At 63.6% G+C, this 220334-nt stretch carries 229 protein-coding genes, 2 tRNA genes and 1 rRNA gene (1 of these 232 running past the window's edge); 112 read left to right on the top strand and 120 right to left on the bottom strand.

Annotation, left to right across the window (positions count from 1 at the left end; all coding sequences use genetic code 11):
* Positions 1–149 carry the 3' portion of a sensor histidine kinase gene (locus NO877_RS16670; RefSeq protein WP_256397485.1) on the top strand. Its footprint begins 1597 nt before the window's first position, so the window shows 149 of its 1746 coding nt (coding positions 1598–1746); its start codon lies beyond the left edge, outside the window; it ends in the stop codon at positions 147–149.
* Positions 150–364: 215 nt separating this feature from the next.
* Here NO877_RS16670 and NO877_RS16665 read toward each other — a convergent pair whose 3' ends face one another.
* From NO877_RS16665 to NO877_RS16650, 4 genes are all read right to left on the bottom strand, one after another.
* On the bottom strand, positions 365–757 hold the full coding sequence (locus tag NO877_RS16665) for a cupin domain-containing protein (protein ID WP_256397484.1): 393 nt from the start codon (positions 755–757) through the stop codon (positions 365–367).
* Between the two features lie 195 nt (positions 758–952).
* Positions 953–1540 carry a hypothetical protein gene (locus NO877_RS16660; RefSeq protein WP_256397483.1) on the bottom strand — a complete coding sequence of 196 codons (588 nt, stop codon included), beginning with the start codon at positions 1538–1540 and terminating at the stop codon, positions 953–955.
* Between the two features lie 200 nt (positions 1541–1740).
* A complete protein-coding gene (locus NO877_RS16655; protein ID WP_256397482.1) occupies positions 1741–2001 on the bottom strand; it encodes a hypothetical protein in 261 nt (86 codons plus the stop codon).
* A gap of 310 nt (positions 2002–2311) precedes the next feature.
* The gene (locus tag NO877_RS16650) at positions 2312–2923 is read right to left on the bottom strand and encodes a hypothetical protein (RefSeq protein WP_256397481.1); all 612 of its coding nucleotides are present in this window, start codon (positions 2921–2923) and stop codon (positions 2312–2314) included.
* 614 nt (positions 2924–3537) lie between these two features.
* On the opposite strand from NO877_RS16650, the gene NO877_RS16645 reads away from it, so the two are divergent.
* Positions 3538–4041 (top strand): hypothetical protein, encoded by a 504-nt coding sequence (locus NO877_RS16645; RefSeq protein ID WP_256397480.1) that lies wholly within the window; start codon positions 3538–3540, stop codon positions 4039–4041.
* A gap of 254 nt (positions 4042–4295) precedes the next feature.
* Here the strand turns inward: NO877_RS16645 and NO877_RS16640 are convergent, their stop codons facing one another.
* Positions 4296–5408: a pyridoxal-phosphate-dependent aminotransferase family protein gene (locus NO877_RS16640; RefSeq protein ID WP_256397479.1), complete on the bottom strand. Its 1113-nt coding sequence runs from the start codon at positions 5406–5408 to the stop codon at positions 4296–4298.
* Between the two features lie 163 nt (positions 5409–5571).
* Here NO877_RS16640 and NO877_RS16635 point away from each other — a divergent pair, with 163 nt between their 5' ends.
* On the top strand, positions 5572–6624 hold the full coding sequence (locus tag NO877_RS16635; RefSeq protein WP_256397478.1) for an outer membrane protein assembly factor BamB family protein: 1053 nt from the start codon (positions 5572–5574) through the stop codon (positions 6622–6624).
* Positions 6625–6675: 51 nt separating this feature from the next.
* Here NO877_RS16635 and trpB read toward each other — a convergent pair whose 3' ends face one another.
* Positions 6676–7830, bottom strand: a complete 1155-nt coding sequence (trpB, locus tag NO877_RS16630) for a tryptophan synthase subunit beta (RefSeq protein ID WP_256397477.1) — start codon at positions 7828–7830, stop codon at positions 6676–6678.
* A 124-nt stretch (positions 7831–7954) separates the two neighbouring features.
* Positions 7955–8227: a hypothetical protein gene (locus NO877_RS16625; RefSeq protein WP_256397476.1), complete on the bottom strand. Its 273-nt coding sequence runs from the start codon at positions 8225–8227 to the stop codon at positions 7955–7957.
* Positions 8228–8326: 99 nt separating this feature from the next.
* Between NO877_RS16625 and NO877_RS16620 the strand changes: the two genes are divergently transcribed.
* Both NO877_RS16620 and cgi121 read left to right on the top strand, forming a co-directional pair.
* Positions 8327–10756, top strand: coding sequence for an ATP-dependent DNA helicase (locus NO877_RS16620; RefSeq protein WP_256397475.1), 2430 nt, complete (start codon positions 8327–8329; stop codon positions 10754–10756).
* A gap of 14 nt (positions 10757–10770) precedes the next feature.
* A complete protein-coding gene (gene cgi121 / locus NO877_RS16615; protein WP_256397474.1) occupies positions 10771–11259 on the top strand; it encodes a KEOPS complex subunit Cgi121 in 489 nt (162 codons plus the stop codon).
* A gap of 78 nt (positions 11260–11337) precedes the next feature.
* Here cgi121 and NO877_RS16610 read toward each other — a convergent pair.
* Positions 11338–11410: transfer RNA gene (locus NO877_RS16610), tRNA-Gln, on the bottom strand.
* Between the two features lie 138 nt (positions 11411–11548).
* Between NO877_RS16610 and NO877_RS16605 the strand changes: the two genes are divergently transcribed.
* On the top strand, positions 11549–12142 hold the full coding sequence (locus tag NO877_RS16605) for an IMP cyclohydrolase (RefSeq protein WP_256397473.1): 594 nt from the start codon (positions 11549–11551) through the stop codon (positions 12140–12142).
* 5 nt (positions 12143–12147) lie between these two features.
* Here the strand turns inward: NO877_RS16605 and NO877_RS16600 are convergent, their stop codons facing one another.
* The gene (locus tag NO877_RS16600) at positions 12148–12987 is read right to left on the bottom strand and encodes a phosphorylase family protein (RefSeq protein WP_256397472.1); all 840 of its coding nucleotides are present in this window, start codon (positions 12985–12987) and stop codon (positions 12148–12150) included.
* Between the two features lie 191 nt (positions 12988–13178).
* Here NO877_RS16600 and NO877_RS16595 point away from each other — a divergent pair, with 191 nt between their 5' ends.
* The 9 genes from NO877_RS16595 to NO877_RS16555 all read left to right on the top strand — a co-directional run bounded on the left by NO877_RS16595 (position 13179) and on the right by NO877_RS16555 (position 22590).
* A complete protein-coding gene (locus tag NO877_RS16595) occupies positions 13179–13637 on the top strand; it encodes a universal stress protein (protein WP_256397471.1) in 459 nt (152 codons plus the stop codon).
* A gap of 68 nt (positions 13638–13705) precedes the next feature.
* Complete coding sequence (locus tag NO877_RS16590) at positions 13706–14788, top strand: TrmB family transcriptional regulator (protein ID WP_256397470.1); 1083 nt, start codon at positions 13706–13708, stop codon at positions 14786–14788.
* A gap of 133 nt (positions 14789–14921) precedes the next feature.
* The gene (locus NO877_RS16585; RefSeq protein ID WP_256397469.1) at positions 14922–16358 is read left to right on the top strand and encodes an extracellular solute-binding protein; all 1437 of its coding nucleotides are present in this window, start codon (positions 14922–14924) and stop codon (positions 16356–16358) included.
* 53 nt (positions 16359–16411) lie between these two features.
* Positions 16412–17404: a carbohydrate ABC transporter permease gene (locus tag NO877_RS16580; protein ID WP_256397468.1), complete on the top strand. Its 993-nt coding sequence runs from the start codon at positions 16412–16414 to the stop codon at positions 17402–17404.
* Entirely contained in the window at positions 17401–18339 is a 939-nt protein-coding gene (locus tag NO877_RS16575) for a carbohydrate ABC transporter permease (protein ID WP_256397467.1), read from the top strand. Before NO877_RS16580 ends, NO877_RS16575 begins: the two co-directional genes overlap by 4 nt.
* Positions 18339–19520: an ABC transporter ATP-binding protein gene (locus NO877_RS16570; RefSeq protein WP_256397466.1), complete on the top strand. Its 1182-nt coding sequence runs from the start codon at positions 18339–18341 to the stop codon at positions 19518–19520. The genes NO877_RS16575 and NO877_RS16570 overlap by 1 nt, the downstream gene beginning before the upstream one ends.
* A complete protein-coding gene (locus tag NO877_RS16565; RefSeq protein WP_256397464.1) occupies positions 19513–20472 on the top strand; it encodes a carbohydrate kinase family protein in 960 nt (319 codons plus the stop codon). The genes NO877_RS16570 and NO877_RS16565 overlap by 8 nt, the downstream gene beginning before the upstream one ends.
* On the top strand, positions 20469–21791 hold the full coding sequence (locus tag NO877_RS16560) for a glycoside hydrolase family 68 protein (protein ID WP_256397463.1): 1323 nt from the start codon (positions 20469–20471) through the stop codon (positions 21789–21791). The genes NO877_RS16565 and NO877_RS16560 overlap by 4 nt, the downstream gene beginning before the upstream one ends.
* A gap of 118 nt (positions 21792–21909) precedes the next feature.
* A complete protein-coding gene (locus tag NO877_RS16555; protein WP_256397462.1) occupies positions 21910–22590 on the top strand; it encodes a metallophosphoesterase family protein in 681 nt (226 codons plus the stop codon).
* Positions 22591–22614: 24 nt separating this feature from the next.
* On the opposite strand, the gene NO877_RS16550 is transcribed toward NO877_RS16555, so the two are convergent.
* The 4 genes from NO877_RS16550 to NO877_RS16535 all read right to left on the bottom strand — a co-directional run bounded on the left by NO877_RS16550 (position 22615) and on the right by NO877_RS16535 (position 25715).
* Positions 22615–23793, bottom strand: coding sequence for an aspartate kinase (locus NO877_RS16550; protein WP_256397461.1), 1179 nt, complete (start codon positions 23791–23793; stop codon positions 22615–22617).
* Positions 23794–23994: 201 nt separating this feature from the next.
* Positions 23995–24666 (bottom strand): Zn-ribbon domain-containing protein, encoded by a 672-nt coding sequence (locus NO877_RS16545; protein WP_256397460.1) that lies wholly within the window; start codon positions 24664–24666, stop codon positions 23995–23997.
* A 24-nt stretch (positions 24667–24690) separates the two neighbouring features.
* Positions 24691–25074 (bottom strand): DUF2073 domain-containing protein, encoded by a 384-nt coding sequence (locus NO877_RS16540; RefSeq protein WP_256397459.1) that lies wholly within the window; start codon positions 25072–25074, stop codon positions 24691–24693.
* Positions 25074–25715, bottom strand: coding sequence for an Era-like GTP-binding protein (locus tag NO877_RS16535; RefSeq protein ID WP_256397458.1), 642 nt, complete (start codon positions 25713–25715; stop codon positions 25074–25076). The genes NO877_RS16540 and NO877_RS16535 overlap by 1 nt, the downstream gene beginning before the upstream one ends.
* A gap of 1163 nt (positions 25716–26878) precedes the next feature.
* On the opposite strand from NO877_RS16535, the gene NO877_RS16530 reads away from it, so the two are divergent.
* On the top strand, positions 26879–28438 hold the full coding sequence (locus NO877_RS16530; RefSeq protein WP_256397457.1) for a Cdc6/Cdc18 family protein: 1560 nt from the start codon (positions 26879–26881) through the stop codon (positions 28436–28438).
* Here NO877_RS16530 and NO877_RS16525 read toward each other — a convergent pair whose 3' ends face one another.
* A complete protein-coding gene (locus tag NO877_RS16525; RefSeq protein WP_256397456.1) occupies positions 28439–29335 on the bottom strand; it encodes a S26 family signal peptidase in 897 nt (298 codons plus the stop codon).
* 253 nt (positions 29336–29588) lie between these two features.
* Between NO877_RS16525 and NO877_RS16520 the strand changes: the two genes are divergently transcribed.
* The 3 genes from NO877_RS16520 to NO877_RS16510 all read left to right on the top strand — a co-directional run bounded on the left by NO877_RS16520 (position 29589) and on the right by NO877_RS16510 (position 34409).
* On the top strand, positions 29589–31187 hold the full coding sequence (locus NO877_RS16520) for a DNA-directed DNA polymerase II small subunit (RefSeq protein WP_256397455.1): 1599 nt from the start codon (positions 29589–29591) through the stop codon (positions 31185–31187).
* A gap of 60 nt (positions 31188–31247) precedes the next feature.
* Positions 31248–34121 carry a leucine--tRNA ligase gene (gene leuS / locus NO877_RS16515; protein ID WP_256397454.1) on the top strand — a complete coding sequence of 958 codons (2874 nt, stop codon included), beginning with the start codon at positions 31248–31250 and terminating at the stop codon, positions 34119–34121.
* A gap of 66 nt (positions 34122–34187) precedes the next feature.
* A complete protein-coding gene (locus tag NO877_RS16510; RefSeq protein ID WP_256397453.1) occupies positions 34188–34409 on the top strand; it encodes a DUF7535 family protein in 222 nt (73 codons plus the stop codon).
* Here the strand turns inward: NO877_RS16510 and NO877_RS16505 are convergent.
* From NO877_RS16505 to NO877_RS16480, 6 genes are all read right to left on the bottom strand, one after another.
* Positions 34406–35419 (bottom strand): ornithine cyclodeaminase family protein, encoded by a 1014-nt coding sequence (locus tag NO877_RS16505; RefSeq protein ID WP_256397452.1) that lies wholly within the window; start codon positions 35417–35419, stop codon positions 34406–34408. The two genes, NO877_RS16510 and NO877_RS16505, sit on opposite strands and share 4 nt — an antisense overlap.
* A gap of 173 nt (positions 35420–35592) precedes the next feature.
* Positions 35593–37233, bottom strand: coding sequence for a thermosome subunit beta (gene thsB / locus NO877_RS16500; RefSeq protein ID WP_256397543.1), 1641 nt, complete (start codon positions 37231–37233; stop codon positions 35593–35595).
* A 363-nt stretch (positions 37234–37596) separates the two neighbouring features.
* A complete protein-coding gene (locus tag NO877_RS16495; protein ID WP_256397451.1) occupies positions 37597–37767 on the bottom strand; it encodes a hypothetical protein in 171 nt (56 codons plus the stop codon).
* Between the two features lie 311 nt (positions 37768–38078).
* Positions 38079–38159, bottom strand: a tRNA-Ser gene (locus NO877_RS16490).
* Between the two features lie 27 nt (positions 38160–38186).
* Positions 38187–38393 (bottom strand): DUF7981 family protein, encoded by a 207-nt coding sequence (locus NO877_RS16485; RefSeq protein ID WP_256397450.1) that lies wholly within the window; start codon positions 38391–38393, stop codon positions 38187–38189.
* Positions 38390–38773 carry a Rid family detoxifying hydrolase gene (locus tag NO877_RS16480; RefSeq protein WP_256397449.1) on the bottom strand — a complete coding sequence of 128 codons (384 nt, stop codon included), beginning with the start codon at positions 38771–38773 and terminating at the stop codon, positions 38390–38392. Before NO877_RS16480 ends, NO877_RS16485 begins: the two co-directional genes overlap by 4 nt.
* Positions 38774–38881: 108 nt before the next feature.
* Between NO877_RS16480 and NO877_RS16475 the strand changes: the two genes are divergently transcribed.
* Positions 38882–39043 (top strand): hypothetical protein, encoded by a 162-nt coding sequence (locus NO877_RS16475; RefSeq protein ID WP_256397448.1) that lies wholly within the window; start codon positions 38882–38884, stop codon positions 39041–39043.
* 7 nt (positions 39044–39050) lie between these two features.
* On the opposite strand, the gene ilvA is transcribed toward NO877_RS16475, so the two are convergent.
* Positions 39051–40262, bottom strand: a complete 1212-nt coding sequence (gene ilvA / locus NO877_RS16470; protein WP_256397447.1) for a threonine ammonia-lyase — start codon at positions 40260–40262, stop codon at positions 39051–39053.
* A gap of 184 nt (positions 40263–40446) precedes the next feature.
* On the bottom strand, positions 40447–40914 hold the full coding sequence (locus NO877_RS16465) for a gamma-glutamylcyclotransferase family protein (protein ID WP_256397446.1): 468 nt from the start codon (positions 40912–40914) through the stop codon (positions 40447–40449).
* Positions 40915–41046: 132 nt separating this feature from the next.
* Between NO877_RS16465 and NO877_RS16460 the strand changes: the two genes are divergently transcribed.
* Positions 41047–42342 carry a DUF7096 domain-containing protein gene (locus NO877_RS16460; protein ID WP_256397445.1) on the top strand — a complete coding sequence of 432 codons (1296 nt, stop codon included), beginning with the start codon at positions 41047–41049 and terminating at the stop codon, positions 42340–42342.
* Between the two features lie 41 nt (positions 42343–42383).
* Positions 42384–42881 carry a type IV pilin domain-containing protein gene (locus NO877_RS16455; RefSeq protein WP_256397444.1) on the top strand — a complete coding sequence of 166 codons (498 nt, stop codon included), beginning with the start codon at positions 42384–42386 and terminating at the stop codon, positions 42879–42881.
* A gap of 39 nt (positions 42882–42920) precedes the next feature.
* On the opposite strand, the gene NO877_RS16450 is transcribed toward NO877_RS16455, so the two are convergent.
* On the bottom strand, positions 42921–43544 hold the full coding sequence (locus NO877_RS16450) for a methyltransferase domain-containing protein (RefSeq protein ID WP_256397443.1): 624 nt from the start codon (positions 43542–43544) through the stop codon (positions 42921–42923).
* A gap of 139 nt (positions 43545–43683) precedes the next feature.
* Here NO877_RS16450 and ahaH point away from each other — a divergent pair, with 139 nt between their 5' ends.
* From ahaH to NO877_RS16410, 8 genes are all read left to right on the top strand, one after another.
* Positions 43684–44016 (top strand): ATP synthase archaeal subunit H, encoded by a 333-nt coding sequence (ahaH, locus tag NO877_RS16445; protein WP_256397442.1) that lies wholly within the window; start codon positions 43684–43686, stop codon positions 44014–44016.
* Positions 44003–46192: a V-type ATP synthase subunit I gene (locus NO877_RS16440; RefSeq protein ID WP_256397441.1), complete on the top strand. Its 2190-nt coding sequence runs from the start codon at positions 44003–44005 to the stop codon at positions 46190–46192. Before ahaH ends, NO877_RS16440 begins: the two co-directional genes overlap by 14 nt.
* Before the next feature lie 201 nt (positions 46193–46393).
* Positions 46394–46660: a F0F1 ATP synthase subunit C gene (locus NO877_RS16435; protein WP_256397440.1), complete on the top strand. Its 267-nt coding sequence runs from the start codon at positions 46394–46396 to the stop codon at positions 46658–46660.
* 21 nt (positions 46661–46681) lie between these two features.
* Positions 46682–47263 (top strand): V-type ATP synthase subunit E, encoded by a 582-nt coding sequence (locus tag NO877_RS16430; RefSeq protein WP_256397439.1) that lies wholly within the window; start codon positions 46682–46684, stop codon positions 47261–47263.
* The gene (locus tag NO877_RS16425; RefSeq protein WP_256397438.1) at positions 47260–48306 is read left to right on the top strand and encodes a V-type ATP synthase subunit C; all 1047 of its coding nucleotides are present in this window, start codon (positions 47260–47262) and stop codon (positions 48304–48306) included. Before NO877_RS16430 ends, NO877_RS16425 begins: the two co-directional genes overlap by 4 nt.
* Positions 48303–48629 (top strand): V-type ATP synthase subunit F, encoded by a 327-nt coding sequence (locus tag NO877_RS16420; RefSeq protein ID WP_256397437.1) that lies wholly within the window; start codon positions 48303–48305, stop codon positions 48627–48629. The genes NO877_RS16425 and NO877_RS16420 overlap by 4 nt, the downstream gene beginning before the upstream one ends.
* A 2-nt stretch (positions 48630–48631) precedes the next feature.
* On the top strand, positions 48632–50389 hold the full coding sequence (locus NO877_RS16415) for an ATP synthase subunit A (protein WP_256397436.1): 1758 nt from the start codon (positions 48632–48634) through the stop codon (positions 50387–50389).
* Positions 50389–51807 carry an ATP synthase subunit B gene (locus tag NO877_RS16410; RefSeq protein WP_256397435.1) on the top strand — a complete coding sequence of 473 codons (1419 nt, stop codon included), beginning with the start codon at positions 50389–50391 and terminating at the stop codon, positions 51805–51807. The genes NO877_RS16415 and NO877_RS16410 overlap by 1 nt, the downstream gene beginning before the upstream one ends.
* Positions 51808–51836: 29 nt before the next feature.
* Here NO877_RS16410 and NO877_RS16405 read toward each other — a convergent pair whose 3' ends face one another.
* Both NO877_RS16405 and NO877_RS16400 read right to left on the bottom strand, forming a co-directional pair.
* Positions 51837–52454 (bottom strand): peptidylprolyl isomerase, encoded by a 618-nt coding sequence (locus tag NO877_RS16405; protein WP_256397434.1) that lies wholly within the window; start codon positions 52452–52454, stop codon positions 51837–51839.
* Positions 52455–52501: 47 nt separating this feature from the next.
* Positions 52502–53410, bottom strand: a complete 909-nt coding sequence (locus tag NO877_RS16400; protein WP_256397433.1) for a glycosyltransferase family 2 protein — start codon at positions 53408–53410, stop codon at positions 52502–52504.
* A gap of 90 nt (positions 53411–53500) precedes the next feature.
* Between NO877_RS16400 and NO877_RS16395 the strand changes: the two genes are divergently transcribed.
* The 7 genes from NO877_RS16395 (at position 53501) to NO877_RS16365 (ending at position 60508) form a co-directional block, all read left to right on the top strand.
* Complete coding sequence (locus NO877_RS16395) at positions 53501–54301, top strand: sugar phosphate isomerase/epimerase family protein (RefSeq protein ID WP_256397432.1); 801 nt, start codon at positions 53501–53503, stop codon at positions 54299–54301.
* On the top strand, positions 54277–55611 hold the full coding sequence (locus NO877_RS16390; protein ID WP_256397431.1) for a CDP-glycerol glycerophosphotransferase family protein: 1335 nt from the start codon (positions 54277–54279) through the stop codon (positions 55609–55611). The genes NO877_RS16395 and NO877_RS16390 overlap by 25 nt, the downstream gene beginning before the upstream one ends.
* Before the next feature lie 35 nt (positions 55612–55646).
* Positions 55647–56543 carry a glycerophosphodiester phosphodiesterase gene (locus tag NO877_RS16385; RefSeq protein ID WP_256397430.1) on the top strand — a complete coding sequence of 299 codons (897 nt, stop codon included), beginning with the start codon at positions 55647–55649 and terminating at the stop codon, positions 56541–56543.
* Between the two features lie 277 nt (positions 56544–56820).
* Positions 56821–58368: an HAD-IIA family hydrolase gene (locus tag NO877_RS16380; RefSeq protein WP_256397429.1), complete on the top strand. Its 1548-nt coding sequence runs from the start codon at positions 56821–56823 to the stop codon at positions 58366–58368.
* 91 nt (positions 58369–58459) lie between these two features.
* On the top strand, positions 58460–59194 hold the full coding sequence (locus tag NO877_RS16375) for a bacteriorhodopsin (protein WP_256397428.1): 735 nt from the start codon (positions 58460–58462) through the stop codon (positions 59192–59194).
* Positions 59195–59306: 112 nt separating this feature from the next.
* Entirely contained in the window at positions 59307–60008 is a 702-nt protein-coding gene (locus NO877_RS16370; protein WP_256397427.1) for a V-type ATP synthase subunit D, read from the top strand.
* A gap of 104 nt (positions 60009–60112) precedes the next feature.
* Positions 60113–60508 carry a DUF6276 family protein gene (locus NO877_RS16365; RefSeq protein ID WP_256397426.1) on the top strand — a complete coding sequence of 132 codons (396 nt, stop codon included), beginning with the start codon at positions 60113–60115 and terminating at the stop codon, positions 60506–60508.
* 211 nt (positions 60509–60719) lie between these two features.
* Here the strand turns inward: NO877_RS16365 and prf1 are convergent, their stop codons facing one another.
* Positions 60720–61967 (bottom strand): peptide chain release factor aRF-1, encoded by a 1248-nt coding sequence (prf1, locus tag NO877_RS16360; RefSeq protein ID WP_256397425.1) that lies wholly within the window; start codon positions 61965–61967, stop codon positions 60720–60722.
* Between the two features lie 159 nt (positions 61968–62126).
* On the opposite strand from prf1, the gene minD reads away from it, so the two are divergent.
* Both minD and NO877_RS16350 read left to right on the top strand, forming a co-directional pair.
* Positions 62127–63761, top strand: a complete 1635-nt coding sequence (gene minD, locus NO877_RS16355; RefSeq protein ID WP_256397424.1) for a cell division ATPase MinD — start codon at positions 62127–62129, stop codon at positions 63759–63761.
* A gap of 53 nt (positions 63762–63814) precedes the next feature.
* Positions 63815–63946 (top strand): hypothetical protein, encoded by a 132-nt coding sequence (locus NO877_RS16350; protein WP_256397423.1) that lies wholly within the window; start codon positions 63815–63817, stop codon positions 63944–63946.
* A gap of 4 nt (positions 63947–63950) precedes the next feature.
* On the opposite strand, the gene argS is transcribed toward NO877_RS16350, so the two are convergent.
* On the bottom strand, positions 63951–65708 hold the full coding sequence (argS, locus tag NO877_RS16345) for an arginine--tRNA ligase (protein ID WP_256397422.1): 1758 nt from the start codon (positions 65706–65708) through the stop codon (positions 63951–63953).
* Positions 65709–65940: 232 nt separating this feature from the next.
* Here argS and NO877_RS16340 point away from each other — a divergent pair, with 232 nt between their 5' ends.
* Genes NO877_RS16340 through NO877_RS16330 form a run of 3 tightly spaced genes read left to right on the top strand, consistent with a single transcriptional unit; the run spans position 65941 to position 68331 of the window.
* A complete protein-coding gene (locus NO877_RS16340) occupies positions 65941–66648 on the top strand; it encodes a DUF120 domain-containing protein (protein WP_256397421.1) in 708 nt (235 codons plus the stop codon).
* A complete protein-coding gene (gene ribB / locus NO877_RS16335) occupies positions 66645–67331 on the top strand; it encodes a 3,4-dihydroxy-2-butanone-4-phosphate synthase (RefSeq protein WP_256397420.1) in 687 nt (228 codons plus the stop codon). The genes NO877_RS16340 and ribB overlap by 4 nt, the downstream gene beginning before the upstream one ends.
* 55 nt (positions 67332–67386) lie before the next feature.
* Positions 67387–68331, top strand: coding sequence for a branched-chain amino acid transaminase (locus NO877_RS16330; RefSeq protein WP_256397419.1), 945 nt, complete (start codon positions 67387–67389; stop codon positions 68329–68331).
* A 15-nt stretch (positions 68332–68346) separates the two neighbouring features.
* Here NO877_RS16330 and NO877_RS16325 read toward each other — a convergent pair whose 3' ends face one another.
* Positions 68347–68844 carry a hypothetical protein gene (locus tag NO877_RS16325; RefSeq protein ID WP_256397418.1) on the bottom strand — a complete coding sequence of 166 codons (498 nt, stop codon included), beginning with the start codon at positions 68842–68844 and terminating at the stop codon, positions 68347–68349.
* A 279-nt stretch (positions 68845–69123) separates the two neighbouring features.
* Here NO877_RS16325 and NO877_RS16320 point away from each other — a divergent pair, with 279 nt between their 5' ends.
* Positions 69124–69318 carry a DUF7563 family protein gene (locus NO877_RS16320; RefSeq protein WP_256397417.1) on the top strand — a complete coding sequence of 65 codons (195 nt, stop codon included), beginning with the start codon at positions 69124–69126 and terminating at the stop codon, positions 69316–69318.
* Between the two features lie 27 nt (positions 69319–69345).
* Here the strand turns inward: NO877_RS16320 and NO877_RS16315 are convergent, their stop codons facing one another.
* Together NO877_RS16315 and serA are read right to left on the bottom strand one after the other, a co-directional pair.
* Positions 69346–70047: a DUF502 domain-containing protein gene (locus NO877_RS16315; RefSeq protein WP_256397416.1), complete on the bottom strand. Its 702-nt coding sequence runs from the start codon at positions 70045–70047 to the stop codon at positions 69346–69348.
* A 122-nt stretch (positions 70048–70169) separates the two neighbouring features.
* Positions 70170–71756, bottom strand: a complete 1587-nt coding sequence (serA, locus tag NO877_RS16310; protein WP_256397415.1) for a phosphoglycerate dehydrogenase — start codon at positions 71754–71756, stop codon at positions 70170–70172.
* 222 nt (positions 71757–71978) lie between these two features.
* Between serA and serB the strand changes: the two genes are divergently transcribed.
* The 6 genes from serB to NO877_RS16280 all read left to right on the top strand — a co-directional run bounded on the left by serB (position 71979) and on the right by NO877_RS16280 (position 77148).
* Entirely contained in the window at positions 71979–72632 is a 654-nt protein-coding gene (serB, locus tag NO877_RS16305) for a phosphoserine phosphatase SerB (RefSeq protein ID WP_256397414.1), read from the top strand.
* A gap of 308 nt (positions 72633–72940) precedes the next feature.
* Positions 72941–73750 carry a hypothetical protein gene (locus NO877_RS16300; RefSeq protein WP_256397413.1) on the top strand — a complete coding sequence of 270 codons (810 nt, stop codon included), beginning with the start codon at positions 72941–72943 and terminating at the stop codon, positions 73748–73750.
* A 60-nt stretch (positions 73751–73810) separates the two neighbouring features.
* Positions 73811–74050, top strand: coding sequence for a type II toxin-antitoxin system HicB family antitoxin (locus tag NO877_RS16295; protein ID WP_256397412.1), 240 nt, complete (start codon positions 73811–73813; stop codon positions 74048–74050).
* 26 nt (positions 74051–74076) lie between these two features.
* Positions 74077–74256: a hypothetical protein gene (locus NO877_RS16290; protein ID WP_256397411.1), complete on the top strand. Its 180-nt coding sequence runs from the start codon at positions 74077–74079 to the stop codon at positions 74254–74256.
* Positions 74257–74289: 33 nt separating this feature from the next.
* The gene (locus NO877_RS16285; protein ID WP_256397410.1) at positions 74290–76743 is read left to right on the top strand and encodes a DEAD/DEAH box helicase; all 2454 of its coding nucleotides are present in this window, start codon (positions 74290–74292) and stop codon (positions 76741–76743) included.
* Positions 76744–76878: 135 nt separating this feature from the next.
* Positions 76879–77148 (top strand): hypothetical protein, encoded by a 270-nt coding sequence (locus NO877_RS16280; protein ID WP_256397409.1) that lies wholly within the window; start codon positions 76879–76881, stop codon positions 77146–77148.
* Position 77149: 1 nt separating this feature from the next.
* Here the strand turns inward: NO877_RS16280 and NO877_RS16275 are convergent, their stop codons facing one another.
* Complete coding sequence (locus tag NO877_RS16275; RefSeq protein ID WP_256397408.1) at positions 77150–77773, bottom strand: Sjogren's syndrome/scleroderma autoantigen 1 family protein; 624 nt, start codon at positions 77771–77773, stop codon at positions 77150–77152.
* A 102-nt stretch (positions 77774–77875) separates the two neighbouring features.
* Between NO877_RS16275 and mdh the strand changes: the two genes are divergently transcribed.
* Positions 77876–78790, top strand: a complete 915-nt coding sequence (gene mdh / locus NO877_RS16270; protein WP_256397407.1) for a malate dehydrogenase — start codon at positions 77876–77878, stop codon at positions 78788–78790.
* Between the two features lie 140 nt (positions 78791–78930).
* Here the strand turns inward: mdh and NO877_RS16265 are convergent, their stop codons facing one another.
* The 3 genes from NO877_RS16265 to NO877_RS16255 form a co-directional block, all read right to left on the bottom strand.
* Positions 78931–79509: an archaellin/type IV pilin N-terminal domain-containing protein gene (locus tag NO877_RS16265; protein ID WP_256397406.1), complete on the bottom strand. Its 579-nt coding sequence runs from the start codon at positions 79507–79509 to the stop codon at positions 78931–78933.
* A gap of 137 nt (positions 79510–79646) precedes the next feature.
* Positions 79647–81380 carry an excinuclease ABC subunit C gene (locus NO877_RS16260; RefSeq protein WP_256397405.1) on the bottom strand — a complete coding sequence of 578 codons (1734 nt, stop codon included), beginning with the start codon at positions 81378–81380 and terminating at the stop codon, positions 79647–79649.
* Between the two features lie 27 nt (positions 81381–81407).
* A complete protein-coding gene (locus NO877_RS16255; RefSeq protein ID WP_256397404.1) occupies positions 81408–82433 on the bottom strand; it encodes a DUF7343 domain-containing protein in 1026 nt (341 codons plus the stop codon).
* A 170-nt stretch (positions 82434–82603) separates the two neighbouring features.
* Here NO877_RS16255 and NO877_RS16250 point away from each other — a divergent pair, with 170 nt between their 5' ends.
* The gene (locus NO877_RS16250; protein WP_256397403.1) at positions 82604–82768 is read left to right on the top strand and encodes a hypothetical protein; all 165 of its coding nucleotides are present in this window, start codon (positions 82604–82606) and stop codon (positions 82766–82768) included.
* A 121-nt stretch (positions 82769–82889) separates the two neighbouring features.
* The gene (locus NO877_RS16245; protein WP_256397402.1) at positions 82890–83147 is read left to right on the top strand and encodes a DUF7967 family protein; all 258 of its coding nucleotides are present in this window, start codon (positions 82890–82892) and stop codon (positions 83145–83147) included.
* A gap of 92 nt (positions 83148–83239) precedes the next feature.
* On the opposite strand, the gene NO877_RS16240 is transcribed toward NO877_RS16245, so the two are convergent.
* Positions 83240–83764 (bottom strand): 2'-5' RNA ligase family protein, encoded by a 525-nt coding sequence (locus tag NO877_RS16240; RefSeq protein WP_256397401.1) that lies wholly within the window; start codon positions 83762–83764, stop codon positions 83240–83242.
* Positions 83765–83859: 95 nt separating this feature from the next.
* Here NO877_RS16240 and NO877_RS16235 point away from each other — a divergent pair, with 95 nt between their 5' ends.
* Entirely contained in the window at positions 83860–85008 is a 1149-nt protein-coding gene (locus tag NO877_RS16235; RefSeq protein WP_256397400.1) for an SPFH domain-containing protein, read from the top strand.
* Between the two features lie 7 nt (positions 85009–85015).
* Here NO877_RS16235 and NO877_RS16230 read toward each other — a convergent pair whose 3' ends face one another.
* Positions 85016–85297: a hypothetical protein gene (locus NO877_RS16230; protein ID WP_256397399.1), complete on the bottom strand. Its 282-nt coding sequence runs from the start codon at positions 85295–85297 to the stop codon at positions 85016–85018.
* A 143-nt stretch (positions 85298–85440) separates the two neighbouring features.
* The gene (uvrB, locus tag NO877_RS16225; protein WP_256397398.1) at positions 85441–87501 is read right to left on the bottom strand and encodes an excinuclease ABC subunit UvrB; all 2061 of its coding nucleotides are present in this window, start codon (positions 87499–87501) and stop codon (positions 85441–85443) included.
* Positions 87502–87601: 100 nt separating this feature from the next.
* Here uvrB and NO877_RS19830 point away from each other — a divergent pair, with 100 nt between their 5' ends.
* Positions 87602–89359, top strand: a complete 1758-nt coding sequence (locus NO877_RS19830; protein ID WP_256397397.1) for a stage II sporulation protein M — start codon at positions 87602–87604, stop codon at positions 89357–89359.
* A gap of 69 nt (positions 89360–89428) precedes the next feature.
* A complete protein-coding gene (locus NO877_RS16215; protein WP_256397396.1) occupies positions 89429–89608 on the top strand; it encodes a hypothetical protein in 180 nt (59 codons plus the stop codon).
* A 24-nt stretch (positions 89609–89632) separates the two neighbouring features.
* Here the strand turns inward: NO877_RS16215 and NO877_RS16210 are convergent, their stop codons facing one another.
* Entirely contained in the window at positions 89633–90709 is a 1077-nt protein-coding gene (locus NO877_RS16210) for an AI-2E family transporter (protein ID WP_256397395.1), read from the bottom strand.
* 200 nt (positions 90710–90909) lie between these two features.
* On the opposite strand from NO877_RS16210, the gene NO877_RS16205 reads away from it, so the two are divergent.
* Both NO877_RS16205 and NO877_RS16200 read left to right on the top strand, forming a co-directional pair.
* Positions 90910–92565: an FAD-dependent oxidoreductase gene (locus tag NO877_RS16205; RefSeq protein ID WP_256397394.1), complete on the top strand. Its 1656-nt coding sequence runs from the start codon at positions 90910–90912 to the stop codon at positions 92563–92565.
* Between the two features lie 427 nt (positions 92566–92992).
* Positions 92993–95353 (top strand): bacterio-opsin activator domain-containing protein, encoded by a 2361-nt coding sequence (locus NO877_RS16200; protein ID WP_256397393.1) that lies wholly within the window; start codon positions 92993–92995, stop codon positions 95351–95353.
* Between the two features lie 7 nt (positions 95354–95360).
* Here the strand turns inward: NO877_RS16200 and NO877_RS16195 are convergent, their stop codons facing one another.
* Complete coding sequence (locus tag NO877_RS16195) at positions 95361–96041, bottom strand: class I SAM-dependent methyltransferase (protein ID WP_256397392.1); 681 nt, start codon at positions 96039–96041, stop codon at positions 95361–95363.
* Between the two features lie 119 nt (positions 96042–96160).
* Between NO877_RS16195 and NO877_RS16190 the strand changes: the two genes are divergently transcribed.
* Complete coding sequence (locus NO877_RS16190; protein WP_256397391.1) at positions 96161–96607, top strand: DUF2391 domain-containing protein; 447 nt, start codon at positions 96161–96163, stop codon at positions 96605–96607.
* Positions 96608–96624: 17 nt separating this feature from the next.
* On the opposite strand, the gene NO877_RS16185 is transcribed toward NO877_RS16190, so the two are convergent.
* From NO877_RS16185 to NO877_RS16175, 3 genes are all read right to left on the bottom strand, one after another.
* Complete coding sequence (locus tag NO877_RS16185) at positions 96625–96939, bottom strand: glutathione S-transferase N-terminal domain-containing protein (protein WP_256397390.1); 315 nt, start codon at positions 96937–96939, stop codon at positions 96625–96627.
* 97 nt (positions 96940–97036) lie between these two features.
* Complete coding sequence (locus NO877_RS16180) at positions 97037–97609, bottom strand: magnesium transporter (RefSeq protein ID WP_256397389.1); 573 nt, start codon at positions 97607–97609, stop codon at positions 97037–97039.
* Positions 97606–98178 carry a magnesium transporter gene (locus NO877_RS16175; protein ID WP_256397388.1) on the bottom strand — a complete coding sequence of 191 codons (573 nt, stop codon included), beginning with the start codon at positions 98176–98178 and terminating at the stop codon, positions 97606–97608. Before NO877_RS16175 ends, NO877_RS16180 begins: the two co-directional genes overlap by 4 nt.
* A 144-nt stretch (positions 98179–98322) precedes the next feature.
* Here NO877_RS16175 and NO877_RS16170 point away from each other — a divergent pair, with 144 nt between their 5' ends.
* Positions 98323–98901, top strand: a complete 579-nt coding sequence (locus tag NO877_RS16170) for a DUF7090 family protein (RefSeq protein WP_256397387.1) — start codon at positions 98323–98325, stop codon at positions 98899–98901.
* 30 nt (positions 98902–98931) lie between these two features.
* Here the strand turns inward: NO877_RS16170 and NO877_RS16165 are convergent, their stop codons facing one another.
* Together NO877_RS16165 and NO877_RS19930 are read right to left on the bottom strand one after the other, a co-directional pair.
* Entirely contained in the window at positions 98932–99720 is a 789-nt protein-coding gene (locus NO877_RS16165) for a DUF7089 family protein (protein WP_256397386.1), read from the bottom strand.
* Positions 99720–99809 carry a hypothetical protein gene (locus tag NO877_RS19930; protein WP_425492958.1) on the bottom strand — a complete coding sequence of 30 codons (90 nt, stop codon included), beginning with the start codon at positions 99807–99809 and terminating at the stop codon, positions 99720–99722. The genes NO877_RS16165 and NO877_RS19930 overlap by 1 nt, the downstream gene beginning before the upstream one ends.
* A 94-nt stretch (positions 99810–99903) precedes the next feature.
* On the opposite strand from NO877_RS19930, the gene NO877_RS16160 reads away from it, so the two are divergent.
* The gene (locus tag NO877_RS16160) at positions 99904–100329 is read left to right on the top strand and encodes a hypothetical protein (RefSeq protein WP_256397385.1); all 426 of its coding nucleotides are present in this window, start codon (positions 99904–99906) and stop codon (positions 100327–100329) included.
* A gap of 16 nt (positions 100330–100345) precedes the next feature.
* On the opposite strand, the gene NO877_RS16155 is transcribed toward NO877_RS16160, so the two are convergent.
* The 6 genes from NO877_RS16155 to NO877_RS16130 all read right to left on the bottom strand — a co-directional run bounded on the left by NO877_RS16155 (position 100346) and on the right by NO877_RS16130 (position 103615).
* Positions 100346–100768, bottom strand: coding sequence for an Hsp20/alpha crystallin family protein (locus NO877_RS16155; protein ID WP_256397384.1), 423 nt, complete (start codon positions 100766–100768; stop codon positions 100346–100348).
* Between the two features lie 102 nt (positions 100769–100870).
* Positions 100871–101302: an Hsp20/alpha crystallin family protein gene (locus NO877_RS16150; RefSeq protein WP_256397383.1), complete on the bottom strand. Its 432-nt coding sequence runs from the start codon at positions 101300–101302 to the stop codon at positions 100871–100873.
* Positions 101303–101383: 81 nt separating this feature from the next.
* Positions 101384–102196 (bottom strand): prephenate dehydratase, encoded by an 813-nt coding sequence (gene pheA, locus NO877_RS16145; RefSeq protein ID WP_256397382.1) that lies wholly within the window; start codon positions 102194–102196, stop codon positions 101384–101386.
* 293 nt (positions 102197–102489) lie between these two features.
* Positions 102490–102801, bottom strand: coding sequence for a phosphoribosyl-ATP diphosphatase (hisE, locus tag NO877_RS16140; RefSeq protein ID WP_256397381.1), 312 nt, complete (start codon positions 102799–102801; stop codon positions 102490–102492).
* Complete coding sequence (gene pdxT, locus NO877_RS16135; protein ID WP_256397380.1) at positions 102798–103409, bottom strand: pyridoxal 5'-phosphate synthase glutaminase subunit PdxT; 612 nt, start codon at positions 103407–103409, stop codon at positions 102798–102800. Before pdxT ends, hisE begins: the two co-directional genes overlap by 4 nt.
* A gap of 44 nt (positions 103410–103453) precedes the next feature.
* Positions 103454–103615 carry a preprotein translocase subunit Sec61beta gene (locus tag NO877_RS16130; protein ID WP_256397379.1) on the bottom strand — a complete coding sequence of 54 codons (162 nt, stop codon included), beginning with the start codon at positions 103613–103615 and terminating at the stop codon, positions 103454–103456.
* 102 nt (positions 103616–103717) lie between these two features.
* On the opposite strand from NO877_RS16130, the gene trxA reads away from it, so the two are divergent.
* Both trxA and NO877_RS16120 read left to right on the top strand, forming a co-directional pair.
* Positions 103718–103984, top strand: coding sequence for a thioredoxin (trxA, locus tag NO877_RS16125; RefSeq protein ID WP_256397378.1), 267 nt, complete (start codon positions 103718–103720; stop codon positions 103982–103984).
* 53 nt (positions 103985–104037) lie between these two features.
* Positions 104038–104187 carry a 50S ribosomal protein L40e gene (locus NO877_RS16120; protein WP_256397377.1) on the top strand — a complete coding sequence of 50 codons (150 nt, stop codon included), beginning with the start codon at positions 104038–104040 and terminating at the stop codon, positions 104185–104187.
* 99 nt (positions 104188–104286) lie between these two features.
* Here NO877_RS16120 and NO877_RS16115 read toward each other — a convergent pair whose 3' ends face one another.
* On the bottom strand, positions 104287–104907 hold the full coding sequence (locus NO877_RS16115; RefSeq protein ID WP_256397376.1) for an MBL fold metallo-hydrolase: 621 nt from the start codon (positions 104905–104907) through the stop codon (positions 104287–104289).
* 79 nt (positions 104908–104986) lie between these two features.
* Between NO877_RS16115 and NO877_RS16110 the strand changes: the two genes are divergently transcribed.
* Genes NO877_RS16110 through NO877_RS16100 form a run of 3 tightly spaced genes read left to right on the top strand, consistent with a single transcriptional unit; the run spans position 104987 to position 106400 of the window.
* Positions 104987–105178 (top strand): DUF5786 family protein, encoded by a 192-nt coding sequence (locus NO877_RS16110; protein ID WP_256397375.1) that lies wholly within the window; start codon positions 104987–104989, stop codon positions 105176–105178.
* 16 nt (positions 105179–105194) lie between these two features.
* Positions 105195–105779 (top strand): endonuclease dU, encoded by a 585-nt coding sequence (locus NO877_RS16105; protein WP_256397374.1) that lies wholly within the window; start codon positions 105195–105197, stop codon positions 105777–105779.
* A gap of 24 nt (positions 105780–105803) precedes the next feature.
* Complete coding sequence (locus NO877_RS16100; protein ID WP_256397373.1) at positions 105804–106400, top strand: uracil-DNA glycosylase; 597 nt, start codon at positions 105804–105806, stop codon at positions 106398–106400.
* Here the strand turns inward: NO877_RS16100 and NO877_RS16095 are convergent.
* Positions 106397–106879 (bottom strand): Lrp/AsnC family transcriptional regulator, encoded by a 483-nt coding sequence (locus tag NO877_RS16095; RefSeq protein ID WP_256397372.1) that lies wholly within the window; start codon positions 106877–106879, stop codon positions 106397–106399. The genes NO877_RS16100 and NO877_RS16095 overlap by 4 nt on opposite strands.
* A gap of 467 nt (positions 106880–107346) precedes the next feature.
* Between NO877_RS16095 and NO877_RS16090 the strand changes: the two genes are divergently transcribed.
* Positions 107347–107727 carry a CBS domain-containing protein gene (locus tag NO877_RS16090; RefSeq protein WP_256397371.1) on the top strand — a complete coding sequence of 127 codons (381 nt, stop codon included), beginning with the start codon at positions 107347–107349 and terminating at the stop codon, positions 107725–107727.
* Between the two features lie 24 nt (positions 107728–107751).
* Here the strand turns inward: NO877_RS16090 and NO877_RS16085 are convergent, their stop codons facing one another.
* From NO877_RS16085 to kdgK1, 3 genes are all read right to left on the bottom strand, one after another.
* Complete coding sequence (locus tag NO877_RS16085; RefSeq protein WP_256397370.1) at positions 107752–108393, bottom strand: DUF6663 family protein; 642 nt, start codon at positions 108391–108393, stop codon at positions 107752–107754.
* 47 nt (positions 108394–108440) lie between these two features.
* On the bottom strand, positions 108441–109841 hold the full coding sequence (locus NO877_RS16080; protein ID WP_256397369.1) for a dihydrolipoyl dehydrogenase family protein: 1401 nt from the start codon (positions 109839–109841) through the stop codon (positions 108441–108443).
* Positions 109842–109909: 68 nt separating this feature from the next.
* On the bottom strand, positions 109910–110869 hold the full coding sequence (gene kdgK1 / locus NO877_RS16075) for a bifunctional 2-dehydro-3-deoxygluconokinase/2-dehydro-3-deoxygalactonokinase (protein ID WP_256397368.1): 960 nt from the start codon (positions 110867–110869) through the stop codon (positions 109910–109912).
* Positions 110870–111052: 183 nt separating this feature from the next.
* On the opposite strand from kdgK1, the gene NO877_RS16070 reads away from it, so the two are divergent.
* Entirely contained in the window at positions 111053–112063 is a 1011-nt protein-coding gene (locus tag NO877_RS16070) for a CapA family protein (RefSeq protein ID WP_256397367.1), read from the top strand.
* Positions 112064–112084: 21 nt separating this feature from the next.
* On the opposite strand, the gene mutL is transcribed toward NO877_RS16070, so the two are convergent.
* From mutL to NO877_RS16040, 6 genes are all read right to left on the bottom strand, one after another.
* A complete protein-coding gene (mutL, locus tag NO877_RS16065) occupies positions 112085–114286 on the bottom strand; it encodes a DNA mismatch repair endonuclease MutL (protein WP_256397366.1) in 2202 nt (733 codons plus the stop codon).
* Positions 114279–114791: an NUDIX hydrolase gene (locus NO877_RS16060; RefSeq protein ID WP_256397365.1), complete on the bottom strand. Its 513-nt coding sequence runs from the start codon at positions 114789–114791 to the stop codon at positions 114279–114281. The genes mutL and NO877_RS16060 overlap by 8 nt, the downstream gene beginning before the upstream one ends.
* A 116-nt stretch (positions 114792–114907) precedes the next feature.
* Positions 114908–115954, bottom strand: coding sequence for a DUF4397 domain-containing protein (locus NO877_RS16055; RefSeq protein WP_256397364.1), 1047 nt, complete (start codon positions 115952–115954; stop codon positions 114908–114910).
* Between the two features lie 300 nt (positions 115955–116254).
* Positions 116255–118960 (bottom strand): DNA mismatch repair protein MutS, encoded by a 2706-nt coding sequence (mutS, locus tag NO877_RS16050; protein ID WP_256397363.1) that lies wholly within the window; start codon positions 118958–118960, stop codon positions 116255–116257.
* A gap of 708 nt (positions 118961–119668) precedes the next feature.
* The gene (locus NO877_RS16045) at positions 119669–121489 is read right to left on the bottom strand and encodes a ribosome biogenesis/translation initiation ATPase RLI (protein ID WP_256397362.1); all 1821 of its coding nucleotides are present in this window, start codon (positions 121487–121489) and stop codon (positions 119669–119671) included.
* A complete protein-coding gene (locus tag NO877_RS16040; protein WP_256397361.1) occupies positions 121489–121803 on the bottom strand; it encodes an EMC6-like membrane protein in 315 nt (104 codons plus the stop codon). Before NO877_RS16040 ends, NO877_RS16045 begins: the two co-directional genes overlap by 1 nt.
* Positions 121804–121916: 113 nt before the next feature.
* Between NO877_RS16040 and NO877_RS16035 the strand changes: the two genes are divergently transcribed.
* A complete protein-coding gene (locus tag NO877_RS16035; protein WP_256397360.1) occupies positions 121917–122174 on the top strand; it encodes a MarR family transcriptional regulator in 258 nt (85 codons plus the stop codon).
* Between the two features lies 1 nt (position 122175).
* Here NO877_RS16035 and NO877_RS16030 read toward each other — a convergent pair whose 3' ends face one another.
* Together NO877_RS16030 and NO877_RS16025 are read right to left on the bottom strand one after the other, a co-directional pair.
* Entirely contained in the window at positions 122176–122424 is a 249-nt protein-coding gene (locus NO877_RS16030; RefSeq protein ID WP_256397542.1) for a DUF7536 family protein, read from the bottom strand.
* A gap of 128 nt (positions 122425–122552) precedes the next feature.
* On the bottom strand, positions 122553–123902 hold the full coding sequence (locus NO877_RS16025) for an MFS transporter (protein WP_256397359.1): 1350 nt from the start codon (positions 123900–123902) through the stop codon (positions 122553–122555).
* Between the two features lie 179 nt (positions 123903–124081).
* Between NO877_RS16025 and NO877_RS16020 the strand changes: the two genes are divergently transcribed.
* Positions 124082–125041 (top strand): succinylglutamate desuccinylase/aspartoacylase family protein, encoded by a 960-nt coding sequence (locus NO877_RS16020; protein ID WP_256397358.1) that lies wholly within the window; start codon positions 124082–124084, stop codon positions 125039–125041.
* A gap of 1 nt (position 125042) precedes the next feature.
* Here NO877_RS16020 and NO877_RS16015 read toward each other — a convergent pair whose 3' ends face one another.
* Complete coding sequence (locus NO877_RS16015; protein WP_256397357.1) at positions 125043–126353, bottom strand: tRNA(Ile)(2)-agmatinylcytidine synthase; 1311 nt, start codon at positions 126351–126353, stop codon at positions 125043–125045.
* A 155-nt stretch (positions 126354–126508) separates the two neighbouring features.
* On the opposite strand from NO877_RS16015, the gene NO877_RS16010 reads away from it, so the two are divergent.
* Positions 126509–127477 carry a transcriptional regulator gene (locus NO877_RS16010; RefSeq protein WP_256397356.1) on the top strand — a complete coding sequence of 323 codons (969 nt, stop codon included), beginning with the start codon at positions 126509–126511 and terminating at the stop codon, positions 127475–127477.
* 6 nt (positions 127478–127483) lie between these two features.
* On the opposite strand, the gene NO877_RS16005 is transcribed toward NO877_RS16010, so the two are convergent.
* The 5 genes from NO877_RS16005 to NO877_RS15985 form a co-directional block, all read right to left on the bottom strand.
* Positions 127484–127729 carry a glutathione S-transferase N-terminal domain-containing protein gene (locus tag NO877_RS16005; protein ID WP_256397355.1) on the bottom strand — a complete coding sequence of 82 codons (246 nt, stop codon included), beginning with the start codon at positions 127727–127729 and terminating at the stop codon, positions 127484–127486.
* Positions 127730–127846: 117 nt separating this feature from the next.
* Positions 127847–128560, bottom strand: a complete 714-nt coding sequence (locus tag NO877_RS16000) for a phosphoribosyltransferase family protein (RefSeq protein ID WP_256397354.1) — start codon at positions 128558–128560, stop codon at positions 127847–127849.
* Between the two features lie 120 nt (positions 128561–128680).
* Positions 128681–129523, bottom strand: coding sequence for a polyprenyl synthetase family protein (locus NO877_RS15995; protein ID WP_256397353.1), 843 nt, complete (start codon positions 129521–129523; stop codon positions 128681–128683).
* 72 nt (positions 129524–129595) lie between these two features.
* Positions 129596–130765, bottom strand: a complete 1170-nt coding sequence (locus NO877_RS15990; RefSeq protein ID WP_256397352.1) for a helix-turn-helix transcriptional regulator — start codon at positions 130763–130765, stop codon at positions 129596–129598.
* Positions 130766–130866: 101 nt separating this feature from the next.
* Positions 130867–131184 (bottom strand): hypothetical protein, encoded by a 318-nt coding sequence (locus tag NO877_RS15985; RefSeq protein ID WP_256397351.1) that lies wholly within the window; start codon positions 131182–131184, stop codon positions 130867–130869.
* A 234-nt stretch (positions 131185–131418) separates the two neighbouring features.
* On the opposite strand from NO877_RS15985, the gene NO877_RS15980 reads away from it, so the two are divergent.
* The 4 genes from NO877_RS15980 (at position 131419) to NO877_RS15965 (ending at position 134730) form a co-directional block, all read left to right on the top strand.
* Positions 131419–132273, top strand: coding sequence for a hypothetical protein (locus tag NO877_RS15980; RefSeq protein WP_256397350.1), 855 nt, complete (start codon positions 131419–131421; stop codon positions 132271–132273).
* Positions 132274–132296: 23 nt separating this feature from the next.
* Positions 132297–133646 carry a YcaO-like family protein gene (locus NO877_RS15975; protein ID WP_256397349.1) on the top strand — a complete coding sequence of 450 codons (1350 nt, stop codon included), beginning with the start codon at positions 132297–132299 and terminating at the stop codon, positions 133644–133646.
* Between the two features lies 1 nt (position 133647).
* The gene (locus NO877_RS15970) at positions 133648–134421 is read left to right on the top strand and encodes a SagB/ThcOx family dehydrogenase (RefSeq protein WP_256397348.1); all 774 of its coding nucleotides are present in this window, start codon (positions 133648–133650) and stop codon (positions 134419–134421) included.
* Positions 134422–134514: 93 nt separating this feature from the next.
* On the top strand, positions 134515–134730 hold the full coding sequence (locus NO877_RS15965; protein WP_256397347.1) for a hypothetical protein: 216 nt from the start codon (positions 134515–134517) through the stop codon (positions 134728–134730).
* A 6-nt stretch (positions 134731–134736) separates the two neighbouring features.
* On the opposite strand, the gene NO877_RS15960 is transcribed toward NO877_RS15965, so the two are convergent.
* Entirely contained in the window at positions 134737–135435 is a 699-nt protein-coding gene (locus NO877_RS15960; RefSeq protein WP_256397346.1) for a DUF5806 family protein, read from the bottom strand.
* 112 nt (positions 135436–135547) lie between these two features.
* Between NO877_RS15960 and NO877_RS15955 the strand changes: the two genes are divergently transcribed.
* Both NO877_RS15955 and NO877_RS15950 read left to right on the top strand, forming a co-directional pair.
* Entirely contained in the window at positions 135548–135916 is a 369-nt protein-coding gene (locus NO877_RS15955; RefSeq protein WP_256397345.1) for a universal stress protein, read from the top strand.
* A complete protein-coding gene (locus NO877_RS15950) occupies positions 135913–136458 on the top strand; it encodes a GNAT family N-acetyltransferase (protein ID WP_256397344.1) in 546 nt (181 codons plus the stop codon). The genes NO877_RS15955 and NO877_RS15950 overlap by 4 nt, the downstream gene beginning before the upstream one ends.
* A 9-nt stretch (positions 136459–136467) precedes the next feature.
* On the opposite strand, the gene NO877_RS15945 is transcribed toward NO877_RS15950, so the two are convergent.
* Positions 136468–136917, bottom strand: a complete 450-nt coding sequence (locus tag NO877_RS15945) for a universal stress protein (protein ID WP_256397343.1) — start codon at positions 136915–136917, stop codon at positions 136468–136470.
* Positions 136918–137005: 88 nt separating this feature from the next.
* Here NO877_RS15945 and NO877_RS15940 point away from each other — a divergent pair, with 88 nt between their 5' ends.
* Both NO877_RS15940 and NO877_RS15935 read left to right on the top strand, forming a co-directional pair.
* The gene (locus tag NO877_RS15940) at positions 137006–137461 is read left to right on the top strand and encodes a universal stress protein (protein ID WP_256397342.1); all 456 of its coding nucleotides are present in this window, start codon (positions 137006–137008) and stop codon (positions 137459–137461) included.
* A 64-nt stretch (positions 137462–137525) separates the two neighbouring features.
* Complete coding sequence (locus NO877_RS15935; protein WP_256397341.1) at positions 137526–138770, top strand: DHH family phosphoesterase; 1245 nt, start codon at positions 137526–137528, stop codon at positions 138768–138770.
* Between the two features lie 30 nt (positions 138771–138800).
* Here the strand turns inward: NO877_RS15935 and NO877_RS15930 are convergent, their stop codons facing one another.
* Positions 138801–139835: a PAS domain-containing sensor histidine kinase gene (locus tag NO877_RS15930; protein WP_256397340.1), complete on the bottom strand. Its 1035-nt coding sequence runs from the start codon at positions 139833–139835 to the stop codon at positions 138801–138803.
* A gap of 308 nt (positions 139836–140143) precedes the next feature.
* Here NO877_RS15930 and bioB point away from each other — a divergent pair, with 308 nt between their 5' ends.
* Positions 140144–141214, top strand: coding sequence for a biotin synthase BioB (gene bioB, locus NO877_RS15925; RefSeq protein WP_256397339.1), 1071 nt, complete (start codon positions 140144–140146; stop codon positions 141212–141214).
* 35 nt (positions 141215–141249) lie between these two features.
* Here the strand turns inward: bioB and NO877_RS15920 are convergent, their stop codons facing one another.
* The 4 genes from NO877_RS15920 to NO877_RS15905 form a co-directional block, all read right to left on the bottom strand.
* Positions 141250–141684, bottom strand: coding sequence for a DUF5807 family protein (locus NO877_RS15920; RefSeq protein WP_256397338.1), 435 nt, complete (start codon positions 141682–141684; stop codon positions 141250–141252).
* A gap of 78 nt (positions 141685–141762) precedes the next feature.
* Complete coding sequence (locus tag NO877_RS15915; protein WP_256397337.1) at positions 141763–142197, bottom strand: DUF7112 family protein; 435 nt, start codon at positions 142195–142197, stop codon at positions 141763–141765.
* Between the two features lie 19 nt (positions 142198–142216).
* Positions 142217–142609 (bottom strand): 30S ribosomal protein S6e, encoded by a 393-nt coding sequence (locus tag NO877_RS15910; RefSeq protein ID WP_256397336.1) that lies wholly within the window; start codon positions 142607–142609, stop codon positions 142217–142219.
* An 83-nt stretch (positions 142610–142692) separates the two neighbouring features.
* Positions 142693–143382 (bottom strand): hypothetical protein, encoded by a 690-nt coding sequence (locus tag NO877_RS15905; RefSeq protein ID WP_256397335.1) that lies wholly within the window; start codon positions 143380–143382, stop codon positions 142693–142695.
* Positions 143383–143550: 168 nt separating this feature from the next.
* Between NO877_RS15905 and NO877_RS15900 the strand changes: the two genes are divergently transcribed.
* Positions 143551–144462: a decarboxylating 6-phosphogluconate dehydrogenase gene (locus NO877_RS15900; RefSeq protein WP_256397334.1), complete on the top strand. Its 912-nt coding sequence runs from the start codon at positions 143551–143553 to the stop codon at positions 144460–144462.
* 55 nt (positions 144463–144517) lie between these two features.
* The gene (locus NO877_RS15895) at positions 144518–145099 is read left to right on the top strand and encodes a 2Fe-2S iron-sulfur cluster-binding protein (RefSeq protein ID WP_256397333.1); all 582 of its coding nucleotides are present in this window, start codon (positions 144518–144520) and stop codon (positions 145097–145099) included.
* Between the two features lie 86 nt (positions 145100–145185).
* Here the strand turns inward: NO877_RS15895 and NO877_RS15890 are convergent, their stop codons facing one another.
* Complete coding sequence (locus NO877_RS15890) at positions 145186–146211, bottom strand: zinc metalloprotease (RefSeq protein ID WP_256397332.1); 1026 nt, start codon at positions 146209–146211, stop codon at positions 145186–145188.
* Positions 146212–146348: 137 nt separating this feature from the next.
* Here NO877_RS15890 and NO877_RS15885 point away from each other — a divergent pair, with 137 nt between their 5' ends.
* Entirely contained in the window at positions 146349–146639 is a 291-nt protein-coding gene (locus NO877_RS15885) for a helix-turn-helix domain-containing protein (protein WP_256397331.1), read from the top strand.
* 64 nt (positions 146640–146703) lie between these two features.
* On the top strand, positions 146704–147204 hold the full coding sequence (locus NO877_RS15880; RefSeq protein ID WP_256397330.1) for a dihydrofolate reductase: 501 nt from the start codon (positions 146704–146706) through the stop codon (positions 147202–147204).
* A gap of 256 nt (positions 147205–147460) precedes the next feature.
* Here NO877_RS15880 and NO877_RS15875 read toward each other — a convergent pair whose 3' ends face one another.
* The gene (locus tag NO877_RS15875; protein ID WP_256397329.1) at positions 147461–148123 is read right to left on the bottom strand and encodes a DUF2391 family protein; all 663 of its coding nucleotides are present in this window, start codon (positions 148121–148123) and stop codon (positions 147461–147463) included.
* 172 nt (positions 148124–148295) lie between these two features.
* On the opposite strand from NO877_RS15875, the gene NO877_RS15870 reads away from it, so the two are divergent.
* Positions 148296–149909: a sensor histidine kinase gene (locus NO877_RS15870; protein WP_256397328.1), complete on the top strand. Its 1614-nt coding sequence runs from the start codon at positions 148296–148298 to the stop codon at positions 149907–149909.
* A 149-nt stretch (positions 149910–150058) separates the two neighbouring features.
* On the opposite strand, the gene NO877_RS15865 is transcribed toward NO877_RS15870, so the two are convergent.
* From NO877_RS15865 to uvsE, 5 genes are all read right to left on the bottom strand, one after another.
* Positions 150059–151336 carry an aminotransferase class V-fold PLP-dependent enzyme gene (locus NO877_RS15865; RefSeq protein WP_256397327.1) on the bottom strand — a complete coding sequence of 426 codons (1278 nt, stop codon included), beginning with the start codon at positions 151334–151336 and terminating at the stop codon, positions 150059–150061.
* Positions 151337–151532: 196 nt separating this feature from the next.
* A complete protein-coding gene (locus NO877_RS15860) occupies positions 151533–151832 on the bottom strand; it encodes a DUF424 domain-containing protein (RefSeq protein ID WP_256397326.1) in 300 nt (99 codons plus the stop codon).
* Positions 151833–152576, bottom strand: coding sequence for a tetratricopeptide repeat protein (locus tag NO877_RS15855; RefSeq protein ID WP_256397325.1), 744 nt, complete (start codon positions 152574–152576; stop codon positions 151833–151835).
* Between the two features lie 52 nt (positions 152577–152628).
* Positions 152629–153057: a universal stress protein gene (locus tag NO877_RS15850; RefSeq protein ID WP_256397324.1), complete on the bottom strand. Its 429-nt coding sequence runs from the start codon at positions 153055–153057 to the stop codon at positions 152629–152631.
* A gap of 101 nt (positions 153058–153158) precedes the next feature.
* Complete coding sequence (gene uvsE, locus NO877_RS15845; protein ID WP_256397323.1) at positions 153159–154115, bottom strand: UV DNA damage repair endonuclease UvsE; 957 nt, start codon at positions 154113–154115, stop codon at positions 153159–153161.
* A gap of 123 nt (positions 154116–154238) precedes the next feature.
* Here uvsE and radA point away from each other — a divergent pair, with 123 nt between their 5' ends.
* A complete protein-coding gene (radA, locus tag NO877_RS15840) occupies positions 154239–155273 on the top strand; it encodes a DNA repair and recombination protein RadA (protein ID WP_256397322.1) in 1035 nt (344 codons plus the stop codon).
* A gap of 1 nt (position 155274) precedes the next feature.
* Here radA and NO877_RS15835 read toward each other — a convergent pair whose 3' ends face one another.
* The gene (locus tag NO877_RS15835) at positions 155275–156144 is read right to left on the bottom strand and encodes a CheF family chemotaxis protein (RefSeq protein WP_256397321.1); all 870 of its coding nucleotides are present in this window, start codon (positions 156142–156144) and stop codon (positions 155275–155277) included.
* Between the two features lie 183 nt (positions 156145–156327).
* Here NO877_RS15835 and fer point away from each other — a divergent pair, with 183 nt between their 5' ends.
* Positions 156328–156717 (top strand): ferredoxin Fer, encoded by a 390-nt coding sequence (gene fer, locus NO877_RS15830; protein ID WP_256397320.1) that lies wholly within the window; start codon positions 156328–156330, stop codon positions 156715–156717.
* A gap of 64 nt (positions 156718–156781) precedes the next feature.
* Here fer and NO877_RS15825 read toward each other — a convergent pair whose 3' ends face one another.
* Positions 156782–157810: an ion transporter gene (locus tag NO877_RS15825; protein ID WP_256397319.1), complete on the bottom strand. Its 1029-nt coding sequence runs from the start codon at positions 157808–157810 to the stop codon at positions 156782–156784.
* Between the two features lie 351 nt (positions 157811–158161).
* On the opposite strand from NO877_RS15825, the gene NO877_RS15820 reads away from it, so the two are divergent.
* The 5 genes from NO877_RS15820 (at position 158162) to NO877_RS15800 (ending at position 164807) form a co-directional block, all read left to right on the top strand.
* Positions 158162–161875 (top strand): beta strand repeat-containing protein, encoded by a 3714-nt coding sequence (locus NO877_RS15820; RefSeq protein ID WP_256397318.1) that lies wholly within the window; start codon positions 158162–158164, stop codon positions 161873–161875.
* Between the two features lie 69 nt (positions 161876–161944).
* Positions 161945–162955, top strand: coding sequence for an A24 family peptidase (locus NO877_RS15815; protein ID WP_256397317.1), 1011 nt, complete (start codon positions 161945–161947; stop codon positions 162953–162955).
* A 56-nt stretch (positions 162956–163011) separates the two neighbouring features.
* Positions 163012–163380: a phosphoribosyl-AMP cyclohydrolase gene (gene hisI / locus NO877_RS15810; protein ID WP_256397316.1), complete on the top strand. Its 369-nt coding sequence runs from the start codon at positions 163012–163014 to the stop codon at positions 163378–163380.
* Between the two features lies 1 nt (position 163381).
* Complete coding sequence (locus NO877_RS15805) at positions 163382–164581, top strand: DUF7118 family protein (protein WP_256397315.1); 1200 nt, start codon at positions 163382–163384, stop codon at positions 164579–164581.
* A gap of 73 nt (positions 164582–164654) precedes the next feature.
* The gene (locus NO877_RS15800; protein WP_256397314.1) at positions 164655–164807 is read left to right on the top strand and encodes a hypothetical protein; all 153 of its coding nucleotides are present in this window, start codon (positions 164655–164657) and stop codon (positions 164805–164807) included.
* A gap of 21 nt (positions 164808–164828) precedes the next feature.
* Here NO877_RS15800 and NO877_RS15795 read toward each other — a convergent pair whose 3' ends face one another.
* From NO877_RS15795 to NO877_RS15745, 11 genes are all read right to left on the bottom strand, one after another.
* Positions 164829–166334: a molybdopterin-dependent oxidoreductase gene (locus NO877_RS15795; RefSeq protein ID WP_256397313.1), complete on the bottom strand. Its 1506-nt coding sequence runs from the start codon at positions 166332–166334 to the stop codon at positions 164829–164831.
* A gap of 197 nt (positions 166335–166531) precedes the next feature.
* Positions 166532–167887, bottom strand: coding sequence for a phosphoglucosamine mutase (glmM, locus tag NO877_RS15790; protein WP_256397312.1), 1356 nt, complete (start codon positions 167885–167887; stop codon positions 166532–166534).
* Between the two features lie 91 nt (positions 167888–167978).
* Positions 167979–168431 (bottom strand): hypothetical protein, encoded by a 453-nt coding sequence (locus NO877_RS15785; RefSeq protein ID WP_256397311.1) that lies wholly within the window; start codon positions 168429–168431, stop codon positions 167979–167981.
* Positions 168432–168521: 90 nt separating this feature from the next.
* Entirely contained in the window at positions 168522–169940 is a 1419-nt protein-coding gene (gene lpdA / locus NO877_RS15780) for a dihydrolipoyl dehydrogenase (RefSeq protein ID WP_256397310.1), read from the bottom strand.
* A gap of 37 nt (positions 169941–169977) precedes the next feature.
* A complete protein-coding gene (locus tag NO877_RS15775) occupies positions 169978–171312 on the bottom strand; it encodes a dihydrolipoamide acetyltransferase family protein (protein WP_256397309.1) in 1335 nt (444 codons plus the stop codon).
* Between the two features lie 57 nt (positions 171313–171369).
* Complete coding sequence (locus NO877_RS15770) at positions 171370–171609, bottom strand: hypothetical protein (protein WP_256397308.1); 240 nt, start codon at positions 171607–171609, stop codon at positions 171370–171372.
* An 84-nt stretch (positions 171610–171693) separates the two neighbouring features.
* Positions 171694–172719, bottom strand: a complete 1026-nt coding sequence (locus NO877_RS15765) for a phosphate signaling complex PhoU family protein (protein ID WP_256397307.1) — start codon at positions 172717–172719, stop codon at positions 171694–171696.
* Positions 172720–172795: 76 nt separating this feature from the next.
* Entirely contained in the window at positions 172796–173719 is a 924-nt protein-coding gene (pstB, locus tag NO877_RS15760; RefSeq protein ID WP_256397306.1) for a phosphate ABC transporter ATP-binding protein PstB, read from the bottom strand.
* Complete coding sequence (gene pstA, locus NO877_RS15755; protein WP_256397305.1) at positions 173716–175266, bottom strand: phosphate ABC transporter permease PstA; 1551 nt, start codon at positions 175264–175266, stop codon at positions 173716–173718. The genes pstB and pstA overlap by 4 nt, the downstream gene beginning before the upstream one ends.
* The gene (pstC, locus tag NO877_RS15750; RefSeq protein WP_256397304.1) at positions 175263–176375 is read right to left on the bottom strand and encodes a phosphate ABC transporter permease subunit PstC; all 1113 of its coding nucleotides are present in this window, start codon (positions 176373–176375) and stop codon (positions 175263–175265) included. Before pstC ends, pstA begins: the two co-directional genes overlap by 4 nt.
* 52 nt (positions 176376–176427) lie before the next feature.
* On the bottom strand, positions 176428–177510 hold the full coding sequence (locus NO877_RS15745) for a PstS family phosphate ABC transporter substrate-binding protein (protein WP_256397303.1): 1083 nt from the start codon (positions 177508–177510) through the stop codon (positions 176428–176430).
* A gap of 341 nt (positions 177511–177851) precedes the next feature.
* Between NO877_RS15745 and NO877_RS15740 the strand changes: the two genes are divergently transcribed.
* Positions 177852–179063 (top strand): MFS transporter, encoded by a 1212-nt coding sequence (locus tag NO877_RS15740; protein ID WP_256397541.1) that lies wholly within the window; start codon positions 177852–177854, stop codon positions 179061–179063.
* A 13-nt stretch (positions 179064–179076) separates the two neighbouring features.
* Here the strand turns inward: NO877_RS15740 and lipA are convergent, their stop codons facing one another.
* On the bottom strand, positions 179077–180012 hold the full coding sequence (lipA, locus tag NO877_RS15735) for a lipoyl synthase (RefSeq protein ID WP_256397302.1): 936 nt from the start codon (positions 180010–180012) through the stop codon (positions 179077–179079).
* Positions 180013–180132: 120 nt separating this feature from the next.
* On the opposite strand from lipA, the gene NO877_RS15730 reads away from it, so the two are divergent.
* A complete protein-coding gene (locus NO877_RS15730) occupies positions 180133–182469 on the top strand; it encodes a DEAD/DEAH box helicase (RefSeq protein WP_256397301.1) in 2337 nt (778 codons plus the stop codon).
* Positions 182470–182524: 55 nt separating this feature from the next.
* Positions 182525–183028 (top strand): hypothetical protein, encoded by a 504-nt coding sequence (locus NO877_RS15725; RefSeq protein WP_256397300.1) that lies wholly within the window; start codon positions 182525–182527, stop codon positions 183026–183028.
* Between the two features lie 137 nt (positions 183029–183165).
* Here the strand turns inward: NO877_RS15725 and NO877_RS15720 are convergent, their stop codons facing one another.
* The 3 genes from NO877_RS15720 to NO877_RS15710 all read right to left on the bottom strand — a co-directional run bounded on the left by NO877_RS15720 (position 183166) and on the right by NO877_RS15710 (position 185018).
* Positions 183166–183426, bottom strand: coding sequence for a hypothetical protein (locus NO877_RS15720; protein ID WP_256397299.1), 261 nt, complete (start codon positions 183424–183426; stop codon positions 183166–183168).
* Positions 183427–183497: 71 nt separating this feature from the next.
* Complete coding sequence (locus NO877_RS15715; RefSeq protein ID WP_256397298.1) at positions 183498–184322, bottom strand: sulfite exporter TauE/SafE family protein; 825 nt, start codon at positions 184320–184322, stop codon at positions 183498–183500.
* Positions 184323–184331: 9 nt separating this feature from the next.
* Complete coding sequence (locus NO877_RS15710) at positions 184332–185018, bottom strand: SCO family protein (protein WP_256397297.1); 687 nt, start codon at positions 185016–185018, stop codon at positions 184332–184334.
* A 116-nt stretch (positions 185019–185134) separates the two neighbouring features.
* Here NO877_RS15710 and NO877_RS15705 point away from each other — a divergent pair, with 116 nt between their 5' ends.
* Positions 185135–185710, top strand: coding sequence for a nitrous oxide reductase accessory protein NosL (locus tag NO877_RS15705; RefSeq protein ID WP_256397296.1), 576 nt, complete (start codon positions 185135–185137; stop codon positions 185708–185710).
* Between the two features lie 7 nt (positions 185711–185717).
* On the opposite strand, the gene NO877_RS15700 is transcribed toward NO877_RS15705, so the two are convergent.
* Entirely contained in the window at positions 185718–186368 is a 651-nt protein-coding gene (locus NO877_RS15700) for a cytochrome c biogenesis protein CcdA (RefSeq protein ID WP_256397295.1), read from the bottom strand.
* Positions 186369–186534: 166 nt separating this feature from the next.
* Here NO877_RS15700 and NO877_RS15695 point away from each other — a divergent pair, with 166 nt between their 5' ends.
* Genes NO877_RS15695 through NO877_RS15685 form a run of 3 tightly spaced genes read left to right on the top strand, consistent with a single transcriptional unit; the run spans position 186535 to position 190063 of the window.
* Complete coding sequence (locus NO877_RS15695; RefSeq protein ID WP_256397294.1) at positions 186535–188523, top strand: right-handed parallel beta-helix repeat-containing protein; 1989 nt, start codon at positions 186535–186537, stop codon at positions 188521–188523.
* The gene (locus tag NO877_RS15690) at positions 188520–189242 is read left to right on the top strand and encodes an ABC transporter ATP-binding protein (RefSeq protein WP_256397293.1); all 723 of its coding nucleotides are present in this window, start codon (positions 188520–188522) and stop codon (positions 189240–189242) included. Before NO877_RS15695 ends, NO877_RS15690 begins: the two co-directional genes overlap by 4 nt.
* Positions 189239–190063 (top strand): ABC transporter permease subunit, encoded by an 825-nt coding sequence (locus tag NO877_RS15685; RefSeq protein WP_256397292.1) that lies wholly within the window; start codon positions 189239–189241, stop codon positions 190061–190063. Before NO877_RS15690 ends, NO877_RS15685 begins: the two co-directional genes overlap by 4 nt.
* Before the next feature lie 14 nt (positions 190064–190077).
* Here NO877_RS15685 and NO877_RS15680 read toward each other — a convergent pair whose 3' ends face one another.
* The 7 genes from NO877_RS15680 to NO877_RS15650 all read right to left on the bottom strand — a co-directional run bounded on the left by NO877_RS15680 (position 190078) and on the right by NO877_RS15650 (position 194716).
* Positions 190078–190605, bottom strand: coding sequence for a winged helix-turn-helix transcriptional regulator (locus tag NO877_RS15680; protein ID WP_256397291.1), 528 nt, complete (start codon positions 190603–190605; stop codon positions 190078–190080).
* A gap of 182 nt (positions 190606–190787) precedes the next feature.
* Entirely contained in the window at positions 190788–191318 is a 531-nt protein-coding gene (locus tag NO877_RS15675; protein ID WP_256397290.1) for a TlpA family protein disulfide reductase, read from the bottom strand.
* Positions 191315–192016: a DUF7546 family protein gene (locus NO877_RS15670; protein ID WP_425492959.1), complete on the bottom strand. Its 702-nt coding sequence runs from the start codon at positions 192014–192016 to the stop codon at positions 191315–191317. The genes NO877_RS15675 and NO877_RS15670 overlap by 4 nt, the downstream gene beginning before the upstream one ends.
* Before the next feature lie 5 nt (positions 192017–192021).
* Entirely contained in the window at positions 192022–192243 is a 222-nt protein-coding gene (locus NO877_RS15665; RefSeq protein ID WP_256397288.1) for a hypothetical protein, read from the bottom strand.
* Positions 192240–194033, bottom strand: a complete 1794-nt coding sequence (locus tag NO877_RS15660) for a b(o/a)3-type cytochrome-c oxidase subunit 1 (RefSeq protein ID WP_256397287.1) — start codon at positions 194031–194033, stop codon at positions 192240–192242. The genes NO877_RS15665 and NO877_RS15660 overlap by 4 nt, the downstream gene beginning before the upstream one ends.
* The gene (locus NO877_RS15655; RefSeq protein WP_256397286.1) at positions 194026–194532 is read right to left on the bottom strand and encodes a cytochrome c oxidase subunit II; all 507 of its coding nucleotides are present in this window, start codon (positions 194530–194532) and stop codon (positions 194026–194028) included. Before NO877_RS15655 ends, NO877_RS15660 begins: the two co-directional genes overlap by 8 nt.
* A 1-nt stretch (position 194533) precedes the next feature.
* Positions 194534–194716 (bottom strand): hypothetical protein, encoded by a 183-nt coding sequence (locus NO877_RS15650; RefSeq protein WP_379826596.1) that lies wholly within the window; start codon positions 194714–194716, stop codon positions 194534–194536.
* An 81-nt stretch (positions 194717–194797) separates the two neighbouring features.
* On the opposite strand from NO877_RS15650, the gene NO877_RS15645 reads away from it, so the two are divergent.
* Together NO877_RS15645 and NO877_RS15640 are read left to right on the top strand one after the other, a co-directional pair.
* On the top strand, positions 194798–194983 hold the full coding sequence (locus NO877_RS15645; RefSeq protein WP_256397284.1) for a DUF8131 family protein: 186 nt from the start codon (positions 194798–194800) through the stop codon (positions 194981–194983).
* Between the two features lie 54 nt (positions 194984–195037).
* Positions 195038–197443 carry a heavy metal translocating P-type ATPase gene (locus tag NO877_RS15640; protein ID WP_256397283.1) on the top strand — a complete coding sequence of 802 codons (2406 nt, stop codon included), beginning with the start codon at positions 195038–195040 and terminating at the stop codon, positions 197441–197443.
* Here NO877_RS15640 and NO877_RS15635 read toward each other — a convergent pair.
* Both NO877_RS15635 and NO877_RS15630 read right to left on the bottom strand, forming a co-directional pair.
* On the bottom strand, positions 197440–198108 hold the full coding sequence (locus NO877_RS15635; protein WP_256397282.1) for an HAD family hydrolase: 669 nt from the start codon (positions 198106–198108) through the stop codon (positions 197440–197442). The genes NO877_RS15640 and NO877_RS15635 overlap by 4 nt on opposite strands.
* Before the next feature lie 121 nt (positions 198109–198229).
* Complete coding sequence (locus NO877_RS15630) at positions 198230–198895, bottom strand: HAD family hydrolase (RefSeq protein ID WP_256397281.1); 666 nt, start codon at positions 198893–198895, stop codon at positions 198230–198232.
* A 73-nt stretch (positions 198896–198968) separates the two neighbouring features.
* Here NO877_RS15630 and NO877_RS15625 point away from each other — a divergent pair, with 73 nt between their 5' ends.
* Positions 198969–199727, top strand: coding sequence for a topoisomerase DNA-binding C4 zinc finger domain-containing protein (locus NO877_RS15625; protein ID WP_256397280.1), 759 nt, complete (start codon positions 198969–198971; stop codon positions 199725–199727).
* A 9-nt stretch (positions 199728–199736) separates the two neighbouring features.
* Here NO877_RS15625 and NO877_RS15620 read toward each other — a convergent pair whose 3' ends face one another.
* The 4 genes from NO877_RS15620 to NO877_RS15605 all read right to left on the bottom strand — a co-directional run bounded on the left by NO877_RS15620 (position 199737) and on the right by NO877_RS15605 (position 202291).
* Positions 199737–200333, bottom strand: coding sequence for a beta-class carbonic anhydrase (locus NO877_RS15620; protein ID WP_256397279.1), 597 nt, complete (start codon positions 200331–200333; stop codon positions 199737–199739).
* A 123-nt stretch (positions 200334–200456) separates the two neighbouring features.
* Complete coding sequence (locus NO877_RS15615) at positions 200457–201494, bottom strand: zinc-dependent alcohol dehydrogenase family protein (protein ID WP_256397278.1); 1038 nt, start codon at positions 201492–201494, stop codon at positions 200457–200459.
* A gap of 46 nt (positions 201495–201540) precedes the next feature.
* Complete coding sequence (locus NO877_RS15610; protein WP_256397277.1) at positions 201541–201846, bottom strand: DUF7521 family protein; 306 nt, start codon at positions 201844–201846, stop codon at positions 201541–201543.
* A 115-nt stretch (positions 201847–201961) separates the two neighbouring features.
* Positions 201962–202291, bottom strand: coding sequence for a winged helix-turn-helix transcriptional regulator (locus NO877_RS15605; protein ID WP_256397276.1), 330 nt, complete (start codon positions 202289–202291; stop codon positions 201962–201964).
* 121 nt (positions 202292–202412) lie between these two features.
* Between NO877_RS15605 and endA the strand changes: the two genes are divergently transcribed.
* Together endA and NO877_RS15595 are read left to right on the top strand one after the other, a co-directional pair.
* The gene (endA, locus tag NO877_RS15600; RefSeq protein ID WP_256397275.1) at positions 202413–203480 is read left to right on the top strand and encodes a tRNA-intron lyase; all 1068 of its coding nucleotides are present in this window, start codon (positions 202413–202415) and stop codon (positions 203478–203480) included.
* A complete protein-coding gene (locus tag NO877_RS15595) occupies positions 203477–205075 on the top strand; it encodes a tryptophan--tRNA ligase (RefSeq protein WP_256397274.1) in 1599 nt (532 codons plus the stop codon). Before endA ends, NO877_RS15595 begins: the two co-directional genes overlap by 4 nt.
* A gap of 21 nt (positions 205076–205096) precedes the next feature.
* On the opposite strand, the gene NO877_RS15590 is transcribed toward NO877_RS15595, so the two are convergent.
* Positions 205097–205318: a MarR family transcriptional regulator gene (locus tag NO877_RS15590; RefSeq protein ID WP_256397273.1), complete on the bottom strand. Its 222-nt coding sequence runs from the start codon at positions 205316–205318 to the stop codon at positions 205097–205099.
* Between the two features lie 134 nt (positions 205319–205452).
* Between NO877_RS15590 and NO877_RS15585 the strand changes: the two genes are divergently transcribed.
* Complete coding sequence (locus tag NO877_RS15585) at positions 205453–206016, top strand: sugar O-acetyltransferase (protein WP_256397272.1); 564 nt, start codon at positions 205453–205455, stop codon at positions 206014–206016.
* A gap of 12 nt (positions 206017–206028) precedes the next feature.
* Here NO877_RS15585 and NO877_RS15580 read toward each other — a convergent pair whose 3' ends face one another.
* Positions 206029–207024, bottom strand: coding sequence for a CPBP family intramembrane glutamic endopeptidase (locus NO877_RS15580; RefSeq protein WP_256397271.1), 996 nt, complete (start codon positions 207022–207024; stop codon positions 206029–206031).
* Positions 207025–207148: 124 nt separating this feature from the next.
* Between NO877_RS15580 and pheS the strand changes: the two genes are divergently transcribed.
* From pheS to NO877_RS15560, 4 genes are all read left to right on the top strand, one after another.
* Positions 207149–208654: a phenylalanine--tRNA ligase subunit alpha gene (gene pheS / locus NO877_RS15575; protein ID WP_256397270.1), complete on the top strand. Its 1506-nt coding sequence runs from the start codon at positions 207149–207151 to the stop codon at positions 208652–208654.
* Entirely contained in the window at positions 208654–210402 is a 1749-nt protein-coding gene (pheT, locus tag NO877_RS15570) for a phenylalanine--tRNA ligase subunit beta (RefSeq protein WP_256397269.1), read from the top strand. Before pheS ends, pheT begins: the two co-directional genes overlap by 1 nt.
* A gap of 102 nt (positions 210403–210504) precedes the next feature.
* Positions 210505–210924: a DUF1648 domain-containing protein gene (locus NO877_RS15565; RefSeq protein ID WP_256397268.1), complete on the top strand. Its 420-nt coding sequence runs from the start codon at positions 210505–210507 to the stop codon at positions 210922–210924.
* A 49-nt stretch (positions 210925–210973) separates the two neighbouring features.
* Positions 210974–211987 carry an AIR synthase family protein gene (locus NO877_RS15560; protein ID WP_256397267.1) on the top strand — a complete coding sequence of 338 codons (1014 nt, stop codon included), beginning with the start codon at positions 210974–210976 and terminating at the stop codon, positions 211985–211987.
* Here the strand turns inward: NO877_RS15560 and NO877_RS19825 are convergent, their stop codons facing one another.
* Positions 211988–213718, bottom strand: coding sequence for a sensor histidine kinase (locus NO877_RS19825; protein ID WP_256397266.1), 1731 nt, complete (start codon positions 213716–213718; stop codon positions 211988–211990).
* A gap of 130 nt (positions 213719–213848) precedes the next feature.
* Here NO877_RS19825 and NO877_RS15550 point away from each other — a divergent pair, with 130 nt between their 5' ends.
* Positions 213849–216521, top strand: a complete 2673-nt coding sequence (locus NO877_RS15550) for a valine--tRNA ligase (RefSeq protein WP_256397265.1) — start codon at positions 213849–213851, stop codon at positions 216519–216521.
* A 52-nt stretch (positions 216522–216573) separates the two neighbouring features.
* The gene (locus NO877_RS15545) at positions 216574–216906 is read left to right on the top strand and encodes a cupin domain-containing protein (protein WP_256397264.1); all 333 of its coding nucleotides are present in this window, start codon (positions 216574–216576) and stop codon (positions 216904–216906) included.
* A 52-nt stretch (positions 216907–216958) separates the two neighbouring features.
* Here NO877_RS15545 and NO877_RS15540 read toward each other — a convergent pair whose 3' ends face one another.
* The 3 genes from NO877_RS15540 to NO877_RS15530 all read right to left on the bottom strand — a co-directional run bounded on the left by NO877_RS15540 (position 216959) and on the right by NO877_RS15530 (position 218955).
* Complete coding sequence (locus NO877_RS15540) at positions 216959–217537, bottom strand: DUF8121 family protein (RefSeq protein ID WP_256397263.1); 579 nt, start codon at positions 217535–217537, stop codon at positions 216959–216961.
* A 105-nt stretch (positions 217538–217642) separates the two neighbouring features.
* On the bottom strand, positions 217643–218701 hold the full coding sequence (locus NO877_RS15535) for a quinone-dependent dihydroorotate dehydrogenase (protein ID WP_256397262.1): 1059 nt from the start codon (positions 218699–218701) through the stop codon (positions 217643–217645).
* A 56-nt stretch (positions 218702–218757) separates the two neighbouring features.
* The gene (locus NO877_RS15530; RefSeq protein WP_256397540.1) at positions 218758–218955 is read right to left on the bottom strand and encodes a hypothetical protein; all 198 of its coding nucleotides are present in this window, start codon (positions 218953–218955) and stop codon (positions 218758–218760) included.
* A 237-nt stretch (positions 218956–219192) separates the two neighbouring features.
* Between NO877_RS15530 and NO877_RS15525 the strand changes: the two genes are divergently transcribed.
* Both NO877_RS15525 and NO877_RS15520 read left to right on the top strand, forming a co-directional pair.
* On the top strand, positions 219193–219501 hold the full coding sequence (locus NO877_RS15525) for a non-histone chromosomal MC1 family protein (protein WP_256397261.1): 309 nt from the start codon (positions 219193–219195) through the stop codon (positions 219499–219501).
* Between the two features lie 744 nt (positions 219502–220245).
* Positions 220246–220334 (top strand): 16S ribosomal RNA (locus tag NO877_RS15520); the annotation flags it as partial.

Raw genomic sequence — 220334 nt, 5'->3', positions numbered from 1 at the left:
GGATCGTCTACTGGGGGGTCCGCGTCCTCGGCGGCGAGCTCGCCTTCGAGAGCCAGTCGACCGGCACGACCGCGACAGTCTCGCTGCCACAGCAGCGGGTGTCGGAGCAGCCACCGGACGAATCCGAGAGCCGAGAGCCAGCGCTGTGAGAGCGAAGTGGCGGATCGTCGTGGCTGGTCGCAACAGCCACTCAATGGTGTAAATTGCCTCGGGATATCTGCCTTGATTTTCTTTGAAAAGAGACCGGTACGAAATGGTAATAAACACCAACAGATGCCGTCGACTGTCCGGCCGTTTCAGCATCGAGTAGCTACGGGTCAGCAACCGCTACGGTTCCGTCGGTAGCGCTGCTAACGAGCTACTCTCAGGTCGACTGTTCCATGTTGGTTCGAATCTGCTCGATAACCTCGCCGTGTTCCTGCTGGGGACTGAATAGGACGAAATCAGTGTCCTCGTCAGCCCGGAGGGTGTGGCCGGGCGGCCAGTAGAACATATCTCCGGCCGTGTCGACCTCCTCGCTGCCGTCGCTGTAGGTGACCGTCAGCGTGCCACTGACGATATACCCCCAGTGGGGCGACTGGCAGCGGTCGTCTTCGAGGCCGCTGAGGAGCGCGGTGATGTCGGTTCCTTCCGTGAGGGTGAAATACTCCGCGGCGAGGGGGCCGTACTCCGTCACGTCACCGAACTCGGGCTGGTGGCGAGCCACAGCATTCGGGGTGTCGATTCGGGCAGGAATGTCGTCTTTGGCGATGTTCATGAGAGTCCTCCGGACGCACTCACGACATGGGGGTCTCGCAGTCCGACCGACGGCACGCTGAGTACATCGACCTACGTTTCGCGCACATCACAATAGCTGTTAACATATAACACAGTTTGAGGGTATCAGTCGACGATCTGCTGTCGGCGCCAGTCACGTATTTCGTGCGTGTCCGGCGTTCATCGATCGGCGGTGTTAGGCCGTTCGAGTGCGTTCGTAGATCGAACCGCCGAGCGCGCCCAGCGGCAGCGTCAGCCAGAACGTAAACACGAAGACCGGGATTCCGAAGAAAAGACCAAGGTAGGCCGTCCCAGCCAGGAGTTCGGACACCAGCGACAGCAGGCGGAGTTGGCCAAGGTCCTGGAGGACGCTCGGAATCGTCAAGACACCACCGACAACGAGGCTTCCGATGGGATAGGTCAGCCCTGTCGCCGCCACTCCGGCAACGGAACCGAACCGCGAGTGTTCGGACGAGGCCACCCGCCATACAACGACGCCGGAGACGAACGCCGACGGCATAACCACTGGGATCGCTGCCGCAGCAGTCTGTACAGCTGCAATACCTGAGGGGATTCCGAGATAGCCGAACCAGAACGGCCCGATAGTCGTCGCTTCCGAAACACCGGGAATCTGTCCGATGAGGACGAACGTCACCGCCGCAACCATCGCGGTGGTCGCCATCGCATACCCCGCACCGATCTCTCGGCGGTCGGCATACGGCAGTCGACCGGGCCCGTACCCCTTGCAGACGGCGGCCATACGAGTGATGGGGAGGGAGTGCATCGTGATTTGTCACCTGTTGGGGCGCAATTGGGGTGGGGAGGTCTGCGCCGATAGTCGACTATTGTGAGATAGACTACATAATCGTGCTGGTGTAGTCAACAATATACGGACCGAGGAGACTGAGCAGTTGTCTCCTGTAGTAACGTCCGTAAATCACCCCAGGGGCATGATACCAACAGTTGTCGTCCTGTAGAACTGTATCACTCTTCCTGGAATGAATTGTATGGAAACGAAACTACTGCAACAAGTATAGCAAGCACAAATACACTACCTGCGATGATGGATGAATAGAGATCTGATACGTGTATCAAGACAGATATGACTAATAAAACCAATGCGGTGTTCAATCCGATGTAGTGCTTGTCGTTTCTGAAAGACGGGTCGATTTGACCGACCCTATGTGGATTGTGAATGTTTTGTTGTGAACGGTCCGTTTGTTCTTCTTGCGTATCGTCACTCATACTGTTTTTCTGTTTTTCTGTTTTCTAAGCCCTACGTTAAGACAGCCTGAAGCTGGGATGAATACCAGCGTCGAAACGTGGAGGAGTTGACGACGTGACAACAGGGAATGCATACACGAACACTACAATCCACCGATAAATTCATTCTCGTACCGACCACACAACGCGACCACCAATGACGGCTGATCGGTAGCCGATTTGCGTTCATAGTCTTGCAGAGACTCAATTGATACTACCCTGTCGACGAACCAATGTAGCACTGCTTGACTCAGATTCGCAGGCAAGCGAAGAGAGAACGATATAGCCTCCGTTATCCAAGGCGCAGGCCGGTCATCAAGAAAATAATCCCCAGCATTGCAATAGCCTCAACGATCCCAATCAGCGCGTTTCGCTTCTCAATAGCCGCCAAGCGGTCAAAATCGGGTTTCTCAGAACGACTCTCGTAGTAGGCCTGTAAATGAATTCGATTCGGAACAACGAGTCCGAAGAAAAACAACCCCCAACCGAGGCCGAGTGATGCTGAGGACCATAGTCCAGAGAATCCGTATCCGAGTCCCCATTCGGTAGTAAGTAGTACCGTGCCGGACAGTACCGTCGTGAACGAGAAGCCCAAAATGAAAAATACTAGCTTCGGTGTGAGTTGAGTCGTGACTGCGATAGTGTTCTCATCGTCGAGCCCGCCCAGTGCTGGCCCAATAACTGCAGGGAAAATCAGAGCGAACCCAAACCATACTGCCCCGGCAGCGACGTGCGTATAAAACAAGAGTTGTGGACTTTGTAACACGACGCTGATAGCAAGAACTGTGAGTGGCACAATAATACTTCCCGTAGCGAATGCCGGATTGGCTTCCGAGGCAAGGTGTTGAACACGATCTATCACTCCGCGTTCTCTCACAGTGTTCTGATTTTGTGTAATTTCCATAGGACATGATTAGCTAATTTCTACTTATTTGCACCGATAAGTATTATTTCAGTGTGAAAATACACCGCAATGGTGTATTCCTATGAAACATATACAGAGTATTGGTCGGAGGTTGCGGGAAAGTGTAGGAAAAATAGCCGACCTGCGTTCGCAGTCTTGCAACCTTCTCGTCACAGACCACGCGAACGATGGGGTAGTTCTGCTTGTCGGAGAATACACCATTCTACGACAAGAGGGAAGTTACATACCAACGACTGATCTGCTGAACGAGTTGCTCTACTTAGAGGACGGGTCTGGCAAGTACGTCTGCAACATTTATGAGATGTGGTACGAATCGACTGCTGAATACAACACGCGAGTCTTGCACGAAAGCTTTTGCCAGATCTGGTATCTCGAATTGGCACCTACAGAATGTTGATGTATTGGAGACCAGCAATCAGAAGGATGGGAAATAATAGTATGAGTATCATTACCCAAGAGAGAACATCTTTCCGAATCCTAAAGGCCCAATCCAGACAGACAAGTTATCGTTCAACTGGTTGTAACTCCCGGTTGGTTTCTGGTTGTGAAACGCTAGTAAAATGACTATGATCGCTCGATGAATAGTGGTCGTTATGCGCCGTCGTGCCCTCCTCTCCGCCGCTCTTGGAGTGACCGTCTGTAGCGCGGGTTGTCTCGGATCGATACGCGGTTCCAACCGACAGAAGGCCCAACTCGGCTGGTTCGGCGTCCACAATGTCGATCCAGAATCCAGCCATACGTTCACGCTCATTGTTGAGAGAGGTGGCAACGTCGTTCACGAATCATCGCACGAAGTCGATGCAGCAGAATACCATGACCCCGGCGTGGCAAGTGATGGTGCCATCGCTGAGTGCTCGTGGGGGGAAGCTGCCGGTGACTACTCTGTTCGTGTCCGTCGGGACGGAGAGGAAGAGACCGAGGAATCAATCAGTGCGTTCGCGGCAGAAAGGGGGGTTAAGTGCGTGGTTGCGGCCGCCGAATATCAAAACTACGATGCCACCACCGATTTCGTCGATGGGAAGCGCCTTACCATTTCCCTCCTAGAAGCCTGTGACGACGACGGCTACGTCAGACGGTGTTCCTTCACCCAAGAGTGACGCACGCTGAATCTCGTACTGGCCGATCAAGGAGTTCTGCTCCGAATCTAGTCTCGTTTGAGAGATACGTCTTCTATTTCCCGGGCTATATCAACAGTGGTTGGGTACTGATTACCCCCTCTGTATTCATCAGAAGTGACTCAACACTAGCTATATCTGATAAGAAATACCGCGCAAGACGCGCGGTCACAGTCTTGCAGATAAAGATAGAGACAGAAAATCGATCGTCGACACACCACCCCACCGAGCGCCGTTTATAAGTCAGCGACCTCTTCGATGGCGTCGGTCAGCGCTTTGATCGACTCCACGTCGTGTTCGCCCATGTGGCCGATGCGGAACGTTTTCTCACCGAGTTGGGAGCCGTAGCCGTTCGAGAAGGCCATATCGTACTCCTCGTTGATCGTCTCGATCGTCTCGGCGACATCGATCCCCTGTGTATTTTCGATACAGGCGACCGTTTTCGACTCGTAGCCCTCCTCGGGGAACATGGCGAAGTGTTCCTCGGCCCAGTCTTGGACGTACTCGGCCATCTCGGTGTGGCGCTCAGCACGGCCCTCGTGGGTCTCCTCAAGCATATATTTCATCTGCTTGCGGTAGGCCAGCATGATCGGGATCGCGGGCGTCGAGTGGGTCTGGCCCTTCCGGTCGTAGTAGTCGAGACAGCGCTGGAAGCCGCCATACCATGAGGCTTCGTCCTTTTCGACCTCTCGGTCGTAGGCCTCGTCGCTGACGACACAGACCGCGAGTCCAGGAGGCATGGCGAAGGCCTTCTGGGTCGAGGCGAAGATTACGTCGATCCCGTGGTCGTCGATGTCGACGTAGTCACCGCCGAGACACGACACCGCGTCGACGACGAAGTAGGTGTCGGGGTACTCGTCGACCACGTCGCCGATCTCCTCGACGGGGTTGCGAACGCCGGTCGAACTCTCGTTCATGACCGTGGCGACGACGTCGTAGTGTTTGTCGCTGGTTTCGAGCTCTTCGCGGATGTCCTCGGGTTTGACGGCTTGGCCCCATTCGTATTCGAGCCGGTCGACGTTCTTGCCGAGTCGCTCGGCGACGTTGGCGTGGCGCTCGCTGAAACTCCCGCAGGTCGGAACGAGGATGTTCTCGTCGACGAGGTTGAGCGTTGAGGCCTCCCAGAACTCGGTGCCGGAGCCGGTGAGGATGATGACGTTGTTCTCGGTGCCGAGGAACTCCTTGGTGTCCTCGACGATCGTGGTGTAGAGGTCGGTCATCCGGTCCATCCGGTGGCCGAACATCGGTTGGGCCATCTCCTGGATGACGTCCTCGCGGACTTCGGTCGGGCCGGGGATGTACAGCGTCTTGTCTCGATAGTCGTCCGTATACTCCTGTTTTTTCGTCACGAAATCCACCTTGTGGCTGTTGGTGGGTAGCGAGAGGCCATGGTAGTTTTGATACTGTCGTGCGTCGACCGTGCGCAGTGGTCCGAGGGTCGACCACACGAGCGGTGCAAAACCAGAATAATCCCCACAAAGTACTTTCCGGTTATCCATACAACATGAAGAAATGAATCGAAGCAGGATTGGGTGTCGACTGTCGAGGCGGTCGACACTGGCGCTCATGATGGCCGGTGGCATCGGGTGTCTCTCGGCCTCACGAGTACGGGCATCAGACGAACCGCTCTGGCCAGTCCATGGGGTTGTGTATGCGGTCGACCTGAGAGACGGGTCCGAGCGGTGGCGCACAGAGACAGACAGCGTCTACGGGCAGCCAATCGTTACCGATGAGGCGGTGTATACGGCCAGTCACACGAGCGTTCGCGCGCTGGATCGGGAGCGTGGCCGGACACAGTGGGAACTCGGTGGCGGAATGCCACGAAGACGGTCGTCGGCGTCGACACAGCCGGGAATCACCGAGACCGACGAGAGGGTCTACGTTAATACGGGCACACTGTTCGCGGTGACATTCGATGGCAGCGTTGAATGGGAGTTCGATCTCGACGACTACAACTTCGTGACACCGACCGTCGCCGAGGGGGTGGTCGTCGCCTGTCGGAACGACCGTCCCGAGCGGTACGAACTCATCGGCCTCGATGCCGAGACGGGGCGGGTCGAGTGGTCCGTCGAGAGGGACAGCGACATCGACACCCAGCCAGCGGTTACCGACGGCATCGTCTCTATCGACGACCCGTCGGCCGACACCGTCGACGCATACGATCTGGAGACGGGCGAGAAACGCGAGCCACCCACAGCCGCCGAGACCAGCGAGACGAACACGTCGCAGTCCAGTTCGGACGGACTGGAGGTCGCTCGACGTGACGACGTGATAGAGGCAGTCGAAAACGAAGACGTGGTGTGGTCGTTCGAGGCCAGAGATATCAAACAGATCGACTACGATGAGCGCGAACTCCGGGAGCGGACGTGGAGGGTTCACGAACCGGTTGTCGACGGTGACACAGTCTTCATCGGCGCTGTCCAGCTGGATCGGGCGAGTGTCCCCCGGTCAGAGGTACGTGAGACAGGTTCTGACGGTAGTCTGTTGCGGGTAGGAATGGTGGTGACGACAATCGCGGGTATCGGTGTGCTCGGTCGGCGGGTGCGATCATCCACTGACGAGTGAACAGTCGACAGCGCCCCTCCCGATGGGCCAGTCGGCGATCCGTCGACAGCCTCAGGAGAGGTCGAAGTGCTCGGCGGCGGTCTGCATATCCTTGTCACCGCGCCCACAGAGGTTCACGAGAATCGTGTCGTGGCGGTCTTCGTGTGCGAGTTTCTTCGCCAGCGCGATCGCGTGGCTCGGTTCGAGGGCCGGAATGATCCCCTCGGCCTGACTGAGTTCCTGGAACGCGTCGAGGGCCTCCTCGTCGGTGATCGCGTGGTACTCCGCCCGGCCGAGCGACTGAAGGGCGGCGTGTTCCGGGCCCACGGCGGGGTAGTCCAGACCCGCGGAGACCGAATGATTCTCGGTGTCGTCGTCGATGACCTGGGTCTTCATCCCCTGGAAGATCTGGGGCTCCTCCTGTTTCGACTTAGAGAGCGGCGCGGAGTGGTGGGTGTCGTCGGTCCCGCCGGGTTCCGCGCCGTAGAGCGCCACATCGTCGTCGAGGAAGGCGCTGAACAGCCCGATGGCGTTCGAGCCGCCGCCGACACAGGCGACACAGGCGTCGGGGAGCTCGCCGTGGAGCTCCTGGATCTGCTCGCGGGCCTCCGTGCCGATCACCGACTGGAACTCCCGGACCATCCGCGGGAAGGGGTCGGGGCCGACCGCGCTCCCCACGAGGTAGTGGGTCTCCTCCATGTTCTGGGCGAAGTCTTCGAGGGCGGCGTCGACGGCCTCCGCGAGGCCCTTGTTGCCGCGAGTGACCGGTTCGACTTCGGCTCCCATCAGCCGCATCCGGAAGACGTTCATCTCCTGTCGACCGATGTCTTTGGTGCCCATATAGACCGTCACGGGCAAGTCCAGCAGCGCGCCAACCATCGCGGTCGCGGTGCCGTGTTGGCCCGCGCCAGTCTCGGCGATGAGGCGCTCCTTGCCTGCGTGTTTGGCCAGCAGCGCCTGCCCGAGGGCGTTGTTGAGCTTGTGGGCCCCGCCGTGGAGCAGATCCTCGTGTTTGAAGTAGATCTCCGCGCCGTAGATCTCCGAGAGCGTGTCGGCGTAGAAGACGGGCGTCGGCCGACCGCCGTAGTGCTTGAGGTAGTATTGGAACTCCTCCTGGAACTCCTCGCTGGGGACGACAGTATCAAACGCCTCCGCGAGTTGGGCGAGCGGCTCCTCTAGTGCTTCGGGAACGTGTCGACCACCGAATTCTTCAAATTCACCGGACATGGAACAAAGACAGTTGGGTGTAAATATAGCTTTTATTATTATCAGCCATGAAGGATCGAAACCGGGCCGGGCGTGAGAACCGGAACCGGGAGACGACAGAGTGGTCGGCCGGAAGAATTACCGCTTAGACGAACTGCAGTGGGACAACGGCGATGTAGCCGAGGACGCCGACAGTGACCGCCCAGAACGCCAGCTCCCGGCGGCGGAACAGGTCGAACTCCTCGTAACACCCCTTGTTGAGGGTCCAGACAGCAACGCCACTCATTGCGAGTCCGCTGCCGAAAAACACCGAGAGCTGTGGCTTGAAGCCAGCCATCGACGCGAGCCCGGCGGCCTGGCCGATCGTGACCAGACCGAACAGCCCGACGAGGTAGACGGCGAGCTTCGCGCGGTCCATGTCAGAATGTCAAAGAACAATACTATAATTTTTTCTATTATGTTCTGGCGGGCGTCGGTCTCCGGAAATTTAAACCCCAACAGCGGTCAAGGGAGTCCAATGAAGCCAGCCGAGATCCCCGGACTGCCGCCGGGGGTCGACGACCAGCTCGCGGGCGAGGGCATCGAGGAGCTGTATCCGCCGCAGGCCGAGGCCGTCGAGGCGGGACTCACCGACGGCGAGAGTCTCGTGGCCTCGGTGCCGACCGCCAGCGGCAAGACGCTGATCGCCGAGCTTGCGATGCTGTCGGCGGTTCAACGCGGCGGGAAGGCCCTCTATATCGTCCCGCTGCGAGCACTGGCCAGCGAAAAGAAAACCGAGTTCGAGCGGTGGGAGGACCACGGGATCTCGGTGGGCGTCTCGACCGGCAACTACGAGTCCAGCGGCGAGTGGCTGGCAAGTCGGGATATCATCGTCGCCACGAGTGAAAAGGTCGACTCGCTGGTCCGGAACAACGCGGGCTGGATCGATCAGCTCTCCTGCGTTGTGGCCGACGAAGTGCATCTCGTCGACGACCGCAATCGGGGGCCGACGCTCGAAGTTACTCTCGCCAAACTCCGGCAGATCAATCCGGGCTTGCAGGTCGTCGCCCTGTCGGCGACCGTCGGCAACGCCGACGAAGTCGCCGACTGGCTCGATGCCGAACTCGTCCACTCGGAGTGGCGACCCATCGACCTCCGGATGGGCGTCCACTTCGGCAACGCGATCAACTTCGACGACGGCAGCCAACGCGAGGTGCCCGTCGAGGGAAGCCAGCGGCAGACCGAGGCGCTGGTCGGCGACACCCTCGATGAGGGCGGCTCGACGCTCGTATTCGTCAACTCCCGGCGAAACGCCGAGTCCGCGGCCAAACGGCAGGGCGGCGTAGTCGAACGTCGGCTCGACAGCGACGAGAAAGCCGACCTCCAGGACCTCGCCGAGGAGATCCGTGGCGTCTCCGACACCGAGACGAGCGACGACCTGGCCGACTGCATCGAAAACGGCGCGGCGTTCCACCACGCCGGGCTGGCCAGCGAGCACCGCAGCCTCGTCGAGGACGCCTTTCGGGACCGCCTGCTGAAGGTGATCTGTGCGACGCCGACGCTGGCGGCGGGCGTCAACACGCCCAGCAGGCGCGTGATCGTCCGCGACTGGCGACGGTATGATGGGGAGTTCGGCGGGATGAAACCGCTGGATGTCCTGGAGATCCACCAGATGTGCGGTCGCGCCGGTCGACCCGGACTCGATCCCTACGGCGAAGCGGTGCTGCTCTCGAAGGACGCCGACACGATGGACGAACTGTTCGAACGCTACATCTGGGCCGACCCCGAGGCTGTGCGGTCGAAGCTGGCCGCCGAGCCCGCCCTGCGGACCCACCTGCTGGCAACGATTTCGTCGGGCTTTGCCAACAGCCGCGAGGGATTGTTGGAGTTCCTGGAGGCCACACTGTACGCCACCCAGACCGGCGACGACGGGCGGTTGGAGAGCGTGACCGACTCCGTGCTGGCGTATCTGGAGGCCAACGACTTCATCGAACGCGAGGACGGCACGATTCGAGCGACCAATATCGGGCATACGGTCTCACGGCTGTATCTCGATCCGATGAGCGCCGCCGAGATCGTCGACGGCTTACAGTACGCCGAACAGAATCGTGGCGAGGAGGCGGCGACCAGCGAGGGCCAACGCGAGCGACCGGCGGCCGATGAAGAGGCCGAGCCCGAGGGGTTCGTCTCGGCGAGTGAGCTGCAGACGGACGCCGAAGACGGTTCTGAGTCGGAGACGGAGCCGGTCGACGACTCTCAGCCACCGGCGCGGCCGACACCGCTGGGGCTCTATCATCTCGTGAGCCGGACGCCCGATATGTACGATCTCTACCTGAAATCGGGGGACCGCGAAACGTACACCGAGCTCTGTTACGAACACGAAGCGGAGTTTCTGGGTCGTGTTCCGTCGGAGTACGAGGACGTGGCCTTCGAGGAGTGGCTCTCGGCACTCAAGACGGCCAAACTGCTTGACGACTGGGCCAGCGAGGTCGACGAAGACCGGATCACCGAGCGGTATGGTGTCGGGCCGGGCGACATCCGCGGGAAAGTCGAGACCGCCGAGTGGCTGTTGGGGGCGGCCGAGCAGCTGGCCGGGACCCTGGAGCTGTCGTCGAGGGTCGCTGTCCGCGAGGCGAAAAAGCGGATCGAGTACGGCGTCCGCGAGGAGCTGATCGATCTGGCGGGCGTGCGGAACGTCGGCCGGAAGCGCGCCCGGCGGCTGTTCGAGGCCGGGATCGAGAGCCGGGCGGACCTTCGGGAGGCCGACAAAGGGGTCGTGCTTGGCGCACTGCGGGGTCGACAGAAGACTGCCGAGACGATCCTGGAGAACGTCGGCCGGGAGGACCCCTCTCTGGAGGACGTCGAAGCAGTCGAAACGGAGACGGCCGCGGTTGCGCGTGGCGGGAGTGGGGAGCCGGAATCAGACAACGGAACCGACGACGGGCAGTCGAGCTTGGGTGATTTCTGATGGAGGATATATAAATGAAGCTCGTCGACGGGCGGGCCGAGATCGACGATCTGGATAGGTTTTTAAATGAAATCGGCCAAATTAGCGAGGAGACCGGCTCGACAGTTCAGCTGTTCGACGCCGACTACGTCGCCGGGGAGCGGCACCTCCGGCGGGCCGCCGAGTTGGCGGGCCGAGCCGGAGAGCGCGGGACGACGATCGCCCGCGAGCCTGCGGTCGAACTCCTACTGTACGCGGCGGGGCGACGGCAGATCAATCGGGCACTCGAAACCGGGGTCGGCGAGGGATCGATGGCGGTCGTCGGCGTCGTGGATGGCGGCGACGAGGCCGCAGCGGTCACGGCCGTCGAAGGGCTGCTGGCGTCGACGGAGTCGGTCCAGTGGGGCGACAGGGAGACGCTAACCGACTTTTTCGACATCGAGGACGCGGAGTTGGCTGTCGTCGACGGCGATCTCGAAGCGATCGTCCTGGAACGCGTCGCGCTGCTGGCGGTCGAAGGGTAGCGGTTGTGCCACCAACCGGAACCCCCTCGTTTCGGCTGGAGAGCTGTTAGAATCGATGAATAAAAGCGAAGCGGAGAATAGTTCCACCAGGATTCGAACCTGGGTCGTTGCCCCCAGAAGGCAACAGGATTGGCCACTACCCCATGGAACTGTGCGCACTCGATTGAAGCGGGTGAGTTTACAAAACCGTGTCGGTTCGGGAGTCGACTGTGTCGCCGACCCACGGGTCGACAGCACACAGGGTAACCGAATCAGCACCTATTAGGTCGCCAGCGAGCCACTCGCCTGTATGTACATCGGCCGCTTCATCGTCGTCGGACCGGGGCTCGGAGCCTATCGCGTCTCTTCCCGGTCGTTCCCGAACCGACAGATCACCGATCGAGAGGGCACCCTGACCGTCGGCCCGACTCCTGAGGCCCCCGAGACGGACAACCCCTACGTCGGCTACAACTGCGTGCGAACGGTCGACGGCCCGGCCACGGAGGGCGAGGTCGCCGTCGTCGGTAACGGCTCGCACGTCGACCCGATCGCGGAGAAACTCGACCTGGGCTACCCGCCGCGGGACGCACTCGCCGCGAGCCTGCTCGCACTCGACTACGAGAAGGACGACTACAACACGCCCCGGATCGCTGGCGTCGTCGACGCCGACGAGGCGTATATCGGTACCGTCCGCCACGATGCACTGCTCGTCAAACGGGTCACCGAGCCGACCCTCGTTGCGACCTACGAGGAGAACAGCCCGGCGGCCTACGAACTTGCAGCGTCGGATGCCGCCGGTGCTGCGGCAGAACTCTACGAGGCTGACTACGAACACGCGGTCTGTGCGGCCGGGGTGACCGTCGACGCCGACGGCACGACGTACGCGATCGAAAACGGCGAGTAGCGATTTCAGGCCGTAAGATCGTCGACGACCGATTTTCCCACCCGAATCGCGTTCTCGATGCCGAGATCGAAGACGTCGTCGTCGATGCTCTCGGTCGGATCGCCACCCGGGGGTTCGCGGTCGAAGTTCGCGGCTGCGCGAATACTGATATACTGATCGAGCAGCCCGAACCGCTCTAAGGCGGTCGCCGTTCCGGCGTCTTCCATCTGCGTTGTCGCGAACGCCTCGATACCGTAGGACGCACAAAGCGCATCGACCTGTGCGGCGGTGGCCTCGCCGTGGTAGACCTCGTCGCCGCAGACGGTCGTACCGACCCCAACTGTGGGACTGCGAGCGTCGTCGTACCGCTGGCGGATTTCTCGGGCACGGTCGCTGTCGGCCAGCCGCACGTCACGAGCGGCCGCCAGTGCGCGGTCGGCGAGCGAATCGTCGAGGTCCCAGACGTACTCCTCGGTGAGCCACTGCATCCGGTCGGTGGTGTCGCCGATCCGGAGTTTGATGTCCCAGTCGACCACGCGGTCGGCGACGAAGACGGAGCCGAGCGTTCCGGCGGCGGGTCGACAGCCAGCGATACCGACCGTGATGAGGGTAGCGTCGTCGAGGGCGATATCATTGCCCGCCGCGAGCGCACTGACGGTCGTGGCCGCGGCGCTTTTACCGATGCCGGTCGGCGCGAGGGTCAGGCGGGCGTCGGTCGCGTGGTAGATCGGGTGATCGACGCCAGCGACATCGAGCTCGTGGTCGAAGACGTAGCGGTCGAGCCACGGCGCGACCTCGCTTGCCTCGCCGGTGTACTCCGCCTCGGAGAACGCTGGAAACACCACGACAGCCGGATGGAGCGTCATATCGTAGATCCGCCGGGGAGCGAAAAGCCGCTTTCGCACCTGCTGTGTAGAACATGACAGATGTCGAAATATTTACTCAGATTCCAGTAAATATTTCAGTCAGGAGTGTGTAGGGCGAGTATGGATACGACGAGTAGCGACACACGACCGGTCGAAAGGGCACCGAACAACCGGGCAGCAGGGAGGAATCGATGAGTCTCGATACCGTCCTCGTAGCGGTCGATACCGATGAAGACGAGGCGATCGACGAGCTCGCCGAGACCGCCATCGATATCGCCGGTCCGGCAGAGGCCACGGTGGTACTGAGTCACGTTTTCTCGGAGAAAGCCTACGAGGATGCTCGCGAGCGGCTCCAGTTCGATCCCGACGGCGAAGTGACACCCAGTGTGGTCGCCAAGCGAAACGCCAATATCAGGGAGTTCGAAAAGAGGCTGTCGGAGGCGGGCGTCACCTCGACGGTCCACGCTCGGCTCGGCGACGGCAGCGACGACGGCGACCGACTCGCCGAGCTCGCAGCGGAAGTCGAGGCCGATCTCGCGATCATCGGCGGACGGGGCCGAACACCGGCAGGCAAGGCCGTCTTCGGGTCCACCGCACAGACGCTCATGCTCACCGCCGACTGTCCGGTCACGTTCGTCCGCACCGAATAAGATAGCGCGGCCGCGTCGGCCAGCCACGCGGCGAATTCTTTACGGTTGTTGGTGGTATTCGACCAGTAATGGAGACTGAAACGTTCGTCGACGTCTTGGAGGAGGCAGGCCTCTCGCCGTACGAGGCGCAGGTCTATGTCACCCTGCTGGATCTCGGGACGGCCTCGGCGACCGAGATCGCCGACGAAAGCGGGATTCCCGGCCCCCGTATCTACGACGTGCTCCGGTCGCTGGCGGATCGCGGCTACGCCGAAACGTACGAACAGGGTACTCTGCAGGCTCGGGCCCACGACCCGACCGACGTCCTGGAGGACCTCCGGGAGCGCGCCAGCCAGTTCGAGGCCGCCGCCGCCGAGGTCGAAACACGGTGGGAACAACCGGAATTAAAAAGCAACAAGGCCAGCATCGTCAAGCGGTTCCAGACGGTGGTCGACCGCGCCGAGCAGTTCATCCGGGGGTCAGAGAATCAGGTCCATCTCTCGGCGACACCCGCGGACATCGACCAGCTCGAAGACGCCCTCCAGGAGGCCCACGACCGAGGGGTCGCCATTCACATCTCGGTCCACACTGAGGCCGACGAGGCCCCGCCATCGGCCGAGCGCTTCGAGGGGATCTGCAAGGAGGTCCGCCACCGCCGTCTCCCTGCCCCGTTTGTCGCCCTGATCGATCGACAGAAAACCTGCTTCTCCCATCACCCCGAGACCATCGACCAGTACGGCGTGTTGGTCAACGATCAGACCCACAGCTACGTCTTCCACTGGTATTTCATGACCTGCCTGTGGGAACACTGCGAGACGATCTACTCGGAGCGGAACACCAGCCCGCCGATCGAGTACGTCGACATCCGACGGCTGGTCGGTGACATCGGCCCGCTCGTCGAGGCGGGCGACAGCCTCGCGGTCAGCGTCGAGGGCCACAACGTCCAGACCGGCCAGCCCGTGTCGGTTACGGGCACCGTCACCGGCACCGAACACGCCACCGGGATTTCGGGGGCCGAGATGCCCTACCGCGTGGCCGGACAGGCGACGCTCTACGTCGACACCGGGGAGGAGGAACTGAGCGTCGGCGGCTGGGGAGCGGTTATCGAAGACATCGAGGCCACACGAATCGTCCTCGAAGCCGCCGACCGACCGGTCGAATTCGATCGGTGAGGCCGGTCGGACTCAGGCGATACATCCCTCTCGCGGTCGGTCGCCCCACGCCCACAGATGTCACTGAACTATTTACAACAGCCATTGTACTATCTTTACGCTTATCATCTACCATGATATATCACAGTTTGTAATGGCAGATCAGTCGACGGGGAACCGACACTCACGCACAGGCTCACTAACACGACGGCGGTTCGTCCAGGCGACGGGGGTCGCCGGGATGGCCTCGATTGCGGGCTGCTACGGCGACAGTGGCAGCGACGCGGTCGTCATCTCCGGCAACCAGAACCTCGCACAGAACCTCGACGTCCAGGCGTTCTACGACGCCGGGGTCTCCGAGGAGATCGACATCGAAATCACGGCCGGACCGGAAGACACCGACTCCCGGTCGGAGGCCTTCGTCAGCACGCTCGACGCCGAGCAGTCGAGCCCCGACATCATGATGATGGACAACGGCTGGACGATCCCGTTCATCTCGCGGGGCGATATCGTCAATCTCGAAGCAGAAATGGACAGCTCGTTCATCGAGGAGGTCAAATCCGACAGTTTCGATATGCTCGTCCAGACGGCGAGCAACCCCGAAACCGGCGATATGTGGGCACTCCCCTTCTTCCCGGACTACCCGACGATGCAGTACCGCAAGGACCTGTTCCGGGATGCGGGCTACACCGACAGCGACTTCGATACCTGGGCGACCGATCCGCCATCCTGGGAGGAGTGGAGCGCGGCCGTCGCCGAGGTCCACGCCAACTCCGACGTCGACTACGGCTACGTCTGGCAGGCCGACAGCTACGCCGGGCTCGCCTGCTGTTCGTTCAGCGAACTGATGTCGACCTACGGCGGGGCCTACTTCGGCGGCACCGACACCCTGTTCGGCCCGGTCGGGGACCGACCCGTGACGGTCGAAGACGAGGCGGTCATCGAGTCGATCAACGTCGCCCGCGACATGGTCTACGGCGACGGCGAGTCGAGCCAGGACATCACCCAGTGTGCCCCCGAGGAGGTCTTCGGCTGGTCCGAACCCGACACCGACGGCGCGTTCGTCGGCGACTCCAACGCGGTGGCGATGCGTAACTGGACCTACACCATCGGCATGGCCGAGGGTGACGAGCAGTTCACCGACGGCGAGGAACTCGGCGTGATGCCGATGCCCTACGGCCGGGCCGAAAGCGAGGTCGACGCCGAGGGCCTCGGCGGCACGGTCGCCGCACAGGGTGGCTGGCTGCTGGGTGTCAACCCCCACACCAACGACATGGCCGAAACCCTCGAAGTCCTCCGGGCGGTCCACTCCGAGGAAGTCCAGGCGGCCGTCCTCGACGGTCCTGGATTCTTGCCCCACCAGCCGGACCTCGTCGAGAGTCTGGCGGGCGACCATCCGGCCTTCGGCGACTACTCCGAGACGCTCGCCATCGCTGGCGACAGCGCCGTCTCCCGGCCCGTCACCCCGGTGTGGCCACAGCAGTCCCAACAGGTCCACCAAGAGGTCAACGACGCCTTCCAGGGTAACAAGACACCCTCGGAGGCAATGGGCGACCTCTCGACATCACTGTCCGAACTGGAAGACCTGTAGAAACGGAACTCAGGCTACACCCATGTACACCAATCATATACCCGGAGGTAGCGATGGCGACTGACCAACAGCCATCCAGGAGCCGGAACCCGATCAAACGCGGGCTTGCGTGGATGGAAAACCTCAGCGAGGAGGCCTACGCGTATCTGCTGTTGATCCCGGCGTTCCTGGTGCTCGCGGTCATCGCCTTCTGGCCGCTGTGGCGGACGTTCAAGCTCTCGCTGTTCGAGGACGATCTGTTCGGCGCGGCCAAAGTCGGCGACTTCGTCGGCCTCCAGAACTACATCGACGTCCTCACCAATCAGAACTCGCTGCTGGCTCGGCCCCTCATTGACCTCACCGGCGGGACACCGTTTTTCCGCCAGGCGCTGCTTGTCACCATTGCGTTTGCGGTGATCAGCGTCGTCTTCGAGACCCTGATCGGCTTCGGCCAGGCCTACATCATGGCCAAGGAGTACCGCGGTCGGCGCTGGGTGCGGGTCGCGATCATCCTCCCGTGGGCGATCCCGATCGTCATCCAGGGGATGCTGTTTTATCTCCTCTTCAATCCCTCAGTCGGCTTCCTTTCGGGGCCGCTGCAGTCGATGGGGATCTTCGGGGCGAACCCGCTGACCGACAGCACTGACGCCTTTATAATCACGACTGTCGCCGACATCTGGAAGACCTCGGCGTTCATGGCGCTGCTCATCCTCGCGGGGATGCAAAGTATTGATAAAAGCCTCTACGACGTGGCGGAGGTCGCCGGGGCCTCGCCGTGGCAGCGGTTCCGCCACATTACGCTGCCGCTCATTCTCCCGGCGCTGCTCGTGGCGATGTTGTTCCGAACCATCGACGCCATGCGCGTCTACGGGATCATCGAGGCCTCCGGCGCTGGCTGTGGCACCGTGCCGTCGCTGTCCTGTCTCGTCGTCGACACCATGTTCGGCTCGACGCAGGCCTACGCCTCGGCGGCGACGGTGGCGTTCATCACAGCCATCGTCATCGGCATCGCGATCAGCGTCTATCTCCTCGCCCTGAAGTTCAGTTCGAGGGGGAGTTACCAATGAGTCACGACACGCAACCGGCAGGAAGCAGCGACGAGGAACAGGGACCGTTCACCAACTGGGTCGACAGCGCGATCAAAAACCCGAAGAAGGTCTACCGGGCGATGTTCGCCACCGTGGCGATTTTCTTCCTGTTTACCACGCTGTTCCCGCTCTACTGGCTCACGATGATCGCCTTTTCGGATGGCAGTCGCGTCAGCGAGGGGGTCGGTCTCCTGCCGACCGGCTTCGATCCCAGCTCGTTTATCGAGATCTTCCAGCAGGTGCCGTTCCACCTCTATATGTTCAACAGCCTCGTGTTCGCGACGCTGACGACGGTTTTCGTGCTGCTCGTCGCCAGCCTCGCGGGGTATGCCTTCGGTCGGCTCCAGTTCCGCGGCAAGCGGCCAATGATGTTGGGCGTCCTGGTGATCAGTTTCTTCCCACCGGCGGCCTTTTTCATCCCGCTGTTCCAGCTGTTCAATCAGCAGATCAGCTTCCTGGGAATCACACCACCGGAACTGTACAGCACGCCCGGCGGCGTCGTCATCCCGCTGAGCGCGGTGTTTCTCCCGCTTGCGATATTCATCCTGACGACCTTCTACGGCCAGATTCCCGACGGGCTCGAAGACGCAGCCCGCATCGAGGGCACTACCCGGCTCGGCGCACTCTTTCGGGTCATCATCCCGCTGTCGGCGCCCGGCGTGGCGACCGCAGGGATACTGACCTTTATCGCCGTCTACAACGAGTTCTTCTTCTCGTTCCTCATGACCGGCGCGGCCGCCCAAGACTGGGCTCCCATCGTCGATGGGATCATCTCCTACCGGTCGCAGTTCCAGGTCCGGTACGACCTGATGGCAGCAGCCAGCATCGTCGCGGTCCTGCCGGTGGCGACACTCGTCGTCATCGCCCAGGAGAAAATCGTCAGCGGACTCACCTCCGGAGCACTGAAAGAATAATGGCAACCATCGAACTCGAACACATCAGAAAGGAGTACGGCAACGACATCGCAATCGAAGACCTCAACCTCGACATCCAGGACGGCGAGTTCGTCACGCTCGTCGGCCCCTCGGGCTGTGGGAAGTCGACAACGATCGAAACGATCGCGGGACTCACCAAACCCACCTCGGGGACGGTCTCGATCGGCGACCGGGACGTGACGAAACTTCCGCCAAAGGATCGGGGGATCGCGATGGTGTTCCAGAACATCGCGCTGTTCCCACACAAGGACGTCTACGACAACATCTCCTTCGGGCTGCAGCTCCGCAAGTTCGAGAAGGAGGAGATCGACAAGCGCGTCGAGAAGGCCGCCGAGACGGTCCAGCTCAACGGAATGTTGGACCGGATGCCCAGCGAGATGTCCGGCGGGCAGCGACAGCGCGTCGCCATCGCCCGCGCCATCGTCCGGCAACCCGATGCGTTCCTGATGGACGAGCCGCTGGCGAACCTCGACGCCGAGTTGCGGGTTCACATGCGGACCCAGCTCCAGCGGATTCACGACGAACTCGACACCACCATCGTCTACGTCACCCACGATCAGGCACAGGCGATGACGATGTCCGACCGGATCGCCGTCATCAACGACGGTGATCTCCAGCAGTTCGCGCCGCCCCTGGAGTGCTACAACGAGCCAGCCAATCTCTTCGTGGCGGGCTTCATCGGCTCGCCCGCGATGAACTTCATCGAGGGCGAGATCACGGACGACGGCTTCGAGGCGGATGCGGGCTACATCGACGTCGAGTTCGACCCCAGTGCGGTCGACGCCACGGTCGGCCAGCAGGTCGTCCTCGGCGTACGGCCCGAACACGTCCTGCCGACCGAGACCGCGACCGGCGACGTGACCGACTCCATCGACACCTACACCGACGTCACCGAGCCAATGGGCAAGGAGATCTTCGTCTACCTCGTCACCGATCAGTCGGCGACCGTCGACATGGAGGACCCCGATGCGGCCGGACAGCTCCTGATGAGCGTCGGCCCCGCCGCCGACATCGGCGAGGACCAACCGCTGTCGGTGGCCCTCGACAAATCGAACCTCCACCTGTTCGATGCCGACAGCGAGGTGGCGATCGCCCACGGGCTCGCCGAACCGGCAGGCGTCGACGCAACTGAGGACACCCCAGCCAGTGCCGATGACTGAATCCCAGCCATCGGTACTGGTCGCCGGTGAGATGTTGGTCGATTTCATTCCCGATTCGACAGGGCCCCTTGCAGGGGTCGAGACGTTCGACCGGCGGGCGGGCGGTGCGCCCGCGAACGTCGCGGTGGGGCTGGCCCGCTTGGAGGAGACGCCGTGGCTGTGTACGACCCTGTCGACCGACCCGTTCGGCGAGTTCCTCGCAAACCGCCTTACAAGCGAGGGACTCCCCGAGGAGTTCGTCACCCGCGTCGACAACTCGACGGCGCTGGCGTTTGTCAGCCACGGCGACGACGCCGACCGGGAGTTCAGTTTCTACCGCGAGCGGACCGCCGATACCGTCCTGCAGACCGACGTGGTCGACACCGCGACGCTGTCGGCGGTCGACTGGCTGGTCGTCGGCGGCGTCACGCTGTCGGCCGAACCCTCACGGTCGGCGACCTTCGAGCTGGTCGAGCGAGCCCAGACGGCGGGCTGTCGGATCGTCTTCGATCCCAACACCCGGCCGGAGCTGTGGGCCGAATCCGACGATATGACCCTAACGCTCGAACGGATGTTGCGGCGGACCGACGTGCTCAAAGCGACCCACGAGGACTTCGAGCCGACCGCAATCGACGCGGGCGGCGGCGGGTTCGCCGAGCGACTCCTTCAAAAAGGCCCGGAGATCGTCCTGCTCACGGAGGGGACGGCGGGCGCACGAGCGGTCGCCGGAAGCGAGTCGGCGTGGGGAGACGGCGAGTGGCACCACGCGGGCTACGAGATCGACGCCGTCGACACCACCGGCGCTGGCGACGCGTTCCTCGCGGGCGCGATTGCGGCTCTCGTCGAAGGCCGCGAGCCGAGCGAGACGCTCGCCTTGGCCAACGCCGTCGCCGCGCTCGCCACAACCGAGGGCGGGGCGATGACCGCGCTGCCCGATCGAGCGGCCGTCGACCGGCTGATGGAGGAGCAATGAGAGAGACGAACGCCGGCCAGTGGAGCCGGTGGAGCCGCGCGCGGGCCGACCGGATCGAGCGAACCGAGGGGACGGTCGCACCCCCGGCCGGACTGCCGGAGAGCGATCCGGCACCGGATCACCACGTCTGGGATACATGGCCACTCCGCACCCGGAGCGGCGAGATCGCCACCGTCGACGGCTGGCAGGTGCTGATCTCGCTGACGGCTCCGGCCGACGTGACGCCGGGCGAGCGCCACGACATCGCCGAACACCGGTATTTCGTCTCGCGCGACGGCCGAGAGTGGACCGACCGCGGGCCCGTCTTCGGCGACGACGCCCTCGGTACCCGGCAGTGGGCGGGCTCGGCGCTGTACGACGACGGCGATCTGTATTTCTTTTATACGGCCGCGGGTGACGCCGACACCGAGGAGCTGACCTACACCCAGCGGCTCGCCGTCGGCCACGGCGGGACCCTTGAGACGGACGACGGCGAGTTGACGATCGAGGGGCCGTGGAGCCACGAGGTCCTCCTGGAGCCCGACGGCGAGTGGTACGAAACGCAGGCCCAGTCGGGCGAGATGACCTACACGTTCCGTGATCCGTGGTTCTTCGAGGACCCCGAGACCGGCCGGACACACCTCGTCTTCGAGTCGAATACGCCCCCGGCGGCCGACGACTGCGGCGGTGACACCGATCAGCAGGCGTTTAACGGCTGTGTCGGCCTGGCGGTCTCGCCGTCGGGCGATCCCTTGGAGTGGGAGTTCCGGCCGCCGATCTTCGATAGCGTCTGTGTGAACCAGGAGATCGAACGGCCTCATATCGTCCACCGCGAGGGTCGCTACTACCTCTTTGTCTCCAGCCACGTCGACACCTTCGCGCCCGGACTCTCGGGATACGACGCCCTCTACGGGTTCGTTGCCGACTCGCTGGACGGCGAGTATCGGCCGCTGAACGAGTCGGGGTTAGTTGTGACGAACCCGGCGAGCGCGCCGTTCCAAGCCTACTCGTGGCTGGCGATCGGCCACGGCGAGGAGCTGCTCGTGAGTGGCTTTTGCAACTATCCCGACTTCGAGGGGGTCACGATCGGCGAGCTCGCGGCGCTGTCGGGGCCAGAGCAGCGAAAACGGTTTGCCGGGACGCTGACGCCGACGCTTCGGCTGGCCGTCGACGGCGAGGAGACGTGGATTCACGGGACGCTCGACCACTGGGCGATCCCGAGCGAGGCCGAGACGCTGCCGCCGCTTGATGAGGACTGGAGCCTTCCGGCCGGGGAACTCGATCCCGAGCCGGGGTTGACCCGGACGGCCTCGCGGCGGGAGGACGGTCCGTTCTGGTAGGCGAGCGACCACCACTACGCGACCGCCGATCACCACACTCCTTTTGAAAACGCCTACCGCTCCCTGAAAACGCCTACTGCTCCCAAACGGATTTTTGTCCCTCGACCGAAGCGATGGTATGCGCTTCGGTATCATTTCGGATATTCACGGTAATCTACCCGCCTTCGAGACAGTGTGCGAGGCAATGCCAGCCGTCGACCGGCTGCTCTGTGCGGGCGACGTGGTGGGCTACAACCCATGGCCCGCCGCGTGTATCGACCGGGTGCGTGAGTTGGGCGCGGTGACCGTGCGGGGGAACCACGACCGGGCGGTCGCCTTCGACGGCGGTGAGCGGTTCAATTCGATGGCGAAAGCCGGAGTCCGGTACGCCCGCGAGCAGTTGGGCGACGCTGACATGGAGTGGCTCCGGTCGCTGCCGACCGAGCAGTTCGTCGCCGACGGGCGGATTCACGTGGTCCACGGCCACCCCGACGATCCCGACCGCTACACCTACCCGCGGGAGTTCTCGGCGTCGATGCTCGGCGAGGGGGTCGAGGTGGTCATCATGGGCCATACGCACGTCCAGGACTCGCGACAGTTCGGCGACGGGGTCGTCCTGAATCCAGGCAGCGTCGGCCAGCCACGCGACGGCGACCGGCGGGCGGCGTTCGCGGTGGTCGAACTCGACGTGGACGACGAAGACAGCGCGCCGACGGTCGACCTGCAGCGGGTCGAGTACGACATCGACCGCGTGATCGAGGCCGTCGAGGCCGCCGGTTTGCCGAAGTCGATCGGGACGCGGCTGCAATCCGGAAACTAGTGGGTTAAATACGGAAAATCCAGCTCAGACGTGGTCCTGGACGATTTCGAGGGTGTCCTCGCGGTCGTCCCAGTCGACGAACAGCGCGACGGATGTGGCGCTGGTGATGACGTCCTGGAGGTTGATCCCGGCGTCGGCGATCGGCGTGAGGATCTCCTGGACGACCCCCGGCCGGTTCGGGAGCTCGCCGCCGGTGACACGGATGACGGCGACGCCGTCCTCAACGGTTACACTCGACAGCGTCGTGCCGCTGACGACCTCCTCGTGGAGGACGGCTTCGGCCTTCTCCGCGCGAGCCTCGTTGATGTAGAACGTGATCGAGTCCATCCCGCTGGCGACCGCATCGATGTTGATATCGGCGGACCGCAGCGATTGTGAGAGATCCGCGAGGATGCCGGGGCTGTTGCGGATCGCCCGTCCGGCGACCGTCAGACAGGCCAGCGGCTCTTCCTGCATATCGATGAGGTTCTGGAACTCCCCTTCGATCTGGGTGCCGCCCGTAAGCAGGTCGCCGTGCTGGTAGTGGACGACCCGCACGCCGAGGTGTTCGTCCTTGTAGGAGAGCGCGCTCGGCGCGACGACCTCAGCGCCGCGGAACGAGAGGTTCCGGAGTTCGTCGACCGAAATCCGGCCGACGTTGCGCGCGCCCTCGACGACGCGTGGGTCGCCGGTCATGACGCCCTCGACGTCGGTGACAATGACGACCTCGTCGGCGTTCATGTAGTTGCCCAGCATAACGGCAGTCGTATCGCTCCCACCGCGGCCCAGCGTGGTGATCTCGCCGTCTTCGTTCTGTGCGAGAAAGCCCGTGATGACCGGGACGACGCCGTCGAGGTCCCCCGCGAGTTCCGCGGCACGGCGTTTGGTCGACTCGGCGTCGACCTCGCCGAGATCGTTGGTGATGATCGGCCACTCGTCGCTACCGGGTTCGAGAAACAGGGCGTCGACGCCGCGCGCGGAGAGTGCGGCCTTCAGCATCCGGACGCTGGTACGTTCGCCCATCGAGACGATCTCGGCGCGGTCGGCATCCGAGGCCTCGAAGTTGATCTCGTCGAGCAGTTCATCGGTCGTCGAGCCCATCGCGCTGGCGACGACCGCGATCTGGTGGCCCGCGTCGACGGCGGCGGCGATCGAGTCCGCCGCGCGGTTGATCCGGTCGCCGCTGCCGAGGCTCGTCCCGCCGAACTTGGCGACGAGGCGCATCAGGCGACCCCCCGAAGGATCGATACGTCACTGCAACAGCCGCAGGCTTCCGTGTCCGTGGTAAACATGGACGGTCATAGCATGGGGTGCTGCATAACGTTGTTCACTTCCGGAAGCATCGCAGAACCGAAACGTCGTCGAGTGCTTAAATAGGGGTAGCAAACAGTCGACGGATTTTGGGCCTGAAAAATCAGTTCGAAGTCAGGAATCGCCCCACCCGTCGGGGACTTCGATGACGTACCGGCCGTCCTCACGGAGCGAGATGATGTACTCGTCGCGGTCGTAGAGCTCCATCAGGTTCAGTTCGTACTGGCCGGGGCTCACGATGCGGATGGATTCGAACTGGTTGTTGAGTTCCTTTCTGAGTTCGTCGAGGTTGGACTCCTCGGTGGGGTCATCCGGCGTGTCGGCCGTCGCTTCGGCGTCGGGTTCGGGTGTGTCGGTCGGGGCGGGCTGGTCGGTCGGGGCGGGCTGGTCGGTGGGCGACTGCTCGTCGGCGGTCGACTGTGGGCCCATCGAGCCAGCGGCAGTGATCTCCGACGAAGAGACGACGTCGGAGCGGGCGGTCGACTGGGCGGGCGATTCGGCCCCGTCGTTCTGGGCGACCTCGCCGTCGCCAACCCCCTCCGTTTCCGGTGGAGATGTCTGACGCCCGGCAGACGGCGTCTCAGGGTCGATCGTGACCGATTCTCCAGTCGACGCGTCGGCTTTCGAGGACGCAGTGGTGTCGGCAGCGTCGTCGGCGACGGAGTCGGCGTTGGAGCCTGCGGGTCTGAACTGGAACTTGTTGCCGCCGCAGTCCGGACAGCCCGACAGCATCTCCTTGGAGCCGTCGGGGAAGGTGTGGCCGCAGTTGGTACACTGGTGGGGCATCAGTGGATAGTTGGTGTCATGGCGTTATTTCCGGGAGACCAGCGCGCTGATGAGCTGTTCGTCCTTGTGGAGCGTCTCGATCTGGTTGGCCGGACCGATGACAGTGAGTTTCTTCGTGGATTCCCGGCCCATGAGTTTGTCCAGGAAGCTCTGGTCGGCGGTCTCGGCGCGTGGGTAGCTCTCGATTTCGATCCCCGAGAAGTCGTCGGGGCTGATCTCGGTCATGGTGACCTCGATGAGTTTCGACTCCTCGTCCGGTGAGAGTCCCTCTTCGAGGATGACGATGTTGCCCTCCCGGACCCCATCGAGGATGAGCCGGATCTTCTCCATGCTCCGGAGCCCGGCCATCCGCGAGCCGCTGATGAGGTCGATCTGGACGCCGTTGTCGGAGTTGGTTGTTTCGGGCATTATCCGAAGTACTCCGCGATCTTGTCGTATACTTCGTCCATGTTGTTGCCCTCCAGAGCCGACAGCGGGACCGTCTCGTGGTCGGGGAAGGCATCGGCAACGCGCTGGACGTCCGAGTCTTCGAGGTCGGTCTTGTTGGCGAAGATCAGGACGGGGAGCTCGCGGCTCTCGATGATCCCGATCAGCATCGTGTTGACCTGTGTGAAGGGATCGGTCGAGGAGTCGAGTACGTAGATCACGCCGTCGACGTCCTCCCGAAGCCAGTGCATGGCCTCGGCGACGCCCTCGGTCGCCTCTCGGGAGCGACGGATGGCGTCGTCCTTCTCCATGTCGTGGTCCAGGAACTCCTTGTAGTCGACCTTCGTGGTGACACCGGGGGTGTCGACGATGTCGATGGAGACCGATTTCCCGTTGCGCTCGATGGAGACGTCCTCCTTGCGTCGGGCCCGGCGTGTTTCGTGTGGAACGTGGCTTTCGGGACCGATAGCGTCGCCGGTCCAGTCGCGTGCGATACGGTTCGCGAGGGTCGTCTTCCCGGCGTTCGGTGGTCCGTAGATGCCGATCCGCTTCGGCTCCTCGGAGGCGAACAGCCGGTCTGTGACCCGCGAAATACTGTCTCGTAAGTTTGTGAGCAGACCCATCATGAGCTCCCCACCCCTCCGCTACGCGTGCGCACAGAGGAGCGTCTGCCATATCGTGACTCGCGGGCACACTTAAGTACTACGTCAGACAGGGGTGAGGGCCCCACCGTATTAGAGTGGCTACCGGCTGTTTTTAGGCAGTTCAAGGAGTTTTACCGACTGTAATTGACTGTTGGAAATAGTCGACTGTCTCGATTCGTTAGTGACAGAATTCAATGGATACGGTGACAAGGGTCAGTGGGTTACGATGACCAGACTCGGTAGGTTACGGTGACAGAACGGGGTGTGATAATGGAACTCACGGGGTTGTGCTGAGCGGCTGTCGAGAGTCGGTGGGAAGTCGTCGACGGTGACTGATCGAGCCTTCTTCTCGGTAAATTCATTGGTAGGTGGTCGTCAAGCAGTTATCCCATGGTAGTAACTGCCGCGCAAGTGGTTATCACGTAAGCGGTCGACAGCCTCACGTATCCTAGCCCCCCACCCCTTCGTTTCGGGTGGAACAGCTACAGAGGCCGCTCCAGGACGAGACGAAATCGTCGACTAGAAAATTCCTAGACTAGTCTCTCTTTCATACAACAGATAAAAACAACTAGAGAACTGTGTTTACTGCAGTACGGGTTAGGTTTCTACGAGAGTAGTATAAAGATTTCTCTTGCGAACTAGTAGTTGTCGACCCACCCCACCCTCTCGTGCGTCTCCAATTGAAACGAAGGGGTGGGGGGGGGGCTAGTCCGTGTTATACATACTCAGACGTGTGCCGAGATACCATACCAACTGTTCCAGCTGTCTTCACCGACCACCTCTGGTCGTGTCCATAATAGTACCACCCTCGTTTCTGTCTCGATTTATTTCATGATTTATTGATACTATGCGCGCACAGTTCCCATGTGTGTTTCTCCATCCCCATGTGTGTTTCTCCATCCCCATGTGTGTTTCTCCATCCGAAACACAGGGTGGACGGTCGACATCCCGACTCAACAGTCGACAGCCCGACGCATCCGAGCCAAAGGGAGAACGTTTTTGTACTCGCTGTGCCTCTGCTTCGTCTGCATCATCTGGACACGGCCCGGCCGCCCTCACGAACGGAACACCCCGCTTACGGTCCCTCCGGTCGGTTTGGTGCGGTACGTGCCACAGGTTCCACCTGAAACAGAGGGGGTAGTATGACGAAGGAAAACACAGATTCGGAGCCGGACTCCGCCGCCGACGCCGACGATTCGACAGCCGCCAGAGACCGCTCAGCCACCTCGACCAACCTCGATTTCGATACGATGTTCGACGAAAACGAGGAGAGCCAGGGGCTGTTCGACGATCTGCTGGCCAGCGAGCCGATCTTCGAGAACAAAGAGGTCCTCCGTCCCTCCTACACCCCCCACGAGCTCCCCCACCGCAACGACCAGATCAACCGCATGGCGACGATTCTAGTCTCCGCGCTCCGCGGCGACACCCCCTCGAACATCCTCATCTACGGGAAAACCGGGACCGGGAAAACCGCCAGCGCGAAGTTCGTCAGCCAGGAGCTCGAATCGACCTCCCAGAAGTACGACGTTCCCTGCGAGGTCGAATATATCAACTGCGAGGTCACAGACACCCAGTATCGGGTGCTTGCCCAACTCGCAAACAAGTTCATCGACAAAAACGAAGCCCGGATCGAGTCGAAAATCGAGAACCTCGAAGCGGTCCGCGATCGCCTCCAGTCGGCCGACACTCCCTCCGATCTCGCCAACGACTCCGACGACACCGACGAGGAAGTCCGGTCGCTGGCCGCGGAGTACGACGACGTTGCGGCGGTCGACGCCGCGATCGACGATCTCGAAGCCGACCTCGCGGAGCTCGACCCCGTCCCGATGACGGGATGGCCGACCGACCGGGTATACTCGACGTTTTTCGAAGCGGTCGACTACCACGAGCGCGTGGTCGTCATCATGCTCGACGAGATCGACAAACTCGTCGAGAAAAGCGGCGACGACACCCTCTATAACCTCTCGCGGATGAACTCCGAGCTCACCAACTCCAGGATCTCTATCATGGGGATCTCGAACGACCTCAAATTTACTGACTTCCTGGATCCCCGCGTCAAATCCTCGCTGGGCGAGGAGGAGATCGTCTTCCCGCCCTATGACGCCACCCAACTCCGGGATATTCTCCAACACCGCGCGGACGTGGCGTTCAAATCCGAGGCCCTTACCTCGGATGTGATTCCGCTATGCGCCGCATTTGCCGCCCAGGAACACGGCGACGCCCGCCGGGCGCTCGACCTCCTGCGGACCGCGGGCGAACTCGCCGAGCGAAGCCAAGCTGATCTCATCGAGGAGACCCACGTCCGGCAGGCCCAGGACAAGATCGAACTCGACCGGGTCGTCGAGGTCGTCCGCACGCTGCCGACCCAGAGCAAGATCGTCCTCTTTTCGATTATTCTCCTCGAAAAGAACGGGGTTCATAACATCAACACCGGCGAGGTGTTCAACATCTACAAACGCCTCTGTGAGGAGATCGACGCCGACGTGCTCACCCAGCGTCGCGTGACCGACCTCATCAGTGAACTCGATATGCTCGGCATCGTCAACGCGGTCGTCGTCTCGAAAGGCCGCTACGGCCGCACGAAAGAAATGAACCTCTCGGTCCCGATCGACGAGACCGAAGCCGTCCTCTTGTCCGACTCGCGGCTCGGCGATATCGACAACGTCCAGCCGTTCGTCCAGGCACGGTTCGACAACGACTGATTAGCCGAGTAGTTCGCGCCGACCGATCGCATACGCCGTCCCGGCTCCGATAGCGCCGACACCAGCAGGTAGCAGCGGCCCGAAACTCGCCGCGCCGGTCAGTGCCAGTCGGATGTAGCCGACCCGTGGAATCCGGAGGTGTGCGATTCCAGTGACCCACCCCGGTTTGACGACCGGTGCGATACCGTTGGCCTGATCGTACTGGGCGTTGCTGTCGTTGTTATCTCCCTTGGTGATATAGCCCGCGTGGGGTGCCGGACACTGGTCGAGTTCCGAACAGCTGTCGGCGGCGATGTACTCCGGATTCGCCCGATCGTACCAGTTTTCGCCACCCTCGACGTAGAAGTGTGCCCGATGGATAATCGGGGGTCCGAGTGATTCCGGATTCTGGTAGACGACCACACTCCCAGCGCGGTTGAACGATTCGTGTTTTGTTTCACCGACCGAATTCGCCGTCACAACACCTGTCCGGTCGGCCATCTCGGGTGCGAACCGTCCCGGCTCGGAGACGATTATCAGATCGTACTGGTTGATGTTCGGCTCCATACTCTCGCTTTCGACCGCGACCATCGGCGGCCAGACGCCACTGGCACCGAACAACAACAGCCCGAACAGCAGCACGATCCCGCCACTGAGAAGTACCTCACGAAGCAACAACAGCGGTCCATCGTCTGCTGTGCGGAACCGTGTCCACAGCGAGCCGGACTCCCCAGACTCCCTCGACCCCGCACGCGGCGGGATATCACGCTTGCCTGTGTCGTCGGCATGAGGCCGCTCGGTCGACCGGCGATCATCGCCGTTCGCAGCCGTCTCGTCGGTCTCGGAAGACGGCGTTCGATCCGCCGTCGGCCCTCCGGCCTCCTCGTCGTCCGGTGGCCGACGATCCCCTGGACTCATTGCCCTCTCATTCGATTGGCCCGTGTTTGAAGCTTCTGGGTGATTTCCCTACTACGTCTCGTGATTTCATTCGATGAGACACCCGTTCTGTCGCGTATAGTGACGGCCTACACACTGTTACCCATCATTTACTCGTTCTACCAAAGCGGTATGTATTGTATCTACCAAAGCGGTATGTATTGTATACTGTCCGGCAGCCCGAGAACCACGGTCGTTCGGCATGCTTTTGACTGGAGCCATCCCACGAGTTGATGTGCCACTGGAGACCCCGTCACGGATCGTTCAGGCCCTCGCCGAGCACGGCTACAACGCCGAACGGGAGGTCGTAACACTCCTTGCGGGGGCCGACGATCCGGCGGCCGCACTCGAAACGGTCGTCGAGGCGACGCCGGACAACGCGCTCCGTGTGACGACTGCCACCGTTCGACAAACGCTCGACTCGTCGCCTCCGGCTCCCGATCCGGCGGCGGTTACCGCCAATTCGACCCCATCGGCAAATACCTCTGTTTCAACTCCAACTAAAAACCCTGAAAAACCCACGCAAACAACGGATACTCCAGTCGAAACGGAGGGGTCTTCCGACTCGGTAACGAGGGCTGCCACGACCGAGGAACGACCGAACGGTGAGGGAGCTTCGTCGCGGTCCCCACAGCCAGCCGAAATCACCGGCGACATCACGGGCCGGAGCACCGGCACCGGCGAATACAAACAGTTCGTGACCACGTTTCGCGACCGCTACAAGCGGCTCTCGAAACTACTGGGCGGCCGCGTCAACCACCGCCCGGCGTCGGCGATCCAATCGATGGGCGGCGGCAGCGAGGCTGAGATGATCGGCCTCGTCAACGACATTCGCTCGACGGCCAGCGGCCACTGGCTGATCGAACTCGAAGACACGACCGGCACGTTTCCTGCGCTCGTCATGAAGGACCGCGAGATCGCCAACATGGTCGACGACCTCTTGCTGGACGAATGTATCGCGGTCCAGGGGACGCTCGCCGACGACAGCGGTATCATGTTCGTCGACTCGCTTTTCGTCCCCGACGTGCCCCGAACGTTCCGCCCCTCGACGGCCGACCGCCACGTCCAGGCCGCCCTGATTTCGGATGTCCACGTCGGCAGCCAGGAGTTCATGGCCGACGCCTGGAACCGGTTTGCCGACTGGCTCCACACCGAGGAGGCCGAGACCGTCGAGTACCTCCTCATCGCGGGCGATATGGTCGAAGGCGTCGGCGTCTATCCGGATCAGGACGAGGAGCTGGATATCGTCGATATTTTCGACCAGTACGAAGCGTTCTCGGAGCATCTCAAAGCCGTCCCCGGCGACATGGAGATCGTCATGATCCCCGGCAACCACGACGCGGTCCGGCTCGCCGAACCACAGCCGGGTTTCGACGAGGAACTGCGGTCGATTATGTCGGCCCATGACGCCCGGATTTCCGGGAACCCCTCGACGGTCACCATCGAGGGCGTCTCGGTGCTGATGTATCACGGCGTTTCGCTCGACGAGGTGATCGCCGAACTCCCCGAGGAGAAGGCCAGCTACGACGAGCCACACAAGGCGATGTACCAGCTCCTCAAAAAGCGACACGTCGCCCCGAAGTACGGCGGCAAGATGCGGCTCGCACCCGAGGAGAAGGACTACTTAGTTATCGACGAGGTACCGGACGTCTTCCACACCGGCCACGTCCACAAACTCGGCTGGGGGAAGTACCACAACGTACTCGCGGTCAACAGCGGCTGTTGGCAGGCCCAAACCGAGTTCCAAAAGAAGGTCAACATCGACCCCGACGTGGCCCACGCGCCCATCGTCGACCTCGATACGCTGAATATGACGGTTCGGAAGTTCGCCTAAGGGCCCCATCACCCGTCAGCGATAGATGCTATTTTAGGCCCGACACACAGAGAGACCCGTATGGATTACGACCCGCAGGAACTCGAAGCCGACTGGCGGGCGCGGTGGGACGCAGAGGGGCGCTACGAGCCCGATCCCACCACGACTGCCGACCCCGACGACGAGGAGACGACCTTTATCACCGTGCCGTATCCCTACCCCAGCGGCGGGATGCACATCGGCCACGCCCGGACCTACACTGTCCCCGATGTGTACGCCCGCTACCGCCGCCAACAAGGCGACGACGTGCTGTTCCCGATGGCCTGGCACGTCACCGGCACGCCGATTATTGGGGCCGTTGAACGCCTCGAAAAACGCGAGGAAAAACAAATGTCGGTGCTCCAGGACACCTACAACGTCTCCGATGACGTCCTCTCCGACCTCGAAACGCCGATGGGCTATGCCCGCCACTTCATCGAGGAACACTACAAGACGGGAATGCAGTCCCTCGGTTTGTCTATCGACTGGCGGCGGGAGTTCACGACCAACGACGACCGCTATTCCAAATTCATCACCTGGCAGTACGAGACTCTCAAAGAGCGGGGGCGGCTCGAAAAGGGGCTCCACCCGGTCAAATACTGCACCGAGCAGGAAAACCCCGTCACCACCCACGACCTCCTGGAGGGCGAGGACGTCGAGTACCAGGAGTATACGCTCGTCAAATTCAGTCAGGGAGAGACCACGATCCCGATGGCGACGCTGCGACCCGAAACGGTCCGCGGGGTCACCAACGCCTACATCAATCCCGACTCTCCGTACGTCGAGGCGACCGTCGACGGCGAGCAGTGGCTCGTCTCGGTCGAGGCCGCCGAAAAACTCGACCTCCAGGACCACGACGTTGAGATCCACCGCGAGTTCCAGGGCTCCGAATTCGTCGGCGAACACGTCACCAATCCCGTCACCGGCGACGAAGTTCTCGTGCTCCCCGCCGAGTTCGTCGATAGCGACAACGCCACCGGCGTCGTCATGTCGGTCCCAGCCCACAGCCCCGACGACTACCTCGCCCTCCAGGAGGCGAAGGCCGACCCCGACCGCCTCGAAGCCTACGGGATCGACCCCGCCGAAGTCGAGGCCATCGAGCCGGTCCCGATTCTCGACGTCGAGGGCTACGGCGAGATCCCCGCGAAGGACGCCGTCGAATCGGCTGGCATAACCAGCAGCAACGACCCCGATCTCAAGGAGGTCACCCAGGACGTCTACAACGCCGAGTTCCACACGGGTCGACTCCACGACGCCTACGGCGAGTACGCCGACGAGCTCATCGAGGACGTGCGCGATGAGTTAGCCAACGCCTACCGCGAGCAGGGCGACTTCGGCGCGATGTACGACTTCCCGGAGCCCGTCGTCTCGCGGGCTGGCGGCAAAGTAGTCGTTGCCTACCAGGATACGTGGTTCCTCACGTACAACGACGAGGACTGGAAGGCCGAGGCCAAGCGAGTCGTCGACCAACTCGATACCAACCCCGCCAACACCCGCGGGGAGTACGACCACACCATCGACTGGCTCAACGAGTGGCCCTGTATCCGCAACTACGGGCTGGGCACGAAGCTCCCGTGGGACGACAGTTTCGTCATCGAGCCGCTGTCGGACTCGACGATCTATATGGCCTACTACACCATCGCCCACCGGCTCGACGAGATCCCGGTCGAGGACCTTGACCGGGAGTTCTTCGATGCGCTGTTCTACGGCGAAGACGCCGTCGAGGGCGAGGCCGACAAGCGGGCCCTCGACCTCCGCGACGAGTGGCAGTACTGGTACCCCGTCACCCAGCGATTCTCGGCCAACGACCTCATCTCGAACCACCTCACGTTCTACCTGTTCCACCACGCCGAACTGTTCGACGAGGCCCAGTGGCCCGACGGCATCACCATCATGGGGATGGGTCTCCTGGAGGGCGAAAAGATGTCCTCCTCGAAGGGCCACGTTGTCCTCCCCGGCAAGGCCATCGAGAACTACGGGGCGGACACCGTCCGCTTCTTCCTGCTGAACTCCGCGGAGCCGTGGCAGGATTACGACTGGCGAGCCGAACAGGTCGAAGGTGTGGAAAAACAGCTCCGCCGGTTTTGGAACCGTGCCCAGGAGCTGATCGACGCCGATGAACCCGACGTCGATCCCCAGACTGACCTCAAACACATCGACCGCTGGCTCCTGTCCAAACTCCAGACCACCATCGAGTCGACGACGCAAGCTCTCGAAAACGCCGAGACGCGGAGCGCCTCGCAGGCGGCCTTCTACGGCTTCGAGGAGCACCTCAAATGGTATCGCCGCCGGGCCGATCTCGATCGACCAGGCGCCCAGTGGACGCTCCGACACGTCCTCGAAACCCGCCTCCGGCTGCTGGCTCCGTTTATTCCCTTTATGACCAACGAGCTGCACGAACAGCTCACTGGGACCCCGGCCGAGGACGCCCCGTGGCCGGAGGTCGAAAGCGAGTGGCAGTCAGCACGCACTGAAACCGAGGAGCGACAGATCGAGCGGCTGACCGACGACATCCAGGACATCCTCAACGTCACTGATCAGGACCCTGAGACGATCCGCGTCTACGTTGCGGCCGACTGGAAACAGTCGGTCTTCGAGACCGTCCGGGAGACCGGTACCAACGTCGGCGACGTGATGAGCGAGGTCATGCAGGTCCCCGACCTCCGCGAGCGCGGCAACGCAGTCAATCAGTTGGTCCAGGATCTGGTCGAGCTCGTTCGAAGTCTCGACGATGAGACGCTCGCCGTACTTGACGAGATCGACGAGACCTCGACCTACGAAACCGCGGTTGGCTTCCTCGAACGGGAGTACGACGCTACGGTCGAGATCTACGCCGAGGACGGCGAGGGGATCGACGACCCCGAGGATCGGGCCTCGAAAGCCGTGCCGTTCCGCCCGGCAATCCACATCGAATAGGACGTCGACGTCGGTTTTCACCGCTACTGACAGCCGATTTATGGTTTTTCGGCACCGATGAGTGGTATGAGCCCGCAGTCCGATCCTGGAGTCCTCGAATCAGCCTACCGAACGGTGACGCCGGGCTACCAAAGCCGCGGCAACACGGAGATGGATCTGCTGGGATGGGTGGTGTTTCTCGGCATCTTTACGCTGCTGTTTCCGTTGATCCCCGTTTTCGTCGTCTTGGTCCTCGCAACCAAAGCCGTCAGAGCGATCCGGTCGGCGGTGCGGGGACAGCCCAACTAACTGTCGGCCACTCCGAGCAGGTCGAACGGCGTGCCGTTGTCCCGTTCTCGGGCCGCGGTGTATACGACGTGGGCTGCGGCCACGTCCTGAATCGCCAACCCGGTCGAATCGAAGACAGTGATCCCGTCTTCGGTGGTTCGCCCCGTTTTCTCACCGGTCACGATCTCGCCCAGTGAGCTGTAGATATCCGCGTCGGTGAGCGTTCCCTCGCTGTAGGGGACGTTGATCTCGCCCGAATGGGTGGTTTGTTCGTAGTCGTCGATTACGAGTTTGGCGTCCAGGAGGATCTCGTTGGCCAGTTCGTGTTTGCCCGCCGCGTCCGCGCCGATCGCGTTGATATGGGTCTCCTCGCCGACCATCTCGCGGTCGACGATCGGCGATTCGACCGGGGTGACCGTCGACAGGACGTCACAGGAAGCGGCTTCGGCGACCGACCCGCCCCGGATCTCGAAGCGGTCTTCGAACTGGTCGATGAATTCGGCCGCCCGCTCGGCGTCGACGTCCGAGACGACGACCTCTTCGATGGGCCGGACTGCCTCGATGGCTTCGAGCTGGGTGTAGGACTGGACGCCAGCGCCGACGATGCCGAGCGACGCTGCATCCGTGACGGCGAGGTGGTCGGTGGCGACAGCGGCGGCCGCCCCCGTTCGCAGCATCGTTAGCTCGCGGCCATCCATGATCGCCAGCGGAAAGGCGTTTTTGGGGTCCGAGTAGATCATCGTTCCCAGGACAGTGGGCAGCCCGTACTCGGCTCGGTTGTCGGGGTGGACGTTGACCCATTTGACGCCCGCGGCGTCCCATTCCTCGCCGCCAGTTTCATCACGCACGCGGAGATAGGCTGGCATCGACCGGAAATCCCCGTTGTACTGCGGGAGGTCGATATACGATTTCGCTGGCATCTGGGCGTCGCCGCGCTGATACGCTCCGAAGGCGTCTTCGACCGCCGAAATAAGCTCCTCCATCGGCGCGTTCGCCCGGACATCGTCGCTGTCGAGCAGCAGCGTGTGCATACCGACTGGTTCGACTCCGTGATCTTAACGGGTCTGGTAGGCTGGCTCGTCGTCGACGATCTGGACGACAGTAGCCACGGTCTACTAGTCGTTAGAAAACAGCTAACAGCAGCGTTCGGTCGGTGAGCGTTCGATTCCGGATGAGTCAGCAGCTGAGTGGGTTGCGGCCGAGCTTACATCGCGCCGCCCATGCCACCCATGCCGCCCATGCCACCCATGCCGCCGGGTGCGCCACCTTCGTCACCGTCGCCCTCAGTCGAGAGATCGCCCGCGGCGATGATGTCGTCGATCTTCAACACGAGGTTCGCGGCCTCGGTGGCAGACGACAGCGCCTGCTCTTTGGCGTGGGCCGGCTCGACGATGCCCGCCTCGTAGGTGTCCTCGACGGAGCCGGTGAAGGCGTTCAGACCTGCGTGGGCGTTCCCGCTTTCGTGTTCCGCACGGAGATCGACGAGCAGGTCGATCGAATCGAGCCCGGCGTTCTCGGCGAGGACGCGGGGGACGAGTTCGAGCGAGTCGGCGAATGCCTCGACGGCCAGCTGCTCGCGGCCGGAGACCGAGTCGGCGTAATCGCGGAGTCGGGAGGCGATCTCGACTTCGGGTGCGCCGCCGCCAGCCAGCACACGACCGTCGGAAACGGTCGTCGAGACGACGTCGATGGCGTCGTTGATCCCGCGTTCGAGCTCGTCTACGACGTGGTCGGTCGAGCCGCGAAGCAGGAGCGTCACGCCGTGGACCTCGTCGCCGGTGCCCTCAACGTAGAACAGCTCGTCTTCCTCGTCGCGGCGGACCGATCCGTTGCCGAGATCGTCGGCCGTCACGGAGTTGACGTCGGAGACGACCGAGCCACCGAGGACGTTTTTGAGGAACTTGATGTCGGACTTCTTGGTTCGGCGGATCGCCAGCACGCCCTCTTTGGCGAGGTAGTGCTGGGCGAGGTCGTCGATACCTTTCTGACAGAAGACCACGTCAGCACCGCTGTCGACGATCTTCTCGACTTTCTGTTTGAGCTGTTTTTCCTCCTGGTCGAGGAAGTTCTGGAGCTGGTCGGGGGTCTCGATCGAGACCTGGGTGTCGACGTCGGCCTCTTCGATCTCGATGGCCTCGTTGAGCAGCAGCGTGTCGGCGTTCTCGAAGTTCGTCGGCATGTCGCCGTGGACCGCGTCCTTGTCGATGACTGCGCCGACCAGGAGGTCGGATTCCCCGGCCGAGCGGCCGGTCTGGGTCTCGATGTTGACGTTTTCGAGGTCGACGACGTGGCTGCCGTCGTCGGCTTCGACGGTGACCTGCTGGACCGCACGGACGACGAGATCCGCGAGGACGTCCTTTTCGAGCTCCGCGCCCTTGCCGGTCATCGAGGTCTCAGCGACCTTCCGGAGGAGTTCCTCGTCGTCGGGATCGACGGGTTCGGCGATGTTGTCGACCTCCTCGCGGGCCTTCTCGCTGGCGAGGTGGAAGCCCTTGATGATCGCCGTCGGGTGGATCTCCTGCTCCAGGAGGTCCTCGGCGTTCTTCAGGAGTTCGCCGGCGATAGCGACGGCGGTCGTCGTCCCGTCGCCTGCCTCGTCTTCCTGTGTCTCGGCGACCTCGACGATCATCTCGGCGGTCGGGTTGTCGATATCCATCTCGGTGAGGATGGTGACACCGTCGTTGGTGATGGTGACATCGCCCATCGAGTTGACGAGCATCTTATCCATCCCCTTTGGTCCGAGCGTGGACCGTACGGCCTCGGCGACCGACCGGGCCGCGGAGATGTTGTACTGCTGGGCGTCCTTATCCTGGACGCGCTGAGAATCCTCTCCGAGAATGATCATCGGCTGACCTTGCTGCATACGCTGACTCATAGTACACCCGACTGATTGTTTGTGATTCTATATAAATCTTTTGGACACAGGAGGAAAACACATCGGCAACACGGCAGGCGAGACTGCTCGAAAACACACAGAGGGCTGTATGATTTGGGAATTTCATGTGGTCCGATAACACACAGCTATATTCGATCTCTGTGGACCGCTTTGCCGCTTTTATATGTGCGGCTACTGGCAGGAAGTCGACGGCTACGCGGCGGTGTGGCTACTATAGTCGACGGCTACTGTGGGGGTTCCTGGAGCCTGACCGAAAGCTCAGCCGCTGTTGGCACTGTCGCTCGGCTACGGATCGAAATAAAAAGGACGAGGCTATGCTTCGAGCTCACTCGGATCGGTCAGGAATTCGCTGTCGACACGATCAGGTTCCGGCGGCTCGCTCCGCTCTCCCAATAATTCTCGCTCGCGAGCGTTCAGTTTCGACTCTAGCTGTGCGAGCTTGTTACGGCCTTTCCGTTCGCGGCCTGCTTTCGTGTCTGGCATTGTCAACCGTGTCAAAGACACCCATAGATATGAAGCTTTCCCTGTCGACAATTGTTCACATACACCTCTCGTGAGTTGATAGTTGTTAGAAACCGTCTTCGGCCCTGGCAGCAATTACAGCGCGACGAAACGCGCTGCTTGTGGTTGTTGGTCCGAAAGCAACGCCAGAACAGGGATTTGAACCACGGTCACTCCGCTCGTTTCACTCGCTTCGTTCCCTGATTCAAATCCCTGTTAGTCACCGTGTCACGGATCAGCAGTGATCGCGGCGCGATGAAACGCGCCGCTGGTGTTTGCTGATCCGTCAGAAACGCCAGAACAGGGATTTGAACCCTGGATCCCAAAGGGAACACGCTTTCCAGGCGTGCGCCTTACCACTCGGCCATTCTGGCTCATGCGTTGATAGCCCGCTGGCGATTTTAAGTCCTTCCCTTCGCGGCCAGCCGCGGCTCGACCACATACGAGACCGTACCGACAGTGGTTTCGACCACTAACCCAATGGCGATCATGCCGATATATCCCGTCGGGAGCGCACCGATCAGCAGGCGATATCCCTGGGCTCCGACGAGGAACGTCAGCGTGCCGACGACTCCCCACAGCAGGCTCGATTTGGCGACCGGTCTCACGGCTCCAGGATGGCGACGGCCTCGATCTCGACGTCGACGCCCTTCGGGAGCGCTCCCGCTTCGACGGCGCTTCGGGCCGGTGGCTCGGCGTCGAAATACGTGCTGTAGGTCTCGTTCATCTCCTGGAAGTCGTCGATATCGGCCAAATAAACGGTCGTCTTGAGGATTGCGCTCGCATCGAGATCCTCGGACTCCAGGATCGCAACCACGTTGTCCAGTGCCTGTGCGGTCTGCTTGGCGATCGACGCTCCATCGAGCAGCTCGCCGTCGGGCGTCAGTGGAATCTGGCCTGCCGTATACAGCGTCGACCCGTCGGTCGTCGCCTGACTGTAGGCCCCGACGGCTTCCGGTGCGTCGTCCGTACTGATCGTCCGTTTCATACCCGTGATTGTCACACTGGCAGCATAAGTCCCCGTGGATCGGTTCGTTCACCGACCTCTCGGCGCAGCTGAAAAACCGTTATTCGAGTCGCCACCGCATGATAAACCATGGCAATCACAACCGACGAGCAGTCGATGTCAGTCTGTCGGCGGTGTGGCTACACGGCGATCTCGGGGAGCGACGAGTGGAACCGGATCAGCGCGCCACCGTTCGGGCGGATGACCCAGTGTCCCGAGTGTGGGAGTACGGACGTGACTAACCGACAGTAGGAAGCGCCTACTGTTGGACCTCGACCTCGTAGCCGTTCGATCGAAGCTCGGCCAGTAGCTCCGCAGCGTGCTGTTGGCCGTGGGTCTCCAGTTCAATCTCGACTTCGGTGTCGCTCATCCCGATCTCTCGGGAGGTCCGCTCGTGGTGGATCGCGTAGATATTGGCCTGCTGATCGGCGATGATATCGATCAACCCCTGCAGTGCGCCGGGCTGGTCTTTGAGAACGGTCGTGATCTTCAGATACCGGCCCATCTGGACCAGTCCACGGAGGATCACCGTCGTCAGGACGTTCATGTCGATGTTGCCGCCGCAGAGCGCGGGGACGATCACCTCCCCCTCGCGGTAGTCGAACCGCTCTTCCAGCAGTGCCGCCAGCGCGACCGCTCCCGCGCCTTCGACGAGTGCTTTGCTCCGCTCTAACAGCAAGGTAAGTGCCAGGGCGATCTCCTCGTCGGAGACCGTGACGACCTCGTCAACGCGCTCCTGGATTACCTCGAACGTCCGCTCGCCGACAGATCGGGTGGCGATCCCGTCGGCCACGGTATCGACGCTCTCCCGGGTGTAAATTTCGCCTTTCTCCAGCGATTCGACGACGCTCGAAGCACCCTCGGCCTGCACACCAATGATTCGCACGTCCGGGCGCTGGGTCTTGATCGCGGTCGCGATGCCCGAAATAAGCCCCCCGCCGCCGATGGGGACGACGACGGTCTCAACCTCGGGCCGTTGGTCGAGGATTTCCAGTCCGATGGTTCCCTGTCCGGCCATGACGGCCTCGTCGTCGAAGGCGTGGACGTAGGTTCGGTCCTCGGCGGCCTCGATCTTGTGGGCCCGCGCCTGTGCCTCCTCGTAGTCGATCCCATGGAGGACAACCCGGCCCCCGTACCGTCGGGTCGCTTTCACCTTCGAGATCGGCGCGTGTTTCGGCATCACGATCGTCGAGTCCACGCCCGCCCGCGTGGCGGCCAGTGCGACCCCCTGGGCGTGGTTGCCTGCGCTGGCGGTGACGACGCCAGCCTCCCGTTCGGCCGCCGACAGCGTGGCGATCCGGTTTATCGCTCCCCGAATCTTGAACGAGCCGGTCCGCTGGAAGTTCTCAAGCTTGAGAGAGACCGCTGCCCCGGTCCGCTCGGAGAACGGATGGGAGTACTCCAGTGGCGTCTCCCGAGCGACAGCCGACACCCGGTCTACGGCCGCTTCGACCGCTGACAGCGAGAGCATACACGCACTCGTCGGAGCGACGGCTAATGGATTTCGGTGGGTATGGAAAGGGAATTGGGGAATGCACGCGTGTGACGTGCAACTGGAATAATGGACCGGGAGTATAAAAACGTACGGCACGCGGAGTGAAAGTAAAAAACGCACGACAGCGAGGGGGTGATCGGCACCGTCTGACGGTCGTCAGTCAGTAGTCATCTACTGCTGGCTCAGCCGTTATCCGAACGGGGTGTGTCTCCAGATACGCCCTCACTGATCGGGTGAAACTGTCGGCGTCGGGCCAGCCGACATCCGGTTCGACGCCGATCTTCGATGGTTCCCCGACATAGACGGCCACAGCCTCGACATCGAACGCCGAGTGGTCGGCGTCATTCTGGTCGAGGACATTCGTTTCGGAACTGCGAGCGGACCGCAACGGGACCGTGACTCGACAGTAGAGCCCGCGGTCGACGCCCTCGTAGCGGTCGAGCCGATCGAGTTCCGGCGTCGAAAGCAGCCGACCGGTCACCTCCCCACCGGGAACCAGCGTCGGATACCGGCCGTCGACGCGCTGGAGGCCGTGACAGACGGCCGACGGGCCGAAGGTGAACTCCGTCAGCAGCGCCGAGACTTGCTCGCGGTCGGTCAGCGTGCCATACACGAATACGACGGTCACGATAGCGCCTCGGTCGAGACACCCAAAGGGACTGTGATTCCCTCGCAGAAACGATCGGTAGGGACCACCTACGTTTCATCCAATTGGTCTCTGTAGATGGCTTTTTGTTCATCCGGGAGAGAGTCCCCACAGATGAAACGCCTCCCGCTCGTGATCGCTGTCCTCCTGGTCACGACCGTTATCGGTGTTGGTGTCGGTCTTCCGTCGGGTGGTGTCGACGGCGAGCGACAGGCCGCCTCCGTCGACGCCCAACCGTCGTCTCAGCCCCAACTGAGCGACGCGAACCCTTCCCAACTGAGCGATACGATGGGAGCCGACACCAATGTAACGAATACCGTGGCGATTCCGGCCGGAGAGATCGAGCGAAGCGACCTCCGGCGACAGTACGCCGATCTGGGTCCCGCCGCCGAGTTCGATACCGATCTCACAACCGATCGTCTGGCGACCCGGACCATCGAACACGAACTCGACGCATTGGCCGCCGACGAACGCGGCGAGCGGATCGCTGCGGAACTCAACGCGGTTGAGACGGAGATCGACGCCCTCGAAACCCGCGAGCGGACAGCGATACGCGAATTCAGTCGGGAGGAGCTCGCTCCCCGGGAGCTGCTGATCGAACTGGCAACGATCCATCTCGAGGCGGCAACCCTCAGAGACCGGACGGATATGTTGGAGTCCCAGGCGTCGACGCTCGATGGAGAGCCGATCTCCACGAGTCGTCTCCAACGGATGGAATACGATCTCCAGATGCTCGAAGGCCCGCTCCGGGCCCACGTGGTGTCGGTGCTTCGCGCGGAGCGACCTGCCGACCGGATTCTGATCGAAACCAGCGATACATCGATCACGATGGCAGCGATCGACAACGAGCAGTACATCCGTGAAGTCAACCGAAAACCGCTCCGTGGCACGGGCGACAGTCAGCTCACTCCTGAACGGATCGAAGAGCTCACCACAGAGCGGTATCCGACCCTCTGGGAGCAATCAACGAGTTGGAGTACCGACGGACTGGAATCGGTGTTTGTGATGTCGGTGAGCTTCGATCAGGGTGAGCTTCGAACGTTCACCGATGGGCCGACCGAGCGGACGTTTATCGAACACCAGCGACTCCCGCTCGACGATGTCATCACCGGCTCCGAGACGACGAAAGTTCAGGACGGACTCAACGTAACCGTCGAACAGACCTACGCGGGCGGTCCGCTTCGGCTCACTGTCACCGACGCGGAGACCGGCGAACCGCTCGAAGCCACCGTCACCGTCGGCCAAGACGGCCAGGAGAGTCAGACGGTCGGCACGACCAACGCCGACGGTGCCCTCTGGACGCTCAGCCCACGAGCGTCCTTTACGGTCACTGTCTTGGGTGAAGACACCTCCGCGGCGTTCGTCGACATTACGCCACCGGCGCCGGAAACGGTGACGTCCGGCCAGTAGTCGGCGACTATTTTTATACGAAACCGCAGCCAGCCCGCCGTATGTCGTGGTTCCCACAGCCTCCAGCGTATCGTTCCTCCCAGTCGACCCGAGGGAGCGCCCCCGTCATCGGCGGGCTGTTAGTGGTCGCCCTGACGGTCATCCTCGCGACGGTCGTCGGCACGGCCATGCTCGGCGGTGCTTCGACGCCCGAGCCAGCACCCACCGCGGTCGTCGACCTCACCGTCGAGGGCGACACGCTGCGGTTCACGCACGAAAGCGGCGAGCCGCTGGATGTCCGGACGCTCTCGGTGCGGATCGTCGTCGACGGCGAACCGCTCGACGAGCAGCCGCCGGTGCCGTTCTTTTCGGCCTCGGGGTTCGAACCCGGTCCAACTGGTCCCTTTAATACGGCGAGCGATCCGCAGTGGTCGGTCGGCGAGACGGCGAGTCTGACCGTTGCGAGCACGAACAGCCCACAGCTCGAACCGGGATCGACCGTCTCGGTTCGGCTCACAACTGACGCGAAAACGGTCATCAAAACCGAAACACAGGTTTGAGCCGCATTCGATGCGACACCGGCGGCTCGACTGTCCTGTCTACTCTTCGGGCACGGTCGCAACGGTCGTGATCGCTTTCGGGCTCCCCTGGCTGGCCTGTTGAATGTGGTGTTCGAACTCGGTATAGCCCGCCTCGGTGAACATCCGGTCGGCCTCGCTTTCGTCGTAAAACAGCATGATGGCGTCGGCGAGCTTCTGCATTAGCACCGAGTTCGGGTAGTCGGGACCGACCACCAAGACCCGGCCGCCGGGTTTCGTGACGCGACGAAACTCTTCGAGGGCGTCGACGGGGTTCGGCCAGTACTCGATGGAGCCCGAGGACCACAAGTGATCGAACGTGTTGTCGGCAAACGGGAGGCGTTCGGCATCGCCGCGGTGGAATTTGACATCGCCGTGTTTGCCGAACTTGGCGAAGGCCTTCTCCATCTGGTGGATCGACTGGTCGAGACAGTAGACCTCGTCGGTCTGCTGGAGCAGCCCCTCGGTGGCAAAGCCGGTGCCGCTGCCCACATCCAGGACACGATCGCCCTGTTGGATGGCGAGCCACGAGAGTGCCTCATCGCGCATCGCCTCGTTCCAGATGAAGGGGTTGATCGTGTCGTACACCTGCGAGAGATACTTGTAGAACAGGCGGGCCCGAGCCTTGTTCTCGAGGAGTCCCATGTCGGTATCGACTACGGGCGGCCGGACAATAACGGTGCGGTTTTCTGATCGTTCACGCCCGCCGAGGGACGGTCCAGCGGTCGGACGGTTCCGCAAACACCTTATACGCCGATACTGCACATTCGAACGATTAGTGAGTATGCCGAGACCAGACGTTCTCAAAGAGATCAAGGAGGCCGAAACGCGGGCCGACGAGATCATCGCGGAAGCCGAGTCTGACCGTGAGGAGCGGATCGCCGAGGCCAGACAGGAAGCCGACGAGATCCGAGAGTCCGCCCGGGAGGAAGCCGAGGAGCGAGCAACCGAACGCCTTGCGGAGGCCGAGAAGGACATCGAGGCCAGCCGCGAGGACCTCCTCGAAGAGGGCGAAGAGACCCGCCAGGCGCTCGTCGACGACGCCAGCGACCGGATCGACGACGCCGTGGACCTCGCCTTAGAACGATTCGAGGAGGCCGTCGATGCTCAGACCTGAACGGATGAGCAAGGTCTCGGTGGCCGGCTCCAAACGCGTCCTGGAGCCGACCATCGAGGCGGTCCACGAGCTGCGGCTGCTCCACCTCTCGGAGTACGACGAATCCTGGGAGGATTTCGAGCTCGGACGCTCCCTGGAGGGCTCCGAGGACGTAAACGAGAAGCTCGTCACCGTTCGGGCCCTCGAAAGCATCCTCAACGTCTCCGAGGAGGACGCCGACGAGGAGATCCTCATCGACGACGAAATGCTGGCCGCCGAGCTTGCGAGTCTCCAGGAGACGGTCAACGAGCTCGACGACCGACGCAGCGAGCTCCGCTCGAAGCTACGGGAACTCGACGAGGAGATCGAGGCCGTCGAACCCTTCGCCGACCTCGGGATCGATCTCGATCTGTTGGGCGGCTACGATTCGCTCGTCGTCAGCGTCGGAGAGGGTAACCGCGAAGCCATCGAGTCGACGCTCGCCGAAAGCGAGGGGATCGACACCTTCGAAATTATGTCGGGCGGTCGCACACACGCGATCTTCGCCAAACCGACCGCCGACGCTGGTGACGAGGTGCTGGCCGATTCGCTCGTCGGCGTCGAGTTCGCCACCGTCCCGGTGCCTGAGGCCGAGGCAAGCCCCGCCGACTACGTGGCTGAACTCGAAGAACGGAAAGCGTCGGTTCAGTCGGACCTCGAAGCCGTTGAGGCCGAACTCGACGAGATCAAAGCCGATCAGGCGAGCTTTCTGCTGTCCGCCGAGGAGTATCTCTCCATCGAGGCCCAGAAGAAACAGGCCCCGCTGTCGTTTGCGACGACCGACAACGCCTTCGTCGCCGAGGGCTGGATTCCCACGGGTCGCTACGAGGAATTCGAGTCGACGCTCACCGCGGCCGTCGACGGGCCCCTCGATATCGACGAGATCAAGCGGGCCCAGTTCAAGTCCAACGGCGACCACCACGTCGAGGACGCCGAGCCGGAGTCGCCAGCCGGCAGCGATTCCCCGGCGGTCGAGGAGCCGGCTGCCGCCGACGGCAGTGGCGAGCCCGAAGAGGCACGGGCAGATGGCGGTGTCGTAACCGTCGACGACGAGCCGCCGGTGGTCCAGGACAACCCCCGCGGCTCGGGGGTCTTCGAGGTGCTGGTCGGCGCGGTCGCCAAACCGAAATACTCCGAGTTCGACCCGACGTTCCTCGTGTTCCTGACGTTCCCGCTCATGTTCGGCTTCATGATCGGCGACGTCGGCTTCGGGCTGCTCTACATGGCGATCGGCTACTACCTCTATGCCAACTACGATGGCGGCCTCAGCGACATCGGTGGCGTGGCTATCTGGGCTGGCGGCTTTACGGCCTTCTTCGGCATCCTCTACGACGAGGTCTTCGGGCTCCACCCGCTGTCGGAGCCGATGTCGACGTATCTCGGCCTACCAGTCCTTCATAAGGGACTGAAACCCGAGTACGCCGAGTGGGCACTCGCATGGTTCGTCGTGAGCGTGCTGATCGGGGTCGTCCACCTCAATCTCGGCTACATCCTCTCGTTCATCGAGGACTTCGAGATTCACGGGTTCAAAGAGGCGCTCTTAGAGAGTGGCTCCTGGATCCTGATGCTCAACGGCTTCTGGCTGTTCGTATTCAGTGATCTGTTCGGCGGAGCCAAACCCGAGTTCCTCTTTACGGCCTTCAGCGGCGCGCCGTTCCCCTTCGGGTTCGAGGGCTTTTCGCTCCTCGTCGGGCAGGTCGGACTGGTGGTCACCGGAGTCGGGTTCGTGTTGCTCGCACTCGGCTCCTGGATCGAGGCCGTCGAGTTCCTCAACATCCTGGTGAACGTGCTGTCCTACACGCGTATCGCCGCGGTGCTGCTCGCCAAGGCCGGGACCGCCTTCGCGGTCAACCTGATCGTCTTCGGGGCCTACAACGACGGTGGCAACTACCACTTCATCTTCCTCAGTGATGGGATTCCGGAAGGCGCAGAGGTCATGTTCGGCGGGCTCATGCCCGGCGGCACGCTCGGCATCATCGGCGGACTGCTCGTGTTGTTGGTTGGCCACTCGGCGGTGCTGGCCCTCGGCGTGACGAGCGCAGGCCTTCAGGCGGTGCGCCTGGAGTACGTCGAGTTCTTCGGGAAGTTCTACGAGGGCGGCGGCCGGTCGTACCTCCCGTTCGGCTACGATCGCACCTACACGACGACCGACGAGTAGTCGGTTCGACCACCCTGTTTCGGTCGGCGCGTCGTTTCTGTTTTCTCCGCACATTTGGAGTGAGAGCGACTCGCATGAATCGGCCGTTATCGGCCGTATAGCAGGTTTCGATCAACCGTTTTGGGAAGCTTTATGATGGGCCTGAAGGCAAATAGAAACTGTTCGGCTACAAGCCAACGCAATCACCGCGAGACATAAAATATGAGTTTGGAACTTGCATCAGAGTTTGGCAACGTTGTACTACAAGCTGGAGAAGCAGGCGGCCCGGCACTCAGCGAACTGGGTGCGGCGGCGATCGCCGTCGGCCTTGCGGCGTTCGGTGCAGGCTACTCCCAGCGAGCGATCGGTGCAGCCGCCGTCGGCGCAATGGCTGAAAACGAGGACCTCTTCGCGCGGGGACTGATCCTGACTGTGCTGCCCGAGACGCTCGTTATTCTCGCGCTGCTGGTCGTCATCCTCCTGCTGTAAGCGACGCGACCCTTTCAACCAATGAGTTTGGAACAAGTCAGAGACGACATTGAAAAAGAGGCCCGCGCGCGTGCGGATGAGATCCGCGCCGAGGCCGAGGAACGCGCCGACGAGATCATCTCGGCAGCCGAGGCCGACGCCGAGGAGATCAAAGCCGCCCGCAGCGAGGAGGTCGACGCCGAGATCGCCCAACGGCGCGAACAGGCGCTTTCGAGTGCGAAACTCGAAGCCAAACAGCAGCGGCTCGAAGCCCGCCGGGACGTCCTCGAAGAGGTCTACGAGGAGATCGAGGACGCACTGGTCGATCTCGACGACGAGACCCGCGAGCGGCTGACCCGCAGTCTGATCGCCAGCGCGGCCGAGGAGTTCGACGACCACGACGCGGTCGTCGTCCACGGTCGGGCCGACGACGAGGCGCTCATCGAGGGGATCATCGAGGAGTACGACGGCTTTTCGGTCGGCGATCCCACCGACTGCCTCGGCGGCGTGATCGTCGAAAGCGAGACCTCACGTGTTCGGGTGAACAACACCTTCGACTCGATGCTCGATTCGGTGTGGGACGAGCATCTGAAGGAAGTGTCGGCCCACCTGTTCGAACAATGAGTACGACCGGTAGCTCGAACCCGGAGTACGTCAACGCCCGTGTCCGTGCGCGACGGGCCGCACTGTTCAACGACGACGAGTACCGCAAGCTCGTGCGGATGGGTCCGGCGGAGATCGCCCGCTACATGGAGGAATCGGAGTACAAACGCGAGATCAACGAGCTCGGCTCTCGACACAGCGGCGTCGATCTCATCGAGTACTCGCTGAACCGGAACCTTGCCAAACACTTCAACGACCTGTTGGGGTTTTCGGAGGGCCGGATCTACGATCTGATCGCCCGCTATCTCCGGAAGTTCGACGCCTGGAACATCAAGACGGTGCTCCGTGGCGTCTACTCGGAGGCGAGCCGCGAGGAGATCGACACCGACCTGATTCGGGCCGGTGAGTTCGACGAGTCGTTCATCAACCGGCTGTTGGAGGCCTCGACCATCGAGGACGTGATCACGACTCTCGATGGAACGATCTTCGGTGACCCGCTCGAAGCGGCCTTCGAGGACTTCGAGGAAACCGGCGTGTTGGTGCCGCTCGAAAACGCGGTCGACCGCACCTTCTACGAGGAGCTGCTGGCCGACCTGCCGTCGAGCGAACCGATCGACCTCTACCGGGAGTTCCTGGAGGCCGAGATCGACTTCCGCAATGCACGAAACGCCCTGCGGTTGGCCCGCAGTGGGACGGATATCGATCCCGCCGACTACTTCATCGAGGGGGGTCAGCTGTTCAAGGCTCGGGAGCTGGACGCGCTGGTCCAGGACCCCGAGCAGCTGCTCACCCGGATTCGGGACAGCAGCTACGGCCGTGAGCTCTCGGGGCCGCTGGACGAACTGGAGGCCGCAGACAGCCTCATCGAGTTCGAACACGCCCTCGAATCGGTGCTGTTGAAATACTCCCGGCGACTCGGCAACGTGTATCCGCTGTCGATCTGTCCGATCATCGCCTACATCCTGATGAAGGAACGCGAGGTCGAAAACATCCGTGCGATCGCTCGCGGCCGTGAGGCCGGACTGAGCGAGACGGAGATCGAACAGGAGCTGGTCATCCTATGAGTCAGGAAATAGCCGTGATCGGCAGTCCGGAGTTCACCACCGGCTTCCGGCTGGCTGGCGTCCGCGAGTTCGAGAACGTCCCGGCCGACCAGAAGGACGAACAGCTCGACGCCGCCGTCGAGCGCGTCCTGGAGGACGACGACGTGGGTATTATTGTCATGCACGACGATGATATGGAGTACCTCTCGCGGCCCCAGCGGAAGGCCGTCGAGACCAGCGTCGAGCCGACGCTGGTTACCCTTGGCGGGGGCGCTGGCAGCGGTGGACTGCGCGGACAGATCAAACGAGCCATCGGAATCGATCTGATGGAGGACGAAGACTAACTATGAGTCAAGCAACGCAACAGGACGCCGCAACTGGCGTCATCGAAAGCGTCAGTGGGCCGGTCGTCACCGCCCGCGATCTCGACGCCCGGATGAACGACGTCGTCTACGTCGGCGACGAAGGGCTGATGGGCGAGGTTATCGAGATCGAGGGCAACATCACGACGATTCAGGTCTACGAGGAGACCTCGGGCGTTGGCCCGGGCGAACCCGTCGAAAACACGGGCGAGCCGCTGTCGGTCGACCTCGGCCCCGGTATGCTGGATGCCATTTATGATGGTACTCAGCGCCCACTCGACGTGCTGGAAGACAAGATGGATAGTGCCTTTCTCGACCGCGGTGTCGATGCCCCCGGTATCGACCTCGAGAAAGAATGGGAGTTCGAACCGACCGTCGAGGTCGGCGACGAAGTCTCCGCAGGCGACGTGATCGGCACCGTCGAGGAGACGGTCACGATCACCCACAAGGTCATGGTGCCGCCCGACTACGAGGGCGGCGAAGTCACCGCCATCGAGGCAGGCGAGTTCAACGTCGAAGAGACGGTCGCCGAACTCGACAGCGGCGAGGAAGTCTCCATGCACCAGGAGTGGCCCGTTCGAGAGGCGCGTCCGTCGGTCGAAAAACGGACGCCAACCAAACCGCTGGTCTCCGGTCAGCGTGTGCTCGACGGCCTGTTCCCGATCGCCAAAGGTGGGACGGCCGCCATTCCCGGCCCATTCGGATCCGGGAAAACGGTCACCCAGCACCAGCTCGCCAAGTGGGCCGACGCCGACATCGTCGTCTACGTCGGCTGTGGCGAGCGCGGCAACGAGATGACCGAGGTAATCGAGGACTTCCCCGAACTGGAAGACCCCAAAACGGGCAACCCGCTTATGGCCCGGACCTCGCTCATCGCCAACACATCGAATATGCCCGTCGCAGCCCGTGAATCCTGTATCTACACGGGGATCACCATCGCGGAGTACTACCGCGATATGGGGTACGACGTGGCGCTGATGGCCGACTCCACCTCGCGGTGGGCCGAGGCCATGCGGGAGATCTCCTCCCGCCTCGAAGAGATGCCCGGCGAGGAGGGCTACCCGGCCTATCTCGCGGCGCGTCTCAGCCAGTTCTACGAGCGAGCTGGCTACTTCGAGAACGTCAACGGCACGATGGGTTCGGTCTCTGTCATCGGGGCTGTCTCGCCACCCGGCGGGGACTTCTCCGAGCCGGTCACCCAGAACACCCTGCGTATCGTCAAGACGTTCTGGGCGCTCGATGCGGATCTCGCCGAACGGCGGCACTTCCCGTCGATCAACTGGAACGAGTCGTACTCGCTGTACCGCGATCAGCTGGATCCGTGGTTCGAAGAGAACGTCACCGAAGACTGGTCCGAGATTCGGCAGTGGGCCATCGACGTGCTCGACGAGGAAAGCGAGCTCCAGGAGATCGTGCAGCTCGTCGGCAAGGACGCCCTGCCCGAAGACCAGCAGCTGACCCTCGAAATCGCCCGCTACCTGCGTGAGGCCTACCTCCAGCAGAACGCCTTCCACCCGACGGATACGTTCTGCCCGCCGGAGAAGACCTACCTCATCCTGACGGCGATCAAGACGCTCAACGACGAGGCCTTCGACGCACTCGACGCCGGTGTGCCAGTTGAAGATCTCGTCTCCCTTGAGTCCGCCCCACAGATCAACCGGATCGGTGTCCAGGAGGACTACGAGGAGTACGTCGCCGATATCAAAGAAGACATTACTGAGGAACTGCGGGGGATGTACTAATGAAAGAGTACCAAACCATCAACGAGATCAGCGGTCCGCTCGTCTACGCCGAAGTCGACGAGCCGATCGGCTACGACGAGATCGTCGAGATCGAGACCGACGACGGCCGCACCCTGCGCGGTCAGGTCCTGGAGTCCAACGACGGCCTCGTCGCGATTCAGGTCTTCGAGGGAACCAGTGGGATCGACCGCAAAGCGTCGGTTCGCTTCCTCGGCGAGACCCTCAAAATGCCCGTTACCGAGGACCTGCTCGGTCGGGTGATGGACGGGACGGGCCAGCCCATCGACGGCGGCCCCGAGATCGTTCCCGAGTCCCGTGAGGACATCATCGGTGCGGCGATCAACCCCTACTCCCGGGAGTACCCCGAGGAGTTCATCCAGACGGGTGTCTCTGCCATCGACGGTATGAACACCCTCGTTCGGGGCCAGAAGCTCCCGATCTTCTCGGCATCCGGCCTACCCCACAACGATCTGGCGCTCCAGATCGCCCGGCAGGCGAGCGTGCCTGAAGACGAGGAAGGCGACGACGAAGACAGCAGCGAGTTCGCAGTGGTCTTCGGTGCGATGGGGATTACCCAGGAAGAGGCCAACGAGTTCATGGACGACTTCGAGCGCACCGGCGCGCTGGAGCGCTCGGTGGTCTTCGCCAACCTCGCGGACGACCCCGCCGTCGAGCGGACGGTCACGCCGCGACTCGCACTGACGACCGCCGAGTATCTCGCCTTCGAGAAGGATTACCACGTGCTGGTGATCCTCACGGACATGACCAACTACTGTGAGGCGCTCCGCGAGATCGGTGCCGCCCGTGAAGAGGTGCCGGGTCGACGTGGTTACCCGGGTTACATGTACACAGACCTGGCGACGCTCTACGAGCGTGCCGGTCGGATTCAGGGCCGTGAGGGCTCGGTGACGCAACTGCCGATCCTCACGATGCCCGGCGACGACGACACCCACCCGATCCCCGATCTGACGGGGTACATCACGGAGGGCCAGATCTACGTCGACCGTGACCTCAACAGTCAGGGCGTCCAGCCGCCGGTCAACGTCCTGCCCAGCCTCTCGCGGCTGATGGACGACGGCATTGGCGAGGGCCTCACCCGCGAGGACCACGGCGACGTGGCCAACCAGATGTACGCCGCCTACGCCGAGGGTGAGAACCTTCGGGACCTCGTGAACATTGTCGGTCGGGAAGCACTCAGCGAACGGGACAACAAGTATCTCGACTTCGCTGAAGACTTCGAGACCGAGTTCATCGATCAGGGCTTCGAGACGAACCGCTCGCTCGAAGACACTCTCGACATCGGCTGGGACCTCTTGAGCCAGCTGCCGAAGTCGGAACTCAACCGGATCGACGAGGAGTTCATCGACTCGTACTACGTCGAAGACGAGGGCGAAGCCGTCGAAGCGACCGCCGACTAAGCAGCCGACTGTCTTTCGGTTTTTCGCTTTTATTCGTCGACCGCTACCGATTCGAGAACCACCGGTTCGACTGGCCGATTACTCCCATCAGTCTCGACGCTGCCGATCTCACGAACGATGTCCATCCCCTCAGTGACCTCTCCGAACACCGAATGCACATCGTCGAGATGCGGGGTTTCAGTAAGTGTAATAAAGAACTGCGAGCCGTTTGTGTCCGGCCCCGAGTTGGCCATCGAGACCACGCCCGCGCTGTCATGGCGTAACTCCTCGTGGAACTCGTCGTCGAACTGGTAGCCCGGTCCACCGCGGCCGGTCCCTGTTGGATCTCCGGTCTGAATCATGAACCCCTCGATGACGCGGTGGAACGGCACGTCCTGATAGAAGGCCTCGCCGTCGACCCCCTCGCCTGTTTCGGGATCGGTCCACGCTTTCGCGCCCGTCGCCAGTCCGATGAAGTTCTCGACCGTCCGTGGGGCGCGGTCCCCGTAGAGGTCGATCACGACCTCGCCCATACTCGTCCGCAGCGTCGCCCTCGGCAGGCCGGAGTCGGTACTCTCGTCGGTCGAACCCTTGCCCAGACAGCCAGCGAGCGATCCACCCACGCCCGCGGCTGTCAGCGTCAGCACCCGTCGTCGGCTGTGAGTCATCGGTTTGCTGCTTCGGTAGCAACAGTATAACGATACTGATCCCGCCGTTAGCCCTCGACTATCACCTCGAACCGCTCGGGCCAGTGGTAGCGCCGCCCGCCCCAGACGAAGCTCCTGGACAACCCATACAACAACAGCGGGAACTGGGCGATGAGTCCTGGATACGTCAACAGGACGGTCCACCGAAAGACGCCGAAGTACGCATAGACCGCCGCCATCGCCGCGGTCGACAGCAGCGCCACCGGAACCGGAAACAGGAGACAACACGCGAAATAAAAGGTCGAAAGCGGCACCGTCACGACGGGATACGGCGAGAAGTACTGGACGATCTGCATGAACCGGGTGTTGCGTTCGAGGCTCTCGCTTACTGTGCCGCCGACCGCGACCCGCCGGACGCGCTTGACCGGCGTCACGTCGAGATACGCCCCCAACAGCCCGTCGTCGCTGACTGTCTGCCGGAGATCGCTTATAAAAGCCGCTTCGTCGAGATCGTCCCGCTCGAAGATCACCGCGCCGCCCCACGGTTTGTCGATCAGTGTCAACCCTGCCGTCGCGCCCATCATGTACATCGGTTCCAGGAGCTTTGATAACGGATCGCGGCCGACGAAATACGGCACCTCGGTTGTCGGCCCCTGTCGGTCGTAGTCCTCCTGGAGGTCCTCAAGCCACTCCGGCGGATGGTGGAAGTCGTCGTCGGTCCAGACCAGCCGCTCGTTGTCGGCGGCCGCCATCCCCGCGGCGATGGCGTTGGCCTTTCCGGAACAACCCTCCGGCTCACCGGCGACAACGAGCCGCACCTCCTCAGGTAACGAGTCGACCGTGCCTGCGATCGGATCGCTTTCGGTATCACAGACGACGAGCAGTTCGTCTTCGGCGGCGAGTTGGGTGGCGATCTCGTCGACGACGTCGGTCGGGCGCACCGTCGGCAGGATCACACTTGTCGGCGGCCACGTCATACGATTCCTTCGGTCGGATCGCTCCTAAGGATGCCGACACGCCGGTAGCAAGCCAGAGTGGCTTTGTAAGTGGGATTATAATAACCACCTATGACTACGCCACGAGTCGGGTTCGTGACCCAGACACACACTGGAGCGGTCACGCCGCTGGAGTCGATCCAGTGGGCCGCCGAGTTGGGCTACGATTTCATCGAACTCTATATGGACGGTGCCTCCGAGAGAACCGGCCTCGACCGGGAGGCGATCACCGCCGCCCTCGCCGAAAACGATATCGACTGCCTGGTGCATCTCCCCTTCGTCGACCTCGATTTGGGGACCCCCCGAAACAAGGTCCGCGAGGGCTCGATCAGGGAGCTGCGGGCCTGTCTGGATACGGCCGCTGCACTCGGGACCGAAAAGGCCGTCCTCCACGCCAGCACCCACGCCACCGAACCCGAGTGGAGCCAGCGGCGGACCAAACCCCGCATCCTCGCCTCAGTCCGGGAGCTCGAAGCCTACGCCACCGCCCACGGGATCGAACTCTGTGTGGAGAACCTCCCGGACGACGTGTTTTCGATCCGCACCATCGATGAGGTGCTGGCCGAAACCGACGCCTCGCTGACCGTCGACACCGGCCACGCGCGCGTCTCGGGGTATTCGGCGGCCGACACCGCCGCCTTCCTCGACGAGCACCGCGAGCGGGTCTCCCACGTCCACGTCAACGACGCCCGACAAGCCCGCGACGAACACGTCCCGGTCGGCTCAGGGACGACCGACTTCGAGACGATCTTTGGGGCACTCGATACTGACTGGGAAGGAACCTTCTCCGTTGAGGCATACACCTTTGATAAGGACTACATGCGTTTGAGTAAGCAGAAACTCGACGCATGTCTACCATTCTCCGTCGACTGAGCGCGCAGTTTCGCGGGTGGGTCGATTCCGTGTGGCAGCGATCCGAACAGTGGCGGTCGAACCTCGATCTGTTGTGGCAGTGGTTCGTCTATCTCGTCGTCGGCCAACTGGCTCGCTTTTGGAGCCGCGACCAGCGACTGTGGGTCTTTGGTGCACGTGGCGGCACGGCGTTCGCCGACAACGCCAAATATCTCTACCTCTGGGTCGCCGTCAACGACCCGTCGATCCGTCCCGTGTGGCTCTCTAAAAACGAAATTGTCGTTGAAACGCTCCAACAGCAGGGCTACGAGGCCTACCGTGCCCACTCGTTGCGCGGCCGCCTGCTCACGCTCCGGGCTGGCGTCGTGTTCGTCACACAGGGGCTTCGGGACGTTCATATGGGTAGCACCGCAGGCGCGCGGCTCGTCCAACTCTGGCACGGCCTGCCGCTGAAGACGATCGCCTGGGACGCCGAGTGGTCCGACCAGCCGTGGCCCGTTCGGCGCTGTCACGCGTCTATGGCCGATGAAATTGATCTCGTTACCGCCCCGTCGACCGAGGCCATCGAGCCACTGTCGTCGGGGCTCGGTATCGATCCCGACCGGTTTGTCGTGACGGGGTATCCACGCACCGACGTGTTTGCCAACGATATCGAGGGCGCAACGCTGACCGCCGACGCGTCGCTCCTCGACCGTATCGAATCACAGGCCACCGACAGCAAGCTCGTCTTTTATTTGCCGACCTACCGCGCGGCGGGTACGTCCTTCATCGAAGCCTTCGACACCGCCGCCGTCGGCGATCTGCTCGCAGCACGCGGGGCACACCTCTACATCAAGGCCCATCCCGACGAGCCGGTGACCGCCGCCGAGAGCCACTCCCACGTCCACTGGCTGCCCGCCTCGGTCGATCCCTACCTCGTGGTCCCCCATGCTGACGTGTTAGTCACCGACTACTCGTCGGTATTCTTCGACTACCTCGCGGTCGACAGGCCGATCGTCTTCTTTCCGTACGATCAGTCGACGTACACCGAGCGCCGCGGCTTCTACTTCGCCTACGAGTCGGTTACACCCGGCCCGATTGCGACCGACGCCGACGAACTCCAAGAGGCCCTAACAGAAGCCCTCGACGCCGCGACCGGTGGTGAGGACCCGTACGCGGCCGACCGCCGAGAGCTCCGAAGGCGGTTCTGTCCCGTCCCGCCCGGAACCGCATCACAGGCGGTCTACGATGCGGTTTCGAGGCTCGTGTTCGCCGACTCGGAGCCACCGACTCGCCTCGCTGATCCCCGACCAGCCGCGATGCAACCCACGGTCTCTGATACGTTCCGATAGAGAAATTTAAGTATACGTCACCGAAGGCTCCCCTAGTGACATCGGGGAACCCGCAGGGGACGCTTACGACCGCGCCCGAACAGCAGGCGGCAGCCCAACCGAACGGCATCGCACACCGCGGTTTCGCCGGGGTCTACCCGGAGAACACGGTGGCTGCAGTCGAAGCCGCGGTGGCCGACGGCCAGGTGTCGACTGTCGAGATCGACGTGATGCCGACCGCTGAGGGGGAGATCGTCGTCTTTCACGACGACGACCTCTCGCGACTGACCAACGCCCCGAAATCGGTTGCCGAAACGGACCTCTGGGAGCTGTCCTACGACACGATCGCGGGCTACAGCGTGCTCGGCACGGACCAGTCGGTGCCGCTGTTGAGCGACGTGCTGGCGGCAATCCCTCCCGAGTGTACGGTTAATATCGAATTAAAAAACCCGGGGAGCGCGGAGCTCCGGTTCGCCGAAACGCTCGACGAATCTACGCTTGCGGCGGCGACCGATCGCTGGCGGGAGTTCGTCGGCCGGGTGCTCGATATCGCAACCGACGGCGCTCACGACCTGTTGGTTTCGTCGTTTTATGAGGGCGCACTGGCGTCGACCCGGGAGCTTGCACCATCGGTGCCGATCGCCTCGGTGTTCTACGATTCGGTCGACACCGGACTGGAACTCAGCCGCCGGTACGACGTCGAGGCGATACACCCACCGTGGAACATGGTGACCGGCTCGGCGCTGTCGATCGACGGCCCGGTTTCGGGCTCGTTCGACGACGTCGATCTCGTTGCGCTGGCCCACGCGGAGGGCCGAGCGGTCAACGCCTGGACGGTGACGACGTGGCAGCAGGCTGCCGCCCTCGGACGGGCGGGCGTCGACGGGATTATCGCCGACTATCCAGGAGTCTGTCCTCCTCACGAGCGATCCGACCCGAACGCTTCGCCGTAGGGCCCGCCGCTACGAATTCCGCCGCTTCCCGTACGCGCGCGATGACTGCCTTCGGTTGGATCACCCTCCGAGAGTGCTCATTCGGCAGCTGGTCGGGATTCCGGCTACCGTGTGGTCACCAAACAGGCGTAGCCTGCCGTATTCGGTATATATAGGATCGGCGTCTCTACGGAGACGCTCCCGTCTTTGCCGAGTAGCTGCGGCTTACTTGTCCGGTCGTCCGTGAATTCGGCCCCGCACTTTTGGGTCCATCCCCTATCCACCCGGTGGTGAACTCATGAACGCAGTTATCTTGGCGGCCGGAACCGGCTCACGGCTCCGGCCACTGACGATCGACCAGCCGAAAGCCTGTGTGACAGTCGACTCGATCCCCATCGGCGAGCACCAGCTTCGCGCCTACGACGCGGCGGGCTTCGAGACCGTCTACGTGGTGACTGGCTATATGGCCGATCGGATCGAAGCGCTCTGTGATCGTCTGTCGTCGGAGCTGTCGGTCGACATCGAGGTGCTCCACAACGAGGCCTTCGCCAACACGGACAATATGTACTCGCTGTACTGCGCCCGAAAGCAGGTCGCTGGCGAGCCGTTCGTCCTCAGCAACGGCGACGTCGTCTTCGAGCCCGAGGTCATAGAGCGGCTGGCCGCAATCGACGACCACAGTGGGATCGCCGTCGACGCCGAGCAGTACGATCCCGAGGCGATGAAGATCACCGTCGACGAGGGGGGCGCAGTCGACGGGATCTCCAAGGACTTCTCGCCTGAGGAGGCCGCCGCGACCTCGATCGACTGCTACCGGTTTTCGGCCGTAACCTCGGCCAAACTGTTCGACCGGATCGTCCGTCGGATCGAGATCGACGAGGAGTACACCGCTTGGACCGAACTCGCTCTCGACGAACTGTTGCAGACGGGCTCCCACGACGTGCAACCGGTCGACATCGAGGGGGCCGAGTGGGTCGAGATCGACGAGCAGGCCGATCTGTTGGCCGCCGACCGCACCTTCTCGTCGCTGGGCGACCTCCGCTCGAAGGATGCGGTCTTCTTCGATCTCGACGGCACGATCTATCTCGACGAGACGCCCATCGACGGCGCTGTCGACGTCGTCGACCAACTCAGGGCCGCAGGCGTCGACGTGTATTTCCTCTCGAACAACTCCTCTCGGTGGAAACCGACCTACGCCGACCGGCTCGCCTCGCTCGGGATCGACGCCGACCCCGACGAGATCATCCTCTCAACTGACGGCGTGATCGACTACCTCCGGACCAACGGGATCGAGGCGAGCTACGTCGTCGGTACTGAGGCGATGCGCGGGGCGATCTCGGAGGCCGGAATCGAGCCAGCGGCGACCGATCCCGAAACCGTGGTTGTCGGCTTCGACCGCGAACTCACCTATGAGAAAGTCGCCGCGGCCACACTTGCGATCCGCGAGGGCGCGGAGTTCCTCGTCGCCCACGGCGACAGGGTCTGTCCGACCGAGGCGGGGTTGGTCCCCGACTGTGGGTCGATCGCCGCGCTGGTCGAGACGGCCACCGGCCGCGAGCCGAGTCACGTCTTCGGCAAACCATCGGTTGGGATGGTCGACCACGTTTTGGAGCGTGAGGGGTATGATCCCTCGGAGGTCGTCATCGTCGGCGATCGGCTGTCGACGGATATCGAACTCGCCGAGCGGCTGGGCTGTGGATCGGTGTCGGTGTTGTCGGGCGAGACCACCCGCCGGGATATCGAGACCGCCGACCAACAGCCCTCGCTGGTCGTCGATTCTGTCGGTGAACTGTTTGCTGGAGATCCCGTCGAGACCGCCTCGGTCGCCGAGTCGACCGAGCTGTAGCCCGTTTTTGGGCTGCTCCGTCCCGCCCCAGTGAGTGGCTGACTAGTCAGGTAAGTCCTATTTGCCGATTCTCACCGTACTGTCATGTGGTATGGCAACACCAGGTAGTGAGTCGATATGGCTGTGGATCGGCACCATCGGGATGACACTCGGGATGTTGGGCTTTATCGCCCGTGGCTGGGGTGTCTCCGATGAGGAACAACAGCGGTTCTACGTCCTCACTATCTTCATCCCCGCGACAGCAGCGGTCGCCTACTTCTCGATGGCGACCGGGTTCGGGCTCGCCGAGATCGAAGTCGCCGGACAGGTGTTGGACATCTACTGGGCACGCTACGCCGACTGGCTGATCACGACGCCGCTGCTGTTGATCGATCTCGCCTTGCTCGCACAGGCGAGTCGGAACACGATCTACACGCTCGTCGGCCTCGACGTGCTGATGATCGTGACGGGGCTGATCGGTGCGCTGGCGGCCACCCCCGCGATCCGGATCGTCTGGTGGGGAATCAGTACGGCACTCCTGTTGTTCCTGCTGTACTTCCTCGTCCAGTCGCTCAACGAGGCCGCCAGCAGACAGACCGAGTCGGTACGGAGCCTGACGACCACGCTCCGCAATATGCTGATCGTGCTGTGGCTGGCCTACCCCGTCGTCTGGATCCTCGGCACCGAGGGGACGATCGGGCTCATCCCGCTGTACGTCGAGACGGCGGCGTTCATGGTGCTCGACCTCACCGCCAAGGTCGGCTTCGGCTTCGTGTTGCTCCGAAGCCACAGTGTCCTCGACGAGGTCGCCCACACCGAATCCGCGCCGAGCGCTGCCGTCGACTGATCGACGCGGCCGACCCGCCGACTTTTTTAAGCGGTCCCGGTTCGTGACTGTCGTCGGCGCGACGGAAACTGAAAACCATTAACCCCCTTGCCCGACAAGGGGCCGATAAGCGATGGCCGAGGACGTCAAACCAACCCGGAAGAACCTGATGGCGATCGAGGACCGCATCGAGCTCTCCGAGCGGGGCCACGACACGCTCGAACAGAAGCGCGACGGGCTGATCATGGAGTTCATGGACATCCTGGATCAGGCCCAGGACGTACGCGAAGACCTCAATGCCAACTACGAGACCGCCCAGCGGAAACTCGACATGGCGCGAGCGATGGAGGGCGACGTGGCCGTTCGTGGCGCAGCCGCGGCACTTCAGACACACCCCGAGATCACAACCCAGTCGAAAAACATCATGGGGGTTGTCGTCCCGCAGATCGAATCCTCGAAAGTCCGCAAATCCCTCGACGAGCGGGGGTACGGACTGCTCGGCTCGTCGGCCCGGATCGACGAGGCCGCCGACGCCTACGAGGAGCTGCTCGAGACGATCATCCTCGCCGCCGAGGTCGAGACGGCGATGAAGAAGATGCTCACGGAGATCGAGACCACCAAACGGCGTGTCAACGCCCTGGAGTTCAAACTCCTGCCCGATCTCTACGACAACCAGGAGTACATCGAGCAGAAGCTCGAAGAACAGGAACGCGAGGAGATCTTCCGCATGAAGAAGATCAAAGCGAAAAAAGAAGAGGAGGAGGCCGCCGAACGCGAGGCCGCGGCCGAAGCCGAGGCCGAAACCGAGACGGAAGTCGCCGTTACCAGCGACTAACGCCGTCCCGACCGCAACGGTCGGTGGTTCGTCGACCCCGCCAGACACTCCTCAGCGTCGTCGGCTATCCATGCTGTTTTGCGGCTCTCTCACCTTCTCACTGTATGCCCAGTCAGTGTCCACGCTGTGAGGGACCGCGGTTTACCGTAGAGGTGCCTGCCGAACTGACCACATATACCGATGGGTCCGCTCTCGACTGTTGCCCGCGGTGTCTCTCAGTCGCTCCCGTCGACTCCGCCATCATCGACCCGGAGCCATCGTTCGAGACCGTCATCCGGCGGTTTCCGACCGGTACCGAGGGAGTCGCGCTGTTCCTGTTGCTCGACAAGCTCGACTCGCTGGCGCTCAATCGGAGCGAAATCGAGTCGCTCGTCGACCGACTCGAATCGAACGGTGTCGACCTGTTTTTGACCCTCGATCGACTCTTGGACGCTCCCGATATCCAGCCCTCTTACGACTTGGCCCGGCGTCGTGATCAGCTCGAAGCACTGTTGGACTGACCAGTTCGTCTCGCTGCTTATCGAATATATAAAATGGGGGGCCGGAAGTGGGGGAACGAGGCCGGGACGGGCACGGAACGCGACGGGAGTGTGGTGCTGGTAGCGACGGATGCTGCCTCGACAGCGTCCCGCCGCTACAGAGCTTCATTTGATTATTTACTAGTTAGTTATACTTCAACTACTGCCGAGTAAAAGCCGACTAACAGCCCGCTTAGACGCCGGTCGAGTAGCGCAGGATTCCGGCAACGCCGCCGAAGGCATCGAGCAACTGTTCGCCCTTCTCGAAGTCCGTCGAGATGAATTTCACCTCGGTGCCGCGCTGTTCGGCGATATTTATGAGGTGGTCGATCACGTCCTCGCGCTCGACCACTTCGGCCTCCGAGCCATCCGCACACTCATGGTCCGGGGTGTCGTGGCGGCGGTCGACGACCTCGTACTCCTCGGTGCCCTCGCAGTCGTAGACGACCACGTCGCTGCGGAGGTCCTCCGAAATCAGGAGTCGGTCAACCGACCCCATCACGAGGTTCTTCCGGGTGGGCTCGAAGCCGTAGGTCGACTCGTTGCCGACGTGGAGCTTCTCGAAGAACTCCTCCATCTGCTTTTTGTCCTTGACGACTTCCTGGTCCGACAGCACCTCGCTGGCAGAATCCACGAGGTCGTTGAGACCCGACTCGTCGGTGTAGGCCACGTCGAACTTGCCGAGCACCATGTCCTGGAGCTCGTGGTGGAGGTAGTCGCCGTCGATGAACTCGTCTTTGGTTGGCGAGGGACCGCCGACGAGAATGCCGTCGAGATCGTGGCGTTTCGCCACCATCAGATCGTTGGCCATCTCGGCGACCTCCTGGTAGAAGTTGTCGATGGCCTCCAGTCGGAGCCGGGCGAATCGCTGGGCGGACTGCCCACCCTTACGCTGTTTGCCGGGAACGAGCGACGAGGCGGATTTGACGGCTTCGACGCGTTTGCCTTTGAGCCAGCCGACGTTGGCCTCCCGTCGGTCGAGGACGATCAGGCCGAACAGGCCCTTGTCGAGCAGCATGTTTTCCAGCGGCTCGGTGAGGAAGTCCGAATCGCAGTGGTAGCGGAACGACTGGATCGGCTCGGAAGGCGATTCCAGGACACGCGTAACCATCTCAGTCTGGCCGCCACCGCTGTCAACCGCCCCCGAGAAGATGACAATGCCGTTTTCCGGCGGGTAGGTGTCGTAGTAGCGGAGGCGGTCCTTGATCGAGGTGAGGGCGTCCTGGACGTTGGTCCGGGTCTGTTTGGATTTGATGTTGGCGGCCTCGGAGTGCTCCTGGATAACGTGTGAGACGACAGAGGAGATCTGCTTGTCGTCTGGAATGTAGATCGTGACGAGCTGCGTGCCCGAGCCCTCGTACTCCTGGAGCTCTTCGATGACCTTTCGGAACTCGTATTTCCGGCGGTCCTCGCTGGGTTGCTCGTCGGCGTCCGTACTCATTATCCCTATTTCGCCCCGGAGCCGGTAAGTATGCTTTGACTGGTCGACCGCCGAAACGCGTCAGCCGACCGCTATTTCCGCAAGGAATCCGTGTTTGTCTCTCCCTAAAACCAGTCACTAGAGCGTACCTTTATATCCGCGTCGTGGTAGGACGACAGTATGGTACGGGTCTACGCGATAGCCAGCGCGAAAGGCGGCGTTGGCAAGACCACGACGACAGCGAATCTGGGGGCGACACTCGCCGGAACGGGCGCCGACGTGGTGGTCATCGACGGCGATATCGGCATGGCGAACCTCGGGGCGGCACTCGGGGTGCGCCCGCACGGCGCGACACTGCACGACGCCCTCAGCGGGGATGTCGAGCCGGTAGCCGCCGCCTACGAGGGGCCTGCGGGCGTCACTGTCGTCCCGGGAGATACCTCCCTGGAGGCGTTTTCGGCGGCCGACCCCCAACAGCTCCACGGCGTCGTCGAGGCTTTCGACGACGCCGATTTCGTTTTGATCGACGTCGGCGCGGGCGTCAGCCACGAAACCAGCGTGCCGCTGTCGGTCGCCGACGCCGTCCTGCTGGTCTCGACGGCCGAACGCGACGCGCTGGTCGACACCGAAAAGACGCGCCAGCTCACCGAGCGGCTCGGTGGCGTCGTCGCCGGGGCGGTGCTCACCCGAACTGACGAGGCCACACCCGTCGAGGAGATCATCAGCGGGACGCTCACCGCCGACGTGCTGACGACGATCCCCGAAGACGAGGCGGTTCGCGAGTCGATCGCCGTCGGCGAACCGCTCGTGAGTTACGCCCCACACAGCGATGCCGCGGCCGCCTACCGTCGGCTCGTCACCGAACTCACCGGGATCGAACCCGCCGCACCCCCCGAGCCAGCGCCTGTCGACGCCGACTCCGAACCGGCCGATGATGGTTCTGCCCCTGCCGACGGCCCGCCAGCAGTCGACAGCGACTCCACACCGGCCGACAGTGAGTCCCCACCAGCCGACAGGACGCCCACCTCCGAACAGTCGCCGGAGACCGATCGCCCAGCCGACGATGGCGACGACTCCGCCACGGAACCGGACGCCGAGGCTGGCGTGACGATCGATACGGAACCCGACGGCTCTGCGGACACTCCCTCTACCGACCAAACAGCAACAGCCAGCGACGACAACGACGACCACAACGTCGTCAACCCGTTTGCGGCGAAACCGGATGACGACTCCTCGCCGGAACCGGAGGCGGGCGAATCGAAGTGGGCCGAGGCCGCGACCGGAACGAACGTCGACGATTCGGCTGGCAGGATCGAGATCGATTCCGGCGTCGACCGCCAGCCCGAAGCCGACTCCCCGACCGATGACACAGTAAACGACGACGACTCGGTCAGCGACGATGACTCGGTCAGTGACAACGACCCGGCGAGCGACGGGATCGAGATCCGCCCCGAGGGTGCCGACGACGAACCCGACCTCCCGGCCGAGGCGGACGGCATCGAGATCCACCCGGCAGCCAACGACAGCGACGACTCGGTGCCCCGGGATGCGATCCCGTTCGGCAACGCCGACGCCGACGCTGAGACCTCCCAGACGACTGTCCTCGGAGAAGCTGTCGATGACGAGCAGGACGACTCCGTCGAGGGCAGCGACGCCGAGGCCGCCGATGCCGACGAGCCACTTATTCCGGATGCCGAGGAAACGGCGGCGGCCAACACCGACGCCGCGGCGGATGACACCGAAGACGCGAGCGACGACACCGCCGACGACGAAGGCGAGGAGAAACGCGGCTTCTTCAGTCGGCTGTTCCGGTAGTCGAACGGTCAGCAAAACGTGGTCTTCTTGTAGGCCGCGGTCACAGTGGCGGTATGGCAGAAAACGGCTCAGTTCCGTTCTGGTGGATCGTCGCCTTCGTACTGTTGGCACTCGGGGCTGGAATCGGCGCGGTGTATCTCGTCGGCGGGAGTATCTTCACCGCCCTTCCGGGTCTGTTACTGTAGCCGCCTACATCGAGTCCGGAGCCGCCACACCGAGCACCGACAGCGCGTTGGCCACGGCATGTTTCGCGCCCGCAACCATGGCGAGCCGAGCCTGCCGCGTCTCGGCGTCCTCGGCCGAAAGTACCGGACACGAGCGGTAGAACCCGTTGAAGGACTCGGCCAGCTCTCGGGTGTAGGTGGCGATCCGGTGGGGTTCGAGGTCTTCGCCCGCCTCCTCGATCACCGCGGGGAACCGCGCGAGTACGTCGAGCAGTTCGCGCTCCTCGGGCGTCGACACCACGCTGGCATCGAGATCGGCCGCCGTCGGTTCGGTGTCGGCCTCCTCCAGGATGCCACAACATCGGGCGTGGACGTACTGGACGTAGGGCGCCGATTGGGCCTCGAAGTTGAGCGCCTCGTCCCATTTGAACGTGATCCCCTTGGTGGGCTGTTTCGAGACGATGTCGTAGCGCACCGCGCCGATCCCGACCTGGTGGGCGATGCGTTCGATGTCGTCGTCGTCGAGTTCGTCGTCGCGGATGCGGTCCTCAAGGCGGCTTTCGACCTCCTCGCGGGCCCGGTCGATGGCCTCGTCGAGCAGGTCATCGAGCATGACCCCGGTGCCGCGGCGGGTGCTCATCTTCCCCTCGGGGAGATTGACGTAGGAGTAGATCACGTCATCCAGTCGTTCGGGATCGTTACCGAGAATGTCGAGGGTGGCCTGGAGCTGTTTGGCCTGCAGTTTGTGGTCCTCGCCCAGCACGGTCACCGCGCGGTCGAAGTTGTCGAACTTCCACTCGTGGTGGGCCAGATCCCGTGTGGTGTAGAGGCTCGTCTCGTCCGAGCGGAGGAACACGAGGTTCTTCTCGATGCCGAACTCCTGGAGTTCGAGCTGCCAGGCGTCCTCCTCGTAGACGGCGTACTCGGTTTCCTTGAGACGCTCGGCCACATCGTCCGTGGAGCCGTCGATCATAAACCGGGTCTCTTTGACGAACTCGTCGAACTCCGCAGGCAGGCGGGCGAGACACGCTTTCATGCCGCCCAGCACCTGGTCGACGACCTCGCCGACCCGCTCGTAGGTCTCGTCGTCGCCCGCTTCGAGCCCCTGGAGGATCGCGGATATTTCGTCTTCGGCCACCTCGACGGCCTCCTCGTCGGCGTCTTCGAGGAACGAGTTTCCTTTGCGGTAGTAGCGCACCAGATCGTACTCGGTCCGATCGCGGGCTGGCTCGCTATCGAGGTCGCTCTCGTCGAACTTCTCGTAGGCCCACGTGAAGACGGCCATCTGTCGGCCCGCGTCGTTGACGTAGTAGTGGCGCTCGACGTCGTAGCCCGCCATTTCCATCGCGTTGGCGACTGCATCGCCGAGAATGGGGTTCCGGGCGCGGCCGACGTGGACCGGGCCGGTTGGGTTGGCGCTGGTGTGTTCGACGACGACCGATTCCTCGCGGGCTTCGAGCTGTCCGTAGTCGGCGTCTTGGGCGGCGTCGAGGGTCTCAGTCAGGTAGGCGTCGGTCGTATGGAAGTTGAGATACGGGCCCTGCGTGGAGACATCACCGAGGTAGGTGTAGGGGTCGGTGTCGACGGCGTCGGCCAACTGCTGGGCGACCTGCGGTGGGGCCGCACCGAGTTCGCCAGCGAGGCGGAACGAGACGCTTGAGGCGAGCGTGGCATCGAGGTCTTCGGGCGGCTCCTCGATTCCGAGGTCGCCGGTCGGCAGGTCGAGGGCCTCCAGACAGGCGGTCATGGCGGTCTCGACCTCCGAGCGGAACGGTCTGAACATATCGCCCGGTTTCGCCCCACCGCTAAAGGGCCTTCCGAACCGGTCTGGATTTTTAACCAGTCGCTGACTACCACACCGCCGCCGACGGCTGGCCTCCAGCAAACCGACGTGGTTTTAGCCGGGTAGTGCCGAATCGTATATAAATAGCGCCGGATTGGTCCGTTCTTGTAACACTTTTGAGAAGCGTCACACATTCGGTATGCTTATGCGGACTGCGTCCCTTCGAGTAGTTATGTCAGAATCGGCAGTGAGTACTCTCGGCCACGATGAACTACAGGCCTTAAAAACGGTCGCGCTGGACGGCGCGCTCAGCGGGTCTGTCAAGGTCTCGTGTGCGAGTCTCGCCGACCGGCTGGATGCCTCGAATCAGACGGCCTCCCGTCGGCTCCAGGAGCTCGAATCCGGTGGCCTCCTCGACCGCGAGATCGTCGCCGACGGCCAGTGGGTCTCGCTGACCGAGGCCGGTGAACGCACACTCCGGTCGGAGTACGCCGACTACCGCCAGCTGTTCGAGGAATCGGCCGGGCTTTCGCTTTCGGGAACGATCACCACCGGGATGGGTGAGGGCAAACATTACATTTCGCTGCCCGGCTACGAACGTCAGTTCGAATCGGAACTCGGCTATACGCCGTTCCCCGGGACGCTCAACCTTGATCTCGACGAGCCGAGCGTTCGATCCCGGCCGGAGCTCTCCGCCCAGGCGTCGGTGGCCATCGACAGCTGGGAGGACGGCGACCGCACCTTCGGCGCGGCGACCTGTTATCCGGCCCGCCTCGAAGCCGACGGGGAAACCTACGAGCCGACCCACGTGATCGTCCCCGATCGGACCCACCACGACGAGGAGCATCTCGAACTCATCGCCCCCGAAAAGCTCCGCGATGCCCTCGCGCTCGACGACGGCGATACGGTCTCGATCCACCTCTCGGAGGCCACCGAATGACCCAGTCGGCCGACAGTACGGCCGCCGTCGACGCCGCCATCGCGGCCTTTGCCGACGGCCAGCCCGTGTTGATCCACGACTTCGCGGATCGTGAGGGCGAGACCGATATCGTCTATCCCGCGACCGCGGTCGACAGCGACGCCGTCGCCCGGTTGCGGAACGATGCCGGGGGGCTGATCTGTGTGGCGCTTTCGGATGCGGTGAGCGACGCCTTCGGACTGCCGTTCCTCCAGGAGCTGGTCGACCACCCCGCGGCGGCCGACCACGAACTCGCCTACGACGAGCGGTCGTCGTTCTCGTTGACGGTTAACCATCGGGAGACGTTTACCGGGATTACGGACGACGACCGCGCGCTGACGATTTCGGAACTCGGGACCGCCGCGGCGGCCGTCACGTCCGACGCTGGTTACGACGAGCGCGATTTCGCCGCGGCCTTTCGGAGCCCCGGCCACGTCCATCTGCTGCGGGCCGCCCCGGAGCTGTTGGCCGATCGAGTGGGACACACGGAGCTCGGGATCGCACTCGCGGCCGCGGCGGACCAGCCGCCTGCGGTCGTCGTCTGTGAGATGCTCGACGACGAAACCGGCGGCGCACGCTCGCCGGGCGATGCCGAAGCCTACGCCGACCGCCACGGCCTCGTTTACGTCGAAGGTGAGGCGCTGCTGTCGGCGCTTGCCGACTGACCCTCACGATTCTTGCAAACTGTTAAGAACTGGTAGGCGAAGGTTCTGAGTACCAATGGCATCATTCGATGAGATGCGCGAGGCGGGAGACATCGAGACGATCTGGCAAAACGGTGAGTTCGTCGACTGGGACGAGGCGACGACCCACGTGTTGACCCACGGGCTCCACTACGGCACGGGTGTCTTCGAGGGTGCACGCGCCTACGACACCGAAAACGGCACCGCGGTCTTCCGGTGGGAAGAACACCTCGACCGGTTTTATGCATCCGGCAAACCCTACGAGATGGAGGTTCCCTTTAGTAGAGACGAACTAACGGAGGCGACCCTCGAACTACTGCGGCGTCAGGACCTCCAGAGCGCCTACATCCGCCCGATCGCCTTCTTCGGCTACAACTCACTCGGCGTGAGTCCGGAAGGCTGCCCCACCGACGTCGCCATCGCCGCATGGCCATGGGGGGCCTATCTCGGCGAGGACGCACTTAAAAACGGGATCGACGTGATGGTCTCGTCGTGGCGGAAACACTCCTCCAGCCAGATTCCGACCAACGCCAAAACCACCGGCCTCTACGTCAACAGCCTGCTGGCTGGCGAGGAGGCCCGCCGCAACGGCTACGCCGAGGCGATCGTCCTGAACAAGGAGGGCCAGGTCGCCGAAGGCCCCGGCGAGAACATCTTCCTCGTCCGCGACGGCGAGATCTACACGCCCGGGCTCTCCCAGAGCATCCTGGACGGCATCACCCGCGATACCGTGATCACGCTGGCCCGCGAGGAGGGCTACACCGTCCACGACCAGGCGACGATCAGCCGCGGCGAACTCCACACCGCCGACGAGCTGTTCTTTACCGGCTCGGCGGCCGAAGTCACCCCGATCCGACAGGTCGACAACGTCCAGATCGCCGACGGGAACCGTGGGCCGATCACCGAGGACCTGCAGTCTGCGTTCTTCGATCTCGTCGAGCGGAAAACAGACGCTCACGACGACTGGTTTACCTACATCTAAGCGACTGTCTTTTTATCAGTCGACGCTGACGCCGTCGCTGTCGGTATCCGATCCATCCGAGTCGCTGTCTCCGTCAGCACCGTCCGAATCGCTATCCCCGTCATCGCTATCTGAGTCGCTGTCTCCATCAGCCCCATCCGAATCGCTGTCGGAGTCGCTGTCTCCTCCATCGCTATCGGAGTCGCTGTCTCTCGCCCCGCGCTCCGAGCCGCGTGTGGAATCAGTCACCGCGACGCTATCAGTATCGCCCGGTCTCTCGGTCGATGCCGCTTCCGATTCCGCCCCGACCTCGACGCCGAGAACGTACAGTACGATCGGCGGACAGACGTATGCGGCGATTGCAACGGCGGCGAACAGCGGATCGATAAAGACGAGCAGCCCGAAGATGGTGAGCGCGGCCGCCGACGCGGCGTGGATCGCGGAGTGTGTGTACTGCCGATAGTACGTCCATAGTCCGGAGACCCACTCTCTCGCTGTCGAGACTGATCCCGTCTCGGTGATGGTGCCACCCATACACTCTCGACGCCAGCGACGAGCAAGAACCCTCAACTCACACATTATGATAGGTCCCGGTCCTCGTTTCGATGCGGCTCCTGGAACGAGCGACTAACGTGTGGCTACAGTGTCACGTAGGCACTGCCTACTGGCCGGAGTGGTCGGTTCGAATTCGCTCCGGTCAGTCTCGTTCACGATGGTTCCAACACGGACACTGACTAGTAGGACGTCTTTAACAGCTATCGAGACAGTCGTATGGAACTCATAACAAAGCAGATATGCTTCTCGTGGCCTTCCATGGACGTTCTCCATACACAGACAACGGCTGAATCGCACCAGTCCCAGCAGCGGACGTGTGAGAACTGCGGCGAGTACGTCACCAAACAGTTCGTCCGTGTGTTCGGCGCGAACGACGGCTCGGTCTACGGCTGTATGAGCTGTTCGACCGGCCGTGATCTGCGCGACGGTGGGGCCTCACAGCCTTCGCAGTGATCCCATCGATCCGAACCGTCGCTCGGCTTAATCGTCGGTTGATGCCGACTGGTCGCCACTCGACTGGTCGGTCGTATTCGTTGTGACGGTCGTCCGAGTGTCGTCGTCGGTGGCCGCCGGGTTGGGTTCCTCTTCGACGGGGATCTGGTGGGCCGACTCGGCGAACCCGGCGCTCAGCACGCGGGTCAGTGCCTCCTCGACTTTCTCGCCAGTATCTTCGATGCGCTCGGGGTCGACTTCCATGACAAAGCCGGTGGTGATGTTCGGAGCAGTTGGCATGAACAGCACGACCTTGCCGTCGTCGGTCCGTTTGCCGGTTTTAAAAGCAGTCATTCGAATGCCGTCCCAGATTTCGAGCCTGACGGGCTGTTGGAGGTCGTCGGTGCCCGACAGCGCGGTTTCGACCGCGAGTTTGGAGGCATTGTAGACCACTCGCAGCCCCGGCACCCGGTTGATCGTGTCATCGATCGTCGCCTCGAAGACCCGGCCTGCGGTCGTCCGCATCAGGTAGCCGACTGCGAGGATGAGGGTGACGATGAGCGCGAGCGCGACGAGAATCCGCGTGACCGGGACGAGGCTGTCGGGGACCCCGAGCTCTGCGAAATCGAGGTTACTGATCAGCGGGAGTCCGATAATCCGGACGTACAGCCAGTTGACGACAAAGAGAAGAATCCCGAGTGGAAGCAGCACTACGAGTCCACTGGCAATATCGCGTTTCCACGTAGACATTTATGAACAGTTCGGCGTGGAGGGTCTTATACGTTTGACAAACTGAAAAACCGCCTGTTGCCTATATACTGACCAACTGGGTTCGTTCCAACAGCACGTGGCCACCAACCCAGTAGTGACTACTACTGTCCGTTGAGGGTGATCGTTTTGAGTTCGATGATCCGGTCGTCGGCCAGTAGCTCTTCGAGCACTTCGTCGGGCACGTCGACGTCCAGATTGTAGACGGTCAGCGCCTCGCCGCCGATGGTCTCGCGGGCGTTGAACATCCCCGCGATGTTGATGTCGTTCTCGCCGAGCACCGAGCCGATGAGGCCGATGACGCCGGGTTTGTCCTTGTTGCGGGCGACCAGCATGTGGCCGTACGGAATCGCGTCGACGCGGTAGCCGTCGATGCGGACGATCCGCGGATCGTCGCCAGCGAACAGGGTCCCCGAGACCGTCAGCGACGTGTCGCCGTCTTCGACTTTGACGGTGACGAGGCTCTGGAAGTCCTCGGTCTGGACGGTTTTCGACTCGGTGACCTCGATGCCGCGCTCTTCGGCGAGTCGCGGTGCGTTGACCGCGTTGACCTGCCATTCGAGTGGTTTGAAGACGCCTTTGAGCGCGCTGGCGGTGACCAGATCGACGTCCTCGTTGGCGATGTCGCCCTCGTAGTGGACCTCGACCGAGGAGATGCGCTCGCCCAGCAGTTGGGCGGCGATCTTGCCTGCGGTTTCGCTGAGTCCGAGATACGGTTCGATCCGCGGGAAGGCGGTCTCGTCGACCGACGGCGCGTTGAGCGCGTTCAGGACCGGCTGGTCGTTGAGCGCGGCGACGACCTGGTCGGCGGTGTCGACGGCGACGTTCTCCTGGGCGGCTTCAGTGGAGGCTCCGAGGTGCGGGGTGACGACGATCTCGTCGACATCCAGGAGCGGCGAGTCCGCGCTGAGTGGCTCCTCGGCGAAGACGTCGAGGGCGGCGCCGGCCATCGGGCCGTTTTCGACAGCGTCGGCGAGGGCTGCCTCGTCGACGATGCCGCCGCGGGCACAGTTGATGAGGAAGCCGTCCTCAAGCAGGGCGAGTTCCTCTTCGCCGATCATGTTCTCGGTCTCCGGCAGCAGCGGCGTGTGGATCGTCACGAAGTCCGAGGCTTCGAGACAGTCATCGAGGTCGTCGATGAGCTCCGCGCCGAACTGGGCGGCCCGCTCCTCGGAGATGTAGGGATCGAAAACGACCAGATCCATCCCGAGCCCGTCGAGCCGTTTGGCGACCTCCTGGCCGACGCGGCCGAGGCCGATGATGCCCAGCGTCTTGTTGTTGACCTCGTAGCCGAGATAGTCCGACTTGGCCCACTCGCCGTCTTTCAGGCGGGTGTGGGCCTGCGGGATCCAGCGAGCGCCCGCAAAGGCCATTGCGACGGTGTGTTCGGCGGCGGCCCGGACGTTGCCTTCCGGGGCGTTGGCGACGATCACGCCGTGGTCGGTGGCGGCCTCGATGTCGATGTTGTCGACGCCGATGCCCGCGCGGCCGACGATGACGAGATCCTCGGCGGCCTCGAAGACTGCCTCGTTGACGTCGGTGCCCGAGCGGACGATCAGCGCGTTGGCGTCGGCGACCGCCTCGAGCAGGTCGTCGCCCGCTGCTTCGTAGTTCGTTTCGACCTCGTAGCCTGCTTCACGCAGCCGATCGAGCCCCGCATCGTCGATCGGATCCGTGACGAGTACCTTCATAGCTGTAGGATTCCACGGCGGTTGGTTAAGCGTTTCCACAGCGACTCGCTATTCATCGGTATGTATTACCACACTTGTAAACCCGGACTGACAGCTGCAACATATTCACGATCTCGTATTTATAATCGTTTTGTCACTCGTGTCGATTAGTCGTCAAAACAAGGGGTGGGCACCGAACCCTAAAACGGGTGTTTTTCATTCCCTGCCGAAAAAGGGCCTCCAATGAGCCTCATTGCGTTCGATTTCGATGGCACCCTGTCGAACTCGGAGATGACCGTCCTGCTCGGCCAGCGGCTCGGTGTGGCCGACGAGATGGCCGACATTACCGAGCGGGCGATGAACAACGAACTCAGCTACGCCGAGAGCCTGCGGAGCCGCGCGGAGCTCCTGGCCGGACTGAGCGAGGACGAAGCCGAGGACGCCTACAGCGAGGTCGAGCTTCGGCCCGACGCAGCCACCCTCATCGACCGCCTGCGCGAGGCGGGCCACACGGTCGCCATCTTCACCGGCGGGTTTGAACGCGGTGTCCAGCGCGCCCTGGAGGCCGATGGGACCAGCGTCGACCGGATCGTCTCGAACCGCCTGCCCATCGCGGATGGCGAACTCACCGGCGAGGTCGAAGGGCCGCTGATCGAGGGGACGAAGGACGACCAGCTGGAGGAACTGGCGGGCGAGCTTGGCGTCGAGATGGCCGACACCATCGCGGTCGGCGACGGCGCGAACGACCTGCCGATGTTGGAGGTCGCGGGGCTGGCGGTCGGCTTCGAGCCGAAACCGGCTGTCGAGCCGTCGTGTGACGAAGTGGTGTCGACGATGGCCGATCTCGGAACGCTGCTTGAGAGTCGTGGCGTGCTGGCGGCTGCGGTCGACGACTGAACCCCTCTGTTTCGTCTGCGCGATCCATTCGCTTTTTCTGATTAATCCGTGAGAAGCGTGTTTAGCGGTGTTTGGGTGGTTTATGGGATTTTGGGGACGTTGGCGGGGTGATTGACATGGGGCAAATATTGCAGTCGAAATCGACCACTGTGTGTCAATGGTTGGCTTTGTGGCCGGTCGAAAACGTCTATTCTGAATTCGCGGATTGGCTACTCTGATACCATATCTACCGCTGATCAGTTTGGACCATCTTCACTAACAAATCTGTGTTCGATATTTTGATATAATTCAGACCTAAGAAGAACATAATGCCGCTTCCTTTCCTCATTGTACTCCCAGATTTCCTGACTGGTGTCGTGTTATCCATCACTGAAACTCTTTTTCCATCGATTCTAGCCGCAATAATTGCTTATGGGTTGTGGGCTTGGCTTCATTCCCCACATTTGATTATCTCTGAATCCGGCCGAGTTCCGATTGTTGATGCCACCAATGGCAACACGAGATACTCGCATCGATTCAAAATCGAAAATATCGGAACGAAAGCCGCGAAGAACTGTGAAGGAACTCTCAGCATGCGAATTCCGAAAGGAGAGCGTGTTATTCGGTCTCAGACGCCGACACACTGGCTCACCACGAAAGACGATTTAATTGTGAATGACGAGAAACAGCGGTATCAAACGACTATTCCAGCAGGCGGTTCCCAAAAACTGGAGGTGTTTCGACAGGGGCGAAATAAAAAGCTAAAGCCAAACGTCGTCAGTGGCGGCCGTCGGTTCGTTGAGACTGGAAAAGAAAGCAAGTGGCACTCCGCAGTTGACAAACCATTTGAAGCAACGTTCGAGGATATCTCGAAGAGCGTAACTAATGACATTGCAAAGACATCTACAAATCTTAAAGAAGAAGATATTCAAAATGCTGATTGGTCCGATGCGAGAATTAAATTGATCGTAGAAGCCGAGTCAGCACGACCGCTTTCAGTCGATCTTGACATTGACGAGGATGATGGATGGGTTTGGGCAGAAGCAAAAAAGCAGGGTTGGCGAAGGCAGATTGCGACGGTTCTATATCAAGTTATAAACCGCATTAGGATGGGTCGTTGGGTGGTTTCCGAACCATAGTATCGTAGTCGACATCTACCGCCCGAACGCTTATTCTCGATTCACCCATTCCTGCACCTGATGACCGGCACGCGCAAGATCACCCTGATAGAGGAAGTAGAAGGTGGGTGGTCTGCAGTCGACGAGGACCTCGGGGTGGCGAGTTGTGGCAACACCCGAGAGGAGGCGTTAGAAATGCTCGACGAGGCAGTTGCACTCCACCAAGGTGAGGGCGAGCCAATCGAAGACGCGTTCCTCGAAGAACTCGGCCTCGATCCTGACGATATCGACGACAAACCCCTCCCCGATTTCATGCAATGACTAATCAGTAGTATATAAATCAACAGTTGAGTAGGAGTCGTGATTTTGAAAGCCCTCGACGCTCTCGGCTCCCGCGGCTCGCTGCGCTCCTCGGCCTCCGGCCTGCGGTGCTTGCGTCGCCGGGAGTCGCCGAGATCGTCTCGCCCTTTCAGTCCGCCGAGGGCGCGGCTGCTCAGCCGGTCGACTCACCTCTCGATTTCCGGTAACTCTTAAACCCCGTTGCGGCCAATGATCGGCAAATGGCCGAGTCCGACGCCTACGTCGACCACCCCTTGCTCACCCCCGAGTTCATCGAGCGTCGACTCTACCAGATCCAACTGGCGGGCACCGCCCGCAACGGCAACACGCTGGTCTGTCTCCCCACCGGCCTTGGCAAGACGACCGTGAGCCTGCTGGTCACTGCCGAACGACTCCAGGACGTCGGCGGCAAATCGCTCTTCCTCGCCCCCACGAAACCGCTGGTCGAACAGCAGGCCGAGTTCTACCGCGACGCACTCACCATCCCCGACGACGAGATCGTCGTCTTCACCGGCGAGGTCCGCCCCGACGACCGTGCCGAACTCTGGGAGTCGTCGACGGTCGTCATCGCCACGCCGCAGGTCGTCGAAAACGATCTGGTCGGCAATCGAATTTCCCTCGCGGACGTGACCCACCTCACCTTCGACGAGTGCCACCGCGGCACCGGCGACTACGCCTACGTCTACATCGCCGAACGCTACCACGCCGACGCCCGCAAGCCCTTGGTCACGGCGATGAGCGCCTCCCCCGGCGGCACCAAGGAGGACATCCAGATCATCTGTGAGAACTTAGGGCTCGACACCGTCGAGGTGATGACCGACGAGGACGCCGACGTCGACGACTACACCTACGAGACCGACATCGAGTGGAAGCGGATCGACCTCCCCGACGAAATCCTCGCGATGCGGGACGGGATCAACGAGGTGATAGAAGACCGCCTCGAAAAACTCCGCGAGCTGGGCGTCACGAAGGCGACGAGTCCCGACATCTCCCAGAAACAGCTCAACAAGATCGGTGCGGAGCTCCGCCAGCTGATCAACAACGACCAATCCGAGGGGTATCAGGGAATGTCGGTCCACGCCGAGATCATGAAACTCCGGCGGGCGGTCACCCTCGTCGAGACCCAGAGCGTCGAATCCGTCCGCAGGTACTTCGAACGCCAGAAGAACGCCGCCCGAAGCTCCGGGGCCTCGAAGGCCAGCCAGCGACTGATCGCCGAGCCGAAGGTCCAGGAGGCGATGCGTGCGGCCGAACGCTACGACGGCCTCCATCCCAAGTTCTCACAGACCCGCATCCTGCTGGCCGAAACCCTCGGCATCAACGACGGCGACCGCGTGATTGTCTTCACCGAGTCCCGCGACACCGCCGAAGCCCTCACCGACTTCCTGAGCCAGAACTTCCACGTCCGGCGGTTCGTCGGCCAGGGTGACAAGGAGGGCTCCGACGGGATGACCCAGACCGAACAGAAAGAGACCCTGGATGCCTTCCGCAACGGCGAGTTCGAAGTCCTCGTCTCGACCTCTGTCGCCGAAGAGGGCCTCGACGTGCCGGAAGTCGACCTCGTCTTGTTCTACGAGCCGGTTCCCACGGCGATCCGCTCCATTCAGCGCAAAGGCCGAACCGGCCGACAGGACTCGGGCCGCGTGGTCGTCCTCCTGGCGAACGACACCCGCGACGAGGCCTATTTCTGGATCTCCCGCCGCCGCGAGAAGGAAATGGAGTCCGAACTCCGCAAACTGAAAGGCGTCGCCGAGGAGGTCGAAGAGGAACTGGAGGCCCCGCAGTCGGCGCTCGACCAGTTCGACGGCGAGGCTCCCGCGACCGAAAGCGAGTCAGCCACCGCCACGGCTGCGACGAACGGCGGCACTGAAGGGGTCACAGCCGACCCCGACCAGTCGGGCGACGACCAGCCCGGCCTGACCGATTACGGGACCGCCGAAGCCGACCATGAGGACGACGAGGAGCCGGTCGACACCGACCCGGACGACGACGGGATCGTCGCCACCGCTACCAGTGACGACGAAGAGACCGTCGAGATCGTCGCCGACCAGCGGGAACTTGACTCGACGATCGCCCGCGACCTCTCGACGCGCGAGGGGATCACCACCCGACTCGAAACGCTCGCCGTGGGCGACTACGTGCTCTCCGACCGGGTTGCCGTCGAGCGCAAGTCGGTGGCGGACTTCCTGGATACCCTCACCGGCGGCGACCGTTCGATGTTCGAGCAGATCGGCGACCTCACCCGCAACTACAGCCGCCCGATCGTGATTATCGAGGGCGAGGACCTCTACGGCGAGCGGAACGTCCACCCCAACGCCATCAGGGGAGCAATCGCCAGTCTCGCGGTCGACTTCAACGCCAGCGTCCTGCGGACCGACGGGGAAAGCGAGACCGCCGATCTCCTGGAGACCCTCGCCAACCGCGAACAGCAGACCCGCGAGCGGGCCGTCTCGGTCCACGGTGAGAAGCAGGCCAAAACCCGGGCCGAACAACAGGAGTACGTCGTGAGTTCGATCGCGGATATCGGCCCCGTGACGGCTCGGGCGCTGTTGGATCACTTCGGGACGGTCGAGGCCGTCATGACGGCCCGAAAGGAGGAGTTACGTGACGTAACAGGAGTTGGCGAGGTAACGGCGGATACGGTCCGTGATATCGTTGGAAGCGAGTATTCTTGAGGTCGATCAGTCGCTTTCTCACATCCTTTCAGATGTAGATGGTTGGAAAAAAATATACTATAAACCCGCTGGCCGTCTTGTGGTGGATACTCTACGGGTCGGCGCAGCAGTGAGCGTCGTCCGTATGACACCACCATGCGAATACAACCCCCCACTTCCCCCTTCGATGTTGTCGGTGTCGACGTGGCTCGCTACGGCGAGCCACAACACGAGCTGTCGGCCAGCGCGACCGACTGCCTCTACGGGCCCCCACAACACGAACAGGACGTCGAAGACCCCGACTGGCTCATCTCCGTTGCCAGCCGGAAGTTCTCCGCCGCCTCGATGACTCCCGTCGAAACCTCGGAGCCGGAGCCCGAACCGGAACCAACCGAAGAGCGGGAACGCACGGTCCTCAGACTGTAGCCTACTCGAGTTCCGCCAGCGTCGCGGCAGCCTCGCGGGCGGCGGCCAACAGCTCGCGGGCCCGGCGCGGATCGTCGGTCTCTTCGGCGGCCCGCGCGAACCGAGTCACCGTCCGGGTCAGCGACCCTCTGGCCTCGGTGAGATCACCCGCCGACGCGTCCGGTCGGGTCTCGACTCCTGTTGGCCCCGTTTTGTTTTGCCGACCGGTGACTGACGAGATCGGCTCCGACGACCCAGCCTGCGGCCGCGCCGACTCCCCTGTCTGCGGTTGGGCCGACTGCCCGGCCTGTGGCTGTGTCGGTTGGCTTGGTTCGGCCGATCCCCGCGTCTCGTGGTCCTGTGGGTCGGCTGGCTGTTCCTCGCTGGCTCCTTCGGGGGCCGGCTCTGCACCGTTGGCTTCGGCCTGCGGGTCGACCGCGGCCCCCTCGGCCTGGCAGGACGGACAGAACGTCTGGCCGTCGTAGCGGAACAGCGGGTCACTACACCGGCTGCAGTGTTTGTTCGTCATCGTCGCGCCTTTCAAGAGGAGCTCGCTCATCCGCTGGGTGCTGGCCCGTTTCTCCTCGTCGTCGGCGAACTTCTTCCGAAGCTTCTCGCGTTCGGCTTCCTTGTCGAAGTCGCTCATGGACGACGAGAGGGGCCTGCAGTGGAAAAATACAGCGGCTCGGTCGTCGTCGACTGCCGGTGACCGAAAGTTACAGGGAATCCCTCCACGTCACCTTTACCCATGGCAAAAGTGAGCATTGTCGGTGCGGCAGGCACGGTTGGTGCGGCCACGGGGTACAACCTCGCGCTGCGGGACATCGTCGACGAGCTCGTCTTCGTCGACATCCCCGATATGGAGGATACGACAGTCGGCCAGGCCGCCGACACCAACCACGGCATCGCCTACGACTCGAATACGGTCGTCCGGCAGGGTGACTACGCCGAGACGGCGGGCTCGGATGTCGTCGTCATCACGGCGGGCATCCCCCGGTCGCCCGGCGACACCCGGCTCGATCTCGCCGAGGACAATGCCCCGATCATGGAGGACATCAGTAGCTCGCTGGCGGAGTACAACGACGACTTCATCACCGTCACCACCTCGAACCCGGTCGACCTGCTCAATCGCCACCTCTACGAGACGGGCGACCGGCCACGGGAGCACGTGATCGGCTTCGGCGGACGGCTCGACTCGGCGCGGTTCCGGTACGTGTTGAGCCAGCGGTTCGATACTCCGGTGCAGAACGTCGAGGCGACCATTCTGGGCGAACACGGCGACGCCCAGGTCCCGGTCTTCTCGAAGGTCCGGGTCGATGGCCGCGATCCCGCATTTAGCGACGACGAGCGGGAAGAAATCCTCGGCGATCTCCAGGAGTCCGCCATGGATGTCATCGAGCGCAAGGGTGCCACCGAGTGGGGGCCTGCCACCGGCGTCGCCCACACCGTTGACGCAATCTTGAACGATACCGGCGAGGTGCTGCCCTGTTCGGTCGCTCTCGACGGCGAGTTCGGGCATAATGATACCGCGCTGGGTGTTCCGGCCAAACTCGGCTCGGATGGGGTCGAAGCGATCGTCGACTGGGAGCTCGATGCCTACGAAACCGATCTGCTGGCCGAGGCCGCCGAGAAGCTCACCGACCAGTACGGCCGAATCAGGTAGCTAGTCACACCGGTCGGTGACAACGAATATCGCCGACACTGACCGGCTCTGACGGCCAGTTCACCGATATCGATGCCCACGGAGAGTCAACTGACTCGCCGACGGACTGTGCTGCAATAAAAAAACGGATTGAAGCTCGCTTAGAGCGTGACTGCGCTGCGGTCGATAATCGAGTCAGGGACGCGGAGCTCGGTGACCGTCGAGGCACCGGCTGCGGTGGTGAGCGTTACTCTGATCCGATCGCCGCCGGTTGGTTCCTCGGCGAAAATATCAGCGGTGGTGAAGTTGACGAGATAACGGTCACTTCGGTCGGTGATGACCGTATCCTCCGACGTATCAGCGGTAATGACACCGATACTACTGCCGCTATTCGTCCCGTTGACGACACCCGAGACGACTTCGTCCTCGCTGACGAACTCGTAGGTCACGTTTTCGAGCTGGATGTCTTCGGCACCCGGTGCTTTGGTTACGGTGAGGTTGATCCCGCTGATCGATGCGTCGTTACCGCTTCCCTCGACCACGCCGGTCGCACTCTGGATCTGGAGCCGGTCGGCGACCTGCTGTGCGGACTCTTCGCCGGTCGCTTCGGCCTGCGTCTGGAGCAGTCCGGCCGTATTAATTAGTACGCCTGCTGCAATCGCCGCCACGAGGACCATCGCGATGAACACGATCAGTGTTCCAATCCCAACTTGGCCTCTGTCTGTCTCGTCTGTGAACATTGTTTTCTGGGGTTTCCGCTGTCGACTTCGTGTAACGTGAAATAATGATGTTAAATAAAACTAATCAATCAGATATCCATTCTGATAATGAGATAGGGTTGTATTTTCATACCATCTATCAGTACGGCTGTCTGTCGTTAGAGCCGATCGCTGATCGCTGCGGCCGTTTTTTCACCGATACCGTCGACATCTGTGAGATCCGCAACTGAAGCGTTGCGGACGTTCTCGACGCTACCGAACCGACCCAGGAGGCGACTCCGCGTCTGTGGACCGACGCCCGGTATCCCGTCGAGGGCCGTCGCAACCTCGTCGCGGAGCGTCTGGTGGTACTGGACCGCAAAGCGGTGGGCCTCATCGCGGACACGCTGGCAGACGTGGAGGTGGGCGGCATCGCTCGGCCAGTCGAACACGCGGTCGGGGGTGACAACGAGTTCGCGCTCCTTGGCGAGGGCGACCGCCGGTACATCCCAGCCGGTCGCTTCCAGGGCGTCGACTGCCGCGGCGAGCTGTCCCTCGCCGCCATCCACGAGCAGGAGGTCGGGGTCGGGCCGGTCGTCCCGGCCCTCGACGGCCCGAGTAGCACGCCACTCGACCAGCTCGTACATATTGGCGTAGTCGTCGTTGCGGTCGGTGAGTTTCTTGCGGCGGTAGTCGCCCGTTTCGGCGCTGCCGCCGACGAAACAGACGTTGCTGCCGACCACGTCCCGGCCCTGGGAGTGGCTCACGTCGAACCCCTCGATCCGTTCCGGCCGACCGATCGCGAGTTCGTCACCCAGCCGCCCAAGAGGGTCGCCGCGAACCGGTCCCTGCCGGGCGTTTTTCAGTGCGAGATCGACCAGCTTGGCCTCCCGACCGGCCCCCGGCACGCGGACGTCGATGCCCTCGGCGTCCAGCCACTCTCTGACCTCCGAATCGGTCGGTCGTTCGGAGAGCAGCAGGGTGTCGGGAAACTCGCGTTCGGCGTAATACTGTGGGATAAACGCCGATAGCAGTGCCGGGACGCGCTCCTCGTCGTCCGGCGCATCGAGCGTGTGCCGCGAGCGGTCGACCAGCTGGCCGTCTTCGCTGTGGAGCCGGGCGACGGTCGCCTGTTCGCCCTCGATGGCGACGCCGAGGACGTCGACGCTGCGCTCCCGGGACTGGCCCGAGACCGCCGACTCCCCGCCGCCGTGGAACGCCTCGACGATCTCAAGGCGGTCCCGGAGATTTGCGGCTCGCTCGAAGGCCTGCTGTTGGGCGGCCGACTCCATCTCCCGGCGGAGTGGGTCCGCAAGCACCCCGGTTTCGCCCTCGAAAAACCGGACTGCGGCCGCCACGTCCTCCCGGTAGCTCTCGGGATCGATCTCGCCGGTACAGGGGGCGGTGCAGAGTCCCATCTCGTAGTCCAAACAGGGCCGATCGCGGCCGCTGTACTTGTGATCCGAACAGCCACGCAGCCCGTAGACCTCCCGGATCGCCTTCACGACCGTCTCGACCCGGCCCTTATCAGTAAACGGGCCGAAAACGGTGGCGGCGTCGTTGGGGTCTCGCGTAATCTCGATCCGTGGGATCGGGTGGTCGGTCAGCTGGACGAGGGGGTAGGATTTGTCGTCCTTCAGCCGGACGTTGTACCGCGGTTGGTGCCGTTTGATGAGGTTGGCTTCGAGCAACAGCGCCTGTGTCTCGGTGTCGGTGACGGCGAACTCCAGCCCGTCGGCCGCCCGGACCATCCGCCGGATACGGTCGCTTCGGGGGTCGGCATACGAGCCCACCCGCGAGCGAATGTCGACGGCCTTCCCGACGTAGAGGACGGTCTCGCCGTCGAAAAACTGGTAGACGCCCGGCTCGCGAGGAGCCGACCGGGCGCGATCACGGAGTGTCGAGAGCTGCATTCGGCGACCCTAGGCACGCGGCGAGTTTCAAGGTGACGTGCCGCCGTCGGGTGAGCCACTCTCGTCCGTGTCCTTCCAGGAGGGGGTGACATCCGCGGGCTCGTGGCCGCGGAGACAGACGAGGTTCTCCCGGCCCAGTCGGACCCGGGTGATCTCCCCGTCGTCTTCCATCGACGACAGCAGCCGACTCACTTTCGACTTCGACCAGTCGGTTGCTTCGACGATCTGTGACTGTTTGAGCCGTCCCTCGTGGGCCGACAGCAGCCGCCGAATCCGCTCTTCGTCGCGGATCGGTGCCTCGAAGGTCGGCGTTTCGGCCCGCTCGCTGACTGGCTCCTCGTCGCCGTCCCGACCGGTCGAGACGCCGAGGGCCTGCAGGCCCATCATGAGCCGCCCCGCCACGAGCAGCAAGCCGAAGGCACCCGCTGTCAGCGAGCCGACAGTGACGACGCCGATCCGGTATGGTGTGGCGCTATCCCGCGGGTCGGTGCCGAGCATCACCTCGATTCCGTCGGTGAGCCCGTCGCCGTCGGAGTCGGCGTCTGCGGGATGGGTACCGAGTTCGATCTCGCGTTCGTTCGTCAGCCCGTTCCCGTCGAGGTCGCCGTCCTTCTCGATGATGTAAACCGGCTGGAGGACCTGTTCGATCGGCTCGCCGTTGGTGTTGCGGCCGGTGTAGATCTCGATTGCCAGCGTCTCTTCGCCGGAGATATCCTCCGGCCACTCCGATTGGGTCAGCGTGACCGTCGTCGAGCCCTCGGTGTCGACGGCGGTCCACTGACAGACCAACGGCTGTTCGACCGAATCCTCGTCGTACTGTGAGAGACAGACTGTATGGATCTCGTCGCTCGTCGCCGAAAACGTGACGCTCATCGAGTAGGTACTGTACTGCCAGAGATAGGTCGTCGACTCGTCTTCGAGGGCGATCCCCGAGCCGTGCTGTTCGACCACCAACTCGGGCTGCTGTGCGGTGGTGACCGCAGCGATGCTACTGACAGTCAGCAGACAGACACACAGTCCGACCAGAATGGGGAGGGCTCCTCTGGGGGACATGAGTTAGGCGTGACCGGGGATACTGTTGTGCAACGTGGGTACCCAGCTATTTCGCTGTGAGGGAGAAGTAGCTTGCCCCTCTTGCGGTAACGTGTTATCAGAACTGATTTTCGGCGGGATAGATTAAAACGGTCAACACTGTCTCGTATTTGTATGGGTCGGATGTCCGTGTGGCAGTTCGGCCGATCGCCGAGGGGGGAGTACACGAATCGGCGATCGACCACGAGGACGCCCGCGAGATGTTCTACCCTGATGGTCGGATGCCGAGGGAGCGTTCGCCATCCTGGCCAGTGCGATTTACCGGCCGTTTCGACTGCCGTGACCGCGAACAGTAGCTGTAGTGTCTAGGGACTCACGACAGACAGGCCACAACGGGCAGACTGGAGGCACCCTTTTCGGTGGCCTGTTCGCCGTCGTGACCGATAGTCACAACCGAATGGGCACACAAGCCAGCCCATGACACGCCTGTGGCTTGTCGAGCGGAGTTACGACGACCGGAACCTGATTTCGTTTACCTATGCGACCGTCGACGGCACCCAACAGCTCCGCAAGGAGCTGTCGATGACGTTGCTCCGGCGGCGCAGTCGGCCGATCACTGCCGCCATTGAGGCCGACGAGGAGGAACTCAGCGCGGTCGACGAAACCGACCGCGAGCAGTTCGCGACCGAAGCCCAGAAGATGGCCTCGGAACACGATCCCGACGACGAAATCTGAGCCAGAGGAGTGTAGCCTCCCTCGTAGGTGTCGAATCCCAACACCACCGAACGTATACTGTTTAAACGGGGGACGTGTCGGTCGCCTACCGGTCAGGCTGGCAGCGAATAGCGGGACACCGGCTCTCGGTACCGCGAGTCCCAGATCGTCAGCTCAGAGGCGGTCCAGGACACCGACTCAACACCCATTTCGGCCACTCGCTCGGCATCGGCCACCGACCCCCCACGTGCCAGCGTAACGTGCGGTACGTAGTCGTCGCCTTCCAGTCCATCGACCGCGCCGTAGGCGTCGACTAACTCCGCATGAAGCTCCTGGAGGCCGGGGCTGTCGACCGCCAGATAGACGACCGGTCCGTCACCGCGGGCCGGCTCTGGGAAGAAGTCGAGCTCTCGGACTGCAGCCCCGAATGCCGGGGTTCCGGTCAGCTCCTGTGGGAGTTGCTGCTGGAGGGTCGCCAACTGCACCTCGGGCTGGCTGGCCCGGAGTGCCGACTCGTCGAACCGCTTGACGACGAGAGTATGCTGCTCTCGCTGCTGGTCGAAACCCACTAGTTGTGGATGGAGATCACCCGCGAGTCGCGCCACCTGCCCCGGGACCGGGACGTTCAGACTGAACACAGTAGTCGGTGGGAGACGGGAACGCAAAAACACGCGGATGCCCCTCGGACCCAATCGAGGGATAGTCGTAAGTGTAGCCGGACCGAACAACAACCATGACCACGGTACCCAGTATGGGCGGTGGGGTTCCGGACCGGATTCCGGATATCGTCTGGACGACCCTCGCCGTCTTCGCCGCCGGACTCATCGGGGTGTTGCTGTTTGCGGGTCTCCCCCCGGTCTTCGCCGTCGGGCTGTTGGCACTCGTCGTCGCCGGTGTCACCGTCGCCAGCGCCGTCGAGATCGTCGAGGCCTACGAGAAGCGCGCGCTCACCGTCTTCGGCGAGTACCGAAAATTGCTCGAACCGGGGCTGCGGCTGGTCCCGCCGTTCGTCTCGCGGACCTACCGGTTCGATATGCGCACCCGGATGATCGATGTCGACCCCCAGGAGGCGATCACCCAGGACAACTCGCCGGTGCGGGCCGACGCCGTCGTCTACTACCGCGTGATGGACGCCAAAAAGGCCTTCCTGGAGGTCGACGACTACGAGAACGCCATCTCAAATCTCGCCCAGACGACGCTCCGGGCCGTAATCGGCGATCTGGAACTCGACGACACCCTTTCGCGCCGGGACCAGATCAACAACCGCATTCGCCGGGAGTTGGACGAACCGACCGACGAGTGGGGGATTCGCGTTGAGGCCGTCGAGGTCCGGGAGGTCAGCCCCTCGCCGGAGGTCAAAAGCGCCATGGAGGACCAGACCTCCGCCGAGCGCCGCCGCCGGGCGATGATCCTGGAGGCCCAAGGAGAACGCCGCTCTGCGGTCGAGAAAGCAGAGGGAGACAAACAGGCCAACATCATCCGCGCCCAGGGGTCGAAACAGAGCCAGATCCTCGAATCCCAGGGTGATGCGATCTCGACGGTGCTCCGGGCGAAATCCGCCGAGTCGATGGGCGAACGCGCGATCATCGAACGCGGGATGGAGAGCCTCGAACGCATCGGCCAAGGAGAGTCCTCGACGTTCATCCTGCCGCAGGAACTCACCTCGCTGGTGGGTCGCTACGGCAGCCATCTCACCGGCAGCGACGTGCAGACCGAGGGCCAGGAACTCGAAAGCCGCGAGTTCGACGAGGAGACACGGGAGATGCTCGGGCTCGACAACATCGAGGAGCTACTGACGAATCTGGACGTCGACAACCTCGACGAAGTGGGGATGGACGACAACGAGGTAGCAGCGGAGTTCGAACCGGCCGAAACCGAGTAACGCTCTTTTAATCGGAGCTTCGTTCCCAGTACTGCATCCAGTCCCGCAGTGGGACTCGGACCTCGCCGACGCTCATCGTGACGCCGCCGTCGAACCGCCAGTTGGCGGTGCGTGCGTCCGGCGACATCCGCATCGGCACGTCGACGCTCACCTCGTCGAGTTCGCATTCGAGGGCCTGATTCCGCTCGGCGGCTTCGCTCGTCAGGTAGTCGATCAGGTCGAGCCAGTCGTCGACCTCGGAGGGATCGGTCGCTGGCTCCGAGCTCGTCGGTGCGTCAGCAGTGGTCATAGCTATACCGACGGAGCCCTCCGACAAAGACGTTTCCGCTGTTATCAGTCGCTGGGGTCGGCTCATACGGATTATTGGAGGAAGTTACCGCTCGACCCCCACCGGGCGGCGGTCGAAGCGGAAACCGTCTCCAATAAACAGTATCAGAACTCCGGTTCGGCCTCGGGTTCGACGCCAAGGTCCTCGCCGTCAAGGTCGAAGGAGTCCCGGAGTTCCCTGATCCGGTCGCGGATGTCGGCAGCCAACTCGAACTCCAGATTGTTCGCCGCTTCCTGCATCCGGTCTTCAAGGCGTTCGATCTGTTCTCTGGCCTCGTCGTCGGTCGACGGGGCGTCGGACGACAGCCCACTGGTGTCGGTTTTCGATCCCGGCAGGTTCGTCTCGCTGACCGCCTTCTCGATCGTCGTCGGCTCGTTGCCGTGCTCGGCGTTGAACTCCTGTTGAATCCGCCGTCGGCGCTGGGTCTCGTCAATCGCGGCGGCCATCGCGTCGGTCGTCTCGTCGGCATACAGGATTACCTCGCCGTTGACGTTCCGGGCCGCCCGGCCCATCGTCTGGACCAGCGTGGTTTCGGAGCGCAAGAATCCCTGCTGGTCGGCATCCAGGATCGCAACGAGCGAGACTTCCGGAATGTCCAACCCTTCACGCAGGAGGTTGATCCCGACCAGCACATCGATTTCGCCGAGCCGCAGGCTCCGAATCAGTTCGTGTCGTTCGAGGGTATCGGTCTCGTCGTGCATATAGGCGACGTCGATCCCGGCCTCGTCGAAGTACTCGGTGAGGTCTTCGGCCATCCGTTTTGTGAGCGTTGTGACCAGCGTCCGCTCGTCGCGCTCGATGCGTTCGTGTATTCGATCCAGGAGGTCCTCGACCTGCCCAGTCGCCGGAACGGTCTCGACCTTCGGGTCGACGAGGTGGGTCGGCCGGACGATCTGTTCGACCACCTGTGCGGAGTTATCCAGCTCGTAGTCGCCCGGCGTGGCGCTCACATAGAGGAGTCGCTCGGTTTTCTCCTCGAACTCCTCGAAGGTCAGCGGGCGGTTGTCGTAGGCCGTCGGCAGGCGGAACCCGTTTTCGACCAGCGAGTCCTTCCTGGATTTGTCGCCCGCGAACTGGCCTTTGATCTGCGGGAGGGTGACGTGCGATTCGTCGACGACACAGAGGAAGTCCTCGGGGAAGTAGTCCAAGAGGGTGTAGGGAGCCTCGCCCGACTCGCGGTCCGAGAGGTGGACGGAATAGTTCTCGATGCCCGAGCAGTGGCCGGTCTCCTGGAGCATTTCGATGTCGAAGGTCGTCCGCTCCTCGATCCGCTGGGCGGCCACGAGATCACCCTGGCGCTCGAAGTAGCCGATTCGTTCCTCCATCAGCCCCTTGATCTCCGCGATGGCTTCGTCGAGGGTGTTGTCTGGGATCGAGTAGTGTTCGGCGGGGTGAATGAGGACAGCTGGCTCGGTCGATTTGACCTCGCCTGCGAGCGTGTCGACCTTCAGGAGGCGGTCGATCTCGTCGCCCCAGAACTCCACGCGGACGGCGTAGCGGCCGTACATCGGGAAGATCTCGACGGTGTCACCGCGGACGCGGAAGGTGCCCTGCGAGAAGTCGACGTCGTTGCGCTCGTAGTTGAGGTCCACGAGTCGGGCCAGCAGTTCGTCGCGGTCGATCTGTTGATCGACGCTCAGTTCCAGCGCCATATCCCGGTAGACGCCCGGATCGCCCAGCCCGTAGATCGCCGACACCGAGGCGACGACGATCACGTCGTCCCGCGTCAGCAGCGAGCGTGTCGCGGAGTGGCGGAGCCGCTCGATCTCTTCGTTGATCGACATATCCTTGTCGATGTAGGTGTCGGTCTGCTCGACGTAGGCCTCCGGTTGGTAGTAGTCGTAGTACGAGACGAAATACTCGACCGCATTATTGGGAAACAGATTGCGGAACTCCTCGTAGAGCTGGGCCGCCAGCGTCTTGTTGTGGGCCAACACCAGCGTCGGCGAATCGAGTTCCTCGACGACCCACGAGACCGTGTTCGTCTTCCCGGAGCCGGTGACACCGAGCAACGTCTGTTCGTCCATCCCCTCCTCGTAGCCCGCGACTAACTGCTCGATCGCCTCGGGCTGATCGCCCGCCGGGTCGAAGGGCGCGTCGACCGCGAACGGCTGGGCGTCGCCCGGTCGATCCGGCTGGAGGGGTCCGGACTGCGTGTCGCTCATTGGCGGGCGTTAGGGACCGCCATACTTTACGGCCGCGGTGAGTTGCTGGGCGCGAACCGAACCCCGTGAAATTACTACCCAGCAACACGACCGGTCGACCGTGAACATAGGAACTGCCCTCCGATCCGGTGTTCGTGTCCTGCTCGACCGCCCGGCGAGCGTGCTGCCCGTCTACCTGCTCGTCGCTGGCATCACCGCGACGACACGGGTGCCGGTCGTGCTTGGATTGGCTGCCATTGTCGGCATCCTCGCGGCTGACGGACGGCTCGATGCACTAGTGACGGAACTCCAGCGCATCGATCCCGAGGCCCTCGATGAATCGTCGCCCGAAACAGCCGCCGACTCGATCCCGCCGGGGCTCGAAGAGGCGGTTCTCGACGTCTTTTCCCCGGAGATACTCGTCTTGGGTCTCGGGGCGATACTGGCGTCGGTGGTCGTCAGCGTGGTCGCCAACGGCATCGGCAACGCCGCGGCGATCAACGGCATCTACGGCTGTCTCTACGGCGGCGACGGGGTCGAGGACGCCGTCGTCGGCGTCGGCCGCGACTGGAAAGCCTTCGTCGGCATCACGCTGGTCAAGATCGGTGTACTGTTCGTCGGGGCTGTTCCGATCGTCCTCGGAGCCAGTCTCTTTATCCTCTCGACCGCCGCCGGAGTGGCGGCCACACTCGTCGGCTTCCTGCTGTCGTCGGGCGTCGTCATCGTCGGGCTGTTGTTGCTTGCGTTCGCAGGCCAGTCGATCGTCGTCGATGGGACAAGTCTCGGAACTGCGATCCGGCGGAGCATCGGCTTCCCGTTCGGTAATCCCATCGCCTTCCTCGCCTACGTCGTCGCCGCCCTCGTCGTCTTCGGCGGGCTCGGCGTCCTCTTCATGATCTTCAATTTCCTCGGCGTCTCACGGCTCTCGGGGATTGTTGGCCCCCTCGTCGCGTTCCCCTTCCTGGATGCATTCAAAACGGCACTGTACGCCGACCGGCCCCTTTCGGCGCGTCTCGACGATCACGCTTCACCGTCGGCCGGGACACCGACGACCGGCAGCCGAACAGAGATGACCGACGGCGGTGAACGACCTCCGTCGGACGAGCAACCCGGCGACGAGCCGCAGCCGTCGGCCGACGAGCAGGCGACTGTCGACGCTCCACAGTCGGCGGATGCGGACGAGCAGTCGGTGGACACCGATCGGACGGTCGATGGCGAGCCACCAGTCGACAAAGCCGACCGTCCCGCCGAGGCCGACCGCGAAGACGACGATCAGCCAGCCTACCGCCATCGGTTCATCGGGGCGTTCCGGGAGGGACTGGTCGCCCTCGGCGGCTTCACGCGCCACCACCCGGTGCCGATCCTCGGGGCCGCGATCCTGTTCGTTGCGGCGGCGATCGGCGGCTGGCAGCTCACCGCCGAGTACGCGGTCGACCTCCCGGCAGGCAGCGAGCCGGGTGAGGTCTTCGGGACGTTCCCGGTGGCTGTGTTTGTCACCATCGCCGCCAACAACTGGCTCGTTTCGGCGACCGCCATCTTCGGCGGGGTCGCCCTCGGCGTGCCGACCGCCGTCGACATGTTGCTCAACGGCGTCCTCGTCGGGGCGATCTCCGGCATCGCAGACCCGCTGGTCGTGCTCGCACTCGTTGCTCCCCACGGCGTGATCGAACTCCCGGCGATCGTCATCGCTGGCGGGTTCGGGTTCCATCTCGCCGGGATCGTCGCCGGGATGTTCCGCGGCACCCGGACCTCGGCCGAGCTCGCCGAGGCGCTCCGGCTCGCCTACCGCGTGCTGCTCGGCCTGGCGGTTGTCCTCGTCGTCGCGTCGTTCATCGAGGCGTTCGTGACGCCAGCGATCGCCGAGGCCGTTTTGGCCTAATCGACTCTCCTGGAGCCACGGGAGTGACAACTCATGAACTGTTTTGTCGGTTGGAACAGTATTCCCGATATGGTGCCCGAAACACTCGTCCGGATCGGTGTGCTGCTCGTCGCGATTCCGGTACTGCTGGCGCTGCTGAGCGCAGCGTGGCTCTGGGTCCCGCTCGGACTGTTCGTCCTCGTCGTCGGCATCCTGCTGTCCTTGTTTAAAAAGCACCACGAGAACCGACTGGACGGCAGGGTGTCGTAGCGGTCCACTTCGGACTACCCTCCCTCAGTCGTCGACTGTGGAGTCGGTCGACTCGGGCGGCTCAACCGCTTCAGCCGACTCGCTTGGGTGATGGGATGTCGACTCGGGCGGCGTGTCGACGCTCGTTTCGAACTCCTGGGAGACGAGCCCGGCGGCTTCGACCAGCAGCGCGACCACCAGCGGGCCGACGATAATACCGATCGCGCCGAGACTCAGCAGGCCGCCGACGAAGCCGATGAAGTAGAGGCTACCGGAGATGTCGGCGGTTCGGCTGGCGATTCGCGGTCGAATCAACAGATCCGGAAGCCACGCGATGAGCCCCCCGCCGACCAGCGCAACTGCCAGTGCACCGGCGACGTCCCCGGCGACGAGACGCCCGCCGACGAGCACGACGATCAACAGACTCGGCCCGGCGATCGGCACGAACTGGAGGATACCGGCGACCGTCGCCAGGACGATCGGCGAGTCGTAGCCGAACAGGACGAAGACCGGCAGCGCGATCAGGAACGTCCCGATCGCGGTCGCCGCCTGCAAGACGTACAGCGCGAACAGCGTCTCACGCGCCCGCGTGTGGAGCGCCTCGCCGATATCCCGGTAGTTCGGCGGCACCACCGTGAGGACGCCCGAGCGGATGTCCTGCTGGTTGTGGAGCAGCGAGAACACCAACAGCACGAACAGCGTGAGCTTGATCAACAGGACGGGCAGCGACGAGGCGATCGCCCCCGCAAGCGCGGTCACCTCCCGGCTGACGAGCGTGATAACATCCGAGACGACCAACTCGTAGGTGAACCCCCCAAGACGCAGCGGAATCGATTCGGGCAGCCCGCGGATAACCGCGCTCACCTCGGAAAACCTGATGATCAGGAGGTAGACCAGCGGCCCGAACAGCGCGACAACGCCGCCCACGGCGGTTGCAGTCACCGTGAGGGTCGACGTGAGCCGCGAGAACCCGTACCCGCGCAGCCGCCGCCGGAGCGGGACCAACAGATAGGCGACCGAGAGTGCGACGAACACCGTTCCCAACACATCGAACAGAATGACGGCCGCGAGCGTGGCGATGGCGGCCAACACGCCACCGAGCACGTAGAGTCGACGGCTCATACAGACTCAGGGCAATCGGCCCACAAAACAGTTCGCCATCCGATGGGTTGTGCTGTCAGATCACCCACGATGATGCTCACCGATACTGGACGGGAGAGTTATTCCCGCCGCTGCCGAACTTTGGTGCGCATCGTCCCCGCAGTCGTGTGCCGAGATGTGGGCCGACAGTGCGGTGTCGACGGGACGGGCGTGGATCACCCATGGCCGACGAGACTCCTCCCACCGACCAGCCGGACGAATCGTCTCTTCCAGGAGAGCCAGCCTCGATCTGGCTCGCAACGAACCCGGAGACCGAATACGACTCCCTCACCGACCCGCTCAGCGTCGACGTGGCGGTCTGCGGTGGCGGTATTGTCGGGCTGACCGCGGCCAAACAGCTCGCCGATGCTGGCCTGTCGGTCGCCGTGCTCGAACGCGACCGGATCGTCACCGGCGTCACGGGTCACTCGACGGCGAAGCTCACCACCCAACACGGCCTCAAGTACGACACCCTCCGGTCGAAACACGGCCCCGAGACCGCCCGCCAGTACGCCGCCGCCAATCGGGCCGCCATCGAACACGTCGCCGGTCGTATCGACCAGTGGGACGTCGACTGTGGCTTCGAGCGCCGCCCGGCGATCATGTATACTGAGCAGGCTGGACGGCGGTCGACACTCCGCGACGAACGCAAGGCCGCGTGGGAGGCCGGGATCTCCGCCACAGCCGACGACGAGATTCCGTTTTCGCCGACCGCGACGGCCGGGGTTCGGTTCGACGAGCAGGCTCAGTACGATCCGCGGGCCTACCTGCTGGAACTGGGTGATAAAATCGAGTCGGCTGGTGGCCAGATATATGAGAACACGGCCGTCACGGGACTCTCCGGCAGCGACCCCTACCGCGTCGAGACGAGCGTCGACGACAGCGAGACGACAGCCGACGGCGAGGCGACGGTCGACGACAGGGCTGGCGAGACGGAGGCGGCTGTCACGGTCGACGCCGAGCAGGTGATCCTGGCGACGCATTTCCCGATCCGGGACCGCCTCGGCCTCTTCGCGCGGCTGTATCCCAAGCAGTCCTACGTGCTGGCGGTTCGGCTGGCTGACGGGGGCGAGCCGCCCGAGGGGATGTACTACCGCGTCGACGATCCCTACTTTTCGGTGCGGAGCGCCACGGTCGACGGCGAGGAACTGACGCTGATCGGCGGCCAGAACCACAAAACAGGACAGGGTGGCGACACCGCCGACCACTACCGAACCCTCGAACGCGAGGCGCGGGATCACTTCGAGATCGAGGAGATCGTCTACCGGTGGTCGACACAGGACTACGTCTCGGTCGACGGGATTCCCTACGTCGGCCACGGTGGACCGCTGACCGACGACCTCTATATCGCAACGGGGTTCGGCGGCTGGGGGATGTCCAACGGCGTGGCCGCCGGACTCCAGTTGGCCGATATGGTCCGCGGCCGCGAAACGCCGTGGCAGCGGGCCTTCGATCCGCGGCGCGTGACGGTCCAGGAGTCCGCCGGGAAACTCCTCACCGAGACGGCCAACGAGGGCGGCCAGTTTATACGCGGCTGGATGAAAAGCGTCCGTTCGGAGCCGAGCGAGCTCCGGACGGACGAAGCGGCCATCTACGGCCGCGAGGGGAAACCGATCGCCGCCTACCGTGACTCCGACGGGGAGCTACACACCCGGTCGGCGATCTGTCCGCACATGGGTTGTGTCATCGACTTCAACCCCGCCGAACGGTCGTGGGACTGCCCCTGTCACGGCTCGCGGTTTCACGCCGACGGCGAGGTCTTCGACGGTCCAGCCATTGAGGGATTGTCGACGATCGAGGATTTAAAAAGTGATTCCGACTCAGTCGACGAACTGTAACCGTCAGGAGGTGGGTTGGACTCGCTATCGGCTCACTGGCCGTTTTCGGTCGTTTCGGTACCGACGATCGCTGGTACCAACGTACGTAGGTTCAGAGCTTTTCCATACAGGCCTCCCACTCTGAAATGCGGGCAGACCACCACCGATGCCCCTCCACCGCGGCCCCCACCCGGTGGTGACACATCCCGCTTGCCTTCCCCGCCCCTCACAACCGGTCCCCCGGATCCTCCTGACAGGGATCCGCGCCCTCATCCGGGCTCACGACGGAACCGTCCCCCACCATTCCGAACCGTCCGGTTCCGTGCATCCCCCCTTTACCGGCGGTCGACACCACATACGTACCGACAGTCGACGGATACTCCCAGTTACGACTAGCTTTGCTTCCGCCGCCGGAGGGTTGATATACGAGACGGCAGTACGGCGGTTCATGCCCGCTGGATCGCTCACCACGGCGCTCCGAGAGACCCTCTCGCTGTTCGATCGCGCCGGTACGCCGCTGACGACCACCGAGGTCGCCGCCCAGTTACCGATCGGTCGGCGGAGCGCCTACGAACGGCTCGAACGGCTCGTCGAGGCCGACCGTCTCGACACCAAATCGGTCGGTGCGAGCGGCCGCATCTGGTGGCAGCCGTCGCCGGTCGACCACGAGGAACGGGACGACACTGCTACTCCCGACTCGCCAACCGAGCGGTTCGAGTCACTGATCGAACACTCGCCGGACATGATCGACGTTCTCGACGCCGACGGGCGGTTGGTGTCGGTGAACCGCCGCCTGTGTATGGAACTCGGCTACAGCGAAGCGGCGCTTCTCGGCGCGGGGATCTGGGAGTACGACGAGTCGATCGACGAAGACGGGGTCGAGACCCTGTTATCGGGGCTGTCGGTCGACGACCCCCGGAGCTTCGAGGCTCGATACCGGCGGGCCGACGGCTCGACGTTCCCTGTCGAGGTCAACCTCATCCGGCTCGCTGGATCGAGTACCGATCGCTTTGTGGCGATCAGCCGCGACATTTCCGATCGGAACCGAGATGAACGCGCCCTCCGCGACCGAGTTCGCCAGCAGGAGGTGGTGACCGAACTCGGCACCCGTGGGCTGGAGGGCGTCGACCTCGATGCGCTGATGGCCGAGGCCGCGGCCGCCGTCGCCGAGACGCTGGACACCGACTACTGCAAAGTCCTGGATCTCGATACCGAGGCCGACGAGCTCCTGTTACGGCAGGGGGTCGGCTGGGAGGAGGGGATCGTCGGCTCGGCGACGGTGTCGGCGGTCGAAAACGAGTCACAGGCCTCCCACACGCTGCAGACCGAATCCGCCGTCGTCGTGAACGACTTCACGACCGAGCCGCGGTTCAGCGGACCCGACCTCCTGACGGACCACGACGTGCGAAGCGGAATCAGTACGATCATCGGTCCCCTCGATAGCCCGTGGGGAATCCTCGGTGCCCACGACACGGCACCGCGGGAGTTCTCCGACCACGACGCCAACTTCGTCCAGTCGGTCGCCAACATTCTGGCGACGGCGATCAACCGCCACGCCTCCGACCAGCAGTTGGTCGCCCAACGCGAGCGCGTCGGCGCCCTGAACGATCTCAACGGCGTCATTCGGGAGATCACCAACGCAGTGATCGATCAGTCGACCCGCGCGGAGATCGAAGCGGCCGTCTGCGAGCGGCTTGCGGCGACTGACTCCTACCAACTCGCGTGGATCGGCGCGGTCGACCGCGCTTCCAACACCGTCGAGATCCGAACCGAAGCCGGGGTGAGTGGGTACACCGACGAGATCACGGTCTCGGTCGACTCCGAGGATCCGTTGAGCGGCGGCCCGACGGCGCGAGCCCTCCAGACGGGCGAGACGCAGGTGGTAAACGACATTCCGACCAACGCCGGTCACGATCCGTGGCGGGACCCCGTCGAGAGCTACGGCTTCCGCTCGTCGGCTGCCATCCCGATCGCCCACGAGGGAACTATGTACGGCGCGGTGAACATCTATGCCGACCGCTCGAACGCCTTCGAGCGGCAGGAACGGGCGGTCATCGACCAGCTCGGCGAGGTGGTCGGCCACGCTATCGCCGCCGCCGAACGGAAGCGGGCGTTGCTGAGCACCGAACTGACCGAACTCGAATTCCGCATCCGAGACGTGGCCGCCACCTTCGACGTGACCGCCGATATCGAGGGGACGACGACGTTCGACACCGTCGTCCCGATCGGTGACGACGAGTTCCTCGTCTACGGCACCGCCACCGACGCCGCAGTCGACAGCCTCACGCAACTGGTCGCGGTCCTCCCCCACTGGCAGGCGGTCGACTTCGATACCGACGACGACCCCGCGAGCTTCGAGCTCCGACTCAGCGATCCGCCGATCCTCTCGGAGATCGCCAGCTACGGCGGCTACGTCGAGGGTGCCGTCATCGAGGACGGCGACTACCGGATGACGATCCACCTCGCACCGACCGCCGACGTGGGACAGGTCGCCGATCTCGTCCGGGCAGCCTACCCCAACGTCGAGATGCTCCGCCGCCAGCAGATCACTACCCAGCACGACGGCTTCAGACGCATCCAGCGGCATCTGGGCGAGACGCTCACCGACCGCCAGTCGGCCGCCCTTGAGACGGCCTACCACGCGGGCTACTTCGAGTGGCCCCGTGGCCATTCCGCGACGGAGATCGCCGACACGCTGGGGGTCGCTCCCGCGACGTTCCACCAGCACCTTCGCAAGGCCGAAAAACGGGTGTTCGACGAACTGCTGTCGACGACGAGCCAGCAACGATTACCGGCCGCACGACACTAATCGCAGCTCAGGGAACGACGCCAACCGTCAGCAGCGTCCCCCACGTCCGATACCGGTCGATCATCGCCTCCCGGCTCTCCCAGTCGTCGGTCGGGAACGCATCCGCGGGCGGGATCTCGATTTCTTGGTCGGGGATCGTCTCCTGTTCGGCGACGTGGAACCCCGCCTCCTGGAACGCCTCGCGGTACTGGGTGCGGTCCCAGCGGGTCATCTCGATCGAGATGTTCTCCTGCCATGCGTGGGAGGCTTCGTTTTCCTCGTAGTAGTTGACCGCACAGTAGAACGTGCCACCGGGCCGGAGAATCCGGGTTAGCTCTTCGAGCGTGTGGGCGGGATCGGGTGCATAATAAAAGGCCTCCATCGAGAACACGTGATCGACGCTGTCGGCGGCGAACGGCAGCGAATCGAAATCGCCGACGAGGAAGTCGACCGCCTCGTCGTCGGTGTAGCCTGCGGCATTGTGGGCCATCTCCGGGGAGCCGTCGAGGCCCACGCCGTGGCCGATATCCGCGGTCTCCCGGAGCGCCCGCAGGGCGTAGCCGCTGCCACAGCCGAGATCCAGGACGGTCTCGCCCGCTTCGACCGGCATCCGAGCCAGCGCGTGTTTGGCGGTGTGCCAGTGGCGGTCCTCCATCCCCTTGTCCCGGCCGCTTGCGGCCCAACTGTCGAACTCCTCGCGGACGCTCATCGGTCGACCTCCTCGATGTTCATACCCGGAGTGGTCGACGAGTCACTAAATCGGTTGCTCTCCCGGCCGACCCCTACTGTCCTCATAGTTTATACGTATCCGGTGACTTCGGGGCGAGTATGCAGCCACGACCGCGGCTGAGACTCCGGCGGCCGACATTCAGAGTCGCCGACTCCGCCCAGCAGATCGTCGGCGGCTTCCTGCTGGCTGGCCCGTTCGTGGTTACCGAGGAGGTTTGGACACTGGCGGGGAGTATGAGCGATCTACAGGGTGTGCTCACCGTCACGATCGTCGGCCTGATCGGCTATGCGGCACTGTATCAGGCCGATACCAAGCGCGATCCCGACAGCGAACAGCAGGTCGTCGGCATCCCGATCCGGTTCATTTCGCTGATGGTCGTCTCCTTCGGCTCGGTCGCCATTCTGGCGCTGGTGTTCGATGCTCCCGCAACGTTCCTCGGCGATGAACTATCGACGCTCGTGCTCGTCGAAACCACGTTTAAAGCCATCAGCGTCGGCTCGGTGTTCAGCGTCGTCGGCGCGGCCACCGCCGACAGCGTCTTATAAGTAGTCGGTGGCTACCGCTAGAAGAACCGGGACAGCAGCCGGTCGACGATACCCGACGGCGGTGGCGTTTCGCCGTCGCCGTACTCCGCATAGAGGTAGTCGACGATGTCGTCGCTCTCGGCCATTCCCTCGATGTCGTTGGCGTGGTCGACCAACACCGGCACCCCGTACTGGCCGCTGGCCGCGTAGACCTCGGTGCGGTCGCTCCGCGCTGGTGGGACGGTATGGGTTTCGTAGGCCACCCCGAGGTCGTCGAGCGCCCGCCGAACCTTTTTGCAGTACGGACAGCCCTGTAGATTGTACAGCTCTAACTGTGGTGCTGACGCTGTCATACCTGTAGTACAGGCTCGAACCGCCAAGTGTTTGCGGGGCTATGTGCGGTCGGGCACGGTCGGCCGTAAATCGGTAGTAGACGACGACTACGGGCGGTTAGAGGACGGCTACGACGACCCCAAACAGGATGAGGACGCCCGTGATATCACAGAGGTTGGTGACCACCGGAATCGTCGTGTCGTCGGGATTGTAGCCCAGTCGGTAGGAGGCGGTCACTGAGACGACGCTCAACACGACCACCACCAGCGCCAACAGCATCCCGCTGACCAGCGAGATCGTGAGCACCTCGACGACACTCAGCGATCCGCCAAGCACTCGTCCGATCGCCCACGCGGCGACACCGACGATGCCGAAGACCGTTGCCGCGAGCCCGAAGACGGCGACCGTATTGGCCCGGATCGCCGGGTTCGACGGCGAGAGTTCGAACGTCCCGAGATGGAGCTGGGTCGACAGCCGTGAACACATGATCGACGCAAGGTTGCCCGCGGTGCCGATCTGGACCGGCACCAAGACGAGCAGCGAGGGTTGGGTCAGCAGCGTCGCCTCGAAGCTTTCGAGGACGGAGCCGGAGGCCATCTGGAGCAGCGACAGCCCCGCCAACAGCGGCACCATCGTTCGGACCATCCGCCCGATCGACCACTCGTCGGTTCCTCCGTCGCCGACGCTCATAGGATCAGTCCCGTCACGTAGACGCCGACCAGCAGGAACAGCACGCCGAAGACGTCACCGAGGGTCGTCACGACCGGGCCGATGATGTTGTCCGGGTCCAGCCCGCGCCGGTAGCCGAGGATGATCACCGACACCAGCACTGACAGCATGAGGACGGCGCTCAGAAACCCGGCGACGACCATGATGCCGACCAACTGGAGGAGACTCCCGGACTGGCCGGTCAGCGTGAGGACGATGAAGGTGACGACGGCGATGAACACCGAGACGCTCATTCCATTGATAAAGGAGGCGACGATGGCGTTCCCGAGCCGCTCGTCGAGTTCGAACCGCGGCTCGATGATCCCCTGGTGGAGGCCGCTGGAGATCCGCGCGCCGAGCGAGCCGTAGACACCGCCGCGAGTGGCCAAAAAGGCGGGCAGGAGCAACAGAAGCCCGGGGACGCTCTCGATCCCCTCGCGCATGGTTTCGCTGCCGAGGATCGTCCCGGCGAACAGCCCGGCGACGAGACTGACGACGATGACGGGCAAGGCGTCCCGGTAGACGTCTTTGGCGGTGTCCTGTCCGTACATCCGTCTCGACGTGGGTGTGGAACGCCTAAAAAGGTGACTTGCAGATCGGCGACGACCGATCCGACGCCCAACTCTGACTGATCGGAGACACAGTCGGCAAATAAAAGGCCGTATGATTAAGTTCGCCCAGTTGCTGACTCCTCTATGGACTATACGTTGGCTATCGAGAACGCGCCCGACACGATCGCCGCCGGGACCGGCCTGCTGTTGCTCCACCCCAGTATCGGCGAAACCGACCGGATCGACACCGACTTCCTGAAGACTGACACCGACCACTTCCTCGTCGTCTCGACGCGAACCACCGCCCGCGAGGTCGAACAGAAGCTCGAACACTACGACGTAGACGAGTCCGACGCCGTGATCCTCGATACCCTCTCTGTCGAGCGCGGCTACTCCCGACGCGGGGCCGACGACGTTCACTACGTCTCCTCGCCCGACGACCTCGACGGGATCGTCGAGAAGACACGCCAGTTCCTCGCGAGCCACGACGGCAAGGTCCGGGTCAGCGTCGACTCGCTGACCGAGATGATCTACTACGCCGACGAGGCGGGCGTCCACGAGGCGACCAAGGAGCTCCTGGAGCTACTGAACGAACACGACGCGGTCGGCATTTTCCACCTCTCGAAGGAGGTCCACGACCAGGCAACGCTCGACGACTTCCACGCGCTGTTCGATGGCGTCGTCGACCTCGGCGACGACGGCAGTGTAACCGTCGATTTCTGAGAGCCCTCACCCCTTTTAGCTATAGACCGCCTATTCGGCCAGCGACGACACCGTTTTGTCGGCCCACCGAACCGCGTAGTCGGCCCCGTACTCCCGGTAGGCGTCGGTATCGAGCGCGGCGAACGGCGTCGGCAGTTCGAGGCCGTGTTTGATCGCCGAACAGGCGTACTCGGTCGCTTCGGGGAACGTCATCTCTCCGTGGGCGACCGACCCCGACAGCTCGCCGAGTCGGCCTTCGAGCCGCTCGCCCGCGTCGACCCAGGCCGCGTACAGCGGCTCGAACTCGTCGTCGTCGCTCCAGGACTGAAATTCCTCACGAGTCTGGAGGCCGACCCAGCCGTCGAACAGCGCGGCGGCGATCTGGTAGACGTCGGCCGGACCCAGTCCCGTCACGTCGGCCAACTCGGCGTACTGTGCGCCGAAAAACGGTAGGAACTGTTCGGGGACCCCACAATCGATCTTGACGAACGCCTCCGCGACGAGGAACTCCAGGAACGCTTCGGGGGTCCCCTCGGCCCGCTTTTTTAAGAGGATCGTCGGCGGCTCGGTCTGGGTGGTCCAGACGACCGTTCCATCGCCCGGCATTCCGATGGTAAACGCCGGGCCCGCATACTGTTCGAGGGCCGTCGGCGCGGACTCGGGCAGCCAGTCGGTCGGGTAGCTCGCAGGCTCGATCGACGCCGCGAGGAGGCCGAGATCCTCGGCGACTCCTGGGGGGAGGGTCTCGAAATCCTGTTCGACATCCAGGACAGTTGCCTCGGGTGCGTAGCGCTCACGGACCGCCGCAAGCGTCGGCGACAGCTCCCGCTCGCTGAACATTAGGCCAGGACGTACGAGAGGATGATCCCGATCGCGAGGATCGCCGAGATGCCCACTGTCCCTGCCACGATCTTGGTAGCTTTGCTCATACCGTACGGTTCGGTGGCTCCCAAATAAAGGCTTCAGTCTCGGCCAGCCCTCCCGCCCCCTGATTTTATGCGGGCAGCGACGATACGTGGCTGTATGCACGTCCGGGATGCGGTCGAAGCTGACGCCGAGGCGATCGCAGCGCTGGCCGATGCACCGGCGGATGTCGTCCGCAACCTCGTCCACGACCGGAGCGTCCGCGTCGCCGAACGGCAGCAGGGAAACCGCGATCCGAACGTCGACACCGAGTCCGACGATACCGATCTTTTGGGCTTCGTGAGTTTCGATGCTCACGATCAGACGGTCCACGTCACGCAGTTCGGCGGCACTGAAGCCGCCTGCGAACGCTTGCTGGCCGAACCGGTTCGCTTCGCCGCCAGCGAGAACATGGACGTCGAGGTGTTGGTCGAGACCGAGGCAACTGACAAAAAGGCAGCCGTCGAGGCCGCGGGATTCCAGACGGCGGGGACCGGCCCGATGTTCCGCGGCTCGCGGACGATCCGCTACCGGCAACGGCCTTAAAAAACCGCTCCTCGATCTATTCGATCTCGATCCGTCGTCCCTCGTCGACTGTCTCCGTCGATTCCTTGGGTACGGTTACCGTGAGCACGCCGTTGTGGTAGGCCGCAGTTGTGCCCTCGTCGTCGACCGCTTCGGGGAGTCGAACGCGCCGCTGGACCGACGCCGTGCGCCGTTCGCGGTGGAGGTACTCCGCGTCCGTCTCGTCGCTTTCGTGGTGGCGTTCGGCACTGATTGTCACCACCGCGTCGTCGATCGTGAGGTCGATCTCCTCGCGGTCGAACCCCGGAAGGTCGGCCGTGAGGACGAACTCGCCGTCGTTGTTGGCGACATCGACAGCCATCCCCCTGTTTCCCTCACCGGCTGCCATCAGCTCGAAACCGCGGCCGAGCTGGCCGACAAACTGGTCGAATCCATCGAACGGTGTGGGTGTGCGTTTCATTGTGTGTTTCACCAACCAACATATACGATCGCTGATGGCTTAAAGGGAGATGGAGCCGTGTTAGCAGTCTACCATTCGGCTGCGAAATAAAAGGAACCGCCGTTATTCGACGTCGATCTGGTAGCCGCTGGAGGTCTCGGGATCGAGCTTTGGGAGTGTGACGGTCAGCACCCCGTTGTTGTAGCTGGCCGAGGCCTCCGGGGCGTCGACCGCCTCGGGAAGCGGGAGCTGTCGGCGCACCGACTCGCGCCGCCGCTCTTGGCGGTGGAACTGGTCGCTTTCCTCGGTCTCTTCCGACTCGTACTCGGCGCTAATGGTGAGGCTCTCGCGGTCGACCCGAAGGTCGATATCGTCCCCCGAGAAGCCGGGGAGGTCGGCGGTGACGACCAGCTGATCGCCCTGATCGGCGACGTCGACGCTCACCTCCGAGAGCATCCCTTGGCTCTCGAAGCCCCCACTCAGCTCACCGAACTGGCGGTTCATTCGTTCGATCAGTTCGTCGAGTTCGCGGAACGGGTTGGGTCGTCCAGCCATACCTACAATATGGGCGTTGAGAGACATGAATATTGTCGACGCCAACCCAACAGGAACGACCCCATCCGCGGCCGCGGAGCGTCAGTACAGGACGTGTTTCGTGTCGTAGGAGCCGAGGTTGCGGACCCAGCCGTCGTCGACGATCGTCTCGATCTCGTCGATCGCCTCCTGGACACGGCTCTCGTAGACCCCGGCCTCGATATCGAAGTGGAACAGGTAGTCGCCGAGACGGTTGCCGCTGGGGCGGGATTCGACCCGCGAGAGGTTGATGTTGCGGTCGGCGAAGGCCTCCAGGAGTTCCAACAGCAGGCCGGGATAGTTGACGTTCGGATAGACGATCAGCGTGGTCTTGCCGCCCGCATCAGATCGCTCGGCGGCCGGTGCCAAGAGGAAAAACCGGGTCGCATTCGAGTCTTGGTCCTGGATGTCTTCGGCGAGCACCGCCAGGTCGGTGCCGTTGGTCGCGTTCGAGGGGTGGCCGATGGCGGCGATCGACCCGTCTTGGCGGGCACGTTCGACGCCGCGGGCGGTGCTGGCGACGGCCTCCTGGTTGGCCTCCGGATAGTTCGTTTCCAGATAGCTCCGGCACTGGGCCAGCGCCTGGGAGTGGCTGGCGACCGTTTCAAATTCGTCGGACTGGGCGAGTAGGGCGTGTCTAATCGGCGTTATGATCTCGCTAACGACGGCGATCTCCCGGTCGGCCAGCGCATCGAGCGTTTCGGTGACGCTGCCCTCGATGCTGTTTTCGATGGGGACGACGCCGCGTTCGAAGCTGCCGTCGGCGACGGCCTCGATGATGGTAGTCACCGACTCGCGGAACGACACGTCGTCGGAAACGGCGCTGGCGGCACGGTGTGAGTAGGTCCCGGCGGGACCGAGCGTAACGGCGTCCATTGGCCGTGTTTGGTCAACTGGTTTGAAAAGGCCGTCGGCAGCGACAGGTTCGGGCGTCCCTCTTGTGTCGACGTTCGGTATGGATGGTTCGAGTCGGCGTTTCAGTCTCCGACGGATACATATGAACTGTTTTCACAGAGAGTAGGTGATGGTCGACGATCTCCTCGTTGTAGTTTTTAAGGGGGTAGAGCTGGTGGTCGAGCTGTTCGCCGAACTCTATCACTGGTTCCGTTCGGACGACGCTGAAGGCGATGAGTGACGACGCGGGTGGAACACGCCGACAGTCGGTGGCGTCAGAACCGCGATTCGAGTTCCGCCCGCAGATCGTCGACGTCCAACCCCTTCATTGCGAACAGGACGAGCAGATGGTAGACGAAATCGGCGGATTCGTACTGTAGCTCATCGAGATCGTCATCCTTGGCCGCCAGAATCAGTTCGGTCGACTCCTCGCCCAGCTTTTCGAGGACTTCGTTTTCACCCTTCTCGTGGGTGAACAGCGAGGCCGTGTAGGAGTCCTCTGGGAGCTCTTCCTGTCGTTGTTTGATCGTCGCGAACAGTTCGTCGAATACCGCTTCAGTGGCTTCGGCTGCTTTTTCGTCGCTCATTGGTCGACCTTCCGCGGCGCGACGGCTTTGTTGTCACGGAAAACGGCCAGCTGGTGGAGTCGCGTATCCGGAGTGAGTTCCGGGTGAAACGAGGAGGCGACGACCGGTCCCTGCCGGACCGCAACGGGGTTGCCCTCCCAGTCGGCGAGCACCTCCACGTCGTCGCCGACCGCGTCGATCAGCGGCGCACGGATGAAGACCGCGGGGAACGGCTCGTCGAGACCCGTGATATCGAGCGGGGCCTCGAAGCTGTCTTTCTGTCGGCCGAAGGCGTTGCGGTCGACGCTTACATCAAGCAGATCGAGCGTTTTCACACGGTCGTCTTTGGCGTCCGCCGCGGCGACGATCAGCCCCGCACAGGTGGCCAAGATCGGCTTGCCCGCCTCGACGTGGGCCCGGATCTCGTCGTCGATGCCTTCGTCGGCGAGCAGTCGGGAGATGGTCGTCGACTCCCCGCCCGGCAGCAGCAGGACGTCACAGTTGCCGACGACGCCACTGGTTCGGATCTCCCGTACTTCGCAGTCGACGTCGTGGGCCGCAGCGGCCCGTCGGATCGCCGCGGCGTGTTCGCTCACGTCGCCCTGGACGGCGATAACGCCAGCTATCATAGATGGACAACCGCGGGCGGCGGGGAAAAAGACCGCGTTCGGCGTTAGGCGATCGTCAGCGAGAGGATCTGGACGCCGAGGCCGAACAGCAAACAGAAGGCGATGACTGTTTTCGGATTGATACGGATCGCGTTCCGATCCTCGGAGTCGAAATACCGGACGAGTCCGGCACTGGACATCAGCCCGCCGGAGTCACCTGAGCTCATAGTCGTTGTAGGACACCTTGCCATCCTAAGCGTTTCGGCTTCCGTTCGCGCGCTTGGAAACGCTTATGCGGCCACCTCGGCAACCCACGACCGGGAATACAAATGACGGTTCGACTCACAGATTTCTACGCAGACTGGTGTGGCCCGTGTAAGACACAGGACCCGATCCTGGAGGAGCTCGAAGCCGACTACGAGGACGTCGAGTTCGCGAAGGTCGACGTCGACGAAGAGCAGGACGTCGCCAACCAGTATCAGGTCCGCTCGCTGCCGACGCTGGTGATCGAAAACGACGACGGCATCGTCGACCGCTTCGTCGGCGTCACCCAGCGCGAGGACCTCGAAGCTGCCCTCGAAGAAGCCAGCGCCTGAGCCGCGCCGTCCGTCTCGGAACGCTTAAACAGCGACGCCGACGATAGGGCCGTATGCCAAGCAACGAAAACGCCACCGAGCGAACCCTCAACAAACAGATCTGTATGCGCTGTAACGCTCGCAACTCCCCGCGAGCCAAGAGCTGTCGGAAATGCGGCTACGACCGACTCCGACCCAAGGCCAAAGAGCGACGCGCAGCCTGATCTGTCGGCCCTTTCTTATCCGTGCCAACAGTCCGTGAGTCCCTTCTGTCGACTTCCTTGTTTTGTTAGTCGTCGGCTACGCGCCCCGTTCGGCGGCCGCTACTCGGGGTATTTCGGCTCGCGCCGCTCGGCGCGTTCGAGGGCGCGCTCGATCACGTCTCTGACCGTCTCGTCGTCGGTGGCGTGGAACGGGCCGCCGTGACCCGCGTACATCGCGGTCACCGAGTCGGGCAGTCGGTCGAGAATCGTCTTCAGGCTCTCGATCAGTCGCTCGCGGGACTGTCCCGGTCGGTCGGTGCGGCCGAAGCTCCCGTCGTCGAACGCGCCGTCATTATACACGACGACATCGCCACTGAACAGCGTCGACTCGCCGATAAAGGAGAGATGGTCGGCGGCGTGGCCCGGCGTGTAGACCGCTTCGAATTCCTCATCGCCCATCGCGATCGAATCGCCGTCGTCGATGCTGTGGGTGCGGTGGGGGTGGTCGTCGTAGGCATAGACGTCGGCGTCGAACGCCGACAGGACGGCCTCGAGTTCGGCGACGTGGTCGCCGTGTTGGTGTGTCAACACGACCTGATCGAGCGTGTCGACGTGGTCGGCGACGATCTCTTCGACGCCGGGCATGGTTCCGGCGTCGACGAGCGTCGATGTTTCGCCGTCGATGAGGTAGGCGTTGCAGGTGAAGACCTCGGCGGATTCGGTGACGTTGATCGGTTCCATACCGGAGACAGGACGGGGATACTAAAAAGGACCGGGCTGTGCGTGGATTTTTGTGTTCGGCTCCAGTAGTATACTCCGTATGGGCTTCGGAAGCTACGATGAGTCTGAACAGGAGAACCAGGACTTCGACACCGACTTCGACGACGAGGACGGTCACGATACGGAGGAAAACGACCACTCCGGGACGGTCGACTTCGATATCGGCGCGTCGAACGACGAGCTGCTGGACAGACTCCAGGAGATGAAGGACTCCGAGGAGCCCGAAGAGTAGTCGGCCGCGCCGCCGAATGCCACCCAAACCCGGCAGCCGCGCCCTCGGGATCGCCGCTTCGGACGCCGCCGACCGCAGCCAGCTCTGTGGGGCAGTCGTCCGTGCCGACCGGGTCGTCGACGACCTCGTTTTTGCGACGTGTACCATCGGCGGCAGCGATGCGACCGCCGCCTGCTGTGAGCTGTGGGACCGGCTGGCCCGCCCTGACGTGCAGTGGGTGCTGATTGCTGGCATCGCACCCGCGTGGTTCAATCTCGTCGATCTCGCCGCGCTGGCCGACCACACCCATCGCCCTGTCCTCGCGGTCTCTTTCGAGGACAGCGACGGGCTCGCCGGGTCGCTCCGCGAGCAGTTCGCGGGCGCGGCACTTGACCGACGCCTCGATGTGTACCGTCGGCTCCCACCCCGTAGTCGCCTGCCGGTCGGTGACGACACGGTGTTTTTCCGGGCTGTCGGGATCGACACCGACGCGGCCGCCGCAGTTCTGCGTGCGTTCACACCCGAGGGGAGCGGTCGGCCCGAACCCCTGCGCGTCGCGCGGCTCGCCGCCCGCGCCGGTCGCCAACAGCAGCTCGACCCACCGGAAAAAACGGAGGATTAAGCCAGTGCCGACCTCCTGTTCGGTATGGAGCAGTTCGACGGTCTCTGTGTGCAGGACTGCGAGCGGTGCCCCGAACTCGTCGATTCACGGAGCCGGATCGTCAACGGGGTCGGCCCCGAGGACGCCGACCTGCTGTTTGTCGGCGAGGGGCCGGGCAAGAACGAAGACGAGCAGGGCGAACCCTTCGTCGGCCGGTCGGGGACCGTCCTCGATGATGCTCTCAGCGAGGCCGGTGTCCTCCGGGAGGAGGTCCGGATCACCAACTGCGTGCGGTGTCGACCGCCGGAGAACCGCGATCCGACCAAGGAAGAACTCGCCAACTGCCGGGGGTATCTCGACAGCGAGATCGCCGCCGTTGAGCCGGTGGTTGTCGTCACGCTGGGTAAGGTCCCAAGTGAACACCTCTTAGAGCGATCGGTCGGGATCACCGGCGAGGCGGGCGATATCGTCGAAACCCGCTTCGGCGAGCGCTCACAGCGGGTGCTGCTGTCGGTCCATCCGGCCGCGACACTGTACGACCGGAGCCAGCGGGAGACGTTTTTCGAGACGATCGCCGAGGCCGTCGACCTCACCGGGCTCGGTGGCGGCGGCAACGGCCAGTCGAGACTGGGCGACTACTAGAGCCTCGGATTCGTCTCGGCGGACTCCCTGTTGAAGACGGTACACGGCTGGCTCCTGTGGGTCCAGATGAGATGTTCCTTTTCGACTCTGAGTCCCATGCTGTCCAACTGCTCTGCGATATTGGTGATCTCGTTTTTTCCCATCGCAGCGGCCCTGATATGGACGTTTCCCATCCCCGTCATGACCGTCATCACTTCCAGGACACCCGGGATATCCGTGGCCTTCGTCGCCAGTCGTTCTCGCTGCTGGATGCCCGCGGTACAGACGAAGAGGTAGTAGTGGGGGATCCCCGCGTGATCGTAATTTATCTGTATCGAGTAGCCCTCGATCACGCCGCGTTCTTCGAGTTTCGAGAGCCGGTTGCGGACGGTGTTATCCGAGACGTTGAGCTCGTCGGCGATCGCCGTGATCGGCGTTCTGGAATCCTCCTGGAGGGTATATAGGATCTGTCGATCGACGGCATCGAGTATGGGGCCCATACTCCCTTTCGGGTAGCACCGTCTATAGGTTCTATTGCGGTGTGAATATTGTCTCTCTTTTATATAAGCCGGAACGGATCGTCGTGGTCCGCGGATTCGACCGCGGAACGTACTCGTGGAAGTTCACTTTGTATACAAACACCGGCTGTACACTGCGGATTTCGAACTGCGTATATATGTCTCGCAAAACTTTCTCACAGATGTGTTTTTATATCGACACGGTGTACTGTGGATTGCCAGTTGAGCCGGGGACACCCAACTGGGTATGGGGAGCCTGTCCCTATGAGATGAGTCGATTGTTACCCGAGCGTTCCGGGCTGGGGGGCTTGTGCTCTCGGGCCAGTTGAGCTGTTCATCCACTGAACGCATCTCATTTTCGCACAGTAGTCGGGCCGTCGCTGGCTTGTGCCAGCCAGCATTCCGTGACAGGCGAAACAGCAAAGCCCATCGCCTCTAGAGTATGGTATATGTCAACTGAGTCCAACCGAACGGTCGAGGATCTCATGTCGGAGCCGATCATCACCACCTCGCCGGAGGCCACAGTCAGGGAGGCCGCCCAAATGATGCACGACGATGAGATCAACGCCCTGTTCGTGCCGGGGGCGGAGGCTGGGATCGTCACGAGTTCGGATATCGTCGCCGCTGTCGCCGAGGCCGCCGACACGACCACGGTGACGGTGGGCGAGGTGATGACCTCGCCGGTCGAGCGCGTCCCCCGGTCGCTGCCGCTCGGGGAGGCTGCCGCGATGATGACCAACTTCGGCATCAAACACCTGCCGGTGGTCGACGCCGACAACGACTACGTCGGCATCGTCTCCTCGACCGATATCACGATGGCGCTCGCCTGAGGCGGCCAGCCGTGCCGGTGCTATTTAAAGCGGCGGCAGGCCGTAGGTGTCCCGCACCGTTTCGGCGAGCATCCCGTCTTTCCGGAAGACGATATAGATCAGGACGAACTCCTCGTCGACCGGGTTCATCACGAAGACGGCCCGATCCTCGCTGTCGTCGCGTTCGGCCTCGACGCGCTGGATCAGCGGCTCGATGGGCGTCGCGCCGGTTCGAAACTCCTTAAAAAGGTCTCGTGGCGGGGTCTGTTTGGCGAAGGTGTAGACGACGCCGTTGGCCTCGTTGTCGGTGCTGTAGGTCGTCCTGGAGTTCATTGCGTCGCCAGCCATTTGGGCGTCGTACCAGGTCTCCTGGGCGACCTCGAAGAGGCCGCTGACGCCGTCGGCGTACTGGATCCACGTCTGTTCTTCGATCTCGCAGTCGACGAACTCCGCCTCACTGTCGTCCCATGCGAGACTTGCGGTGACCACGTACCCCGGTTTTAGCTCGCTGACAGTCTCGGCGAGCGCATCGTCGGCCGTCGGCGGGACCGCCGCCAGCGGCTGGAGGTCGGCCTCCGGATCGTCGTCTTTCACCGCGGCGACCGCTTCGTCGAGGTCGACCAACAGGATTCTGCCGTCGGGCCGCCGATCCAGCACCCGAAACCGGCCGGTCGTCGTCGGTTCCATAGCTGTCTCTGAGGCGTCGACTCGAATAAGCCACCCGACTTCGCCGCTCAGTCGAGTTGCGCGACGGTCTCCCGGAACAACCCATCGAGAATTTCGGGCAGCGTCGGGTGATACGCCCGATCCGGCACCTCCCGTACATCGAGTTCCAACTCGACGATCACCTGGAGCGTTTTGGCCATCGAATCGGCGTGGGCGTGGAGCCCCTGATACCCCAGCACGGTGCCGGTGTCGGCGTCGACGGTCAGCCGAGCGAGCCCGTCGGGCACGTCCTTGACTTTAAATACCCCGTCGTCCGCAGCCCACCGCGTCGCGGTGACGACATCGAACCCGGCCATCTCGGCGCTCTCGGGCGTGTGGCCGACGCGGGCGAAAGGGTAGACGCTCGCCCCCGCGAAGACCACGTGGTGATGGATGTTGCTGTAGCGGTCCAACCGCTCGCCAGTGTGATGGGCAACGATGTTGTCGGCCGCGACGTACCCCTGTTCTTTGGCGACGTGGAGGATCGGCTCCTTCCCGTTGACGTCGCCGACGACAAAGACTCGCTCGTCGTCGACCGCACACATCGTCGCGTCGACCCACCCTTCTCGGGGCCGCAGCGAGGTGTGTTCGATCCCCAGCGAGTCGAGCGTCGGCTTCCGGCCGGTGAACAGGAACAGCCCCTCGGCGTCGATGGCTTTCTCGCCTGCGGATTGCTCGATGTGGAGCCGAACGCCCTCGTCGGTCGCTTCGACCCGTTTTTCCCACGTATTCGTCAGAATATCGATGTCGAACGCCTCCCGATAGAGCTCCAGGAGTTCGTCGCCGAAGACGGGGTCGGCCTCGTCGAGGGGCCGGGCGTCGTGTTCGATCACCGTGAGGTCCACACCCGCTTCGGCGAGATACGGCGCGAGTTCGAGCCCGACGTAACCGAAGCCCATCACGACGCCGGAGTCGGGGAGTTCGGTCGCATCCAGGACGTCTTTGCTCGTGTAGCAGTCGACCGAATCGATCCCCGGCAGGTCGGGCACCTTCGGCGAAGAGCCGGTGGCGATCACGACGTAGTCGGGCGCATACTGCTCGCCGTCGATTGCGACGACCTGATCGTCGACGAACCGGGCGGTGTCGTGGATGAACTCGATCCCCTCGCGTTCGCTCAGCTCCTGGATCGCCCCGCGGCGGTGGGCCGCGAAGCGCTCGACGTGGTCGTTTTTCCGTTCGACGACGCGATCCAGATCGATCGTTGGCGGCTCGCCGTCGAGCCGATCGTCCGCACGCACCTGAAACCGATGGGCCGCCGCCGACAGCACCTCCTTCGAGGGCATACAGCCGTTGAGGATACAGAGTCCGCCGCCCGGTTCGCCGTCGTCGACCAGTGTCAGTCGGTCGACCGCCCCGCCGACGTAGTCGGCCAGCCCTTCGGCAGCGGCCGATCCGGCGCTGCCGTAGGCGCCGATAATCATGACGTGCATGGTGGCCAGTTGACAGCCAGTGGTAAAACCGTACTGTGGCTGTGTGCGATTCGTACTTTCGCTCGGTGTTACCGCGAGATCCCGTCGGTCGACTGGTTGAGGGCGGCTTCGACCTCCGCGCGAGTCGTGACGAGTACGTCGCCCTCGACTGTTCGCTTCAGCGAGGCCGCCGCCGCGCCGTATGAGAGGGCGGTGTCGATCCCGCTGCCGTCGATCAGTTCGGCCAGCACGCCGCCGACGAAGGCGTCGCCGGTGCCGATGGCGTCGACCGTCTCGGCGTCGATCACACCCTGTTCGACGATCTCGCCGTCGGTGTAGGCCAGCGAGCCGGTCGCCCCGCGGGTGACGACGACCGTCTCGATGTCGTAGTCGTCGGCCAGCCGGTAGGCGACCGATTCGGCGTCGTCATCGTAGCCGAGGACGGTTCGGGCATCCCGGATCGGCGCGAAGAGGAGGTCGACATGCCCTAACAGCGACTCGTAGCGCTCCCGTGCCTCGGCGGCCGACCAGAGCTTCGAGCGGTAGTTGAGATCGAACGACCGGGTAACGTCGGCCTCGCCAGCCACCCGCAGCAACTCCGTGGTCGTCTCGCTGGCCGCCGCCGACAGCGCGGGGGTGATTCCGGTCGTGTGGAACACGTCGGCCGACTCGACGACCGAGAGATCGAGTTCCCCGGCCGCGACGGTCGTGATCGAGGCGTCGGCGCGGTCGTAGATGACGTCGGTGCCGCGGGGATCGGCTCCGCGTTCGAGGTAGTAGGTACCGAGCCGGGCCGCATCGCTGTCATCCCACGCGACGTCGAGAGTGACGCCGTGACTGCGGAGCGATCGGACGACGCGTCGACCCAGCGGGTTCGCCGGGAGCTTCGAGAGCCACGCCGCGTCGGTGCCGAGGCTGGCCGCGGCGGCCGCGACGTTGCTTTCGGCCCCGCCGACCTGAGCATCGAGCTCGCCTTCGGTTTCGAGCCGCTGGCCAGCCGGAGGCGAGAGTCGGAGCATCGTCTCACCGAACGTTACGAGGTCAGCCATGGTATCGACCGCCGTTCATACCCAGCTATCGGCGTGATCGCCCCTTAAGTCCAATCGTTAGGAACTGCCGAAATACACGGGATGCGGAGAGTAAGCGGTTCCTACGTCTCTGTCGTTAAACCAAACCCATCCCGGCCGCAACCATGGACGAACGATTTGACTATTGATGGCATACGCCATAGTATGTCCTCCACACACCGTCTCGGATTCACCGGCGATGTCATGCTCGGTCGGCAGGTAAACGACGCCTACCGGGACGGTCAGCGGTCGCCTGCGGCCCTCTGGGGGAACCTCCAGTCGCGGCTCCGCGGGCTCGATGGCCTGTTCGTCAATCTCGAATGCTGTCTCTCGACACGTGGCGAGCCGTGGCCCGGCCGACGGTTCCACTTCCGGGCCGATCCCGACTGGTCGACCGACGCGCTTCGGGCTGCCACGGTCGACTGCTGTAGTCTCGCCAACAACCACGCGATGGATTTCGGCCCCGACGCGCTCGAAGACACGCTCTCAGCGCTGTCGGCTGTCGACGTCGAAACGGTCGGCGCAGGTCGCTTGCGGGCGGCCGCCCGGCGTCCAGTCGCCGTCGACTGCCGGGGGGTGACCGTCGCCGTCGTCGGCTTCACCGACAACGTCTCGGGTTACGCTGCCACCGAAGACCGCCCCGGCACTGCTCACGTCGCGTTCGATCCCGACGACGAGGAATCAATGAGTGTCCTCCGCGAGTCGATTGCGGCGGCCACCCAGTTCGATCCCGATGTGCTCGTGGCCTCACTCCACTGGGGGCCGAACAACCGGACCCAACCCCTCGATGACCACCGAGCTGTCGCCCGCAAGTTGGCCGACTGGGGTGTCGACCTCGTCGCTGGCCACAGCGCCCACCTGTTTCAGGGCGTCGAGGTGATCGAGCGTGGCGAGTCACCGACGGTCGTCTGTTACGATATGGGAGATTTCGTCGATGACTACGCGGTCGACCCCGAACATCGAAACGACCGGAGTTTCCTCTTCGAGTTGGTCGTCGGGAGTGATGGCACGCTCCTGGAGCTCGAACTCCGGCCGACCGAAATCGAGGGCCGGGCGGTCTACCGCGCCAGCAACCGCGGGGCCGCGTGGTGCCGAACCACGATCCAGGAGCGCTCCGCCCTGTTCGACACCGAGTTCGACCGCGCCGGACGGGGGCTTGTCGTCTCGCTCACCTGAGACCATTTTAGTAGTTGGGGACTACTCTTGACGCCGACCGCTGTGGCCGGGGTAATCCCGCTCGAAGCGGTCATCGATCTCCTCGCGGCTGATCTCGATGATCACCGGGCGGCCGTGCGGGCAGGCATAGGGGTTCTCGCAGTCGTCGAGCGCGGCCAGTAGGTCGACGGCAGAGCCGTCGGTCAGCGAGGTGTTGCCGGTGATCGACGGGTAACAGGCGAGATCGGCCAACAACTCGTCGACCGCCGCCTCGACGGTCGCCTCGCCGCCGTCGGCGGCGTCGACGAACTCCATGAGGGCGTCCCGCAGCAGTTCGGGGTCGAGCGTCGTGCTGAAGGCCGCCGGAACCGCATGCACTTCGATCTCGCGGGTCCCCCGGCGTTCGGCTCGAAAGCCGACCTCCGCGAGGCTCTCGCTGTGATCGTCGAACAGTGCGGCCTCGCGGGCCGTTAGTTCGAGGCTAACCGGCTCGGCGAGGGCTTGGGTCGACGGCGAGTCGGCGACGGTCTCCTGGAGCCGCTCGTAGTTTACCCGCTCGTCGGCGGCGTGCTGGTCGATCAAGATCAGTCCGTCGTCGGTCTCGGCGAGCAGGTAGGTGTCGTACAGCTGGCCCAACAGCCGGAGATCCGGCAGGTGGTCGTACTGCCGCCCGTCGGTCGTCTCGCCGCCGGTGAGGGTCTGCTGTGTCGTCGGCTTGCCGAAGCTGTACTGGCGGTCCGTCGACTGGTCTGTGGGCGTTGTGGATTCCGTATACTCCGGCTTCGGATCGTTCGTCGCTGGGGATGGCTGGCTCGTCTCGCTGGCCGATTCGCTGTTGGTCTCACCCGCGGTCTGTGCTGACACCTTTGGGCCACCGTTTGTCTCCGCTTGCGTTGTGGAGCCTGCTTGTTGTCGCGTGTCCTTCGGCGAGTCGCCACCCAGCCCGTCGACCGTCCAGCTATCCTCATCGCTCGGGTCGACCGGCTCGGCAGTGACCGACTCTTCGCTGCTCTCGGTTGCGCTGTTGGGCTCCGGAGCCGGTTCTTCGGCATCGACGGTCTCCCTCGGCGGCTCCTCGGCAGCCGACGCCGACCGGCTCGGTAAGCTATCGGCTGGCTCCCCGATTTCGTCGCTCGGTGTCTCGCTGTCGGCTCCATCGGACCCTTCGGGTGCGATTTCGGTCTCCGCTGGGGCCGACCGACCACGCGGGGCTCCCGACCGGATCAACCCACCGTCGACGAGCGTTCGCTCGACGGCCTCGCTGATGAGATCGGTGACCCCGCCTTCGTCGTCGAACCGCACCTCCGTTTTCCGGGGGTGGACGTTGACATCCACTGATTCGGGCGGCACGTCGACGAACAGCACCGCAAACGGGTACCGATCGGGGGCGAGTTGGCCACCGTAGCCGTCGACGACTGCCCCGCGGAGCGACGCTGCCGTCACGTAGCGGCTGTTGACGAACGTCGCCAGATACGCACGGGTGCTCCGGGTGGTCTCGGGGTGGCTGATGAGCCCCGAAATCGAGTCGACGGGTGCGTCCTCCTCGGTCGAGTACTCGATTTCGAGCATCGATTCGGCGACCTCGCGGCCGTAGACCGCCAACACGGCCGACCGGAGCGACCCGCTTCCCTCGGTCGCAAACAGTTCGCGCTCGTTGTGGGTCAGCGAGACCGCCACCTCGGGGTTCGCCAGCGCGTACTGACTCACGACGGTGTTGATGTGGTCGAACTCCGTACTATCGCGCTTGAGGAACTTCTTGCGAGCGGGCGTGTTGAAAAACAAGTCTTCGACCTCGACGGTCGTTCCCTCCGGACAGCCCGCTGGCTGGGGGTCGCCCATCGTGCCACCGTCGACGGTGAGTTCGGTCCCGGCTGTGCCGCCCTGTGGCCGCGAGCGGATCGTCAGCCGCGAGACCGCGCCGATCGTCGACAGTGCCTCCCCCCGAAAGCCGAGACTGCCGACCCCGGCTTCGAGATCGTCGATCCCGCTGATCTTGCTGGTCGCGTGTTCTGCGACCGCCCGCGACAGTTCCGACTCGGGAATCCCGCGGCCGTCGTCGCTGACGCGAATGCCGTTTTTGCCGCCGCGGTCGACCGTCACGTCGATCCGGCTCGCCCCGGCATCGAGGCTGTTTTCGATCAGTTCCTTGACGACCGAGGCGGGCCGTTCGACCACCTCTCCGGCGGCGATCCGCTGGACGGTCGACTCGTCGAGCGGGCGGATCTCCGGATGGGTGTCAGTCATCGTCCATCGGCCGGGCGAGGGTCGGCTGGGCGTCCAACAGTTCGTCGATCGCCCGCTGGTGGATGCTGACGGTCAGAAACTCGTCTCTGGCGGTTCGTGGACTGACCCACGCGTAATCACAGTGTTCGTGGCTCAGCGTGACGTCTTTCGAGTCGGTCTCACACCAGTAGACGACGCTGAACCGCCCCCTGCCGACGTCGTTGCGCCACGCGGCGGTATGGACCGGCTCCTGGATGTCGACCGACAGCCCGGTCTCCTCCCGGACTTCGCGTTTGACCCCGACGAGTGGCTCCTCGTAGGCCCCCATGCGGCCCCCCGGGAGTTCCCACGTCTCGGGGTCCATTTGCATTACCAGCAGATCGCTGTCCGGCGAGAGGACGATCGCTTTCTGACTGACCTCCGCGATCAGCGGCTGGTCGGTCATCGATCCCTCCCCGCGGCTGCGGCCGCCATCGGCCGTGGTGACTGTGTGGCCGGGTTCTGTGGTCGTTGGGGGAACACCCACACACTCCGATTCGAATTCATTACCGTATAGACGTGGGTATGGCCTATCAATCCACTGCCGAAAACAGGGGGCCGCAGCGCCGGTCGACCGGCCAGCCTGAACGCGTGTCCGCCTCGTTAGTCGTCTTCGGCCTCGGCGACCTCGCCCTCGATCACGTCTTGGGTGACGACGACTTCGAGTTCCGCCTCCGAGTTGGCGGCCTCGGGATCGAGGTAGCCGGTGACGAACGCGGTGTAGACGCCGTTCGGTTCGGTCGTCACATCGAAGCTCAACACGGCCTCGGGACCAGCGTCTTCGGCTTCGTCCTCTTCGGGGACGGTTTCGTTTTCTCCTTCGTCTTCCTCCTGGAGCAGGCTGATATCGCTCCCGCCGTCGGCTTGAAGACTGGAGAAGATCCCACCGTCGCCGCCGTTTTCGGACTCGTTTCCGCCCCCAGCGCCGCCGTTTGTACCGCCGTTTGCCGGGACGATACTGAGCTCGTAGTCGCCCGCTGGCAGGTCGAAGTACGCCGCATCGCCGAAGGCGACGCCCTCGAACACCGGCGTCTGCCCGACCAGCACGTCGACTGCCGGTGCGTCGGGTGAGGCGTGGATGGCGCGGAGCCGGGAGTTGTTGATCGAGTTCTCCGGTGCGGTGTTTTCGTCGCTGTACAGTTCGAGCTGGAAGCCGCGGTCCATCCCGCCGCCTCCGTTACCCTCTTCCGGCGTTGGGAGGGCGACCGCCGTCGTGTTGCCCGCCGGAACCGACACCTGTTCGTCGAACACCGAGAGCGCTTGGGAGCCCGCGGCCGTGACGCGGATCTGGTGATCGCCAGCAGCAAGCGGGATGTACCCCGTGACATCGGTGTATTCGAGATCGCTGACCACCGGCTCCTCGCCGTCGTCGACGTAGACGTCGACGGCCGGGAAGTCCGGGATCATGTGGGCGATCTGGATCAGGTCCTCGCCGCTACCTTCCTCCGGCTGTTCGTCTTCGGGCTGTTCTTCTTCGGGCTGTTCGTCTTCCGTCTCGTTTTGCTCGGGAGCGTCGGGCTGTTCGCCCTCCGTCTCGTTGCCGCCACCGTTGCCGTCTTCCTGGGCCTCTCCCGCACAGCCTGCGAGGCTTCCAACGACCGCGACACCACCAGCTACCTTGAGAAAGTCCCTGCGTCGTGAGTCATTCATAACAACATCCCACGATTGTGGTCACATACATGTTAATGTTTTTTCAAATACGGAGATAGTCAGGTAGTGGCCTAATGAATAACTGACTAATCCTGATAATACAACAGTAGTTGGACAATACTGTTTGGCTATTTCAGTGAATACGCCTCTCAACGGCCTGTATTGGCATCGTATATAATTATATGAATACAGACATTTAGAACGAACTGAGATTCCACTCCTTGTGAGAATTCAACTATTTATATGTACTTTGTCAGTAGTTAGTACCCCTCTATCAGCGGTGTATCCGTCGGCTACTGGCTAGCGGTCGTCCAGTTGGTCCTGCCACTCCTGGACTTTCGCCATCAGTTCGACGGGGGGTGTTTCGTTGATATCAGTCGACGCGATGGCTTCGAGCACGGCCTCGGCCGCCGGGTCGACCGACTGTTGAACTGGCGTTGTCGCCCCGCCGCCCGCTTCGTGGTCGGTGCTCGCGGTGGTGTCTGTGGCTGCATGGTCCGCTGTTCCGTTGGTCTCGGGGCGCTGAAACTCCCCGGCGCTGAGATCGAACACTGCCTGTGTCGGCTCGGTGTCGCCGCCTGCGCCTTTGGCTTCGATGGCTTTCTCCTCGCGGAGTTTGTCCAGGACGTTCCGCGCTCGGTCGACGACCGGCAGCGGGACGCCCGCCAGGTCGGCGACGTGAATCCCGTAGGAGCGGTCGGTCGGTCCCTCCTGGACCGTCCGCAGAAAGGTAATCTCGCCGTCGCGTTCGTCCGCCGCGACGTGGACGTTGTCGACGCGATCCAGATGGGAGGCCAGCGCGGTCAGTTCGTGGTAGTGGGTCGCAAACAGACAGTGACAGCCGATCCGGTTGTGGATGTACTCGGTCGCGGCCCACGCGATCGAGATCCCGTCGTAGGTCGCCGTGCCGCGACCGACCTCATCGAGGATCACCAGCGAGTCCTCGGTCGCTGAGTGGAGGATGTTCGAGAGCTCCTGCATCTCGACCATGAACGTCGAGCGACCCTGTGCGAGTTCGTCCAGCGCGCCCACCCGCGTGTAGATCCCGTCGACGATCCGCACCGTCGCCGCCCGCGCGGGAACGAAGCTGCCGACCTGCGCCAGCAAAGTGATCAGCGCGGCCTGCCGCATATACGTCGACTTCCCGCTCATGTTGGGGCCGGTGACGATCAGAAAGCCGCGGTCGTCGTCGAGCCGCAGGTCGTTGGGGACGAACTCGGTGGCCTGCTCGACGACGGGATGGCGTCCCGCCTCGATATCGAGGCGGCCGTCAGCCGAGAGCTCCGGCCGATTCCAGTCGTTGGCCGCTGCGTGAGTCGCCAGCGAGCACAGCACGTCGACCTCCGCGATCGCCCGTCCGACATCCTGGAGGAGCGCCGACCGCTCGGCGACCGTCTCGCGGAGCTCCTGGAAGCGTTCGTATTCGAGCTCGCCGCGGGACTCTTCGAGCCGGAGGATCTCCCGTTCCCGTTCGGCCAGTTCGTCGGTGACGAACCGTTTGGAGTTTTTGAGCGTCTTGATGTGCTGGAAGCTCTCGGGCACCGTATCCGCTTGGGATTTCCCCACCTGTATGTAGTAGCCGTCCGTCTTGTTCCGGTCGACGGTCACATGGCTGAGACCGTGTTGCCGTTTGAGCCGATCGGCCAGCCCGTCGAGCCACTCCTCGACCTCGCGGTGGCGCTCGATCAGCTCGTCGAGCTCGTCGTCGAACCCGTGTCTGAACAGGCCACCCTGGGTGACGGTTTTCGGCGGGTCATCGGCGAGTGCCTCGTCGAGGGTCTCCCGAAGGTCGGCCGCCGCCTCCCTGTCGGGTTGCTCGACGACGGTCGACAGCGGCGAGTCGGCCAACTGTCCCCCGGAGATTTCGTCGGCCAGTGCGGGCAACAGGCCGAGAGTGTCCCGGACCGAAAGCAGGTCCCGGGCGTTGGCACTGCCGCTTGCAGCCCGGCTGGCCAGCCGTTCGAGATCGTAGCCGCCGTCTAACGTCTCCCGAAGGCGCTCCCGTGGGAGGGCCGCCGCAGCCAGCGCCGTCACGCAGTCGAGCCGCCGCCGGAGTTCGGTTTCGTCCTGTCGGGGCCGCGTGAGCCACTCCCGCAGCAGCCGCCCGCCGGGGCTGGTTTCGGTGTGGTCGATGGTGTCCATGAGCGAGCCCTCTCCGTCGCCGTGCATCGTCTCGACGAGTTCGAGGTTCCGCTGTGTGGTTCCGTCGAGCGTCAGGTGGTCGGCGGCGGTGTAGGCCTGCAGGCGGGTCATCGACTGTGTGACGCCGACGCCGGTTTCCTCGACGTATGAGAGGATGGCTCCCGCCGCACGCACCGCGAGATCCGACTCGAGGCCGATGCTGTCGACGGTTTCGCTGCCGAACTGCTCCCGGACGGTGTGGGCGCTCCGCCCCGGGGCGAAGGCGTCGGTGTCGAACAGCGTCAGCGAGGCGTCGCTCCGCTCGCGGAGTTGGCGGGCAAACTCGTCGTCCGTCCGCACCTCCGGCCCCGGCAGCACTTCGGCGGGATCGAATCGGTAGAGTTCGGCGTGGGCGTCGGCCGCGGTGTCGACCTCGGTGACGTAGAACTGGCCCGTGGTGATGTCGGCGAAAGCGAGCCCGTAGGGACCGGTCACGTCCCCGGAACTGCCCTCGCTCCGCACGACCGCCGCGAGATACTGGGCGTCGGCGTCGGTCGTCTCGATCAGCGTGCCGGGGGTGATGAGTCGGGTAATCTCGCGGTAGTGGTCGCCGTTGTCGTCCTGGAACTGGTCGGCAACCGCCACCCGGTAGCCGCGGTCGACGAGCGCTTTCATATAGGGGGTGAGCTCCGAGAGCGGAATCCCCGCCATCGGGTACGACGAGCCATGCGAGGACTTCTGGGAGACGGTGAGATCGAGTTCGTCGCTGACCGTTTCGGCGTCGTTGGCGAAGAACTCGTAGAAATCGCCACACTGCATCGCCAAAAGATCCGCGTCGCTGTCGGCTTTGATCGACAGAAATTCCTCGACGATTCCCTGAGACATACCCTCTCTGGGTCCGTCTCCGGCTAAAGCCCTACGGGTCGAACTTTTTCCGCCTCGGGTTCGCCACGGCGAACCGCTCGGCGCAAAAACTTCGATGAAAAAGGGCGGACGGCTCGGCCTCCGGCCTCGCCGTCCGGGAACCGCGCTCGCTCCGCTCGCGCGGATGCTCTTGCTGAACGCAGCCACTGCCTACAGCAGACCAATCACTAATAATACACCGTATTTATATGGTTATTTAAATAGCAGGTAGCAATTGATTCTCCTTTCTATGAGATCCGTCGACGGCACTGCGAGACTGCGGGCGCGAATGCAGCATCCACCCCGATCATGACTTAATACGGTCGGAATTCTCAGTCCGGGATCGATACCTATCAGTGTATCCACCATCCAGCTTGTCAGTATGAAGGAGAAAAACTGGCAATATCTCGTGGGGGCCGTGTGGATTGTATTCGCTCTCATTTCGGCGGGTGTAGGGGTCTTGGAAGATGATCTGTGGTTGGCCACTATGAACGCTGTCGTTAGTATCGCAATGACGCTACTCGGATCTGCGTATTTTTGGCACGACCGGTTCACCGTCTTTCAGTAGAGACGAATATTGAGTACTCTACGAAACCCAAAATGTACGTGAATCCGTGCTGCATCCACGCTCTATGTCTTGTATCTCGTTATCTGCTGATTTATAAATAGAGTCGACTCCCGAGAAGCCGATCAGGGCGCGTAGTAGTACTCGCCCTGCCGCTTTTGGGTCGAGTCCTTCTGACTCCCCGGCTTGTTGATCCGCGGTCGACTCGTCCGCTCGTCGCGCCGGAACGTGATATCGAGATCCGCGAGGAAGTCGTTCATACCTGCGCGCATCTCCTGGGGCATCGCGGCGTGACCATGCTGGGCCGGTTCGCCGTCGAAGACCATCAGCCGGTCGGCCAGCAGGTCGATCATGTAGATGTCGTGGTCGATCACGAGCACCGTGGCGTCGTGGTTCTCGGCGTAGCGCCGGATTGCGGTTGTCGCCTGCACCCGCTGTTCGACGTCGAGGTGGGCCGACGGCTCGTCGAGCACGTAGAGATCCGACTCGTCGGAGAGACACGCGGCGATCGCCACGCGCTGGCGTTCGCCACCCGAGAGATCGGTGAGCTGCTGTTCCATGATCCGCTCCAGCTGCAGCGGCTGGGCGACCTCCGTGTTCCAGTAGGAGGTGCCGAACTCGTCGGTGATCGACGAGAGGAAGCTATCGACCCGCATCGGCTGGTCGATCTCGATGTACTGCGGTTTGTAGGAGATGTCGAGTTCGAAGTCGAGACTCCCCTCGTCGGGGTCGATCGAGCCCGCGAACATCTTGGCGAGCGTCGACTTGCCGATCCCGTTCGGCCCGACGATGCCGAGGACTTCGCCCTCGTAGATCGTCCCACTGTCGACTTCCAGCGAGAACTCGCCTTCGCCGTACGATTTTTCGAGGTCTGGGTACTCCACGAGTGGCATCCCCTTGGTCGTCGCCCGCGGGGCGTGTTCCTCGAAGGTGATCTTCTCGGGGCGAATCCGCATATTCTCGTTGGTGAGGTAGCCTTCGAGGTATTCGTTGATTCCCTTGCGGACCGATTTGGGCGGCGTGATCACACCGAATGCGCCGGGCTCACCGTAGCCGACGTGGATCGAGTCCGCCAAGAGATCGAGAATCGCCAGATCGTGTTCGACCACGAGCATCGAGCGGTCGGTCTCCTCGTCCTCGGCGAGTTCGCGGATGAGTCGCGCGGCGACCATTCGCTGGCCCACGTCGAGGTAGGGCGTGATCTCGTCGAGGAAGTAGAAGTCCGCATCGCGGGCGAGCGTGGCAGCGATCGCCACCCGCTGGAGTTCGCCGCCCGAAATCGAGTCGATCGGCTGGTCCATCACTGGCCGAATGCTGAGGCGGTCGACCAGATAGTCGAGTTCGCCCCGCTCGTCGGTCGCCTCCAGGAGCTCCCGCGTTTTGCCGTCGAACTGTTTGGGGATCTGGTCGACGTACTGTGGTTTGCGGGCGATGTCGATCTCGCCGTCGATCAGGCGGTTGATGAACTGCTGGAGCTCCGAGCCCCGGTAGCGTTCGAGCACCGCATCCCAGCTGGGCTCGTCGCTGTAGTCGCCGAGGTTCGGGATCATCTCCCCGGCGAGTCCGTTGACCGCGGTCGACTTCCCGATCCCGTTGGGTCCCAGAATCCCGGTCACCTTGCCGGGCTCCGGGACGGGGAGGCCGTAGAGCGCGAAGGCGTTTTCGTTGTAGCGGTGGGTCGGCTCTTCGGTGAGCTCCTGGGGAAGATTGATGATTTCGATCGCGTCGAAGGGACATTTCTCGACGCAGATCCCGCAGGTTTCGCCCAGACAGATCTCCTCGGAGATCCGCACCTGATCGGGGTCGCCGGTTTCGGCGTCCTCGCCGCGGACGGTGATACACTCCTTGCCCGTCCGGTTTGGCGGGCAGAAGTTGGCACACTCGTAGTTACAACGGTCGGGTTGACAGCGGTCGAGGTCGACGACCGCGATGCTGTCATCGGCCATTAGAAGCTCACCGCCGAGGTGAGCAGGATGGCGTAGGTGATAAACCAGAGACAGAACGTCATGAACGATACGAAGAGGTTGTCCTTGATGCCGAACTCGCCGATGTCGACGCCGACGAGCTTGAGGATCGGGTACTGTGCGAACACCGCGATCCCCATGATGAGGACGGCCTGGATATCGGCCGCCGCTTCGGGTGTTGTCCCGACGACGACCGCCGAGGCCAGCCCTGCGAGAATCCCCCCAAGGCAAGCACTCGTCGTGACGGTCACTCCGCGCATGTGGTCGGAGAGACCGGATGCCGATTCAGTAGCCATGGTCGCCGTTCGGCGTCGGTCATGAAAAGCAGTTCGTTTACAACCCAGCGGTGACGCCGCGGCGGTGGATTGCTGGTCAAATTTTATAACAGTGTGCCGTTTCAGTAGGGATGATGGCAGGAACAGATCAAGAGGACCTCGACGATCTGCCACCGAGCGCCAAGCTGGTTTTCAAGGTGCTCGAATACAACGGCACGCTGACACAGAAGGGGATCGTCGAGGAGTCGATGCTGTCGGCTCGAACCGTGCGGTATGCGCTCGAACGGCTCGAAGCTATCGGCGTCGTCGACGAGGACGTATATTTCGCGGATGCTCGGCAGAACATCTACGAACTCACACCCGAAGCCGAGACGGCACCGAGTGCCGACTGACTCAACTCTCTTTGGCGAGCCGTGCGACCCGAACGCCGGTCAACACCAGTATTACCAGTAGTGCCGTCGCCGATGCGAAGACGACCGCCAGCATGAGAAACCAGCCTTCGGGCCCGAGAACTGGATACTCTCGCGTCGTGACGACCGGGCCGAACAGTTCGAACACTCGGATCGCGTAGGCTACGACCGCCACGCCGACGCCAACGATGAGGCCGATGCCGACGTTTCGTTTCACCGCAAGAGCCTCCATCAACGTCTCCGGTTGGCTGTCGGATGAAGCGTCGCTCACACCGTCCCGTAGCCACTGGATAACTAAATCCACACCGGATTGACTCGCCGGACCGGTGCTGCTCCACACCACTGACCGTCGACTTCCAATCAGCGGTAGGCCTTGAACTCCTCTCCGAAGAGGAGGAAGTAGCCGGTGCCTACCAGTCCGATCACGGTCGCCAACCCGAAGGCAAGCAGCGGGCTCTCGGGTATCAGCTGTCCCGTGCCGACCGGATTCGCCACGCCACCGTAGAGCGCGCCGCCGAGCGCGCCGCTCGGGATCACGATGACGTTCCGCAGCAGGTAGTACGAGCCCGTCACTCGACCCCCGGCTCCCGCCTCCGCGGGGCCGACGATCAGAGCCTTGTGGGCCGGGAGCCCCGCAAAGCGGAGTCCGGAGATCGCAAACAACACGACCAACACCGGCGCGGTGGCCGGGGCACTGATAAGCAGGATCGGAAAGATCGCATACACCGCAAAGCCGGTCGCCACGACCGGTTTCAGTCCGACCCGTTCGGCCATCGCCGCCGCCGGAGCCATCACCAGCAGGGCGATCGCCATCTCGACGCCAAGTAGGACGCCGAAGAAGGCATCCGGCGAGAGACTCCGGCTCCCGATGACCGGGAGCGGGATCGTCACGTCACTGGTGAGCGCGCTGGTGACGACAATAATAAAGAAGGCGTACACCATCCCGTTGGCGAACCGGACCAGCGTGTCGCCGATCAAAAGCGGGCGGAGCGTCGACGGCATCTCCTGGAGATCCTCCCGAATTTGGTCGACGCCCGCAAAGGAGTCGCCGAAGGAGTCGTCGCTGGCGTCGTAGTAGAAATGCTGGACCACGGTTGCGATTGCCCCAAAGACGACTGCCACCGCCAGCACGTAGCGGAAACTCAGCTCGAAGCTCGGATGGAGCGAGAGCAGCCCGGCGGCCACGAGGGGGCCGAGCAGAAAGGCGCTCCGGCGGAAGGTTTCGGTGCTGGCGAACCCCCGGGCCAGCTGGCTCGGCTCGACGCTCTGTTTGACGATGGCGAACGTCGCCCCGAGCCCGAAGGATTTCCACGCCTGCGCAAGCACGAGGCCGACGAACACCCAGAGCCACGGCTGGATCGAGAGGCCGCCGATGGTGATCGTCCCGAAGGCGGGGGCGACCAGCCAGACGCCGAAGCCGAGCGTCGAGGCGAGGCCGAACAGCGTCAGGGCGTATCGGGAGCCGATGCGGTCCGAGACCATGCCGCCGGGGTAGGGGTAGACGGCGCTGATCAGGTTGCCGACGGTGCTGAACAGCCCGATCACGAGCGCGCTCGCGCCGAGGACCTCCAGATACCGCGGGAGGAAGCGGGTGGTCATCTGGAAGCCGAGGCTGAAGGCGAACATCGCCACCGAGAGGACGAACACGTCGCCGCGGAGCGAGAGGAACTGCCGGTAGCCCGCCAGTGGCCCGGCTTCGCGGTCGCTCATTGGTGGCTGTTCCCGGCCATGCCGCAAAACAGCACCGGAACCGGTGGTCGACGGCTGCGACCCGGTCGACACCGGATCTCGAACCGGTCGCTAGGGCACCGAAACCACTCGATGGCGGGTGGTCGTCTCGTTGGCCCCGACCGAACTTCTAAAGGTCGGTGCGTCCCTCACTCCGAGCAATGACGATCTCGCTCGGCACCGCGAGCGCGGCCCCCGGTGAGTCAGCCATCGGCCGGCTCGACATCGGCGAAACCCGCGACGGCAGCAGTGTCGGACTCCCGGTGGCCGTAATCAACGGTGTCGACGACGGCAAACGCCTCTATCTGCAGGCAGTCAGCGACGGCGACGAACTCAACGGGCTCGGTGTGATCCGCCGGGTCGTCCCCCAGCTCGATCCGGCGAGGCTGTCGGGGGCAATCCTCGTCGTCGGCATCGTCAACTACCACGGCTTCCAGGTGGCCGAACACCGTAATCCGATCGACGACCGGAAACTGAACCGGACGTTTCCCGGCGACCACACCGGCAGCTCCAGCGAGCGCATTTCGGCGGCGGTGTTCGACGCCGCCAAGACTGCCGATCTGATTTTGGACCTTCATCAGGGCTCGACCAGCCGGATGATCGACGAGGTCCGGGTTCGGTGTGGCCGCCGACACAGCCTTCACAGCGAGTGTCTCCAGTTGGCCAAAGTCTTCGACTGCGGCTACGTCCTCGACCAGAAAGGCCCCGAGGGCCAACTCGCCCGCGTCGCCCCCGATGAGGGGATTCCGACGGTCGACCCCGAACTCGGCGGCGCGGTCGGCTTCGGCGAGGAGAGCATTCAGCGGGGCGTCGAGGGCGTCTTTAACGTGCTCAGACACTACGGCTTCCTGGACGGCGAGGTCTCGACGAGTCGCCAGACACGGGCCAAACGGTTCGACCAGTTCGGCGCGCCGGTCGGCGGCATCGTCGACTACCGGGCCGACCTCGGCGCACGCGTCTCGGCCGGTGAGCCGCTGTTCGAGATAACGGACGCCTTCGGCCAGTCCAAAGCGACCGTCGAGGCCGACAACGACGGCATCTTCTGGCGGTCTCGACGACTGCCGCAGGTCGCCGCCGGTGAGTACGTTTGTTCGGTCGGCACCAACGTCGACAGCTATTAGCTCAGCGCTCGGGATGGATCGGTGCGTCGAACCCGCCCCGAACCAGTGGGCGGGCAATGTGTCGGCGGGCGACCGGCGGCACCTCGTACCACCCTCTCTCAAGCCCTCGGTCGACTTCGCGGCTAACTTTTCCCGGCCTGCTCGTTCCACAGTCCCGACACCGGTAGCCCTGATCCCGGCCCGCCGATTTCATGCGTCGACCGCAGCTGGAACACTCCGGAGTCACCTGCTCGGTCCGGTTCAGCTCCCGTGCCGCGAACTTTTCGAGTTTAATTGTCCCGTCGCTGTGCTCGCCGCAGACGGTCAGTCGGTCGCCGACGCGGAGCCCACGAACCCGGTCGCGGAACCGTTTCGTGGGTTCGAAGGCCACGCAGTCGACCGTCGCTACGTTCGACCTGTCCTCGGCGGCTAACTTAAAAAAGACGTGGCCGCCCTGCCGCGTTTCGGGATCGGTAGCGACAACGCCGTCGACCCGGTAGCCCGTCCCCTCTTGGAGCGAGCCGACCGCTCCGGCGGCGAGATGTTGGTCGGTGCCCTGATTAGTTTTAAAAGTCGACCAGCGGTCGACCGGTTCGGTACCATCGGCGCTCCCGATCTCGGCGGCGACCTGCCGGGTCGCTTCGGGGTCGTCGCCCCGAATCCCATACAAGATTGGCCCCGGAGCGTTGGGGACACAGACCGCTTCGGCGGCCTCGCGGTCGACGGTATCCCACACCTCGGGATACCCCGCCTCGGCGCTTTTAAATACGGCCTCGGTGTCGATTGTACGGGGTGTGCCACAGCGGTCGAACTCGCGGTAGGCGATCGTCTCGTAGGTCCACTCCCCGAAGGCTTCCCATGCACCAACTGCGGCCAGCGCACCGATCCGTCCCCGCCCCTCGACATCGCAACCCGCACCGGCCCAGCCGCGGTGATGATAGCCCGCGTCGTCGATCACCTCGAGCGTGTTTTCAAGTGAGAGTCGGTGGCGGATCGCTCGCCGGGCGTGGTCGACCACTGGGTCGGGGACGGTTTCGGGCCGACCGGGGGCGACGACTACTCCTGGACTCGTTCGGCTGTCGGCGTCGATCGCCAGCGACTCCAGATGGTCGCAGGCCACCTCGAAGGCTCGGTCGGCGTCGAGATCGGTGTGGAGCGCGAGGGCGGCGTTGCCTCGTGTTTTGTGTTTCACCGCGGGGTTGAGTCGCACGAGAAGGCGGCGGTCGACGCTGCCGCCGTCGGCCTCGATCGTCTCGGCGAGCCGCGCGGCGAGGTAGGTCGTACACATCCCCTCGCTGCGGGAGTCGGTATCGTCGAGGCCGATGACTGTCATCGCTCAGGGTAGCCGACCGGCGGAAAAACCGCTTTCGGCTCCGACCGTCTATATAAAACTCCGGATCTCCGTCAGCGGGTAATCCAGTGACGCAAGCCCGACGGTCCGTTTCGGCGACGCAACACATATATGTCGCAAATCGCCTAGATTCGGTTATGTCACGAACAGCACTGGTCGGCAACATCACCGCGATGCTGGAGGATGCGGGGTTCCTCGTCAGCGAGCGGTGTTCGGTCCGACCCAAGAGTTTCGACCTTGCAGCCCGCCGCGGCGAGGACCTCGTGCTCTTGAAAATCCTCGGCAATATCGACGCCTTCACGGGCGAAACGGGTGCCGAGCTCCGACGGCTGGGCGACTACCTGTCGGCGACGCCGCTGGTGATCGGCCTGCGGACGCGCAACGAGGACCTCGAACCCGGCGTCGTCTACTTCCGCCACGGCGTGCCGGTGTTCAACCCCGACACCGCCTACGACCTGTTCATCGAGGAGGTCCCGCCGCTGATTTACGCCGCTCCCGGTGGGCTGTACGTCAGTATCGACGGCGATCTGATCGCCGACGAACGGGAGGAGCGCGGCTGGAGTCTAGGTCGGCTTGCCAACGAACTCGGCGTCTCTCGCCGAACAGTGTCCAAATACGAAGACGGGATGAACGCCTCCATCGAGGTGGCGATCAAGCTCGAAGAGCTGTTCAACGAGCCGTTTTCGAACCCCGTCTCGGTGTTCGACGGGGCCGAAGACGTCCGCGACGCCGACCCGATCCCCGAGGGGCCGGACGTCGACCCCGACGACGCACACGTCCTGTCGACGCTCACGGAGGCTGGGTTCGACGTCCACCCCACCAACCGCTCGCCGTTTAAAGCCGTCAGCGAGGACAGCGACTCCCGTGAGCGCACCGTGCTGACAGGGCACTCGTCGTTCACACCGAGTGCCGAAAAACGCGCCCGCCTGATGAGTTCGATCGGCCGAGTGACCGAGACGCGGTCGATCTACTTCACGACCGATCGGGTCAAACGGGAGTCGGTCGAAGGCACGGCGATCGTCTCCTGTGAAGAATTAGCGTCGATCGACGACCCCGACCGGATTCGGGAGCTGATCCGCGAGCGGTCGGCCGAACCCGACGAGTAGCCTCGATCAGGCGTAATGCTGTTCGAGGTGGGCGACGATATCGTCGCTTTCGGGCATTCCGTCGATGCCGTGTTCCTCGTCGATGAGCACCGGGACACCGGCCTGCCCGCTTACCTCCTGGACCTCGGTGCGCTCGCTCCGCGCGCTGGGCACTTTGCGGGACTCGTAGTCGAGGCCGAGTTCGTCGAGTTTGCTCGTGACTTTCGCACAGAACGGACAGCCGGGCAGTTCGTACAGGATGAGATCTGACATCACCCGGTGTAGGGTCGCCATATAAAAGAATCCCGTGATCGGATGTTTTCGAGACGCACAACCGTCGTGCGCTGAGACAACTGTCAGCTCCTGGACCGTCCGTGCCCGCTGCCGCGGCTACTCGAACGTCGACAGCGCCCCGACCGGCGCGTCGGTCAGTTCTTGGGCCCGCGACATTCCCTGATCGCCGACCGCAATGAGCGCGAAGACGCCCGCGACGGGAGCCTCGGCCTGCCGGGCGATATCCAACAGGAGTTCCTGGGTTTCGCCCGACCGGATCAGGTCGTCGACGATCAACACCGACTCCCCGGCGTCCAGCGCGCAGGCGGGCAGATAGTAGGTGAGTTCGATTCCCGAGGCCAGCCGCTGGCGGGATTCGATGAACTCCTCGACGGCGGTCTCCTTTGATTTCTTCGCATACGCGAGCCGGGCGTCGAAGTAGGAGGCCATCGCCGCCCCGATAGTGATGCCGTCGGTGGCCGCGGTCAGCACCACATCGGGCCGCTCGAAGCCGAAACTGTTGGCCGCCACGGGGGCGACGAGATCCAAAAACGACTGGTCGAAGACGACCGCCGAGTTGTCGACGTATCCCTCGTCGTCGAAACTCACTCTGGCTTTGAGTTCGTCGGCCAGCGCGTCTCGTCCAATGCCCTCGACGACCTCGCGGGCGCGTTCGGTGCCGGGGAGGACGTGACCGTTGACATAGCGGTTGAGATCGCCCGCCGGGAGGCCTGTGACCTCGGACAGCTCCTCGTAGGTCCGGGTCTCTTTGAGCATCCGGAGGACGGCGACCGCCTGTAGCTGGAGGGCGGCCTTCTCTGCTCTGTTCATACTGTTTTACTCACTTTTGTGCAACCATGAATACGTCGATACCCAAACGAGGCGAGATAGCCATTGCTGTGGATATTGTAGTCGACTCCGCCTCGACTTTTTTGAACACGCGTCGGCGAGCTACCGCTCTCGAACCACGACGAACTCCGCGAGATCCCGGAGGTAGGCTTTGGCGTCGGTGTCGTCGACGCCGGTTCGGTCGAGGGCTTGGAGGGCGAGTTCGGACTGCTCGCGGGCGCGAGCGTCGCCCTCCTCGGGAGTGAGGTCGGTGACCTGTACCAGCGAGGGTCGGTCCATCACCTCGTCCTGTCCGGCGGGTTTGCCGAGGTCGTCTGACTCGGCAGTGGCATCGAGCACGTCGTCCCGGATTTGGAAGGCCACCCCGACCCGTTCGGCGTACTCGCCGAAGGCCTCGACTGTCGCGGCGTCGGCCTCCCCGGCGACCGCGCCGAGTTCGGCGGCCGCCCGGAACAGCGCGCCCGTCTTCCGCCGGGCCAGCGTCATGTATTCGTCCTCGGTAGTGGGTCGGTCGACCAGTTCGGTCGCCTCGCCCTCGCCGAGTTCGACCATGGATTCGGCCACGATCTGCATTGCTCGCTCGTTGCCCAGAAAGAGGCCGAAGGCCTCGCCGAGCAGGCCGTCGCTGGCGATAATTGCGGGGCCGTAGCCGTGGGCCGCCCACGCGCTGGGGGTGCCGCGGCGGACCTCCGAGCGGTCGATGATGTCGTCGATCACCAGCGAGGCGTTGTGGACGAGTTCGATCCCGGCGGCGAAGTCGACTGCCGTCTCGGGCTCGCCGCCGAGAGCCTCACAGGCGAGCAGCGTCACCGCGGGGCGGACGCGCTTGCCGCCCGCCAGCACGACGCTTTCGAGCTGGTCGGCGAGTTCGTCGGGAGCGGTCGACTCGATCACCGATTCGAGTCGCCTGTTTACCATCCCGACCCGACGCTCCAGATACTCCATTGGCTCCGGGTAGGGACTCTCGGCGCAAGTAGGTGACGGAACTGCCGTTCGGCCCGCCCCGTCGCCCGGCTCTTAGCGTTCGTCGTCCTCGTCGACCCGCGAGCCGTCGAGGGCGTCGACATCCGGCAGTGAGATGAGGTTCTCCCGGCCGATGCGAAGCTTCGTGATCTCGTCGTCGTCGGCCATCGACGACAACAGCTGTGAGACCTTGGCGTCGGACCACTTGGTCTCGCTGACGATGTCGGCCTGTCGCATCCGGCCGCCGTTGCGTTCGAGCAGGCGGATCACCCGCTCGTCGTCGGCCAGCAGCGAGAGGTCCTCCTCGGGTTCACTGGGTTCGTCGGTATCCGGTGTTGTGGGTGTAGATGGCTCGTCAACGTCGTCGCCCCCGTCGGCCGTGTCGTCGCCGCCGTTGGCATCCATTCGCGGCCCGCTGTCGATCGGCTCCTTTTGTCGGCGCAACAGCAGCGCGCCGCCGACGATCGCGACCCCGATGACGACAGCCGCCGCAAGCAGCCCCCACGACGGCCCGAAGGAGGGTTCGAGCGTGATCCGAATGAGTTCCTCGGAGTCGAAGGTGTGTGGTCCCTCGACGACGACCGTGTTGTCCGAAAAGGCAACGTTCGCGCTCGTGATCGCATAGCCGCGGGGGGTCGTGACCCGGAGCTCCTGGTTCTCGCCGAGCGAGGAGAGCCACGCGCTCTCGTCGGTAGTCTTGAGTGCGTCGTTGAACACGAGTTTCTCGCCGTCCTCGGCGAGGAACTCCGTCCAGCGGAACGACAGCCGGAGGGTGCCGACGTTCCCGCGGAGGCTACTGGAGCGGTCGACCGACTCGATCGCCATCGACCGATTGGTCTGGGCGCTGGCTTGGGCGGCGAGGTTCTCATACAGCGAGACGTCCAGCCCGCCGCTGGCGCTGCCCGACTCGAACTCCTCGGCGATCCCGGTGAAGGCTTCACGTTCGGCTTCGCTTGTGAGCTCGTACTCGACGGTCACGACCCAGTTGGCACTCCGGTCGGACTGGAGGTTGACCGTGAACGTCGTTGAGGGGTTCGATGCTGCGTCGGATAACTGTGCGATGGTCTGGTCGCTCTCGATTGCGGGGCGGATCTCTTCTCCCCCGAGTGTGTCGCTGTCGGCCGCGAGGTTCCCACTCGGCGCTCCCATACTGGCAGCAGCAACCGGGCTGGCACCCAGTGAGAGGAGGACGATGAAGACGACTGAGAGGGCGACAGACCGCATATCAGGCAACTCACAGTCGTCGCGGAAAACGCTTTCTATCACTCCGATTCGCCTGATAGGCGGTATCACGCTGTCGCTCGATTATGCCGCGTCGGCCCGCGTTACTCGACGAGCATCTTGCGGAGCGATTCGAAGCTCCCCGTCGAGCTCAAAAGCGACTGGTCGAGCTTATCGAGGATCGCCCGCTGGTTGAGGTAGCTGGAAAACGCGAGGATCGTCGGCGGCCACAGGCCGATAAACAGCCCGCGGGTCTTGTTCCCCTTCAGGTAGAACTGGTGCCACGCCAATAGCACTGACGCCGCCGAGGCGATCAACGCGAGATCAGCGCCGCGCGCTTCGGGCATCCCCTCGCCTGACTCGCCTGTCGTTGCCTCCGTGGCCTGCTCTACGGTTCCCGTCTCCGATTTTAGTAATGCCATGCAATCTCGCTTCGGTCGCTCGCCCTATGAAAACTCTTGGCGAATGATCCGACTGTCGACACAGCGAACGTGTTAGTATGCCCATCTCTGCGACGAATCCGACAGACGTTTTGGAGTCAGCAGTGACACATGCAGTCGGATCGGAACCGGTCGAGGCCGCTCCTTCGAGTCCAACGTGATGAACGGTTCGGACAACCCCGGGACGTTATACTGTCACAGGATAACAACGCGATGATGGCGTCGTATCCAGCCGCCTACAGTCCAACCGGCTACGGTATCCACGACGGCGAGGCGGTCGTTCGAACGCCTTGGACAGTCAAAACGCTCCAGGGCGAGAATATCGAGGTCGTCACTGCGCTGCTCGCGGCGATGGACGGGGAGACCGCAGCGAGCGATCTCGTCGACCGGGTTCCGGGGGCGACCGTGGAGTACGTCGACCTGCTGTACGACCACGGGCTCGCCTACGACGCGGCTGGGATTCCCGACGGACTGAAAGACGCGGGCTATCGGGGACTGATTGAGCCGGTGTTGGCCGCGCTCCCACCGGAGCGCCACCACGAGGTGCCCGAACGTCTCGGCTCGCAGTCGGTCGCCGTCTTCGGCCACTCGGCGGCTCTCTCGCCCGCTCTCTCCCGACTGCGTGCGGCTGACGTGACCGTTGACGACAGACCCACCGGGGAGCCGGATGTGGTTCTTTTGAGCGAGCGGCTTGAACGCGACAGCTCGTGGACCGCGGCCAACGAGCAGTGGGCCGCCTCGGAGTCGACACTGCTCAGAACGCGGCTGACAGCGAGGGGCTGGCGGCTCGGGCCGGTGTTCACGCCGAACGCACCAGCCTGTCTGGACTGTCTCTACAGCCGCGTCGATGCGAACAGGGCGGGTGGACGCCTGTTCACCGAAACGATCGGCGGCGACCCGCCGTACGCTCGGGCCTACATCGACACCGTGACCGAACTCCTGTTCCGGACGCTGCTGGGGCAGGTGCCACGCTACTTGGACGACCAGTTCGTCGTCTACGATCACTACGACCGGACGGTACGGACGCCGCGCGTATTCGCGGTTCCCCACTGCGAGGTGTGCGATGTTTAAGACCAACCACTGGGTAGTCTACGATGGCTGAGGTCGACGAGATCATCGTCACCGACGCGGAGACGGCGGACCACTCGTCGCCCGACGACAAGCGGGATGTCCTCGCGCGGCTCCAGTCGATTGCCGACCCCGAGACAGGTATTATCACGGGCGTTCGACGGGTTCCGGTGCCACCGGGCGAGCCAGCCATCGAGAGCTACGTCGTCGACCGCGAGGATTTCGCGCCACTGACCGACGGGGAAGCGATGGCGCACAATGAAGGCGGCTGTGGCTTCGACCGGGAGGGGGCGCTCGTTGCGACCTATGGCGAAGCCATCGAACGCTACTGTGGCTGTGTGTACCGAGCCGACGCGTTCCGGACTGCTTCGTATGCCGACCTCGCCGAACCTGCCCTCGATCCCACGGCGGTCGTGAACTTCTCGTCCCGACAGCGGGCAGCGATGGGTGGCCTCGACAGTCTGTGTGGGGTCAACGACGAACTGTCCTGGATCGCTGGCGAGAATCTCGCCACGGAAGCGAACACGGCCATCCCGGCCCAGCTCGTCTACCTGTCGTATCCGACGAGTGCGGAGCCGTTTATCCGAAACCCGATCTCGACGGGCCTCGCAGCGGGCTCCTCGCGGGCGATGGCGATCCGCAACGCTGTCTGCGAGATCGTCGAGCGCGACGCGTTCATGATCTGGTATCTGACCGAAACCGAACTGCCGGTCATCGACCCCGAGACGGCCCCGCCACGAATCCGGCGGCTGGTCGACCGCGTGACGGCCCACGGACTCGAACTCACCCTCCTGGACGCGACGACCGACCTCGGTGTGCCGGTCGCCATCGCGGTCGTCGTCGACCGCGAGCACCGTCCGGCGGTCACCGTGGCCGCTGCGAGTGGGCCGGAGGCGACGGCGGTGCTCGAAAGCGCGCTCGAAGAGGTGATCCAGACCCGGTTGTGGGGGGTCCGGCAGCTAGATCTGGAGCACTCCGCGGAGATCCCACACGATGAAATCACCTCCTACACCGAACGCGGGCTGTTCTGGTCGCCCCACGACCGGATCGCCGATCTCGATTTCTGGATCGACAGCAGCCGCGAGACGACCGTAGACGCGTTCGCGGCGGACGAACTCTCCAGCAACGAGGTCGTCGACCGGATCACGGCGGCGGGCTACGACTGCTACGGGGTAGACGTGACGACGCGCGACATTGCTGGGCTGGGATTCACGGTCCAGCGTGTGATCGCCCCACGGCTCCAGCCGCTGTATCTCCTGGAGCGACTGCGCTACCTCGGCGGCGACCGACTCTTCGAGGTGCCGGTCGAGATGGGGTATCGAGAGACGCAGCCGACCGAAGCGGCGCTCAACACGGTTCCACACCCTTTCCCCTGAGATGTCACGACTCCCACCCCTCGACGACGCGGCATTCGACTTCCTCTACGAACTGTATCACAAGAACCTCCCGCCGCTGGTCGCCGACTCCGCGCTCGAACCGGCGTCGACCGCCGACCAGTCGACCGATACCATTTATAAAACCTACCGGCGGGCCGAGACCGTTCCGCTCGGCGACACCGCGGACTCGCCCCTTTTAAACAGCCTCCAGCAGCGGGCGTCGTACACCGGGTCGACCGAGCGACGGCCGATCACCGACACGGAGTTGGCGACGCTCCTGGAGTATTCGTACGGCGAAATTCGAGCAACCGAGCGGGGCGAGCCACGCCGTCCGGTTGCCTCCGGGGGTGCGCGGTATCCGCTGGAACTGTATCCGATCGTCGTCGACTCGCCGGATATCGAGGCCGGGATCTACCACTACAACATCCGCGACGGCGCGCTCGAACTGCTCCAACAGGGTGACTATTCGGACTGGATTCGGGATACGTGGACGTGGATCGGCGACGCCGACCCGGTTTCGGCGGTGGTCGTGATCACGGCACGCCCGGCACGGTCGGCCGAGCGGTACGGCGAGATGGGGTATCTGTTCGCTGCGGTTGAAACCGGTGCGGTCATCCAGAACCTCCAGCTCGTTGCGACCGACCTCGGGATCGGGAGCCGACCGCACAACGGCCTCGATTACCGCGCGCTGCGGCAGCAACTCCGGCTGCGGAGCGACGAGTACCTCATGTCGACGGTCGCCTTCGCGGGCACGGCTCCGAGCGATGGCGATTGACCCCGATCCGGCAGTCGCAACCTGGAGGACGAAGTCGACGGACAACCACCAAACCGTTTTACTCGGACATCTCGAATAGCCGAACCGAAAGCCATGTCACTGGGTCTCAAGATCATCAACGGGATCTCGAAGTGGATCCGCGACTCCGTCGGCTCGGAGGCCGAAAACCGCGGCGAGAACGACGCCGATGAGTCCGATGGGAACGACACGGACGGGGATGAGACGGACGACGGATCGGATGACCGTGACTCTCCGGTCTGCTGTTCGGCCGCGAGCAACACCGACCTGACAGTACTCGACGAACAGTAACAGTAGTCAGGACGACTCTTCGGGAACGTGGCTGTGGCCGCAGTTGGGGCATTCGACCTCCTCGGCGCGGAGTTCGGCGCTCTCGGCCCGGACTTCCCGCATCACCGACGAAATGCGTTCTTCGGCGTCGAGTTCGTCGGCGACCGCGAGGTCGACGCCCTCGACCTCCAGGAGGAACTTGGCGACCTCCGTCACTTCGTACATTAGCTCGTCGAGTTCTTCGGCCGTGAAGAAGCCCGACATCGCGCCGTAGAGGAACGTCGACCCGGCTTTCGTCACCTTGCCCTCGAACGACGAGCGGGCCTGGTTGACCGCTTGCGGGGTGTAGGTGTCGGTCATAAAGGGAATCAGTCGAGGGAGGTTCTCGCCGATCTTGGTCATCTCGACGCCGGTTTCGGTGCGGAAATCCGCACAGAGCCGGGCGATCGCCCACTCGCGGGCGGTGATGTATGTCCGATCTCGGAGGAACTCGTTGACCCGGTCGTACTGCGCGCCGTCCATTTTGGTAAAGCGCTCGTATTTCCTGACATCCGACGGTATCGACTCCGACTCGGTTCGTTCCTCGCTCTCAGCGCCGGGTTCGGTCGGTGTGTCGGCGGATTCGGTGTCGGTCTCCGGCGTCGACTCGTCGGCAGGGTCGCCGTCGGTGGGGTTGCCATCGGTGGCCGCCGGTTCGGCCGTCGGCGTCGCGGCGTCGTCGTCCATACCGTTGCTCCGAACGGCCGCGGCAAAAGGATTGTCGTGGCCCCGCTGGCTGGTCCCAGTGGCATCCGTCGACAGGCAACGTTTTTGAGCGGTCGCTGCAAGCCTACCGTATATGAAGGTTCTACTTGGGATCGGCGGCACCGACGGCTCGGTCGACGCACTCGACCGCACCGTCGCGCGGGCGGCCGAGGCGGGCGACGAGCTCACCGTCGCCATCGTCGAATCCGAGGGCACGGATGTGGGCCGCGAGGAGCTCGCCGAACGCGTCGAGTCCGCGGTCGCCGACACCGATCTCTCGGTTGAGGTCCGCCACGTCGAAGGCGAACCGGGCAGCAGACTGGTCGAGATCGCCGAAACCGAGGGGTTCGACGAGATCGTCCTCGGCGGGGGGACGACCAGTCCGATGGGAAAGATCTCGCTGAATCAGATCGCCGAGTTCGTCCTCCTGAACTCGCACGTCACGGTGACTCTCGTCCGATGAAATCAGACCGTCGCTACCCCGATTCCGTCTCGGGACCGTTCGAGGTGCCGCCGATCGAGTTCGTCGACCGCGAGGACCGCGAGATCGAGATCCGTCCCTACGCTGGCTCCGAGGCCGAGCAGGAGGCACTCGTCGAGATGTACTCGGCGTTCGACCCCTCCGACCGCGCCCAGGGTATCCCGCCGGGCCAGGAATCACGCATCCGAACGTGGCTCGAAAGCATCCTCTCGGAGGACTGTCTGAACGTGATCGCCTGGGACGACGGCACCGCCGCGGGCCACTCGACGCTGGTGCCCGACGGCGAGGAGGACTACGAGCTGGCGATCTTCGTCCTCCAGGACTTCCAGGAGGCCGGGATCGGCACCCACCTCATCGAATCGCTGCTCGGCCACGGAGCCGAACACGGCATTAAAAAGGTCTGGCTCACCGTCGAGCGGTGGAACCATCCGGCCGTCTCGCTGTACAAAAAGGTCGGCTTCGAGACGACCGGTGCCGAGAGTTTCGAACTCGAAATGGCGATCCGACTCCACGAGGACGACTAACGCCCGCCGTCAGACCGACAACACCGGCTGACTCGCATACAGCAGGACGTACTCGGCGGCCTTCTCTAAGACATCGCTTTCGGCATCAGTCGCTGGTTCCCGCGGGACGACGATGAAATCCGCAGCGAGCTGTTCGGCCGTATCGAGGACGACAGTTCCGGGGTGGAGCGTTTTGACCTCCGTCGAAAAGCCCGCGGCGATCGACGTCGAGATCTCGACGTCGGCGTCGGCCGCGATTTCGGTGACGCGGTCGCTGAAGGCCTCGGTGTCGTCGGCGACATCGCCCTCGTCGACCGCGCCGCGGTCGATCGCCCGCACGGTCGGCTCCCCGAGCACGTAGAGGGCGTGGACGGCCGCCCCGTAGCTGTCGGCGATCGTGACCGCGTACTCGACGGCTGTCTCTGACTCCTCGCTTCCGTCGATCGGGACGACCACGAGGTCGACTTCGAGTTCCGCCATACGAGTGGCTTTCTCGGTGATCCTCAAAAACACTCCCCTCCCGGGTGGGATGTCGCCTTTTATGGTAGCCGCCGCCTAACGGGCGGGTATGTTCGAGACGATCCTGATTGCGACCGACGGCTCCGACAGCGTCCGCCGAGCGGTCGCGGTGGCGTTGGATCTCGCCGACCGCTTCGATGCAACGGTCCACGCGCTGTCGATCGTCGACGCAGGCGAGGTCGACTCCTCGCCGGAGGCCGTCAGCGAGCAACTCAGAACGGCGCTCTCCGAGCAGGCCGACGAGGCGCTGACAGCGATCGCGGCCTCCACCGACCAGCCGGTCCAAACCGCCGTCCGGGAGGGCCGCCCTGCCACCGAGATCAGCAACTACGCCCGCGAGATCGATGCCGATGTGGTCGCCACCGGGACGCGCGGTCGGCACGGCGAAAACCGATTTTTAATCGGGAGTGTCGCCGAACGCGTCGTCCGCACCTGTCCGGTCCCCGTGCTGACGGTCCGGCAGCTGGAGGCCGCCGACGAGGGTTCCGAAGCCGAGGCCGCCTAATCGTCGGTCGCTCCCGCCCGATCGAAACACGCGGGGTTTTCCCGGTCGACGCCGTGGAGTCCGTATGGACGAACAACTCATCAAAAGCGGCGACCTCCCGCTGCGTCGCCGCTCGCTTTTGCCCGGAACCGGTTTCTTCTATCCTGATTCGCTCGACGAGGATCGCGCCGAGGAGCGTGCAAAGGAGGCCATCGAGGGGAGCGAGGCCGTCGTTGTCACCGACTCGGACGCCGACGGGCTGGGCTGTATCGCACTCATCCGCGAGCTGTACGACGCCGCCCTCGACGTCGACCCGTTCCTCGAAGAGATCGAGGGGCGACTCTCAGACGACGAGGACGAAGCAGCTGACGCCGAGGAAGCTGACGCCGAGACCGATGACGAGGATGCGGAATCGGAGTCCGAATCGTCGGTCGCGCTGCTGGCTTCGGGGCCTCACTCGTTGACCGAATCCCTCGAATACGTCGCCGAGTACGCCGCCGAGGGCGTCGATGTCTTCGTCTGTGATATTGCACCCGACGAGTACAGCGCGATCGCCGAGCCGCTGGAAACTATTCGGGCGCTGAGCGATCGGGTCTCGTGGTACGACCACCACCAGTGGCCCGAGGAAGTCGCCGAAGCCGTCGGCGAGGCCGGTGTCGACCTCGTGGTCGGCGACTCCGACGAGGAGTGTAGCACGGATGTCGCCCTGCGCTCGCTCGACTACGAGTTCGACGAGCGGTTTACCGAACTCGCCGAAGTGACACGCGACCACGACCTGTGGCTCAACGACGACCCCCGGAGCAAGGATCTCGCGGACTACGCCTACTGGACCTCCGCCGAGGAGTACGCCGCAGTAGTCGGTGCCTACGGGGCTGACTTGCCCGGAGTAGTCGACGACTACATCGCTCACCGCCGCGTCGAGAAGGAACAGTTGATCGAGTTGGCCGTCGAGCGGGCGGCGTACAAATCGATTGGGCCGTGGACCGTCGGCGTTACCTACGGCCGGTGTTCGCAAAACGAGGTCGCCGACGGGCTGCAGGCCGCGGGTGCCGACGCGGCGGTCATCGTCAAACCCTCCGGCAGTGCGTCCATTCGCGGCGGCGAGGGCTTCGAGTCGGCCCATCTGGTCGCCCGGCAGGTAGAGGGCGGCGGCCACCCCAAAGCGGCGGGCTGTAAACCCGATATCTACGACGACATGATGGATTACGCCTACCACTGGACGACCGAGGGTGAGACGGCCAAACGCGTCATCTTGGCGGCGTTCCGCCGGGTCGCCGAAGACGTGGCAGCGGACGAAGACGCCGAACAGGAGACAGCCGAGACCGAGTAGTCGACTCGTTATACTGCCCGTTTCGTGCCATCAGGTGGCTTCTTCGTAGGCGTGATAGGTGAGCTGAACGCTGACGATCGTTCCTCCGCTGTCGGGGGTTTCGATGGTGAGGTCGCCGTCGTACATCTCGACGATCCACTTGACGAGCCAGAGGCCGAGTCCGCTGCCGTGTTGCAGCTGGCTGATCGGTTCGGTGCTCGTGATGACCTCCGTTTCGGCATCAGGGATTCCCGGTCCATTGTCGATCACCGATAGTTCGATCGTCGACCCATCGATCTCGGTGGCTTCGACTCGCACGTGGGCTGGCTGACTGCTGTAGCGGATCGCGTTGTCGATGAGGCTCTCGAAGACGGCTTTGAGTCGGCTGTCGGCACGGACGACCAGCGATGACGGGAGGTCGACGACGATCTCGGGGTCGTCGAACTGCCTGCTGCAGGTGGTGACAACGTCTTCGACGATCGGAACAACGTCGACCGATTCGAGTTCCGGCGGGTTTCCGAGGACGTTTTCGACGGTTTTGGCCTCGTCGCTGAGCCGTGCCAGCTTCGTCGCTGCCTCCTTGATAACGGCCGCCGCACGCTGGGGCTCGTCTCCCTCGGTTTCGGCCATAATCGATTCGGCCTTCCCGAGGACGACGTTGACTTCGTTACGGAGGTTGTGCCGGAGGATGCGGTGGAGAACGTCGATATGTCGCTTCCGGCGGAGTTCGTCGCTGACCTCTGTGTAGATCGCAAACCCGTGGTCTCCGGTCGTTGAGGCTCCCTGATAGATGAACGTCCGGCTGCCGTCGACCGTGATGCCACGGACGAATCCGACGGCCGAGAGCCCGGTTGCGGCCCGCTGGCCGAACTCGCTTCTCTCCTGTTGTTCGGTTATCGGCACGATGAAGTCGTTCAACGGACGCCCCTCGATTGCTGCGGTCTCGTAGCCGAACACGTCGGTGAACGTTCGGTTGACGTCGACGATTCTCGGTACCTCGTCGTCGAGGACGAACTCGACGACCGCATCCTCGATCTGGTCGAACAACCGTCTGAATCGGTCTTCGGCTGTTATCTTTGGATTCATTGGTGGCGAAGTCGACAGCAGCTATCCTGGACACGCCGAGCGAGTGTCCGCTCCCCACACGATCCGCCCTCGACACGTGTGTGTCCGATTCATTTCTACTATGATAATTGAACACAGGGCACAAAAAATTGCATTATTATCACAATTTAGGATCAAATATAAAAACAATACAACCTAATATCTGTTTTACTACTCCCTTGGAGCCGAGCGCTCTCACCGGCGCAGGGCGAAGGTGTCCGCAGTTGTCGATCCCGCCGGGTCGCTCTGCTGCCCCGATATTTATTATCCTGTAAACTACAAGAACTAGCGTGGTTTACGAGACAGCAAACAGGACGATAGCCGACGCCGTCGACACCGTTCTCGATGGTGGCCAGATCGACCGCACAACTGCGATCGCGCTGTTGGCCCAGCCGGTCGACGAGCTGGCCGCTGCGGCCGACGCGGTCCGGGCAACCCTCGGCGACGGGACCGTCGACGCCTGTAGTATCGTCAACGCCAAAGCGGGCAACTGCGCCGAGGACTGCGGCTTCTGTGCCCAGTCGGCCCATTTCGACACTGGGATCGACACCCACGGCCTGCTCGATCCCGAGGCGATCCTGGAGGCTGCCAAACGCGCCGAACGGGACGGGGCCCAGCGGTTCGGGATCGTCGTCGCCGAAAAGGGTGTCAGTAAGGACAAGCGACCCGACGAGTGGGCCGACGTGATCCACGCGATCCGACTGGTTCGGGACGAAACCGACGTGGAAGTCGACGCCTCGCTGGGCTTGCTCACACAGGAGGAAGCCGACATCCTCGCAGCCGAGGGACTCAACCACTACAACCACAATATCGAGACCTCGCCGCGGTACTTCTCGGAGATCGTCTCGACCCACACCTTCGAGGATCGGCTCAAAACCCTGCGCCGAGCGAAAAACGCCGGGATGGACCTCTGTGCGGGCGTCATTTTGGGGCTGGGCGAAACGCCAGCCGACCGTGTCGACGCCGCCCTCGAACTCCGGAAGATCGGCGTCTCCTCGCTGCCGGTCAACATCCTCAATCCGATCGAGGGGACGCCGCTCGCCGATCGGGAGACGGCGGCGATCTCGAAGACCGATCTGATCAAGACGATCGCCGTCTACCGGCTGCTCCATCCGACCGCCCGCGTCCGACTCACCGGTGGTCGGGAGGTCAACCTCGCCGAGGACGAACAGCACTGGCCCTTCGAGGCAGGTGCCGACGGCCTCCTGACTGGCGACTACCTCACAACTGGCGGCCAGTCGGCAGCGACGGATCTGGCGGTCATCGAGCAGGCCGGACTCCGGCCGAATATGGCGGCCAACGAGTTCGATCCCGAGGCGGTCAAACCCGGTCAGTCGGTGGCTAACACGAGCGACAACTGAGTAGCCACCGTCTACGTAGCGACGCTACCGACAGGCTACTGTCGGCTGCCAGCCAGCCACTTGTGGCTGAAATTCACGCCACAGGAACAGTGGGCGTAGGCGTGAATCACGTCGCCCTCCTCGTACATCCCCCCGACCTCCTCGTTTTGGGCCTCCGCGAACGACAGCACGAACTCGATGTTGTGGTCGCCGTCGTCACCATCGTCGTCCGGACAGACGCCGCCAGCGAGCGTCGACTCGATCTCGCCGTCCCGGCCCATCGCCTCCTTGGCGAACTCCATCGCACCGATACCGGTCGCTTGCTGGAAGGCGTTGCGTCCCGCCTCGCCGGGAACCACCAGCACGATGCCGGTGTCGACTTCCTCGCCCGCACTGCCGAGGTTGTGGTCGCCGCCCAGTTGGCTCTCGTCGATGTGGATCGCCACGTCGTCGAGCCGCTCGCCCGCGAGAAACTGCTCCAGTTTGTCCATACCCCGCCTCCGGTCGCCATCCCTATATGAACTCTCACTTCGGGACGGTAGCCACCGCCTACGTATCGTACCGACCGCCTACTCGTCGAGGTTCTCGGCGATCGACGACAGCGAGGAGCGCGGCCCCTGTGTGACCGTATAAATGGCTCGTTCGCCCGGCGGGCGGAGGCCGTACTGTTCGCCTGCGACGACCGTATCGAACTCGACGCTGTTGCCCGATTCGCGCCCGAGTTCGCGGAGCCACTCGGCCAGTCGGTTCTCACCCTCGCCGGTGGTCTTGGCCAGCCGCCTGTTGTCGTAGGCTCCACGGACCAGGAGGCCACGTGTGTCCTCGGCGACGACCGCGTGGTACTCCGTGTCGTCGAAGACGAGCCGTATCGCGTCGCCAGCCGCGAGTTCGTCGCTGGCAGCCTCGGGGAGTCTGATTCCCTGTCGGCGCGCGCTGCCGAGTCGGACGAGTTCGGCGCGGGCGGTGTCGACGGCTTCGCTGTCGCTGGGGAGTCGGTTGCTCATGAGAAAACTCGAAGGCGGGTTACTCGTCGTCGTCGCTCTCGCCGAGTACCTCGGCGACGCCCTCGTCGCTGTCGGTGACTTTGGCGTTGATCTGGGCGGTCTCGTCGGAGACCTTGCGGCCGCGGACCGTGATCCGTTTCCGCTCGCCGTCGCGGCTCGGCTCGAAGCCGACGCCGCCGTCGAGAAGCAGCTGTTTGATGTTCGAGCCGGGGACGTTCTCACGCATTGGTCGACCGGTCTCGTCGGAGCCACCGGTGATTTCGAGGGTGTAGCCGTCGAGTCCGACCGCGCCACCGTCGACTTCTTCGCCGATGTCTCGGCCGACGAATCGGTTCGCGTCCTGTCCGTCCACGTCAAGCTGGTAGGTAGACCCGTCTTCGGGGTCGGCGACGACGACTGTGAAATCTGCCATACGTGACTTCTCTCGATGGGCGATAAAAAGCACGTCGAAAGCAGGTTCGGGTTTGTGCGGCTCTCGATGGCGACTCTCGGCGACTATGAGGCGGAGTCGGACTCGCTGTCGACCAACAGTCGCCCGACCAGTGGCTCGATCGGCCGGGTCAGCGTCTCGACCTCGTAGGCGTACTCGCCGCCTGCGAGTTCGTCGACAACGAGCGTCTCGACGCCACCAGCATGAACGGTGACACCGCGGTTGTCGGCCGCGAGCCGCTCGCCGTCGCCGTCGGCGGTACTGATCGAGAGGCTGTAGGGGACCGGCGTCGGGTTCTGGAGGGTTACCACGACGCTGTCGCCTTCATATGCCCGGAAAGAGACGCCACTGCGTGCAGCCAGTTTGCCGTCGACGCGCCACGCCGAGTTACCGACGGAGTTTCCGTCGGCCTGATTGAAATCCCCGATGACACGCTCGTAGGCTCCGAGTCGGAGCGTTACCCGGCCGTCGCGTTCGGTCAGGTCGACCTGACTGACGACCTCTTTCCCCCGGCTGCCGCCGCTGCCGCCGTCGGAGCCGTCGCCGCCATCTCCTGGATCGTCGGCCAGGTCGGCCGACTGGACGGTCGACTCCTCGTCGTCGTTGCTGTCGTCGTTGAAATAGCTGATCGCGTCCGCCCCATCCGTCTGTGCTGCGGTTACACCCGTTATCCCGGCGACCCCGAGGATCGCCCCGCGTATCAGTGCCCGTCTGGATGTCTCTGTCTGCCCGGTAATGGTGTCTAAGAGATCCATCTGTCGCCCACTTAGTGACCGGTGTGTAACCCCCGTCGCCGGTTCCCAACTGCTGGGAAACGACCCCAGCGTTTATATATGACTCCGGCTCGGCGGTCGTCGACCCGCTGGCGGCGGGTTCTGCGAACAATCACAACCCATAGGTCACCGTACCGTTTCGGGTCCGGTATGGAACTCGGCGTTATCGGACTTGGACGGATGGGACGGATCGTTGTCGACCGAACACTGGCGGCGGGCCACGACGTGGTCGCCTTCGATCTCGACGACGAGGCGGTCGAATCGGCAGCCGAGGCGGGCGCGACGCCCGCCGATTCGATCGTTGATCTGGCCGCGGAACTCGGCGACGACAAACGTATCTGGCTGATGGTGCCCGCGGGGAAGGCGGTCGACGCCACCCTCGACGATCTCGATCCCCATCTCACCGAGGATGACGTGGTGGTCGACGGCGGCAACTCGCATTTCGAGCGCTCGCTTGATCGGGCTGAGGCCTGCCCGGCGGCGTATCTCGACTGCGGGACCAGCGGCGGGCCCGCAAGCGCCGAAGAAGGCTTTTCACTGATGGTCGGCGGCCCGCAGTGGGCTTACGACGAACTCGTTCCCGTCTTCGATGCGGTCGCTACCGGGCCGGATGGCCACGGATACATGGGGCCGTCGGGGGCGGGCCACTACGTGAAGATGGTCCACAACGGCGTCGAGTACGCGCTGATGCAGGCCTACGGCGAAGGGTTCGAGCTGCTGGCCGACGGCCGCTACGATCTGGATCTCGAAACTGTCGCGCGCACGTGGAACAACGGCGCGGTGATCCGGTCGTGGCTCCTAGAGCTCTGTGAGGAGGCCTTCGTCGAGGAGGCCACCGAGGACGACGCCCTCAGTGATGTCGACGATTACATCGCCGGTGGCTCGACCGGCACCTGGACCGTCCAGGAGTCCCTTGAACAGGAGGTTCCGGTCCCACTCATTTATCAGGCGCTCGCCGAGCGGTTCGACAGCCGGAACGAAGGGCGCTTTTCGCGGCGGCTGGCCAATCGGCTCCGCTACGGCTTCGGTCGACACGAAGTCGCCCGGCGGAGAGAGGACTGACCCAGCGCTCGGCGGTCTCGTAACGTAATTAAACCCCGATTCCGTACGCCCACACATGGTTGATCTAGTGGCGGTCAGTATCGCAGCGGGTGTGGTCGGCGTGCTTGCCATTCTCCACTTCACCAACGGAACCGGGTGGGAAGCCAACGCCGACATCTCCCAGGAGATCCTCGACACACGGGCCGCCAGCGTCCCCGAGACGAGCTTCCCCGAGCCGATGAACCGCTCTATCGGCGGCGGTGGCGGTGCGGTCCCCGCCGTCGGCGAGGCGGGCGGCCAAGAGGGAGCCGAACTCGAAGAGGCCGAGGAGGAATCCCAGAGCCCGGCCGATATGCCGGAAGACGAAGTCGAGTACTTCGATATTGAACTCGAAAAAGAAGGCGAGACCATCGAGGTCGCCAGCAACGAGACGATCCTCGACAAAGCCGAAGACGAAGGCTTCGACCTCCCCTACGCCTGCCGACAGGGTCAGTGTGTCTCCTGTGCGGCCCATACCCCCGATGGCCCGGCCGAAGACCACGTGATCCACTACGAACAGGAAACGTTCACCGAAGAGGAAATGGAGGAGGGCTACATGCTGACCTGTGTCGCCTATCCGATCGACGACTTCACGCTCGAAACCAACGAAGCACCGTAGCGACGGCCCGCCGACCGCCACTCCCTTTTCGTTCAATTTGGCTGTTTCAAGAGTACTCCCGGCCGACCTTTCAGGCTATTGGCCGCTCACAGACTGTCTTCGATGGTCTCGCCGCTGTCCTCGCGGTCGAAGCCACGCACCAAGCCGAGCGCGACAGCGACCGTTCGGAGCTCCCCGACCTCGATTTCCCCGAACGCCGCGAGCAGGTCGTTGCCCGCCGAGACTCGTTGCCGTGCGGTCGACCTGTCGCCCTCGCTGATGGCTTCGGCAGCCTCCTGCATCGTTTCGGCGGCCCTCTTTCCGATCGTTACGCGCTCGATACGACTGTCGAGAGCCGCAGTGAGCGCCGACAGCTCGACGGTCTCCAGCGGCGGGTCGGCCGCCAACTCGGCGGTTCGATCCCGTGCGGTCCGAAACGCATCGCGGGCAGCCCCAAACGCGCCCGCGGCTGCCTCGAAGCGCTCGATCGCCGCGTCGTAGGCCTCGTCGTTCCACTCGCTGATCCCCGCGTTGAGCTCTCCGACCGCCTCGTTGGCCCGCTCGCTGGCTCCGATCGCAGTCTCCCAGATGTCGATACGGATCTCGTAGCGGGGAATCCGATCCTCGGGGTCGTTCGACATGATCTCGCGGGACTCGTCGTCGTGGCCCAATCCCAGAATGTGGCCGATCTCGTGTTTGGCGGTCGTCCGAACCGAGCCGAAGGGGCGGTCGGCGGCGACGACGTAGGCGGTCACCGGTCGTGGGAGGCGGTTCTCGGGGCGGATAAGTGGCGCACAGCCCAGTACGTCGCTGTTGTAGTTTTCGACGCCGCTGCAGTCCTCGGCGCTGTCGACGTAGGCCAAGACGAGATCGCCGCCCTCCTGGACGCGCTCGAAGTCGATCTCGAAGCCAGCATACCGGCTGCTCTCGGTGGCCCAGAAATCGAGCACTTCGGCCGCGTTTGCCTCGATATCGTGGTCGGTCGTTCCGCGGTCCTCGATGCGAACGGCGACCGTCGAATCCGCGAACGGATGGCGGCCGTTCGAGCCGATCCCCGGCAGGTCGACCGCGGTGCAGCCAGCCACACAGCCCAGACAGCCCGTCGAGGCGGCGAGCAGCTGGCGTCGGTTCATTGTTCCGTCTTCGAAACACGATAGTATACCTCTTGTGACGATCCGGGCGGCAGTGACCGACCGATCAGGCGCGGGGTTTGTCGCACCGGGCGCACAACCGCACAAGGACTTATATTGTACCCGTCGAACGGACACCAATGACGGACTCACTTCGGTCGACGCTCGAAGACCTCCCGCCGAGCGCAAAACTCGTCTACAAAACCCTCGAATACGAGGGGCCGCTGACCCAGGGCCAACTCGCCGAGCAGTCGCTTCTCCCGGCTCGAACCGTTCGGTATGCGCTCTCGACGCTGGAAGACGAGGGCGTCGTCACCGAAGAACTGTATATCCAGGATGCCCGGAAACGGCTCTACTCGCTTGCGGCCGCCCAGTCGGACGACGCCGAGGAGTCCGGAGAGTTCGAACCCTCCATCTCGGCGGTCAACTGAGCCATCGTATCCGGACTGGCTGCCATGACAACCCGTATTATCCCATAGTTCGAACCAGCTATCAATGGAACTCGTTTCTGTCGCCGCCATCGCCGACAACCGCGTGATCGGCGACGACGGCGAACTCCCGTGGCCGTCGATTCCGGCCGACAAACAGCAGTACCGCGAGCGGATCGCCGCCGATCCCGTAATCTTGGGTCGCCGAACCTTCGACTCGATGCGGGAGGACCTGCCGGGGAGCCACCAGATCGTCCTCAGCCGGAGCCACGGCGCCTTCGATGTCGACACCGCCCACCACGCTGGGGGCGTCGAGGCGGCAATCGAAATCGCCGAGGCACTCGGCGCCGAGCGGGCTCACGTGATCGGCGGCGGTGTGATTTACGACCTGTTTCAGCCCCACATCGACCGCATGGTGCTGAGTCGCGTCCACGGCAGCTACGAGGGCGACACCTACTATCCCGAGTGGGACGAGAGTGAGTGGCAACTGGCCGACGAGACGGAGTACGATCGGTTTCGGCTCCAGGAGTGGGTTCGCGCCGACACCGGAGCAGACCGCGACCAATGACTGGCCGAGATCCGATCGTTTAGCACGCGATACCGATGACCGCCTCGAGGTCGGCGACAGCCCCGACCGGGGAGGGGTGCGATCGGAGGCCGACGACACCGACGCGGTGGTGTCGAGGCTGGCAGGGCTGGGCGTGTTTGCGGCCACGACCGAGCCGACCTACTGTCTCGAGTATGCCTGCGGTCACCGGTTAGCAAGCGACTACTGGTCTGCTGGTGCCGAAATCGTCCCGTTGACAGTACAGTCGACAAGCGAATCACCGCCTGGCTGTACCGTCGTTCGTCTCGATCAGCTCGTCGAGATTCCCCAGTGTGAGGTCGGTCCCCTTGCTTTCGCCCGGGAGGATGTCACCTAACGATGCGCCGAGGGCAGCGGCCGCCCAGACGACTGTTATTCGGGCGAAGACCGCTGCTGTTGTCGGATCGCCGATATCCATCCGCCCCCACAGCACCATGAGCCCCGCGCTGGTCAGAAACGATATTAGTAAGACGCCGACTAACCGGCGCGGGACGAGGCCGAAGATCGGGTTGACGATCCGCACCTCCCGGAAGTCGACCGCATAGATCAGCCCCGTCGTCAGCGTGATGACGAACAGCACGTGGGCGACGAGATAGACGGGGACGCCAGCGACCAGCACCGTCAGAAAGTGGTCGGCGATCACGAACACGCCGTCTTCGACCAGCAACGGCAGCGCGAAGATGATGCTGCCGACGAAGGCCTCGCCGAGATCTCGGGTAGTGTACTTGTCGATCTGGTCGTCGAGGAACTCTCCGCCGGGGAGCCGTTCGATGAGGTGTTTGGTCTCCTGGAGCTCCCGGTGCTGTTCGGGGGTCTCGATCGTCCCTTCGAGCTCGTCGAGCTGTGAGAGGACCTCCTGGAGCTCGACATCGCCCTCCCGAGAGCTGTCGTCGCGGCCCATAGCTGACTAAGACCGATCGGTGACTAAAACGTACCGTCGATCCGTCTCGGATGGGATCGCAACCCGTTGTCGGTGCAGGCTCCGACTGGAGTGTCCGAGTTCGTGGCTCCGGTGTCCGTCTCTTTTATTAACACCGGTTGTGAAACGTTCACTATCACTGAGTACTCTGCGAATGAAGATCAAATATCGGTTTCTACTGGTGTTTGTGCTGGTGACAGTGATCACCGCAGCGGTACTCGTCGGCACCTTCGATAGCTACCGGAACGATCTTCGCGCCGATGTCGCCGAGACGACCGAACAGGAGGTCCAAACGGCCATCGCGGTGCTCGACAGTCGCCTTTCGGACCAACGACAGAATGTCGAAACCGTCGCCACTAACACCGCGCTCCAAGCTCACGGAGATCTCCGTCAGGAGGCCGCATTGTCGGCGTTCGTCACCGAGTCGACGTTCAGCGGTGCCTCCGTCGTCGACGCCGACGGGCGGATGGTCGCGATCGCGGGCGTCGACAACGGGAGCCGTGCGGCAGTCGTCGGCCAGTCGTTCACCGACCGCCGCTACGTCCGGCGTGCGCTGGCTGGCGAGACCTACATTAGCGATCCGTTTCTGGCCGACACCGGCAACCACATCGTCGTCATCAGTACGCCGCTCCGTGACGACAGCGGTGACGTTGTCGGCGCGGTTAATGCCGCCTACGATCTCACCGAGACCGAGCTTTTCAGCCCGCTCGAAACTACCCACGAAGAGATCGGGCTGACCGTCACCTCCAACGGAACCGTCCTCCACTCGACGGCCGAGGGGTTCGGTGGGAGCGCCACCGCCACCGGATCGCTGTCGACGACCGACTGGATCGTGACGAGCCACTACGACGAGGCAGCGATCGATGCGGAGCTTCGGCAGTTGGCGACGCTCCATCTTCTCGTGTCGATCCTCCTCATCGGCACGATCACCGGTTTCGGCATCTGGATCTACCAGTCGGAGATTCGCCACACTGAGCGGCTCCACCGGCGGATCGACAATCTCGAAGCCCGCACCTACGACGACGACATCGAGTTCGACGGCTCGACCGAGTGGCGGGGGATTGGCGACGCCCTCGACCGGCTCGCGACGACGTTGGCCCGCCGCGAACAGATGCTGCTCGTCCTCAACCGGTTCCTGCGGCACAACCTCCGCAACGATCTCAACGTCGCGGTCGGGCATGCTGCCGACATCAAGCGGGAGGCGACCGCCGAGGACGAACAGCAGCGCGCCGAGACGATGGAGTCGGCGATCGATAGCGTCCTCTCGACGGCCGACCGGGTTCGACTGACCGAGCGGCTGATCGACCCCGCCGCCACCGACGACCGGCCGGTCGATCTCGTCGGACTGCTGACCGACCGGATCGAGGAGACGACTGCCGACTCCCCGGCGCTGACGGTCACGCTCGATGCCCCCGAGCAGGTGTGGGTTCGCGGCGGCGAGACGCTCTCGTTTGCCATCGAAGAGCTCCTCGCCAACGTCGCCGCCCACAGCAAACCGAACCCGGTCGCCCGGATCTCCGTCACGACGACCGGGAACTACGTCACCGTTCGGATCGCCGACAACGGCCCCGGTATTCATCCCGACGAGGCTGCGGTCATCACCGGCAACCAGGAGATCACGCCGCTCCAACACAGCAGCGGGCTGGGGCTGTGGCTCGTCAACTGGATCGTTCGCCGACACGACGGCCAGCTCAGCATCCCCGAGACCGACGACGGAACGACGGTCGTTATCACGCTGCCGCGAGCCGACCCCGACGAGACCGTATAACAGCCGTCAGCCGAACAGCTGGCGGGCGCTGTCGACTGCTCAGCTTTTGTGCTGCGTTCGCTCGCGGTGCTCGCTCACTCGACAAAAGCTGGACCAAAAGCCCTCGTCATCCCCTCCGGGGAGGCCTCGGGACCCAAACAGGGATGTGATCAGCCGAACAGCTGGCGGGCGCTGTCGACCGCCTCGACCAGCGCATCGATCTCCTCGCGCGTGTTGTAGATGTAGAAGGACGCCCGCGCGGAGGCGGCGGTCCCGAGGGTATCGTGGAGCGGCTGCGTACAGTGGTCACCGGCGCGGATCGCCACCGCGTAGTCGTTGAGGATACTGGAGAGATCGTGGGCGTGGACGCCATCGACGTTGAACGCCACCAGACCGCCGCGGTCGTCGCCCGGCGGGCCGTAAATCTCGACATCGTCGTGGTCGCTCAGCCGGTCGTAGGCGTACTCGGCCAGCAGTTCCTCGTGGGCCTGGACGTTTGCCATCCCGATGTCGTCGAGGTAATCGATGGCCGCGTGGAGGCCGACCGCCTGGGCGATGTTCGGCGTTCCGGCCTCGAACTTCCACGGCAGGTCTTCCCACGTTGAGTCCTCGTAGGTGACCTTTCGGATCATGTCGCCGCCATAGAGGTACGGCTGCATCGACTCCAGGATCGCTTCTTTGCCGTAGAGGACGCCGATCCCCGTCGGGCCGAGCATCTTGTGGCCCGAGAAGGCATAGAAATCCGCATCGATCGCCGCAACGTCGACCGGCCGGGTCGGCACTGCTTGGGCCCCATCCACGAAGGCGTAGGCACCGACGTCGTGGGCCATCTCGGTGATCTCCGCGACGGGGTTGACCGTCCCGAGGGTGTTGGAGACGTGGACCAGCGAGACCATCTCGGTCGACTCATCGATCAACTCGGCGGCGTGGTCCATGTCGAGTCGTCCGTTCTCGTCGACCTCGATGAACCGAATCTCCGCACCGGTGCGTTTGCAGATCTGCTGCCACGTCACCAGCGAGGCGTGGTGTTCCATCTGGGTGGTGATGACCGAATCGCCGGGCCCGAGTTCTTCGAGGCCCCACGCGTAGGCGACGAGGTTCATCGACTCGGTGGTGTTTTTGGTGAAGACGATCTCCTCGCGGCCCTCGGCGTTGATAAACTCCGCCACGCGGTCGTGGGCCTCCTCGTAGGCCACGGAGGCCTCCTGGCTCAGCTGGTGAATCCCGCGGTGAACGTTGGCGTTGTAGCCGTAGTAGTAGTCGACGATCGCTTCGACGACCGGCCGCGGCGTCTGGCTCGTCGCGCCGTTGTCGAGGTACACCAGGGGTTCGGTGTCCTCGCTGCTCTCACCGGGCGTGGTCACGTCACCGCCGACCGTGCGGTCCAGGATCGGGAAATCCGCCCGAATCGCCTCGACATCGATCGGATAGCTCTCCTGCGTACTCATTGTGGTTCCGTAGGAACGCCGGGGGTAACACGTCTTCGGTCTCATGGCTGTGGTGTAACTGTATTCGGTTTCAACCGAGGAAAAACGAGGTCGTTTGTGGGTGTTAGCCGCCGCCTACTGCGGGCTCACTGGGCTCACCGGCGCGGTCGACCGCGGTACTCTCCGTGGTCGTTTATAAATCATCCCGCCGCACTGATCACATCCAGAGCAGTTGGGCGTGGAGCGTACCATCGACTTCCAGGACGCGATCCTCGTCGACGATTCCGGCCTCGATCGCGACGGTGACGGCCCGCTCGCCGACGATGTTGGCGACATCCGCCCGCGTGAGCCCGTCGACGACCGCTGTGTCGTCAGCCTCGACGGCCTCCTCGCCGCCGTAGAACTCCTCGGTGACTTCTAGCTGTACGGGGTCGTCGACGTAGGTTTCGCCGAGACAGGCCTCGTCGCAGACCGAGACGAGCAGGCCCTCGGGCGTCTCGCGCTCGCGGAGGAGCATTTAGAACTCCTCGGTGAGCTCTTCTTCGGCGGCTGCACGCAGCTCGTCGGCCTGTTCGACGGCCTCCTGGGCGGCCTCTTCCTCGCCGAGTTCCTCGTGGGCCAGTGCTTTCTCTTCGAGGATATCCGCGTTCCGCATTCCCAGCCGGATCGCGTTGTCGAACGCGTTGACCGCGTCCTCATACAGGCCCCGCTCCGAGAGGAAGAATCCGCGGTTGTACCACGCCTGCGGAAATCGTGGGTCGATCTCGACGGCGCGTTCGGCGTGTTCGAGGGCCTCCTCGGTCCGGCCGTACTCCCACAGCGCGTAGGCGAGGTTGGTCTCGGCGCTGGCGGCGTGTTCCGAATCGTCGTCGATCCGGAGCGCCTCCTGATAGGCTCCGATCGCCGCGTCCCACTCTTCGAGTTGGGCGTGGGCCGCGCCCTTGTTGACGCGGGCCTCCTGGGCCTCCAGGGAGTCCTCGTCGGCGAACTGGGCCGCCCGCTCGAACGTTTCGGTTGCCTCCTCGTAGCGGTTGATGCCCATATACGAGAGCCCGACGTCGATCAGCTCCTCGACGTCGACTTCGTCCGACGAGATGTTCCGTTCGTCGAGAATGTCGGCCAGTGCGTGTGCGTTGACCGGGTCGATCTGGGTTCCGTCCCCCGACAGCTGTTCGGGATCGAGCGTGAACTCCTCGTAGTCGTCGTCGACCCCTTGTCCCGCGGAGAACTCGTGAGAACGCTCCTCTGGCTCGTCTGTCATAGGGGAGTTTGGCAGCCATCTCGGGTAAGGGTTACGTCGGCAGCCGTGGAAGTCATCGGACTGTCGTGACCGCCACCGGCGACCGACGGAACACCTTCTGGGCGACGTTGCCGATCAGGAAGCCACGGGCGATATCTTCGCTGTGTTTGCCGTGGCTCCCCATGACGACTGCGTCGTAGTTTTGGGCCCGGTTCACGATCGCGCGCGCTGGATCACCGACGCCGACTGCCGTGTCGATGTCGACGCCGTGCTCGTCGGCGAGGCGCTGGGCGCGCTCGAAGACCGGCTCGGCGCGCGCTTCGGCCGCCGCATCGATATCGTCTTCGAGTGCGAGACTCACCGCATCGCCCATCATCATCGTCGCGCTGCCGACGACGTGGAGCACGGTTATCTCTGGGTCGGCGTACATCTCGATCGCGTATTCGAGGGCTCGTTCCGCCATCGACGAGTTATCCATCGGGACGAGAATCCTGGAGACCATACCCCAACCACGGACCGAACGATCATAATCTCGGTTGCCGCGGGACTCGACTGTCGGGCGGGTGGCTCGGACACTGCTGTCGGCCGACGGGATGGGACAGCTCAGTCGTGGCGATGCTGCTGTCGGTACCGCATGACGGCCTGTTCTTTCATTTTCGCCTCGATCATCACGTCGACCCTGTTGCCGTGGAGGTGGATCGGCCCCGCCACGTAATCCGAGTGGTTCCGCGGCGAGACGGTGGGGTCGGCCTCGTGGAGCCGACGGGACTCGCTGTAGTGGACGATCGGCCGGATGTCGTCGGGCCACGTCTCGACCGCCAGTTCGAGGGCCTCGCGGTAGCTCAGTCCCCGGTCGGTGAACTGGTGGTGGAGTTCGTCGTACACGACGGGAAGGCCGATCTCATCGTGGACCGACTCGACCAACTCGGGGACGCTCCACAGCGACTCCTTGTCGTCGTTTTCGACCGTTAGGCGGTCCCTAACCGCGAGTGAGAGGCGGCCGACGGCCTCACAGAAGCGGTCGCCGGTCGCCGCTTTGTCGCTGTAGTGGGCTCCGATGTGGATGTTGATCGAGTTGTATGGGGTTCGGGACAGCCCCATCGCGTCCATCAGATCGCCGTGGCATTCGAGGTCGATGATCGAGTTGTCGACGACCGACTCGGTGGGGCTGGCGAGCTTGACGAAGTGGTCCGGGTGGAACGTGAGCCGGAGGTCGTGACGGTCGGCGAGGTCGCCGATGTCGGTGAGGATATCTAAGACAGTCTCGCTGTTGGGGAGCTCTTCGAGATCGTACTGGCTGTACCACGGGATGAGATCCGAGGAGATGCGATAGAAGCGAATGTCGTGGTCGACGTTCCACTCGATGATTCGGCGGAGCCCGCGGCAGTTCTGCTCGGCGAGTTCGCCCGCGTACGGCAGCCCACGGTCCTCGAAGGTCGCCTGCTGCATCCCGCGGTTCGTTCTGATATCCTGCTCGCGGAGCGTTCGGTTCAGTGCCGCGTAGCCGAACTGTGGCGTCGCTTTCGCGGTCCCACCCGAATGTGTAGAATCAGTCGACACGGTTGCCCTTCGTAGGTTCTCGTCGAACCTATCGGTTCCGTTCTCCGGCGTCTCCAGCCTCAGATTTCACTTTCAGTTCGCGGTTAACGTCCTTTTATATCCCCGCGGAGCGTAGCCGATGCAATGGCCACACAGTCAGATATCGAAGGGCTTCCGGGCGTCGGTCCGGCGACCGCAGACAAACTCGCCGACGCGGGGTTCGACTCCTACAACGGACTGGCAGTATCGAGCCCCCGCGAACTGGCCGACGCCGCCGATGTCGGTCAGGGCACGGCATCGGATATCATCAATGCTGCCCGCGAGGCCGCCGACGTCGGCGGCTTCGAGAGCGGGTCGACGGTCCTGGAGCGCCGAAACGAGATCGGCAAGCTCTCGATGGGCGTGCCCGCAGTCGACGAGCTGCTCGGCGGCGGCGTCGAAACCCAGTCGATGACCGAGGTCTACGGGGAGTTCGGCGTCGGCAAATCCCAGATCAGCCACCAGCTGGCGGTCAACGTCCAACTCGACCAGGAACACGGTGGCCTTGCGGGCCGGGCCGTCCTAGTCGACACCGAGGACGCCTTCCGCCCCGAGCGGATCGACGACATGGTTCGGGGACTCGACGACGAGATCCTGGAGGCGGAACTCGACCGACGCGAGATCGAGGGCACGCCCGACGACGAGGCGGCGATGGACGCGCTGGTCGACGACTTCCTCCAGTACATCCACGTCGCGCGTGCGTTCAACTCCGACCACCAGATGCTGCTGGCCCAGACCGCAGCCGATCTCGCCACCGAGTACGAAGACGACGACCGGCCGGTGCGGCTGGTGGTCTACGACTCGCTGACCGCCCACTTCCGGGCGGAGTACGTCGGCCGCGGCGAACTCGCCCCGCGCCAGCAGAAGCTGAATCGGCACATCCACGACCTCCTGCGGATCGGCAGCCTCCACAACGCCGCGATCCTCGTGATGAATCAGGTCCAGAGCAACCCCGACTCGTATTTCGGTGACCCGACCAAACCGGTCGGCGGCAATATCCTCGGCCACGCCTCGACGATCCGGGTGTATCTCAAGAACTCGAAAGCCACCAAACGCGTCTTTCGGCTGGTCGATGCCCCAAATCTGGCAGATGGCGAGGCGATTCTGCGCGTCGAAGGCGGCGGGCTGAAACCCGAATAGCTCACATATTGACGTCTTCGATGTGATCGGAGACGACGGCTTGGCCTTTTGCGGAGAGCTCCATCGCGCCGTCGACATCCCGGATCAGATCCTTGTCGCGGAGTTGGTCCAGGATGATTTGGGTTTCGGTGACATCGCCGGTCAACAGCTGGCTGAGGTCGGCACGACCGCCAGCACTGTACAGCGTGACCAGCGCCTCGATCTGCTCTTCGGTGAACTCGAGGTCTTCGAGCTCCTCCATCAGCTCGCTGTATTCGAGCTTGAGGAACCGACCCAACAGATTCAGCTTCCGGTTGTTGGGCAGGGTGATGATCGTGGTCAGGGTCGTCCCGCCGGAGGCGTGGTCGACCGAGAGTGCGGGCCGGACCTTGCCGCCGAGATCACGCTTCTCGCGGCTGAAACTGGTCACCGACCCCAGATCGATGTCGAAATCCCCGCCGTTGCCGTCCAGTCGGAGGGTACCCTCGCTGAGCTTGAGTTTCATCTTTCGGTCGCCAGCGTCGGTGACGCGACCACCCCGTTTCGCGGGGTGTTTGACGATCACCGTCTGGCCGCTGAGTACGACCTTGAAAAATACCGTCTTGAACCGCTCGACGTTCTCGCCTTTGCCTTCGATGATCGCAGTCAGTTTGCTGTCGCCGTCGCTGTAGGCGATGGTGACGGTGTCGCTGAAGAACTCCGCGAGCGCTGGGGGGACCGTGCCGAGGTTGACGTCGATTACCTTCGACAGTGGGATCGTGGTTTTGAAGTCACCTGTCGCAAGCACGAGTCGCTTGTGGCTCAACAGGATGCGTCCGGAAACGGGCTCGGCCGATGTCACGTCCGTCGTGTGGAATCGGCCGACGAAATCCGCCACCACTGTCTCGCTCATTACCTGCCTTTGTATGTTGTGTCCTCTTGACTGTTTCGCGCGACAGCCGCCGTGGGTATTTATACCCTTCTGCCGACTCCCCGCGTTCTGTGGTTCGCGAGAACTCACAATGTGCGTACGTTTTCGGTCGACCGAATGACGGAACAGCAAACTCTAATGGGATGGGTACCCAATCGTGAACTGATGCCCACGGTAACTTACCTAAATTACGAGGTACTCGACGACGAAGGCTGGGAGATCGACGACGACGATCTCTTCGCAAACGCAGAAGACGCAGGTCTCGATGAAGAGGACTTCGGCTCGCTTGAGGTCAACGAAGGCGAGTATATCCTCGAAGCCGCCGAGGCACAGGGCTACGACTGGCCCTTCTCGTGCCGCGCCGGTGCCTGTGCGAACTGTGCGGCCATCGTCAAAGAGGGCGACATCGACATGGATATGCAGCAGATCCTCTCCGACGAGGAAGTCGACGAGAAGAACGTCCGACTCACCTGTATCGGAAGCCCTGCTGCCGACGATGTCAAGATCGTCTACAACGCCAAACACCTCGACTACCTGCAGAACCGCGTTATCTAACGACGGCTGCACACCGATCCCCAATTTTTTATACCTCCGTGAGCGGCAGCACTCGATGTCGGTCTCATACCGTGTCGGTGTGGTTCAGTGGCGTTCGGAGATCACGCCATGTTGCGGCAATCGTATCATTGTTGTCATCCAACTCGATTTCGAACTCGTCTGCCTCCGCATCGTATGCTTTGACAACGCCATGGCTGCCATGGTAATCGTACGAGAGCATGCTCTCTCGGGTGATATCGATCCGGATGCGATCGCCCACTTGGTATGTCGGGCCGTCAGTACTGATATCGGACTCCCAGTCGATCTCGTGTCCACAGTCGGGACAGAATCCGGTTTCGTACGACGAGCTCTGGATAAAGCCGGAGGCCATGATCGAGGCCGGAAGTGCAAACAGGCCGATCCCGAGAATGGCAACAGCGCTTCCGATGAGCTGTCCCAACGGCGTAATCGGCGTCACATCACCATAGCCAACCGTCGTCAGTGTGACAACTCCCCACCACATGGTTCCTGGAATCGACGGGAACGCCTCGGGCTGCGCAGCGTGTTCGGCAAAATACATCAGCGAAGAGGAAACGACCAGTAAAATCAGGTTGCCGGACATCGCCACGACGAGCTGGCCGCGTTTGAGATAGAACGCCCGGCCGAAGGCTTGCATCGACTCGCTGTACCGAACGAGTCGGAACAGACGGAGAAATCGCAGCAAGCGCAGCGCACGCAGAAACCGGAGATCCGAAACCCCGCCTATCGCCGTGAGATAAAACGGCGCGATGGCGATGAAATCAAACAGCAACAGCGGTCGCGTGGCATACCGCAGTCGGCCCACAATCGGTCGCTCGTAGGGTTCTCCGGCTTCGACGGCACTCCAGATTCGAGCGAGATACTCGACAGTAAAAACACCGACCGAGACCGTTTCCAACAGGAACAACTGCGTGCTGTAGGCTGCATACGTCGACTCGACCGTCTCAAACATGACTGCAAGGACATTCACGAGAATGAGACACATAATGAGCCAATTAAAGAGAATACCTCCTCCAGTAGTGTGCGTTGGGTCGACCAACTGGCGCGTTCTCCTTCGCAACGAGAGACGATCCATTTGCTACCACATAGTAGCATGATATAATATTCCTTCGCTATATGCCAGATATCGCCATTCTATAGCCTTCTACCGCACGATCTCGATATGCCACTATGCGCTGGTATCGGCTATATGTACACCACCCGAGACAGTCACCTAAGAACGGTAGTCTGGATCGTCTGCAGTATTCTCGGCGGACACCGCTACTGCTCGACAGCTCATGAAGCCCATCTCTCATCACTCCTGGATAGACGGACCCAAGCAAGACGTGCAGTCTTTTCTGCGTCCCGTGGCAGGTAGCCTCGCGGGGCGGCTGCTGGCAGCGATGACCACCAGTCGACCGAACACCGGACGATACTGTGGTGGTCAATGAGTCGCCGGGGCTGCTGGTCTGCCATTCTCATCGTCGTCGTTGGACTGACGCTGTTTTCAGGGATGGTGGCTGCCGAGCCGCTCGTCGCCCTCGATCCGGATGCGGATTTGGCGGGTGAAGGGACCGACGAGGACCCTTATCAGATCGAAAATAGTTCCGGGTTACAGGCGATGGGGGGCAATCTGACTGCGACCTATCGGCTGGTGGCGGATATCGACGCGAGCAATACGTCGGCCTGGGACGGTGGGGCTGGCTTCGAGCCGGTCGGCAACGACACCGAGGGGTTCAGCGGCCGTTTCGACGGCGACGGATACACCATTGACGGACTGGCAATCAACCGCTCGTCGGCCGACGCCGTCGGCCTCTTCAGCGAACTCACCGCGGGGGCGACCCTCTCTAACGTCTCGCTCGAAGCCGTTGATATCCACGGGGGCCAGCAGGTCGGCGGGCTCGTCGGCACCCTCTCGGATGGCGAACTCTCCGCCTCGGCTGTCGGTGGTACGATCGTCGGGGATGGCAATCAGGTGGGTGGGCTTGTCGGTGCGCTAACAAACGGTACCGTCACCGATTCGTCCACAACTGCCAGCGTCGAGGGGTCGAACGCGGTCGGCGGACTGGTCGGTACCGGGACCAACAGCACCCTCAGTACCACCGCCGCGACTGGTAGCGTCGACGGAACCAGTGGCGTCGGCGGGCTGGTCGGCAACCTCTCGGACGGCACCGGAACGGCGAGTATTGCGTTGTCGTATGTCGTCGGATCGACCGACGGCGAGTCGGCCGTCGGCGGTGTCGTTGGCAACTCCTCGACACCCGGAATACCGTCCTCGACCTACTGGGATTTCGAGACCGTGGGACTGGCTGCCACCGATGGCATCGGCTCTGGAACCGGGAATCCAACTGCTCTCTCGACGGCCCAGATGACCGGCAATAACGCGACCGCCGCGGGCAGTATGGCCGAACTGGCGTTCTACGACGAGTGGGTTCCGACCGACTCCTACCCACAGCTCACCTGGCAGTTCCTGGATGCGGCCGTCGGCGATGGCTCCGAATCGGACCCCTACCGCGTCGACGATAGCTACGGACTACAGGCGCTCACCGTCGACCCTACGGCGAACTACACGTTTTCGGGCTCCGCCGATCTGAGTGAGACCGCAGAGTGGAACGATGGGGCTGGCTTCGAGCCGATCGCGAACGGCTCCGGCGAGTTCACCGGCTCGATCGACGGCGGTGGCCATACGATCAGCGACCTCACGATCAATCGGTCGACGACCGACAATGTCGGGCTGATTAGTGAGATGGGAGTCGGGAGTACGGTCTCGGATCTCTCGATCGTCGATGCAACGGTGTCCGGAAGCTCGAATACCGGAACGCTTGTCGGCCGCAGTTCCGGGACCATCTCCGGGGTTCAGGTAACCACAGACGTTCAGGCAGGAGCAACGTCGGGTACAGAACAGAGTGGATTGGAATCGGTCGGCGGCATAGTCGGCGATCTCGGAGCTGATGGACAGATCCGTGATTCAGGTGCCACTGGAACCGTTTCCGCACCGGATGGCACAGGTGTCGGTGGCGTCGTTGGTGGCTCTCAGGGCTATGGTGCCGATCCTGGATTCGATTCCCTTTCCAACGTGACGACGAGCGTAACCGTCTCCGCAGCACGCGGCGAGAGTGTCGGTGGGCTGCTCGGAAGCGGTGGGGATTATGTTGTGGTCGTCGAGTCGTCCGCCACTGGAACTGTTAGCGGTGAAGACAATATCGGTGGGCTGATTGGTTCGACTTCGAGCGACATTTTCCGCTCGGTTGCGACCGGCGACGTGATGGGGAATACGACATCCGGCAGCTATGTCGGCGGGTTAGTCGGCACCACGAACGGACCAACGGAAAATTCCTCTGCATATGGTGCTGTGACCGGGAATGCATCCGTTGGTGGTCTGGCTGGCCGGATGAGCGCCCTTGGGGCGGTTGTTATGTCTAACTTGGTTTCGGTCGGCGAGGTCTCCGGCAATGCGAACAACGGCTCGTTCGTTGGTGAAGTCGGGCCCTCCATCGAAATCCAGGATTCTTACTTTGATTCGTCGAAAAGCGGCGTTACGGCGGCCGTCGGCGACGGCTCGATCGACGGTATCACCGGGCTCTCGACGGCCGAGCTTCAGGGATCGGCGGCAATCGAAAACACCAACCTCTCGTTCAATCCGGTCTGGATCGCCACCGACGGCTATCCGATTCACGTCTGGCGGGTCGACGAGTACGCGCTCTCGCTGAGCGGGACCGATATCGAACCCGACGACACCGCCACATCGACGGTCGACCTCTCGCTGTCGGACGACTCGACACGGACCGCCACGGAGCCAGCGACGTATTTGAGCAGCGAGAGCTCGGTTGCGACTGTCGATGACGGCGGCGAGATCACCGCGGTTGATCCGGGATCGACGGTGATTTCCGCCGAAGCCAGCGGCTTCGATGCCTCCGTCTCGCTGTCGGTGAGTGTTCCCACAGCTGGCGGCTCTTCGTCCTCCTCATCGTCGTCTTCGTCATCATCACCAGACGACGAACCCACAGACGACCCTGAACTGGAACCCGACCCGGAGCTGGCAGACGAGCCGACGGATTCGCCGCTCCCGTCGACCGAGACCGACGACTCCAGCGAGCAACCGACCGATGAGGAAGACGAGACCGTGCCCGTCCAGTCGATGCCGATCATAACGCCGCTGCGCGTGGTCGGTGGCAGCGCGGCCGCGGTCGGGTCGTATCTCACTGTCGTTGCACTCTCCCGCACTGAACTGTTCGTGACGGTTGCGCCAGCAGCCGTTACCAAGGCGGTTGCCTCCGTGCCCGGTTCGGCCGGGATGCTGCTTGCCGAACCCGAACAGGCCGCCTTCGTCGTGAGTTCGGTCACGCGTGCGGTCGACGAAGCCGACAGCGTCGCTGATGACACATCCACTGACGAAGACAGCGATGTGGCACCCGGCGAGCTGCTGGCTATCGAGGCGACGATCGAAAACAAAGGCGACGTTCCGGGCACACGCGTCGTTTCGCTATCGCTTGACGAACGCGAGGACGACACACCGCTGGATCTGGATGCACATACAGCCGCAGCCGTGCTCCTGGAGTACCAGACAACCGCCGCCGACGCTGGCAAAACCCTTGGGTTTACGATCAGCTGTGAGACTGATTCGGCGGATATCGATATCACCGTCGGCGACCAGCCCTCCGAGGACGATTCAATGACCGAGACAACACCTACCGCAGACGACGACCGCACAGCCGACGACCACACTGCCGAGACGACCGCCGAGGAGCCAGCTGAGGATGCCGATGCGGACGCTGGCGAGCCAGTCGCTCCCGACGAGATCGACGCGGACGACGAGATCAATGCCGAAGCCGACGAGGACGAACTCGATGCGGGCACCCGCACGGGCGTTGCCGACCGGCTCTGGATGCAGAAGGGCAAGATCCTCAGCTACACGGCCGGGGTGCTCGTCATCTATGTCGGCCTGACGAAGTTCGCTGACAGCGCCCTGGCGGGCGGCCTCGGCATCTTCCTCGGCGTGATGGCGCTGCCGATCGTTCGCGCGCAGTTGCCGACCGCAACGCGGGTCTGGATCAGCCGCTACGGGAAGGTCTTGGTGGTCATCACCGCCGCGCTGTTCAGCGGGGTACTCGTCGAGCCAGCAGTCGTCTTCGAGACCATCCAGGAGCTGGTGGGCCTGTGAGTCGATCCCGAACGGGCTGTCCCGAAGACACCTAAAGGACTATCTACCCTGACGTTCCGCATTGAGATAATGATCGCTTCGGGACCGGATCTGCTGCGACTCGTCGTGTTGCCCGTCTTCGCGTGGGCCGCCTGGCGGGATATCAACACGCGTCGACTCCCCAACAAACTATGGCCGCCGCTGGTCGCGGTCGGAGTCGTCGCCCTCGTGTGGGAGGCTATCCAACTGCCATCCTTTGGCACCTACGAGGGACGCCTGTTTCTCGTCCAGGTCGGTGTGAGCCTCCTTTTTATTGCCCCGTTAGGCTACGCCTTCTGGTGGCTCGGCGGCTTCGGCGGCGCGGACGCCAAGGCGTTGATCACGCTGGCGGTCCTGCTGCCGACGTTTCCGGAGTACACCCTCGGAACGCTCTCGCTCCCGCTGGTCGACACCCCACTCGGCGTCTTCTCGCTCACCGTGCTCACCGATACGGTCCTGATCGCGGCGATCGTGCCGCTGCTGTTGGCGCTTGGTAATCTCCTCCGGGGTTACATCGAGCCGAGGGCGATGTTCTTCGCCCGACCCGTCGCTGTCGACTCGATTCCCGACCGCCACGGCAAACTGTTCGAGACGCCCAACGGCATCGCTCGGGGGCTGGATCTCGATGCGCTGCGGATGTACCTCCGGTGGCGCGGGACGACACTGGCGGCCCTCCAGGACGACCCCGAAGCCCACCGCGATCCGAGCAGCGTTGAGGCCACCCACGAGCCGACCGACGGTGGCACTCACGTCGGCCCCCGAACCGACGGCGGCGTCGATCAGTCGCACGCCGACACCGCCGCAAGTGGGACTGAGGCCGCCGAGACGGTCGACGATCCGTGGGCCGCCGAGCGGTTCTTCGATGAGATCGAGGGCACCGCCTACGGCTCGACGCCCGAGGGGCTCCGCGACGCCCTTGACCTGCTGGCCGCGACCGACCGCGAGACGCTGTGGGTCTCGCCCGGTTTGCCCTTCGTCGTCCCGATGTTCGTCGGCCTGCTGGTCGCCTTTACGTATGGTGACCTGCTGTTCGGTCTCTTCGGCTGGCTCGGCCTCTTTTAAATAATCGCCGACGAACGAGGAAAACCCTATTGGCCCGCCGCTCCTCGGTCGGACCAATGACCGAGCAGATCGACGTCGACTTCGGCGCAAACGGACTCGTCCCCGCGGTCGCACAGGACGCCGACTCGAAGGACGTGCTCATGGTGGCCTACGTCTCGCCCGAGGCCCTGGAAGCCACCAGAGAGACGGGGTACGCCCACTACTACTCCAGGAGCCGCGATGAGCTCTGGAAGAAAGGCGCAAGCAGCGGCCACCTCCAGGAGATCCAGGAAGTACGGGTCGACTGCGATGCTGACACCCTACTCTACCTCGTCGATCAGGAGGGTGGTGCCTGCCACACCGGCCACGAGAGCTGTTTCTACCGGACGGTCGACGGCGAGGCGGTCGGCGAAACCGTCTTCGATCCCGATGACGTCTACGAATAAGATGGCGGACCCCGCCACTGCGGCCGAGTCGACGCCCGCTGCCGACGTAGTCGCGGAGTTAGCCGCCGCCTCCCGCCGGGTCCAGGAGATCGAAGCCGCGATCGACGATCACGGCGAGGACAACATCGAGGCGGCTGCCGACGCCTACCGGAACGCGACACGGCTGTTGGATCGCTACGCCGAGAGCGCGACCGGCACCGGCGATTTCAAGGCGTATCTCCAGTTCCAAAACGAGTTCATCGCGCTCGCCGAGGGGCTCTCCGATGACACTCTCGCTGCCGATGCGTTCCAGCGGGCCAGCGACCGGATGGACAAACGCCGGCTCAACGAATCGGATTTCGACTACGCCCGCGAGCAGATCGAGGCTGCCGCCGAGGCGGTCGACCTCTTGGAGCGCCGCGAGGAGGCCCACAGCGCCTACCGACAGGCCCGCCACGACGCCAAGGCTCGCCGGGATGAACTCGAAGGGGAGGCCGACCGACTCCGCCGCATTCGCGAGCTCGGCGGGGTCGATCTTGAGGCCTCGCTCGATCCCCTCCGAGAGCCGGTCGAAGCCTACAACGCGGCCGTCCGCGAGGCCTTCGACGCGTTCCGCCGGACTGAGAGCGCCCGCGAGCTATTTGATCTGCTGGCCGCGGGTGCCGACCGGCCGCTCGTCGACGCCGACCGCCCGCCGCGGGATCTCGCAGACTACATCGAGTCCGCGCCCGCGGGCGAGGAGCCATTGACGACGCTCCGGGAGTACGCAGAGTACTCGCCGTCGAAACTGGAGCACTACGTCGACGATCCGGGTGCGCTCCGCACCCACGTCTCGGTCCACCAGACCTATTTAAATCGGCTGGGACCCGAGCCCCTGTTGATCGAGTGGCCGCCCGCAGAGAGCGGGGTGCTTCGGGCCCGCCTCCAGGAACTCGCGCCGCTCGTCCGCCAGCTCGATGCGGCGACCGACCGCGAGGGGGCGACGTCGGACGCCGACGCTGACCCCGACGGCGAATCGATCGAGTACCACCGTCGAAGGCTCGCGCGGCTGACCCGAACCGACGACTACGATCGACTCCGGCAGGTCGCGGTCGCCGAAAGCGAACTCACCGACGAGGAGTTCGACCGGCTTGCCGCCGGAGCCGTCGGCGACGATCTGGCGGCCGTCGAGGCGGGGATCGACGCCATCGATGCCGCGCTCGACGAGTACGCCGTGAGTTGAGCTAGTCGACCGTCGCGTCGAGCCCCACAGTCGTACCAGTAATATATTTGCTACTCTGTGACCGAGTGCGGGTATGCCCATCTGTCCTGAATGTTCACACAGCGAGTCGGCTGTCAAACAGTGGTTCATCTCCGGGGAGGACGCGACGCTCGAAATGGGTTCCGTCCTCGTGGTCTGCCCCTCGTGTGATGCCGTCCTCGGCGGCGGCCGGTACGTCAGCGACTGACGGGTATCTCGACGGCTCCACCTAGGGTTGGATGGTCCGTGACACCCAGCCGCTCGGCCCGTCGGGGAACTGGTCGGATTCCATCTCGGGTTGGTCGTTGCCGTCGGCGTCGACCGCCCGCGCGACGAGGTCGGTCGGCTCCTCGGGGTCGAAGGTGTAGCGCCACTGCTGCCAGCCGTCGACCGGGCCCAGCGGCTCGGTGAGTTCCGCGGTCGTCCAGGACTCTCCTCCGTCGATCGAAACTTCGACCCGGTCGATGGCCGCACAGCAAGCGTAGGCGTGGCCGCCGACGGTGACACCCTCGCCGCTTCGGTCGACCGACCAGATCTTGGCAATCTGTCTGACCTCGCCGGTGCCGGTCCAGCCGCGATTCTCCCAGTAGCCCTCCGGCTCGTCGGTGAATTCGAGTTCGCTGACCCACTTCGTGTTGACCTCGCCCCAGTTGCCCGGGACCATCAGCCGCACCGGATGGCCGTGTTCCCGGGGGAGCAGTCGCCCGTTCATCCCATAGACGACGTAGGATTCGGCCAGTTCTTCGCGGCTCGTCGAGACGAAATAGCCATCCTCGGCCCGAGAGATCGCTTCCTCGGCCTGCGGTCCGGCCTCCTCCAGGAGCCGCGACAGCGGCACACCGGTCCAGACGGCGTTGTCCATCTTCCGGGCGTTGAGGTCCTCACCCACACAGCGGAGCGTGCTGTAGAAGTGGTCGGCCTCCATCTCCCGGAGTTCGTCGTACGTGATCTCCACGTCGTTTTCGACCGCGCCGGTGATCGTCAGCGACCAGTCGGCCGAATCGACCATCGGCGCGACGGTGGCGATATCGACCGTATAAAAGCTCCCGATTTCGCTGATCAGTCCCGGCGCATCCGGGAGGTCGAACGCGGCGTCGGCAGCCGAATCCAGCAGCTCCTGGACCGCCCGTGGCGGCGAGCTGCCCCCGCCGAGATACTGGACGCTTCCCTCGGGCGTTCGGCGCTGGCCGACGAAGTAGCTCGCCCCGGCCAGCCCGGCGACGCCGACACCCGTTTTAAGGGTCGCCCGCTTCCGGTCGTCGACCTTTCTGGCCGTGCGGACGCTCAGCGGGTCGTTCGCGCCGAAAAAGGAGATGATACCGACGACCAGCGTTGCTGGGATCGCGGCCGCCACCGCAGCGACGTATGCGCCGGTCACTGCCGCCGCGAGCAGCCAGACGCCCGCCGCGGTCAGCGGGACGCCGAGATACTGGCGGTCGGCGACGACCTCCAGTTCGAGCGCCAGCCAGACGACGAACCCAACGACGGCGATACTGATCGCCGCGGCAGTCGCCAACCGCGCTGGCTGGGCGAAGTTGCCCAGGGAGTCTAAGACCGTATTTACGAGGATCGCGGGCGTGGTTTCGGTGAGGAAGGCGGCGGCTGGCTCGACGACGAACCGCTGACTGAACCCGGCGTAGGCATACGAACCGGCGACCGCGGCGACAGCCGCGAGGGCTGCGGTGACGACACGCCAGAATCGTTCGCCCTCGGTGAGTCGACCGAGGCGACTCATGTCGGCCACCCCTCACGACTCGGCGGGAGACCCCATCGGTCGGCCGAGAGCGCTGTCGGCGGCTGACTGCAAGGCTGGTGCATAGCTCTCCCAACGACGCCACTCGGGTAATGGGTTTTTCAAGGTCCGTTCCAACTCGGTCTAGAATTCGGCCGTCGACTGCGCGCTACTGCGAGCAGGGAGACGAAATACGGCGACTATCGGGCGGCTTCGAGGGCCGCCTCGACGTCTTTGGCGAGCTCGGTCGCCCGGCTGGGGCTTGTGGCCTCCGAGGCGATCCGGACTTTCGGCTCGGTGCCGCTCGGCCGCACCAGAACCCACGCATCGCCGTAGTCGAGCCGGTAGCCGTCGATGGTGGTTACCTCGGCATCGCTGTCGCCGACGTAGTCGGTGGCCGCATCCAACAGCGCCTGGAGTTCGGCCTCCGACTCGTAGGTGAGGTTGATCCGTTCGTTGTGGTAGTCCTGATAGGGGGCGACGACCTCACTGGCGGGCGTCTCGGCGATCAGCTCCAGGAACTTCGCGCCGATGTAGGGTCCATCCCGCACGAGGCGGTGGTTCGGGAAGAAGACTCCCCCATTGCCCTCCCCGGCGATCGGGACCGACCGGCCCTCGGCCCACAGCTCCTTGACGCGAGTGATGATGTGGGTCGCGCCGATGGGCGTGAGTTCGAGATCAGCGCCGACGCGATCACAGACGTCGACCAGCCGCTGGGAGACGTTGACCGCCGCAACCGTCGAATCACTCCCGGTGAGTTCGGTCTCCGCGAGCGCCGCAAGCGAGGCATCGCCGTTGATAAACCGGCCGGTCTCGTCGAAAAACACCGACCGGTCGGCGTCGCCGTCGTGGGCGATGCCGATGTCGGCATCGGTCGCGCCGACCAGTCGCCCGAGGTCTTCGAGGTTCTCGGGAACCGGCTCGGGGAGCCGCCCGGGGAAATGGCCGTCGGGTTGGGCGTTGACCGTGACGACGCGACAGCCCAGCCGCCGGTAGAACTCGGGGCTGGCGAACGTGCCCGCGCCGTGGCCCGGATCGAGCGCGACGGTGAGGTCGGCGTCGGCGATTTTCTCGCGGTCGACCGCTTCGACCAGCGAGTCGACGTAGTCGCTGGTGGCGGTCTCGATGTGTGTCGTCTCGCCGACCGACGCCCACGTCTCCGTGTCGAACTCCTCGGTCAGAACACGGTCCTCGATGCGTTCGAGGATCTCGACCGAGAGCTCGACACCATCCGCGCCGATGAGTTTGACACCGTTGTACTCCGGGGGGTTGTGCGAGGCCGTCAGGAGGATTCCTGGAACCCCCTCGCGTTCGCAGTAGTGAGCAACCGCCGGTGTCGGTGTTTGGCCGAGGCGGTCGATGTCGAGCCCGGCGCTTGCGAGTCCAGCAGCGGTGGCATCAGCGAACAGCTGTCCCGTCGTCCGCGTGTCGGTCGCGACGGCTGCGCGGTCGGCCTCCCAGACCGTCCCCGCGGCCCTCGCCACCTGCAGGACGAACTCGGGGGTGAGATCGCGTCCCGCCACCCCGCGAGCGCCACTGGAACCGAATACCTTCATATCCGTCACTCAGTCGGCTGCTTCATATTGGTTCCGAACCGGATGTATCAGCGGTCATCGTTCGATACAGTCGTTCTGTATACCAACCGCCTCAGGGCGTCCCGATCGCCATGGAATCCTTATAAATCCCGAGCGGGAACAGGAACGCTAACACCAGTCCGACGAGGCCGTAGGCGAGTGACCCGACGACGATGCCGAGCGTAACGATCCCGGTTGCGATCCCCATCCCGCCGCCGATATCTACGGCGAACCCCAGCAGGAACAACACTCCGGCGACGATCCCGCCGAGGATGCCCACGGCGACGTAGATCGGAACCGCCGCCACCCAGTACCACCACTTCGAGTCGACCGCGATCACCTCCTCATGTCGACTCGTCGCTCCCGACGCTCTCGGTGCGGCGTTCTCGGTCGACGCCGCCGGTGGCCGATCGTTGCGGGCTGTCGGCGGTTCGATCACGTCGTCGGGGCGATCGTCCCGTCTGTCGTCGGGACGACCTGCACGCGTTTCGCTCGACGGCTCGTCGTCCGGTGATGAGTCGCTCATACGGTCCCGTAGCCCATGGAGGAACGTAACGTTCCCTCTCTCGCCACCGATCGTTCGGTATCTCCATACGAAATCGAGGGGGTATCGGCGCTACCGGTTCAGCGTGTGGATCGCCTGTCCCTCGGCGTTCTCGGCGGCCTCCATCACTGCCTCGGCGAGCGTCGGATGCGTGTGGACCGTCGAGGCCACGTCTTCGAGTGTCGCGCCGAGTTCGATCGCCAGCGTCACTTCGGCGATCAGCTCGGAGGCCTCGGGGCCGACGATCTTGCCGCCCAGCACGAAGCCGCTCTCGGCGTCGGCGACGATTTTGACGAAACCGTCGGTGTGGCCCGTCGTGAGCGCCCGCCCGGAGGCCCGGAACGGCATCTCCCCGACCACGGGATCGAATCCGGCCTCCTCGGCCTCTGCTGCGGTCATCCCGGCGGTGGCGATCTCGGGGTCGGTGAAGACGGCCGCCGGAACCGCCTGGACATCCATCGCGGCTGGCTCCCCGGCGACGACCTCGGCGGCGACGATCCCCTCTTTCGAGGCCGCATGGGCCAACATCGGGTCACCCGCCACGTCGCCGATGGCGTGGATGTGGTCGACGTTGGTTCGCATCCGGTCGTCGGTCGGGATCGTCCCGCGGTCGGTCGTCTCGATCCCCGCCGCTTCGAGGTCGAGGGTGTCGGTCACGGGCGCACGGCCCACTGCGACCAGTACCGCGTCGGCCTCGTAGCTCGACGTTTCGCCGTCTTCGGTCTCGCTTTCGACGACGATCCCCTCGTCGGCCTCGGTCCACTCGCTGGCTCCTTCGCCGAAGTTGAACTCGATACCGAGCTCTTCGGCCTTCGATCGAATGATCTTGGTAACGTCGCTGCCGTACTGCGGGAGGATGTCGTCGAGCATCTCGACGACCATGACTTCGGTGCCGAGTTTGGCGAACACCGTCGACAGCTCCATCCCGATATACCCGCCACCGACGACGACCAGCCGGTCGGGGATCTCGGTCGCCGCGAGGGCATCGGTCGAACTCCAGACGGGCTCGTCGCTGTAGGCGAATCCAGGAACCTCGATCGGACGGGAGCCGGTGGCGACGATCGCGTTCTCGAAGGCGATGGTTTCGCTGTCCTGTCCCTCGCTGCCGTCGACCGCCACGGTGTGGTCGTCGACGAAGCGCGCGGTGCCCTCGACCAATGTCGCGCCGTTTGCCTTGCAGAGTTTTTCGACGCCGCCGGTCAGCTGGTCGACCACGCCGTTTTTCCACTCGTTCATCGCCGAGAGGTCGACCTCCGGGTTCGCCGAGATGCCCATCAGCTCCGCGTTCGAGGCCTCGTGGGCGATGTCGGTGGCCGTAATATAGGCCTTGGAAGGGATACAGCCCGTATTTAAACAGGTACCGCCGAAGTCGCCTTTTTCGACGAGGGTGACATCGAGATCACGCTGTGCGGCGCGGATGGCGGCCACGTAGCCGCCGGGGCCTGCGCCGATCACTACCAACTCGGTTTCGGTTGCGTCTCCATCGACCATACTCGCTATTCAGTACGCGAGGGTAAAATCCCGGCCCTTACGTCAGCGTCAACAGCAGCCGCGTCGGCGACTCCAGATAGCCGACCACCTGCTCGACGAACGCCGCCGCCTCGGTGCTGTCGACCGCCCGCGGGTCGACCGACAGCGACAGCGGCAGCGTCTCGCGGGCGACGACCTCGCCGTCCGCAACCACGGGCCGCAGTTCGACCGCACCCAGTGCGAGGCTCGCGGTTTCGGCGTCGAGGGGGAGCGTCGCGTACTCGTCGCCGATCGCGCCGGGGGTTGTCACCGTGAACGTGCCGCCGGTTTCCTCGGCGGTCAGCTCGCCTGCTTCGGCTCGGTCCAGGAGGTCGCCGATCTCGTCGGCCAGTTTGAGGATCGTCTTCTCGTCGGCGTTCCGCACGACCGGTACCGCGAGGCCGTCGTCGGTGGCGACCGCGAGGCCGATGTGGTACTCGTCGCTGGTGGTGACCGTGTCGTCTTCGTCGACCGTCGCGTTGAGCGTCGGCCGCTCGGCCAGCGCTCGGACGACCGCCTTGATAAGCAGCGGGAGGAGCGTCAACTCCACGCCGTGGGCTTCGGCATGGGGTTCGAGTTCCGCGCGGAGATCGGTGAGTTCGGCGACGACCGCGGTGTCGTAGTGGGCGGCATGGGTGACTGCCCCCGCCGATCGCGCGGCTTCTTTGTCGGCCATCCCTGCGCCGCTGACCGCCTCGCCGCCTTTCGAGACGGCCGACTTGCCGCTCGGCGTGAACGGTTTGGGACCGGACTCGGCTTTGGATTCGGATTTATCCGTTATGCCCGTGCCGCTGACGGCCTCGCCGTCTTTCGAGACGGCCGACTTGCCGCTCGGGGTGAACGGCTTCGGTCCGGCCGTCCCGTCTTCGGCCTCGTCCGTGCTTTCGGCTACCGCACGAACGTCATCCTCGTTGATTCGGCCGCCGGTTTCCGACCCCTCGATGCTGGCGATGTCGACGCCCAACTCGCGGGCCAGTCGCCTGACTCGCGGCGGGGCGAACACCCGCTCGTCGGAGATCGTCACTTCCTCGGCTGGCTGGTCGGTCGGTTCCGGTTCGGCCTCGCTGTCGGCCGCAGGCTCGGCCTCGGCGTCGGCTGATTCGGCGTCCGCCGACTCGTCGGCCTCCATACGGAGGATTTCCGCGCCGACCTCGACGGTCGAGCCCTCCTCGACGAGCAGTTCGGTTACGGTCCCGGCGTTCGGTGCGGGGACTTCGACGACCGATTTTTCGGTTTCGACTTCGGCGATGGGCTGGTCTTCGCTGATTGTCTCGCCAGCCTCGACGAGCCATGTCACCAGTTCGCCGCTGTCGCTCTCGCCGAGGTCGGGGAGCGTGAACGGTGTGTCTGTCATACGTGGACTATCGTCGACCTGTGGGATACTTGCAGCGATTCCGACCGTCCCATCGGGCTACCGCTCGAAGACCTTCTCGCGCTCGCGGGTGGTGGTCTTCGAGTCGGAGACGAACGTGGTGTAGGCCCAGTAGACGCCGTACAGCAGGAGTCCGACAAACAACAGCGACAGCGCCAGCTGGAGCCCCCAGAACACGATACCGATTACGACGCCGAGGAGCCAGAGGGCGATCCGCAGCAGGATCAGCGCAAGGATGACGACCCCTGCACCTTTGAGGAGGGATTTCGTGTCTACCATACCATCCCATTGGGTCCGCATATCAAAGACGTTGTGGGAACACAAATCGGCGTTGGAGCGACCACTGGCGTTGGCCGCTCGTTCTCAACGCATGTTCTCGTCGACCGGTTTCGGTGCGGTGAGTTCGCCGTGGCGCACCGCGTCCTGGAGACCGAGCTCCGCGATGTTCCCGCCGTGTTCGGCCGTGCGTCGGACCCTGTGTAACACCGGCCGCAGTTGGGCCGCGTCGCTCGTCGCCCCGAAATCGTCCACGAGACACGCGATCGACGCACAGAGCTCGTCACGAGCCACCAGCGCCTCGTGGGCGGTCTCGGCACCCGCGTCGCCGACGATGACCGCGACGCCGTCGGCCACGATCGACCGGGCCTCCTGGCCGAACGTCCGGACCGCTTCGAGGGCCGACTCCGGCACCGAACCGTCGACCGCCGGGCTCGTCGTGGCGATCCCCTCGGCGTGGTCAGCGACCCGCTCCAGTTCGCGTGTCGTCTTCCAGCGTTCGAACAGCTCGGGGCGGCTGTAGCCCAAGGCGTCGACCTCGTCGAGCCGCCAGAGGGCCCGTCGAAACGACCGGTCGATCATCGCATACAACCGATCGGCCTGATCGTCCCGCGTCGCCAGATGCGTCGCCGAGTCGTCGGTCAGCGACTCGATGGCGGTCTCGTGCATCGACAGCGCGATGAATTTGAGCTGGCGAACCGACTGGCTAACCGAGACCTCCTCGCGGTTCAACAGCACCTGGACGGTGATCTCCGTCTCGGCGGCCTCGACGACCGAGACGCCGGTCAGCTTCTTTGCGACCGCCTCGACAAGCCGCCGTTGGCCGGTACTGAACTCGCTGTCTGCAACGAGCGTGAGCTCCTTTATCCCGGCCGCGTAGGCCGCCCGGAGCACCCCTTCGAGTCGCTCGGTCTCGTCGCGGGCGATCCGCACCGTCGATTCCGTGTGGTCCGTCGAGTCGGACTCCCGTGTCTGAATGGCGAGGATGCCATCGCGGTGCCGGTGGATATTGACGACATCGCCCGGTGCGACCCCTTCTGATTTCCCCCACTCTTTCGGTAGCGAGACGGTGTAGGTGCCGCCGCCGACCGACTGGATTTTGCGTGTCTCCATACTCAGTCCTGGAGGCGCTGCCGGTGGGAGCTCTCCACACCGCTTGCGGCCCGAGTTCGATCCGTCGACACGATGATCACCCGAACTTGCCGGTGATGTAGTCTTCGACCCGCTGGCTTTTCGGGTTCTCGAAGACCTGATCGGTCTCGCCGTACTCGACGAGCCGACCGCCGGTGAGGAACACGGCGGTCTGATCCGAGATTCGAGCCGCTTGCTGCATATTGTGGGTGACGATGACGACCGTGTACTCCTCGGCGAGCTCCTCGATGAGGTCCTCGATCTTGGCGGTCGCAATCGGATCGAGCGCGGAGGCCGGTTCGTCCATCAGGATGACCTCGGGGTCGACCGCGAGACAGCGGGCGATACAGAGCCGCTGTTGCTGGCCACCCGACAGGCCGAGCGCGTTGTCGTCGAGCCGATCGTTGACCTCCTCCCAGATCGCGGCCTGCCGCAGCGACCGCTCGACGATTTCGTCCTCCTGGTCGCTGTCGTCGCGGCCGGTGAGTTTGGCCAGCAGATCGGTCTGGACCGTACCGTGTTTCCGCGGGCCGTAGGCGATATTGTCCCGGATCGATTTCGGGAACGGATTGGGGGCCTGAAACACCATCCCGACCCGCTTGCGGAGTTCGACGAGATCGAGTCCGTCCTGATAGATATCTTGGCCCTCGAAGGTGACCGTGCCGTCGACCTCGGCGGCACGAATCCGGTCGTTCATCCGGTTGAGACATCGGAGGAACGTGGATTTTCCGCAGCCGGAGGGCCCGATCAGCGCGGTGACGCTCTGCTCGGGGATCTCGATCGAGATATCGTCGAGCGCCTGGTCGCTGCCGTAGTGGACGTCGAGGCCGTCGACGCTCAGCTTCGGCTCGCCCTCGAAGGCGTAGTCGGTCCAGGAGTCGGGCGTGTCCTCGTGTCGGTCTGTGGTTTGCGGTCGGTCAGCGTTCTCTGCGACTGTCGTGTCGGTGGGTGCGTTCGCACCGAGTGATGATGTGTCTGTCATGCGTTGAGTCTCCGTCGGAAGTAGAGCCGCGAGGCGATGCCGAGCGCGTAGAACGACAGCACGACGACCAGCAGGACGAAGGCGGTCGCCCAGCCGAACGCGGCGGCGTTTTCGGCCGAGACGCCCGCGGTAATGGTCGCATACAGCTGGTAGGGCAGCGCCGGTGCGCTTTCGAGCAGCGCGTCGTTGGCGACGAACGGCGGACTGCTGATGAACTCGAAAGAACCCAGGACGTTGGGCGCGTCGTCACGGAGCCCACCGGCCATCACCAGCAGGATCGGTGCGGTTTCGCCTGCGATCCGCCCCACGCCGAGGATGACGCCGGTGAGGATTCCCGGCATCGCGGCGGGGAGGACGACGCTGCGGATCGTCTCCCACCGGCTCACGCCGAGGGCTGCACTCGCATCCCGGTATTCGTCGGGAACGGCCTTGATCGCCTCCCGTGAGGTGATCAGACACAGCGGCATCAGCATGAAGCCGAGGACGAGCATTCCCGAGATCAGTGAGGTCGTGCCGCCGAGCCGCGGGATGAGGAAGGCGTAGCCGAACAGCCCGTAGACGACGCTGGGCGTACTCCATAGTCCGTTGGTGGCGATCTCGACTGCGCCGACGAATCGGCCCTGTTCGGCGTACTCGGTGAGGAAGATCGCCGCCGCGACCGCCACCGGAACGCCGGTAATCACCGCACCGATCACGAGCCAGATCGTCCCCATGATCGCCGGGAAGACGCCGTTGACGACCTCCGGCCGGAAGGAGTAGCCGTTGGTGACGAAGGGCCACTCGAAGGGCACGAGCGAGAAACCCTCGAAGGCCGGACCGATGCCTTTCGAGGCGATAAACAGCAGCAGGGCGACCAACACCGCGATGATGCTGACCGCGTTGATTCCAACGAGCAGGTAGGCGGCGGTCTGTCGACCTTTGCTTCCATACCCCTCGTAGGCTTTCGCGCCGCCCCACATCGTGACGAGCGTCGAGGCGGCGAGCAGCAGCGGGATCGCCATCGAGCCCGTCAGTGTCGCCGAAAACCCCTCGGGTTCCCACGCGAAGGCGGGGGTGATGATCCCGGCCAGGATCGCCACAGCGACCCCGATAGCGGCGACTCCCGGCGGGAGCGTCGAGCCGATATCTTCGGGCGCGAGGGCGACACCGGCGAACGTCACGCCACCGACGAGGGTGGCACCCAGGAGCCAGCCGACCGTGCCGAGGCCGAGCGACTGGGAGGCGACGAGTCCGGCGAGGGCGAACGCCCCAAGACCGAACAGGGCTGCGGTGACCGCTCCGGGCGTCGCATCCGGGCTCGTGTTGAAAACACCCGTTCGCGAGCCGATACCGAGGGAGACCGTGCCGACACCCATCAACAGCAGGCCGCCCGCGAGGAAGTCGTAGAGACTGATCCCGAGGATCGTCGTCTCGGCGGTGACGACCTGTGTAACGCCCACAAGCGAGAAGACGAACGTCACCAGTCCCAGCCCGACGACCGCCGAGGCGAGCCGTTCGGCGGTGGAGGTGTTGTCGACGACCAGCTCCGACTCCGCTGTGTAGCTCATTGGCCACCCCCGAGCTTGCGGTCCATCCGAAGCTCGATGCGTCGGGCAGCGATACTGAGGACGAGGACCGTCACGAACAGCACGACCCCCGCGGTGAACAGCGCGTTCATGTGGAGGCCGTTGGCGTTACCGTACTGGCTGGCGATCAGGCTCGTCAGCGTCTCGGTGTTATCGAAGACGTCCTGGAGGGGATCAGGCAACACCTGGCTGTGGCCGAGGATCACGGTCGCGGCCATCGTCTCGCCGACAGCCCGCCCGATCCCGAGCAGGACCGCCGCCGAGACGCCCGACAGCGCCGCCGGAAGCGTGATCGACTTCATCGTCTGCCACTCGGTCAGCCCCATCGCCACCGCGCCGTCTCGCATCGCGTCGGGGACGCTGGTGAGCGCGTCGTCAGCGACCGAGACGACCGTCGGCAGCGCCATCAGGCCGATCACGAGGCCGACCAGAAACAGGCTGCCGAGGTTGGCCATCTCCAAGTTCTCGTAGAGGAACGTGTTCAGCACCACGAAGCCGAGATAGCCGTAGACGATCGACGGAATCCCGGCCAGAATCTCGACGCCGGGTTTGACCGTTTCCCGGACCAGCGGCGGGGCGATCTCAGCGAGGAACAGCGCGGCGGCGATCCCCAGCGGGGCGGCGATCGCCGTCGCAATCAGCGTCGTCACGAACGTCCCCCAGATCATCGGGATCAGCGAGTAGACGTGTTGGCTTGTGCTCCAGTAGCTCTCGACACTCGGGATGAGCGTGACGCCGAAGACCTCAACCGGCTCGGTGAAGCCGAACAGCCGCACACCCATCCGCTGGAGAACGGGGAGGGCTTCGACGAACACGTACACCGTGATCAGGCCGAGGATGAGGATCGTCGAGGCGGTAGCGAGAAACGTCAGCGCGCGGGCGGTCTCGGCCTGGTGGGCGTACCAGCCGTAGCCGGTGACTGCCAGGAACCCGATCAATGGGATCACTGCGAGCGTCGAGTTCAGGACGAATAGAACGAACGTGGCGAACAGACAGCCAGCGCCACCGGCGGCCAGCGATCCGATGTCGCGGTCGACATCGGACAGCCGTCCCAACCGTGTTTCGAGGTCGAACAGGGGTAACTCAGTCATGTATTGAATGTCGTATGAATACCGTCAGCGAAACCGGGGTCGGCTGTGTCGCTCAGTTCGACGGCTCGGGGAGTTTGTCGAGCTCTTCCTGGCGGCGTTCGTCGGTCAGCGGCAGGTAGTCGGCGGTCTCGACGAACATCTGCTGGCCGTAGTCGCTCAGCAGCATGCGGATAAATGCGGCCTCCTTGTTCGAGGTGCCGTCCCACGTGTAGGTGTGGAGCGCCCGCGACAGCGGGTAGTCCAGCGAACCGAAGTCGTCGGGGTACTCGAACAGCTCGCCGTCGATTTCGAGGTCGATCGCGGGCGTCGAGTCGTCGACGAACGCCAGGGCGATGTAGGCGATCGCGTTGTCGGCGTTGTCGATGTCGGTTTTGACCTGCTGGTTCTGGCCGCGGCGGCTGTCGACGCCGGACATCGAGGCGTCGGGGTCGCCCAGCACGTTGGCGCGGAACGAAGTATCAGTCCCGGAGCCTTCGGCGCGGCCGATCGCCTGAATGTCGCGGTCGGGACCGCCGAGTTCGGACCAGTTGGTAGTGCGGCCTTGGTAGATGTCTTGGATGTCCGTGAGCGTGAGTTCGGTGACGCCCGCCTCGTAGATCTCCGAACTGACGACGACCGGCTGGGCGTCGACTGCAACGACGTGGTCGGTGAACGACGAGAGTTCCTCCTCGCTGCGGTCGGGGAACTCCGCGCTGACCGGCGCGCTGGCGTCGCCGATGTCGACCTGGCCGTTTTCGAGCTTTTCGAGGCCGACACCGGTGTGGTTGAGGCCGATCGAGGTGAAAAACGGCGGGGTGCCCTCCTCGCCGCTGGGTTCGAAGCCGTAGAGTCCCGCCCAGTAGTCGGCCATGTTCTTGTCCGTGTCAATGCCGTACTGGCCGGGCCCCCAGTACTCCTCGTCGCTGGCCGGCGCGTTGCCGTTCCACAGCGAGCCTGCCTGGCTCGTGATCGGGTAGACCGTCGAGGAGCCATCCGCGGTCAGCGGCTCGGTGTCGCCGCTTTCGCTGCCGTCTGCGGTGTTGGAGCCTTCTCCACCCGCACAGCCCGCAAGACCTGCGATCCCTGCGGCACCCGAGGCGACCATGAATTTGCGGCGCGTTACGATCTCGGACAGACGCTCTCCGTCTCTCGTCATCACTTGTCTCTGGGGTAGTTTTTATTAAATCGATTTATAATAGAAATATAGTCGAGTGTGTAGACTCCGTTCGGCTATTACCGCTCTCATACGGATATTGTAGAATATATACCAGTCAATAGCGTCCGGAGCGGTGTTCTCGTGTCATCGGTCGTCCGCGGATATACAGCCCTAAAGCCGCCACCCCCATTGTGCTGGTATGGTTCCAGCACAGCGGGTCGATTGGTGGGTTCGGTTCCGTTTGTGGGTCGGTTTCGCAGTACTCCACCGGTTCGGGCGCTGCCGCCAGGTGGTCATCGGTGGGTGAGACCGTTCGCCGAGCGGTCGACCGCCTCCGGCGAATTATAAACAACCAGTCGATCGTCATCCTCGCGGTGATCGCCAGCACCTTCTTTATCGGCTTCGGCGGTGGGGTGGTGTTTCCAATCCTGCCGAACCTCGGCACGCTCCTCGGCATCTCGCCGTTCGTCGTCGGCGTCATCCTGAGCGCGAATCGGTTCTCTCGGCTGATCGCCAACGCGCCCGCCGGGAGTCTGGTCGACCGGATCGGCACGCGAACCCCCTTTGTTGTCGGGATGCTCATCCAGAGCGTCGGCACGGTCGGCTACCTCGTCGCCCTCGTCGCGCCGCTGCCCGAGGCGTGGTTCCTGGTCGCCCGGATCGGTTGGGGAATCGGTAGTGCGCTCGTGTTTGCGACCGCCTACACCATCGCCGCCGACCTCAGCGACGGCGGCTCCCGCGGGGCGAACATGGGGCTGGTCCGCGGCGGCGTCCTCTTCGGGTTTCCGACCGGCGTGGTCCTCGGCGGCGTTGTCAGCGAACTCGCCGGGACGATGGCCGCCTTCGGGCTGGCGACCGCCTTCGCCTTCGGCGCGACCCTGCTGTCGTATTTCATCATCCCGGAGACCCACGTCGACAGCCCGGGCACCTCGGCCCCGCCATGGGATATCCACACCGCGCTGCCGACGCTCACTGTTGGGGTGACGAACTTCGTCGTGCTGTTCGTCTACATCGGCGCGCTGTTCGCCACCCTCGTGCTCTTCTTACCGGCCATCGAGGTGAGCGTCTTTGGCCTCGGCCCCCAGGGCTCGTCGGGGATATTCATGGCCGTCACGGTGCTGTCTGCTGGCCTGTTCATGTTCACTGGTGGCTACGTGAGCGATCGTCGACAGTCCCGTGTCCCGATCCTGCTGGGGTTTCTGGTGACGACCACGGTGGGTTTCACCCTGCTGGCGGTCGCTGACTCCGTGGTTTCGCTGGCGGTCGCCTGTCTCGCCATCGGAGCCGGACAGGGTGGGACGAGTGGTCCGCTGATGGCACTCCTTGCGGATCTCACGCCGACCGACCAGATGGGCCGGGCCGTCGGGACGAACAACGTCTTCGGGGATGTCGGCGGTGGATTGGGGCCAGTTGTCACGTTGCCATTGGTCGACACTGTGGGATTCGTGCCGATTTATGCCGTCTGTGCCGCACTGCCGTTAGTCGCAGCGGTCGTACTGGTCGGTGGGATTCACCGCGAAACAGGACAGTTCGTTCCCGCCGTAGGTTCTTGATCGGCTTTTAAAATCACTCGGCAGCCGCTGCAGTCGCTCGCGCTTCGTCGACGCTTTGGCCATCACGCACCAGCGCATCTACGAACAGCTCACCCGCCTTGTAAGACGACCGCACCATCGCCCCCGAGGCACAGTAGAGAAAGCCTAACTCCTCTTCGGCGACTGCCTGCCACGTCTCGAAGGCGTCAGGGTGGACGTAACTAAACACGTCGAGATGCGACCGCGAGGGCTGGAGGTACTGGCCGAGGGTGACGATGTCGACGTTCACCTGCCGGAGATCAGAGAGCGTCTGGTAGATCTCGTGGGCGTACTCGCCGACGCCGAGCATAAGACTCGTCTTGGTATATATATCGGACTCGCGGTCGACCTGCTTCAACACGTCCAAACTCTGCTCGTAGTTCGCCCGACGATCACGGACGGGCCACTGGAGGCGGTCAACGGTCTCGATGTTGTGGGCGATCACGTCCGGTTCGGCGCGGATGATCTTCCGCACCAGTTCGGGTTTGCCCTGGAAATCCGGGATGAGGACTTCGACCAGAATCGACGGATCGCGCTGCTTGATCTCCCGAATGGTTTGGGCGAAGTGGCCCGCGCCCTGATCGGGAAGGTCGTCGCGGTCGACCGACGTAAGCACCACGTAGTCGAGACCGATCTCGTCGACCGCTGCCGCGACGTTGGCGGGTTCCTCGGGGTCGAGCGGCTCCATCCCGCCGGTTTCGACATCGCAGAAGTTACAGCCGCGCGAACAGCGATCGCCCATCAGCATGAACGTCGCCGTGCCGGGGCCGTCTCGCCCCGACCAGCAGTCGCCGAGGTTCGGGCAGTTGGCCTCCTCACAGACGGTGTGGAGGTTCCGGTCTCGCAGCGTCGACTTGATGTCGGCGAACCGCTGGCCCGACGGGGGCCGCATCTTCAGCCAGTCGGGCTTGCGGCGTCGACGGCGTGCCATACGCCGTATTCCGTCGCCGCCAGCAAAAGCATACGGATCAGTCACTCCGACCGGAAGGAAACGCCTTTGATTGGGCGGACCCCCTCACGAACCAATGAGGCCCACCGCCGGTGAGTCGACGTGAAGGTCGCCGACGCAGTCCCCGATTTCGCCGACGCCTTCGGCTTCGAGGAGTTCAACCGGATGCAGCGGGAGGCCCTGCCCGCCATCCTGGACGGCTCCGACAACATCGTCGCCAGCGCGCCGACCGCCTCCGGCAAGACCGCGCTGGCCGAACTCGCTATCTGCCGGACCCTCCGGGACGACGGCACCGCGCTGTTCATCGCGCCCATGCGCGCGCTGACGAACGAAAAGGAGGCCGAATGGGACCGGTTCGAGGAGTTGGGCTATTCGGTATACGTCGTCACCGGCGAGCGCGATCTCAACCCCCGGCGGGCCGAACGCGCCGACATCCTGGTGATGACCCCCGAAAAGACCGACTCGGCCACCCGGAAACACGATTCGCCGCGCTACTCGTTTATTACTGGTGTCGACTGCGTCATCGTCGACGAGGTGCATCTCCTGGATTCGGATGGTCGCGGCGGCGTCCTGGAAGCCACCGTCTCGCGGCTCCGGCGGCTCTGTGATCCCCGGATCGTCGCGCTCTCGGCGACAATGCCCAACATCGACGACGTGGCTGGCTGGCTCGATGCGCCGCCCGAATCGACCTTCGAGTTCGGCGACGACTATCGCCCGGTCGACCTCCATTCTGACGTGCGGACCTACAGCCACGGCGACAACGCCTTCGCCGACAAATACCGCCGCCTCTACGCTGCGCTGGACATCGCCGAACCCCACATCCGCGAGGACGGCCAAGCGCTCGTCTTCGTTTCCTCCCGCCAGGACGCGGTCCGGGCGGCCGCCAAGGCCCGCGACGAGATCGCCGAGCGCGACATCCCGATGGGCGCGCGCGGCGACTACGACTTTCATACCGACGCCCAGGAGCTGAGCAACGACAAACTCCAAAAGGGCGTTCCCGACGGCGTGGCCTTCCACCACGCTGGCCTCGCCAAGGAGGACCGAAACCGGGTCGAACAGTGGTTCAAAGAGGGCAAGATTCAACTGCTGTTTTCGACCTCGACGCTCGCGTGGGGCGTCAACCTCCCGGCCCGCTGTGTCGTCATTCGGGACACGAAATACCACGACCCCCTCGAAGGCGAGGTCGACATCAGCCCACTGGACATCCTCCAGATGCTCGGCCGGGCGGGGCGGCCGGGGTACGACGACGTGGGCTACGGCTGGGTGGTCTGTGACCACGCCGACGCCGACAAATACCGACGGCTGCTTCGGGAGGGCAAGGAGATCGAATCCAGGTTGGCAGACGACCTCGATTCGCACCTCAACGCCGAAATCGCGATGGGAACGATCCAGGATCTCGATGACGTGATGAGCTGGCTCGAAACCACTTTCTACTACCAGCGGGCCCAGTCCAAACCGGCCGACTACGGCCTCGACGGGCTCCGCGAGCGGGTCCGCTCGACTCTCCAAACCCTCGTTGACCGCGGCTTCGTCGCAACCGACGACGACCTCGGCGTCGAGGCCACCGCGATCGGGACGCTGACCTCGAAATACTACCTCCGCCTCGGCACGGCTACGCGGTTCGCCAGCCTCACCGACCGCGAGCGGATCAGTGTTGAGGACGTCCTGGAGGCCGTCGCCAGCGCCGACGAGTTCGATAGCGTCTCGGCCCGTCAGGCCGAAACCGATGCCATAGACGAGGTGCTTCGCAGCACCAGCACCGACCTCGAAGACGGCCACCGGAAGGTGCTGGCGATTCTCCACGCCGGAATGGAGGGTACCACCCCCGCCGAGCTCCGGAGCGACGCGTGGGTCATTCGGCAGAACGCCCTCCGATTGCTGGCGGCGCTCCACGAGTTCCTGGACCGCTTTGCTGGCCCGCGGGCGGCCAATCTGGCCCGGCGGATCGAAGCCCGTGTCGACCACGGCGTCGCCCGCGAGGCGGTCGCCCTGACGGCCATCGACGGCGTCGGCGCGGGGCGGGCCGAAACGCTCGCGCAGGCTGGACTGACGACACCCGGCGAGGTCGTCGACGCTGGGGTGAGCGAACTCACCCGTGCGGGGATCACCGCGGGCGTCGCCGAGCGGATCGTCGAGTCGGCCCGCGACCTCCCACGGATCACCGTCGACTGGGGGGCGTTCCCCGATTCGATCGCCCGCGGCGAAAACGAGATGCGGGAGATCACCGTCAGCACGACCACCGGAAGCGCGACTGCAGGAATCCGAGTCACGGTCAACGGGGTCGAGATGAACGAAAAGCGCTGCTATGTGTCAGACACTACGACGGTCCCGGTTGGCGTCTTCGGCGCGGCCGAGGACCTCGAATTCACCGTCGAGGTCACGTTCCCTGACCTCCCGCTGCCACCGGTGCGGGCGAGTCGGTCGGTGACTGTCGAATAGAACTTGAGCCGACAATTGACAAAGGTTTAATATTTATAAATATAGTCATAACAGCATGGTGTTAGAAGGGTTTAAAAAGGAGGTCGACGTCCCTCGTCCCGAACTGGAACCGCTGCTCCAGCATCGGTTTCTCACACCACCCTACGGCTACGTGCTTGGTGTCCTTCTCTGGCCAGTCTTTGACGTGCTTATTTCTGTGTGGTTCGGCTTGTCGCAGTCCGGTCTCCTCTCGATCCCCGACCCTATCGGCGGCCTCGTCGTTTTGGGCGGCTTTGTGGGGACGAGCGTGAGTTCGGCACTCGTGATGGGTCTTACCGCCTGGAACACCCCGGACGAGCACCGTCGACGGTACTTCGCACTCCTGTTGTTGTGTCTCCTGTTCGGAATACTGCTGTTCCGTCTGCATACGACGTTCACGACGATCCTCAGATTCGAACTCGGGGTGAGCCTCTTTGCGTCACACGAACTATCGAAGATCGTCTTTCGCGGTCCGGCACTGGGACTCGTGTCCGCGTTCTACGCACTAGTGGTGTTGAGTTTCAGGTATCTTTTTAAATAAGAGACGGGTTGGTGCCGTAGATCGTTGGTTCCCAGTGCTGTTTGATCAGGGGTCTCACTTCGTACTGCGACCGAGAACTATTCTGGATTTATAACAGCGTCTCCCCTCGATACCGATCCAGCCGAGCAACGGACGGCTCAGTTCCTGCTACGCTTGTGGGCAATCTCGCGGTCGACAACGTCCGAGCTCTTTTTAAAGACGATGGCGACGACCACCGTGAAGACGACGGTGCCGAGGACGAACGGGCTGGCGATCGACTGGAGGGCGGCGAGGCCGACGGTGTACCACAGCACCGCGACGAGAACGACCGCCGAGAGCGCGACCAGTGCGACGCCGATGAGCTTGAAGAGCGTGTCACTCCCCGAATCAGCCGTCTGTGTGCCGGATTGCTGTGTCATACCCGAATCATCGACTGTCGATCACATAATACCGGACGCGCCTTCCCACTGCGTAGGAATCCCCTGCGGCCTCACAGCGGCTGGTAGAACGGGATCGGCGGATGCGGAAGGTCGACGCCCAGCAACATCAGCGCATGCTGCAGCGGGATGTAGCCCAGTAGGATGAACGCGACGCCGAGCACCCGGTGGAGCCGAGTTCGGGTGGTCGTCGACAGCGACTGAAACAGCGTCCCATATATAAACAACGAGGGGATCGTACCGAGCCCCAACACGGCCAGCGAGACCGCTCCACCGGCTGGTGATGCCTGGACGAACGCATAGAGGAAGGCGGGGTACAACAGCGGACACGGCAGCAGGCCGTGGAGCGCGCCCAGTCCGAGGATGCCCGGCCCGTCGACCGAGGCGTCGATCCGCGCGGTGAGGCGGCGCTGGACGGCCCGAGTGAGTGGCCCGAACAGCGACTCACCGGGCAGCGACAACACTCGCCCCCGAAGCAGGTAGTTCACCCCGGCGGCCATGATGAGCAAGCCGACCGTGAGGCCGACAACGATGTTGAGTTCGCGCAGGAGTGTCGTCACCTGTCCGACCGAGACGGCCACGAGCGAACCAGCCAGTCCGAAAAGGCCGCCGATGAGCGTGTAGCTCAGCGTCCGCCCCAGATTAAACAGGCCGTGTTGGCGGACCATTCCCACCGACAGCCGGTTCGACCGACTTTTCGACCCTCCACCGTCCATCCGGTCGGCATAGGTCGTCACCAGCGGGCCACACATCCCGAGACAGTGGGCGCCGCCGAAAAGGCCGATCAGGAAAAAGACACCGAGGCTGACGGTCGCACCGTCGAGCGCACCTGCCGGGCCCGACGGCGTACACGTCTGGAGGAGTACGGGGAAGACCATCAGTGGATCTCAGGCGTAGGCGTCGACGACGGTTTCGAGGTCGGAGACGACCCCCTCAACGTCGAGTGTTTCGCCCCGATAGGCCCGCTCGACGACACCGTCGGGGTTGACGAGGAACGTAATCGTGATGTGGGTAAACTCGTAGGTCTCGCCGCCGCCGGTCTTCTCGAAGCCGATGCCCAGTTTGTCGCCGACGACTTCCTCGGCGCGCTCGTCGCTCTCGGGCCGGAGGTAGTGCCACCGCTCGTGGCCGTGGCGGATGCCCATCTCCTCTGCGTGGCTGTCGAGCTCTTCGGGGGTGTCGCGGGTCGGATCGAACGTAATCCCCACCAGATCGACCGCATCGAGCAGTTCGCGGTCGGCTAGCGTCGACTGGACGTTGGCCATCCCACCCATCAACAGGAGACACTCGGCCGGACAGAACGCATAGAAGCTGGTGTACAGGCCGGGCCGGTCGCGGTCGGCCGACGAGTAGGGTTCCTCGGCGAAAACCTCGGGAAGGGTAAAGTCGGGGAACGTCTGGCCGTAGGCCGGGTAGCCCAGATCCTCGCTGTCGGCGAGTTGGTCCTCCGGTTCGTCCAGGACAACGTTTGTCGGTCCCGACTCGAAAAGTCCGGTGAGACAGCCCGCGGTCGCCCCGACTACTCCGGCCGCGCCCGCCGCGGCCGCTCGCCGAAGCACGCTCCGTCGTTGCATTTGCTGTACAATACCGTCCGACACCAAAGTACGCTCTGGTCGACCTCTCGAATCCGCCACGCGGTCTTCGAGGCTCGTACCAGATTCGTTAACTCGCTACTATCTCTCGTATTCGTATGGTCGTTCCACCCGAGACCGAGGCGGATCTCGATCGACGAACCGTGCTGACAGCCGTCGGCGGCGGGCTGGTAGTCGGGCTCGCGGGCTGTACCGGCGGGGGCGACGATCTCCCGGCGGCAGTCACCCTTGACGAGAGCCAGAGCTGCGATCAGTGTGGGATGGTGATCCAGGAACACCCCGGTCCGACCGGCCAGGTGTTTTTCGAGGACCACCCCGACCGCGACGGCCCGGCGTGGTTCTGCAGCGGCACCTGTACCTACACCTATCGGTCCGACCGGGTCGCTGAGGACGCCACCCCAATCGTCACCTATCTCACCGACTACAGCGAGGTCGACTACACCGTTGAGGGCGATGATCAGCCCGCGATCTCGGCGCACCTCGCCGCCGAGAACTACGAGGTCGAATCCGCGCTCTCGGTGGTCGCCAACAGCGAGGTCATCGGTTCGATGGGGCCGGATCTCATCCCCTTCAGCGACGAGGCCGATGCCGAATCCTTCGCCGAGGAGTACGGCGGCGAGGTGCTGGCGGCGACCGACGTCGACCGCGAGTTGGTCGACAGCATCAAATCCTGAAGCGTTTTTAAATCGTTAGTGCGAGTTGGACCGCTCCGGCGACTACCAGCAGGCCGCCGCCGAGCCGCCGACCGACGACCGACAGCCGGGCCAGTTTCAGCTCGGTGAGTTCATATCCCATGCCGATGGCGAACGTCGACCCCAACAGCAGCGCCGCGATCGTCCCGCCGTAGGCCCCGATCACGATCATGCTCTGTGTGACTCCCGACCGGAGCGCGTTGAGCACGAGCCCGAAAAACAGCGGCGCAACACAGCCAACCGCGGCGATCGCGTATACTGCCCCGAACAGCCCGAAGCCGACGACGCCGGACCGCTGTTCGGGCAGGGGGATGTGCCAGCCGACTGCCGACCCCCGGAGCAACAGGAGACCGAACCCGATGAGGGCGATCCCCGTCAGCGGTTCGATCCACGTCACTAACTCCCTGACTGGCTCGCCGACCGCGGCGACCGCGGCAATCGTGAGGCCGACCACGACGAGCACGCCGACCGCCGCCGCAAGCCCGTAGACCGCGTCGTCGACCAGCGACTGGTCGTCACCGCTGGCTCCCAGATAGACGCCGACGTACCCCGGCAACAGCGCGTATGCACACGGCGAGAAGAACGTCGCCACGCCCGTGCCGACTGCAAGCCCGATCTCGTTGAGGAGGGTGCCGTTCATGAGCCCGGTATCCCGGAGTCGTCGACCTGTAGGTCGTCTCCGAGTGTGTTCAGTATTGTGTATCGTGTGCGATTGTAAACGTGCTGTTTTCGTCGCACCCTGACCGTCGCGGGATTCGACGGCCGTACCAGAGACGGTAAAGCCGCGAGTCGGCAAGGTGGAGTATATGCGAACGCCTTTCGGTCGACTGCTCGCCGACCACACCCTCGGTGTGGTTGCCGTCGGCCTGTTGGTCTGTGGACTCCTCGCGGGCGGCCTGTTCGTCGCCGATGTCGACGCCTCGGTGCCCGACCCGGTTCCGTTCGAGGACACCCGGTCTGTCGGCTTCGCCTCCGAGGTCTCGCTGGGGATCGACGACGACAGCCAGATTCCGCGGGCACAGGTGTTCTACTCGCAGTACCAGTACGTGATCGGCTACTACGGCGTCGAGACCGCGGCGGCAGCCTTCGACGAACCCACTCGCCAACAGCAGTTCGGCTACCCCGTCGTCACCTACGTCACCGCCTACGACGACACGGGGCTCACTCTCGACGCCAACGGGACGATCCACACCGACGACCGCCCCACGTGGGTCAGTGCCGACGAGGCGGCCTTCGTCGTCGATAGCGGTGCGTCGACGCCCGGCGGCCCGGTCGGCGTCCCCTTCGCCGACCGCGGCGATGCTGACGCGTTCGCCGAAGAGACCGGCGGGTCGGTGCTCTCCTGGACCGAGTTCACCGACCGCCCGATCGAACTCGACGACGCGTCGGTCGTCCGCGAGGGCGTCGACGACAAGCGGGCCGCAGCCGACGCCCGCGTTGCCGCCGACCGACCGCTCCTGAACCGCGAGGTAACAGCCGAACTCGACCCCGGCGACTCGATACAGGCCGCGATCGACGGTGCTCCCAACGGCTCGGGCATCCGGCTCGCTCCTGGCCGCTACGAGGGGCCGATCGAGATCGATCGCTCGATCACCCTCCGCGGGCCGGGGGCGACGATCGTGGGCAACGGCACCGGCTCGCCGGTTCGTGTGACGGCCGACGATGTGGGCATCGTCGGGCCTACAATCACCGGAATCGGCAACCAGACCCGCGACGAGTCGGCTGTCACCGGCGACGAGTGGGACGCCAACATCGAACTCGGCTACGGCCACGGCGATGCGGCGATCGCAGCGGTCGGCGCGCCCGGCGTCCACGTCGCCGACGTGACTGTCCCGTCGACGCCCGCCAACGGGGTGCTGTTGCGCGATAGCCCCGAAACAGTCGTCAGGAACCTCTCGGTGACAGGGCCTCCGAAATGGAACGACGGCTTCATGGGCGTGATGGCAATGCGGTCGTCGGTCGTCGTCGAGGACTCGACGTTCCGGGCTGGCCGCGATGGGATCTATCTCCACCGCTCGCCCGAGACCGTCATCCGGAACAACACGTTCCGGGCGAACCGCTACGGCGTCCACCTGATGCACACCTCCGACGCGGTCGTCGCCGAGAACCGCTTTGCCGACCAGGAGTTCGGCGGCATCACAATCATGACCGACCCTGCCCGGAACGCCATCGTCGGCAACGTCGTGGCCAACACCTCGAACGCCATCTCGACCAGCGGTTCGGACTCTTATATCGCCCGCAACATCGCCGTCGACAGCCGGATCGGAATCACGACCAGCGCGATCGGCTCGCTGTACGAGCACAACGTCGTTCGGAACAACACCTACGGAATGCGGACCGGCTCGGTGCTGGCGACCAGCCGGGTCTGGAAGAACGACTTCGTCGACAACGAGCATCACGCCGGAGCCAGCGCCGGACCGCTCCGGGTCTGGGCCCACAACGGTCACGGCAACTATTGGCAGGGGGCCTACGGGGAGGCCACCGGCGACACCTACGACCGCGCCTACGTCCCGACCGACTCCGTGGACGGCCAACTCCACCGCTCGCCCGCCCGGCGGACGGTTGCCGAATCACCAGTTAAAAAGGGGCTGCGGGCGCTCCGGGGATCGGCTCCAGGACTCCGCTCGGGGAGCGTCATCGATCCCGACCCACAGACCGACCCACAGAACCCCGCGTTGCTCCGCCGGTCGTCGACCGTCGTGACCCACGGGATCGATGCCCTCCCCACCAACGACACCACAGCCATGACTGCTACAGCCGACCCGTCAGCCGGTAGAAGCGAGGCCCAGCCATGACCACCGATCCGATTCTCGTCGGGGAGGGATTGTACCACGAGTACGGTGAGTTGTCGGTCCTGGAGGACGTCGACATCGCGGTCGCCCCCGGCGAACTCACCGCTATCGTCGGCCCCAACGGCACCGGGAAGACCACCCTGCTTCGGATTCTGTTGGGGCATCTCTCGCCAACTGCGGGTGAGGTCCGGTACACGGGCCCGGAGGTCGACCGGCCCATCGGCTACCTGCCCCAGCAGCCGTCCTTTCGGCCGCAGTTCACCGCCGCCGAGACGATCGCCTTCTACGCCGCGCTGCTCGACGAGCCCGCCGAGACCGAGGTAGCCCTCCGGCGTGTCGGACTCGCGGATGCCGCCGACCGCCGGGTCGAGGCGCTCTCCGGCGGGATGCGCCGCCTGCTGGGGATCGCCCAATCGCTCGTCGGGGAGCCGCCAGTGGCCGTCTTCGACGAGCCAGCCAGCGGGCTTGACCCGAGTATGGCAACCAGCGCTTTCGAGACGCTCGCCGACCGCGCGGCTGATGGCACTGCAGTCCTCGTCAGTTCCCACGATCTGTCGCTGGTCGAGCGGTTCGCCGACCGGGTCGTCTTCCTCAACCGCGGCTCGGTCGTCGTCAGCGGCTCGCCCGCCGAACTCGCCGACGCGACCAACGCGGAGACGCTCTGGGAGGTTTATGAATCAGTCATCCGGGAGCCTGCCGCTCGCCGGGAGGTCGAGGCATGACCGGCGCACGCTCGCAGTTTCGGACTCTCGTTGCCCGCGAACTCCAAACGGTGGCCCGGACCCGGATCTACGCCCTGCTGGCGGTCGGCGTTGCGGGCCTGCTGTTCGCACTAACTGCTGGCGGAGGTGGGGCCCAGACGGGCTACCTTCCGGCGGTCGTCGACCTGCTGTTGCCGCTGGAACTGCTGGTGCCGCTTGTCGCCATCGCCGTCGGCTACCGGAGCGTCGTCGACGATCTCGAACGCGGCGAACTCGCGGTCCTGGAGACCTACAACGTCCCCGCGTGGGTCTACGTCGCCGCCATCTACGTGGGGCGTGCGGCCGTTCTCTCAGCTGTCCTTCTCAGCGGGCTGCTGGTCTCGGGGTTGGTGATCGCCGTCGCCGCTGGCCCCGATACGACCGTCTTCGCCACCCACTCCGGCGTCGACTCGCCGATCCTCTGGGGGCGCTTCATCGTGCTCACGCTGCTGTTCGGGCTGGCGATGGAGGCGCTGGTCGTGTTGCTGTCGGTCGTCGCCCGGTCGGTGCGGGCGGCGATCGTGTTGGCGACCGGCGGCGTCCTCTTGGCCGCGGCGGGTGGCGACGCCCTGATCGTCCTGGGGTTGGCCGACGGCTGGCTCACGGAGTCGAACCTGCTGTCGGCGCTGGCGGTCGCGCCCAACAGCGCCTACCGGGGGCTGGTCTTCGAGACCGTCATCGGGGTCGCTTCGGCGGGTGAGGGCGGCTCCGCCGCGCCGCTGTGGAGCCTGTTCGGCCTCGTGGGCTGGCTCGTCGGCTCGCTGCTCGCGGCGACACTGCTGCTCTCCCGTAGGCACTTATAAAAGAGACCGCAGTTCTATCCGTCGGTCGGCCGCGGGTCGACCGCGAAGACGCCGTCGAACAGCCGCGAGAAGCCCGCACACAACTGGGCGAGCAGCGACGGTTCGACCGTCCGCAGGAGCCCGGTCGTCGATTCCGGATCGGCGAGGACGAGCCTGATCCGGTTGCCGTCCTCCCGCCGTTTGTCGACCAGCCCCTGCTCGACGAGGTGGTCGAGGTGCCACTCCAGGGTGCTGCGGGCGATGTCGATCTCCTCGGCGACCGCGTTCGGCGTGTTCGGCCCGTTTATAAGCAGCGTCACGAGGATGTCGCGGGCCGTCTCGCGGCGGGCGACCGCCAGCGCCCCGCGTTCGCCTTCGTCGTACTCCGGCGTGAAGTAGTGGGTCCGGCCGTAGAGCGGCTCCTCGACGATTTCGTCGTTTCGCTTGAGTTTTCGGAGATGGTACTGGACCTGTCCCGGCGCGAGGTCGAGCGATCGAGCCAGGTCGTTGAAATGGACGCCCGGATTGGCCGCGACGTACTCGTGGATCTTCTCGCGGGTCATCCGCCCTTCACCATCTCCGGTCTCCGTGGCCCTGCTGTGCTATCGTGTCGGCTCGCATACTCTCACTGTGTCGACCACCGCTTATAAGGCCGTATTCGATTCTCATCAGGTGAAAACAGCACATGCGGCCGTCAACGGTTCATAATCCGGCCGATACTCGAACCCGATTCGGCGACCGCCTTTTATAAAACCGGCTCGACCAGTGAGTCGAGTTTTTCGATCGATTTCCGGCCGCTGGTACGGCCACGGATTTGTCCCTCGCTGTCGATGACGACCGCCGTCGGGACGCTGCTCACGTCCAGTCGGTTGGCGACCGACAGCTGGCTGTCGACCCCCAGCGGCCACGCGCCGTCGTGGTCGGCCCACCACTCCCGAAGACTCGATTGTTCGACCGAGAAGCCGACCGGGTCGGTCGACAGCGAGACGAACCGCAGCGACTCGCGGCGGGTCTCCTGGAACTCCGTCAGGGCGGGCATCGAGTCGCTACAGACTTCGCAGCCGACCGAGACGAAGTCGACGAGCATCGGCCGGTTGCCCGGGACGGTGAGCGTCCCGGCGCTGCTCCCCGGCGCGTCGATTGTTTCGACAGTGAACTCGGCGGTCGGCGTATCGTCGATCGCCCCGTCGTCAGCCGCCCAGCCGCTGCTGGCGGCCCAGCCGCCGCCGACCACGCCCACTCCAGCGAGTCCGGCCAGTAGTCGACGCCGGTTCACGGCCCGCCTCCTGGAGCGTTGGCAGCCTCGTCGGGGGTCGTTCGACCGGCTGCCCGTGCGAGCAGGGCGAACGTGGCGACCAGTAGCACGGTGGCGATGTCGTAGCCGATCGAGGCCACCATTGAGGTCGCCTGAGCCCCGCCGAGGAGGCCACCGACCGCCAGCAATAGCGGGGCCGCACAGCTCACACAGGAGGCCATTCCGAGGGCCGCCGCACGGGCCGATCCGCCCTGGGCGGCCACCAACACCGCGACGATGTGGCCGAGCGCGAGGTAGGCGACCAGTTTGAACGGGACGACCGAGAGGCTCACCAGCCCGTTGTCGTAGAGGCCGATCGGCCCCCAGCCGGGCAGCGTCGACACCACGCGGAGCGTGGTCATCCCGGAACTAACATCGACCAGCCCGCTCAGCCACGCGATGCCGAGGACGTAGGCGATGCCGACGGCCCGCCCGAGCCACGGCCGCGGTCGGTGACGAACGGTTCGGTCGACCCAGAGGGCCGCGGCGACGCTCACACCGATCCAGACGGGCGGGTAGACGAACACCCGGAGATCGGTGATTGTCGGCCCGACGGCCGCCAGATACGCGCTGGTGGCGACCGCATAGATGCCGACCGCGAGGCCCGCCCCCAGGAGGGCGACCGTCGACGGCGATCGATCGATGAGCTCCTGGAGCATGCTCGTCGCGTCGAAGGCCATCCGACTCACGAGGTGTCTTCGTCCGCGGGGGTCTCGGGCGTGACGCCGATCAGACCGATGGCGAGGGCGAATGCCGTGAGACCGACGATCGCGAGGGTCAGCAGCATGTAGAGCTGTGGGTTGGTGTCGATCCCTACCAGCAGCCCCAGCGCGCTGCGGATCTCCCAGACGATAACAAACAGCATCCCACTGCCGACGAGGATGCCCGCCTTCGAGGTTCGGTTCATGCTCCCACCCCTCCGACAACGGCAGCGAGCCGACCCAGCAGCGGCTGGAGGCTGGCAACGAGTGGCTCAAGCGTCGCCCCGAGCGGCTCGATGATCATCGGCACCGGATCGACGCCGGGACCCAGGACCCCACCGCGGCTGATGATGCTCGCCAGCGGCAGCGAGTAGGCAAGCACCACGAGCACGAAGGCGATCCCGAACCAGAGTTTCAGGTTGTCCAGGATCTCCGGCGAGTCGTGAGCCCCCGACAGCGGCTCCGACAGCGGCTTGCCGAGCCCGCTCAGTTTCGGTGCGCCCGCACTGAGCGCGATGTTCGAGACGAAAAGCACCGTCGAGATGAAAAGCAGCGTGCCGCCGATAGCGAGCTGGAGCCGCAGTTCGGTGATCGAACCGAAGGAGGTGACGAACTCGAAGCCCTCGTACTGCGGCTCGGCGGTCCGCCGCGGGACGCCGAACAGTCCCATGACGTGCATCGCGTTCGACATTAGGCCCATCCCGACGAACCAGATGACGACCTGGGCCAGCGCGATCGGTCGGCTGAACAGCCGTCGATTCGTCAACTGGGGCCACAGCCAGTAGGTCGCCGCCATGAACGTCAGCGCGACGGCGGTGCCGACGGTGAGGTGGAAGTGCCCCGGCACCCAGATGGTGTTGTGGATGAGGTAGTTGATGTTCATCCCGGCGTTGATCATCCCGCTGAAGCCACCAGCGGCGAACATGAGTCCCGCGAGCATCATCCCGGTAAAGGCCGGGTCACGCCACGGCAGCGCCCGCAGCCAGCCGAAGAGGCCAGTGCCGCCCCGCTGTCGTGCGCCGTGTTCGACGCTTGCGACGACCGTAAAGGCCGTCAGCAGACTCGGCAGCAGCAGGAACATCGTGTTTGTCATTGCGATCACTTTGAACCCTTCCGCAATGCCGGGGTCGACGTACTGGTGGTGGATGCCAACCGGCGTCGACAGCAGGAGGAACAGCACGAAGACGCCGCGAGCGAGCGGATCGCTGAACAGCCGACCGCCCGAGATCGTCGGCAGGACAGTGTACCACAGCAGGTAGGCAGGCATGAGCCAGAAGTAGACGACAGGGTGGCCCCAGAACCAAAACAGCGTCCGTGTTAAGAGGGGGTTGATCTGGTCGAAAATCCCCAGCGACCACGGCAGGAGGAAAACGACGACCGCGATGGCGATGCCGATGGTCGCAATGTACCACATCAGCATCGTCGTCAGCACCATAAACGCCTGCAGCGGGATGCGCTCGTCGGGGTTTTCGGCTTTCCACGCTCGCCACGACCAGAACCAGTCGGCGCCTGCGAGCCAGGTCCCGATGACGAAGATCGTCAGTCCGCCGTAGAACAGCGGGTGGGCCTGCATCGGCGCGTAGAACGTGAACAGCACGTCGGCGCTGATGTCGGTCTGGGGGACGAAGCCGCCGAGGATGGCGACGACCGCCATCAGCGTCCCGGCGACCATCAGCCCGTACCAGGTCCAGGTGTAGCGGATAGACTCGACGCCCCGATCGAAACTCCGGACGGTCGCCCACGTAAAGAGCCCCACGAGGAAGAAGATGGTAAACGAGACCACCATCAGCACGCCGTGGGCGGTCAACACCGTGTAGTAGTCGGTCGAGTCGATCAGCCGCAGGATGTTCGTTCGGTGGAGCGCCTGGATAACCCCGAAGACCGCCCCGAGGGCCAGCGCGATGAAGGAACTCCAGAGTGCCGCCTTGACGACCGCCGCCTCCTTGGGGTAGTCATCCAGGAACGTCGGCGCGCCCGATTCGAGCTGCTCACTCATCGTTGCCTCCCTGTTCGAACTCGTCTTCCGGCTGGACGATCAGTTTGCCTTCCATCGTGTGGTGGCCGCCGCCGCAGTACTCGTTGCAGAGGATGCCGTACTCCCCGGGCTCGTTCAGCTCGACGGTCAGCTCCGTCACCTCGCCCGGAATCACCATCGCGTTGGCGTTCGTGCCGACGACCTCGAAGCCGTGGATCACGTCCGGCGAAGTCACGTAGAACGTCAGCGTGCTGTTTGCGGGGATCTCGATGGGATCGGGCTCGAAGATGAACTGCCGGGCGACCACGTAGGCCTCGTACTCGTTGTCACCCACCCGTTCGACCCGCGGTTCGGCGAACCGATCGTCCTCTTCGAGCGCAGTCGAGTCGATCGTCCCGCCCTCGTCGTTGACCATCTCGATCCCGACCGCCGTCGCCCCGTAGACGACCGTACTGATAAAGCCGATAATCATCACCATCGCCAACACGAGCCAGAGTTTCTCGTAGTTGTGAATGTTCATCTTATGCGAGGACTGTGAGATCGTTACCCAGGAACTCGACGAAGTACATGAAGACCCACATGACGCTGAGGATCGCGAAATAGATCAGTATCAGCGCCAGCGTTCCGTATGGGTCGAACTCGTCGTGTCCGATCTCCCTGACTGTATTCTCTCCGGACATTGTTGGTTGTAGTTTGCAAAACATTCTGTAAAAGTGAGTTCTGGATTCCCGCTGGCTGGGAATGCGGACAAAGAGTTATATTTCAAGCCTCGGTAGGCTGACCAAATGGTATCACCACGTACTGCCAGCCTCCTGAGTCTCGGTGCCCTCCCAGCGATCGCCTACTACACGCTGGTTTCGGACCCGATCGTGGCCGTCTCGCTGCTCAATATCGGTATTATCGCCACCTCGCTGTATCTCATCTTCACCCCCGTCTCGAACGGGGGCCACGGCCACTCGACGCACGCCTGAGGCCACGATGTCTCGCCTTCGGTACTCCCACCTCCGGCCGCCCGACCGTCGACCATGAGCAACTGTACCCTCTGTGACCTCGATACGCCGTCGCCCCCGATCACGGATCCGGACGTCGACGGCGAGTACTGCTGTCGGGGCTGTCTGGCGGTCGCTCGGACGGTCGATGACGTCGCCGCGGCCGACGCCGAGACGGCCAGCGCCCAGCTCCGCGAGGCAACCGACGCCGCCGACGATCTGGCGGGGTACGACGAGCAGTACCTCAGCGTTTCGGGGATGCACTGTTCGACCTGTGAGGCCTTCCTGGAGTCGACGGCCACATCTCACGAGGGCATCGGGGCGGTCAGCGCGAGCTACGCGACCGACACCCTCAAAATTCACTACGATCCCGACCAGCTGGCGGCCGACGAGCTGCCAGACCTCGTCTCGGGGTACGGCTACGAGGCCACCGAGCGCTCGGTCGAGGCCGACCGCGAGCTGGCGGGCGATATCGAGGTCGTGAAGTTCCTCGTCGGCGGCGGGCTGTTCGGGATGATGACGATGCTGTGGTACGTCCTGTTTCTCTATCCGACCTACTTCGACATCGAGCCGCTGGTCGACCTCGGCGGCTTCGACGGCCTCTATCTGTTCGCGCAGCTCTGGCTTTTGGCCTCGCTCGTGCTCTTTTATACGGGGTATCCGATCCTCCGCGGAGCCTACGTCAGCCTCCGGGCGGGACAACCCAACATGGACTTGCTGGTCTCAGTTGCGGCCCTCGGTTCCTACAGCTACAGCACACTGGCGATGGTGATGGGCCGGACCGACCTGTATTTCGACGTCACCGTCGCCATCATCCTCGTAGTGACGGTCGGCAACTACTACGAATCGACGATCAAGGGGCGGGCCTCCGATCTCCTCACGGACCTGACGACGATCCAGGTCGACGAAGCCCGCCGCCCCGATGGTTCGACGGTTCCCGTCTCAGCGATCGAGCCCGACGACGAGCTGCTGGTCCGACCGGGCGACCGGATTCCGGTCGACGGCGTCGTCGAGTCGGGCGTCGCGGCGGTCGACGAGGCATTGGTAACCGGGGAGTCGGTGCCGCGAACCAAGCGGCCGGGCGACGACGTACGGGGCGGGACGGTCGTCACCGACCAGCCGCTGACGATTCGGGCGGGCGAGGCGGCCGAAAGCACCCTCGACCGGATCGTCGAGCTACTGTGGGAGATTCAAAGCGGTTCGCCGGGCGTCCAGCGCTTCGCCGACAAACTGGCGACGATCTTCGTCCCGCTGGTGCTGACGGTGGGGGTGCTGGCCGCTGGCTGGACGCTCCTCTCGGGCGGCTCGCCGACCGCCGCCCTGTTGGTGGGGCTGACGGTCGTCATCGCCTCCTGTCCCTGCGCGCTGGGACTCGCGACGCCGCTGGCAGTTGCACAGGGAATCCAGACTGCTGCCAGCCGCGGGATGGTGGTGGCCTCCTCGGCAATCTTCGAGACGGCGGCCGACGTCGACGTGATCGCCCTCGACAAGACGGGGACGCTCACCAGCGGCGAGATGCAGGTGACTGAGGTGGCAGGCGACGATCCCAATGACCTGTTGTCGACTGCGGCTGCCCTTGAGCGCGCCTCGGCCCACCCCATCGCCGATGCTATTGTCGCCGCCGCTTCGACCACTGACGCCACGCCTGCGGCGAGCGAACACGCTACTGATGGCGGCGAACTCGTGTCGGCTACGGCGACTGAGACGATCGGCGGCGTCGACACGGTCGAGACTTTCGACACGGGGGTCCGCGGCCGGGTCGCAGGCCGCGAGGTAACCGTCGGCCACTCCTCGCTGTTCGAGGGGTGGGCCGACCCCGACGATTACCACACCGAGGCGGACCGACTGACAGAACAGGGGGATGTCGCGGTCGTGGTCGGTTGGGACGAGACGATCCAGGGCGTCATTGGCGTCGGCGACGAGCCGAAGGCCGACTGGAAGGCGGTTGTCGACTCGCTGGCTGACGGCGACCGAGAGATCGTCGTCCTCACCGGCGACGACTCTGCCGCCACCCGGCCCTTCGAGACCCACCCGGCGGTCGACCACGTTTTCGCGGGCGTGCCACCCGAAGCGAAGGCCGAGACGATCCGGCGGCTCCAGTCCCAGGGTCGTGTTGCGATGATCGGCGACGGGAGCAACGACGCCCCCGCGCTGGCGGCGGCTGATCTCGGGGTCGCACTGGCCACCGGGACAAAACTCGCCACCGACGCGGGCGATGTGATCGTCGTCGACGGCGACCTCTCGGCCGTGCCGAGAATGTTTACGATCGCCTCCAAGACCCGGAGCCGCATCCGGCAGAACCTCGCATGGGCCTTCTGTTATAATGGGGTCGCCATCCCGCTGGCGGCGACCGGCCTCTTAAATCCCTTATTTGCGGCGGTCGCCATGGGGGCCAGCAGCCTGCTTGTCGTGTTGAACTCGACGCTCCGGCCGCTGGATTAGCGTCCCGCCCGCGAGCGGATCGCCTCGCGGAGTTCCGCGGCGCTCTCGACGATGGCGTCGGCTGCCGAGAGGTCGGTGTCGTCGTTCGGCCCGCTGCGGTAGGCGATCACGGCCATCTCCGCGTTCTTCCCGGCCTCGATGCCGTTTTTCGAGTCCTCGATCACGAGACAGTCGCCCGGCTCGCGGTCGACCACTCCGGCGGCGTACTCGTAGATATCGGGGGCGGGCTTGCCGTCACCGTCGATATCCTCGGCGCTGATCGTTTCGTCTACGTCGACGTCGAACCGCTCGGTGACGATCTTGTGCCACGACGGCGGCGCGGAGGTGACGATCGCGACCGGTACGCCCGCCGCCCGGAGGTCCTCGACGAGGTCGTGGAAGCCATCCAGGAGCCCCACGCGCTCGCTGTAGATCTCCCGGGCCGTCTCGTCGAAGATCTCGATATACTCCGCCTTACTGATTTTCGTCTCGTAGTGCGCATCGAGATGGTCGTAGATCTCCCGGTAGTTCATCCCGGTCGTCTCGTCGAGATCCGGATGCTCGCCGGCGAGCGTCGCCGGGAAAATGTGGTCGGGCTGTTCGGTCCGCCAGTAGCGCTCGGAGTCGACGATGACGCCGTCCATATCGAACAGGACTGCCCGGCTGCGGTCGGCACTGTCTGCCATACTGTCCCGTCGACCGCCGTGAGTGAACTACCTTGGGGTCACGTCCGACGGAAGCGAGATGATCGTCGATTTATAAAAGGGGCCGTGGTCGACTCGACGCTCCGGCTGATCGACCGAGCCGCTATCCGGCCCGCGAGAGGATCGCCTCGTGTAGCTCTTCGGAGTCCTCGGCGACAACATCGGCAGCCGAGAGATCGGTATCCGAATTGTGTTCGGCGCGGTAGCCGACGACGACGGCTCCCGCCCGTTCGGCTGACTCGATACCGTTTTTCGAGTCTTCGGCGACGAGACAGTTTTCAGGTGCGTGGCCGACGATCTCGGCGGCCTTCTCGTAAATATCCGGTGCCGGTTTGCCGTCGGCGTCGAGGTTTTCCGCGGTGATGATCTCGTCGACGTCGATATCGAAGCGATCGATCACGATATCGTGCCACGACGACGGCGAGGAGGTGACGATGGCGACCGGGATATCACGGTCGGCCAACTCCTCGCGGGTCTCGTGAAAGCCGTCGAGCAGTTCGACGCGATTGTGGTAGATGTCCATGGCCACCTCGTCGAAGAGGTCGACGAACTCCTCCTTGCTAATTGTCGTTTCGTACTCCTCGTCGAGGTAGTCGTAGATCTCCTTGTAGTACATCCCGGTCGTCTCTTCGAGCTCCGGCTGTTCGCCCTCCAGGGTCTGTGGAAAGATGTGTTCGGGCTGTTCGTCGTGCCAGTAGCGTTCGGAGTCGACGATGACGCCGTCCATGTCGAACAGTACGGCCGTGATTTCGGCTCCGTCGTCAGCCATACGGCCCAGTCCACGGCTTCGCCTAAAGAATCTCGCACGTACATTTAGAACTGAAAAAGCGGTTACACGGCTTATGTCCCCGCAAACCCGGATACTCGCCGGTGACTGTACCGTTCGCTTCGAAGGCACCCGTGACCGCATCCAGCGCGGCCATGTGGTGATTCTCGTCAAACCCGATCGCACCGTGTTGGTCCACGATGCCGACGGTTACCAGCCAGTTGCGTGGCTCACCCGCCCCGACGACGTGACGATCGAACACGACGGCGCGGCCTTCAGCCTCCGGGCCCACGCCGACAGCCAGGAGCTCCTGGTGACCTCAAACGACGCCAGCGGCTTCGAATCCTTCGCGGTCTCCGAGGCCGGGGTCCCGGTCGGGACCTGCCCCGACTGTGCTGGGCCGCTCGTCCGAGTCCGCGGGAAGATCTCATGTCTCGACTGCGAGGAGACCTATGGCCTGCCCGCCGGGGCAACGGTCCTCGACCGCGACTGCGAGGACTGCGGCCTTCCGCAGATGTGCGTCAACCGCGGCGAGTCGTTCGAGCTGTGTGTCGACTACGCCTGTGAGTCGCTGTCGGCGGCGGTCCGCGAGCGGTTCGACGAGGAGTGGACCTGCCCCGACTGTGGCTCGCCGCTCCGCGTCCGGAGCCCCGACGGCCGGATCTTCCTCGGCTGTGACGACTATCCCGACTGTGAGACCTCGTTTTCCTTTCCCTCGGGGGTCGTGGTCGACGACTGCGAGTGTGGCCTCCCGCGGTTCCGGACGGCCTCCGGCGAGCGGTGTCTGGACGGCGGCTGTGAGGCCACGCCGGAGTCCGAATCAGCGTCGCTGTGAGTCTCCCAGTTAGGCTTGCCGTTCGCTGATCTCCTCGGCGATCCGACCGTTCGGCTCTCGGAGGTGCCCCGACTCGACTTCGTACACATAGCCCGAAACCGTCACGTCATCCGGAATAAACTCGGACTGACGAAGGTACTCGACCTGAGCGGCACAGGCCTCGTCGATGTCGTCGGTCATCTTCACCCAGTCCAGGAGATCGGCATCGCCGATGGACAGCTCCGGAAGTGACGGATCGAGAGTGGCCGAATCGAGGTCGCCGACTTGTGCCTCCAACCCCTCGCGGACGTCCTCGTTGGCGGCGCTCATCATCCCGCAGTCGGTGTGGTTGATAACGATGATCTCGTCGGTATCGAAGAAGTTCGTCGTCAGCGCCGCCGAGCGGATCACGTCGTCGGTGACTTTCCCGCCGGCGTTCCGGAATATCTGGGCGTCGCCGAGTTCGAGTCCGAGTGCCTTCTCGACCGGAATCCGTTCGTCCATGCAGGCGATGACGAGCAGGTTCTCCCCGGTCGGGATTCCCTTCCGCCGCCGACGGGCCCAGTCGTCCCGCTCGGCTACTGTCGTGTCGACTTGTTCGTGATGGTGGTCGGTTGAATCAGTCATCACCACAAATAGTCTCCCGGCTGGCTAACTGATTCCGCAAGGGTACGTACTTGCCGCTGTCTGTGACTGACACACACGCCGCGGCAGTGTCGGGGTGGTGTTCTGGACTGTCGCGTTTCGTCCTCAGGGTTTGACCAGCACTTTGATCGCCTCGCGGTTATCCATCGCCGCATACCCCTCCGGCACGCCGTCGAGATCGACCGTTTTCGTGAAGATCGGCGAGGGATCGAGCGTCCCCTGGAGCACGTCGGCCAGTAGCTCCTCGGCGTAGGCTCGGACCGGCGCAACGCCGCCGTTGAGCGTGATATTGCCCCGAAAGAAGGGTTCGAGATCCAGTCCCTCGCCCATCCCGTGGGGAACGCCGACGTAGCCGACGGTGCCGCCGGGGCGGGCGACCCCGTGGGCGGTCTCCATCGACGACGTCGCGCCCACGCATTCCAGGACGTGATTCACGCCGCCGTTGGTCAACTCCTGGACCGTCTTGATCGCTGCCTCGCCGCGCTCGCTGACGAGGTGGGTCGCGCCGAACTCCGCGGCAATGTCGAGCCGATCCTCGTGGTGGCCGATAGCGATGATGCGCTCGGCGCCGAGCCGTCTGGCCGCCAAGACGCCACAGAGGCCGACCGCGCCGTCGCCGACGACCGCGCAGGTGGAGCCAGCCTCAACGCCCGCGCCGACGGCGGCGTGGTGGCCGGTCGCCATCACGTCCGTCAGCGGGAGGATCGACCGCAGGGTGTCCTCGTCGTCGGCGTGGCGATCCGGCACGCGGATGAGAGTGCCGTCGGCCTCGGGACACCGGACGTACTCGCCCTGTGCGCCGCCGTTGGCCCCGCTCCAGCTGTCGCTGTTCACACAGGAGGTGTGCAGTCCCTTCCGGCAGAACTCACAGCGGCCGCAGCTGATCAAGAACGGGGCGAAGACGCGGTCGCCCGGCTCGACCGAAACGACATCCTCGCCGACTTCCTCGACGATCCCCATCGGCTCGTGGCCGACGCGGGAGGGGACATCGCGGTCGTTCTCGCCGCGGTAGAACCAGAGGTCCGAGCCGCAGACGGCGGTATGAGTGACCCGGATGATCGCTCCCTTGGGGGAGTCGAGGGTAGGTTCGTCGACCGATTCGATGCGGATGTCGCCCGGGCCGTGGTATCTCGCTGCGCGCATACCGGATGAGGGTGCCGATAGTGGAAAAAGCCATCCGTCGGCCGCCTTAGCCGGTCGACTCTGCTGCTGCCGGTGAGTATGGCCCCGCGTACAGCGAGCAGAGAATCAGTATCACGCCGCCCGCCGTCGAGACGCTCTGGATCAACAGCCCGACCATGAGGGTCTCGGAAAACAGGTAGCCGACGGTGCCGCCCGCCGCACCGCCGATAATACAGCCGAACCCGACGGCGGCGAGCCCCAGTGGGCCGGTCTGTGTTCTGCGGAACGCTCGGCGAGCGAGGAGTGCGATGATTCCGCCTGCAACCGTCGTCACGGTGTTCGCCAGTACGATCATCGATATGTAGTGGTTCATGCTGATCACCGTCGGGGTGCCGCTCCCTCCGTACGTGATCATTTTCCGTGACTGTCTTGGCTTTAGACCAGTTTCCCACTGGCTGAAAATCGGTTCGGCGGGTTGGCCGCCTCGCTCACAGCCACTCTTCGGACCACGCGCTGATCTCGTCGAACACCGGGCACAGCGACTCGCCCTTCTCGGTCAGCGAGTAGTAGGTCGCGATCGGGCTATCCTCCTCGTACCGTCGGGCGACATAATTGGTCTCCTGGAGGTCGTCCAACACCCGCGAGAGCGTCCGGGAGTTCGCGCCGGTCGAGCGTTTGAGCTCGTTGAATCGCTTTTCGCCGTCCTGGAGATCGTAGAGGACCGCCAGCCGCCACTGGGAACCGATCTCTTCGAGCGACTCGATCACCGGACACGGGGAGTTGTCGTCGACGATCGCCTTGGTCTGCTGTTCTGCCATACCACAGTGTACGACTCAGCGAATATAGTGGTTCGTATTGTAACGTGGTTGCATACCGTTACTACGATGCTCCAAACGGACGAACCGCAGTTCCTTTTGCCCAGCCACACCCCGAACGGGTATGAACGGACAGCTCCGGGATGGCGTCGTCGAAATCGCTGGCAACGCCCGCCAGCAGTTCTACGACGCCCGCGGCTACGGCACGCCCGACGGTGGTAACTCGATCCGCGTCTCACGGGTCGAGGCTGCCCATCTCCTCTTCCGCGGTGATCTCGACTACATCGTCGATGGTGGCTCACACTTCGATTTCGAGGCCTTTTTCCTCGACTCCGCCTCGGCAGTCGACCGCTTCGCCCTCCGATTCCTCGTCTACGCCGAACTCCGTGACCGGGGATTCTATCTCTCGCCCGCCCGCGAGGGGTGGCCCGGCGAGGACGACAGCGAGTGGACTGATCTCACGGTCTACCCTCGCGGCACCAAACCCGGCGACGGCAAGCCTGCCCATCGGATCGTCGTGGTCGGCGAGCGCGCGTCGGTTCCCGCCGCCGAACTGGGTGGGGTGACGCTGGCAGTCGTCGACGAGGAAAGCGAAATCTCGTATTTCGAGACCAGCCAGCCGGAGTTCGATGGCGGCACTACCTACCAGCCACCCGACTCGCTGGCTGGCTCGCTGATCGACGACCGGGTCGTCGTCTGGGATTCCCCCGACGGCTTTTTTGACCACGGTTTTTACGGCCAGCCATTGACTGCCCGCGAGGCGATCGTCGACTCCGCGGTCCAACTCTCTCTCGTGGAGGCCGCCGGGCTCGCTGCCGAGGGACACCTCGATTTGAAAGACGTCGGTGGTCCCGCAGTCGAGGCAATTCGCGAGCGCGGTCGGGCCGTCGAGGGCGAGCGGTTCGACCGCAGGCTGACGGTTTACCGTGCGCTCCGGAGCCAGCAGGTCGTCCCGAAAACGGGGTTCAAGTTCGGTGCTGACTTCCGGACGTACAATACGGTCGAGTCGGTCGAGGACCTGCCGCACTCGGAGTGTCTCGTTCGGGTCGTCGAGGCCGACCACGCCTTCGACCCACGGGAGCTATCGCTGGACGTCCGGCTCGCCGGTGGGGTCCGGAAACGAATGGTTTTTGCGCTGACCGGAGCCAACGAGGAGGTAGAGTGGCTCACCGTGAGCCGACTGACACCATGACCGACGACGATACACCACGGACCGACGATGGTGGCACAGGACGCGGAGCCGAGCCGCTGGCCGACGGCGGCGTCGACGAGACCACCATCGACCCCTGGGGATCGTCGACGGTCGCCGACTACCGGAAGCTGTTCGAGGAGTTCGGCATCGAGGAGTTCGACGAGATTCTTCCCAACGTGCCCAACCCCCACTACCTGATGCGTCGCGGGGTCATCTTCGGCCACCGCGACTACGGCCCGGTCGCCGAGGCGCTGGCCAACGACGAACCTGCCGCGGTACTGTCGGGCTTTATGCCGACGGGCGACCCGCATATCGGCCACAAGCTCGTCTTCGACGAGATAATCTGGCACCAACAGCAGGGCGCGGATGCCTACGGTCTGATCGCCGACCTCGAAGCCCACTCGGCCCGCGGGATGAGCTGGGACGAGATCGACGAACACGCCGAGAGCTACCTCCTGAGCTTGCTTGCCCTCGGCTTCGACGCCGAGGAGGGGACCCTGTATCGACAGTCCCAGAACCGGGAGCTCCAGGACCTCGCGTTCGAACTCGGTTCGAAAGCCCGGTTCGCGGAGTTCGCCTCGATCTACGGCTTCGACGGCGAGACCAACGTCGGCCATATGCAGAGCGTCGCCACCCAGATGGCCGATATGCTCTACCCGCAGTTGGTCGACGAACCCAAACCGACGGTTATCCCGGTCGGCCCCGACCAGGACCCCCACGTCCGGCTGGCACGAGACCTCTCGGTTCGGATGCGGTTTTTCAAGGTCACCGAAGCCTACGCCAGCTTCGAGACCGACGCCGCCGAAGGCGAGTTGATCCGGCAGGCCTACGACGCGCTGGCGGCCGACCTCGACGATGACGAAATGGTCCGCTGTGAGGATGCCGCCGATTGGCTGGACGACCACGAGGTCGACGCTGAACTCACGGCGGCTTGCGCCTCGGCGGTCGACAAGCTCTCGGAGGCCGGGATGGAGCCGGTCCGCCCCCGCGTTCGGTTCTTCCACCGCCATGGGCCCGACGAGGCCTTCGAGGCGATGATTGAGAGTATAAATGGCGAAAAGCGGGTCTACGAGGGCCACATCGACGCCTTCGGGATGGATCTCGACGAGGCCGAGGAGTTAGCCCGTGAGGTCGAGGTCGACAACGGCGGTTACGGCTTCATCCAGCCCTCCTCGATCTACCACCGGTTTATGACCGGGCTGACCGGCGGCAAAATGTCGTCGTCGATTCCGGCGAGCCATATCAGTCTCCTGGACGACCCCGAGGAGGGCTACGACAAGGTCAAATCCGCGACCACCGGGGGCCGCGAAACCGCCGAACTCCAGCGCGAGTTGGGCGGCGAGGCCGACGACTGCCCGGTCTACGAGCTATATGCCTACCTGCTGGCCAACGATGACGACGGGCTCGCCGAGGAGGTCTACGAGGAATGTGTCGGCGGCGAGCGGCTCTGCGGTGACTGCAAGGAGCAGGCCGCCGTGCTCATGAAGGAGTTCCTGAAGAACCACCAGGAGAAACGCGAGGAAGCGAAGGAACTGCTCGACGATCTGGATATCGATCTCGACTCGAACCGCCGGGGGCCGGGCGGGTCGGAGTAGTCGGTCGCTACAACGCGACACTCACCACGTCAGCCACACGTCGCCTTTGACTGTCTGTCGCCGTTCGATCAGGCCGACCTGCGCCATCTTCTGGAGCCGGGTTCGGCTGGTCGACAGACTCGCTTCGACCTCCGAAGCGATTTTTTTGGTTGACAAGGCTTTGTGCTCTTCGAGGAGGTGGAGGATCGTCTCGTCCGGAAGCTCGTCTGCGGGGTGTGCCTCCTTATCACGGTCGACAGTCACGAGTATACAGGATCAATTATGGTTGTTAATACTACCGATTGGTCGCCTCTCGGCAGCCGGGCGACCGTCGGCTCGGCGGTCCCACCGCAACCGCTAACCGCCGCCGCGACAGTCTCTCGGCCACCGATTTCGTTATGGCTACCGAGAAAGCGGCGATGCTGAACGGCAAGCTGTACGACCCGACCGATCCCGAACTCGTCGAGGATCGCCAGCGCGCACGCGACCTCACGCGACGCTACAACCGCACCGCTGCCGACGAGGCCGACCGTCGCCGGGAGCTCCTGGATACCCTTCTCGGCTCACGCGGCGAGTGTTTCATCGAGCCGCCGTTCCGGTGTGACTACGGCTACAACATTCACGTCGGCGACGAGGTGGCGGTCAACTTCGAGTGTGTTATCCTGGATGTCTGTCGCGTCGAGATCGGCGACGACTGTCTGATCGGGCCGGGTGTCCACATATATACGGCGACGCATCCGATCGACCCCGAAGAGCGAGCAACCGGCTTGGAGTACGGCAACCCCGTCGAAATCGGCGATAACGTCTGGATCGGCGGCCACGCGACGATCAATCCCGGCGTGACTGTCGGCGACGACGCGGTGATCGGCTCCGGTGCGGTCGTCACCGACGACGTTCCGGAGGGGGTCGTCGTCGGAGGCAACCCGGCAACGATTATAAAAGAAGTCGACGCGGCCGACTGACTTCGAGTTCGGTTACAACCCCTCGCTATCGGCCCCGAACACACGCTCCTCGACGTTAAAATCGTTATAAAAGGCGTACACCCAGAGTCCGACCAACAGCCCGCCGACGAGCACGCGGACCAACTGGAGTCGAACCGACACGGCCAGCGACTGATCGAGTGTGAGGGTGTCGACGACCACGACCGACGGCAGGTGAAAGCCGCCGGTCGGCGTCCCATAGAGGCTCCCGAGGGCGATCGCACCACCGAGGTGGAGGCCGATCGGAAGCCCCAACCGACCCGTGAACACGTAGGCGGCGGCGTAATAGAGCCCGAGGAGTGCCGCCGGGACGGCGATGCTGGGCCCGCGAACCACCCCGCTGATGAGCAGCTCGAAGCCGCCGTAGCAGACCGTACTGGCGGCGACCCCGATCCCGACTGCCTGCCGTGGGTCCGCCCGGTCCCCGACTGCCTCGACGACGTTCGTGATGACGACTCGCCGAAAGAGGAGCTCCTGGAAGACCACTGTCGCCACCAGCGAGCCAACCAGTCCGACGAGCACGACCGCGCCGAGGGCGACCGAGTCGACGCCCACGCCGCTCGGCTCGACGGTCATCGTCGTCTCGCCCGCTGTGATCGGCACGGCAACCATACACACTGCCGCGACGAGGCCGATCACGAGGCCGCCGCCGAAATCCAGGAGCCACGGTTTCGAGGGGACCAAATCCCCGATCGAGGTCGGTCGGCGATCCAGACGCGATACGATTGTGAGCACAGCAACGAGGCCCCCAATCGGGGCGGCGAGCTGGCCGCCGAGTAACAGTGCTGAGGTCGCGGTGTCGACTGGGGACTGCACTTCGAATCCGACCGGGACCCACGCCGCGGCCGAGACACCGAGATACAGTGTCATACCGACGACGAGCGGGACGATCACCCGCCATGTCGGACGCACGCGGTCGGTGTCGGGCAGATACCAGACATGTTCGCTGACGCTGCGGGGAGACTGCTCGTCGGCTGGAGGGCCGTCCATACTGTCATTTTTGTCTACCTATTGAAAAATTTACAGAAACTCCACGACCGAGTCTTCGAGTTGTACTCGCTTCTCGTCTTCGCAAACGCTAACTGTCGACCCGTCTCATTCCCTCCAACAAGCGATGCGACTCCCGGACTCACAACTCGCGGTGTTAGAAGCCGCCAGCGCGACAGACCCGACCGCCGTCGACCGGCTGGCCGACGAGACCGACCTCGACCCCGCCGCCGTCACTCGCGCGGCCTTCGACCTCCGCGACGAAGGCCTCGTGACCGTCGACGAAACAACCGACACCAGCGCCGAGCTCACCGAGGAGGCCCACGAGTATCTCGACGACGGCCTCCCCGAAGTGCGCCTTTATAAGGCTGCCATCGAGGCCGGAGCCGACGACAAGCCCGTCTCGATGGGCCAGCTCATCGGGGCCTCGGGCCTCGGCGGCCCACAGGTCGACATCGCGCTCTCCAATTTTGCGCGCAAGGGCTACGGCTCGATCGACTCCGGCGAGGTGACTGCCGACCCGGATGCTGATCCCGACAGCGATCCCGAGGCTTCCGCACTCGAAACGCTCGCGGCAGGCGAGCCGGTCGACGACACCGATCTCCTGGACCAGCTCGAACGCCGCGAGTTGGTCGAGCAAAGCGAACGCACCGTTCGGAAGGTCACACTCACCGAGAAGGCCGTCACTGCGCTGATGGAGGGGATCGAGGCCGCGGAGACGGTCGACCGCCTTACCCCCGAGATGCTCACCAGTGGCGACTGGCAGGACGTGGAGTTCGCCGAGTACAACGTCGCAGCCGACGCGCCGAGCGTCGAGGGTGGCCGCAAACACATCCTCCGGCAGACCGCCGACCGCGTGAAGGACGTGCTGGTCGGGATGGGGTTCGACGAGATGGAAGGTCCCCACGCCGACGCCGACTTCTGGATCAACGATTGCTTGTTCATGCCGCAAGATCACCCCGCGCGCACGCATTGGGATCGGTTCGCCCTCGACGTGCCGCCGATCCAGGAGCTCCCCGACCAACTCGTCGATCGCGTCGAGTCGGCCCACCGCGAGGGCGTCGGCGAGGACGGCGAGGGGTATCATTCACCCTGGAGCCGCGACTTCGCCGAAGCCGTCGCCCTCCGGGGCCACACGACTTCCTTATCAATGCGGTATCTATCGGGCTTCGCTGGCGCGGACATCGAGCCGCCACAGCGGTACTTCTCGGTCGAGAAAGTCTACCGCAACGACACGCTTGACCCGACCCACTTGCTTGAGTTCTTCCAGATCGAGGGCTGGGTGATGGCCGAGGACCTCTCGGTCCGTGACCTGATGGGGACCTTCGAGGAGTTTTATAACCAGTTCGGAATCACCGATATCCAGTTCAAACCCCACTACAACCCCTACACGGAGCCGTCCTTCGAGCTCTTTGGGACGCATCCAACCACGGGCGAGCTCGTCGAGATCGGGAACTCGGGGATGTTCCGGCCCGAAGTGCTCGAACCGCTTGGGATCGAGTGTGACGTGATGGCATGGGGGCTCGCCCTCGAACGCCTGCTCATGTTGATGTATGGCTTCGAAGACATTCGGGACGTCCACGGGACGCTGTGTGATCTCGAACTGCTGCGGGAAACCGAGGTGGTCTACTAATGCCTGTTGTCGACGTTGACCCTGACGAACTCCGCGAGTTGACTGCCCACGACGAAAAGAGCGACGACGAACTGAAAGACGACCTGTTCAACCTCGGGCTCGAATACGAAGGCGAGACCGAGGAGGGCATGATGCAGCTCGAATTCGCGCCCGACCGCCTCGACCGCCTCTCTGTCGAGGGGGTCGCCCGGTCGCTCCGCTACCAGTACGGCGACGACCGCGGGCTGTACGTCCCCGACACCAACGACGCCGACTGGACGTTCCACGTCGACGAAAGCGTCCCCGACGAGCGCCCCTACGTCACCGGTGCGATCGTCCGCGACGTGAACCTCTCCGAGGATGCACTGGATTCGCTGATTCAACTGCAAGAAAAGCTCCACGCGACGATGGGTCGCAAACGCGCGAAGGCCGCCATCGGGATTCACGACCTGACGATGGTGAAGGGCCAGGCCTACGACGCCGACGAGGGTGGCCCCTCGATCACCTATCGAGGTGTCGACCCCGAGGGTGACAGCTTCGTCCCCCTCGACGCCGACGAGGAGATGACGCCCGCCGAAGTGCTCGACCGCCATGAGACCGGCACGACGTACGCCGACCTCCTGGATGGCTTCGATCGGTATCCGGCGATCTACGACCAACTCGGGCTGTTTTCGTTCCCGCCGGTGATCAACGGCCGCCGCACGGAAGTCGAAGCCGAATCACGGGATCTGTTGATCGAACTCACCGGCACCGACCAGTGGACGATCGACCACATCTGCAACGTCATCTGCTATGCGCTCTCCGCACGCGGCGGCACCATCGAGGACGTCGACATCGAGTACGACGACGCCAAGGGGGCCGACGACGAATACGGCCCGAATCTGGTCCGCCCGGACTTCTCGGTTCGCACCAAACACCTGAGTCACGATCGTATCGAGACCGTTCTGGGCGTCGACCTCGACCAGCATACTGTCCTGGATCTCTTCGAACGATCGGGCCTCTCGGCGTCGGTCGATGACTCGGCCGATGCCGACGGAACGGTCTACGAGGTCGAAATCCCGCCCTACCGGGTCGACGTGCTCCATCCGATGGACTTGATCGACGATCTGGGCCGGGCCTACGGCTTCAACGAATTGGAGCCGCGGTATCCCGACGTGGGGACGGTGGGCGGTCGACACGAGCGCACCCGCCTCGAAGACGCTGCCCGCGCGAGCCTCGTCGGCCTCGGCTTCGAGGACCTGCTGAACTTCCATATAATTTCGGGCGAGGCCAACTACGACCGACTCGGCATCGAGCCCGGTACTGACGTTGTTGGCGCGGGCGACCCCGTCGAGATCACCGGTCCCTACAGTGAGGACTACACCCAACTCCGGAGTTGGGTGCTGCCGTCGTTGTTGCTGGTCCTCGAAAACAACACCCATCGAGCCTATCCCCAGGAGCTAGCGGAGATCGGGCTGGCTGCCGAGGTAGACGAGTCCGAAAACACCAATGTCGCCGAGTGGCGGTCGATCGGTGCAGTCATCGCCCGCCACGACGCGACCTACGAGGACGCCAAGGCGCGGCTGGCCGCGCTCTGTGCGGACTTCGATGCGACCCTCGAAACGCCCGCCACCGAGCATCCGTCCTTTATAAATGGACGAGTCGCCGACGTGGTCGTCGACGGGGACACAGTGGGTGTGATCGGCGAGATCCATCCACAGGTCTTGGTCAACCATGACCTGGAACTGCCGGTTGCGGCGTTCGAACTCCGCCTCGACGCGCTTCAGTAGAACAGCTCCGACCGATTGCGATTTCGGTCGTATTTTTTATGGGTTGTAACTCGATTTGACTCTCCCAACGATTTATTTTTCCACACGACACCAGTGCCGGGTATGTTGTCTCGTCGTCATGCGACGATCAGCAGCCTCGGTCTCATCGCGGTGACTGCCGCCGCTGGGGTGGCCGTCTGGCCCCGCCTGCCAGCCGAAATGGTGATCCACTTCTCGCTGGCTTGGGAGCCGAATACCTACGTTTCGAAACCTCTTGCCGTGTTTTTGCTTCCGGCGATCATGCTGTTGACGCTGGCTGTGCTTCGAGGTGGGTTTCGGGTCGACCCGCCTGAGGACCCCCACGTGGCCTCGGTAACCACACTCAGCACCATGGGGCTCCTTGCGGCGCTTCATATCCTCGTGCTCGCGTGGAACCTCGGCTATCCGATCCCCTCCGATCTCGTGACTCTCGGCATCCTGCTGTGGGCCGTCGCCCTCGTCGGCTACGTGATCGTTCGCGAGCGGGGCAGCTCGATTTCGTAGCACACAGCTGTCGACACATCCAAACCAGTCGCCCCTCGTTATTATTTAAATGCCGCAGACGGGAAAGATACCACGGGAGTTCTTCCACTCACAGATCGCCCCACGGCTCGGAGCCGACCGCTCGGACGTGCGGATCGGCCCGAAACACGGTGTCGATTTCGGCGTGATCGACGTCGACGGCACCGCACTCGCAGTCGCCACTGATCCCGTCTCGATCCTCCCCGACCTCGGCTTCGAGCGCGCGGGGCGCTTCGCGGTCCGGATCGTTCTCGCAGACGTGGCGGTCTCGGGTCTCTCGCCCTCACATCTCGCTATCAGTTTCTCTCTCCCGCCGGAACTGACCGACGACGAGTTCGCCACCGTCTGGGGAGCGATCCACGACGAGTGTACCGACCTCGGCGTCGATATCGTCACCGGCCACACCGCCCGCTATGAGGGCTGTTCGTTCCCGTGGGTCGGCGGTGCGACGGCGATGGCAGTCGGCGACCACGACGAGATCATCCGACCGGACGGCTCGCGGCCGGGCGACGACCTCGTGCTCACGACCGGCCCGGCGGTCGAAGCCGCCTCCTTGTTCGCCTCGCTGTTTCCCGAGCAGATCGACTGCGAGCAGAGTGTTGTCGACCGTGTTGCGGTCCGCCTCGACGATCTCGATGGGGTTCGGGACGCGCTCGCGGCGGCCGACGCCAGCGGCGTGACCGCGGTCCACGACGTAACCGAAGGCGGCCTGCTCGGTGCGCTCCACGAGATGGCTGCCGGTGCAGGCGTCCAGTTTTCGGTCGGCTCCGAGCACGTCCCGACCGATCCCGATGTCCTGCGGCTCTGTGATGCTCTCGGGATGGAGCCGTGGACCGCGACCAGCTCCGGCTCGCTGCTTGTCGCGGTCGATTCCGCGTCCACTGACGCGGTGCTGAGCAGGCTCCGCGGTCGTGGGACGACCGCGGCTGTGATCGGTGGAGTCGAGGCGGGCTCCGGCGTCATCCGCGACGGCGAGCGGACTCGCCCGCCTGCGGGTGACTCCTCGTGGCCGGTGTATGAGGCGTTGCTTGAGGCCGATTCCTGATCAGCTCGCCGGTGGCTGCCTCTCGGCAGTCGAGTCCGTTTCACCGTCGACTGCCGACTCGACGACATCCGGCAGGGTCACCGTCACCGTCGTTCCGTCCTCGCCAGTGTCGAACGAGACGCTGCCGCCGAGGGCGGTGCTCGCCCATGTGACCAGCCACAGCCCGATCCCGCTGCCGTGTTCGAGATCCGTCTCTTCGCCCTCGTCGATCACATCCAGTTCGTGTGCCGGAATCCCCGGCCCGTTGTCACGGATATCGAACCTCGCGCTGTGGCAGTCGACGACCACGTCGACCGTCACTGCCGGTTTGTTCGTTTCGCTGTGTTCGAGTCCGTTTTCGATGAGGTTGGCGAACAGGCTGCGGAGCAGTTGGGGGTTCGTCTCGATGGCGAGATCGGTCGGAACGCGGTTGTCGACTGTCCCGCCGTGGTCCTCCGTGAGGCTCGTGGCGATATCGTCGACCAGTGGCGCGATTTCCACGGGCTCGGTCCCCAGCTCGTCGGCGTTGAGTGTCCGCTCGACCGACCGGGCCTTCTCTCCGAGTTCGAGCACGCCCTCGACGTTTCTCGCGGCGACACCCAACATGTCTTTCACCTGCTCGCTGTCGGTCCGTTCGCGGACGATATCGAGGTAGCCGCTGGCGACGTTGAGGTCGTTCCGAAGGTTGTGCCGGAGCACACGGTTGAGAACCGCTAGTCGTTGTTCCCGCTGCCGTTCGGTCGTGATGTCCTGGAGCGTCACCGTATGGCCCACAGGATTCCCACCCGAATCCGAAATCTCCGACAGCGAGACCGCATACTCCCGTTGTCGTCGCTCGCCGCGCCGCTGCATCCGCTGGCCGGTGGCCGAGAGATCGATTTCGGGGCAGATGCTGTCGAGCGGCGCACCCAGCAGAGTCCGCTTGTCGTGGTCGAATATCTCTGCGGCCGTCTCGTTGAGGTTGATGATCTGTGCGTCGTCGTCGACGATCACCACGCCGATGCCGAGATCGTCAATGGCGGTCTGGTCGCCCGCCCGTCGGGCCGCAGGCGTGAGTTCGAACATGTTCCGGCGGAAGAAGGCATACATATCCAGGCCGAGGTGGACCGGAAACAACAGGGGCGCGAGGTTGAGCTCCGGAACCGGTCCGATCTGAACGGCCCAGAGGACGATTCCTGCGAAAACCGGAATCGGCGAGACGGCGATCGCAAGCGTTTGGTACCGATACAACGGGCCGTAGCTTGCGAACGCGTCGGCCAACAGCACGATCCCGGCGGTCGTGATCATCCCGGTTATCAGGAGGATCGCGAACAGCAACGGCTCGTTTGTCACCGCAACGCCAGCAACCCCGGCGACCGGCTCGATGCTGTACTCGCTCCAGACGAGCCCGTGGATCGGATTCGTCGCCACGAGTGCCGTCGTAAACAGTTGAAAACCGACGAGCCCCCGCATTAGCGGCGACTCGACTGCCTGCGTGCGACCCGTGTACTCGAAAGCGAACGCCAGAAAGAAGACGGCACTCCCGTTGAGCCCGAGCCAGATCGGGATCTCGAAGGCGAACCGCAGCGTCGGTTCGAACACCAGCAGCGCGAGGCCGTAGGAGACCGTCCAGAGGGTGACACAGCCGATAACGCCCATAAAGTAATTCGCCCCCTTCTCGTCCCGATAGGGCCAGAGATACCGCAGAAAGAAGATCGAAATCACTCCGGCGACGAACGAGCCGACCGCGGGCCACGGAACGGATACTGCCACTGCGATCCGGTTTCATGCACGCTTAAATAAAGGCCGTGGGCGGAGTATCAGCGCTGATAGCGGCCGTTCGATCCACTGGGCGATTCCCGAGCCGATTAACATTAGTCCCCCCGGCGTCTTTCGCCGACTAATGCCCGATGGAGAGTACGATCCGGACGCTGTCGAGCCGAAATGGCAACAGCAGTGGGTCGACGACGAAACGTATGCGTATCCCGAGGCCTCGACCGATCCGAACACCACCTTTTCTATCGATACCCCACCGCCGACAGTATCAGGAAACCTCCACTGGGGCCACGTCTATGGGACGATCCTCCAGGACATCGTCGCTCGCTTCGAGCGCATGCAGGGCAACGATGTCTTCTATCCGTTCGGCTACGACGACAACGGGATCGCCTCCGAGCGCCTGACCGAGTCGGAACTCGATATCCGCCACCAGGACTTCGAGCGCTACGAGTTCCAACAGAAGTGCCGCGAAGTCTGTGCGGAGTACGAGGAGGGCTTTACCGAGAAGATGCAGGCGATGGGGATCTCCATCGACTGGAACAACACCTACCAGACGATCTCCCCCGAGGTCCAGCGTGTCTCCCAGCTCTCCTTTATCGATCTCTACGAGCAGGGCCGCGAGTACCGCCAGAAGGCTCCCGCGATCTGGTGTCCGGAGTGCGAAACGGCGATCTCACAGGTCGAAACCGAGGATCTCGAAGAGGATTCCTACTTCAACGACATCGCCTTCGAACTCGTCGAGAGCGGTGGTGAGCCGACCGGCGATGCCGTCCACGATGACGACTACGAGTACGAGACCGCAACCGAGCCGGGCGACGACATCGTCATCTCGACGACCCGACCCGAACTCATCCCCGCGTGTGTCTCGATGTTCGTCCACCCAGAGGACGACCGCAACGCCCACCTCGTCGGCGGCACTGCGAAAGTGCCCGTCTTCGGCCACGAGGTCCCGATCTACGAGGACGACCGCGTCGACATGGAGAAAGGAACGGGCGTCGTGATGTGCTGTACCTTCGGCGACCAGACCGACATCGAGTGGTACCAGGCCCACGATCTCGATCTCCGGGTTGCCATCGACGAGTCGGGGACAATGACCGATCTCGCGGGCGACTACGAGGGGATGAGCACCCACGAGGCCCGCGAGGCTATCGTCGAGGATATCGACGCCGCGGGCCAACTCCGGGACCGCCGCGACATCCAACACGTCGTCCAGGTCCACGAGCGCGACGACGTCCCTGTCGAGTACCGTGTCACCGAGCAGTGGTACGTCGACGTCCTCGACAAACGGGAGGAGTACCTCGAAGCCGGGCGGGAGATGGAGTGGTTCCCCGAGAAGATGTTTACCCGCTACCAACATTGGATCGATGGGCTCGAATGGGACTGGTGTATCTCCCGCCAGCGCTCCTCGGGCATCCCGTTCCCGGTCTGGTACTGTGCGGACTGCGACCACGAGGTCATGGCCGACAAGGCTGACCTCCCTGTGGACCCCCTCTCGGACGAGCCGCCAGTAGAGACCTGTCCCGAGTGCGGCCACGACGAGTTCGTCCCCGAACAGGACGTCTTCGACACGTGGGCGACCTCCTCGCTGACGCCCCTTATCAATGCGGGCTGGGACTGGGACGAGGAGAATGACGAGTTCACGATGGAACGCCCCGAGATCTACCCGATGGATCTCCGGCCGCAGGGCCACGACATCATTTCCTTTTGGTTGTTCCACACCATCATCAAGTGCTACGAACACACCGGTGAGGTGCCGTTCGATGCGACGATGATCAACGGGATGGTGCTCGACGAAAACCGCGAGAAGATGTCCAAATCGAAGGGCAACGTCGTCGACCCCGACGCCGTCTTAGAGGAGTACCCGGTCGACGCCGCCCGCTTTTGGGCTGCCGGAAGCGCTATCGGCGACGATCTGCCCTACCAGGAGAAGGGCCTGCGCGCGGGCGAGAAACTGATTCGGAAACTCTGGAACGCCTCGAAGCTCGTCGAGTCACTCGCGCCTGAAGTGGTCGACCGGCCCGACGAGCTGGCAGGGATCGACCGCTGGCTGTTGGCCGAACTCGACGCGACGATCGAGCGGACTGCCGACTACCTCGAAAACCGCGAGTTCTCGAAGGCCCGCGACGACCTGCGGACGTTCTTCTGGGGGACCTTCTGTGACGACTACCTCGAAATCGCCAAACAGCGACTCGACGACGGTGGTGACCAGTCGGCGGCTTACACGCTGCGCATCGCGCACAAACGGTTCCTCAAACTGTTCGCCCCGCAGCTGGCCCACGTCTCCGAGGAACTGTACCGGGATATGTACGACAGCGAGACAAGCATTCACCACACCGACTGGCCCGACCCTCTCGGAATCGAGGCCGACCGCGAGGGTGGCACCGCCGCGATGGCGGTCGTCTCGGCGCTCCGGAAGTACAAAAGCGACCGCCAGCTCCCGCTCAACGCCGAACTCGGCAGTGTGGACGTCTACGGCCCCATCGAGGACTTCGTTGAGGACATCCGCGGCGTGATGCACGTCGAGGATCTCACGGTCCTGGATTCCGAACCCGAGATCGAATCCGTCATTACGGAGATCAAACTCGACTACTCGAAAGTCGGCCCGGAGTACGGCTCCCAGGTGCCGGATCTCGAAGCCGGGATCGACTCCGGCGAGTACGAACTGGTAGCGGACGAACTCCACGTTGCGGGCGAAAAACTCGGTGCTGACCTCTTCGAGGTCCACCGGGAACGCCAGTACGTCGGCGAGGGCGAGATGCTGGAGGCTGGCGACGCGATCGTGATCGTCTCCGACGTGTAGGCTCGCGGCTCCGGCAGCAGTTTTTTATTGGCAGTTTTACACGTGTATGGGTATGGGAGTCTACACGTGGGACGACCCGGCGCAAATCGACGAGTTCGAGAGCGGTGGCCAGCGGCGTGTGCTGGGGTATACCGACCGGATGATGCTGGTTCATTACTCACTGAATGCGGGCGATGAAGGGGAACTCCATAGCCACGCTGACACCGTTCAGGCGAGCTACGTCATCGATGGACAGCTCGAACTTCGCGGCGAGTACGACACGACTGTCGGCCCCGGTGATTCGTACGTCATTCCACCGGGAACCGTCCACAGCGTCTACGCCAAAACATCATGCGACGTGCTCGATGCGTTTTCACCGCCGTTAGATGCATACAAACCGGAGTAACGTCGGTCTCGTTGCTCGATTTCGACGCCGACCGATTTGCTGTCTACGGTCCTCATCGCGTCTCTGGTTCGAACGTGGTGGTCGTCTCCGCGCGATAGGTCGCAGGACCGTCCGGCGCAGTGAGTTCCAGTTCGAGGTCGATCGCGATCTGTTCGACCGGGGCGGTGTTCGGGTCGACGAAGGTGTTGATAAACACCGTTTCGTCGGTGACATCCGGTGCGTCCGACAGTGCGATCCGTGCCGACCCCTCACCATCGACCCGTCCGTACGTCAGATTCGGCCACACCGCTCCGGTTGGGGAGGCGAGGTAGATGTCGGCGGGTTCGCCGGTCGGCGGTGCGCGGAGGTCGAACCGGAACGACTCCAGTGTCGTCGACTCGTCGTACTCGATGAACATCCCGAACCCGAACCGGTCGTCCAGTGACTGCGGGAACGATCCCTGATTGAACCCGACAACGCGGACTTCCTCGCTGTCGTGCCGGTAGACGAGGTACGTCTCGTTTTGCTGGCCGTCGTCCTGCCGTTCGGTTTCGGCTTCGAGTTCTACGGTCCGGCCAGTATTGGCCGCACACCCAGCAGTCGTGATCCCGACCGGTATCGCGGTCGTCGCGAGGAACTGCCGTCTGTTCATACCATCACTCCCGATCTGTTTTAAAAATAGATTGTGGAGGCTCAAACGCGGGTTTCGATTCGAACACGCTCGGCGTCGACCGTATCGTGACACTGCCGCTGCCGGCTATTGCAGGTCGACGCCGACGGCCTCTTCGATGGAGTCGAATCCGTCTCGGTCCAGGAGCTCCAGGAGCCCTCGATTAATATCGCGTGCGAGCGCTGGTCCCTCGAAGACGAGGCCGGTGTAGAGCTGGACGATACTCGCACCCGCGCGGATCTTCTCGTATGCCCCTTCGGCATCGCTGATCCCGCCGACGCCAATGATGGGTGTGTCGGTCCGTTCGGCGATAAACCGAATGAGGTCGGTCGCCTCGCCCTCGATCGGTTTCCCCGAGAGGCCTCCCGTTTCGGCCTTGTTCGGGTTCTGCAGCGAGTCGGGCCGGCTCGTCGTCGTGTTGGTCGCAATGACGCCGTCGAGGCCGAGGTCCTCGACGACCGCCAGCGCGTCTTCGATCGCCGGTCGGGCGAGGTCCGGCGAGAGTTTGACCAGCAGGGGTCGCGCTCCGGCGTCTTTCAGCGTGCCGAGGATCGCTTCGAGCGAGTCGCGGTCCTGGAGCGAGCGGAGGCCGGGCGTGTTGGGACTCGAGACGTTGACCGCGAAGTAGTCGCCCGCCTCGGCCACGCGCTCGTAGGTATACAGGTAGTCGTCGGCTGCCGCTTCGAGCGGTGTCGACTTCGATTTGCCGATGTTGACACCGAGCGGCACGTCGGGCTGGGGTTCGCTATCGAGCCGTCGGCCGATCCGGTCGGCTCCCTCGTTGTTGAATCCCATCCGATTGATAAGCGCGCCGTCTTCGGGGAGTCGGAACATCCGTGGCTTGGGGTTGCCCGGCTGCCGCTCGGCGGTGACGCCGCCGATCTCGACGTGGCCGAAGCCGAGGGCTTCCAGGACGCGTGGGATTTCGGCGTTCTTGTCGAACCCTGCGGCAACGCCGACCGGGTTCGGGAAGTCGAGCCCGAAGACAGTGGTCGCTAGCCGTGGGTTAGCGACTGTATACTGTCGGCGCAGGAGGTCGACGATCGGTGTTCGCTGTACTGCTCGAAGGGCAGTATGCACCGTTCGATGGGCCGTTTCCGGCGGGAGGGAGAACAAAACCGGCTTTGCGAGACTGTAAGGACGCATTATGTGGTGTGAGCGATTCCACCGCAATCAACTTCCCGAAGCGTCGAGCGGGAGGGCTAAAAGTCGTGTTCGACGTCGTCGGGGTCCGCTTTCTGGATGATTATCTTCCCGTCACGCACGCGGACGAACACTTCATCACCGATACTCATACCAGCAACTGCGAGTTCGTCTTCGTGTAGGTTGACGTGAACGTTGTGGTACTCGCCGTCGTCGTCTTTCGCACCACTCGGGCTGAGCTTTTTTTTGCGAACCATCGCGGGTGTCTGTCTCCACTTCGCCACACCGACTACATAAGTGTTGTTTACCGATTCTCACGCCTCGGGACCGCGCGGTACTCCGTTTGCCGTCCGAACCATCCGTTGTCACCGATAAACTACCACCCAACCGGCGGACGGGAGTACGATACTATTTAAATGTTTGGCTGAAAAGTACTCATTTCCCCGATATATTTATATTAGACCATGTACTCGGTTGCCATGGTGAGTAAAACCATGGTACGAGAAGATGGTAAGCGCAATTTCGCACTCCGCGACGATGATGGCGCAGAAGAAAGTGTGTTTTCCGGAAACACGCCCCGACAGGCTGCACTGAAGGCGGCCCGTCGCCTCGAACCAGCTCCGTCGGAGGACGACGCCGACCGTGTCGACCTCGAACTCCGCGAGAAGGGCACCGACAAGGTCCATATCTATGAGGGGTGGGCCTGGCACGAGACGGCTCCGGACAACAAGCCCGACTGGATGCCAGAGGAGATCACGGAGGCCAACGTCTCCAAGCAGGGTATCGAGCATCTCGAGGAGTGACGACCGGTCGACCGGGCTGACTATTTTCGTGGCGTCTCGTGGCTCCGATACTGTTTAGTCTCTTCTGCTATGAGTCCCATCTGCGCGGCTATTCACCCGACGGGACCGGCTGTGAAAGCAAGGGATGACCGTTCGATCTCCTGCCGCGTTACATTCTACGCACGTAGCCGCGTGTGTCGACTGTTTTTCCACTGAGTCGCTTCCACTTGCTATCCTGTTGTTTGAGTACGGTATGTATACTGCCCCACACGGCATGAAACCGCATGACGTGGCGGCTTTCCTTCGACGGGGTTAAGTATCAACCCGGCATTCGATGTAATGCGAAGGTCGCACGGGGCACTCCCGGACGACACCCGCCGTCGGAATCGCCCGACGGCGGCCATCCCAAGACGATGCCCTTATATGTGCGAGGGCATTCGGATGGAATGCAACAGACAACACACGGGACTGCCCGACCGTTCAACTCGGTCGGCACTCGTGGAGCAGATCAACGCCGTTCGACTCACACCGAGTCGAGTTCGACGGGTTTATACCCGTCAGTCGCGTTCGATCTAATCCGAAGAAATGGGGATCCCGCCCCTGCGGTACGCCGTACAGATGGGATCCGACGTTAGCCTTGGTAGTTCGGTGTCACCCGATCGCTCGGTGGACGCCGAACTCGGACCATGCAATGAGACACATTTTGGTGACCAATCCATCTCTGATGGATTGTTCCCGCCACCCCCTCATCTCTGATGGGGGAACATTCCGGTTGATCCTGCCGGAGGACATTGCTATTGGGATTCGATTTAGCCATGCTAGTCGCACGAGTTTAGACTCGTGGCAGATAGCTC

The sequence above is a fragment of the Halohasta litorea genome (assembly GCF_024494645.1).
Lineage (GTDB): Archaea > Halobacteriota > Halobacteria > Halobacteriales > Haloferacaceae > Halohasta > Halohasta litorea.
This window is presented reverse-complemented; position numbering and strand designations above follow the sequence as displayed.

Excerpts from the sequence above, each read along its gene's own strand:
- NO877_RS16665 (WP_256397484.1), bottom strand. The coding sequence starts at position 757 with ATGAACATCGCCAAAGACGACATTCCTGCCCGAATCGACACCCCGAAT.
- NO877_RS16660 (WP_256397483.1), bottom strand. The coding sequence starts at position 1,540 with ATGCACTCCCTCCCCATCACTCGTATGGCCGCCGTCTGCAAGGGGTAC.
- NO877_RS16655 (WP_256397482.1), bottom strand. The coding sequence starts at position 2,001 with ATGAGTGACGATACGCAAGAAGAACAAACGGACCGTTCACAACAAAAC.
- NO877_RS16650 (WP_256397481.1), bottom strand. The coding sequence starts at position 2,923 with ATGGAAATTACACAAAATCAGAACACTGTGAGAGAACGCGGAGTGATA.
- NO877_RS16645 (WP_256397480.1), top strand. The coding sequence starts at position 3,538 with ATGCGCCGTCGTGCCCTCCTCTCCGCCGCTCTTGGAGTGACCGTCTGT.
- NO877_RS16635 (WP_256397478.1), top strand. The coding sequence starts at position 5,572 with ATGAATCGAAGCAGGATTGGGTGTCGACTGTCGAGGCGGTCGACACTG.
- trpB (WP_256397477.1), bottom strand. The coding sequence starts at position 7,830 with ATGTCCGGTGAATTTGAAGAATTCGGTGGTCGACACGTTCCCGAAGCA.
- NO877_RS16625 (WP_256397476.1), bottom strand. The coding sequence starts at position 8,227 with ATGGACCGCGCGAAGCTCGCCGTCTACCTCGTCGGGCTGTTCGGTCTG.
- NO877_RS16620 (WP_256397475.1), top strand. The coding sequence starts at position 8,327 with ATGAAGCCAGCCGAGATCCCCGGACTGCCGCCGGGGGTCGACGACCAG.
- cgi121 (WP_256397474.1), top strand. The coding sequence starts at position 10,771 with ATGAAGCTCGTCGACGGGCGGGCCGAGATCGACGATCTGGATAGGTTT.
- NO877_RS16605 (WP_256397473.1), top strand. The coding sequence starts at position 11,549 with ATGTACATCGGCCGCTTCATCGTCGTCGGACCGGGGCTCGGAGCCTAT.
- NO877_RS16600 (WP_256397472.1), bottom strand. The coding sequence starts at position 12,987 with ATGACGCTCCATCCGGCTGTCGTGGTGTTTCCAGCGTTCTCCGAGGCG.
- NO877_RS16595 (WP_256397471.1), top strand. The coding sequence starts at position 13,179 with ATGAGTCTCGATACCGTCCTCGTAGCGGTCGATACCGATGAAGACGAG.
- NO877_RS16590 (WP_256397470.1), top strand. The coding sequence starts at position 13,706 with ATGGAGACTGAAACGTTCGTCGACGTCTTGGAGGAGGCAGGCCTCTCG.
- NO877_RS16585 (WP_256397469.1), top strand. The coding sequence starts at position 14,922 with ATGGCAGATCAGTCGACGGGGAACCGACACTCACGCACAGGCTCACTA.
- NO877_RS16580 (WP_256397468.1), top strand. The coding sequence starts at position 16,412 with ATGGCGACTGACCAACAGCCATCCAGGAGCCGGAACCCGATCAAACGC.
- NO877_RS16575 (WP_256397467.1), top strand. The coding sequence starts at position 17,401 with ATGAGTCACGACACGCAACCGGCAGGAAGCAGCGACGAGGAACAGGGA.
- NO877_RS16570 (WP_256397466.1), top strand. The coding sequence starts at position 18,339 with ATGGCAACCATCGAACTCGAACACATCAGAAAGGAGTACGGCAACGAC.
- NO877_RS16565 (WP_256397464.1), top strand. The coding sequence starts at position 19,513 with ATGACTGAATCCCAGCCATCGGTACTGGTCGCCGGTGAGATGTTGGTC.
- NO877_RS16560 (WP_256397463.1), top strand. The coding sequence starts at position 20,469 with ATGAGAGAGACGAACGCCGGCCAGTGGAGCCGGTGGAGCCGCGCGCGG.
- NO877_RS16555 (WP_256397462.1), top strand. The coding sequence starts at position 21,910 with ATGCGCTTCGGTATCATTTCGGATATTCACGGTAATCTACCCGCCTTC.
- NO877_RS16550 (WP_256397461.1), bottom strand. The coding sequence starts at position 23,793 with ATGCGCCTCGTCGCCAAGTTCGGCGGGACGAGCCTCGGCAGCGGCGAC.
- NO877_RS16545 (WP_256397460.1), bottom strand. The coding sequence starts at position 24,666 with ATGCCCCACCAGTGTACCAACTGCGGCCACACCTTCCCCGACGGCTCC.
- NO877_RS16540 (WP_256397459.1), bottom strand. The coding sequence starts at position 25,074 with ATGCCCGAAACAACCAACTCCGACAACGGCGTCCAGATCGACCTCATC.
- NO877_RS16535 (WP_256397458.1), bottom strand. The coding sequence starts at position 25,715 with ATGGGTCTGCTCACAAACTTACGAGACAGTATTTCGCGGGTCACAGAC.
- NO877_RS16530 (WP_256397457.1), top strand. The coding sequence starts at position 26,879 with ATGACGAAGGAAAACACAGATTCGGAGCCGGACTCCGCCGCCGACGCC.
- NO877_RS16525 (WP_256397456.1), bottom strand. The coding sequence starts at position 29,335 with ATGAGTCCAGGGGATCGTCGGCCACCGGACGACGAGGAGGCCGGAGGG.
- leuS (WP_256397454.1), top strand. The coding sequence starts at position 31,248 with ATGGATTACGACCCGCAGGAACTCGAAGCCGACTGGCGGGCGCGGTGG.
- NO877_RS16510 (WP_256397453.1), top strand. The coding sequence starts at position 34,188 with ATGAGCCCGCAGTCCGATCCTGGAGTCCTCGAATCAGCCTACCGAACG.
- NO877_RS16505 (WP_256397452.1), bottom strand. The coding sequence starts at position 35,419 with ATGCACACGCTGCTGCTCGACAGCGACGATGTCCGGGCGAACGCGCCG.
- thsB (WP_256397543.1), bottom strand. The coding sequence starts at position 37,233 with ATGATCATTCTCGGAGAGGATTCTCAGCGCGTCCAGGATAAGGACGCC.
- NO877_RS16495 (WP_256397451.1), bottom strand. The coding sequence starts at position 37,767 with ATGCCAGACACGAAAGCAGGCCGCGAACGGAAAGGCCGTAACAAGCTC.
- NO877_RS16480 (WP_256397449.1), bottom strand. The coding sequence starts at position 38,773 with ATGAAACGGACGATCAGTACGGACGACGCACCGGAAGCCGTCGGGGCC.
- NO877_RS16475 (WP_256397448.1), top strand. The coding sequence starts at position 38,882 with ATGGCAATCACAACCGACGAGCAGTCGATGTCAGTCTGTCGGCGGTGT.
- ilvA (WP_256397447.1), bottom strand. The coding sequence starts at position 40,262 with ATGCTCTCGCTGTCAGCGGTCGAAGCGGCCGTAGACCGGGTGTCGGCT.
- NO877_RS16460 (WP_256397445.1), top strand. The coding sequence starts at position 41,047 with ATGAAACGCCTCCCGCTCGTGATCGCTGTCCTCCTGGTCACGACCGTT.
- NO877_RS16455 (WP_256397444.1), top strand. The coding sequence starts at position 42,384 with ATGTCGTGGTTCCCACAGCCTCCAGCGTATCGTTCCTCCCAGTCGACC.
- NO877_RS16450 (WP_256397443.1), bottom strand. The coding sequence starts at position 43,544 with ATGGGACTCCTCGAGAACAAGGCTCGGGCCCGCCTGTTCTACAAGTAT.
- ahaH (WP_256397442.1), top strand. The coding sequence starts at position 43,684 with ATGCCGAGACCAGACGTTCTCAAAGAGATCAAGGAGGCCGAAACGCGG.
- NO877_RS16440 (WP_256397441.1), top strand. The coding sequence starts at position 44,003 with ATGCTCAGACCTGAACGGATGAGCAAGGTCTCGGTGGCCGGCTCCAAA.
- NO877_RS16435 (WP_256397440.1), top strand. The coding sequence starts at position 46,394 with ATGAGTTTGGAACTTGCATCAGAGTTTGGCAACGTTGTACTACAAGCT.
- NO877_RS16430 (WP_256397439.1), top strand. The coding sequence starts at position 46,682 with ATGAGTTTGGAACAAGTCAGAGACGACATTGAAAAAGAGGCCCGCGCG.
- NO877_RS16425 (WP_256397438.1), top strand. The coding sequence starts at position 47,260 with ATGAGTACGACCGGTAGCTCGAACCCGGAGTACGTCAACGCCCGTGTC.
- NO877_RS16420 (WP_256397437.1), top strand. The coding sequence starts at position 48,303 with ATGAGTCAGGAAATAGCCGTGATCGGCAGTCCGGAGTTCACCACCGGC.
- NO877_RS16415 (WP_256397436.1), top strand. The coding sequence starts at position 48,632 with ATGAGTCAAGCAACGCAACAGGACGCCGCAACTGGCGTCATCGAAAGC.
- NO877_RS16410 (WP_256397435.1), top strand. The coding sequence starts at position 50,389 with ATGAAAGAGTACCAAACCATCAACGAGATCAGCGGTCCGCTCGTCTAC.
- NO877_RS16405 (WP_256397434.1), bottom strand. The coding sequence starts at position 52,454 with ATGACTCACAGCCGACGACGGGTGCTGACGCTGACAGCCGCGGGCGTG.
- NO877_RS16400 (WP_256397433.1), bottom strand. The coding sequence starts at position 53,410 with ATGACGTGGCCGCCGACAAGTGTGATCCTGCCGACGGTGCGCCCGACC.
- NO877_RS16395 (WP_256397432.1), top strand. The coding sequence starts at position 53,501 with ATGACTACGCCACGAGTCGGGTTCGTGACCCAGACACACACTGGAGCG.
- NO877_RS16390 (WP_256397431.1), top strand. The coding sequence starts at position 54,277 with ATGTCTACCATTCTCCGTCGACTGAGCGCGCAGTTTCGCGGGTGGGTC.
- NO877_RS16380 (WP_256397429.1), top strand. The coding sequence starts at position 56,821 with ATGAACGCAGTTATCTTGGCGGCCGGAACCGGCTCACGGCTCCGGCCA.
- NO877_RS16375 (WP_256397428.1), top strand. The coding sequence starts at position 58,460 with ATGGCAACACCAGGTAGTGAGTCGATATGGCTGTGGATCGGCACCATC.
- NO877_RS16370 (WP_256397427.1), top strand. The coding sequence starts at position 59,307 with ATGGCCGAGGACGTCAAACCAACCCGGAAGAACCTGATGGCGATCGAG.
- NO877_RS16365 (WP_256397426.1), top strand. The coding sequence starts at position 60,113 with ATGCCCAGTCAGTGTCCACGCTGTGAGGGACCGCGGTTTACCGTAGAG.
- prf1 (WP_256397425.1), bottom strand. The coding sequence starts at position 61,967 with ATGAGTACGGACGCCGACGAGCAACCCAGCGAGGACCGCCGGAAATAC.
- minD (WP_256397424.1), top strand. The coding sequence starts at position 62,127 with ATGGTACGGGTCTACGCGATAGCCAGCGCGAAAGGCGGCGTTGGCAAG.
- NO877_RS16350 (WP_256397423.1), top strand. The coding sequence starts at position 63,815 with ATGGCAGAAAACGGCTCAGTTCCGTTCTGGTGGATCGTCGCCTTCGTA.
- argS (WP_256397422.1), bottom strand. The coding sequence starts at position 65,708 with ATGTTCAGACCGTTCCGCTCGGAGGTCGAGACCGCCATGACCGCCTGT.
- NO877_RS16340 (WP_256397421.1), top strand. The coding sequence starts at position 65,941 with ATGTCAGAATCGGCAGTGAGTACTCTCGGCCACGATGAACTACAGGCC.
- ribB (WP_256397420.1), top strand. The coding sequence starts at position 66,645 with ATGACCCAGTCGGCCGACAGTACGGCCGCCGTCGACGCCGCCATCGCG.
- NO877_RS16330 (WP_256397419.1), top strand. The coding sequence starts at position 67,387 with ATGGCATCATTCGATGAGATGCGCGAGGCGGGAGACATCGAGACGATC.
- NO877_RS16325 (WP_256397418.1), bottom strand. The coding sequence starts at position 68,844 with ATGGGTGGCACCATCACCGAGACGGGATCAGTCTCGACAGCGAGAGAG.
- NO877_RS16320 (WP_256397417.1), top strand. The coding sequence starts at position 69,124 with ATGGACGTTCTCCATACACAGACAACGGCTGAATCGCACCAGTCCCAG.
- NO877_RS16315 (WP_256397416.1), bottom strand. The coding sequence starts at position 70,047 with ATGTCTACGTGGAAACGCGATATTGCCAGTGGACTCGTAGTGCTGCTT.
- serA (WP_256397415.1), bottom strand. The coding sequence starts at position 71,756 with ATGAAGGTACTCGTCACGGATCCGATCGACGATGCGGGGCTCGATCGG.
- serB (WP_256397414.1), top strand. The coding sequence starts at position 71,979 with ATGAGCCTCATTGCGTTCGATTTCGATGGCACCCTGTCGAACTCGGAG.
- NO877_RS16300 (WP_256397413.1), top strand. The coding sequence starts at position 72,941 with ATGCCGCTTCCTTTCCTCATTGTACTCCCAGATTTCCTGACTGGTGTC.
- NO877_RS16295 (WP_256397412.1), top strand. The coding sequence starts at position 73,811 with ATGACCGGCACGCGCAAGATCACCCTGATAGAGGAAGTAGAAGGTGGG.
- NO877_RS16285 (WP_256397410.1), top strand. The coding sequence starts at position 74,290 with ATGGCCGAGTCCGACGCCTACGTCGACCACCCCTTGCTCACCCCCGAG.
- NO877_RS16280 (WP_256397409.1), top strand. The coding sequence starts at position 76,879 with ATGCGAATACAACCCCCCACTTCCCCCTTCGATGTTGTCGGTGTCGAC.
- NO877_RS16275 (WP_256397408.1), bottom strand. The coding sequence starts at position 77,773 with ATGAGCGACTTCGACAAGGAAGCCGAACGCGAGAAGCTTCGGAAGAAG.
- mdh (WP_256397407.1), top strand. The coding sequence starts at position 77,876 with ATGGCAAAAGTGAGCATTGTCGGTGCGGCAGGCACGGTTGGTGCGGCC.
- NO877_RS16265 (WP_256397406.1), bottom strand. The coding sequence starts at position 79,509 with ATGTTCACAGACGAGACAGACAGAGGCCAAGTTGGGATTGGAACACTG.
- NO877_RS16260 (WP_256397405.1), bottom strand. The coding sequence starts at position 81,380 with ATGCAGCTCTCGACACTCCGTGATCGCGCCCGGTCGGCTCCTCGCGAG.
- NO877_RS16255 (WP_256397404.1), bottom strand. The coding sequence starts at position 82,433 with ATGTCCCCCAGAGGAGCCCTCCCCATTCTGGTCGGACTGTGTGTCTGT.
- NO877_RS16245 (WP_256397402.1), top strand. The coding sequence starts at position 82,890 with ATGACACGCCTGTGGCTTGTCGAGCGGAGTTACGACGACCGGAACCTG.
- NO877_RS16235 (WP_256397400.1), top strand. The coding sequence starts at position 83,860 with ATGACCACGGTACCCAGTATGGGCGGTGGGGTTCCGGACCGGATTCCG.
- NO877_RS16230 (WP_256397399.1), bottom strand. The coding sequence starts at position 85,297 with ATGACCACTGCTGACGCACCGACGAGCTCGGAGCCAGCGACCGATCCC.
- uvrB (WP_256397398.1), bottom strand. The coding sequence starts at position 87,501 with ATGAGCGACACGCAGTCCGGACCCCTCCAGCCGGATCGACCGGGCGAC.
- NO877_RS16215 (WP_256397396.1), top strand. The coding sequence starts at position 89,429 with ATGGTGCCCGAAACACTCGTCCGGATCGGTGTGCTGCTCGTCGCGATT.
- NO877_RS16210 (WP_256397395.1), bottom strand. The coding sequence starts at position 90,709 with ATGAGCCGTCGACTCTACGTGCTCGGTGGCGTGTTGGCCGCCATCGCC.
- NO877_RS16205 (WP_256397394.1), top strand. The coding sequence starts at position 90,910 with ATGGCCGACGAGACTCCTCCCACCGACCAGCCGGACGAATCGTCTCTT.
- NO877_RS16200 (WP_256397393.1), top strand. The coding sequence starts at position 92,993 with ATGCCCGCTGGATCGCTCACCACGGCGCTCCGAGAGACCCTCTCGCTG.
- NO877_RS16195 (WP_256397392.1), bottom strand. The coding sequence starts at position 96,041 with ATGAGCGTCCGCGAGGAGTTCGACAGTTGGGCCGCAAGCGGCCGGGAC.
- NO877_RS16190 (WP_256397391.1), top strand. The coding sequence starts at position 96,161 with ATGCAGCCACGACCGCGGCTGAGACTCCGGCGGCCGACATTCAGAGTC.
- NO877_RS16185 (WP_256397390.1), bottom strand. The coding sequence starts at position 96,939 with ATGACAGCGTCAGCACCACAGTTAGAGCTGTACAATCTACAGGGCTGT.
- NO877_RS16180 (WP_256397389.1), bottom strand. The coding sequence starts at position 97,609 with ATGAGCGTCGGCGACGGAGGAACCGACGAGTGGTCGATCGGGCGGATG.
- NO877_RS16175 (WP_256397388.1), bottom strand. The coding sequence starts at position 98,178 with ATGTACGGACAGGACACCGCCAAAGACGTCTACCGGGACGCCTTGCCC.
- NO877_RS16170 (WP_256397387.1), top strand. The coding sequence starts at position 98,323 with ATGGACTATACGTTGGCTATCGAGAACGCGCCCGACACGATCGCCGCC.
- NO877_RS16165 (WP_256397386.1), bottom strand. The coding sequence starts at position 99,720 with ATGTTCAGCGAGCGGGAGCTGTCGCCGACGCTTGCGGCGGTCCGTGAG.
- NO877_RS19930 (WP_425492958.1), bottom strand. The coding sequence starts at position 99,809 with ATGAGCAAAGCTACCAAGATCGTGGCAGGGACAGTGGGCATCTCGGCG.
- NO877_RS16160 (WP_256397385.1), top strand. The coding sequence starts at position 99,904 with ATGCACGTCCGGGATGCGGTCGAAGCTGACGCCGAGGCGATCGCAGCG.
- NO877_RS16155 (WP_256397384.1), bottom strand. The coding sequence starts at position 100,768 with ATGAAACGCACACCCACACCGTTCGATGGATTCGACCAGTTTGTCGGC.
- NO877_RS16150 (WP_256397383.1), bottom strand. The coding sequence starts at position 101,302 with ATGGCTGGACGACCCAACCCGTTCCGCGAACTCGACGAACTGATCGAA.
- pheA (WP_256397382.1), bottom strand. The coding sequence starts at position 102,196 with ATGGACGCCGTTACGCTCGGTCCCGCCGGGACCTACTCACACCGTGCC.
- hisE (WP_256397381.1), bottom strand. The coding sequence starts at position 102,801 with ATGAGCGACGAAAAAGCAGCCGAAGCCACTGAAGCGGTATTCGACGAA.
- pdxT (WP_256397380.1), bottom strand. The coding sequence starts at position 103,409 with ATGATAGCTGGCGTTATCGCCGTCCAGGGCGACGTGAGCGAACACGCC.
- NO877_RS16130 (WP_256397379.1), bottom strand. The coding sequence starts at position 103,615 with ATGAGCTCAGGTGACTCCGGCGGGCTGATGTCCAGTGCCGGACTCGTC.
- trxA (WP_256397378.1), top strand. The coding sequence starts at position 103,718 with ATGACGGTTCGACTCACAGATTTCTACGCAGACTGGTGTGGCCCGTGT.
- NO877_RS16120 (WP_256397377.1), top strand. The coding sequence starts at position 104,038 with ATGCCAAGCAACGAAAACGCCACCGAGCGAACCCTCAACAAACAGATC.
- NO877_RS16115 (WP_256397376.1), bottom strand. The coding sequence starts at position 104,907 with ATGGAACCGATCAACGTCACCGAATCCGCCGAGGTCTTCACCTGCAAC.
- NO877_RS16110 (WP_256397375.1), top strand. The coding sequence starts at position 104,987 with ATGGGCTTCGGAAGCTACGATGAGTCTGAACAGGAGAACCAGGACTTC.
- NO877_RS16105 (WP_256397374.1), top strand. The coding sequence starts at position 105,195 with ATGCCACCCAAACCCGGCAGCCGCGCCCTCGGGATCGCCGCTTCGGAC.
- NO877_RS16100 (WP_256397373.1), top strand. The coding sequence starts at position 105,804 with ATGGAGCAGTTCGACGGTCTCTGTGTGCAGGACTGCGAGCGGTGCCCC.
- NO877_RS16095 (WP_256397372.1), bottom strand. The coding sequence starts at position 106,879 with ATGGGCCCCATACTCGATGCCGTCGATCGACAGATCCTATATACCCTC.
- NO877_RS16090 (WP_256397371.1), top strand. The coding sequence starts at position 107,347 with ATGTCAACTGAGTCCAACCGAACGGTCGAGGATCTCATGTCGGAGCCG.
- NO877_RS16085 (WP_256397370.1), bottom strand. The coding sequence starts at position 108,393 with ATGGAACCGACGACGACCGGCCGGTTTCGGGTGCTGGATCGGCGGCCC.
- NO877_RS16080 (WP_256397369.1), bottom strand. The coding sequence starts at position 109,841 with ATGCACGTCATGATTATCGGCGCCTACGGCAGCGCCGGATCGGCCGCT.
- kdgK1 (WP_256397368.1), bottom strand. The coding sequence starts at position 110,869 with ATGGCTGACCTCGTAACGTTCGGTGAGACGATGCTCCGACTCTCGCCT.
- NO877_RS16070 (WP_256397367.1), top strand. The coding sequence starts at position 111,053 with ATGTCCTCCACACACCGTCTCGGATTCACCGGCGATGTCATGCTCGGT.
- mutL (WP_256397366.1), bottom strand. The coding sequence starts at position 114,286 with ATGACTGACACCCATCCGGAGATCCGCCCGCTCGACGAGTCGACCGTC.
- NO877_RS16055 (WP_256397364.1), bottom strand. The coding sequence starts at position 115,954 with ATGAATGACTCACGACGCAGGGACTTTCTCAAGGTAGCTGGTGGTGTC.
- mutS (WP_256397363.1), bottom strand. The coding sequence starts at position 118,960 with ATGTCTCAGGGAATCGTCGAGGAATTTCTGTCGATCAAAGCCGACAGC.
- NO877_RS16045 (WP_256397362.1), bottom strand. The coding sequence starts at position 121,489 with ATGGCCGATGACAGCATCGCGGTCGTCGACCTCGACCGCTGTCAACCC.
- NO877_RS16040 (WP_256397361.1), bottom strand. The coding sequence starts at position 121,803 with ATGGCTACTGAATCGGCATCCGGTCTCTCCGACCACATGCGCGGAGTG.
- NO877_RS16035 (WP_256397360.1), top strand. The coding sequence starts at position 121,917 with ATGGCAGGAACAGATCAAGAGGACCTCGACGATCTGCCACCGAGCGCC.
- NO877_RS16030 (WP_256397542.1), bottom strand. The coding sequence starts at position 122,424 with ATGGAGGCTCTTGCGGTGAAACGAAACGTCGGCATCGGCCTCATCGTT.
- NO877_RS16025 (WP_256397359.1), bottom strand. The coding sequence starts at position 123,902 with ATGAGCGACCGCGAAGCCGGGCCACTGGCGGGCTACCGGCAGTTCCTC.
- NO877_RS16020 (WP_256397358.1), top strand. The coding sequence starts at position 124,082 with ATGACGATCTCGCTCGGCACCGCGAGCGCGGCCCCCGGTGAGTCAGCC.
- NO877_RS16015 (WP_256397357.1), bottom strand. The coding sequence starts at position 126,353 with ATGACAGTCATCGGCCTCGACGATACCGACTCCCGCAGCGAGGGGATG.
- NO877_RS16010 (WP_256397356.1), top strand. The coding sequence starts at position 126,509 with ATGTCACGAACAGCACTGGTCGGCAACATCACCGCGATGCTGGAGGAT.
- NO877_RS16005 (WP_256397355.1), bottom strand. The coding sequence starts at position 127,729 with ATGTCAGATCTCATCCTGTACGAACTGCCCGGCTGTCCGTTCTGTGCG.
- NO877_RS16000 (WP_256397354.1), bottom strand. The coding sequence starts at position 128,560 with ATGAACAGAGCAGAGAAGGCCGCCCTCCAGCTACAGGCGGTCGCCGTC.
- NO877_RS15995 (WP_256397353.1), bottom strand. The coding sequence starts at position 129,523 with ATGGAGTATCTGGAGCGTCGGGTCGGGATGGTAAACAGGCGACTCGAA.
- NO877_RS15990 (WP_256397352.1), bottom strand. The coding sequence starts at position 130,765 with ATGCGGTCTGTCGCCCTCTCAGTCGTCTTCATCGTCCTCCTCTCACTG.
- NO877_RS15985 (WP_256397351.1), bottom strand. The coding sequence starts at position 131,184 with ATGGCATTACTAAAATCGGAGACGGGAACCGTAGAGCAGGCCACGGAG.
- NO877_RS15980 (WP_256397350.1), top strand. The coding sequence starts at position 131,419 with ATGGCGTCGTATCCAGCCGCCTACAGTCCAACCGGCTACGGTATCCAC.
- NO877_RS15975 (WP_256397349.1), top strand. The coding sequence starts at position 132,297 with ATGGCTGAGGTCGACGAGATCATCGTCACCGACGCGGAGACGGCGGAC.
- NO877_RS15970 (WP_256397348.1), top strand. The coding sequence starts at position 133,648 with ATGTCACGACTCCCACCCCTCGACGACGCGGCATTCGACTTCCTCTAC.
- NO877_RS15965 (WP_256397347.1), top strand. The coding sequence starts at position 134,515 with ATGTCACTGGGTCTCAAGATCATCAACGGGATCTCGAAGTGGATCCGC.
- NO877_RS15960 (WP_256397346.1), bottom strand. The coding sequence starts at position 135,435 with ATGGACGACGACGCCGCGACGCCGACGGCCGAACCGGCGGCCACCGAT.
- NO877_RS15955 (WP_256397345.1), top strand. The coding sequence starts at position 135,548 with ATGAAGGTTCTACTTGGGATCGGCGGCACCGACGGCTCGGTCGACGCA.
- NO877_RS15950 (WP_256397344.1), top strand. The coding sequence starts at position 135,913 with ATGAAATCAGACCGTCGCTACCCCGATTCCGTCTCGGGACCGTTCGAG.
- NO877_RS15945 (WP_256397343.1), bottom strand. The coding sequence starts at position 136,917 with ATGGCGGAACTCGAAGTCGACCTCGTGGTCGTCCCGATCGACGGAAGC.
- NO877_RS15940 (WP_256397342.1), top strand. The coding sequence starts at position 137,006 with ATGTTCGAGACGATCCTGATTGCGACCGACGGCTCCGACAGCGTCCGC.
- NO877_RS15935 (WP_256397341.1), top strand. The coding sequence starts at position 137,526 with ATGGACGAACAACTCATCAAAAGCGGCGACCTCCCGCTGCGTCGCCGC.
- NO877_RS15930 (WP_256397340.1), bottom strand. The coding sequence starts at position 139,835 with ATGAATCCAAAGATAACAGCCGAAGACCGATTCAGACGGTTGTTCGAC.
- NO877_RS15920 (WP_256397338.1), bottom strand. The coding sequence starts at position 141,684 with ATGGACAAACTGGAGCAGTTTCTCGCGGGCGAGCGGCTCGACGACGTG.
- NO877_RS15915 (WP_256397337.1), bottom strand. The coding sequence starts at position 142,197 with ATGAGCAACCGACTCCCCAGCGACAGCGAAGCCGTCGACACCGCCCGC.
- NO877_RS15910 (WP_256397336.1), bottom strand. The coding sequence starts at position 142,609 with ATGGCAGATTTCACAGTCGTCGTCGCCGACCCCGAAGACGGGTCTACC.
- NO877_RS15905 (WP_256397335.1), bottom strand. The coding sequence starts at position 143,382 with ATGGATCTCTTAGACACCATTACCGGGCAGACAGAGACATCCAGACGG.
- NO877_RS15900 (WP_256397334.1), top strand. The coding sequence starts at position 143,551 with ATGGAACTCGGCGTTATCGGACTTGGACGGATGGGACGGATCGTTGTC.
- NO877_RS15895 (WP_256397333.1), top strand. The coding sequence starts at position 144,518 with ATGGTTGATCTAGTGGCGGTCAGTATCGCAGCGGGTGTGGTCGGCGTG.
- NO877_RS15890 (WP_256397332.1), bottom strand. The coding sequence starts at position 146,211 with ATGAACCGACGCCAGCTGCTCGCCGCCTCGACGGGCTGTCTGGGCTGT.
- NO877_RS15885 (WP_256397331.1), top strand. The coding sequence starts at position 146,349 with ATGACGGACTCACTTCGGTCGACGCTCGAAGACCTCCCGCCGAGCGCA.
- NO877_RS15880 (WP_256397330.1), top strand. The coding sequence starts at position 146,704 with ATGGAACTCGTTTCTGTCGCCGCCATCGCCGACAACCGCGTGATCGGC.
- NO877_RS15875 (WP_256397329.1), bottom strand. The coding sequence starts at position 148,123 with ATGGGCCGCGACGACAGCTCTCGGGAGGGCGATGTCGAGCTCCAGGAG.
- NO877_RS15870 (WP_256397328.1), top strand. The coding sequence starts at position 148,296 with ATGAAGATCAAATATCGGTTTCTACTGGTGTTTGTGCTGGTGACAGTG.
- NO877_RS15865 (WP_256397327.1), bottom strand. The coding sequence starts at position 151,336 with ATGAGTACGCAGGAGAGCTATCCGATCGATGTCGAGGCGATTCGGGCG.
- NO877_RS15860 (WP_256397326.1), bottom strand. The coding sequence starts at position 151,832 with ATGCTCCTCCGCGAGCGCGAGACGCCCGAGGGCCTGCTCGTCTCGGTC.
- NO877_RS15855 (WP_256397325.1), bottom strand. The coding sequence starts at position 152,576 with ATGACAGACGAGCCAGAGGAGCGTTCTCACGAGTTCTCCGCGGGACAA.
- NO877_RS15850 (WP_256397324.1), bottom strand. The coding sequence starts at position 153,057 with ATGGTCTCCAGGATTCTCGTCCCGATGGATAACTCGTCGATGGCGGAA.
- radA (WP_256397322.1), top strand. The coding sequence starts at position 154,239 with ATGGCCACACAGTCAGATATCGAAGGGCTTCCGGGCGTCGGTCCGGCG.
- NO877_RS15835 (WP_256397321.1), bottom strand. The coding sequence starts at position 156,144 with ATGAGCGAGACAGTGGTGGCGGATTTCGTCGGCCGATTCCACACGACG.
- fer (WP_256397320.1), top strand. The coding sequence starts at position 156,328 with ATGCCCACGGTAACTTACCTAAATTACGAGGTACTCGACGACGAAGGC.
- NO877_RS15825 (WP_256397319.1), bottom strand. The coding sequence starts at position 157,810 with ATGGATCGTCTCTCGTTGCGAAGGAGAACGCGCCAGTTGGTCGACCCA.
- NO877_RS15820 (WP_256397318.1), top strand. The coding sequence starts at position 158,162 with ATGAGTCGCCGGGGCTGCTGGTCTGCCATTCTCATCGTCGTCGTTGGA.
- NO877_RS15815 (WP_256397317.1), top strand. The coding sequence starts at position 161,945 with ATGATCGCTTCGGGACCGGATCTGCTGCGACTCGTCGTGTTGCCCGTC.
- hisI (WP_256397316.1), top strand. The coding sequence starts at position 163,012 with ATGACCGAGCAGATCGACGTCGACTTCGGCGCAAACGGACTCGTCCCC.
- NO877_RS15805 (WP_256397315.1), top strand. The coding sequence starts at position 163,382 with ATGGCGGACCCCGCCACTGCGGCCGAGTCGACGCCCGCTGCCGACGTA.
- NO877_RS15800 (WP_256397314.1), top strand. The coding sequence starts at position 164,655 with ATGCCCATCTGTCCTGAATGTTCACACAGCGAGTCGGCTGTCAAACAG.
- NO877_RS15795 (WP_256397313.1), bottom strand. The coding sequence starts at position 166,334 with ATGAGTCGCCTCGGTCGACTCACCGAGGGCGAACGATTCTGGCGTGTC.
- glmM (WP_256397312.1), bottom strand. The coding sequence starts at position 167,887 with ATGAAGGTATTCGGTTCCAGTGGCGCTCGCGGGGTGGCGGGACGCGAT.
- NO877_RS15785 (WP_256397311.1), bottom strand. The coding sequence starts at position 168,431 with ATGAGCGACTCATCACCGGACGACGAGCCGTCGAGCGAAACGCGTGCA.
- lpdA (WP_256397310.1), bottom strand. The coding sequence starts at position 169,940 with ATGGTCGATGGAGACGCAACCGAAACCGAGTTGGTAGTGATCGGCGCA.
- NO877_RS15775 (WP_256397309.1), bottom strand. The coding sequence starts at position 171,312 with ATGACAGACACACCGTTCACGCTCCCCGACCTCGGCGAGAGCGACAGC.
- NO877_RS15770 (WP_256397308.1), bottom strand. The coding sequence starts at position 171,609 with ATGGTAGACACGAAATCCCTCCTCAAAGGTGCAGGGGTCGTCATCCTT.
- NO877_RS15765 (WP_256397307.1), bottom strand. The coding sequence starts at position 172,719 with ATGGAGACACGCAAAATCCAGTCGGTCGGCGGCGGCACCTACACCGTC.
- pstB (WP_256397306.1), bottom strand. The coding sequence starts at position 173,719 with ATGACAGACACATCATCACTCGGTGCGAACGCACCCACCGACACGACA.
- pstA (WP_256397305.1), bottom strand. The coding sequence starts at position 175,266 with ATGAGCTACACAGCGGAGTCGGAGCTGGTCGTCGACAACACCTCCACC.
- pstC (WP_256397304.1), bottom strand. The coding sequence starts at position 176,375 with ATGACTGAGTTACCCCTGTTCGACCTCGAAACACGGTTGGGACGGCTG.
- NO877_RS15745 (WP_256397303.1), bottom strand. The coding sequence starts at position 177,510 with ATGACGAGAGACGGAGAGCGTCTGTCCGAGATCGTAACGCGCCGCAAA.
- lipA (WP_256397302.1), bottom strand. The coding sequence starts at position 180,012 with ATGGCACGCCGTCGACGCCGCAAGCCCGACTGGCTGAAGATGCGGCCC.
- NO877_RS15725 (WP_256397300.1), top strand. The coding sequence starts at position 182,525 with ATGGTGTTAGAAGGGTTTAAAAAGGAGGTCGACGTCCCTCGTCCCGAA.
- NO877_RS15720 (WP_256397299.1), bottom strand. The coding sequence starts at position 183,426 with ATGACACAGCAATCCGGCACACAGACGGCTGATTCGGGGAGTGACACG.
- NO877_RS15715 (WP_256397298.1), bottom strand. The coding sequence starts at position 184,322 with ATGGTCTTCCCCGTACTCCTCCAGACGTGTACGCCGTCGGGCCCGGCA.
- NO877_RS15710 (WP_256397297.1), bottom strand. The coding sequence starts at position 185,018 with ATGCAACGACGGAGCGTGCTTCGGCGAGCGGCCGCGGCGGGCGCGGCC.
- NO877_RS15705 (WP_256397296.1), top strand. The coding sequence starts at position 185,135 with ATGGTCGTTCCACCCGAGACCGAGGCGGATCTCGATCGACGAACCGTG.
- NO877_RS15700 (WP_256397295.1), bottom strand. The coding sequence starts at position 186,368 with ATGAACGGCACCCTCCTCAACGAGATCGGGCTTGCAGTCGGCACGGGC.
- NO877_RS15695 (WP_256397294.1), top strand. The coding sequence starts at position 186,535 with ATGCGAACGCCTTTCGGTCGACTGCTCGCCGACCACACCCTCGGTGTG.
- NO877_RS15690 (WP_256397293.1), top strand. The coding sequence starts at position 188,520 with ATGACCACCGATCCGATTCTCGTCGGGGAGGGATTGTACCACGAGTAC.
- NO877_RS15685 (WP_256397292.1), top strand. The coding sequence starts at position 189,239 with ATGACCGGCGCACGCTCGCAGTTTCGGACTCTCGTTGCCCGCGAACTC.
- NO877_RS15680 (WP_256397291.1), bottom strand. The coding sequence starts at position 190,605 with ATGACCCGCGAGAAGATCCACGAGTACGTCGCGGCCAATCCGGGCGTC.
- NO877_RS15670 (WP_425492959.1), bottom strand. The coding sequence starts at position 192,016 with ATGGCCTTCGACGCGACGAGCATGCTCCAGGAGCTCATCGATCGATCG.
- NO877_RS15665 (WP_256397288.1), bottom strand. The coding sequence starts at position 192,243 with ATGAACCGAACCTCGAAGGCGGGCATCCTCGTCGGCAGTGGGATGCTG.
- NO877_RS15660 (WP_256397287.1), bottom strand. The coding sequence starts at position 194,033 with ATGAGTGAGCAGCTCGAATCGGGCGCGCCGACGTTCCTGGATGACTAC.
- NO877_RS15655 (WP_256397286.1), bottom strand. The coding sequence starts at position 194,532 with ATGAACATTCACAACTACGAGAAACTCTGGCTCGTGTTGGCGATGGTG.
- NO877_RS15650 (WP_379826596.1), bottom strand. The coding sequence starts at position 194,716 with ATGTTTTGCAAACTACAACCAACAATGTCCGGAGAGAATACAGTCAGG.
- NO877_RS15645 (WP_256397284.1), top strand. The coding sequence starts at position 194,798 with ATGGTATCACCACGTACTGCCAGCCTCCTGAGTCTCGGTGCCCTCCCA.
- NO877_RS15640 (WP_256397283.1), top strand. The coding sequence starts at position 195,038 with ATGAGCAACTGTACCCTCTGTGACCTCGATACGCCGTCGCCCCCGATC.
- NO877_RS15635 (WP_256397282.1), bottom strand. The coding sequence starts at position 198,108 with ATGGCAGACAGTGCCGACCGCAGCCGGGCAGTCCTGTTCGATATGGAC.
- NO877_RS15630 (WP_256397281.1), bottom strand. The coding sequence starts at position 198,895 with ATGGCTGACGACGGAGCCGAAATCACGGCCGTACTGTTCGACATGGAC.
- NO877_RS15625 (WP_256397280.1), top strand. The coding sequence starts at position 198,969 with ATGTCCCCGCAAACCCGGATACTCGCCGGTGACTGTACCGTTCGCTTC.
- NO877_RS15620 (WP_256397279.1), bottom strand. The coding sequence starts at position 200,333 with ATGACTGATTCAACCGACCACCATCACGAACAAGTCGACACGACAGTA.
- NO877_RS15615 (WP_256397278.1), bottom strand. The coding sequence starts at position 201,494 with ATGCGCGCAGCGAGATACCACGGCCCGGGCGACATCCGCATCGAATCG.
- NO877_RS15610 (WP_256397277.1), bottom strand. The coding sequence starts at position 201,846 with ATGAACCACTACATATCGATGATCGTACTGGCGAACACCGTGACGACG.
- NO877_RS15605 (WP_256397276.1), bottom strand. The coding sequence starts at position 202,291 with ATGGCAGAACAGCAGACCAAGGCGATCGTCGACGACAACTCCCCGTGT.
- endA (WP_256397275.1), top strand. The coding sequence starts at position 202,413 with ATGAACGGACAGCTCCGGGATGGCGTCGTCGAAATCGCTGGCAACGCC.
- NO877_RS15595 (WP_256397274.1), top strand. The coding sequence starts at position 203,477 with ATGACCGACGACGATACACCACGGACCGACGATGGTGGCACAGGACGC.
- NO877_RS15585 (WP_256397272.1), top strand. The coding sequence starts at position 205,453 with ATGGCTACCGAGAAAGCGGCGATGCTGAACGGCAAGCTGTACGACCCG.
- NO877_RS15580 (WP_256397271.1), bottom strand. The coding sequence starts at position 207,024 with ATGGACGGCCCTCCAGCCGACGAGCAGTCTCCCCGCAGCGTCAGCGAA.
- pheS (WP_256397270.1), top strand. The coding sequence starts at position 207,149 with ATGCGACTCCCGGACTCACAACTCGCGGTGTTAGAAGCCGCCAGCGCG.
- pheT (WP_256397269.1), top strand. The coding sequence starts at position 208,654 with ATGCCTGTTGTCGACGTTGACCCTGACGAACTCCGCGAGTTGACTGCC.
- NO877_RS15565 (WP_256397268.1), top strand. The coding sequence starts at position 210,505 with ATGTTGTCTCGTCGTCATGCGACGATCAGCAGCCTCGGTCTCATCGCG.
- NO877_RS15560 (WP_256397267.1), top strand. The coding sequence starts at position 210,974 with ATGCCGCAGACGGGAAAGATACCACGGGAGTTCTTCCACTCACAGATC.
- NO877_RS15550 (WP_256397265.1), top strand. The coding sequence starts at position 213,849 with ATGCCCGATGGAGAGTACGATCCGGACGCTGTCGAGCCGAAATGGCAA.
- NO877_RS15545 (WP_256397264.1), top strand. The coding sequence starts at position 216,574 with ATGGGAGTCTACACGTGGGACGACCCGGCGCAAATCGACGAGTTCGAG.
- NO877_RS15540 (WP_256397263.1), bottom strand. The coding sequence starts at position 217,537 with ATGAACAGACGGCAGTTCCTCGCGACGACCGCGATACCGGTCGGGATC.
- NO877_RS15535 (WP_256397262.1), bottom strand. The coding sequence starts at position 218,701 with ATGCGTCCTTACAGTCTCGCAAAGCCGGTTTTGTTCTCCCTCCCGCCG.
- NO877_RS15530 (WP_256397540.1), bottom strand. The coding sequence starts at position 218,955 with ATGGTTCGCAAAAAAAAGCTCAGCCCGAGTGGTGCGAAAGACGACGAC.
- NO877_RS15525 (WP_256397261.1), top strand. The coding sequence starts at position 219,193 with ATGGTACGAGAAGATGGTAAGCGCAATTTCGCACTCCGCGACGATGAT.